Source organism: Agromyces allii (assembly GCF_009749385.1).
GTDB lineage: Bacteria > Actinomycetota > Actinomycetes > Actinomycetales > Microbacteriaceae > Agromyces > Agromyces allii.
Genome location: NZ_WBIN01000012.1, coordinates 1 through 230686 on the forward strand (window position 1 = coordinate 1; position 230686 = coordinate 230686).

The 230686-nt window shown below is 69.3% G+C and carries 190 protein-coding genes, 3 tRNA genes and 1 pseudogene; 103 read left to right on the plus strand and 91 right to left on the minus strand.

The genetic code is table 11. The features are described from left to right. Positions 1-56: 56 nt before the first annotated feature. Positions 57-1049, minus strand: a complete 993-nt coding sequence (locus tag GQR16_RS15020; RefSeq protein ID WP_157415983.1) for a LysR family transcriptional regulator — start codon at positions 1047-1049, stop codon at positions 57-59. Positions 1050-1203: 154 nt separating this feature from the next. Here GQR16_RS15020 and GQR16_RS15025 point away from each other — a divergent pair, with 154 nt between their 5' ends. After that, entirely contained in the window at positions 1204-4848 is a 3645-nt protein-coding gene (locus GQR16_RS15025) for a proline dehydrogenase family protein (RefSeq protein WP_157415984.1), read from the plus strand. A gap of 120 nt (positions 4849-4968) precedes the next feature. Here GQR16_RS15025 and GQR16_RS15030 read toward each other — a convergent pair whose 3' ends face one another. Further along, entirely contained in the window at positions 4969-5466 is a 498-nt protein-coding gene (locus GQR16_RS15030) for an ATP-dependent zinc protease family protein (protein ID WP_157415985.1), read from the minus strand. A 27-nt stretch (positions 5467-5493) separates the two neighbouring features. On the opposite strand from GQR16_RS15030, the gene GQR16_RS15035 reads away from it, so the two are divergent. Together GQR16_RS15035 and GQR16_RS15040 are read left to right on the plus strand one after the other, a co-directional pair. Then, entirely contained in the window at positions 5494-6684 is a 1191-nt protein-coding gene (locus tag GQR16_RS15035; RefSeq protein WP_157415986.1) for a RimK family alpha-L-glutamate ligase, read from the plus strand. A gap of 296 nt (positions 6685-6980) precedes the next feature. Then, on the plus strand, positions 6981-8132 hold the full coding sequence (locus GQR16_RS15040) for an SLC13 family permease (protein ID WP_157415987.1): 1152 nt from the start codon (positions 6981-6983) through the stop codon (positions 8130-8132). 154 nt (positions 8133-8286) lie between these two features. Here GQR16_RS15040 and GQR16_RS15045 read toward each other — a convergent pair whose 3' ends face one another. Both GQR16_RS15045 and GQR16_RS15050 read right to left on the minus strand, forming a co-directional pair. Next, the gene (locus GQR16_RS15045; protein WP_157415988.1) at positions 8287-8682 is read right to left on the minus strand and encodes a GntR family transcriptional regulator; all 396 of its coding nucleotides are present in this window, start codon (positions 8680-8682) and stop codon (positions 8287-8289) included. Between the two features lies 1 nt (position 8683). Then, positions 8684-9121, minus strand: coding sequence for an Lrp/AsnC family transcriptional regulator (locus GQR16_RS15050; RefSeq protein WP_067872012.1), 438 nt, complete (start codon positions 9119-9121; stop codon positions 8684-8686). A gap of 137 nt (positions 9122-9258) precedes the next feature. Between GQR16_RS15050 and GQR16_RS15055 the strand changes: the two genes are divergently transcribed. Further along, complete coding sequence (locus tag GQR16_RS15055; protein WP_157415989.1) at positions 9259-10071, plus strand: LLM class F420-dependent oxidoreductase; 813 nt, start codon at positions 9259-9261, stop codon at positions 10069-10071. A gap of 12 nt (positions 10072-10083) precedes the next feature. Here GQR16_RS15055 and GQR16_RS15060 read toward each other — a convergent pair whose 3' ends face one another. After that, positions 10084-10875: a hypothetical protein gene (locus GQR16_RS15060; RefSeq protein ID WP_157415990.1), complete on the minus strand. Its 792-nt coding sequence runs from the start codon at positions 10873-10875 to the stop codon at positions 10084-10086. 232 nt (positions 10876-11107) lie between these two features. On the opposite strand from GQR16_RS15060, the gene GQR16_RS15065 reads away from it, so the two are divergent. From GQR16_RS15065 to lepB, 4 genes are all read left to right on the plus strand, one after another. Further along, positions 11108-11857, plus strand: coding sequence for a hypothetical protein (locus GQR16_RS15065; RefSeq protein ID WP_157415991.1), 750 nt, complete (start codon positions 11108-11110; stop codon positions 11855-11857). Positions 11858-11868: 11 nt separating this feature from the next. Continuing rightward, entirely contained in the window at positions 11869-13749 is a 1881-nt protein-coding gene (locus GQR16_RS15070; protein ID WP_157415992.1) for a copper amine oxidase, read from the plus strand. 63 nt (positions 13750-13812) lie between these two features. Beyond that, the gene (locus GQR16_RS15075) at positions 13813-14493 is read left to right on the plus strand and encodes a DUF305 domain-containing protein (RefSeq protein ID WP_157415993.1); all 681 of its coding nucleotides are present in this window, start codon (positions 13813-13815) and stop codon (positions 14491-14493) included. Then, complete coding sequence (lepB, locus tag GQR16_RS15080; RefSeq protein WP_157415994.1) at positions 14490-15029, plus strand: signal peptidase I; 540 nt, start codon at positions 14490-14492, stop codon at positions 15027-15029. Before GQR16_RS15075 ends, lepB begins: the two co-directional genes overlap by 4 nt. A gap of 40 nt (positions 15030-15069) precedes the next feature. Here the strand turns inward: lepB and GQR16_RS15085 are convergent, their stop codons facing one another. The 4 genes from GQR16_RS15085 to GQR16_RS15100 all read right to left on the minus strand — a co-directional run bounded on the left by GQR16_RS15085 (position 15070) and on the right by GQR16_RS15100 (position 19089). Continuing rightward, the gene (locus tag GQR16_RS15085; protein ID WP_157415995.1) at positions 15070-15831 is read right to left on the minus strand and encodes an IclR family transcriptional regulator; all 762 of its coding nucleotides are present in this window, start codon (positions 15829-15831) and stop codon (positions 15070-15072) included. Next, positions 15828-17300 carry an APC family permease gene (locus tag GQR16_RS15090; protein WP_170298524.1) on the minus strand — a complete coding sequence of 491 codons (1473 nt, stop codon included), beginning with the start codon at positions 17298-17300 and terminating at the stop codon, positions 15828-15830. Before GQR16_RS15090 ends, GQR16_RS15085 begins: the two co-directional genes overlap by 4 nt. 123 nt (positions 17301-17423) lie before the next feature. Continuing rightward, positions 17424-18218, minus strand: a complete 795-nt coding sequence (locus tag GQR16_RS15095; protein ID WP_157415997.1) for a hypothetical protein — start codon at positions 18216-18218, stop codon at positions 17424-17426. A 130-nt stretch (positions 18219-18348) separates the two neighbouring features. Then, the gene (locus tag GQR16_RS15100) at positions 18349-19089 is read right to left on the minus strand and encodes a DUF4097 family beta strand repeat-containing protein (RefSeq protein ID WP_157415998.1); all 741 of its coding nucleotides are present in this window, start codon (positions 19087-19089) and stop codon (positions 18349-18351) included. 146 nt (positions 19090-19235) lie between these two features. Here GQR16_RS15100 and GQR16_RS15105 point away from each other — a divergent pair, with 146 nt between their 5' ends. The 3 genes from GQR16_RS15105 to GQR16_RS15115 all read left to right on the plus strand — a co-directional run bounded on the left by GQR16_RS15105 (position 19236) and on the right by GQR16_RS15115 (position 23066). After that, complete coding sequence (locus GQR16_RS15105; RefSeq protein WP_157415999.1) at positions 19236-20783, plus strand: peptide MFS transporter; 1548 nt, start codon at positions 19236-19238, stop codon at positions 20781-20783. A gap of 73 nt (positions 20784-20856) precedes the next feature. Continuing rightward, on the plus strand, positions 20857-21624 hold the full coding sequence (locus GQR16_RS15110; RefSeq protein WP_157416000.1) for a polyprenol monophosphomannose synthase: 768 nt from the start codon (positions 20857-20859) through the stop codon (positions 21622-21624). Positions 21625-21836: 212 nt separating this feature from the next. Then, positions 21837-23066 (plus strand): MFS transporter, encoded by a 1230-nt coding sequence (locus GQR16_RS15115; RefSeq protein ID WP_157416001.1) that lies wholly within the window; start codon positions 21837-21839, stop codon positions 23064-23066. Between the two features lie 12 nt (positions 23067-23078). On the opposite strand, the gene GQR16_RS15120 is transcribed toward GQR16_RS15115, so the two are convergent. The 7 genes from GQR16_RS15120 to GQR16_RS15150 form a co-directional block, all read right to left on the minus strand. Beyond that, positions 23079-23957: a helix-turn-helix transcriptional regulator gene (locus tag GQR16_RS15120; protein WP_157416002.1), complete on the minus strand. Its 879-nt coding sequence runs from the start codon at positions 23955-23957 to the stop codon at positions 23079-23081. Between the two features lie 97 nt (positions 23958-24054). Beyond that, entirely contained in the window at positions 24055-25374 is a 1320-nt protein-coding gene (locus tag GQR16_RS15125; protein WP_170298525.1) for an ROK family transcriptional regulator, read from the minus strand. Between the two features lie 82 nt (positions 25375-25456). Beyond that, entirely contained in the window at positions 25457-27004 is a 1548-nt protein-coding gene (locus GQR16_RS15130; RefSeq protein WP_157416004.1) for a carboxylesterase/lipase family protein, read from the minus strand. Between the two features lie 7 nt (positions 27005-27011). Then, positions 27012-28328, minus strand: a complete 1317-nt coding sequence (locus GQR16_RS15135) for an MFS transporter (RefSeq protein ID WP_157416005.1) — start codon at positions 28326-28328, stop codon at positions 27012-27014. Positions 28329-28488: 160 nt separating this feature from the next. Then, the gene (locus tag GQR16_RS15140) at positions 28489-29007 is read right to left on the minus strand and encodes a DUF805 domain-containing protein (protein ID WP_157416006.1); all 519 of its coding nucleotides are present in this window, start codon (positions 29005-29007) and stop codon (positions 28489-28491) included. 25 nt (positions 29008-29032) lie between these two features. Continuing rightward, the gene (locus GQR16_RS15145; RefSeq protein ID WP_157416007.1) at positions 29033-30247 is read right to left on the minus strand and encodes an ROK family protein; all 1215 of its coding nucleotides are present in this window, start codon (positions 30245-30247) and stop codon (positions 29033-29035) included. Between the two features lie 4 nt (positions 30248-30251). After that, the gene (locus GQR16_RS15150; RefSeq protein ID WP_211373538.1) at positions 30252-30830 is read right to left on the minus strand and encodes a TetR/AcrR family transcriptional regulator; all 579 of its coding nucleotides are present in this window, start codon (positions 30828-30830) and stop codon (positions 30252-30254) included. Positions 30831-30938: 108 nt separating this feature from the next. Between GQR16_RS15150 and GQR16_RS15155 the strand changes: the two genes are divergently transcribed. From GQR16_RS15155 to GQR16_RS15170, 4 genes are all read left to right on the plus strand, one after another. Next, on the plus strand, positions 30939-32276 hold the full coding sequence (locus tag GQR16_RS15155; protein WP_157416008.1) for an MFS transporter: 1338 nt from the start codon (positions 30939-30941) through the stop codon (positions 32274-32276). Continuing rightward, complete coding sequence (locus GQR16_RS15160; protein ID WP_157416009.1) at positions 32276-33052, plus strand: phosphatase PAP2 family protein; 777 nt, start codon at positions 32276-32278, stop codon at positions 33050-33052. Before GQR16_RS15155 ends, GQR16_RS15160 begins: the two co-directional genes overlap by 1 nt. A 50-nt stretch (positions 33053-33102) precedes the next feature. Then, positions 33103-35385, plus strand: a complete 2283-nt coding sequence (locus GQR16_RS15165; protein ID WP_157416010.1) for a glycoside hydrolase family 3 C-terminal domain-containing protein — start codon at positions 33103-33105, stop codon at positions 35383-35385. Positions 35386-35655: 270 nt separating this feature from the next. After that, positions 35656-36111 (plus strand): hypothetical protein, encoded by a 456-nt coding sequence (locus GQR16_RS15170; protein ID WP_157416011.1) that lies wholly within the window; start codon positions 35656-35658, stop codon positions 36109-36111. A gap of 136 nt (positions 36112-36247) precedes the next feature. On the opposite strand, the gene GQR16_RS15175 is transcribed toward GQR16_RS15170, so the two are convergent. The 3 genes from GQR16_RS15175 to GQR16_RS15185 all read right to left on the minus strand — a co-directional run bounded on the left by GQR16_RS15175 (position 36248) and on the right by GQR16_RS15185 (position 39732). Further along, positions 36248-37618: an alpha-hydroxy acid oxidase gene (locus tag GQR16_RS15175; RefSeq protein WP_157416012.1), complete on the minus strand. Its 1371-nt coding sequence runs from the start codon at positions 37616-37618 to the stop codon at positions 36248-36250. Then, on the minus strand, positions 37612-38439 hold the full coding sequence (locus GQR16_RS15180; protein ID WP_157416013.1) for a FadR/GntR family transcriptional regulator: 828 nt from the start codon (positions 38437-38439) through the stop codon (positions 37612-37614). Before GQR16_RS15180 ends, GQR16_RS15175 begins: the two co-directional genes overlap by 7 nt. Positions 38440-38616: 177 nt before the next feature. After that, entirely contained in the window at positions 38617-39732 is a 1116-nt protein-coding gene (locus GQR16_RS15185; protein WP_157416014.1) for an NYN domain-containing protein, read from the minus strand. A gap of 106 nt (positions 39733-39838) precedes the next feature. Between GQR16_RS15185 and GQR16_RS15190 the strand changes: the two genes are divergently transcribed. Further along, complete coding sequence (locus GQR16_RS15190; RefSeq protein ID WP_170298526.1) at positions 39839-40342, plus strand: DUF1707 SHOCT-like domain-containing protein; 504 nt, start codon at positions 39839-39841, stop codon at positions 40340-40342. A 2-nt stretch (positions 40343-40344) separates the two neighbouring features. Here the strand turns inward: GQR16_RS15190 and GQR16_RS15195 are convergent, their stop codons facing one another. After that, positions 40345-40935 (minus strand): DJ-1/PfpI family protein, encoded by a 591-nt coding sequence (locus GQR16_RS15195; protein ID WP_157416016.1) that lies wholly within the window; start codon positions 40933-40935, stop codon positions 40345-40347. A gap of 261 nt (positions 40936-41196) precedes the next feature. On the opposite strand from GQR16_RS15195, the gene GQR16_RS15200 reads away from it, so the two are divergent. Further along, positions 41197-41973, plus strand: coding sequence for an IclR family transcriptional regulator (locus tag GQR16_RS15200; protein ID WP_157416017.1), 777 nt, complete (start codon positions 41197-41199; stop codon positions 41971-41973). A 193-nt stretch (positions 41974-42166) separates the two neighbouring features. Here GQR16_RS15200 and GQR16_RS15205 read toward each other — a convergent pair whose 3' ends face one another. Beyond that, positions 42167-43081, minus strand: a complete 915-nt coding sequence (locus tag GQR16_RS15205) for an endonuclease domain-containing protein (RefSeq protein ID WP_157416018.1) — start codon at positions 43079-43081, stop codon at positions 42167-42169. A gap of 272 nt (positions 43082-43353) precedes the next feature. On the opposite strand from GQR16_RS15205, the gene GQR16_RS15210 reads away from it, so the two are divergent. The 3 genes from GQR16_RS15210 (at position 43354) to GQR16_RS15220 (ending at position 47788) form a co-directional block, all read left to right on the plus strand. Next, positions 43354-44322 carry an aldo/keto reductase gene (locus tag GQR16_RS15210; RefSeq protein ID WP_157416019.1) on the plus strand — a complete coding sequence of 323 codons (969 nt, stop codon included), beginning with the start codon at positions 43354-43356 and terminating at the stop codon, positions 44320-44322. A 72-nt stretch (positions 44323-44394) separates the two neighbouring features. Further along, entirely contained in the window at positions 44395-46071 is a 1677-nt protein-coding gene (locus GQR16_RS15215; RefSeq protein WP_157416020.1) for an alpha/beta hydrolase, read from the plus strand. A 133-nt stretch (positions 46072-46204) separates the two neighbouring features. Next, a complete protein-coding gene (locus tag GQR16_RS15220; protein ID WP_211373539.1) occupies positions 46205-47788 on the plus strand; it encodes a serine hydrolase in 1584 nt (527 codons plus the stop codon). Positions 47789-47899: 111 nt separating this feature from the next. Here the strand turns inward: GQR16_RS15220 and GQR16_RS15225 are convergent, their stop codons facing one another. The 3 genes from GQR16_RS15225 to GQR16_RS15235 form a co-directional block, all read right to left on the minus strand. Beyond that, positions 47900-48871 carry a serine hydrolase domain-containing protein gene (locus GQR16_RS15225; protein WP_157416022.1) on the minus strand — a complete coding sequence of 324 codons (972 nt, stop codon included), beginning with the start codon at positions 48869-48871 and terminating at the stop codon, positions 47900-47902. 70 nt (positions 48872-48941) lie between these two features. Continuing rightward, positions 48942-49865 (minus strand): 2-hydroxyacid dehydrogenase, encoded by a 924-nt coding sequence (locus GQR16_RS15230; protein WP_157416023.1) that lies wholly within the window; start codon positions 49863-49865, stop codon positions 48942-48944. Positions 49866-49971: 106 nt separating this feature from the next. Next, positions 49972-50661, minus strand: a complete 690-nt coding sequence (locus GQR16_RS15235; RefSeq protein ID WP_157416024.1) for a TetR/AcrR family transcriptional regulator — start codon at positions 50659-50661, stop codon at positions 49972-49974. 105 nt (positions 50662-50766) lie between these two features. Here GQR16_RS15235 and GQR16_RS15240 point away from each other — a divergent pair, with 105 nt between their 5' ends. Together GQR16_RS15240 and GQR16_RS15245 are read left to right on the plus strand one after the other, a co-directional pair. Then, positions 50767-51261 carry a pyridoxamine 5'-phosphate oxidase family protein gene (locus GQR16_RS15240; protein ID WP_157416025.1) on the plus strand — a complete coding sequence of 165 codons (495 nt, stop codon included), beginning with the start codon at positions 50767-50769 and terminating at the stop codon, positions 51259-51261. 33 nt (positions 51262-51294) lie between these two features. Next, positions 51295-51837, plus strand: a complete 543-nt coding sequence (locus tag GQR16_RS15245; protein ID WP_157416026.1) for a hypothetical protein — start codon at positions 51295-51297, stop codon at positions 51835-51837. A 26-nt stretch (positions 51838-51863) separates the two neighbouring features. Here GQR16_RS15245 and GQR16_RS15250 read toward each other — a convergent pair whose 3' ends face one another. The 11 genes from GQR16_RS15250 to GQR16_RS15300 all read right to left on the minus strand — a co-directional run bounded on the left by GQR16_RS15250 (position 51864) and on the right by GQR16_RS15300 (position 66015). After that, positions 51864-52283 (minus strand): hypothetical protein, encoded by a 420-nt coding sequence (locus GQR16_RS15250; RefSeq protein ID WP_157416027.1) that lies wholly within the window; start codon positions 52281-52283, stop codon positions 51864-51866. Positions 52284-52435: 152 nt separating this feature from the next. Further along, entirely contained in the window at positions 52436-54760 is a 2325-nt protein-coding gene (locus GQR16_RS15255; RefSeq protein WP_157416163.1) for an immune inhibitor A domain-containing protein, read from the minus strand. A gap of 217 nt (positions 54761-54977) precedes the next feature. Continuing rightward, positions 54978-56534: a rhamnulokinase gene (locus GQR16_RS15260; protein WP_157416028.1), complete on the minus strand. Its 1557-nt coding sequence runs from the start codon at positions 56532-56534 to the stop codon at positions 54978-54980. Further along, on the minus strand, positions 56531-58567 hold the full coding sequence (locus GQR16_RS15265) for a bifunctional aldolase/short-chain dehydrogenase (RefSeq protein ID WP_157416029.1): 2037 nt from the start codon (positions 58565-58567) through the stop codon (positions 56531-56533). Before GQR16_RS15265 ends, GQR16_RS15260 begins: the two co-directional genes overlap by 4 nt. Next, entirely contained in the window at positions 58564-59442 is an 879-nt protein-coding gene (locus GQR16_RS15270) for an alpha/beta hydrolase (RefSeq protein WP_157416030.1), read from the minus strand. Before GQR16_RS15270 ends, GQR16_RS15265 begins: the two co-directional genes overlap by 4 nt. 4 nt (positions 59443-59446) lie before the next feature. Further along, positions 59447-60613 carry an L-rhamnose isomerase gene (gene rhaI / locus GQR16_RS15275; RefSeq protein ID WP_157416031.1) on the minus strand — a complete coding sequence of 389 codons (1167 nt, stop codon included), beginning with the start codon at positions 60611-60613 and terminating at the stop codon, positions 59447-59449. Continuing rightward, positions 60610-61110: an L-rhamnose mutarotase gene (locus GQR16_RS15280; RefSeq protein WP_157416032.1), complete on the minus strand. Its 501-nt coding sequence runs from the start codon at positions 61108-61110 to the stop codon at positions 60610-60612. Before GQR16_RS15280 ends, rhaI begins: the two co-directional genes overlap by 4 nt. A 200-nt stretch (positions 61111-61310) precedes the next feature. Continuing rightward, positions 61311-62345, minus strand: a complete 1035-nt coding sequence (gene rhaS / locus GQR16_RS15285) for a rhamnose ABC transporter substrate-binding protein (RefSeq protein WP_157416033.1) — start codon at positions 62343-62345, stop codon at positions 61311-61313. Positions 62346-62408: 63 nt separating this feature from the next. Further along, positions 62409-63467, minus strand: coding sequence for an ABC transporter permease (locus GQR16_RS15290; protein WP_157416034.1), 1059 nt, complete (start codon positions 63465-63467; stop codon positions 62409-62411). Further along, positions 63467-64474 carry an ABC transporter permease gene (locus GQR16_RS15295; protein WP_157416164.1) on the minus strand — a complete coding sequence of 336 codons (1008 nt, stop codon included), beginning with the start codon at positions 64472-64474 and terminating at the stop codon, positions 63467-63469. Before GQR16_RS15295 ends, GQR16_RS15290 begins: the two co-directional genes overlap by 1 nt. A 38-nt stretch (positions 64475-64512) precedes the next feature. Then, the gene (locus tag GQR16_RS15300) at positions 64513-66015 is read right to left on the minus strand and encodes a sugar ABC transporter ATP-binding protein (RefSeq protein ID WP_157416165.1); all 1503 of its coding nucleotides are present in this window, start codon (positions 66013-66015) and stop codon (positions 64513-64515) included. A 194-nt stretch (positions 66016-66209) separates the two neighbouring features. Here GQR16_RS15300 and GQR16_RS15305 point away from each other — a divergent pair, with 194 nt between their 5' ends. The 3 genes from GQR16_RS15305 to gdhA all read left to right on the plus strand — a co-directional run bounded on the left by GQR16_RS15305 (position 66210) and on the right by gdhA (position 69852). Continuing rightward, positions 66210-67271 carry a LacI family DNA-binding transcriptional regulator gene (locus GQR16_RS15305; protein WP_157416166.1) on the plus strand — a complete coding sequence of 354 codons (1062 nt, stop codon included), beginning with the start codon at positions 66210-66212 and terminating at the stop codon, positions 67269-67271. 67 nt (positions 67272-67338) lie between these two features. Then, the gene (locus tag GQR16_RS15310; RefSeq protein ID WP_157416035.1) at positions 67339-68361 is read left to right on the plus strand and encodes a LacI family DNA-binding transcriptional regulator; all 1023 of its coding nucleotides are present in this window, start codon (positions 67339-67341) and stop codon (positions 68359-68361) included. A 132-nt stretch (positions 68362-68493) separates the two neighbouring features. Next, positions 68494-69852, plus strand: a complete 1359-nt coding sequence (gene gdhA, locus GQR16_RS15315) for an NADP-specific glutamate dehydrogenase (RefSeq protein WP_157416036.1) — start codon at positions 68494-68496, stop codon at positions 69850-69852. 40 nt (positions 69853-69892) lie between these two features. Here gdhA and GQR16_RS15320 read toward each other — a convergent pair whose 3' ends face one another. Together GQR16_RS15320 and GQR16_RS15325 are read right to left on the minus strand one after the other, a co-directional pair. Next, on the minus strand, positions 69893-71392 hold the full coding sequence (locus tag GQR16_RS15320; protein WP_157416167.1) for an MFS transporter: 1500 nt from the start codon (positions 71390-71392) through the stop codon (positions 69893-69895). 5 nt (positions 71393-71397) lie between these two features. Beyond that, positions 71398-71823 (minus strand): MarR family winged helix-turn-helix transcriptional regulator, encoded by a 426-nt coding sequence (locus GQR16_RS15325; protein ID WP_116080372.1) that lies wholly within the window; start codon positions 71821-71823, stop codon positions 71398-71400. Positions 71824-72049: 226 nt separating this feature from the next. Between GQR16_RS15325 and GQR16_RS15330 the strand changes: the two genes are divergently transcribed. Genes GQR16_RS15330 through GQR16_RS15340 form a run of 3 tightly spaced genes read left to right on the plus strand, consistent with a single transcriptional unit; the run spans position 72050 to position 75623 of the window. Beyond that, a complete protein-coding gene (locus tag GQR16_RS15330; RefSeq protein WP_157416037.1) occupies positions 72050-73858 on the plus strand; it encodes a circularly permuted type 2 ATP-grasp protein in 1809 nt (602 codons plus the stop codon). Continuing rightward, positions 73852-74781 carry an alpha-E domain-containing protein gene (locus GQR16_RS15335; RefSeq protein ID WP_157416038.1) on the plus strand — a complete coding sequence of 310 codons (930 nt, stop codon included), beginning with the start codon at positions 73852-73854 and terminating at the stop codon, positions 74779-74781. Before GQR16_RS15330 ends, GQR16_RS15335 begins: the two co-directional genes overlap by 7 nt. Beyond that, the gene (locus GQR16_RS15340; protein WP_157416039.1) at positions 74778-75623 is read left to right on the plus strand and encodes a transglutaminase family protein; all 846 of its coding nucleotides are present in this window, start codon (positions 74778-74780) and stop codon (positions 75621-75623) included. The genes GQR16_RS15335 and GQR16_RS15340 overlap by 4 nt, the downstream gene beginning before the upstream one ends. Before the next feature lie 56 nt (positions 75624-75679). Here the strand turns inward: GQR16_RS15340 and GQR16_RS15345 are convergent, their stop codons facing one another. After that, on the minus strand, positions 75680-79477 hold the full coding sequence (locus GQR16_RS15345) for an NPCBM/NEW2 domain-containing protein (RefSeq protein WP_246200872.1): 3798 nt from the start codon (positions 79475-79477) through the stop codon (positions 75680-75682). 165 nt (positions 79478-79642) lie between these two features. Here GQR16_RS15345 and GQR16_RS15350 point away from each other — a divergent pair, with 165 nt between their 5' ends. Next, a complete protein-coding gene (locus GQR16_RS15350) occupies positions 79643-80491 on the plus strand; it encodes an alpha/beta hydrolase (protein WP_157416041.1) in 849 nt (282 codons plus the stop codon). A 10-nt stretch (positions 80492-80501) separates the two neighbouring features. Here GQR16_RS15350 and GQR16_RS15355 read toward each other — a convergent pair whose 3' ends face one another. Further along, on the minus strand, positions 80502-81146 hold the full coding sequence (locus GQR16_RS15355; protein ID WP_157416042.1) for a histidine phosphatase family protein: 645 nt from the start codon (positions 81144-81146) through the stop codon (positions 80502-80504). Positions 81147-81302: 156 nt separating this feature from the next. On the opposite strand from GQR16_RS15355, the gene lplAB reads away from it, so the two are divergent. Next, the gene (gene lplAB / locus GQR16_RS15360; RefSeq protein WP_157416043.1) at positions 81303-82352 is read left to right on the plus strand and encodes a lipoate-protein ligase LplAB; all 1050 of its coding nucleotides are present in this window, start codon (positions 81303-81305) and stop codon (positions 82350-82352) included. 115 nt (positions 82353-82467) lie between these two features. Further along, positions 82468-82788 (plus strand): hypothetical protein, encoded by a 321-nt coding sequence (locus tag GQR16_RS15365; protein WP_157416044.1) that lies wholly within the window; start codon positions 82468-82470, stop codon positions 82786-82788. Between the two features lie 16 nt (positions 82789-82804). Here the strand turns inward: GQR16_RS15365 and GQR16_RS15370 are convergent, their stop codons facing one another. After that, positions 82805-83404, minus strand: a complete 600-nt coding sequence (locus tag GQR16_RS15370) for a TetR/AcrR family transcriptional regulator (protein WP_157416045.1) — start codon at positions 83402-83404, stop codon at positions 82805-82807. 90 nt (positions 83405-83494) lie between these two features. Between GQR16_RS15370 and GQR16_RS15375 the strand changes: the two genes are divergently transcribed. Genes GQR16_RS15375 through GQR16_RS15385 form a run of 3 tightly spaced genes read left to right on the plus strand, consistent with a single transcriptional unit; the run spans position 83495 to position 87627 of the window. Further along, positions 83495-84976 carry an APC family permease gene (locus GQR16_RS15375; RefSeq protein ID WP_211373541.1) on the plus strand — a complete coding sequence of 494 codons (1482 nt, stop codon included), beginning with the start codon at positions 83495-83497 and terminating at the stop codon, positions 84974-84976. After that, positions 84973-86703, plus strand: a complete 1731-nt coding sequence (locus GQR16_RS15380; protein ID WP_211373542.1) for an amidohydrolase — start codon at positions 84973-84975, stop codon at positions 86701-86703. Before GQR16_RS15375 ends, GQR16_RS15380 begins: the two co-directional genes overlap by 4 nt. Positions 86704-86748: 45 nt before the next feature. Beyond that, a complete protein-coding gene (locus GQR16_RS15385) occupies positions 86749-87627 on the plus strand; it encodes a DNA-methyltransferase (protein WP_157416046.1) in 879 nt (292 codons plus the stop codon). A gap of 30 nt (positions 87628-87657) precedes the next feature. Here the strand turns inward: GQR16_RS15385 and GQR16_RS15390 are convergent, their stop codons facing one another. Beyond that, positions 87658-88545 carry a hypothetical protein gene (locus GQR16_RS15390; protein ID WP_157416047.1) on the minus strand — a complete coding sequence of 296 codons (888 nt, stop codon included), beginning with the start codon at positions 88543-88545 and terminating at the stop codon, positions 87658-87660. Positions 88546-88833: 288 nt separating this feature from the next. Here GQR16_RS15390 and GQR16_RS15395 point away from each other — a divergent pair, with 288 nt between their 5' ends. After that, positions 88834-90693, plus strand: a complete 1860-nt coding sequence (locus GQR16_RS15395) for an MDR family MFS transporter (RefSeq protein ID WP_157416170.1) — start codon at positions 88834-88836, stop codon at positions 90691-90693. Positions 90694-90714: 21 nt separating this feature from the next. On the opposite strand, the gene GQR16_RS15400 is transcribed toward GQR16_RS15395, so the two are convergent. From GQR16_RS15400 to GQR16_RS15420, 5 genes are all read right to left on the minus strand, one after another. Next, on the minus strand, positions 90715-91740 hold the full coding sequence (locus GQR16_RS15400; RefSeq protein WP_157416048.1) for a LacI family DNA-binding transcriptional regulator: 1026 nt from the start codon (positions 91738-91740) through the stop codon (positions 90715-90717). A 122-nt stretch (positions 91741-91862) separates the two neighbouring features. After that, on the minus strand, positions 91863-93347 hold the full coding sequence (locus tag GQR16_RS15405) for a GH1 family beta-glucosidase (protein ID WP_157416049.1): 1485 nt from the start codon (positions 93345-93347) through the stop codon (positions 91863-91865). After that, positions 93344-94276, minus strand: coding sequence for a carbohydrate ABC transporter permease (locus GQR16_RS15410; protein WP_157416050.1), 933 nt, complete (start codon positions 94274-94276; stop codon positions 93344-93346). Before GQR16_RS15410 ends, GQR16_RS15405 begins: the two co-directional genes overlap by 4 nt. After that, on the minus strand, positions 94273-95424 hold the full coding sequence (locus tag GQR16_RS15415; protein WP_157416051.1) for a carbohydrate ABC transporter permease: 1152 nt from the start codon (positions 95422-95424) through the stop codon (positions 94273-94275). The genes GQR16_RS15410 and GQR16_RS15415 overlap by 4 nt, the downstream gene beginning before the upstream one ends. A 102-nt stretch (positions 95425-95526) precedes the next feature. Beyond that, complete coding sequence (locus tag GQR16_RS15420) at positions 95527-96798, minus strand: ABC transporter substrate-binding protein (protein WP_211373543.1); 1272 nt, start codon at positions 96796-96798, stop codon at positions 95527-95529. A 219-nt stretch (positions 96799-97017) separates the two neighbouring features. On the opposite strand from GQR16_RS15420, the gene GQR16_RS15425 reads away from it, so the two are divergent. From GQR16_RS15425 to GQR16_RS15435, 3 genes are all read left to right on the plus strand, one after another. Then, positions 97018-97860, plus strand: a complete 843-nt coding sequence (locus tag GQR16_RS15425; RefSeq protein WP_157416052.1) for a M15 family metallopeptidase — start codon at positions 97018-97020, stop codon at positions 97858-97860. 47 nt (positions 97861-97907) lie between these two features. After that, a complete protein-coding gene (locus tag GQR16_RS15430) occupies positions 97908-99278 on the plus strand; it encodes an MFS transporter (protein ID WP_157416053.1) in 1371 nt (456 codons plus the stop codon). A gap of 131 nt (positions 99279-99409) precedes the next feature. Beyond that, positions 99410-100780: an amidase domain-containing protein gene (locus tag GQR16_RS15435; protein WP_157416054.1), complete on the plus strand. Its 1371-nt coding sequence runs from the start codon at positions 99410-99412 to the stop codon at positions 100778-100780. Between the two features lie 74 nt (positions 100781-100854). On the opposite strand, the gene pgm is transcribed toward GQR16_RS15435, so the two are convergent. Together pgm and GQR16_RS15445 are read right to left on the minus strand one after the other, a co-directional pair. After that, positions 100855-102480: a phosphoglucomutase (alpha-D-glucose-1,6-bisphosphate-dependent) gene (gene pgm, locus GQR16_RS15440; RefSeq protein WP_157416055.1), complete on the minus strand. Its 1626-nt coding sequence runs from the start codon at positions 102478-102480 to the stop codon at positions 100855-100857. 119 nt (positions 102481-102599) lie between these two features. Next, positions 102600-103910, minus strand: a complete 1311-nt coding sequence (locus tag GQR16_RS15445) for a DUF445 domain-containing protein (RefSeq protein WP_211373544.1) — start codon at positions 103908-103910, stop codon at positions 102600-102602. A gap of 100 nt (positions 103911-104010) precedes the next feature. Here GQR16_RS15445 and pheA point away from each other — a divergent pair, with 100 nt between their 5' ends. Together pheA and GQR16_RS15455 are read left to right on the plus strand one after the other, a co-directional pair. Then, a complete protein-coding gene (gene pheA, locus GQR16_RS15450) occupies positions 104011-104967 on the plus strand; it encodes a prephenate dehydratase (RefSeq protein ID WP_157416056.1) in 957 nt (318 codons plus the stop codon). 63 nt (positions 104968-105030) lie between these two features. Beyond that, positions 105031-105723 carry a hypothetical protein gene (locus GQR16_RS15455; protein WP_157416057.1) on the plus strand — a complete coding sequence of 231 codons (693 nt, stop codon included), beginning with the start codon at positions 105031-105033 and terminating at the stop codon, positions 105721-105723. A 328-nt stretch (positions 105724-106051) separates the two neighbouring features. On the opposite strand, the gene GQR16_RS15460 is transcribed toward GQR16_RS15455, so the two are convergent. Continuing rightward, the gene (locus tag GQR16_RS15460; protein WP_157416058.1) at positions 106052-107068 is read right to left on the minus strand and encodes a diacylglycerol/lipid kinase family protein; all 1017 of its coding nucleotides are present in this window, start codon (positions 107066-107068) and stop codon (positions 106052-106054) included. Positions 107069-107113: 45 nt separating this feature from the next. On the opposite strand from GQR16_RS15460, the gene serS reads away from it, so the two are divergent. From serS to GQR16_RS15490, 6 genes are all read left to right on the plus strand, one after another. Beyond that, entirely contained in the window at positions 107114-108382 is a 1269-nt protein-coding gene (gene serS, locus GQR16_RS15465; RefSeq protein ID WP_157416059.1) for a serine--tRNA ligase, read from the plus strand. Next, positions 108379-109224, plus strand: coding sequence for an HAD family hydrolase (locus GQR16_RS15470; RefSeq protein WP_157416060.1), 846 nt, complete (start codon positions 108379-108381; stop codon positions 109222-109224). Before serS ends, GQR16_RS15470 begins: the two co-directional genes overlap by 4 nt. 69 nt (positions 109225-109293) lie before the next feature. Further along, positions 109294-110667: an LCP family protein gene (locus tag GQR16_RS15475; RefSeq protein WP_157416061.1), complete on the plus strand. Its 1374-nt coding sequence runs from the start codon at positions 109294-109296 to the stop codon at positions 110665-110667. Positions 110668-110779: 112 nt separating this feature from the next. After that, a tRNA-Ser gene (locus tag GQR16_RS15480) sits at positions 110780-110864 on the plus strand. 77 nt (positions 110865-110941) lie between these two features. Then, positions 110942-112252 (plus strand): LCP family protein, encoded by a 1311-nt coding sequence (locus GQR16_RS15485; protein WP_246200873.1) that lies wholly within the window; start codon positions 110942-110944, stop codon positions 112250-112252. A 130-nt stretch (positions 112253-112382) separates the two neighbouring features. Beyond that, positions 112383-112471 (plus strand) — tRNA-Ser (locus GQR16_RS15490). 225 nt (positions 112472-112696) lie between these two features. On the opposite strand, the gene GQR16_RS15495 is transcribed toward GQR16_RS15490, so the two are convergent. The 3 genes from GQR16_RS15495 to GQR16_RS15505 all read right to left on the minus strand — a co-directional run bounded on the left by GQR16_RS15495 (position 112697) and on the right by GQR16_RS15505 (position 117268). Beyond that, positions 112697-114448, minus strand: a complete 1752-nt coding sequence (locus tag GQR16_RS15495) for a hypothetical protein (protein ID WP_157416062.1) — start codon at positions 114446-114448, stop codon at positions 112697-112699. 148 nt (positions 114449-114596) lie between these two features. After that, a complete protein-coding gene (locus GQR16_RS15500; RefSeq protein WP_157416063.1) occupies positions 114597-115661 on the minus strand; it encodes a site-specific integrase in 1065 nt (354 codons plus the stop codon). Positions 115662-116374: 713 nt separating this feature from the next. Further along, the gene (locus GQR16_RS15505) at positions 116375-117268 is read right to left on the minus strand and encodes a hypothetical protein (RefSeq protein WP_157416064.1); all 894 of its coding nucleotides are present in this window, start codon (positions 117266-117268) and stop codon (positions 116375-116377) included. 190 nt (positions 117269-117458) lie between these two features. Here GQR16_RS15505 and GQR16_RS15510 point away from each other — a divergent pair, with 190 nt between their 5' ends. From GQR16_RS15510 to GQR16_RS15525, 4 genes are all read left to right on the plus strand, one after another. Continuing rightward, positions 117459-117734 carry a hypothetical protein gene (locus GQR16_RS15510; RefSeq protein ID WP_157416065.1) on the plus strand — a complete coding sequence of 92 codons (276 nt, stop codon included), beginning with the start codon at positions 117459-117461 and terminating at the stop codon, positions 117732-117734. A 1161-nt stretch (positions 117735-118895) separates the two neighbouring features. Further along, entirely contained in the window at positions 118896-119210 is a 315-nt protein-coding gene (locus GQR16_RS15515; RefSeq protein ID WP_157416066.1) for a hypothetical protein, read from the plus strand. 36 nt (positions 119211-119246) lie between these two features. Continuing rightward, positions 119247-119441, plus strand: a complete 195-nt coding sequence (locus GQR16_RS15520) for a hypothetical protein (RefSeq protein WP_157416067.1) — start codon at positions 119247-119249, stop codon at positions 119439-119441. Between the two features lie 131 nt (positions 119442-119572). Continuing rightward, positions 119573-120055 carry a hypothetical protein gene (locus tag GQR16_RS15525; protein ID WP_157416068.1) on the plus strand — a complete coding sequence of 161 codons (483 nt, stop codon included), beginning with the start codon at positions 119573-119575 and terminating at the stop codon, positions 120053-120055. Between the two features lie 41 nt (positions 120056-120096). Here GQR16_RS15525 and GQR16_RS15530 read toward each other — a convergent pair whose 3' ends face one another. The 3 genes from GQR16_RS15530 to GQR16_RS15540 all read right to left on the minus strand — a co-directional run bounded on the left by GQR16_RS15530 (position 120097) and on the right by GQR16_RS15540 (position 125767). Further along, positions 120097-121230 carry a hypothetical protein gene (locus tag GQR16_RS15530; RefSeq protein WP_157416069.1) on the minus strand — a complete coding sequence of 378 codons (1134 nt, stop codon included), beginning with the start codon at positions 121228-121230 and terminating at the stop codon, positions 120097-120099. A 651-nt stretch (positions 121231-121881) separates the two neighbouring features. Continuing rightward, the gene (locus GQR16_RS15535; RefSeq protein WP_157416070.1) at positions 121882-123396 is read right to left on the minus strand and encodes an arylsulfatase; all 1515 of its coding nucleotides are present in this window, start codon (positions 123394-123396) and stop codon (positions 121882-121884) included. 604 nt (positions 123397-124000) lie between these two features. Further along, positions 124001-125767, minus strand: a complete 1767-nt coding sequence (locus tag GQR16_RS15540; protein WP_157416071.1) for an ABC transporter ATP-binding protein — start codon at positions 125765-125767, stop codon at positions 124001-124003. A 249-nt stretch (positions 125768-126016) separates the two neighbouring features. Between GQR16_RS15540 and GQR16_RS15545 the strand changes: the two genes are divergently transcribed. Beyond that, positions 126017-126973, plus strand: a complete 957-nt coding sequence (locus GQR16_RS15545; RefSeq protein WP_246200884.1) for an aldose 1-epimerase family protein — start codon at positions 126017-126019, stop codon at positions 126971-126973. A 55-nt stretch (positions 126974-127028) separates the two neighbouring features. On the opposite strand, the gene GQR16_RS15550 is transcribed toward GQR16_RS15545, so the two are convergent. Further along, entirely contained in the window at positions 127029-128585 is a 1557-nt protein-coding gene (locus GQR16_RS15550; protein WP_157416072.1) for an alpha-N-arabinofuranosidase, read from the minus strand. A 179-nt stretch (positions 128586-128764) separates the two neighbouring features. Then, positions 128765-129703 (minus strand): AraC family transcriptional regulator, encoded by a 939-nt coding sequence (locus GQR16_RS15555; RefSeq protein ID WP_157416073.1) that lies wholly within the window; start codon positions 129701-129703, stop codon positions 128765-128767. Positions 129704-129810: 107 nt separating this feature from the next. Between GQR16_RS15555 and GQR16_RS15560 the strand changes: the two genes are divergently transcribed. From GQR16_RS15560 to GQR16_RS15580, 5 genes are all read left to right on the plus strand, one after another. Then, the gene (locus GQR16_RS15560; protein ID WP_170298527.1) at positions 129811-132762 is read left to right on the plus strand and encodes a DUF5107 domain-containing protein; all 2952 of its coding nucleotides are present in this window, start codon (positions 129811-129813) and stop codon (positions 132760-132762) included. Between the two features lie 77 nt (positions 132763-132839). Next, on the plus strand, positions 132840-134294 hold the full coding sequence (locus tag GQR16_RS15565; RefSeq protein ID WP_170298528.1) for an extracellular solute-binding protein: 1455 nt from the start codon (positions 132840-132842) through the stop codon (positions 134292-134294). Then, complete coding sequence (locus tag GQR16_RS15570; RefSeq protein WP_211373545.1) at positions 134291-135289, plus strand: carbohydrate ABC transporter permease; 999 nt, start codon at positions 134291-134293, stop codon at positions 135287-135289. The genes GQR16_RS15565 and GQR16_RS15570 overlap by 4 nt, the downstream gene beginning before the upstream one ends. 5 nt (positions 135290-135294) lie before the next feature. Further along, positions 135295-136215 (plus strand): carbohydrate ABC transporter permease, encoded by a 921-nt coding sequence (locus tag GQR16_RS15575; RefSeq protein ID WP_170298529.1) that lies wholly within the window; start codon positions 135295-135297, stop codon positions 136213-136215. 33 nt (positions 136216-136248) lie between these two features. Then, complete coding sequence (locus GQR16_RS15580; RefSeq protein WP_157416076.1) at positions 136249-138525, plus strand: beta-galactosidase; 2277 nt, start codon at positions 136249-136251, stop codon at positions 138523-138525. A gap of 21 nt (positions 138526-138546) precedes the next feature. Here GQR16_RS15580 and GQR16_RS19760 read toward each other — a convergent pair whose 3' ends face one another. Both GQR16_RS19760 and GQR16_RS19765 read right to left on the minus strand, forming a co-directional pair. Further along, positions 138547-139509: a hypothetical protein gene (locus tag GQR16_RS19760; RefSeq protein ID WP_211373546.1), complete on the minus strand. Its 963-nt coding sequence runs from the start codon at positions 139507-139509 to the stop codon at positions 138547-138549. Positions 139510-139688: 179 nt separating this feature from the next. Beyond that, entirely contained in the window at positions 139689-140258 is a 570-nt protein-coding gene (locus tag GQR16_RS19765) for an acyltransferase (protein WP_246200874.1), read from the minus strand. Between the two features lie 222 nt (positions 140259-140480). Between GQR16_RS19765 and GQR16_RS15590 the strand changes: the two genes are divergently transcribed. The 12 genes from GQR16_RS15590 (at position 140481) to GQR16_RS15640 (ending at position 157778) form a co-directional block, all read left to right on the plus strand. Continuing rightward, positions 140481-141422 carry a hydroxyacid dehydrogenase gene (locus tag GQR16_RS15590; RefSeq protein WP_170298530.1) on the plus strand — a complete coding sequence of 314 codons (942 nt, stop codon included), beginning with the start codon at positions 140481-140483 and terminating at the stop codon, positions 141420-141422. Next, complete coding sequence (locus GQR16_RS15595; protein ID WP_157416078.1) at positions 141419-142078, plus strand: ThuA domain-containing protein; 660 nt, start codon at positions 141419-141421, stop codon at positions 142076-142078. The genes GQR16_RS15590 and GQR16_RS15595 overlap by 4 nt, the downstream gene beginning before the upstream one ends. Beyond that, a complete protein-coding gene (locus GQR16_RS15600) occupies positions 142079-143326 on the plus strand; it encodes a TolB-like translocation protein (RefSeq protein WP_157416079.1) in 1248 nt (415 codons plus the stop codon). Between the two features lie 4 nt (positions 143327-143330). After that, positions 143331-144440, plus strand: a complete 1110-nt coding sequence (locus tag GQR16_RS19625; protein WP_170298531.1) for a hypothetical protein — start codon at positions 143331-143333, stop codon at positions 144438-144440. Next, on the plus strand, positions 144437-144985 hold the full coding sequence (locus GQR16_RS19630; RefSeq protein ID WP_170298532.1) for an acyltransferase: 549 nt from the start codon (positions 144437-144439) through the stop codon (positions 144983-144985). The genes GQR16_RS19625 and GQR16_RS19630 overlap by 4 nt, the downstream gene beginning before the upstream one ends. Before the next feature lie 25 nt (positions 144986-145010). Beyond that, on the plus strand, positions 145011-145853 hold the full coding sequence (locus tag GQR16_RS15610; protein WP_157416081.1) for an AraC family transcriptional regulator: 843 nt from the start codon (positions 145011-145013) through the stop codon (positions 145851-145853). A 77-nt stretch (positions 145854-145930) separates the two neighbouring features. Next, positions 145931-146791, plus strand: coding sequence for a phytanoyl-CoA dioxygenase family protein (locus GQR16_RS15615; protein WP_157416082.1), 861 nt, complete (start codon positions 145931-145933; stop codon positions 146789-146791). Continuing rightward, positions 146785-147750 carry an NHL repeat-containing protein gene (locus GQR16_RS15620; protein ID WP_157416083.1) on the plus strand — a complete coding sequence of 322 codons (966 nt, stop codon included), beginning with the start codon at positions 146785-146787 and terminating at the stop codon, positions 147748-147750. Before GQR16_RS15615 ends, GQR16_RS15620 begins: the two co-directional genes overlap by 7 nt. A gap of 90 nt (positions 147751-147840) precedes the next feature. Further along, a complete protein-coding gene (locus GQR16_RS15625; protein WP_157416084.1) occupies positions 147841-148833 on the plus strand; it encodes an aldo/keto reductase in 993 nt (330 codons plus the stop codon). A gap of 184 nt (positions 148834-149017) precedes the next feature. Beyond that, positions 149018-155440, plus strand: coding sequence for an Ig-like domain-containing protein (locus tag GQR16_RS15630; RefSeq protein WP_170298533.1), 6423 nt, complete (start codon positions 149018-149020; stop codon positions 155438-155440). Positions 155441-155498: 58 nt separating this feature from the next. Beyond that, positions 155499-157451: a beta-L-arabinofuranosidase domain-containing protein gene (locus GQR16_RS15635; RefSeq protein ID WP_157416086.1), complete on the plus strand. Its 1953-nt coding sequence runs from the start codon at positions 155499-155501 to the stop codon at positions 157449-157451. A 15-nt stretch (positions 157452-157466) separates the two neighbouring features. Then, positions 157467-157778 carry a putative quinol monooxygenase gene (locus tag GQR16_RS15640; RefSeq protein ID WP_157416087.1) on the plus strand — a complete coding sequence of 104 codons (312 nt, stop codon included), beginning with the start codon at positions 157467-157469 and terminating at the stop codon, positions 157776-157778. A 315-nt stretch (positions 157779-158093) separates the two neighbouring features. Here GQR16_RS15640 and GQR16_RS15645 read toward each other — a convergent pair. The 4 genes and pseudogenes from GQR16_RS15645 to GQR16_RS15660 all read right to left on the minus strand — a co-directional run. Further along, positions 158094-158558, minus strand: a pseudogene (locus GQR16_RS15645) (competence protein CoiA family protein); the annotation flags it as partial. Positions 158559-158719: 161 nt separating this feature from the next. Next, positions 158720-159292 carry a hypothetical protein gene (locus GQR16_RS15650; protein ID WP_157416088.1) on the minus strand — a complete coding sequence of 191 codons (573 nt, stop codon included), beginning with the start codon at positions 159290-159292 and terminating at the stop codon, positions 158720-158722. Positions 159293-159463: 171 nt separating this feature from the next. After that, on the minus strand, positions 159464-161224 hold the full coding sequence (locus GQR16_RS15655) for a hypothetical protein (RefSeq protein ID WP_157416089.1): 1761 nt from the start codon (positions 161222-161224) through the stop codon (positions 159464-159466). 617 nt (positions 161225-161841) lie between these two features. Then, a complete protein-coding gene (locus GQR16_RS15660) occupies positions 161842-163002 on the minus strand; it encodes a hypothetical protein (protein ID WP_157416090.1) in 1161 nt (386 codons plus the stop codon). 291 nt (positions 163003-163293) lie between these two features. On the opposite strand from GQR16_RS15660, the gene GQR16_RS15665 reads away from it, so the two are divergent. Together GQR16_RS15665 and GQR16_RS15670 are read left to right on the plus strand one after the other, a co-directional pair. Beyond that, entirely contained in the window at positions 163294-163719 is a 426-nt protein-coding gene (locus GQR16_RS15665; protein ID WP_157416091.1) for a hypothetical protein, read from the plus strand. A gap of 236 nt (positions 163720-163955) precedes the next feature. Beyond that, on the plus strand, positions 163956-165473 hold the full coding sequence (locus GQR16_RS15670) for an MFS transporter (protein ID WP_157416092.1): 1518 nt from the start codon (positions 163956-163958) through the stop codon (positions 165471-165473). An 89-nt stretch (positions 165474-165562) separates the two neighbouring features. Here GQR16_RS15670 and GQR16_RS15675 read toward each other — a convergent pair whose 3' ends face one another. Beyond that, positions 165563-166312: an ABC transporter permease gene (locus tag GQR16_RS15675; RefSeq protein WP_157416093.1), complete on the minus strand. Its 750-nt coding sequence runs from the start codon at positions 166310-166312 to the stop codon at positions 165563-165565. A gap of 35 nt (positions 166313-166347) precedes the next feature. Here GQR16_RS15675 and GQR16_RS15680 point away from each other — a divergent pair, with 35 nt between their 5' ends. Further along, entirely contained in the window at positions 166348-168087 is a 1740-nt protein-coding gene (locus GQR16_RS15680; RefSeq protein WP_157416094.1) for an MFS transporter, read from the plus strand. 34 nt (positions 168088-168121) lie between these two features. Here the strand turns inward: GQR16_RS15680 and GQR16_RS15685 are convergent, their stop codons facing one another. Then, on the minus strand, positions 168122-168289 hold the full coding sequence (locus tag GQR16_RS15685) for a hypothetical protein (protein WP_157416095.1): 168 nt from the start codon (positions 168287-168289) through the stop codon (positions 168122-168124). Between the two features lie 16 nt (positions 168290-168305). After that, on the minus strand, positions 168306-169232 hold the full coding sequence (gene ku, locus GQR16_RS15690) for a non-homologous end joining protein Ku (RefSeq protein WP_157416096.1): 927 nt from the start codon (positions 169230-169232) through the stop codon (positions 168306-168308). 57 nt (positions 169233-169289) lie between these two features. Here ku and GQR16_RS15695 point away from each other — a divergent pair, with 57 nt between their 5' ends. Then, positions 169290-171785, plus strand: a complete 2496-nt coding sequence (locus GQR16_RS15695) for an ATP-dependent DNA ligase (protein WP_157416097.1) — start codon at positions 169290-169292, stop codon at positions 171783-171785. 48 nt (positions 171786-171833) lie between these two features. Here GQR16_RS15695 and GQR16_RS15700 read toward each other — a convergent pair whose 3' ends face one another. The 3 genes from GQR16_RS15700 to GQR16_RS15710 are packed head-to-tail and all read right to left on the minus strand — an operon-like array spanning position 171834 to position 174009. Next, complete coding sequence (locus GQR16_RS15700) at positions 171834-172805, minus strand: DNA topoisomerase IB (protein WP_157416098.1); 972 nt, start codon at positions 172803-172805, stop codon at positions 171834-171836. 4 nt (positions 172806-172809) lie between these two features. Continuing rightward, entirely contained in the window at positions 172810-173076 is a 267-nt protein-coding gene (locus GQR16_RS15705) for a DUF7218 family protein (protein ID WP_067872221.1), read from the minus strand. A gap of 48 nt (positions 173077-173124) precedes the next feature. Then, positions 173125-174009 (minus strand): SDR family oxidoreductase, encoded by an 885-nt coding sequence (locus GQR16_RS15710; protein WP_246200875.1) that lies wholly within the window; start codon positions 174007-174009, stop codon positions 173125-173127. A gap of 282 nt (positions 174010-174291) precedes the next feature. Between GQR16_RS15710 and GQR16_RS19635 the strand changes: the two genes are divergently transcribed. Next, on the plus strand, positions 174292-174456 hold the full coding sequence (locus tag GQR16_RS19635) for a hypothetical protein (RefSeq protein ID WP_169829215.1): 165 nt from the start codon (positions 174292-174294) through the stop codon (positions 174454-174456). Positions 174457-174626: 170 nt separating this feature from the next. Further along, the gene (locus GQR16_RS15715; protein ID WP_246200876.1) at positions 174627-175019 is read left to right on the plus strand and encodes a DUF7882 family protein; all 393 of its coding nucleotides are present in this window, start codon (positions 174627-174629) and stop codon (positions 175017-175019) included. An 82-nt stretch (positions 175020-175101) separates the two neighbouring features. Here GQR16_RS15715 and GQR16_RS15720 read toward each other — a convergent pair whose 3' ends face one another. Next, positions 175102-175425, minus strand: a complete 324-nt coding sequence (locus GQR16_RS15720) for a DUF7882 family protein (RefSeq protein ID WP_157416100.1) — start codon at positions 175423-175425, stop codon at positions 175102-175104. A gap of 98 nt (positions 175426-175523) precedes the next feature. On the opposite strand from GQR16_RS15720, the gene GQR16_RS15725 reads away from it, so the two are divergent. From GQR16_RS15725 to GQR16_RS15755, 7 genes are all read left to right on the plus strand, one after another. Beyond that, on the plus strand, positions 175524-176531 hold the full coding sequence (locus tag GQR16_RS15725) for a LacI family DNA-binding transcriptional regulator (protein WP_157416101.1): 1008 nt from the start codon (positions 175524-175526) through the stop codon (positions 176529-176531). 199 nt (positions 176532-176730) lie between these two features. After that, the gene (locus tag GQR16_RS15730) at positions 176731-178440 is read left to right on the plus strand and encodes a glycoside hydrolase family 13 protein (protein ID WP_425482624.1); all 1710 of its coding nucleotides are present in this window, start codon (positions 176731-176733) and stop codon (positions 178438-178440) included. Positions 178441-178532: 92 nt separating this feature from the next. Beyond that, entirely contained in the window at positions 178533-179894 is a 1362-nt protein-coding gene (locus GQR16_RS15735; protein ID WP_157416102.1) for an ABC transporter substrate-binding protein, read from the plus strand. 145 nt (positions 179895-180039) lie between these two features. Further along, the gene (locus GQR16_RS15740) at positions 180040-181023 is read left to right on the plus strand and encodes a carbohydrate ABC transporter permease (protein WP_211373547.1); all 984 of its coding nucleotides are present in this window, start codon (positions 180040-180042) and stop codon (positions 181021-181023) included. Beyond that, a complete protein-coding gene (locus GQR16_RS15745) occupies positions 181020-182006 on the plus strand; it encodes a carbohydrate ABC transporter permease (protein ID WP_211373548.1) in 987 nt (328 codons plus the stop codon). The genes GQR16_RS15740 and GQR16_RS15745 overlap by 4 nt, the downstream gene beginning before the upstream one ends. A gap of 69 nt (positions 182007-182075) precedes the next feature. Next, complete coding sequence (locus GQR16_RS15750) at positions 182076-182474, plus strand: MmcQ/YjbR family DNA-binding protein (RefSeq protein ID WP_157416104.1); 399 nt, start codon at positions 182076-182078, stop codon at positions 182472-182474. Between the two features lie 107 nt (positions 182475-182581). Then, positions 182582-182654 (plus strand) — tRNA-Arg (locus GQR16_RS15755). Positions 182655-182736: 82 nt separating this feature from the next. On the opposite strand, the gene GQR16_RS15760 is transcribed toward GQR16_RS15755, so the two are convergent. From GQR16_RS15760 to GQR16_RS15770, 3 genes are all read right to left on the minus strand, one after another. Beyond that, a complete protein-coding gene (locus tag GQR16_RS15760) occupies positions 182737-182916 on the minus strand; it encodes a hypothetical protein (RefSeq protein ID WP_157416105.1) in 180 nt (59 codons plus the stop codon). Positions 182917-182989: 73 nt separating this feature from the next. Continuing rightward, positions 182990-183823: an SDR family NAD(P)-dependent oxidoreductase gene (locus GQR16_RS15765; RefSeq protein ID WP_157416106.1), complete on the minus strand. Its 834-nt coding sequence runs from the start codon at positions 183821-183823 to the stop codon at positions 182990-182992. Positions 183824-183984: 161 nt separating this feature from the next. Beyond that, a complete protein-coding gene (locus GQR16_RS15770) occupies positions 183985-185025 on the minus strand; it encodes a sulfite exporter TauE/SafE family protein (RefSeq protein WP_157416107.1) in 1041 nt (346 codons plus the stop codon). Positions 185026-185408: 383 nt separating this feature from the next. Here GQR16_RS15770 and GQR16_RS15775 point away from each other — a divergent pair, with 383 nt between their 5' ends. Then, positions 185409-186851, plus strand: coding sequence for a hypothetical protein (locus tag GQR16_RS15775; protein WP_157416108.1), 1443 nt, complete (start codon positions 185409-185411; stop codon positions 186849-186851). Further along, on the plus strand, positions 186848-187156 hold the full coding sequence (locus GQR16_RS15780) for a GNAT family N-acetyltransferase (protein ID WP_157416109.1): 309 nt from the start codon (positions 186848-186850) through the stop codon (positions 187154-187156). Before GQR16_RS15775 ends, GQR16_RS15780 begins: the two co-directional genes overlap by 4 nt. 326 nt (positions 187157-187482) lie before the next feature. Here the strand turns inward: GQR16_RS15780 and GQR16_RS15785 are convergent, their stop codons facing one another. From GQR16_RS15785 to upp, 3 genes are all read right to left on the minus strand, one after another. Continuing rightward, positions 187483-187956, minus strand: a complete 474-nt coding sequence (locus GQR16_RS15785; RefSeq protein ID WP_246200877.1) for a MarR family winged helix-turn-helix transcriptional regulator — start codon at positions 187954-187956, stop codon at positions 187483-187485. 518 nt (positions 187957-188474) lie between these two features. After that, positions 188475-189260, minus strand: a complete 786-nt coding sequence (locus GQR16_RS15790) for a winged helix-turn-helix domain-containing protein (RefSeq protein WP_157416110.1) — start codon at positions 189258-189260, stop codon at positions 188475-188477. Positions 189261-189867: 607 nt separating this feature from the next. Then, on the minus strand, positions 189868-190500 hold the full coding sequence (upp, locus tag GQR16_RS15795) for a uracil phosphoribosyltransferase (RefSeq protein ID WP_157416111.1): 633 nt from the start codon (positions 190498-190500) through the stop codon (positions 189868-189870). Positions 190501-190543: 43 nt separating this feature from the next. On the opposite strand from upp, the gene tadA reads away from it, so the two are divergent. Continuing rightward, positions 190544-191032, plus strand: a complete 489-nt coding sequence (gene tadA / locus GQR16_RS15800; protein WP_246200878.1) for a tRNA adenosine(34) deaminase TadA — start codon at positions 190544-190546, stop codon at positions 191030-191032. 6 nt (positions 191033-191038) lie between these two features. On the opposite strand, the gene GQR16_RS15805 is transcribed toward tadA, so the two are convergent. Further along, positions 191039-191785 carry a glutamine amidotransferase-related protein gene (locus tag GQR16_RS15805; RefSeq protein WP_157416112.1) on the minus strand — a complete coding sequence of 249 codons (747 nt, stop codon included), beginning with the start codon at positions 191783-191785 and terminating at the stop codon, positions 191039-191041. Further along, positions 191782-192744 carry a cation diffusion facilitator family transporter gene (locus tag GQR16_RS15810; RefSeq protein WP_157416113.1) on the minus strand — a complete coding sequence of 321 codons (963 nt, stop codon included), beginning with the start codon at positions 192742-192744 and terminating at the stop codon, positions 191782-191784. Before GQR16_RS15810 ends, GQR16_RS15805 begins: the two co-directional genes overlap by 4 nt. A gap of 23 nt (positions 192745-192767) precedes the next feature. On the opposite strand from GQR16_RS15810, the gene proC reads away from it, so the two are divergent. Then, positions 192768-193619, plus strand: a complete 852-nt coding sequence (proC, locus tag GQR16_RS15815) for a pyrroline-5-carboxylate reductase (RefSeq protein WP_157416114.1) — start codon at positions 192768-192770, stop codon at positions 193617-193619. Next, entirely contained in the window at positions 193616-194977 is a 1362-nt protein-coding gene (locus tag GQR16_RS15820) for a beta-N-acetylhexosaminidase (protein ID WP_281351392.1), read from the plus strand. Before proC ends, GQR16_RS15820 begins: the two co-directional genes overlap by 4 nt. Positions 194978-195008: 31 nt before the next feature. On the opposite strand, the gene GQR16_RS15825 is transcribed toward GQR16_RS15820, so the two are convergent. The 7 genes from GQR16_RS15825 to GQR16_RS20190 form a co-directional block, all read right to left on the minus strand. Then, positions 195009-195818 carry an LLM class flavin-dependent oxidoreductase gene (locus tag GQR16_RS15825; protein ID WP_157416116.1) on the minus strand — a complete coding sequence of 270 codons (810 nt, stop codon included), beginning with the start codon at positions 195816-195818 and terminating at the stop codon, positions 195009-195011. Between the two features lie 110 nt (positions 195819-195928). After that, positions 195929-196612 carry a response regulator gene (locus GQR16_RS15830; RefSeq protein ID WP_157416117.1) on the minus strand — a complete coding sequence of 228 codons (684 nt, stop codon included), beginning with the start codon at positions 196610-196612 and terminating at the stop codon, positions 195929-195931. Further along, positions 196609-199167 (minus strand): sensor histidine kinase, encoded by a 2559-nt coding sequence (locus GQR16_RS15835; protein WP_157416118.1) that lies wholly within the window; start codon positions 199165-199167, stop codon positions 196609-196611. Before GQR16_RS15835 ends, GQR16_RS15830 begins: the two co-directional genes overlap by 4 nt. Positions 199168-199171: 4 nt before the next feature. Then, positions 199172-199783, minus strand: a complete 612-nt coding sequence (gene kdpC / locus GQR16_RS15840; RefSeq protein ID WP_157416119.1) for a potassium-transporting ATPase subunit KdpC — start codon at positions 199781-199783, stop codon at positions 199172-199174. Positions 199784-199808: 25 nt separating this feature from the next. Further along, positions 199809-202001, minus strand: a complete 2193-nt coding sequence (gene kdpB, locus GQR16_RS15845) for a potassium-transporting ATPase subunit KdpB (RefSeq protein ID WP_157416120.1) — start codon at positions 201999-202001, stop codon at positions 199809-199811. A 3-nt stretch (positions 202002-202004) separates the two neighbouring features. Next, a complete protein-coding gene (gene kdpA, locus GQR16_RS15850) occupies positions 202005-203678 on the minus strand; it encodes a potassium-transporting ATPase subunit KdpA (protein WP_157416121.1) in 1674 nt (557 codons plus the stop codon). Next, entirely contained in the window at positions 203678-203767 is a 90-nt protein-coding gene (locus GQR16_RS20190) for a potassium-transporting ATPase subunit F (RefSeq protein ID WP_022891167.1), read from the minus strand. Before GQR16_RS20190 ends, kdpA begins: the two co-directional genes overlap by 1 nt. Positions 203768-204175: 408 nt before the next feature. On the opposite strand from GQR16_RS20190, the gene GQR16_RS15860 reads away from it, so the two are divergent. Both GQR16_RS15860 and GQR16_RS15865 read left to right on the plus strand, forming a co-directional pair. Further along, positions 204176-204562 (plus strand): YciI family protein, encoded by a 387-nt coding sequence (locus tag GQR16_RS15860; protein ID WP_157416122.1) that lies wholly within the window; start codon positions 204176-204178, stop codon positions 204560-204562. 24 nt (positions 204563-204586) lie between these two features. After that, entirely contained in the window at positions 204587-205918 is a 1332-nt protein-coding gene (locus GQR16_RS15865) for a DUF6596 domain-containing protein (RefSeq protein ID WP_211373549.1), read from the plus strand. 40 nt (positions 205919-205958) lie between these two features. On the opposite strand, the gene rlmC is transcribed toward GQR16_RS15865, so the two are convergent. Then, the gene (gene rlmC, locus GQR16_RS15870) at positions 205959-207110 is read right to left on the minus strand and encodes a 23S rRNA (uracil(747)-C(5))-methyltransferase RlmC (protein WP_157416123.1); all 1152 of its coding nucleotides are present in this window, start codon (positions 207108-207110) and stop codon (positions 205959-205961) included. 68 nt (positions 207111-207178) lie between these two features. On the opposite strand from rlmC, the gene GQR16_RS15875 reads away from it, so the two are divergent. Further along, positions 207179-207574, plus strand: coding sequence for a hypothetical protein (locus GQR16_RS15875; RefSeq protein WP_157416124.1), 396 nt, complete (start codon positions 207179-207181; stop codon positions 207572-207574). A gap of 31 nt (positions 207575-207605) precedes the next feature. On the opposite strand, the gene GQR16_RS15880 is transcribed toward GQR16_RS15875, so the two are convergent. Then, positions 207606-208274 carry a potassium channel family protein gene (locus GQR16_RS15880; protein WP_067872323.1) on the minus strand — a complete coding sequence of 223 codons (669 nt, stop codon included), beginning with the start codon at positions 208272-208274 and terminating at the stop codon, positions 207606-207608. Further along, on the minus strand, positions 208267-209712 hold the full coding sequence (locus tag GQR16_RS15885; RefSeq protein WP_211373550.1) for a TrkH family potassium uptake protein: 1446 nt from the start codon (positions 209710-209712) through the stop codon (positions 208267-208269). Before GQR16_RS15885 ends, GQR16_RS15880 begins: the two co-directional genes overlap by 8 nt. Positions 209713-209785: 73 nt before the next feature. Between GQR16_RS15885 and GQR16_RS15890 the strand changes: the two genes are divergently transcribed. Further along, positions 209786-210226 (plus strand): ArsR/SmtB family transcription factor, encoded by a 441-nt coding sequence (locus GQR16_RS15890; protein WP_157416125.1) that lies wholly within the window; start codon positions 209786-209788, stop codon positions 210224-210226. A 71-nt stretch (positions 210227-210297) separates the two neighbouring features. On the opposite strand, the gene GQR16_RS15895 is transcribed toward GQR16_RS15890, so the two are convergent. After that, on the minus strand, positions 210298-210807 hold the full coding sequence (locus GQR16_RS15895) for a GNAT family N-acetyltransferase (RefSeq protein WP_157416126.1): 510 nt from the start codon (positions 210805-210807) through the stop codon (positions 210298-210300). 118 nt (positions 210808-210925) lie between these two features. Here GQR16_RS15895 and GQR16_RS15900 point away from each other — a divergent pair, with 118 nt between their 5' ends. The 6 genes from GQR16_RS15900 to GQR16_RS15925 all read left to right on the plus strand — a co-directional run bounded on the left by GQR16_RS15900 (position 210926) and on the right by GQR16_RS15925 (position 219007). Continuing rightward, positions 210926-211024, plus strand: a complete 99-nt coding sequence (locus GQR16_RS15900) for a 30S ribosomal protein bS22 (RefSeq protein ID WP_003792170.1) — start codon at positions 210926-210928, stop codon at positions 211022-211024. 140 nt (positions 211025-211164) lie between these two features. After that, on the plus strand, positions 211165-211434 hold the full coding sequence (locus GQR16_RS15905) for a glutaredoxin family protein (protein WP_157416127.1): 270 nt from the start codon (positions 211165-211167) through the stop codon (positions 211432-211434). A gap of 154 nt (positions 211435-211588) precedes the next feature. Further along, on the plus strand, positions 211589-213946 hold the full coding sequence (locus GQR16_RS15910) for an arylsulfatase (protein WP_157416128.1): 2358 nt from the start codon (positions 211589-211591) through the stop codon (positions 213944-213946). A 104-nt stretch (positions 213947-214050) separates the two neighbouring features. Then, positions 214051-216411: an arylsulfatase gene (locus GQR16_RS15915; RefSeq protein WP_157416129.1), complete on the plus strand. Its 2361-nt coding sequence runs from the start codon at positions 214051-214053 to the stop codon at positions 216409-216411. A 2-nt stretch (positions 216412-216413) separates the two neighbouring features. Further along, positions 216414-217346: an HAD family hydrolase gene (locus GQR16_RS15920; protein ID WP_157416130.1), complete on the plus strand. Its 933-nt coding sequence runs from the start codon at positions 216414-216416 to the stop codon at positions 217344-217346. Beyond that, complete coding sequence (locus GQR16_RS15925) at positions 217343-219007, plus strand: SulP family inorganic anion transporter (protein ID WP_246200879.1); 1665 nt, start codon at positions 217343-217345, stop codon at positions 219005-219007. The genes GQR16_RS15920 and GQR16_RS15925 overlap by 4 nt, the downstream gene beginning before the upstream one ends. Before the next feature lie 25 nt (positions 219008-219032). Here the strand turns inward: GQR16_RS15925 and aspS are convergent, their stop codons facing one another. After that, positions 219033-220391 carry an aspartate--tRNA(Asn) ligase gene (gene aspS, locus GQR16_RS15930; RefSeq protein ID WP_157416131.1) on the minus strand — a complete coding sequence of 453 codons (1359 nt, stop codon included), beginning with the start codon at positions 220389-220391 and terminating at the stop codon, positions 219033-219035. Positions 220392-220513: 122 nt separating this feature from the next. Between aspS and GQR16_RS15935 the strand changes: the two genes are divergently transcribed. The 7 genes from GQR16_RS15935 (at position 220514) to GQR16_RS15965 (ending at position 228466) form a co-directional block, all read left to right on the plus strand. Beyond that, entirely contained in the window at positions 220514-221158 is a 645-nt protein-coding gene (locus tag GQR16_RS15935; protein WP_157416132.1) for a histidine phosphatase family protein, read from the plus strand. Continuing rightward, positions 221158-221787 carry a TlpA family protein disulfide reductase gene (locus tag GQR16_RS15940; protein ID WP_157416133.1) on the plus strand — a complete coding sequence of 210 codons (630 nt, stop codon included), beginning with the start codon at positions 221158-221160 and terminating at the stop codon, positions 221785-221787. Before GQR16_RS15935 ends, GQR16_RS15940 begins: the two co-directional genes overlap by 1 nt. A gap of 1 nt (position 221788) precedes the next feature. Next, complete coding sequence (locus GQR16_RS15945) at positions 221789-222544, plus strand: cytochrome c biogenesis CcdA family protein (protein ID WP_157416134.1); 756 nt, start codon at positions 221789-221791, stop codon at positions 222542-222544. Next, entirely contained in the window at positions 222528-224252 is a 1725-nt protein-coding gene (gene resB, locus GQR16_RS15950; RefSeq protein WP_157416135.1) for a cytochrome c biogenesis protein ResB, read from the plus strand. The genes GQR16_RS15945 and resB overlap by 17 nt, the downstream gene beginning before the upstream one ends. Before the next feature lie 52 nt (positions 224253-224304). Next, the gene (gene ccsB, locus GQR16_RS15955; RefSeq protein ID WP_157416184.1) at positions 224305-225339 is read left to right on the plus strand and encodes a c-type cytochrome biogenesis protein CcsB; all 1035 of its coding nucleotides are present in this window, start codon (positions 224305-224307) and stop codon (positions 225337-225339) included. 128 nt (positions 225340-225467) lie between these two features. Beyond that, the gene (locus GQR16_RS15960) at positions 225468-228068 is read left to right on the plus strand and encodes an ATP-binding protein (RefSeq protein WP_157416136.1); all 2601 of its coding nucleotides are present in this window, start codon (positions 225468-225470) and stop codon (positions 228066-228068) included. Between the two features lie 161 nt (positions 228069-228229). Next, positions 228230-228466 (plus strand): hypothetical protein, encoded by a 237-nt coding sequence (locus GQR16_RS15965; protein ID WP_157416137.1) that lies wholly within the window; start codon positions 228230-228232, stop codon positions 228464-228466. Positions 228467-228571: 105 nt separating this feature from the next. Here the strand turns inward: GQR16_RS15965 and GQR16_RS15970 are convergent, their stop codons facing one another. Then, positions 228572-230686 (minus strand): carbohydrate binding domain-containing protein, encoded by a 2115-nt coding sequence (locus GQR16_RS15970; RefSeq protein WP_157416138.1) that lies wholly within the window; start codon positions 230684-230686, stop codon positions 228572-228574.

The following is a 230686-nucleotide window of genomic DNA, read 5'->3' on the forward strand; positions in this document are numbered from 1 at the left end:
GGACAACCTCGTGCAGGCCGTCCTGACCGACCAGAACGCCGACATCGACGCGCTGCTCACGCAGGTCGACGTCGACGCGCAGGCCCTGCTCGACCAGTAACGGACGAGGGGGTGGCGCGGGGGGGCCCCCCCCCCCCCCCCGCCCCGCGCCCCCCCCCCCCCGCCCCCCGCCCGGCGCCGCCCGCGGGCCGGGCGGCCGCGGCGAGGCGCGTCGACGTGAAGATCTCGCGCTGCGGATGCCCCGGCAGGTCGAGCAGCGCGACGCTCGGCGCCTCGCCGGCCCACACGAGGTCGGGCAGCAGCCCCACGGCGTTGCCCGTGCGGATGAGCCGGATGTGCGCCATCAGGTCGGCCGACTCGAAGCGCACGTCGGGTTCGAACCCGGCCTCGCGGCAGAGCTGCTCGGCCCAGTCGCGCGAGGCGGTGCCCCTGGGCTCGAGCACCCAGGGCATGCCCGTGGCCGCGGCGAGCATGGCGCCCGGGTCGTGGTCGCCCCTCGGCATCAGGCGCGTCGGGTGCGGCGGCAGCGCGAGCCGGATGCCGTCGGCGGCGAGGCTCACGCGGTCGAGGTCCTCGCGGTGGGCGCGCGTGTGGCCGGGGTACTGCTCGGCGATCACGAGGTCGAAGTCGCGGGCGGCGACCTCGAAGAGCCCGGCGTCGGGCTCGCGCTCGGTGACCTCGACGCGCAGGCTCGGGTGCTCCGAGCGCAGCAGGGTGAGCGCCTGCGGCACCATGGCGTGCGCCGCCGACTGGAACACGGCGATGCGCACCGTGCCGCCGACGTCGGTGAGCGACCGCGCGACATCCGCCTCGGCCTCCTCGAGCCGGTCGAGCACCGCGCGTGCGTGGCCCACGAGCAGCTCGGCCTGTGCCGTGAGCTGCACCCGGCGGCCGACCTGCACGAGCAGCGGTACGCCGGCCTCCCGCTCGAGCAGGCTGAGCTGCTGCGACACCGATGACGGGCTGTACGAGAGCGCCTCGGCGACCGCCGAGAGGGTGCCGCGCTGGCTCAGCTCGACGAGCAGCCGCAGGCGTCGCACGTCGAGCATCTTCCGGCCTCCGACATCCATCGATCATTCGGTTCTGATGAACAGTATCCATCGGATTCATTCGCTTTACCGAACGGATGCCGCGGCGCACACTTAACCCGACAGGCGCCGCCAACCCCGGGCGCTCGAAGCAAAGGACACTACCCTCGTGACCATGTCGGACCACGCCACGCTCGCCACCCAGAGCACCGAGCGCGTTACAGCCCTGGTGCGCCGTTGGCTCGCCGAAAGCGCCGAGCACCCTGCCGAAGTCTCCGCCGAGCGTCTCGCCGGCGTGCTGAAGGACCCGAACGGGCTCGCCTTCACCGTCGGCTTCGTCGACGGCGTCATGCGCCCCGAGGACCTCGGCGTCGCCGGTCGCAACCTCGCACAGGTCGCGAAGCTGACGCCGAAGTTCCTGCCCTGGTACCTTCGCGCCGCGATCCGCCTCGGCGGCGTGGTCGCGCCCGTGCTGCCGTGGATCGTCGTGCCCATCGCGCGCCGGGTGCTGCGCGCCATGGTCGGACACCTCGTGCTCGACGCGACCCCCGCGAAGCTCGGCCCGGCCATCGCGCACCTGCGCGAGTCGGGCAACCGCCTGAACCTCAACCTGCTCGGCGAGGCCGTGCTCGGCGAAGACGAGGCCGACCGCCGCCTCAAGGGCACGACCGAGTTCCTCGCGCGCGACGACGTCGACTACGTGTCGATCAAGGTCTCGAGCGTCGTCAGCCAGCTCTCGATGTGGTCGTTCGACGAGGCCGTCGCGAAGGTCGTCGCGAAGCTCACGCCGCTCTACGAGCTCGCCGCGAAGAACGAGGCCCGCGGCAAGGCCAAGTTCATCAACCTCGACATGGAGGAGTACCGCGACCTCGACCTGACGATCGCGGTCTTCACGACGCTGCTCGACCAGCCGCAGCTGAAGCAGCTCGAGGCCGGCATCGTGCTGCAGACCTACCTGCCCGACGCGCTCGGCGCCATGCAGCAGCTGAACGAGTGGGCCACGCGTCGCCGCGCCGACGGCGGAGCGCCCGTCAAGGTGCGCGTCGTCAAGGGCGCCAACCTCGCGATGGAGCACGTCGACGCCGCGGTGCACGGCTGGCCGGTCGCGACCTACGGCACCAAGCAGGACTCCGACACCAACTACAAGCGGGTGCTGCGCTGGTCGATGACCCCCGAGCGAACGGATGCCGTGAAGCTCGGCATCGCCGGCCACAACCTGTTCGACGTGGCCGACGCCTGGATCACGGCCGTCGACCGCGGTGTCACGGCCCGGGTCGAGTTCGAGATGCTCCTCGGCATGGCCACCGGACAGGCCGAGGCCGTTCGCGGCGACGTCGGCAACCTGCTCCTCTACACGCCCGTCGTGAACCCGAGCGAGTTCGACGTGGCGATCGCCTACCTGGTGCGCCGCCTCGAAGAGAACGCGAGCCAGGAGAACTTCATGTCGGCCGTGTTCGACCTCGCGTCGAGCGCCCGCCTGTTCGCCCGCGAGGAGAGCCGCTACCTCGCCTCGCTCGCCGCCCTCGAGGCCGACAGCACTGTTGCCGCACCGGCTCCGAACCGCGTGCAGAACCGTCGCACCGAGTGGACCGAGGAGTCCTTCGCCGCGGCCATGGCTCCGAAGGACGCCGCCGCGCCCGGCACCGGGCACGAGGGCGACGAGTCGCTCACGAGCGTGGTGCTCGGCATCCGCCGCGGCAGCCTCGGCGACGCGCTCGACCTCGACGCGTTCGACGGCTCGACCGCGCTCGACGGCGCCCCGGCGCCGCATGGCTCCGGCGTGACGCCCGGCTTCGCGAACGAGCCCGACACCGACCCCGCGCTCGCCGCGAACCGCGACTGGGGCCGCCGTATCCTGGCGCGCGTGCCCGAGTCCCGCCTGGGCGTCGACACGGTCGCCGCCGCGCGCATCGACGACGCCGCGACCCTCGACCACGTCATCTCGGTGGCCGCCGAGCGCGGCCGCGCGTGGGGTCAGCTCTCGGGCGACGAGCGCGCCGCCGTGCTGCACCGCGCGGGCCTCTCGCTCGCCGCGAACCGCGACCGCCTCATCGAGGTCATGGCCGCCGAGACCGGCAAGACCATCGCCGAGGCCGACCCCGAGATCAGCGAGGCCATCGACTTCGCGCACTACTACGCCGAGCGCGCCCGCGAGCTCGACCACGTGCAGGGCGCCGAGTTCGTGCCGTCGAAGGTCACGGTCGTGACTCCGCCGTGGAACTTCCCGGTCGCGATCCCCGCCGGCGGCGTGCTGGCCGCGCTCGCGGCGGGTTCAGCGGTGGTCATCAAGCCCGCGAAGCTCGCGCAGCGCTCGGGCGCCGTCATGGTCGAGGCGCTGTGGGAGGCGGGCATCCCGCGCGACCTGCTCGTGCTCGTCGACCTCGCCCAGCGCGACCTCGGCAGCCGCCTCGTCAGCCACCGGTCCGTCGACCGCGTGATCCTCACGGGTGCGTACGAGACCGCGAAGCTGTTCCGCTCGTTCCGCCCCGACCTGCCGCTGCTGGCCGAGACGAGCGGCAAGAACGCCATCATCGTGACGCCGTCGGCAGACCTCGACCTCGCGGCATCCGACGTCGTGAAGAGCGCGTTCGGCCACGCGGGCCAGAAGTGCTCGGCCGCGTCGCTCGTCATCCTCGTCGGCTCGGTCGCGAAGTCGGAGCGCTTCCTGCGCCAGCTCGTCGACGCCACGATGTCGCTCAAGGTCGGCTGGCCCGAGCACGCGACCAGCCAGATGGGCCCGCTCGTCGAGCCCGCGAACGGCAAGCTCGAGCACGCACTGACCCAGCTCGGCATCGGCGAGGAGTGGCTCGTCGAGCCCAAGCGCCTCGACGACACCGGACGCCTCTGGTCGCCCGGCGTGCGCACGGGCGTCGCCGCGGGCTCGTACTTCCACCTCACCGAGTTCTTCGGCCCCGTGCTCGGCGTGATGCACGCGAAGAACCTCGACGAGGCGATCCGCATGCAGAACGCGGTCGACTACGGCCTGACGGCCGGCCTGCACTCGCTCGACTCCGACGAGATCGCGACGTGGCTCGACCGCGTCGAGGCCGGCAACCTCTACGTCAACCGCGGCATCACGGGCGCGATCGTGCAGCGTCAGCCGTTCGGCGGCTGGAAGCGCTCGGCCGTCGGCGCGGGCTCGAAGGCCGGCGGACCGAACTACCTGTTCGGTCTCGGCGAGTGGGTTCCGCAGCACGACATCACGTCGGGCTCGCTGCACCTGCGCGGCCTCGAGAAGCGCGTGTCCGAGATCATCGAGGCGTCGCAGTCCTCGCTCGACTTCGAGTCGTTCGAGGTGCTCCGCCGCTCGGCGCTGTCCGACCAGATCGCCTGGACCGAGGAGTACGCGACCGTCAAGGACGTCTCGGGCGTCGGCGTCGAGCGCAACCTGTTCCGCTACCGCCCGCTGCCCGTCGCGGTCCGCATCGGCGAGGCGGCGACGCTCGGCGAGGGCCTGCGCGCGATCGCGGCCGGCGTGCTCGCCAAGTCGGCGCTGCGCGTCTCGACCGCCCACGACCTGCCGAAGGGCGTCGCCCAGCTGCTCGCAGCGAAGGGCGTCGACATCGTCCGCGAGGGCGACGCCGCCTGGCTCGCCCGCGTCGCGAAGAAGGGCGTCGGCGCCTCGCGCGTGCGCCTGGTCGGTGGCAACCCGGTGGCGCTCGCGCTCGCGCTCGACGGCACTCCGGATGTCGCGGTGTGGGCGCACCCGGCCACGCCGTCGGGTCGTGTCGAGCTGCTGCCGTTCCTGCACGAGCAGGCGATCTCGATCACGAACCACCGCTTCGGCAACCCGACGACGATCACCGACGGCGTGATCTGACGGTCGCCGTTCGCGGCCGCCGGTCGCCGGTCGCCGGTCGAGTAGGCGCGCCGGCGCCGTATCGAGGCCCAGCAGGTCTCGATACGCGCTCCGCGCCACTCGACCGGCCGGACGGGCGCGCTACGCGGTGGGCGGGAGCGGGTCGCGCCCACGGTTCTGGCGACGCACGCCGCGAGGCGCTCGCCCGCCGAGGAACGACTCGCCCGACGCGACGAGGAACCCGTTGCGCAGCGCCTCGCGCCCGATGAGCATGCGGAAACCCATCTCGTCGCGGTTGCTGAGCGTGACCTCGGCCTGCATGTCCTGGCCGAGCAGCACGATGTCGAGCAGCACGACGATGCGCTCCTCGGAGTGCCCCGACGAGCTGCGGATGCTGCGCCGGTCGTGCACGTGCGACTCGACGACGACGGCGTCGTCATCGGAGTTCTGCCAGGGTCGAACGCCGTAGCGGACCCAGGGTTCGCCGTCGCGCTCGAACTCCTCGACGTCGAACGCGTGCAGCGACGACGAGCGTGCTCCGGTGTCGAGCTTGACCTTGATCCACTCGACGCCGATCACGGGTAAGCTCGCCCACTCGCGCCATCCGGCGATGGTGCTTGAATGGTCTGGCTCTCTCATCTCGATCCATCATGTCAGGGACTCACTTTGAAACTCGCGATTCTCTCGCGCGCCCCGCAGGCGTACTCGACCCAGCGACTCCGAGCTGCGGCGCTGCAGCGCGGTCATCAGGTCAAGGTGCTGAACACCCTGCGCTTCGCGATCGACCTCGCCGGCCTCGAACCCGACCTGCAGTACCGCGGTCGTCCGCTGAGCGACTACGACGCGATCCTGCCCCGCATCGGCAACTCGATCACCTACTTCGGCACGGCCGTGGTGCGCCAGTTCGAGCAGATGGACGTCTACACGCCCAACACCGCGAACGGAATCTCGAACGCGCGCGACAAGCTCCGCGCGAACCAGATCCTGTCGCGCCACAACATCGCGCTGCCGCCCACGTCGTTCGTGCGCAACCGCGCCGACGTGCGCCAGGCGATCGAGCTCGTCGGCGGTGCGCCGGTCGTCATCAAGCTGCTCGAGGGCACGCAGGGCATCGGCGTGATCCTGGCTCCCCAGGTCAAGGTCGCCGAGGCGATCATCGAGACGCTGCACTCGACGAAGCAGAACGTGCTGATCCAGAAGTTCATCGCCGAGAGCCGCGGCCGCGACATCCGTGCGCTCGTCGTCGGCGACCGCGTGGTCGCGGCCATGCGACGGGTCGCGAACGGCGACGAGTTCCGCTCGAACGTGCACCGCGGCGGCAGCGTCGAGCCGGTCGAGCTGACCCCCGAGTACGAGCTCGCGGCCGTGCGGTCGGCGCAGATCATGGGCCTCAAGGTCGCGGGCGTCGACATGCTCGAGGGCAACGACGGCCCGCTCGTCATGGAGGTCAACTCCTCGCCCGGCCTGCAGGGCATCGAGACGGCGACGAACCTCGACGTCGCGGGCGCGATCATCGACTACATGGCCAACCAGGTCGCGTTCCCCGAGATCGACGTGCGCCAACGGCTCACGGTCTCGACGGGCTACGGCGTGGCCGAGCTGCTCGTGCACGGCAACGCCGACCTCGTCGGCAAGACGCTCGGCGAATCGGGCCTGTGGGAGCGCGACATCACGGTGCTCACGCTGCACCGCGGCACGAACGTCATCCCGAACCCGCGCAAGGGCGTGCTCCTCGAGTCGGGCGACCGCCTGCTCTGCTTCGGCCGCCTCGAAGAGATGCGCTCGATGATCCCCGAGCGCCGCAAGCGCCGCGCCAAGGTGCGCCGCCTGCCCAAGGAGCCCATCCCCGAGAGCTGAGCGGGCGGATGCCGCGGGCCGGCGCCGAGCGTTCTGCGGGCCTATCGGGCAGGCAGGCGGGCGATCCACTTGCGGCGGACCTCGTCGAGACCGACTCGACCTCGTGCTGCAGCGTTCCGACATCCATCGCGGAAGCCTCGCAGCACCGACCGACAATCGCTTCGAGTCAGCGGTCGTCACGGGAGGCGCAGATCTCGGACTCGGTGCCGGTCGGTACTCCGGTACTCCGGTATCGCCGCGATTCGGCCTGAAGCAAGGGTGGTCCGCCCCGGCGGCTGACGGGGTAACGTCGTCCGGTGCGCATCGCGATCGTCGGCGGAGTGCTGCTGCTCGTCGGAGCCGCGGCCGTGGTGTTCGGCGTGCTCCCACCCGAGGCGGTGGCCGAGCTCGCCGGGCGCGTGGTGCCGATCCTCGTGTTCGTGGTGGCGGTCACGGTCGTGGCCGAGCTCGCCGACGAGGCGGGGCTGTTCCGGGTCATCGCCGAGCGCCTGGCCGGGGTGGCCCGCGGGCAGGCGATCCTGCTCTGGCTGCTCGTGCTGGTGCTCGCGACGGCGTCGACCGTGTTCCTCTCGCTCGACACGACGGCGGTGCTGCTGACCCCCGTGGTGGTCGCGCTCGCCGCGCACGCGCGCATCTCGCCGATCCCGTTCGCGCTCACGACGGTGTGGATCGCGAACACCGGATCGCTGTTGCTGCCCGTGTCGAACCTCACGAACCTGCTCGCGGCCGAGCACCTCGGACTGCACCCGCTGCAGTTCGCGGCGATCACGGCCGTGCCGGCGCTCGTCGCGGTGCTGGTGACCGCGGCGGTGCTCTTCGCGACGCGTCCCCGGCAGCTGCTCGCGCGGTTCGAGCCCGAGGCGGCGACCCCGCCCGACGACCGGGTGCTCTTCCGCGTGGCGGCGATCACGCTCGCGGTGCTCGTGCCGCTGCTCGTGTCGGGTCTCGAGGTGTGGATCCCGGCGACGGCCGCCGCAGCCGTGCTCGTCGTGGCCTTCGCGGTTCGCCGCCCGAGCGCCCTGCGCGGCTCGCTCGTGCCGTGGCAGCTCGTGGTGTTCGCGTCCGGGCTGTTCCTCGCCGTCGAGGCGCTGCACGCCGCACGTGCGACCGACGTGCTCGCCCTGATCGCGGGCACGGGCGACGGCCCGCTCGAGCTGCTGCGTCTCGCGGGCGTCGGCGCGACATCCGCCAACCTCGTGAACAACCTGCCCGCCTACCTCGCGCTCGAGCCGTTCGCCGACGACCCCGTGCGGCTCGTGGCCCTGCTCATCGGCGTCAACGCCGGTGCGATCATCACGCCGTGGGGGTCGCTCGCGACCCTGCTCTGGCATCAGCGCCTCGTGGCGATGGACGTCGAGATCTCGTGGCCGCGGTTCATGCTGCTCGGACTGCTCGCCGCGCCGCTCGTGGTGGTGTCGGCGACGCTCGCGCTCGCCTACACCGCCTGACCGGTCGCCGGTCGAGTAGGGAGCGCAGCAGTCCGCCGGTCGAGGAGCGAAGCGTCTCGAGACCAAGGTCTGCGCCAGGTGGGTCTCGAGACGGCGCTGGCGCGCCTCCTCGACCGGCGGGTCGGTGGGCGCTGGTCTCGATACGCGTTTCGCGCTACCCGACCGGCGGTCGGGCGCGCAGGGCGGACTCGACGAGGGCGAGCGCCGCGGCGTCGTCGAGGCCGAGGTGGTGCACGCGGTCGGCGTAGGCGATGGCGGCGAGCTGCGCCTGCTGCGACGCCGGGTCGCCCGTGGCCGAGACGAAGGTGCCCGCACGCCCGCGGCCCTCGAGCACGCCGTCGGCCTCGAGCGACTTGTAGGCCTTCGCGACCGTGTTCACGGCGAGGTCGAGGTCGGTGGCGAGGGCGCGCACGGTCGGCATCCGGGTTCCGGGTGCGAGCGTCCCGTCGGTCACGGCCTCGGCGACCTGCCGTCGCAGCTGCTCGTACGGCGGTGCGGATGCCGCGGGGTCGATGCTGAGCGCGAGCGGGCCGCCTGCGGCATCCGTCATCTCAGTCCCTGCTGCGGTTGACCAGGCGCGAGAGCACGATCGCACTGCGCGTGTGGTCGACGTTGGGGGCGATGCGCACGCGTTCGAGGGCGTCTTCGAGCGAGGCGATGTCGCGTGCGCGCATGTGCACGATCGCGTCGGCGCTGCCCGTGACGGTGCCCGCGTAGACGACCTCGGGCACCTGCTGCAGGATGCGCTGCAGCTCGTCGGGCGCGACCGTGCCCCGGCAGAACAGCTCGACGTAGGCCTCGGTCGACATGCCGTCGACGGCGGGGTCGACCTGGATCGTGAACGAGCGGATGACGCCGTCGGCGACGAGGCGATCGACGCGCCGCTTCACGGCCGAAGCCGAGAGCCCGACCGACGAGCCGATGTCGCCGTACCCCGCTCGCGCATTCTGGCGGAGCAGGTCGAGGATCGAGCGATCGAGGTTGTCCATCCTCGGAGTGTACGACGATCGGTTGCGCCTCGACAGGCCTCCGCGCGCGAATCGTGCGCGCGACGCGCTTCGTCACACGGGCGCGCGGATGTCTCCGGGCCGGCGATCGCTCCTCGAAACCGATTTAGGCTCGAAGCATGAGCCTCTCTTCGCCCGTGCGCCTCGGCATCCAGGTGCAGCCCCAGCACGCCGACTACACCGCGATCCGTGACACGGTGCTGCGGCTCGAGGAGCTCGGCGCCGACATCGTCTTCAACTGGGACCACTTCTTCCCGCTCTACGGCGACCGCGACGGACTGCACTTCGAGGCGTGGACCATGCTCGGCGCCTGGGCCGAGCAGACCGAGCGCCTCGAGTTCGGCACGCTCGTGAACTGCAACTCGTACCGCAACGCCGACCTGCAGGCCGACATGGCCCGCACGCTCGACCACATCAGCGCGAAGGGCGGCGAGGGCCGCTTCATCTTCGGCACCGGTTCGGGCTGGTTCGAGCGCGACTACGACGAGTACGGCTACGAGTTCGGCACGGTGGGCGGGCGTCTGAATGCCCTCGCCGACGCGCTGCCCCGCATCGAGGCCCGCTGGGCGAAGCTCAACCCGGCGCCGACCCGGAAGATCCCCGTGATGATCGGCGGCAAGGGCGAGCAGAAGACGCTGAAGATCGTCGCGAAGCACGCCGACATCTGGCACTCGTTCGTCGCGCCCGACGAGATCGGACACAAGCTCGACGTGCTGAAGCAGTGGGGCGACGAGGTCGGGCGCGACGTCTCCGAGATCACCGTGTCGAACGAACTCGGCCGCGGCGTCGCCAACCTCGAGCACGCCGACGCGCTCTACGACGCGGGTGTGCGCCTCTTCACGCTCGGCATCACCGGTCCCGACTACGACCTCACCGCCGTGCGCGCGTACCTGGCCTGGCGCGACGCCAAGAACGCGCGCGCCGCGGCCTGAGATCGCCCTGCGTCACCAGGTGATCGGGAACGAGAGGGTCCCGTCAGGGCTGAGCGTCCCGGCCGCGGAGGTGATGCCGCCCACTGGGAACCGGCCGTCCGTCGTGCAGGCCATCTCGCTCGTCGACACCGTGCCCACCGTCGTCACGAACAGGCAGAGGTCGACCTCGTCGCGGGCCGCGTAATAGCGGCGTTCGACGCTGCCGGCATCGGCGGGGCCGCCCGGCCAGGTGAGCAGGTATCGGAGCTCGAGCGGGCCGTGACCCAGGTCGAAGTCGACCGGGAGTGGAGGCACGTCGGCCTCGGTCGCCGGTCGGAGGAACACATCGGCGGCCGGCAGGTCGAACGCGAGCGGCTGCGCCGCGAGGTAGTCCGCCATGGTGCGCGGGCCCTCGAAGGTTGGCGTCGGCGTCGCGGCTGGAGGCTCAGCGGTCGCGAGTGCGGTCGTGCCGAGCTGCCATCCGGCGAGGAGTCCCACGAGCAGCGCGGCGACGCCCACCCCGATCGCACGGGGGAGCCAGGCGCGGCGGGTCGTCTCGGCATCCGGTTCGGTCGCGGCGCCGGCGCCGGTGCCGCCGCCGCCGTCCGTGGTCGCATCGACGGGCTCGGAGGCGCCGGGCGCGCTGGTCGAGGTCGCGGCGGCGAGGGCGGCCGCCTCGGCCTCGCGCTCGGCGAGGGCCGCTGCCGAGCGCGCCTCGAAGAGCGCATCGAGTTCGCGCGCGGCATCCGCCCGCTCGGATTCCGAGGCCCCCGAGCCGAACGCCAGTCGCTGCAGGCGGGCGAGGTCGTCGTCGGATTCGGGCACGGCATCCTCCATCGGGCGGCGCGGTTCGGGCACGCCGTGATCTGGTTCAGGATGTCGCATCGGCCGTACCGGGGCAACCGAGCGGGCGCTCCCGCAACGCGTTGCGACCGGCGGCGAGTCGTGTCCCAACCCGGTTCACGCCGACGAAACACGCTGCTCGCCGACGCCGAAACACCGACTCCCTAGGTTCGCCTCACTCGCATTCCGCGAGTCCCCGTGTCCAGGAGGTTCGATGCAATCACCACCGCGCAAGACCAGAACGAGACGACTGCCGTACGCGATCCTCGGCGGTGGCGTCGTCGCCGCTGCCGCGATCGTCGGCGGATTCTTGGCCATTCCGGCCGTCAGCGGCGCGAGCGGCGCCGAGAGCTCGGCCACCGAGGAACTCGACGAGGTCACCTCCAAGCCCGATCTCGGTGCGCCGCGCGACCCGCTGAGTCCTGACGAGTTGAGCTACGCCATCCACCTCGCGAGCACCGACGAGAGCGTGCCCGACGATGTCACCTCCGTCGATGGATCCGATGCCCCACAGGTGCTCTCGGTCGACATCGCGAACGGCGACGTCGACGCGACCGGCCGCCTCGTGGACGTGTTCCTCTTCGACTACACGTCGAACCAGACGTTCCTGCAGCGCGTCGACCTCGCCGGCGGCAGTGTCGAGAGCACGGCGAAGGCCGGCGTCCAGCCGCCGCCCACGCCCGACGAGGTCGACTACGCGTTCAGCCTCTTCCTCGACGACGCCGTGGCCAGCGCCGCGGTGCGTGCCGAGTACGCGGCGGTCACCGGCGACGAGCTCGAGTCGATCGACCAGCTCGCGGTCACCGGTGGCGCGTTCGTTCCGGATGCCGGCACCCTCGGCGCCGACGCCTGCGGACTCGACCGCTGTGTGGAGATGCAGTTCCGCGTCTCCGGCGGCGGCTACCTCGACACCACCGGGTTCGTCGTCGACCTGTCCGCAAAGTCCGTGATCGGCATCAAGTGAGAGGCGCGACCATGAAGAGGATCTCCCGCGCAATCGCGGTCGTCGCGACGGCCGTCGCGGTCACCGCAGGCCTCGCCGTCATCCCGGTGACCTCGGCGTCGGCGGCCGCCCCCGCCGTCAACTGCTCGGGCGATGCACGCATCGAGAAGTCGTTCGACAACGGCACCGACTGGCAGATGTGCTGGCGCGTCGACAGCAAGCACGGTCTCGTGCTCGAGCAGGTGGCGGTCAAGGCGCCGGGCGAGGACTCGTTCCGTCGCGTGCTCGACTCCGTCAGCCTCGGTCAGCTCAACGTGCCCTACGACACCGGCAAGAACGTCTGGAACGACATCACGTCGTACGGCTTCGGCAACCAGTACCTGCAGAAGCTCAGCGCGGCCGAGTGCAGCACCGGCACCCTGCGCGACTACGGACAGGCGTGGAGCGTGACCCGCCGCGGCGTGACGACGAACTACCTGCGCACCATCCCGTCGCTCTGCATCACGGACACCACGCGCGATCTCTCGTACCGCTCTCACGAGCAGACTTGGGGCTCCATCGAGGACAAGCCGCTGTTCACCGCGACCGGGCAGGCGTTCAACCTGACCATCGTCTCGAAGGTCGACTGGTACGAGTACGCGACCAAGGTCGAGTTCACCGACGAGGGCGCGATCTCGTTCAACCTGGGTGCGACCGGCGACATCTCGTACGAGGACTTCGATGCCGATGCCACCACGGGCTGGCCCGTCGGAACGGATGCCGCGAACTACGCGGCCTCGCACTGGCACAACGCCTTCTGGCGCCTCGACTTCGGTCTCGACGGCCAGAGCGTGCAGCAGGTCGAGCAGTACGACTCCACGCTCGGCGAGCAGGGCGAGATGGCCCCGCTGATGCACACGACCGGAGCCACGATCGCGCACCCGGCGAACCTCGTGCCGGCCGCAGACACGACCTGGTGGCGGGTCGTGGCCCCCGAGAGCCGCAACGCCGACAACCACGCCCGCTCGTACGAGTTCGTGTTCCCCGGTTCGCAGCTCTACCAGGGCAACCCGATCACCCAGCCGCTCATCAGCGTCACGAACTACGCCGATTGCGAGCAGTTCGCGAGCAACAACCTCAACCCCGCGTGCCCCAACCTGAGCGTGCTCGACTACGTCGCGAACAGCGCGGACACCTCGCTGACCGACCCCGTCGCCTGGGTCAACAGCGGGTTCCACCACGTCGTGCGCGACGAGGACCAGAGCCCGATGCAGACGCACTGGCAGTCGTTCTCGATCATGCCGCGCGACTGGACGGCGCAGTCGATGAGCACGCCCGACGCGAGGACGTGCATCAACGGCGACACCGGCGGCGAGATCCACAGCGACGAGACGCCCTGCGAGGCGGTCGTGCCGACCGACCCCGAGCCGACCGATCCGCCCGCGACGACGGAACCGCCCGCGCCCACCGATCCGGCGGACCCCGGCACCGAGGAACCGGTCGACGGCGGTGCAGATGCACCGACCCTGAAGCTCTCGACCACAGAGCTCGCCCCGGGCGAGAGCTTCGGGCTCGAGGGCGCCGGGTTCGCCGAGCACGAGTCGGTCGAGATCGTGCTGCACTCGGACCCGATCACCGTCGGGGAGCTCACCGCCGATGGATCCGGCGCGATCTCCGGAACCCTGAAGGTGCCTGCCGCGGCTCCCGAGGGATCGCACACGGTCGTCGTGACCGGTGCCCAGTCCGGCCTGACCGCGAAGGTGGCCGTCACGGTCGCCCCGGCTGCGGGACCGGCGGGAACGGGCGCGGGACTCCTCGCATCGACAGGCACGGCCCTGCCGATCGCGGCGGCGACGGTCGCGCTCCTGCTCCTCGCAGTCGGCGGGCTGCTCATGGTCCGCCGTCGTCGACGGTCGGCGATCTCGCCGATCTGACCAAGGGCGGCGGTTCGGCGCGAGCCGAGCCGCCGCCGAGGTACTCCCACGGAAGGAGCAGCGATGCGACGTCCCATCGCGACGACCGTCGCCCTCGCGGTCGTCCTCGTGGCCGGTGCGGCCATGATCGGGCCGAGGCTCGCGGCAGCCGATGCCGCACGGGCGGCCGAGCGGATCGACGGCGCACCGGGCAGCTCCGTCATCGCGGCATCCGGCCGCGCCGGGGCATCCGACGAACTCGCGTCGACGAAGGCGGGTGACGACCCGACGCCTGTGGTCGATGACCTGCCGAACGACGCGGACCTGATGTTCGCGATGATGATGATCCCGCACCACGAGCAGGCCGTCGAACTCTCGCAGCTGCTCGCCGCGACGCCCGACGTCGACGAGTTCTCGATCTCGCTCGCGGCCTTCATCGAAGTCGACCAGACCAAGGAGATCGCGGCGATGCACGCGTGGCTCGACGCCTGGCATGGCGTCGGCGTCATGAACCACGCCGGCGGCGGAACGATGGCGGGCATGGCGACACCCGAACAGATCGCCGAGTTCGACGCGCTGTCGGGTTCCGCGGCAGAGGCGCGCTTCCTCGACCTCATGATCGCGCACCATCGGGGTGCGCTGGCCATGGCCGACGACGCGATCGCCGATGGACGGAACAGCTACATCCGTTCGCTCGCAAAGCACATCGCCGCGGAACAGGAACGCGAGATCGCGGCCATGCTTCTCAGGCGGGACGAGATGTGAACGGTCGCCGGATCGTGGTCGCGCTCGCCGGTATGGCGATCGTGCTCGGACTCGTCGCGGTCGCTGCCGCGGCACTCGGCGAGACGGTGTACCGGGCGGATTCCCCTTCGATGCGGCCGGCGATCGAGGTGGGCGACGTGGTGGTCGCGGCGAGGCTCTCGGAAGAGCCCCGGCGGGGCGACATGGTGGTCTTCTCCGATCCCGGCGACTGGGGACCGCGCGTGGCCCGGCTGCTCGGCCAGGACCGCGTCGCCGACACGTTCGTGAAACGCGTGGTCGGGCTCCCGGGGGAGCGGATCGCGTGCTGCACCGCGGCCGGCGAGCTCACGGTCGACGGGGTGCCGCTGGTCGAGGCCTACCGCGTGCCGGCCGAGGGCCTCGCGAGCGTGCTCGCCTTCGACGAGGTCGTTCCCGACGACGCGGTGTTCGTGCTCGGCGACGCGCGCTCGGCGTCGATCGACTCCCGCTATCTCGGAAGCGTGCCGATGGACGCGGTGACCGGAGTCGTGCAGCTCGTGGTTCCGCTCGGCGGTTGAGCCGCATTCCGGTGCTCGCGGCGGGCGTCGATGCGAGGGGTCAGCCCGCCGGGGAGTTCACGGCGTAGGACTGGTGCGCCAGCTCGGCACCCGCCTCGATCAGCGCAGGCAGATGCCGCTCTGCACGTTCGGGCTCGGCGCCGACGGTCGAGAGCACGACCGCTGCGACCAGTTCGCGCTCGGGGGAACGCACCGGAACGGCGACGCACGCGCGTGCAACCGCCCCGGGTTCGGTGCAACGGGCGTATCCGAGCCGGGCGACCTCGGACGCGATCCGCCGACGCTCGTCGATCGAGATGCCGGAGGCGCGCGCCGAGTCGGCCACGACCTGTGCCGCTCGGGGATCGGCGGTGGGTTCGAGCGGCGGGAACTCCGCGATGAGGAGTCGACCGATCGCCGTGGCCCCGAGCTGGCGGCGGGTCCGGTCGATCGAGAGGAGCGGCAGGTCGGGATCCTCGTCGACGATCGCGACCCGACCACCGGAGTAGCGCACGAAGTGCACGGCCTCACCGGTGCGCACGCGGAGTCCGGCGATGATCTCGGGCGTCGGGTCGGCCGTACGGGGCGCGATGAGGTGCGCGAGCTCGACCACGCGCACGCCCAGCACGAAGCCGTCGAGCGTCGGATGCCGGAGCAGGTACTCGTCGCTCGTGAGCGAGTTGATCAGGCGGTACGCGCTCGTGCGCGGAATGCCGAGCAACTGGGCGATGCGGTTGGCCGAGAGCGTCGGGCCGCCGCGTGCGACCTCCTCGAGCACCGCCAGTGCGAGGGCGATGCCGCTGCCGCCCGCCGGGCCGCTCATGACCGCCGTGCAGGTGCGCCGGAGGAGATGGCATCGGATGCCACGGGGGTGTCGTAGGCGCCGATCCGGCCGGCGAGTCCTCTGCCGGAACGCACGCGCAGGAGGTGGGCGATCGTGGCGCCGGCGATGAGTGCGATGAGGATGCAGAGCGCCGTGGCGTCGTCGGCCGCCTCGGCGAGCATCTCGGTGGCCGCGACCCCCGCGAGCGCGAGCGTGCCGAGGAGCGCCGGCCAGGCTTCGCGGAGGCTGAACTCCCTGATGCGCAGGAGGTACGGGGTCGCCGCGGCGCAGACCGCGAGGTAGGCGAGGATGAACGCCATGCTCTCGGCCAGGTGCACGACGTCGCGGTAGAGCGATTCCCGGCCGGCCCCGACGAGCAGCAGTGTTCCGATCACGAGTGCCGTGCCGACCGCGAGCGCGGCCACGTGCGGCGTCGCGAAGCGGGCAGAGGTCCGTCCGAGCGCCCGCGGGAGCACCCCTTCACGGGCCATGGTGAACACGAGGCGCACGAGGGCGTTCGTGCATGCGAGCGTGCAGGCGATCCACGAAGCGGCGACGACGGCGTGGATCACGGGGTCGAGCCACGGGTTCGCGGCCAGATCGGCTTCGGTGAGCAGCGAGGCTTCGCGGCCTCCGGCCACCGCGGAGAGTTGGGCGAGCACGCCGAACAGGTAGACCGCGGCAACGGAGCCGACGGTCCACACCAGGGCGCGGGGCACCGCGGCGAGCGGGCGGCGGCTCTCGGGGCCGAGTGCCGCTCCGCTCTCGAAGCCGACGAAGCAGACGAGGGCGAAGCCGATGCCCTCGGCGAACGCCGAGAGGGAGGGGGCGGTTCCGGCATCGGGCACGACCCCCGCGAGGTTCCACCCGCTCGCCGCGAACACGGCGAGCGAGACGCTGATGAGCGCGGCGACGACGACGGCTTCGACGACCAGCATGACGCGCGTCGACATCCGTGCCCCGAGGGCGATGACCGCGGTGACGGCCGCGCCGATCCCGATCACGAGCAGTGTGGATGCGGGCCCCTCGGAGGCCCAGCGCTCGGTGCCGCCGAATGCGGCGTCGAGTCGGCGCACGGCGCTGCGCAGGGTGTCGATCGAGACGCCCGCGTAGCCGAGGAGCAGGGCGACTCCGGCGACCATCCCCGCGGCCGGTCCGAGTCCTCGCGTCACGAACGTGTAGATGCCGCCCGCCGCGGAGATCCGCCGCGCGAAGACCGACATGGCCAGGGCCACGAGGATCACCGCCGCCGCGGTCAGCAGCAAGGTGACGAAGGCGAACGAGCCGGTGCGGTCGACGAGTCCGCCGGTCAGGATGAGGAGCCCGCCCGCCGGTGCCACCGCGGCGACCGACTGGGCGACGAGGTCGAGCGTCGTCACCGATCCGCGTCGCAGGCCGTGCAGCGGCGACACGGATCCCAGGCTCGCGTCGGGGGTCCGTCGCGCGATCGCGTCGCTCAGTGCGCTCACCGGTGCCTCCTCGTGCCTGCACCGTATGCGTCGACGATTTCGCGGCCGTCAGCACCGTGTTTCGCGGGTGTGACTCCGACCGGGACGTCGGCGGCCGCTTCGGGCGTTCGGGCCCTTCCGCCGTCAGCGCTGACTGGTCGTGACGGTGACCGTGCCGTCGGCCGACCAGACGACGACGAACCACGCCGCCGCGCGCTCGGCGACCACGTGGATGCCCTCCTCGGGGAATCGCCCGCCCTCGGTGCAGCGACTCAGGCCGCCCTCGGCGGCGAAGTCCAGCACCAGGCAGGCCTCGCCGTCGCGGAGCGCCGCGAACACGCCCGAGCCGTCGGGCAGGGTCAGGAGCAGTCGCTGCTGGCGGAACCCGTCGCGCACCCAGGAGCGCGGCAGCGCGTCGCCCGAGATCGACTCGCGCGTGAAGACCTTCGACGCGGCGGCCTCCGAGACGAGCGGCAGCGACTCCAGGTACTCCGCGTACGCACGTGCGGTCGTCGGCGGCGAGGAGGCCGGAAGGGCATCCAGGGCGGCGGGTGCGGCGGGGCCGCGGCTTCCGAGCCCCCATCCGATGAGCACGCCCGCCGCCAGGGCGATCGCGCCGGCGATGAGGGCCCAGCGCATGCGCGACTCCGGCCGGTCGGGGACGACGGATGCCGGTGCGCCGCCGGTCCGGGCGGGTTCGAGCTCCGGCCGGGCCGTCGTCCGGGGCACGGCGAACATCGCGGATCCGCCATCGCCGTCGGCCTGGGCGAGCCGGCGGACCGCCTCCTCGCGTTCGGCGTCGCTCGCCCCCGAGCCGAACGCGATCCGCTGCAGGCGCGCCACCTCGGCGTCGCGCGCGCCCGCGGCATCCGGAACCGCATCGTCCGGAACCGGATCGTCCGGAACCGCGTCGTCGTCTCGCTCGCCGTTGCCCGCCATGACGTCCTCCACCACCGGTCGTCGATGGGGCGGCGACCGCCGCGATGTCGGGTCGTCCTTCAGGATCCCGCACGGACGCGACTGCGGCAACCGCCGGCGAACGACCGGCGATCACCGTCGCCGGCGACCGTCAGTGGCCGGTGACGGTGATCGCCCCGTTCGACGTGGCGAGGTCGAGCGTGAACTCGCCGTCGGAGTCCTCGTCGATGTCGACGTCGACCGATCCGTTCGAGGTGTCGGTCGTGACCCGGTACCCGGCGCCCTCGGTCGGCACCTCGAGGTCGATGGCGCCGTTCGAGGTCCTCGCCTCGACGTCCTGCGCGGTCGTGAGGCGCAGGTCGATGGCCCCGTTCGAGGTCGAGGCCCGGATGCCGTCTCCGGAGAGACCGCGCCCCTCGACGCGCCCGTTGCTCGTCTCGACCTCGATCGAGCCGGTCACGTCGTCGAGCTCGATCCGACCGTTCGCGGTCGAGACGTCGACCTCGTTCACGCCCGTGAGCGAGACTTCGCCGTTCGTGGTCGCGCCGCGAACATCGACGCCCGCCGGCAGTTCGATCGTGTAGTCGACCGTGCAGTTGCGTCCGCATCCGCTCAGCACGAGCACGCCGTCGTCGACCTCGAACGTCGCACCCACCGTGCGCTCGCCCCGGTACGAGACCGTTCGCGAGACCTCGATGCCGGTGGCCTCTGCGGACCCCCTCACGATGACGCTGCCGTCGGGCTGGTCGATCTCGATCGTGTGCACCGTGTCGTCGAGCGTCTCGTCGTCGCTGAACCGCTCGGGTGGGGCCAGGAGCCCGCATCCGCTGAGCATCAGGGCTGCCGCCGCTGCGACGGCGCCGATCGTGAGCGTGCGTGCTGTGTGGATCATGGTTCTCCCCCCGCGGGCTTCCGCCTCGGCTCCGACGATAACGAGGCCGCCGTCGCGCCCGCACGGGGGCATGCCCCCGAGTCGGGCGTGGGGTCGACGCCTCGATATCCCGCCGCGGATCCGACGGGAGGTCTAGGCTGACCGACATGGGCAAGGTGACCGAACCTGCCCCGGGGGAGTACGGCCCGCCAGAGCCGGAAGTTGTCGACGGCGGCGAGCGCGACACCCGGGGGGACCACGGCTTCTTCGGACAGCCGCGACCGCTGGTGCACATCTTCGGCGTCGAGATGTGGGAGCGGTTCAGCTTCTACGGCATGCAGGGCATCCTGCTGCTGTACCTGTACTACTCGGCCGACCAGGGCGGCCTCGGCATGGACAAGGCCGTCGCGACCGGCATCGTCGGCGCCTACGGCGGGGCCGTCTACCTGTCGACCGTGCTCGGCGCGTGGATCGCCGACCGGCTGCTCGGCTCGGAGCGGGTGCTGTTCTACAGCGCCATCGTGATCATGGCGGGGCACATCGGGCTCGCGCTCATTCCCGGCTTCTGGGGCGTCGGCGTGGGTCTCGTGCTGGTCGCGTTCGGGTCGGGCGGGCTCAAGGCCAACGCCACCACCGTGGTCGGCACCCTGTACTCCGCGAAGGACTCGCGACGCGACGCCGGATTCTCGATCTTCTACCTCGGCATCAACCTCGGCGCGTTCTTCGGCCCGATCCTCACTGGACTGCTGCAGAACACGTTCACGGCCGAGAACGGCTACCCGCCCGCACTCGGGTTCCACCTCGGGTTCGGGCTCGCGGCCGTCGGCATGGCGTTCGGGCTCATCCAGTACTCGTTCGGGCGCAAGGGACTCCCGCCCGGGGCATCCGTGATCCCCAACCCGTTGCCCCGCAACCGGTTCGGCCTCGCGATCGGCATCGCCGCGGCATCCGTCGTCGTCATCGTCGTGCTCGTGCTCGTCGGGCTCATCACGGCCGCGAACCTCGTGACGTGGGTCATCGCGGGCACCATCGTCGCCGCGATCTCGATGTTCGCCGTGATCCTCACGAGCAAGCACGTCGAGCACATCGAACGCCGCAGGGTGCTCGGGTTCATCCCGCTGTTCATCGCGAGCGTCGCGTTCTGGTCGCTCTACCAGCAGCAGTTCACGGTGCTCACGATCTACTCCGACGAGCAGCTGGACCGCTCGATCTTCGGGTGGGAGATGCCGGTCTCGTGGGTGCAGTCGATCAACCCGATCTTCATCATCGTGCTGTCGGGCGTGTTCGCCGCGATCTGGACGAAGCTCGGCGACCGGCAGCCCACGACCCCCGTGAAGTTCGCCCTCGGCACCGCGATCATGGGCGTCGCGTTCCTGCTGTTCCTGCCGTTCGCCGACGGCGGGGCGAACTCGACGCCGTTGCTCTGGATGGTGCTCATCCTGCTGGTGTTCACGATCGCCGAACTGCTGCTCTCGCCCATCGGGCTCTCGGTCACGACGAAGCTCGCGCCGAAGGTGTTCCACGCGCAGATGGTCGCGCTGTTCTTCCTGTCGGTCGCGCTCGGCACGGCGATCGCCGGGCAGCTCGGGGCGTTCTACACGCTCGTCAACGAGGCCACCTACTTCGGCGTGCTCGGCCTGATCGCGATCGTGCTCGGCGGAGCGCTCTGGCTCGGCCGCAAGCCCGTGCTCGCGCTCATGTCGGGGGTGCGCTGAGCGCTCGACCGGCGCGTCGGATCCGTCCGCCGCATCCGGTTACGATGGGCGGGCACGCATGAGGGGAGGTCGGATGTCGCGCGCCCTCGTCGTGATCCCGACGTACAACGAGCGGGAGAACCTCCCGTTGATCGTGGCGCGCGTGCGCGCCTCCGTGCCGGAGGCCTCCGTGCTCGTGGTCGACGATGCGTCGCCCGACGGCACCGGCTACCTCGCCGACGACCTCGCCGCGAACGACGACGCCGTTCGCGTGCTGCACCGCACCGCGAAGGACGGACTCGGCGCGGCCTACCTCGAGGCGTTCGAGTGGGCGCTCGACCGCGGTCACGACCCGATCGTGCAGATGGACGCCGACGGCTCGCACCTGCCCGAGCAGCTGCCCTCGCTGCTTCGCGCGCTGCAGACGACGGATGACGCGGGCCGGCCCGTCGACGTCGTGATCGGCTCGCGGTGGATCGAGGGCGGCACCATCGAGAACTGGCCACGCCACCGCGAGCTGCTCTCGCGGTGGGGCAGCGCGTATGCGCGCACCATGCTGCGGCTCTCGACGCGCGATGCCACGGCCGGCTACCGGGTGTTCCGGGCGCAGGCGCTTCGTGCGATCCACCTCGAAGACGTGCACACGCGCGGCTACGGGTTCCAGGTCGACATGCTCTGGCACGCCCGCCAGGCCGGACTCGTCGTCGTCGAGGTGCCGATCACGTTCGTCGAGCGCGTGCACGGCCGCTCCAAGATGAGCCCCATGATCGTGGTCGAGGCCATGCTGAAGGTCACCGCGTGGGGCATCGCCGGGTTGTTCCGGCGGTCGAAGCCCGCCGGTGCGGAGGCCGTTCGCGGCTGACCGGCGACGCCCCTCGGGGGAACCCTCGCTCAGCCCCAGCCGAAGAGCTGGGTCCACGTGAGGTCGGCGACGCCGACGCCGATCTCGCGCAGGTCGCATCCGCAGGAGGTCGGCGGCCGCGCATTCCGGACGATTCGTCGGATCGCGGCGACGAACGGTCGGGCGCCCGGGGCGAGGCGACGCGAGAGTGGTACTCCATCCGAAGGAGCGTCATGTCGACGAACACCGCAAGCACCACCGCCATAGCCCCGTCGCCCGCGGGGTCGTCGACCGGCCAGGTCGACGCGCCGGCACCCCGCCGGGCCGCCTGGGCGGGCGTCGTCTCGCTCGGCCTCGGCATCTTCACGCTCGTCGCGAGCGAGTTCCTGCCGGCGAGCCTGCTGTCGCCGATCGCGGCCGACCTCGGCATCTCCGAGGGCACGGCCGGACAGCTCGTGACGGCGACGAGCGTGATCGGCATCATCGGCGGCCCGCTCGTGGTCTCCGCCCTGCCGCGCATCGACCGCCGGTGGGTCATGGTCGGCCTCACGACGCTCGCGATCATCTCGAACGTGCTCGTCGCCATCGCGCCGGTGTTCGGCCTCATGCTCGCCTCGCGCCTGCTGCTCGGTCTCGCGATCTCGGGCTTCTGGGCGATGTCCCTCGCCGTGACGGCGCAGCTCGTGCCCGCCGACCGGCTCGGACGGGCCATGACGATCGTGAACATGGGCGTCTCGCTCGCCACGATCGCCGCAGTGCCGGCCGGTGCGTTCCTCGGCGAGCTCGTCGGGTGGCGCACCGTGTTCCTCGGCGCCGCGGCGGCCGGAGTGGTCGCCCTGGCCGTGCAGCTCGCGACCCTGCCCTCCGTGCCGCCGACCGGTTCGCCGGGGTTCCGCACCCTCGTGAGCACCGCCGCCCGCCCGGTCGTCGCGCTCGGCATCCTCTCGATCGTGCTCATCGCCGGCGGTCACTTCACCGGGTTCACGTACCTGCGCCCCGCCTTCGAGACCATCGGCGGACTCGACCCGGCCGCGCTGGCCCTCGTGCTCGCGATCTTCGGCGTCGCCTCGTTCGTCGGCAACCTCGCCGCGGGCCCGCTCGCAGACCGCCGACTCGGCGTGCTCGTGCTGGGCGCACCCGTGGCGGTCGGCATCGCGACGGTGCTGTTCGCGCTGTGGGGTGCGAACTTCGGCGTCGCGGTCGCGTCGGTCATCGTCTGGGGGATCGGTTTCGGCGCGATCCCGACGATGGTGCAGACGTGGATGGCCGGCGTCGCACCCGACCGGCTCGAGAGCGCCGGAGGACTCGTCGTCGCCGCCTTCCAGGTCGCAATCACGATCGGCGCCGGCGTCGGCGGCCTCCTCGTCGACTCGGTCGGCGTGCAGGCGGCCTTCCTCGGCGGCGGCGTGGCCGCCGTGCTCGGCGGCATCGTGCTGACCCTCGCCAGGACGCGGCGCTCCTGAGCGTCGTCGGAGTCAGGCGGCGGGCTGCAGTGCGGCCCGCCGCCACCGGCTCGGCGCGACGCCGCTGTGGCGGCGGAACGCACGACTGAATCCGTCTTCGCTGTCGTAGCCGAGCCGGTACGCGATGTCGCTCACGGGCTCGCCGTCGCGCAGCATGCGCTCGGCCCGCGTCATCCGGATGCGGGTGACGTACCTGGCCGGGGTGTCGCCGACCGCGTCGCGGAAGTGCTCGGCGAACTGCGATCGGCTCGCGCGTGCGACCCGGGCGAGCGAGGCCACGGTCCACGGCGAGCCGGGCGCGTCGTGGATGGCCGCCAGTGCGAGGCCGAGGTGATGGTCGTGCGCGGCGGCGAGCCAGGGCCGTGCGCTGCCGCACCCGTGCTCGAGCCAGAACCTCACCGATCCGGAGACGGCGGCATCGGTGAGCCCGGCGATCACGGAGATCGCCCCCGGTCGGCGGAGCGCCGCCTCACGGTGGATCGTCTCGAGCAGTGCGGCGAAGCCCGGCTCCTGCTGCCCGAAGCCGTAGGAGTGGAGCACGGGCGGCATCGCATGGGTCATCAGCGGGTGGGCGCCCAGCAGGGCGATCGAGATGCCGACGAACTGCGAATCCTGTTCGGCGCGGAGCGTGAACCGGCCGCCCCGGGGGAGGAGCGCGAAGTCGCCCCGCCCGGTGCGGTACACGCCGCTGTCGTGCTCGAGCTCGATGGCACCGGACACGACGAAGAGGAACCGGCCGCCGTCGTGCTCCTCGCGCCGGAGGTCGCCGGCGGGGAGGTCGTGGTGGTCGACCCCGAGCACCGACCAGCGCAGGTGCTCCATGAGCAGGTCGATCGTGCGCGCGTCGTCGATCGCCGCGCCGGGCGGCGTCCGTTCTGCGAGATCGCACATGAAGGGTGCAATCGCGATCGTGCCGAAGACATTCCCGAACCCGTGCTCCGTGACGTCGGGTGTCGTCCGCCGCGTGCGCGCCGACGCCCGCGCGGGCTCAGCCGACGAGCAGCAGCGGGTCGGCGATCAGCCGCTCGCGCGCCTGCCGTCGGGCGCCGACGAGCGCGGCATCCGGCCCGCCGACCGCGCGTGAGAACGCCGGGATCGCACTGATCGCGCCGTTGCCGACCGTCGGCCGGTTGCCCTGCAGTGCGGTCTGGATGTCGCCGACGAGCCCGCCCCAGTAGCCGCCGATCACGACGACCGCCGGGTCGAGGGTCGGCACGACGATCTGCAGGGTGCGACCGATCCAGTGGGCGGCGTCGAGCCACGACCAGCGGGCGCGGTCCTCGGCCTCTGCGATGCGCAGCACGAGTTCGTCGATGGCCTCGGCACGGCCGTTCGCGGCGGCGAACGCAGCCAGCCCGGCGCGTTCGAGCACGACGTCGGGCGCGGCGACGGTCGCGAGACAGCCCTGCTGCCCGCACCGGCAGCGCAGTCCGCCCGGCACGATCGGCAGGTGCCCGAACGTGGCACCGAGTCCGTGCGCGCCGAGCAATGGGCGTCCGGAGGCGAGGGCCGCGGCCGAGACCGCCGTGTCGCCGTCGAGGTAGAGCACGTCGGCGATGCCGGGCAGGGCGTCGAGCTCGACGCTCGCCGCGGCCACGGCGGCTGGCACGACCTGCATCGGCAGCGGCAGCAGTCGTTCGATCTCGGCGAGCGAGGGGATCAGCGACCGCAGTCCGCCGAGCACGTCGACCGGTTCGGCGCCGAACCTGGCGTCGGTGACCACGACCGACGGCGACCCGACGACGGCGCCGTCGACGAGCACCGTGATGTCGGCGATGCGATGCGCTGCCCGCTCTGCGCGGGCGATCGCGCGGGCGAGTACGACGGCGAGCGGGGTGAGCGCTTCGGGCGTCGAATCGGTTCCCGAGCGGGTCGCGCCCGCCAGGCCGATCGGACCGGTCGCCGGGGGCGCGCCGGTCGCCCCGGCGCCGCTCGTCGTGGCGGACGCGGCGGCCACGATCGGCTCGCTGAAGCGGGCCTCCTCGTCGCCGGCGAGACTCGAGACGGTCGCGATCGCCGCATCGAGCGAGAGCCGTGCCGTCACGAGCACGCGGTCGCCGCCGGTGAGGGCGAGCGGCGTCGAGCGGCCGTCGCCGTGCGCGTCGCCCGATTCGCGGATCACGCCGGCGTCGAGCAGGCGTGCCGTCAGGCCCGCGATGGTGCCGCGGCCGAGGCCCGTGGCATTCACGAGTTCGCTGCGGGTCGCCGTGCCGTGGGTAACGAGGTGCTCGACCACACGGGCCGATTGTTCGCGATGGAGGTCGAGGGGGCCGGTGATGGTCGGGACCGTCGTATCGCCGGGTGTCATGACGCAAGCATGAACCCGCACGGCCTCCCGGTCACGTACCCCGTTCGGGGGCCGAGTCCGGGAGGCCGGGAGTTCGGACCGATCAGGCGCCCAGGAGCGACCGCACCGAGGCGTACCCGTCGGCGACCACGCTCGACGGCGTGTCGTACACGCGCGTCGTGCGCGCGGCATCCGTGTACCGCGGCCAGCCGGGCTCGCCCGTCGCGACGAACGCGACGGCGCCGCCGTGCACCTCGTCGGCGAGGCCCTGCGGCGGGTTCGGGCCAGCGAGCGGTTCGATCGCGATCGAGTCGAGGCAGTCGAAGAAGAACGGCACGTCGAGGCAGTGCTCGGCGAAGCCGAACGTGCCGGACGGCCACGAGAACCGGTACACCCAGGTCGGGGCATCGCCGCGCAGGGCGGCGAGCGCGACCACCGCCGAGCGGAACATCCGGTCGGTGAGCAGCCGGCCCGCGATGCGTGCCGTGCCCTTCGCAGCGACGTCGGCGTTCGCGGCGAGGTAGGCCTTCTGCGCGGCCTTCGGCAGGCCGAGCTTGCGCAGCACGATCGACTTCGGCACCCACCGGAGCTTCTTCTCGGCCTCGGCGAAGGCCATCGTGAACTCGTCGTCGGTCGCACCGAGGACGAGCGGCTTGTCGGCGCCCACCCCGGCGATCAACGACTCGCGCGTCGGCCGGAGGATGAGCTCGCCGTCGACGGCGGGCCCGAGGGGCAGCCCGTGCTCGATCACGTCCTGGAGCCCGGCCGCGCCGAGGTCGGTCGCCTTCTTCTGCAGCTCGAGCACGCGCTCCTCGCTCAGCGACCCGAAGCCCGCCCGGGTCGGTTCGACCCCCGCCGTGGCCGCGAGCTCGCGGCCGAAGGCCTCGCTGCGCTCCGGGGCGACATCGGCCAGCGCACCCGAGATCGCGTAGACCCCGTGGAACAGGTGCTGCGCGGCCTCCATGCCGAGCAGCGTGAGCACGGCCCCGCCGCCGGCCGACTGCCCGGCGATGCTCACGCGCGACGGGTCGCCGCCGAACGCCGCGATGTTGCGCTGCACCCACTCGAGCGCGAGCAGCCAGTCGCGCACGCCGCGGTTGCTCGGGGCATCCGCGATCCATCCGAAGCCGTCGAAGCCGAGACGGTACGAGATCGTCACCGTCACGACGCCGTCGCGGTTGAACCGGCCGCCGTCGTACCAGAGGCTCGCGGGGGAGCCTGCGAAGTAGCCGCCGCCGTGGATCCACACGAGCACGGGCAGGCCGTCGGTGCCGCTCTCGGGCGTCGCGGGCGACGGCGTGAACACGTTCACGTTCAGCGTGGACTCGCCCGGCACGCTCGGCTCCGGGATGAGCGTCACGCCGGGGTCGCCGCGCTGCGCGGTCGCGCCGAACTCGAGCGCGTCGCGCACGCCCTCCCATGGCGCCTTCGGCACGGGGGCCGCGAATCGCAGGGCGCCCACCGGCGGCTCGGCGAAGGGAATGCCGAGGAAGGCGGCGGATGCCTCGGGCGAACCCGGTTCGCCGCGCCAGGCGCCGCGCACGACGCCGGCCTCGGTGCCGACCTCGACGAAGTCGGAGGGGGAGGGGGAGGTGGAGGCGGAGCGGCTCCCGCTCGCGGTGGTGGCGGTGGCGGTGGATCGGTCGGTCATGGGGTTCCTATCGGACGCTCTTGATGGGCAGGAGGACGAAGGCCGCCGCGACGACCGCGACGATGCCGAAGACGAAGAGCATCGGGTACCCGCCGAACGCGCCGATGATGAGGCCGGCGATCGCGGGGCTCATCGCCTGCGGGATGTTCGTGGCGATGTTCAGGATGCCGAGGTCCTTGCCGGCTCCCGCGCCGCCGGCGGGCAGCACCTCGGTCATGAGTGCCGCATCGACCGACATGTAGACCCCGAACCCGACGCCGTTGATGACGCTCATGACGATCATGCCCGTCATGTTCGGCATGAGCACCGGCGCCACGAGGCCGAGCACCATGATGGCGGATGCCGCGTAGATGAAGACCTTGCGACGGCCGATGCGGTCGCTCCACCATCCGGAGACGCCGATGGCGATGAGGGTGGGCACGAAGGCCGCGAGGGTGAGGGTGAGCACGGCACCCGGCGCCTCGGCGACGGGGACGCCGATGTAGTCGGTGAGGATGTACAGCTGGAACGCGGTGACCACGAAGTAGCCGAGCACGAGCAGGAATCGGGCCGCGAAGGCCCAGGCGAAGTCGGGGTGCTTGCGCGGGTCGATCCAGAATCCGGCGAAGAAGCGCCTCCAGCTCCACGCCGGCACGACGGCGTCCTTCGACGACCAGTCGCGGTTGACGACCACGAAGAGCACGGTCACGACGATCACCGCGATGCCGAAGGCCGAGTAGCCGACGCCGAGGTTCGCCGCGAACACGCTCGCGACCATGATGCCGAGGGTCATGCCGACCTGGGTGCCGATGCCGAACATCGCGCTCGCCGCACCGCGCTTCTCGCGCGGGAACCGGTCGGGCGTGAGCGCACTGAGCGGCCCCTGCAGACCGTTCAGCGCGACCTGGATGATCACCCAGAACACAGTGATCCAGAGGAGCGAGGTGAGCGAGCCGAGTCCGAGCAGGAACAGGCCGCCGACGAGCGCGCCGCCGACCATCCACGGCGTGCGTCGGCCGAAGCGCGAGCGCGTGCGGTCGGAGAAGGCGCCGACGATGGGCTGGGCGAAGAGCGTGAACACGAACGACACGGTCGTGACGATCGCGAGGTTCGCGACCTTGTTCTCCTCGTCGAGAAGCGCGATCTGGGTCGGCAGGAGGATCGCGATCAGGCCGCCGTACGTGGCGAACAGCGTGAGCGCCGTGACGAGGATGCCGGGCAGCAGTGCTCTCGTCGGCGGCGGACTCTGCGGCGGTTCGCCGGCGACGGGTCCGGTCGCGGAGATGGCGCCGGTGGGGGCGATGAGGGAGGTGGGGTCGCCGGAGGCGGCGGGCTGGATCGACATGAGGCTCCTCTTCGTTGAGAACGACCTGGGGGAGGGACGAGCGCGTCTCGGCAAAACCGAACGGCGCTCGGTGATGAGTATGCGCCGTTCCCGCAAAGAATTCAACCGTTGAACTAAATGGGCGCGACGGCCCGCGGCCGGCCGCCGAGGATCGCGGCGATCACCGAGCGTCGAAGCGCGCTCCGTCGGGGTCGGGCTCGAGGACGGCGAAGACCAGCACCGCGTAGCCGCCCACCGGTACCAGCGAGAGCAGGTACCACCATCCGGATCGATTCGTGTCGTGCAGCCGCCGCACGGTCACCGCGATCGACGGCACGAGGAGCGGCAGCAGCAGGACGAAACTGATGATGATCGGCACGCCGATCGCGACCGCGAGGTCGATGGTCAACTGCGGCACGTCGAACACGCCCGAGGTCTCGGTGTTGCCCTGCACCGCCGACGCGACCACGGCCGCCATCCCGATGATCAGGGCGATGCCGAGCAGGACTCCCAGCGCGGCCCCGATGATCGACTGGAACAGGTAGGCCCACCAGAACTCCGACCGGCTCGCCCGGCCGGAGAATCGCGCGTAGTTCCGGAAGAACCTCGAGACCGATTGCCCGAACGTCGCGCCGTACAGCGGGAGGTCGAGGGGTGCGGCTTCCGCGACCCGGGGCGGGGCCGATGCGAGCGTGGTCATCGTGGTCTCCAAGGTCGGGTGACGTTCAGACGCCGAGTCGCGACGGGTCGGCGAGAAGGCGGTCGCGGGCCGCCCACGCGGCGCCGAGGAGGGCCGCGTCGGTGCCGAGTCGCCCGGCCGACACGATCGGGATCTCGGATGCCGGCCCGCCGAACGCCGCGGCCACCGCGGGCCGGTTGGCACGGAAGGCCCGCTCGATCGATGGGGTGCGCGCCGCCCAGAACCCGCCGATGACGATGGTCGACGGATCCGTCGCGAGCGAGAGCACCTGGAGGGCGCGGGCGATCCAGGGCAGCGCGGCGTCCCACGCGGCGGTCGCGGCGGGTTCGCCGGTGTCGACGCGACGGGAGAACTCGTCGAGTGCGGCAGCGAGGCCGTGTTCGCCCACGAGCCGGGTGAGGCCCGCGCGCTCGAGCAGTGCGTCGGGCCCGGCGATCGTGACGAGGCATCCGGTCTGCCCGCATTCGCAGGCCGGCCCGTCGGGGATGAGGGCGAGATGCCCGAGCGAGGCTCCGACGCCGTGCGCTCCCTCGACGACCCGGCCGCCGGCGATGATCGCGCCGCCGATGCCCGAGTTGGACTTGAGGTAGACGAGGTCGTCGACGCCGTCGAGGAGCGAGCGTTCGGCGCGCGCGGCGAGCCAGCCGTCGGAGGCGAGGGTCACGACTCCGGGTAGTTCGGGCACGCGGGCGCGCAGCCCGCCGAGCAGGTCGACGACCCCCCAGCCGAGGTCGGTGTCAGCGAGGACGACCGGCGGCTCGCCGCCGACCGGGGCGAAGACGACGACCGGCACCTCGACGACGCGGCGTCCGAGCTCTGCAGCGGCGCGGAGCGCATCGCGGGTCACCTCGCCGAGCACGTCCAGCACCGCGTCGGGAGCGCCCATCGGGCGCCCGTGACGACGTTCGACCCGGTGCAGTTCATCGCCGGCCAGGTTCGTGAGCAGCGCGGTCGCGGTATCCGCGTCGACCTGGGCGACGAGCACGGCGACGGTGTCGGCCGCCAGCTCGAGCCGGGTGATCGGCCGTCCGCGGCCGGTCTGCGTCGGGTTCGACTCGCGCACCACGCCCGCCGCTGACAGGGCCGTCGCGAGCGCCGTCACCGCACCCCGTGTGAGTCCGGTCGCCGCGGCGATCTCGCTGCGCGCGCTCGGACCCGACGCGACGAGGTGGTCGAGCACGAGGGTCAGGTTGTGCCGCCGGACGTCGCCCGAGACGAGCGAACGCGCTGCCCGCGGCATCCGGTCAGCCCTGCCTGGTGATGAGCTGCCAGAGGTAGGCGATGTGCTCGGCCATGTCGATGGAGGGGTCGAGCATCCACTGGGTCTGCAGGCCGTCGGCGGCCGCGAGGAACAGGTTGGCGATGCGCTCGATGTCGAGCTCGGGGTCGAGCCGGCCGGCCTGCTGCTCCTCGCGGAGCATGCCGCCGAACGTGGCCCGGAACTCCACGTAGCGCTCGACGAAGAAGTCGTGCGCCGGGTGGGCGGTGTCGACGGCCTCGGTCGAGAGCTGCGCGTAGAGCTGCACGAGCCCCGGCACCTCGCTGTTGTGCCGGATCACGTCGATGAACGACTCGATCGGGCGATCGACCTTGAGCCCGTAGGTGGCCATGTCGACCTCGTCGCGCTTGCGGAGCACCTCCTGGAAGAGCTCCTCCTTCGACGAGAAGTAGTGCAGCAGGCCGGCCTGGCTGAGCTCGACCGCGTCGGCGAGCTCCTTGACGCTCGTGCGGCGGTACCCGTTGCGTGCGATCACGTCGAGCGCAGTGGTGAGGATCTCCTCGCGCTTGGCGATGCCTTTTGCGTACGAACCTCGTTGAGCCATAGGCAAATGCTACGGATCCCGGCCTTGCAATCCAAAACCGAGCGAAGTATGGTTTTGCGAAATGCCTCGATGAAGAGGCTCCGAGAGGACCCACAGCCCATGACGACGATGTCTTCCCCAGCATCACCGGTCGAACCCTCGCCCGAACCCGCGGCAGCCGACTCCGCAGCCGACTCCGCAGTCGACGACGCCCTCGCCTTCGTCGAGGAGGCAGCCGGCAACGAGGATCCGCCTGCCCCGATCAAGGGCGTGCGCCGCCTGCTCGGGTGGATCATCCCCGCCAACCTCGGCATCTTCCTCATCTGGGGCGCGGTTCCCGGCATCCTGCTCCCGGCCCAGATCTCGTTGCTGTTCGGCGAGGCCGACAAGGTCGCGAACCTCACGCTCGTGGCGACCATCGGCGCGTTCTGCTCGATGCTCGCCCAGCCGATCGCCGGGCAGATCTCCGATCGCACCCGCTCGCGGTTCGGCCGGCGCGCACCCTGGATCTTCATCGGCGCACTCGCCGGCGGCCTCTCGCTCGTCGGGCTCGCGTTCGCGGACTCGCTGGTGGGCGTCGTGATCGCGTGGAGCCTCGTGCAGATCACCTACAACATCGCGCAGGGCCCGCTCAGCGCGATCATGCCCGACCGTGTGCCGCTCAAGCGACGGGGCACCTTCGCCGCCCTCTCGGGCATCGGCCTCATGGTCGGCGCCCTCGGCGGGCAGATCGTCGGCTCGCTGTTCTTCAACAGCATCACGGCCGGCTACGTGACCTTCGCGGCATTCTCGCTCGTGATCCTCACGCTGTTCCTCGTCTTCAACCCGGACCACTCCTCGAAGGAGCTCGAGCCCGAGCCGTTCCGGTTCGCCGACTTCCTGCGCACGTTCTGGGTGAACCCGGTCAAGCACCCCGACTTCTTCTGGGCGTTCACCGGTCGCCTGCTGCTCTACACCGGCTACTTCGCCGTGACCGGCTTCCAGCTCTACCTGCTCACCGACTACTTCGGGGTCGAGAAGCCCGAGACGATCATCCCCATGCTCGGCCTGATCAGCCTCGTCGGCATCCTCTCGGCCACGATCGTGTCTGGTCCGCTCTCCGACAAGGTGGGCCGCCGCAAGCCCTTCGTGTTCATCTCTTCGGTGGTCACGGGTCTCGCGCTCGTCGTGCCGTGGGTCTGGCCCGACCTCACCGCGTGGATGGTCTTCACCTTCGTCTCCGGCCTCGGCTTCGGCATGTTCCAGGCCGTCGACACCGCGCTCATGAGCGAGGTGCTGCCCTCGGCGAAGTCGTTCGCGAAGGACCTCGGCGTCGTCAACATCGCCGCGACGCTGCCGCAGACCCTCGCCCCGGGCGTCGCCGGCGCCATCGTGCTCTCGTTCGGCTACGCCGCGCTCTTCCCCGTGGGCATCGTGCTCTCGGTCCTCGGCGCGTTCGCGGTCTGGCCCATCAAGGCGGTGAAGTGATGACGGATGTCTCGACCGCGACGAACCCCGTCGTGTCCCCGTCCCCGGCCAAGCGCCCTCGCGCGCTGCTCGTCTCCGGGCTCATCGGCCTCGCGCTCTTCATCGCCTTCGGCTTCGCCGTGTTCCAGAACGTCGAGGCGCCGTTCACCCAGCCGCTCGACGACGCCTGGCGCGCGCTCATCGGCGCGTCGGCCCTCGACCAGGTCAGCTGGATCGTGCCGATGTTCTTCCAGTACCTCGGCGAACTGCCCGGATTCGCGCTCACGATCCTGATCATCCCGATCTGGCTCTTCGTGATCCGCCGCTGGCGCACCGGCCTGTTCTGGCTCACCTCGGTGCTCGTCGGCAACATGATCGTGTCGCAGGTGACGAAGAACCTCGTCGATCGGCCCCGCCCGGCCGACGACCCCGCGAACGGACTGTTCGGCCCGCTCTTCTCGGTCGACCACGGCTCGTTCCCCTCGGGGCACAGCGTGAGCGCCGGCATCCTGATCATCGCCGTCGCCGCCGTGCTGCCGCCCGCGAAGCGGTTCGTGTGGTGGTTCGTCGCCGCGTTCATCGGCCTCGGCATGATCTGGCAGCGCACCCTCATCAACGCGCACTGGTTCTCGGATGCGGTCTTCGGCATCATCGGCGGCGCCAGCGCGACGCTGATCATCTGGTGGCTCTTCGCGAACCTGCTCACGAAGGACTACGGCAAGCCGCTGTTCCGTCGTGCGGCGAGCACCGCAGCGTCGACGCCGTCGAGCCCGGCCGGCGCACCGGCCACCATCTAGACCCGTACCAAAGACGCCGGCGCCCATCGCCGGCACAGTGAAGGAGCACCATGACCGACACGATCAACACCGCCGTCGAGACGTCCGCCGCGGATGTCGTCGCCGACCTGACCACCGAGGAGAAGGCGTCGCTCACGAGCGGTGCCGACTTCTGGACCACGAAGTCGGTCGACCGCGTGGGCCTGCCCTCGATCCTGCTGACCGACGGCCCCCACGGCGTCCGCCTGCAGCGCGCGGACAGCGACCACCTCGGCATCGGCGACAGCGTGCCGGCCACGTGCTTCCCGCCCGCCGTCGCGCTCGGGTCGTCGTTCGACCCCGAACTGCTCGAGCGCGTCGGCACGGCACTCGGCGAGGAGGCGCAGGCCGAGGGCGTCGGCGTGCTCCTCGGCCCCGGCATCAACATCAAGCGCTCGCCGCTCTGCGGCCGCAACTTCGAGTACCTCTCCGAGGACCCGATCGTCTCGGGCGTGCTCGGCTCGGCGCTCGTGCGCGGCCTGCAGTCGCAGGGCGTGGGCGCCTCGCTGAAGCACTTCGCGGCGAACAACCAGGAGGCCGACCGCATGCGAGTCTCGGCCGACATCGACGAGCGCCCCCTGCGCGAGATCTACCTGCGCGGATTCCAGCGCGTCGTCGAGGACGAGCAGCCCTGGACCGTCATGTGCTCCTACAACCGGCTCAACGGCGTCTACACGTCGGAGGACCCGTGGCTGCTCACCAAGGTGCTGCGCGACGAGTGGGGCTTCGAGGGCCTCGTCGTCTCGGACTGGGGCGCCGTGAACCACCGCGTCACCGGCCTCGTCGCCGGCCTCGACCTCGAGATGCCCGCGAGCGCCGGCCGCACCGACGCGCAGCTCGTCGCCGCCGTGCAGGACGGAACGCTCGACGAGGCCGCGCTCGACCTCGCCGCGCTCCGCAACGTCGAGCTCGTGCAGAAGGCCGTGCGCAACGCCCGCGCCGACGCGACCTACGACGTCGACACGCACCACGCCCTCGCCCGCGAGGTCGCGGCCGCGTCGATCGTGCTGCTGAAGAACGACGGCGTGCTGCCCCTCGCGGCCGACGCCTCGGTCGCTGTCATCGGCGAGCTCGCCCGCACTCCCCGCTACCAGGGCGCCGGCTCCTCGCAGATCAACCCGACGAAGCTCGACAACGCGCTCGACGAGATCCGCGTGCTCGCCTCGACCGAGGTCGCATTCGCGGCCGGGTACGGCGACGACGGGTCGAGCTCGGACGAGCTCACCGCCGAGGCGGTCGCCGCGGCATCCGCAGCCTCGACCGTGCTGCTGTTCCTCGGCGTGCCGGCCGCGCAGGAGTCGGAGGGCTTCGACCGCGACGACCTCGAACTGCCCGCAGCCCAGCTCGAGCTGCTCGACGCCGTGCTCGCCGTGAACGCGAACGTCGTCGTCGTGCTCTCGAACGGCGGCGTCGTACGCCTCTCGGGCTTCGCCGACCGCGTGCCCGCGATCGTCGAGGGCTGGCTGCTCGGCCAGGCCGGCGGCGGCGCGGTCGCCGACGTGCTGTACGGCGTCGTCAACCCGTCGGGCCGTCTCACCGAGACGATCCCGGTGCGCCTGGCCGACAGCCCCGCGTACCTCGACTTCCCGGGCGAGCACTCGCACGTGCGCTACGGCGAGGGCCTCTTCGTCGGCTACCGCTGGTACGACGCGCGCGACCTCGAGGTCACCTACCCGTTCGGCCACGGCCTCTCGTACACGAGCTTCGAGTATGCGGATGCCGCGGCGACCGCCTCGGCCGAGGGCATCGCCGTTCGGGTCACCGTGACGAACACGGGCGACCGCGACGGCGCCGAGATCGTGCAGGTCTACTCCTCGGTCGAAGGCTCGTCGGTCGTGCGCGCACCCCGCGAGCTCAAGGGCTTCGCCAAGGTCGCGCTCGCCGCAGGGGAGTCCCGCGAGGTCGAGGTGCTCCTGCGTCGCAAGGACCTCGCGCACTGGGACACGCGCGTCGACGAGTGGGTCGTCGAGGGCGGCACGTACACGGTCTCGATCGGATCGTCGAGCCGCGACATCCGCACCACCGCGACCGTCGGCGTCGAGGGCGATGCCGTGCAGGCGCCGCTCTCGATGAACTCGTCGATCGGCGAGCTCATCGCGCACCCCGTCGCCGGCCCGATCATCATGCAGGCCTTCACGGGCGGCGTCGAGGGCGACGGCGGCGCGAACCCGGCCGGCGCGATCATGGCCGACCCGTCGATGTTCAAGATGATGGCCTCGTTCCCGATCGGCCGCCTCGCGTCGTTCCCCGGCATGCCGGTCACGATGGACCAGGTCGAGCGGCTCATCGCGGCCTCGAACGGGCAGGACGCGTAACCTCGCGACCCCCGCTCCGCGGTTCACGGTGCCCCGTCTCTCGTCTTGCGGCGAGCGGCGAGGCACCGTCGTCTCCGGCCCGGGATGCGCTGCGCTCGGCCGCGACGTCGAGACGTCGCACATGGTCGTCATCCGCCCGGGATGTCGACCATTCGCGACTTCTCGACGTGGGCATGGGCGTCGTGCGGGCGTCATGCGGGTCGCCGCAACCCCCTGTCGCGCCGAGCCGCCCGGTGCAAGACTGGCCGGAGCAGACGGAGGGGGAACCGCATGCCGCTCACGAAGGTCGAGGCCGCGCGCAAGTCCGCCCGCGCCGAGGCGAGGCGGGCCGTGCGCGAAGCCCGTCGCGCCGCCAAGCGCGCACGCAAGGTCGGTGAGAGCCTCACGCGGGCCGGTGCGGAACGGTTCGCGGCGCTGACGGCCGACGCGCAGGCCGACGTGCGCATCGCCCGCGAGCTGCGCAAGAGCCGCCCGCGCGAATCGGTCAGGCTGGCGCATCGGGCCACGCGGCGCCTGGTCGGCGCCTCGACGCGGGCCGCGGCATCCGGCGATGCAGACGAACGCAAGCAGGCGGATGCCGCGGCGAAGCTCAACCAGCTCGCGATCGCCCTCGAGGCGAAGCAGCGGCGAGCTGCGGCCAAGAAGATCGACCGCTGGGCCGACTCCTCGGCGAAGGCCTGGCAGAAGCACGCCGACGCGCTCGCAGCGAAGTCGACGACCGAGTAGGCGCGCCAGAGCCGTCTCGAGACCTCGCCGCGCGCCAAGACTCGCCGGTCGAGTAGGCGCGCCGGCGCCGTATCGAGACCCGACTCTGCTCGGGTCGCTGGTCTCGATACGCTTCGCTACTCGACCGGCGGGGTGCTCACTGCTTGACCGACGGCTTCTTCGCGGCGGGCTTGGTCGCGGTCGCTGCGGGCTTCGCCGCCGCAGGCGTGCGCGGGCTGCGCGTCGTCTTCGGCTTGGCGGTCGCGACGGCCTGCGCCGCGGCATCCGCCAATGGCTTGGCGATCGGCACCATGCGCGTGAGCTGGGTGACGTGCTGGGGGCCGAGCTCGTCGAGGGTGGCGACCTCGAGCAGCTTCATCGTGCGCTCGACCTCGCCCTTCAGGATCGAGATCGTCTTGTCGACGCCACGACGCCCGCCGGCCATCAGGCCGTAGAGGTACGCGCGACCGATGAGCGTGAAGCGTGCGCCGAGGGCGACCGATGCCACGATGTCGGCGCCGTTCATGATGCCGGTGTCGACGTGCACCTCCAGGTCGGAGCCGACCTCGCGCACGACGTGCGGCAGCAGGTGGAACGGGATCGGCGCACGGTCGAGCTGGCGCCCGCCGTGGTTCGAGAGCACGATGCCGTCGACGCCGCGGTCGGCGAGCAGGCGCGCGTCTTCGACGTTCTGCACGCCCTTGACGACGATCTTGCCGGGCCACATCGAGCGGATGATGTCGAGGTCGTCGAACGAGATCGTCGGGTCCATCGCGGAGTCGAGCAGCTCGCCGACGGTGCCGCCGGTCGTCGACAGCGACGCGAACTCGAGCGGCGGGGTCGTGAGGAAGTTGATCCACCAGGCGGGCCGCGGGATCGCGTTGATGATCGTGCCCGGGGTGAGCTGCGGCGGGATCGAGAAGCCGTTGCGCTTGTCGCGCAGGCGCGCGCCCGCGACGGGCGTGTCGACCGTGAAGAAGATCGTGTCGAAGCCGGCCGAGGCCGCGCGACGCGTGAGCTCGTACGAGATCTCCCGCTCGCGCATGACGTACAGCTGGAACCAGTTGCGGCCGGTCGGGTTCGCGGCCTTGACGTCTTCGATCGACGTGGTGCCGAGCGTCGACAGCGTGAACGGGATGCCAGCGGCACCGGCCGCGCCGGCACCCGCGATCTCGCCCTCGGTCTGCATGAGCCGGGTGAAGCCGGTCGGGGCGATGCCGAACGGCAGCGCGCTCGTGCCGCCGAGCACCTCGCGGGTCGTGTCGACCACGGGCACGCTGCGCAGGATCGACGGGTGGAACTCGACGTCCTGGAACGCCTGACGCGCCCGCGCCAGCGACAGCTCGCCCTCGGCGGCGCCCTCGGTGTAGTCGAACGCGGCCTTCGGCGTGCGGCGCTTCGCGATGTCGCGCAGGTCGGCGATCGTGAGCGCCTTCTCGAGCCGACGGTCGGTCGGGTCGAGCGTGGGCGTCTTGAACTTCATGAGCTGCGCGAGCTCTTTCGGATTCGGGAACTGGCGCTTCACCATGAGCTGGTCTCCTCGAGGGCGTGGGGGTCGATCTGGGGTTCGGGCATCGTCTCGGCGTAGTACCCCGAGATGTGGTCGTGGGTTCGGGTGCGGGCGGCCGCGGCATCCGTCGCTCGGATCGCCTCGACGATGCCGCGGTGCTCGCGGCGCAGTCGGGCGGATGTCGCGGGCCAGTCGACGATGCGCGCTAGGCCGTCGAGCGCGTAGCCCTCGATGCCGCTGCGCAGGCCCGCCATCGTCGCGATGATCACCTGGTTTCCGGATGCCTCGGCCAGCGCCAGGTGGAAGGCGGCGTCGAGCGCGAGGAACTCCGACGGGTCGAGGTCGGGGGAGTCCATGGCGTCGAGGAGGGCGTCGGCGGAGGTGAGGTCGGCAGCGCTCGCGCCGGGCTCGCCGGTCGTCGTGGATGCGCCGGTCGCGCCGGTCGAGGAGCGCGGCGTCTCGAGGCCGGCGCCACCGCGCTCGGCGAGCTCGCCCGCGACCGAGGTCTCGAGGATGAGCCGGGTGCGCACGATGTCGGCGACCGGGAAGCCGTGGGCCGCGACCTGCAGGCGCATGAGGGCGCTCATGGCGCCGCCGGGCGTCGCGATGATGATGGCGCCAGCGTTCGGGCCGGAGCCGGAGGCCGTGCGGATCAGCCCCATGGCCTCGAGCACGCGCACCGCCTCGCGAACGCTCGAGCGTCCGACGCCGAGGTCGGTGGCGAGCGCGCGCTCGCCGGGCAGCCGGTCGCCGGGGCGCAGGTCGCCGTCGAGCAGGCGTCGCTCGACGTGCTCGAGCACCGTGCGCCAGGCACGGGGGCTCTCGGTGTCGTTCGTCACAGGCCTCCCTCTGCGCTGCCGGTGTGGTCTGACCACAGTAGCACGTGTGGTCAGACCACACCGAGGGATTGGCGAGTGGGCGAAACCGGCGCCGTCCGGATGTGCAGGCGCGCCGAGACCGCCCACTCACGGCCGAGCGGACGCGGAGGGGAGGAGCAGGAGGAGGCGAGCTCCGCGTCAGTCCTTCTCGGGGCGGATGCGCACGCGTCCGCGGCCCGACTCGTCGACCTCGACGACGCCGGCGCGCGACTTCAGGAAGTCCGTGAACGAACCGAAGCCGAGACGCCGCTCCTGGAACGAGGGGTCCATGCGCAGCATCTGGTTCTTCACGGCGCCGGACGACTGCCATTCGTCGTCGTTCTTCGCGCGCAGCAGCTCGAGCGCCTTGACGAGCAGGCGCCCGGGGTTGCGCGTCGGAGCCGAGGCGTCGGGCGACATGAACGCGACGCTGGGCACGCCTCGCGGCCCGGTGGTCGCCGGCACGAAGATCTCGTCGTCGACGGCGGATGTCGCGGCCTTCGTGGCGGCTCCGCCCGACTTCGCGCGGCGATTCGTGCGCTTGGCGGGGGCGGCCGCGGCATCGGCGGCATCGGCCTGGTCGGGATCGGCGTCGGCGGCGGCATCCGCCGGTGCCGCCGCGTCGGCGCTCTTCGAGGCGGGCTTCTTCGAGCCGCGGCGGCTGGAGGCCACGGGCGCCGGCTCTGCGGCATCCGCCACCTGATCGACCGAGTCGTCGGTCGAGAGCAGCGCGTCGTAGTCGGCGTACTCGTCGCAGGCCGCCGTGAGGGCGCGGCTCGTGCCGCCCGCGACGCCGATGCCGACGACGTATCGGCCGAGGCGCTTGGCCTTCTGCGCGAGCGCGACGTAGTCGGAGTCGCCCGCGACGATCACGATGTGCGTGAGGTCGTCGATGCGGAACATGTCCTCGATCGCGTCGACCGCGAGCCGGATGTCGGCGCCGTTCTTCGTCGCCGAGAGCGGGAACAGCTGCACGAGGTCGACGGCGCGGTCGATGAGCTGTCCGCGGTAGCTGGCGTTCACGGGCGTCGACCAGTCGGCGTACGCGCGGGCGATCGCGATGGTGCCGAACGTGGCGGCGAAGTCGAGCACGGCGTCGACGTCGACCGTGGCCTGCGTCAGACGCTCGGCCGTCTCGGACCCGGGGGTGACGGTCTTCCGGCGCGAGGTGTCGCGTCGGTACTGGCTGTCGCCGTGCAGTTGGTCGTAGCGCGAGATGACGATGTTGTCGAAGTCGAAGTACAGGGCCACGCGGGGTTCTGCCGAGATGGGCATGGAGACCTTCCATCGAGGGTGTGCCTCCGATGCTACGCCGCCGACCTGTGCGAGCACCGGTGCCCGAGGGGTTGGCCGGGCGCCCGTGCTCGGCCACACTGGGCCTATGAGCGACGAATACGCGAACCCCGCGCAGCCCGGCCTGCGTCTCAGCGACGCCGAGCGCGAGCGTGCGGTCGCCCGCCTCGCCGACGACCACTCGTCCGGACGCCTGTCGGCGACCGAGTACGGCGAGCGGGCGGCGAGCGCACGTTCCGCCGTCACGCGCGGCGACCTCGTGCCGCTCTTCGCCGACCTGCCCGCCGAGACGCCGCCTGCGCCGGGGTCGCCGGGCGCCCGCTACGGCTCGGCCGACCCCGGCGACCCGGTTGCACGCCCGGCGACCTTCACCGACCCCGACTTCGACGCCGCGGCCTCCGGCGGCACGCGCGCGCTCGGCGGTCGCGTCGGCGCCACGATCATGGCCCTCGTGCCGTTCGTCGCGCTCATCCTGTTCCTGCTGAGCGGGTTCCTCGGCGGCTGGGCCTGGTCGTGGGTCTGGTGGCTGCTCGTGCCCATCGCGGGCATCGTCATCTACGGCCCGGGGGCCGACGGGCGCCGCACGCGCTGACGTCAGGCGGATGCCGCGGCGAGCTCGCCCTCCGCGCGAACCCCCGCCTCGGCCAGCACGCCGAGGAATGCCTTCATCCACGTGCCGTTGTCGGGCCACGCGCGCGACGTGACGAGGTTGCCGTCGACCACGCCGCCGCCGTTCTCGAACGCGGCGCCGACGACCTCGAGGTCGATCGCGAGCTCGGGGTAGATCGACGAGGTGCGCCCGGCGAGCACCCCGGCGGCCGCGAGCAGCAGCGGGCCGTGGCAGGTGGCCGCGACCGGGGCATCCGTCTCGAAGAAGTGGCGCACGATGCGCTTCGCGTCCTCGTTGTTGCGCAGGTACTCGGGGGCGCGCCCGCCCGGGATCACGATCGCCGCGTAGTCGGCGGGGTCGACGTCGGCGAGCGCGACATCCGCCGGCCAGGTGTGGCCGAGCTTCTCGGTGTACGTGTCGAAGCCGTCGACGAAGTCGTGCACGACGAACTGGAGCTTGCGCGCCTCGGGGGCGCCGATGAGCACCTCGAAGCCCTCCTCCTTGAGTCGTTCGTAGGGGTAGAGCACCTCGAGCGTCTCGGCCGCGTCGCCGGTGATGATGAGGATCTTGGTCATGAGGGGACCTCCGTTGGTCTGGTTCGTCGGCGCTGCGGGTGTCGCGTTGCACTGCGTCGCGCTGCACTGCGCCGATCGGATGCCGCGGGTCGGCGACCCGGGCGACGCCGCCCTCGCGAGCGGCCGTCGGCCCGACTCTGCGCCTGCCGGCGGCCCCGCGTCACGTCGGGTTCGCACTATGTGCGAAAACGCCCCGGATCGGTGCGGGTCGGGCCGATCCGGCCGTGTCGCCGGGCCGGGGTCCCGGCGTAGCATCGGGGCATGAGCGCAGAGGAGCGCCACGGCGGCGCGGGCATCCAGTCGGCCGAGCGCGTGCTGCGCATCCTCGAGCTCGTCGGCGCGGCGCCGACCGGGCTCACGGCGGCCGAGATCGCGAGCTCGCTCGGCCTCGGGCAGTCGACCACGTACCGCCTGCTCGCGACGCTGCACCGGCAGGACTACCTGGCGCGACAGACGGGCGAGCACCGCTACATCCTCGGCCGCACCGTCGATCAGCTCGGGCGCGCGCTGCAGTACCAGCTCGTGGCGACCGACCCCGTGCGGCAGGTGCTGCGCGCCATGCACGACGCCGTCGGCGCGCCCGCGTACCTCACGGTGTTCCGCGGCGACGACATCGCGGTCGCGCACATCGAGGACTCGGTCGCGCACCCCCGCATCGGCCAGTTGCACGTCGGCTTCTCGGAGGCGTCGCACACGACGGCGTTCGGCAAGCTCATGCTCGCCTCGCGCGACGACGCCGCGGTCGCGCGCTTCCTCGAGCGGCACTCGCCCGCCCGCCTCACGGCCTCGAGCATCACGGATGCCGCGGTGCTGAACGACCAGCTCGACGAGATCCGCGCGCAGCAGGTCGCCGTCGAGATCGAGGAGTACCTGCCGAAGCTCGCGTGCATCGCGGCCCCCGTGCGCTCGGCCGCCGGTCGCACCGTCGGAGCCGTCTCGGTGTCGGTGCAGGCCAAGGACTTCGCGGCCCGCTCCACGCAGCTCGAGCGCGCGGTGCGCCGCGGCGCCTGGCAGGTCTCGGCGCGCCTGGCAGGCTGAGCGCGTCGCGCGACGCGCGGCCCGCGCCATGCGGCGCCCGCGACCCGAGCCTGCGGCCGTGCGCGGCATCCGAAATTCAGGAGATCCGGGCCCCGACGCCCCCTGAGCGACGTCGAGCGCGAGATCTCCTGAATTTCTGTGGCCTGCGCCGCGGACCAGAGCAGGGCAGCGCGGTGGTGGGAGCGGGCGGAAATCAGATCGACGGGAAGGGCCCGATGCCCGCCCGACCGATGCGCCACCGGTGCTCTCGGCGGCCGAGCAGTGCGAGGATTCCCGCAGCGGTGCGGTCCCAGTCGTGGGCGACCTGCCGGTAGCTGAGCCTCAGTACGAGATATCCACGGGTCGCGAGCTCGAAGTCCCGCCGACGATCGTTCTCGAACTCCGTCCGGGAGCTGTGGAAGGACCACCCGTCGACCTCGATGACGAGCCGGTCGCCGACGAGGAAGTCGACGGCGCCGACGCCCTCGATGGGGGCCTGCGTGCGAAACCGAACCTGACGGCTCCGCAGGAACAACCGCACCTTTGTCTCGAGGCCCGATTGCCCGCCGAAGTCGAGCCGGTCGAGCGTTGCGCGCCGACCGGGCGGCATGGCGTCGCGCACGGCGTCGAGGTGTCCCGGATCGAGCGCACGGCGTTCGATCGCCGACTCGACGGCCGCGAGGGCGTCGGCGGTCGGCGCGCACGCGAACATCTCGCCGAGCGCCGTCGTCACTGGATCTCGGCCGACCAGGCCCGCGATGCGCCCCCGATAGTGCAGGCAGACGCCGTGCGCGTCGGCGGCGAGCGGGAGCGTGCGGTCGTGAGGGGCGCGAAGTCGCGATGAGTTCGCGGCCACGCGGACGTGCAGCCGGTCTCGTTCGGGAACCCAGAGGCCGGTGATCCTCGCGACCGTCGACGCGGTGGCGATGCCGCCGACCCTGACCGCACGTACGACGTCGGTCGGGGCATCGTGCGAAGCGAACCAACCGTTCCGGACGCGCGTCACGGCGCCGGCGCGCACCGCGCTCGCCACAGCCTCTCGGGGCACGCCGGCGGCCTCGAACGCCGCGAATCCTGCGGCCCCGCCCGCACGACGCAGGACCGCCGTCACGCCCGCGTTCGCCTTCACGGGGCGAGTCTGCCCGCCCGGCGGCGTGGTCGGGCCGGGAAGGCGGGAGCTGTGGACAAACCAGGGTGGGTGACATCCGGAATTCAGGAGATCACGACCTCGAGGTCTCCTCAGCGGGGTGGATGCCGGGATCTCCTGATTTTCTGCACTGCAGGGGCGCGTCACACGGGGCAACGCGGGAATACCGGCATCCGAGCGTCGTTGTGGTCACTGCCGGCGATCGCACGCTCACGCCGGCGCCGACCCTGACGTCCGACCCGGCTGGAGCCAACATGACCGAGACCACGACCGCCGCCCGCGCCCGCATCGGCGCATCCGACCTCGAGATCGCGCCGCTGTCGCTCGGCACGAACGTGTTCGGCTGGACCGCCGACCGCGACGCCACGTTCGCCGTGCTCGACGCGTTCACCGCAGGGGGCGGCAACTTCGTCGACACCGCCGACGGGTATTCGGCCTGGGTGCCGGGCAACACGGGCGGCGACAGCGAGCGCCTCATCGGCGAGTGGGTCGCGTCGCGCGGCTCGCGCGACGACGTGGTCATCGCGACCAAGGTCAGCACGCACCCCGACTTCAAGGGCCTCTCGGCCGCGAACATCAGGGCCGCGGCGGATGCCTCGCTGCAGCGCCTCGGCACCGACGTCATCGACCTCTACTACGCCCACTTCGACGACGCCGAGGTTCCGCTCGACGAGACCGTGGGGGCCTTCTCCGAGCTCGTCGACGCGGGCAAGATCCGTGCGATCGGCATCTCGAACTACACGCCCGAGCGCATCGACGAGTGGTTCCGCGTGACCGAGGCGAACGGCCTCCACCGCGCGGTCGCGCTGCAGCCGCACTACAACCTCGTCGAGCGCGACTTCGAGACGAACGGGCTGCGCGAGCGGGCCGAGCGCGAGGGGCTCGCGGTCTTCCCGTACTTCTCGCTCGCGAAGGGCTTCCTCGCCGGCAAGTACCGCACCGAAGCGGATGTCACCGCCGCCGGCGCGAGCGTCCGCGCGGGCGGCGCTGCACCGTACGTCGGCGAACGCGGCGCCCGGGTGCTCGCGGCGCTCGACGCGGTCGCGGCCTCGCACGCTGCATCCGTCGCCTCGGTGTCGCTCGCGTGGCTCCGCCAGCAGCCGACGATCGTCGCTCCGCTCGCCAGCGCCCGCAGCGTCGAGCAGCTGGGCGACCTGCTCGCCTCGCTCGAGGTGGAGCTGACGGCCGAGGAGCTCGCCGCGCTCGCCGCGGCATCCGCCTGACGTTCCCGCGTCGGCACGGGCGCCGGATGCCCGTGTCGCCGCGGTTCGGCGTGCGCACCGTGCCATGATGCGGTGACGCCGCAGCCCGAGGCGACGTCGGAGGGGGTCGGCGTGCGCGCTCGCTGGTGGAGACTCGACGCCGGAGGCGCCCTGATCGGGCTGCTCGCGGCCGCACTCTCGATGACCCCGTCGCTGCTGCCGCGCCCGGCATTGCTCCAGGGCGTCATCACCGCGTTCGCGTTCCTCATCGGGTACGGCATCGGGACGTTCCTCTGGTGGCTGATCCGTCGGTTCGTCCGGTGGCGCCCGACTCCGAAGGGGCGCCGCATCGCCTGGTGGGTGTACATCGGGGCCGCCGTGGTGCTCGCGATCGTGCTGTCGATCGCCTCGGTCGGATGGCAGAACGAGGTGCGACGCACGGTCGAGCTGCCCGAGATCGACGGCTTCGACGGACTGCTCTTCATCGTCGGGTTCGTGCCGGTCGTGCTCATCGGCATCGCCCTCGCCCGCGCCGAACGTCGCCTCGGCATGCGAATGTCGGCCCGCCTCGGGCGTGCGTGGGGCGTGACCGTGACGGTGGCGATCGTCGTCGCCTCGACCGTGGCGGTCGTCTCCGTCGTGATGTTCGGACTCGACCGGCTGTACCTCGCGAACAACGGCCCGGCAGCGCCGTGGGTGACCGAGCCGATGAGCTCGTTCCGCTCATCGGGCCCCGACTCCGAGGTCGAGTGGGACCTCGTCGGCCGGCACGGCACCGCGTTCCTCGGCGGCGGTCCGAAGGCGGTCGACATCGAGGAGCTCACGGGTCGGCCCGCACTCGAGCCGATCCGCGTCTACGTCGGCCAGGCGAACGCGCCGACCGTCGAGGAGCGCGCCGCCATCGCCGTGCGCGAGCTCGAGCGCACCGGCGCGTTCGACCGCGAGCTGCTCGTGGTGGCCACGACGACCGGTTCGGGCTGGCTCGAGCCGCAGGCCGTCGACGCGGTCGAGTACCTGCACGGCGGCGACACGGCGATCGTGTCGACGCAGTACGCGTACACGCCGAGCTGGGTGTCGTTCCTCTTCGATCCGGACGCCCCGGTCGCGTCATCCGTCGCCCTGTTCGACGCCGTCGAAGCGAAGTGGGAGACGCTGCCGGAGGCCTCCCGCCCGCAACTCGTCGTGTACGGCCTGAGCCTGGGCGCGCATGGGACGCAGGAGGCGTTCGGCGACCTCGACCGGATGCGCGCCCGCACCGAGGGGGCGCTCCTCGTCGGCAGCCCGAACGGCTCGACCATGTGGCGCACCCTCACTGCGGCGCGCGAGCCGGGCAGCCCGCAGTGGCTTCCGGTCGTCGACGACGGGCGCGAGGTGCGCTGGCAGTCGGTGCCGGGCGATTTCGACGCGCTGGGCCCGGACTGGCAGGCCCCGCGGGTCGCCTACCTGCAGCACGCGACCGACCCCGTCACCTGGCTGGGGCTCGAGCTGATCTGGGCCGAGCCCGACTGGTTGACCCCCGAGGAGCGTTCCGACGACGTCAGCGACTCGATGCGCTGGATCCCGGCCGTGACCGCCCTGCAGGTCGCGATCGACATGTTCGTGAGCGCGGGCGTGCCTGCCAGCTACGGCCACAACTACGGCGACATCATGCTCGACGGATGGCAGGCGGTCACGGGCGACGGCGGGCTCGATGCCGCTGCGCTCGCACGCATCCAGAGCGTGCTCGAGGGGTACGCGGCGGTGCAGCCGGTCGGCAGCGTCAGCGAGTAGGGGTGCGGTGCCGGATGTCGGAGCCCGGGCCTTCTGGGGTCGTGCCCCCGATCTGCACCGCCCGCTAGGCTTCGGTCGTCGGCTCGAGGGGGAGCCGAGGCTCTGGCGAGCCGGGCGATGGGGGAGGAATGCCGTGCGCATTGTGAAGGGTGCTGCCGTCTCGGTGGCCGTGATCGTGGCCGTGACGCTCGCAGGTTGTGCGCCGGAGCCCGAGCCGTATGCGCCGCGCGTCTCGTCCGACGGGCCGCCCCCGGGTGACGCGGTCGAGGTGGCCGAGGGCGGACTCGACGGTGCGCTCGATGCGCTGGAGGGCGACATCCAGAAGATCCTCGACGAGTCGGGGGTGCCGGGCGCGGCCGTGGCGGTCGTGCACGGCGACGAACTGCTGTTCGCCGAGGGGTTCGGGGTGCGCGAGGTCGGCGAGGACGAGCCCGTCGACGAGTCCACGGTGTTCCAGATCGCCTCGATGTCCAAGCCGATCGCGGCGACCGTGGTCGCCTCGCAGTTGGGCGACGGACTCACGTGGGACACCCCGGCCGCGCAGTACCTGCCCGGGTTCGCGCTCGAGGACCCGTGGGTCACCGAGCACGTGACCGTCGGCGACCTCTTCGCGCACCGGTCGGGGCTGCCCCTGGCCGCGGGCGACTCGTTGGAGGACATCGGCTACGACCGGGACTACATCCTGGAGCACCTCGACCAGGTTCCGCTCGACCCGTTCCGGTCGACGTACAACTACGCCAACTTCGGGCTGACGGCCGGCGCCGAGGCGGTCGCGAACGCCGTCGGCACCGACTGGGAGACCCTGTCGGAGGAGGCCCTGTACGGGCCGCTCGGCATGGACTCCACGAGCTCGCGCTACGAGGACTTCCTCGCGCAGGACGACCGGGCGACGCTGCACGCGCTCGAGGACGGCAAGTTCCAGCCGCTCTACGAGCGCGACGCCGATGCGCAGACGCCCGCCGGCGGCGTCAGTTCGAACGTGCTCGACCTCGCGAAGTGGATGTCGTTGCTGCTCGAGAACGGCACCTTCTCCGGTGAGGAGATCGTGGCGGAGAGCCAGCTGGTCCCGGCGCTGACGCCCGAGATCGTCTCGAGCAACGCCGGTGCGGCCGGGTTCCGCGCGGGGTTCTACGGCTACGGCTTCAACACCGGGACCGATCCGTCGGGGCACACGACCGCCTCGCACTCCGGCGCGTTCTGCCTCGGCGCCGCGACGAACTTCCAGATCGTGCCGAGCCTCGGGCTCGGGGTCGTCGCCCTGACGAACGGCGGGCCGATCGGCGTGCCCGAGGCGATCGTCAGCACCTTCCTCGACCGGGTGCAGTTCGGCGAGGTGCACCGCGACTGGCTGGCCGACTACGGGCAGGCGTTCGCGCACTACTACGAGCCGGCCGGCGACCTCTCCGACGAGAGTGAGCCGACGGATGCCGCGGCCCCGGGCGCGCTCGAGGAGTACGCGGGCACGTGGACGAACCCCTACTACGGCGACGCCGTCGTGACTGTGAAGGGCGACGCCCTCGTCGCAAAGCTCGGGCCCGAAGGCGGATACGAGCTCGAGCTCGAGCCGTGGGACGGAGACGAGTTCGCGTTCGTGCCGACGGGCGAGAACGCGCCGTGGGGATCCAAGTCGTCGGCGACGTTCACGCTGGGCGGCGGGGCCGACACCATGCGGCTGCAGTTCTTCGACACCAACGGGCTCGGGACCTGGACGCGCTGACGTGCTGGCGCGCTGGCGCGCTCACGCGTTGGCGCGCTGACCTGTCGGCCCGGGGCGCGGCGAGGCGTGTCCGGCACGCCGCCCGGCGTCGGCCCGGCGTCGGTGCCGCGCTCAGGCCCCGGCGGCCACCGCGTTGTGCAGTCGATCGCCGTCGACGCCGAAGCGGCCGTAGCCGCCGCCGAGGTTCGTGAGCAGCACGAAGCAGATGCCGAGCGACGGCGTGATCCAGAACTCGGTGCCGGCCCAGCCGCCGTGCCCGTAGGTGTCGTTCGCGAGCAGCCCGGGTGAGGAGTGGCGCAGGTTCCACGCGAAGCCCCAGTCCTGTCCGCGCGACGCGGGGTAGGGCTCGAGCTTCGGCATGCCGACGGTCAGCGGGCGCAGCATCGCGGTGCTCGCGGCCTTCGAGACGAGGGTGCCGTCGTCGCGCAGCAGCGCGCTGCCGACGGCGAGCAGGTCTTCGGCGCGGCCGAGGAGTCCGGCTCCCGGATGCCGCAGGGCGGCGAATCGAGCATAGTCGAGTCCCTGCGACGCGGCGTCGACGGGCGCGTGCCGGCTCGCCGCGGCGTCGAACGTGAAGCCCGTCGCGCCCACGCGTGCGCCGACGGCGTCGACCGCCCGTTCCCAGGGTGCGCCGGAAGCGTGCTCGATGAGCGCCGCGACGCCCGCGTACGCGATGGTCGAGTAGCGGCTGGCGGTGCCGGCGGCGAAGTCGCGTCCGGGCTCGAGCAGGCCGGGGCGGAGGCCTCTGACGTCGTCCATCGGGGGCTCGGTGATGCCCGAGGTGTGGCTCACGAGGTGGCGCAGCCGCACGACGTCGTCGCGGCCGGCGCCGAACTCCGGCACGGCGTCGGCCAGCGGGGTGTCGGAGGTGAGCCGGCCCTGCTCGATCTGGTGCAGCGCGGCGAGGCCGACGATCGGCTTCGTGATCGAGAAGAGCGGGTAGTGGTCGTCGACGGAGGTCTCGCCGAACGCCTCGAGCGCGACGGTGCCGTCGCCGGTCGCGATGCCGAGCACGGCCGACGGCAGCGGGCCGTCGTCGACGTTTCGTCGGGCCCAGGCGAAGGCGTGGTCGAAGATCGGCATGTGGTCCTCTCGGGGCAGGCGGGGCACTGCGTGGAACGGGTCGGGGAGCGGGGCGGATGCCGCGGACGGCTCAGGTGCGCAGCACCACGTTGCGCGGCTCGTCGCCCCGCAGCATCCGCTCGATCTGGTCGCGCACGAGCCGCGCCATGCGGGGCATCATCGCGGTGGACGCGCCGCCGACGTGCGGTGAGACGAGCACGTTCGGCAGGGCGAACAGCGGGTGCCCGTCGGGCAGGGGCTCGGGGTCGGTGACGTCGAGGGCGAAGCGCAGGCGGCCCGAGGTCGCCTCTGCGAGGATCGCGGCGGTGTCGGCGACCTTGCCGCGGGCGATGTTCACGACGAGGGCTCCGTCGGGCAGCGCCGACAGGAATCGGGCGTCGACGAGGTCGGTCGTGGCCTCGGTCAGCGGAACGCCCACGATGACGATCTCGGCGAGGGGCAGCAGATCGGGCAGTTCGTCGATGCCGTGGATGCGGCCGCGCTCGTCGTCTCGTGCGCGGCTCGCCACGCGCGTGATCTCGACCTCGAACGGCAGCAGCCGCTGCTCGATCGCCTGCCCCACGCCGCCGTGGCCGATGAGCAGCACGCGCCGGTCGGCGAGGCTCGCATGCCGTGCGGGCGCCCAGCGGCCCTCGCCCGCCGCGCGCACGAAGTCGGGGATGCCGCGCTGGGCGGCGAGCACGAGCGCGAGGGTCAGCTCGGCGGTCGAGGTCTCGTGCACGGAGGCCGCGTTCGCGTAGACATGGCCGGGCGGCAGCACGTCGGCGACGTCGTCGTAGCCGATCGACTGCGACTGCACGAGCCGCGTGGTGACGCCCGCGAGGGCGCCGAGACGGCCGGATGCCCCCATGTACGGCGGCACGACGAGATCGAGGTGCGCGGCCGGGGCGGGCTCCTTGAGATCCCACAGCACCACGTCGACGCCCTCGGGCAACGGGCCGATCGCGTCGCGGAGGGTTGCGCCGGGCAGGGACACGAGCAGGCGGTCGGTCATGCATCGATCCTCTCAGAACGCCCGCCCGCGACATCCGCTCGACCGGGGATCGTGACCGGCCGACGGCCGGCCGGTGCGGCGGCACGCGGCCCGGCGGGCGCGACGGTCACGGCAGCTGCTCGACCTGGGCGCGGATGATGCGCTCGGCCACGCCCATGGCCTCGTCGCTCGGCGCGATCTCGTCGAAGCCGTGCAGCACGCCGTCGACCGCGAGCGAGGCGATGCCGTGGCTCATGGCGCACAGCTGCAGGAACGTGCTCTCGACGTCGCCGTGGATGTCGCCGTTCGCGTGCACCTCGACGACGAGCGCGCGCAGCCCGGCGAGCGCGGCGAGCCGGGCGCGATCGAGGGCCTCGTCGCCGCGGGCGATGCTCGGCGTGCGGAACATCGCATCGAAGTGCGCGGGATTGCGCTGGGCGAAGGCGACGAACTCGAGCGAGTCGGCGACGAGTCGCTCGCGGCCGGGCAGGTGCGCGGCGCGCTCCTGCGCGGTGCACAGCTCGTCGTCGAGCAGCGCGAGCCCCTCGAGCGCGAGCGCCCGTATCATGCCCTCGCGGCTGCCGAAGTAGTGCGTCGGTGCGGCGTGCGAGAGGCCGGCGCGGCGGGCGACCTCGCGGAGGCCCACGCTGTTGACGCCCTGTTCGCGTGCGAGCTGCTCCATGGCGCGCAGCAGGGCGGCGCGGCCGGGCGCTCCGCCGGTGGTCGGCGTGCTCGCGGCGGCGGCAGAGGCGTTGGTGACCGGGGCAGGGGCGGCCGGAGCCGATTCAGCCGCGGAGGTCGGGATCGTGTCGGACATCTTGCCTTCCATCGTGGTTCTCGAGCCGACTCCGGGCAAGTGCTTGACAATGTAAAGCACCTGCTCGTACGCTCGCTTTACATTGTAAAGCGATGGGAGCGGAACATGGTCGACATCACGAACGGCGAGGTCTGGAAGGCCATCACCGGGCAGAACTTCATGGTCATCGGCATGGTGACCGCGCGCGGCGAATCGCGCACCGCGGGGGTCATGCACGCCGTGCACGACGATCGCATCTGGTTCACCAGCCACGACCTCGCGTGGAAGACGCGGCACATCGCCGCGAACCCGAACGTCTCGGTCACGGTGCCGATCGCCAAGCGCGTGCCGCTCATGCCGTGGATCAGGATCCCGGCCGCGACCGTCACGTTCGCGGGCGACGCCGAGGTCGTGCCGCTCGGGGCCATGCCCGATCACGTGCGCAGCGCCCTGCTCGACGACCTCGAGGTCAGCGACGGCGGCGAGCACGGCGCCATCGTCGGCGTCCGTGTTCGGCCGACCGGGGACTTCGTCACCTACGGCCTGGGCGTGTCGGCGCTCGGCATGCGCGACGCCGAAGCGGCCGCAGGGCGCGTGCGCGCGGCATCCGTCAACGCCTGATCACGGCGCGCGGCGGCTGGTACCGTTGCGCTCATGAGTGACGCGGGGGGCGGGGCCGGCGCCGGAGGCGCGAACGACGAGGTGCCGCACCAGAACGTGGTCGCCGAGGCGCTGAAGGAACGCGTCTACGCGACCTTCACCGGACTCGCGATCGTGCTCGTGCAGTTGACGAACGTCGAGCACCTCGAGCCCGTACGGGTCATCATCGAACTCGCCGTCGGCATCCTCGCGATCACCGCGGCCGGGTTCGCGGCCGACGTCATCTCGTTCCTGTCGGTGCACGCGCGCTTCCCGGTCGGGCACGAGGTGCGCATCATGCTGCGGATCGCCGCGTCGGCACTGGCATCGGCCGGCGTGCCGGTCGTGGTGCTCGTGCTCGCCGTGTTCGGCATCGTCGAACTCGACACCGCGCTCCGCATCGTCTCGATCGTCTACGTCGTGACCCTCGGCGTGATCGCCTACCTCGGGGTGCGACGCACGAATGCGCCGTGGTGGAAGCAACTGATCGCGCTCGCCGCACTCATGGCGGTCGGGCTCAGCGTGGTCATCATCCAGCTCGCCGCGCACGGGCACTGACCCGCGCTTCGCGGCACGATCGAGGTCTAGTCGACCAGGCTGATCGACACGATGCGAGCCGGTGCGCCCGACCCGCACAACGCCTCGCCGACGGGGAGCGCCTCGACCTTCACGAGCACGGTGTCGCCGACCGCGATGTCCCCGTCGACCTCGCCGGTCAGCGACCACACCGTGCCGTCGTCGGTCGTGACCTCGACGCACGAGTCGCCGAGACCGCTGACCCGGCCGGCCACCGTGCCGTTCGGAATCGCGTCGGTCGGGTTCGTCGGCGGGGCGGTGGGCGGCGTCAGGGTCGGCAGGTCGGTCGACGACGGGGTCGCGCTCGTCGAGGGCGGTTCCGGGGCGTCGGATGCCGGTGCATCGCCGGGTTCGTCGGCTGCGGGCGCGCATCCGGCCATCAGTCCGACGGCGAACACCGTCAGGGCGAGCGCGGCGATCGTTCGCATGCAGGCCTCCTTCGTCGGTGCCGTGCGGCCATTCTGCTCCGAACGGGACGCGCGCGGAAGCGATCGAGCACGGCCGAAGCGGACGACGCCCGGGAGTCGGAACTCCCGGGCGTCGTCGTGGTGCGTGGTCGCCGTGCGACGACCTCCGCGGCCTAGAAGACCGCGACGGTCATCGACGTGCCCGCCTGCTTCACGACGAGGATCTTCACGCCGACGGCGGGAAGCTTGACCCCGTGGTTCGGCACCTCGGAGTACCAGTACTGCTTCTTGTCGTCGAACAGCGGGTTCGGCAGCTGCGACTTGATCGTGCTCTTCACGCCGCTGACGTGGAGGTCGACCTTGTCGGTGGGCTTGAACCCGAACGGGGCGTCGTACACCTGCACGCGTGCTCGCCAGTAGTTGCCGTTCACGTCCTTCAACGGCTTCGGGTGCGAGTCGACGTAGAGGTTCCGGCCGCTGCCCGGGTGGGCGAACGTGTCGTTGTCGGACTGCGACAGATCCCAGTACGAGATGAGCAGGCCCTCCTGGTAGGCGTAGTGGTCGACGAGGTCGGGCTTCGCCGGGTTGTACCCGAAGAAGTACGGCCCGGTCTTGAGGTACTTGTCGTACGACGTGTACGTGCGGTTCGCGGCGATGTAGTAGTTGTCGAACTGCTGCGTCGTCTGCGAGCCGACCGCCGTGAACCCGACGACCGTCCACCCGTTCGCCCCCGACTCGGCACCGTCCGTGAAGACGCCCGCGATCGCGAGGTCGTCGAGGAACAGGCCGGGCACGAGGTCGCCGCCGTTGCCGGTGACGCCGCCATCGGTCGTGTACCGGATGCGGATGTCGACCGTCTGGCCCGCGAAGGCGCTCAGGTCGAACGAGGCGTCCGTCCACGTGGCCGCCGTGCCGTCGAAGCCGCCGGTGCCCGGGTCGGTCGTGATGTTGCCGACGATCGGCACGAAGCCGGCCCCGGTGTTCACCTCGACGTAGCCGAAGTCGTAGCCCGCCTCGAGGTCGTACCTGGCCTTGAACGTCAGCGCCGACGTGCCCGCCGGGACGGCGACCGTCCTGGTGAGCGTGCTCGTCAGGTTGTCGCCCGACCCGCTGTACCACTGCGAGGCGCCGGAGGCCGGTGCGCCGAGATCGGTCGAGACCGTCTTCTTCGGCAGCGAGACGATGACGGCCTGCGGCTTCTTCGTGTTGTACTCCGAGGGTCCGAGGTCGACGACCTTCTTCTGCCCGGCCTGCACCAGCTTGTAGTCGAGCCAGCCGAGCTGGAGCTTGTTCCACGCGCCGAGATCGCCGCCGCGCTCGCCGATGCCCTGATCGGTCTTGGCGCCGAGTCGGCTCTGCGCCATGAGCGTCCAGTGCTCGTTGTTGTTGTCGCCGCCCGAGAGCACGTTGTAGTCGTCGGGCAGGCCGAGGTCGTGACCGTACTCGTGGTAGAACACGCTGCGGCCGCCGTTCTCGGGCTGGATCGTGTAGTCGCCGATCCAGACGCCGGAGGTGCCGATCTGGGGGCCGCCGAGCTTGTTCGTGGCCGGACCGGTCACGCCGGCCTGGTTGACGTAGGCGTACCAGCGGTGGCTCCAGATGGCGTCGGTGCCGTAGATCGGGTCGCCGTCGGCCTGGTCGCCGCCCGCGTGCACGATCTGGAAGTGGTCGATGTAGCCGTCGGGCTCGTTGAACTGCCCGTCGCCGTCGTAGTCGTAGCGATCCCAGACGTCGAAGGACGCCAGGTCGGCGTTGACCTCGGCAACCGAGCGACCCTGGGCGAGCTGGTCGGTGTACCAGACGTTCGCCGCGTCGCGAACGAGGTTCCAGACGTTGCTGCAGACGTTGGCGCCGCAGGCGTCCGCGCCGTAGCGGGCCTGGTTGTAGTTGACCTTGACCCAGTCGGTGACCTCGCCGCCGACGCTGTACCGGCCGGATGACTGCGACTCGTAGTAGTCGCGCAGCGATTCCGCGCCGCCGAAGTAGAGGTCCTGGAAGTACGGCTGCGAGTAGTCGGCCTGCCAGACGGTCGAGTTGTCGACGGCCCGGTTCGGCGCGGGGATCTCGTTGTGCAGGGGGCCGGTGCCGCGTTGCGCGGTCGGCGACGTCGGGTAGCTCGGGTGCTGTTCATCGCCGAACTCGGCGAGGATGACGAAGATGCGGTCGGTCGTCTCGCGCGAGAGCTCGACGTACTGGTCCTTCGCCTTGCCCGGCTTGCCGGGCTTGCCCGACTTGTTGCCCGGCGCGGCGGCAGGGGCTTCGGAGCCGACCTTCACGACGGTGCTGTCGCCCCGTTGCTCCGTGGTGAGCTCGCCGTTGAGCACACCGGTGATCGCGGACTCGCGAAGCGCGGTGCGCTTCTCGTCGAGCGGGTTGGGCAGGGCATCCGACGGGGCGACCCCCGACGGGGCCGAGTCGGCGGGTGGTGCTGCGAACGCGGCCGGAGCCCCGATCATGCTCGCAGTGAGGAGTGCCGCGGTGGCGGCGCCCAACAGCATCTTGCGCACAGATACCTCCAGTGAGGAGTGCCGGGGCCGCTGAGGTCGGCGGCGGTGCAGCATGAGGCGGCCGGAGAGCCCGTCACTGGTGGTGGCGCCTCAGCCTCTTGTGGGGTGATGCAACACGCCGGATCCGGCGATGCCCAAGAGTCTATGAATCAGCTGCGCGACAAGACAGTCTTGAACTCCGGGCCCGGTCGGAGGATGATTCCGCCCCTCACCGTGCCGGTTCGTACCGCCTCGGGGTGAACGCCGCCGACACGAGGGCGCGGAGCGACACCAGATCGCCGTCGACGAAGCCCTGTGCGCGCGCCTGCACGAGCACGTTGCCGATCGCGGTCGCCTCGACGGGGCCCGCGAGCACCGGCAGGCCCGACCGGTCGGCCGTGCGCCGGCAGAGCAGCTCGTTGAGCGCGCCGCCGCCGACGATGTGGATCGTCTCGACGTCGACGCCCGAGAGCACGGACGCCTGCCGCACGGTCGCCGCGAACGCCTCGGCGAGCGACTCGATGATCGATCGCGCGAACTCCGCGCGCGTCTGCGGTGCGGGTACCCCGTGCTCGGCGCACCATTCCGCGATGCGCCCGGGCAGGTCGCCGGGGGCCATGAAGCGCGGGTCGTCGGCGTCGAACACCGAGACCGGGGCGGTGACGGATGCCGCGGCCGCGAGCAGCTGCGTCAGGTCGATCGCCTCCCCGTCGCGCTCCCACCACCGCACCGACTCCGAGAGCAGCCAGAGGCCCATGACGTTGTGCAGGAAGCGCACGCGGCCGTCGACCCCGGCCTCGTTCGTGAAGTTCGCGTCGCGCGCGGCATCCGTCGTCACGGGGTGCTCGAGCTCGACGCCCACGAGCCCCCAGGTGCCGCACGAGATGTAGGCGGCCGACTCGGGGTCCATCGGCACGGCCACGACCGCCGAGGCCGTGTCGTGCGAACCGACGGCGACGACCTCCACGCCTGCCGGCGCGCCGAGCTGCTCGGCGACCGAGGTGCGCAGGGCGCCGAGCGAGTCGCCGGGGGAGACGATGGGGGCGAAGACGGATGCCGGGAGGCCGAGGCGCTCGATGAGCTCGTCGTCCCATTCCCCGGTGTGCACGCCGACGAGTCCGGTCGTGGAGGCGTTCGTGCGCTCAGCGACGCGCCGGCCCGTGAGCTGGAACGCGATGAGGTCGGGCACGAGCAGGAGCGAGTCGGCGAGCCCGAGCCAGCCGCCGACAACGCCGTCGGCGGCCGCGGACTGCTCGGCCGCGGACTGCTCGGCCGCGAGCTGGTAGACCGTGTTGAACGGCAGGAACTGCAGGCCGTTGCGGCGGTAGAGCTCGGCGAACGGCGCGATCGCGTGCACGCCGTCGACCGCGGCGGCGTTGCGGTCGTCGCGGTAGTGGAACGGCTCGCCGAGGAGGCGGTCGCCCCGCAGCAGGCCGTAGTCGACCGCCCACGAGTCGACGCCGATCGAGGCGACCGACGGCTCGCGGCGGAACGCGTCGGCGAGGCCGGTCGTCAGGTCGCGGTACAGGCCCGTGAAGTCCCAGTGCAGGCCCGACGCGAGTCGCACCGGGCCGTTCGGGAAGCGCGCGACGTGCTCGAGGTCGAGTGTGCCGGCGCGCTGGTCGACGCGGCCGAGGATGACCCGTCCGCTCGTCGCGCCGAGGTCGACCGCCGCGACGGTGCCCGCACCACGGGCGCTTCCACCGCGGAGGACGGTTCGCGCGATGGAGGATGGTTCGGCGTGTCCTCCGGTGCCCGAACCGTCCTCAGCAGGACGGTCGCTCATCGCAGGAACGCCGCCGCGACGCCCGCATCCACGGGGATGTGCAGGCCCGTCGTGTGGCTGAGCTCGGGGCCCGTGAGCACGATGACCGCGTTCGCGACGTGCTCGGGCAGCACCTCGCGCTTGAGGATCGTGCGCTGGGCGTAGAACTTGCCGAGGTCCTCCTCCTCGATGCCGTAGGTCTTGGCGCGGTTGGCACCCCAGCCCGAGGCGAAGATGCCCGAGCCGCGCACGACGCCGTCGGGGTTGATGCCGTTGACCTTGATGCCGTACTCGCCGAGCTCGACCGCGAGCAGGCGCACCTGGTGGGCCTGGTCGGCCTTCGTGGCCGAGTAGGCGATGTTGTTCGGCCCGGCGAACACCGAGTTCTTCGAGGAGATGTAGATGATGTCGCCGCCGAGCCCCTGGTCGATGAGCACGCGCGCAGCGGCCTTCGACACGAGGAACGACCCCTTGGCCATGACGTCGTGCTGGAGGTCCCAGTCGGCCTCGGTGGTCTCGAGCAGGGGCTTCGAGAGGCTCAGGCCAGCGTTGTTCACGACGAGGTCGAGGCCGCCGAAGGCGAGGACGGCGTCGTCGATCGCGCGCTGGATCGCGGCGCCGTCGGTGACGTTCGCCTGCACGCCGATCGCGACATCCGTGCCGCCGAGTTCGGCTGCGGCGGCCTGCGCCTTCTCGAGGTCGAGATCGGCGATGACGACGCATGCGCCCTCGGCCGCGAGCCGGGTCGCGATGGCCTTGCCGATGCCGGAGGCCGCGCCGGTCACGAGCGCGATGCGACCCGCGTGCGGCTTGGGCTTCGGCATGCGCTGCAGCTTGGCCTCCTCGAGCGCCCAGTACTCGATCGCGAACTTCTCGGCGTCGCTGATGGGGGAGTACGTCGAGAGCGCCTCGGCGCCCCGCATGACGTTGATCGCGTTGACGTAGAACTCGCCCGCGACGCGCGCGGTCTGCTTGTTCGCGCCGTAGCTGAACATGCCGACGCCCGGGATGAGCACGATGAGCGGGTCGGCGCCGCGGATCGCAGGGCTCTCGGGCGTCGCGTGGGCGTCGTAGTAGGCGCGGTAGTCGGCGCGGTAGGCCTCGTGCAGCTCCGTCAGGCGGGCGACGGAATCCTCGATCGATGCCGAGGCGGGCAGGTCGAGCAGCATGGGCTTGACCTTGGTGCGCAGGAAGTGGTCGGGGCAGCTCGTGCCGAGAGCCGCGAGCGCACCCGACTTCGAGCGCGCGAGGAAGTCGAGCACCTCGGGCGCGTCGGTGAAGTGGCCGACCATCGGCTTGTCGTGGCTCGCGAGTCCGCGGATCGTCGCGGCGAGGGCGGCGGCCTTGGCGCGGCGCTCGCCGGGCTCCAACGGCTCGAAGCCGTCGACGACGGGCCCGAACGGCTCGGCCGCGCCGTGCTCGGCGATGTAGGCCGCGGCAGTGTCGATGATGCGCAGCGAGTTCGCCTCGGTCTCGTCGGAGGTGTCGCCCCACGCGGTGATGCCGTGGCCGCCGAGGATGCAGCCGATCGCCTGCGGGTTCGCGGCCTTGATCGCCGCGATGTCGAGTCCGAGCTGGAATCCGGGGCGGCGCCACGGCACCCAGACCACGGTGTCGCCGAAGATCTTCGCCGTCAGCTCTTCGCCGTCGGCCGCGGTCGCGATCGCGATGCCCGAGTCGGGGTGCAGGTGGTCGACGTGCGCCGCGTCGACGAGGCCGTGCATGGCCGTGTCGATCGACGGCGCCGCGCCGCCCTTGCCGTGCAGCGTGTAGTCGAACGCGGCGACCATCTCGTCTTCGCGCTCGAGGCCCGGGTACACGTCGACGAGCGCGCGCAGGCGGTCGAGGCGCAGCACCGCGAGGCCCGGCTCGGTGAGCGTGCCGAGGTCGCCGCCCGAGCCCTTGACCCACATGAGCTCGACGGGCTCGCCCGTGACCGGGTCGGTCTCGGTGCCCTTGGCCGACGTGTTGCCGCCGGCGTAGTTCGTGTTCTTCGGGTCGGCGCCGAGGCGGTTCGACCGCGCGATGAGGTCGGCTGCAGCCTGGTTCGTCATGAGGTGATTCCTTCGGTGGTGCGGAGGGTGGTCTGGTGGGTGGGGAGACCCGCGAGCCAGCGCAGAACGCGCTCGATCGAGGCGGATGCCGCGGGCTCGCCGGGTCGGTTCAGGTGCCCGTGCTCGGTGCCGGGCTCGATGACGCACGTGGTGTCGTCGCCGGCCTCGACGAGCGTGGCGGCGAACAGCTCGCCGGAGACGCGCAACTCGTCGGCCTCGCCGTTGACCATGAGCACCGGCGGGAATCCGGCGAGGTCGGATGCCGCGGCGCGGCCGGGCACGGCGGGCAGCGGCGCCTCGTCGACCGGGCCTCCGAGATAGGTCTCGTACATGGCGCGCACGACGGCCGGGCCGAAGCGGTCGGCCACGGGGTTCGCGTCGAGGAGGGCGCGAAGTTCGGCGTCGGGCGCGGGCTGCACGGCGAGCAGCGTGGGATACGCGAGGAACACGCCCGTGGGCAGCGCCGAGGCCGGCGTCGCCGGTGCGTGCCCGAGCAACCGCAGCACGGCGCCCGTCACGAGATTGGCGCCGGCACTCGCCCCGCCGATCACGACGCGCGCCCGGTCGATGCCGAGCTCGTCGGCGTGCCCGAGCGTCCAGGCCCAGGCGGCGAGCACGTCGTCGGAGCCGGCCGGGTAGCGCCCGCCGTCGTCGACGGCGAGCCGGTAGTCGACCGAGATCACGGTCACGCCGCGCGAGGCGAGGGTGCGCGAGACCCAGTCCGCCTCGGGCATGTCGAGGTCGCCGGCCGCGAAGCCGCCGCCGTGCGCCCAGACGAGCGCGGGCGTCGGGCGGCGCGCCGCGACACCCGCCGTGCTCGCGGGGTAGACCCGCACGAGCCCGTCGGCCGCGCCGTACGCCGTCACCTGCGACATCCGCTCAGGCACCCCAGCCGGCCTGCACGCCGCCGACGCGGTCGGCGGCGATCTGCGCGAGGTAGCCCGACTCGGCGAAAGCCTTCATCGGGTCGGCGGGCAGTCCGCGCGACTCGCGCCACTCGGCGAGGGCGGGGCGCACGTCGGTGTAGAAGGCGTCCATGAACACGCGGTTGGCCTCGAGCACGTCGCCCGAGCGCTGCGCAGCGGCCAGCGCCGCGCCGTCGACGAGCAGCGCGCGCGCCGTCATCTCCTGCACGTTCAGCACCGAGCGGATCTGGCCGGGCACCTTGTCCTCCACGTTGTGGCACTGGTCGAGCATGAACGCGACGTCGGGGTTGTTCAGGCCCCCGCCGCGGATCACCTCGTACAGGATGCGGAACAGCTGGAACGGGTCGGCCGCGCCCACGATGAGGTCGTCGTCGGCGTAGAAGCGCGAGTTGAAGTCGAACGAGCCGAGCTTGCCGAGGCGCAGCAGCTGCATGACGATGAACTCGATGTTCGTGCCGGGCGCGTGGTGGCCCGTGTCGAGGCAGACCATGGCCTTGTCGCCGAGCGCGGCCACCTGGGCGTAGCTCGTACCCCAGTCGGGAACGTCGGTGTGGTAGAACGCCGGCTCGAAGAACTTGTACTCGAGCACGAGGCGCTGCTCGTCGCCGAGGCGCGCGTAGATCTCGGCGAGCGACTCGTGCAGGCGGTCCTGGCGGCCGCGGAGGTCGGCCTGGCCGGGGTAGTTCGAGCCCTCGGCGAGCCAGATCTTGAGGTCGCGCGACCCGGTCGCGTGCATGACGTCGATGCACTCGAGGTGGTGGTCGATGGCCTTGCGGCGCACCGCCGCGTCTTCGTGGGTGAGGGCGCCGAACTTGTAGTCGTCGTCCTGGAAGGTGTTCGAGTTGATCGTGCCGAGCTGCACGCCCAGGCCCTCGGCGTGCGCGCGCAGGTCGTCGTAGGAGTCGACCTTGTCCCACGGGATGTGCAGGGCGACCGTCGGCGCGAGGGCCGTGAACTTCTGCACCTGCGCGGCATCCGCGATCTTCTCGTAGGGGTCGCGGGGGGTGCCGGGCGTCGCGAACACCTTGAAGCGGGTGCCCGAGTTGCCGAACGCCCAGCTGGGCAGTTCGATGGCCTGCTGCTCGAGCTGGGCGAGCTGGTCTGCGGAGAAGATGCTCACGAGTTGCTGCTTTCTGCGATGGGAGCGACGGATGCCGCGTGGTCGGTGGGGGTCTGAGGGGCGACGGATGCCGCGGGGCCGGCGTCGCCGGAGGTTCCGGCGGTGGTGCCGGGTGCCGCGTGGCCGGCGGGCTCGGGCGCGAGGGCCGCGAGCTGGTCTTCGAGGTTGAACACCTCGGCGAGGCGCGGAGCGCCCTGGTCGGGCCGGGAGCCGTCGAGCGAGACGAAGAAGTCGGCCATCTCGGCCTCCCAGGCGGCGGTGCGCGGGTCGAGCTCGAGCGCGCGCTGCGATGCCGCGTCGTCGTCGGTCTCGTAGACGCCGATGAGCAGGCCGTCGGGGCGGAGGTAGAGCGAGTAGTTGCGGCGGCCGGAGTCCGCGATCGCGCGGAGCATCTCGGGCCAGACCGCGGCGTGGCGCTCGCGGTACTCGTCGAGGCGGGCGGGGTCGACCTGCAGCTGGAAGCAGACGCGTTCTGCTGCGTCGCGCTGGCTCGTCATCGAGCGTCTCCGTCCTGGTGGGTTATGAATCGTTTCAAGACTCTACATGGAACTTGGGGCGAACGCAACGGGAATGCGCTTACCGTTCGTCCGGTCCGCTTGCGGGGGAGTGCGCGGACGAGCCGTTCGCCCGCACACGCCCCGAGACGGCCGAGGCCCGGCGGGGTGAACCGCCGCCGGGCCTCGGGTGCGGCATCCGATCAGAAATCGAAGTCCGCGATGTTGTCGGCGTTGAACTCGAACGGGTCGCCGAGGAGCACGACGCCGTCGGCGCCGACCGTGTACTCGCCGAGCTTGCCCGCGTCGAACGTGTCGCCCTCTGCGCCGGTGATGTCGCCCTCGATGAGCGCCTTCGCCGCATAGGCGGTGAGGTAGCCGAGGTCGGCCGGGTTCCACAGCGCGAACGCGGTGATGGTGCCGTCCTCGACGTACTCGCGCAGCTGGTTCGGCGTGCCGAGACCGGTCAGCGCGACCTTGCCCTTGTACTCCGAGGTCGAGAGGTAGCGCGCCGCAGCCGCGATGCCGACCGTCGTGGGCGAGATGATGCCCTTGAGGTCGGGGTGGGTCTGCAGCAGTGCCGCCGTCTTGTCGAACGACGTCTGGTCGTCGTCGTCGCCGTAGACGGTCTCGACGAGCGTGATGTCGGGGTAGTCGCTCGCGAGGTACGTCTCCATCAGGTCGATCCAGGCGTTCTGGTTCGTCGCGTTCGCGGATGCCGAGAGGATCGCGATCTCGCCCGATCCGCCGATCTGGTCGGCGATGAGGTCGACCTGCACCTTGGCGATGCCCTCTGCATCGGCCTGGTTGATGAACAGGTCGCGGCAGTCGGGGTTCGTGTCGGAGTCGAAGGTGACGACCTTGACGCCGGCATCGCGCGCCTCGTTCAGCGCGTCGCAGATGGCCTCGGGGTCGTTCGCCGAGACGGCGATCGCGCCGACGCCCTGCTGGGTGAGCGTGTTGATGTAGCTCACCTGCGCGTCGGGCGTGGCTTCGGCGGGGCCGACCTCGGCGAAGGTGCCCTTGAACTCGTCGATGGCCTCCTTGGCTCCCGACGAGGAGGTGTCGAAGTACGGGTTGCCGAGGTTCTTCGGCAGGAACGTGATGGCGAGGTTGTCGCTGCCGCCACCGTCGCCCGAACCCGAACCGGAGTCGCCGGCGGCGCAGCCGGTCGCGATGAGCGCGACGCTCACCGCGAGTGCGGCCAGGGCCGCTGCGCGGGACTTCTTGTGAAACATCGTTGTTTTCCCTTCATCGGTGGTGGTCGATGGGTGATCGCATCGACACGCGTGCGCGGGCGGTCACCCTGCTGCGGAAGCCTTCGCGCGCGCGGTTCCCCCTGGTGCCCTGCGTTTCGTGCGCAGCCAAGCCAGGAAGCTGTTGGACACCACGGAGGCCACGAGGAGCACCCCTGTGATGATGTTGATGACGTCGGAGGTGACGTTCGCGAGGCGCAGGGCGCTCGCGAGGATGCCGATCAGCAGCACGCCGGCGATGACGCCGTGGATCGCGCCGCGACCGCCGAAGACCGAGACGCCGCCGAGCACGACCGCCGCGATGACCTGGAGCTCGAGGCCGGTCGCGTTGTCGCCGCGGGCGCTGCCGAATCGGAGCGTGTAGTAGACGCCCGCGAGTGCCGCGATGGTGCCCGAGAGCACGAACAGCACGAGCTTCGTGCGCTCGACGTGCACCCCCGAGAAGCGGGCCGCCGTCTTCGAGAGGCCGATCGCGTAGATGCCCCGGCCGAACGGCGTGAAGTGCAGCAGCACGACGAACACCACGAGCAGCACGAGGAAGAGCAGCAGCACGGCCGGCACGTTCGAACCGCCGAGCTTCATCTTCGCGAGGTCGGTCCAGAACTCGGGGAAGTCGGTCACCGCGGTCGTGCCGAGCAGGCCGACCGCGAGACCGCGGTAGAGCGCGAGCGTGCCGATCGTGACCGCGAGCGAGGGCAGGCCCACGACCGTGACCAGGAACCCGTTGACGGCTCCGGCGATCGCGCCGGCCACGAGCGCCACGACGATCGCGAGCTCGAACGGCGCGCCGGCCTGGGTGAGCACGCCGATGAGCACGCTCGACAGGCCGACGACGCTCGCGACCGAGAGGTCGATCTCGCCCGTGATCATGATGAGCGTCATCGGCAGTGCGATGAGCAGGATCGGGGTGACGTCGAGGATCAGGTAGGTCAGGGTGATCGGCTGCCCGAAGCCGCGCACGCTCACCGAGGCGACGACGGCGACGATGACGAGCAGGCCGACGATGGCCATCTCGCGGGTGAGCAGCAGGCGCTGCCAGAGCGGGCGGTCGTAGTCGCGGTACGTGCGCACGGGGGTGGCGGTGGAGGCGGTTGCGGTGGTCATCAGTCGTCCTCCCTGGCCGCGATGAGCTTGCGTTTCTGGCGAACGGCCAGCACGCGGTCGAGCACGATGGCGCCGATGATGAGCACGCCGACCACGGCGCGCTGCCAGAAGTCGGGGATGCCGAGAATGGGCAGGGCGCGGTTGATGGTCAGGAGCAGCACGCCGCCGATCGCGGCGCCCCACACCGACCCGACGCCGCCCGTGATGGCGACGCCGCCGATGACGGCCGCACCGACCGCGTCGAGCTCCCAGCCGGCGCCCGCCTGCGAGTTCACGGTGCCGTAGCGGGCCGTGTAGAGCACGCCCGCGAGACCCGCGAGGGCGCCCGACGAGACGAAGGCGATGAGCAGGCGGCGCGTGACGCGCAGGCCGTAGAGCTCGGCCGCGGCCGGGTCGGAGCCGATCGCGTAGAACTCGCGGCCGCCGCGGGTGTTCTTCATGATCCAGCCGATCACGACGAGCACGACGATCGCGATGATCGTGAGGATCGGGATCCACAGCACCTGGCCGGTGCCGAGGGCCAGGAAGTCCTTCGGCAGGTCGGAGGCGTTCACGCGGTCGCTGCCGGTCCAGAGCACGTTGATGCCGCGGTACGCGTAGAGCGTGCCGAGCGTGATGACCATGGCGGGCACCTTGGCGTAGGCGACGAGCGCGCCGTTCACGAGCCCGAGCAGGCCGCCGAACACGATCGCGGCCACGAACACGGCGAGGATCGGGATGCCCGGGATGTCGATGAACAGCCGCCCGGTCAGGTAGGCCGACAGGCCGAGGATCGAGCCGACCGAGAGGTCGACGTTGCGCGTGATGAGCACGATCGCCTGGCCGATCGCGACGAGCACGAGGATCGACGGGGTCAGCAGCAGGTCGCGCCATCCGTCGGAGCTGAACAGGAAGTTCGGGTTCGCGACCGTGGCGGCGATCACGACGATCACGAGTGCGAGCAGGATGCCGAACTCGCGGGCCGCTCCGACGGCCTGAAGACGCTTGGTGACGGCCGTCTTCTCGATGACGGGCGCGACCGGCGCGGGGCTGGGGGCTGGCGCGGTCACGAGTGGGCTCCCGGGGTCTGGGCGGCCGCGTGGGTCGCGGCGAACATGACGTTCTCGCTGGTGGCGTCGCTGCGGTCGATCTCGGCCGTGATGCGGCCTTCGCGCATCACGAGCACGCGGTCGGCCATGCCGAGCACCTCGGGCAGCTCCGACGAGATCATGAGGATGCCCATGCCCTTGCCGGCGAGTTCGGAGAGCAGGCGGTGCACCTCGGCCTTGGTGCCCACGTCGATGCCGCGGGTCGGCTCGTCGATGATGAGCACGGTCGGCTCGGTGGCGAGCCACTTGCCGAGCACGACCTTCTGCTGGTTGCCGCCCGAGAGGGTTCCGGCCACGGTGCTGAGCGCGTTCGTCTTGACCTCGAGGCGGCTGGCCCAGACCCGCGCCGCCCGGTTCTCGGCGCCGTTGGTGATGATGCCGGCCTTCGCGAGCTGGTTGCGGATGACGAGCGAGAGATTGCGGGCGACGGATGACTCGAGCACGAGTCCTTCCTTCCGTCGGTCCTCGGGCACGAGGGCGATGCCCGCGCTGATCGCCCGGTCGGGGCGGTTGCGCGGCAGCGTGCGGCCGCCGAGCCGAACGGAGCCGGACTCGTAGGGGTCGACGCCGAAGACGGCGCGGGCGACCTCGCTGCGCCCGGCGCCGACGAGTCCGGCGAGGCCGACGATCTCGCCGGAGCGCACCGAGAAGGTGATGTCGTGGAAGACGCCCGTGCGGGTCAGGCCCTCGACCTCGAGCAGGGGCTCGCCGATCTCGGCCTCGGTCTTGGGGAACAGCTCGGTCACGTCGCGGCCGACCATCTGGCGCACCATCTCGTCGACCGTGGTCTCGGCGATGGGCGTGGTGGCGACGTAGGCGCCGTCGCGCATGACGGTCACGGTGTCGCAGAGCGCGAAGATCTCGTCGAAGCGGTGCGAGATGAACAGCAGGGCGCGGCCCTCGTCGCGGAGGCTCCGTGCGACGGCGAAGAGGCGGTCGACCTCGACGCCCGAGAGGGCGGCGGTCGGCTCGTCCATGATGAGCACGCGGGCGTCGAGCGAGACGGCCTTGGCGATCTCGATGACCTGCTGGTCGGCGATCGAGAGGCCCTCGGCGGGGCGCTCGGGGTCGATGCGAACGCCGAGCCGCTGGAACAACTCCTCGGCCTCGCGGCGCATGGCCTTGCGGTCGATGCGCCCGAACCGGTTGACGGGCTGGCGGCCCATGAAGATGTTCTCGGTGACCGTGAGGTCGGGGAACAGCGTCGGCTCCTGGTAGATGACCGCGATGCCCGCGGCCTTCGACTGGGCGGTCGAGGTGAAGTCGACGTCCTCGCCGCGCAGGCGGAACTCGCCGGCGTCGCGGCGGTAGAGCCCGGCGACGATCTTGACGAGCGTCGACTTGCCGGCGCCGTTCTCGCCGACGAGCGCGTGGATGGAGCCGGAGTCGAGTTGCAGGCTTCCGGAGCGGAGGGCGACCACCGGTCCGAACGACTTGACGACCCGCGAGAGCTCAAGCATGGGCGGCGCCGGCGTCTGCGGCGTGTCCGTCTGCACGATGGCCTCCTCATCGAGGTGAATCAGTGAGTCTGTGATGAATCAGTGATGAATCGATTCATGTACGATTCAGGGGATACTGTATGGAACGTTTCACTCGCGGTCAAGTCACGAAGGCCGACCGCGGGCATCAGGGGTCGATCGGCAAGGGAGCTGCAATGGCCGGAGTGCGCATCCGCGATGTCGCGCAGCACGCCGGCGTCTCGGTCGGCACCGTGTCGAACGTGCTGAACCGCCCAGGCGATGTCTCGCCCGACTCGGTCGAACGCGTCAACCGCGCCATCGAGCAGCTCGGCTACGTGCGCAACGACGCCGCGCGCAAGCTCCGCGCGGGCGTCTCGACGACGGTCGGCTTCGTCGTCCTCGACGGCCAGAACCCGTTCTTCACCGACGTCGTGCGCGGCGCCGAAGACGAGGCCAGTAGCCACAACCTCGCGATCCTCTACGGCAACACCGACGAGGATGTCGCGCGCGAGCGCATGTACCTCGACCTGTTCGAGGAGCAGCAGGTGCGCGGTGTGCTCATCTCGCCGTACGGCGACATCCACTCGCGGTTGGAGCGTCTGCGCGCCCGCGGCATCCCGGCCGTGCTCGTCGACCGGTTCAGCGGCGACGGGCGCTTCAGCTCGGTCTCGGTCGACAGCGTCGCGGGCGGGCGCATGGCCGTCGAGCACCTCATCGGCACCGGGCGCCGCCGCATCGCGTTCGTCGGCGGCCCGTTCGACATGCAGCAGGTGCGCGACCGCCTCGCGGGGGCGAGGGTCGCGGCCGAGAACGCCGCGACGCCCGTCGAGATCGAGGTCCTCGCGACCGAGGCGCCGACGGTCGAGGCCGGCGTCGTCGCGGGCGCACGCATCCTCGCCCGACCACGAGGCGACCGCCCCGACGCGCTCTTCGCGGCGAACGACCTCGTCGCGCTCGGCCTGCTCCAGGCGCTCGTCGTCGACGGCCGCATGCTCGTGCCCGACGAGATCGCGATCATCGGGTTCGACGACATCCCGTTCGCCGGGGCGGCGGCCGTGCCGCTCTCGTCGATGCGGCAGCCGAGCCGCATGATCGGGCGGACGGCGCTGCGCATCCTGCTCGAGGAGACGGCCGATCCCGACCTCATCCGGCGCCAGACGGTGTTCCTGCCCGAGCTCGTGGTGCGCAGGTCGACCGCGTCGACGGCCGCCGGGGCTTCTGCGTCGGCGACGCCCGGCGCCATACGCGGGAGGTGAGCGCGATTCCTGACATCATGGCCGGAGCGCCGCTCGAAGGTGCCGCAACGAACGGAAGGGGCGTCCGGTGGCCGTCAGTGTGAAGGATGTCGCGGCCGCGGCATCCGTCTCGGTCGGAACCGTCTCGAACGTGCTCAACCGGCCCGACATCGTCGCGCCCGCGACCGTCGCGCGCGTGCAGGCCGCGATCGAGCGTCTCGGCTTCGTGCGCAATGACGCCGCCCGACAGCTGCGGGCCGGTCGAAGCCGCAGCATCGGGCTCGTCGTGCTCGACGTGCGCAACCCGTTCTTCACAGACATCGCCCGCGGCTCCGAAGACCGCGCGGCCGAAGACGGCATGACGATCCTCCTCGGCAACAGCGACGAGAACGCCACGCGCGAGGGCGCCTACCTCGACCTGTTCGAGGAGCAGCGCGTCCACGGCGTGCTCATCTCGCCCATGAGCGACGACCTGCCCCGCCTCGCGCGCCTGCGCGACCGCGGCACGCCCGTCGTGCTCGTCGACCGCGAGTCGACCGACCGCGCGTTCTCGTCGGTCGCCGTCGACGACGTCGTCGGCGGCGAGCTCGCCGTGCGCCACCTGCTCTCGATCGGGCGCCGTCGCATCGCGTTTGTCGGCGGGCCCGAGGGCCTGCAGCAGGTCGCCGACCGTCTCGAGGGCGCGCGTCGAGCCGTCGCGTCCGAACCCGAGGCCACGCTCGAGGTGATCCCGACCGACTCGCTCACGGTGCTCCAGGGCCGCGCCGCCGGCGAGATCGTGCGCGAGCGCGGCGCCGACGAACGACCCGACGCCGTCTTCGCCGCGAACGACCTGCTCGCCATGGGCGTGCTCCAGGCGCTCACCATGCAGGGCGGCCTCCGCGTGCCCGACGACGTCGCGCTCATCGGCTACGACGACATCGACTTCGCCTCCGCGGCCGTCGTGCCGCTCTCGTCGATCCGCCAGCCCGCGACGCTCATCGGCTACACCGCGGTCGACCTGCTGCTGAAGGAGGCGGCGGCCGCGGCATCCGGAACCGCCTCCGACCACGTCCGCGAGCACGTCGTCTTCCAGCCCGAGCTCGTCGTGCGGGACTCCACGCGCGCCTGACCGCTCGCCGCTCCAAGGCGGCTCCGAGCGGCGGTCACGTCACACGAACCGAACGCCGTTCGGTGCTGGCTAGGGTGGAAGGGCTGCGCGCGACAGGCACCACGCGGCATCCGTTCGACAGAAGGGCGCGCGTTGCAGAACCGCACCACCATTGAAGACGTCTATGCGGCGACGCTGCAGCGGAACCCGGGCGAGGTGGAGTTCCACCAGGCCGTGCGCGAGGTCTTCGACTCGCTCGGGCGCGTGCTCGACAAGCACCCGCAGTACGTGCAGGCCTCGATCCTCGAGCGCATCTGCGAGCCCGAGCGGCAGATCATCTTCCGGGTGCCGTGGGTCGACGACCACGGTCGCGTGCAGATCAACCGCGGTTTCCGCGTGCAGTTCAACTCGGCCCTCGGCCCCTACAAGGGCGGCCTGCGGTTCCATCCGACGGTGCTGCTCGGCACCGTGAAGTTCCTCGGGTTCGAGCAGGTCTTCAAGAACGCGCTCACGGGCATGCCCATCGGCGGCGGCAAGGGCGGCAGCGACTTCGACCCCAAGGGGCGCTCCGACGGCGAGATCATGCGCTTCTGCCAGTCGTTCATGACCGAGGCCTTCCGGCACATCGGCGAGTACACGGATGTCCCGGCCGGCGACATCGGCGTCGGCGCCCGCGAGATCGGCTACCTGTTCGGGCAGTACAAGCGCATCACCAACCGCTACGAGTCGGGCGTGCTCACCGGCAAGGGCGTCACCTGGGGCGGATCCCTCGTGCGTACCGAGGCCACCGGCTACGGGGCCGTCTACTTCACCGAGCACATGCTCGCGACCCGCGGCCGCTCCTTCGACGGCGCGCGCGTGCTCGTATCGGGCTCGGGCAACGTCGCGGTCTACGCGATCGAGAAGGTGCACGCCCTCGGCGGCACCGTCGTCGGCGCCTCCGACTCGTCGGGCGCGATCCACGACCCCGACGGCATCGACCTCGACCTGCTGCGCGACATCAAGGAGCGCCGTCGCGAGCGCATCTCGGTCTACGCCGACGAACGCGGCGGCCGGGCGAGGTTCCTGCCGGGTGCCGCCGTCTGGGACATCGAGAGCGAGGAGCGCATCGACGTCGCCCTGCCCTGCGCGACGCAGAACGAGCTCTCCGAGGCGCAGGCCGTGAAGCTCGTCGCCGCGGGAGTCGTCGCCGTCGCCGAGGGCGCGAACATGCCGACGACGCCCGGCGCGATCCGGGTGCTGCGCGAGGCCGGGGTGCTCTTCGCACCCGGCAAGGCGGCGAACGCCGGCGGCGTCGCGACCTCGGCGCTCGAGATGCAGCAGAACGCCTCGCGCGACTCGTGGAGCTTCGAGCACACCGAGGAGCGCCTGTCGGAGATCATGGCGGGCATCCACGAGCGCACGGCCGCGACGGCCGACGAGTACGGCGTGCCGGGCGACTACGTGGTCGGCGCGAACATCGCGGGCTTCACGCGCGTGGCCGACGCGATGCTCGCGCTCGGCGTCATCTGACGTTCGAGGCGACTGCCGCTGCGGATGCCGCGGGCGGCCGTCAGCGGCGCGGGTGCGTGTCCGCGGTGTCGGGCGTCCGTGCTGCGTGGTCGGCGTGCCCCGAGGCATTCGCATGGTCTGCGGCCTCTGACGCCCGCCCCGCGGCATCCGCACGACCGCCCGGGAGCTTCGGCAGCCGGATCGGCGAGGTCATCGCGACCTGCTCCGAGAAGTCCTCGGGGTCGGTCTCGGTGATGGCCGCGACCGATCCGGTGGGCAGCGCGACGCGGTCGCCGTCGGCGATGGCATCGGTGGCCGCGGCCCAGGCGACGCCGAACCGCCACGGGCGCTGGGGCGCGCGGGTGATGCGCAGTCCGCGGGCGACGACGAGCCAGCCGACGCCGATCGCGAGGGCGACGAAGGCCGCGAAGGCGCCGGCGGCGAGCGCCCAGCGGGGGCCCGCGGCATCCGCGACCCAGCCGATGACCGGGGCGCCGATGAGCGTGCCGCCCATGAGGATCGCGACGTAGAGCGCCATGACGCGGCCGCGCACGGCGGGGTCGGTCGTGGTCTGCACGTAGCCGTTCGCGGTCGTGAGCAGGGTCACCGTGCAGAAGCCGATGAACACGGTCGACGCGGCGAAGGTGACGTACGTCGGCATGAGCGAGGCGGCGACCATCGAGACGCCGAGCGCCCCGACGGCGAGGATGACGACGCGGAGGCGAGCGCGCGATCGACGGGCGGCGAGCAGTGCGGCCGTGAGCGAGCCGATCGCGAGGATCGACGACAGGATGCCGTACTCGCCGGCGCCCTCGCCGAACATGACCGCCATGGTCGAGGAGAAGATCGGGAAGTTCATGCAGAACGCACCGACGATGAACACGATGGTCATCACGATCACGATGTCGGGCCGCCCGGCGACGTAGCGGAAGCCCTGCACGAGCGCGTTGCCCTCGCGGGGCCGGCGCGGGTGCTTGATGAGCTCGCGCTCGCGCATGGCGAGCAGCGCGCCGATGAGCGCGAGGAACGTGAACGCGTTGATGAGGAACACCCAGCCCGAGCCGACGAGCACGATCAGCCCGCCCGCGACGGCCGGGCCGATGAGGCGCGCGACGTTGAACGAGGCGGCGTTCAGGGCCACCGCGTTCGATGCGTTCGGCCCGCTGACGAGGTCGGAGACGAAGGTCTGGCGCGCGGGCGCGTCGAACGCCGACGTGACGCCGAACGCGAGCGCGAAGCCGTAGAGGTGCCAGAGCTGCGCGTGCCCGCCGAGCAGCAGCAGGCCGAGGCCCACCGCGAGCAGCATGAGCACGGCCTGCGTGACGATGAGCACCTTGCGCCGGTCGAAGCGGTCGATGACGGCGCCGGTGATGGGCACGAGCACGAGCTGCGGCCCGAACTGCAGCGCCATCGTGGTGCCGACGGCGGCGGCGTTGTTGTGGGTCAGCTCGGTGAGCACGACCCAGTCCTGGGTGGTCGACTGCATCCAGCCGCCCACGTTCGAGACGATGGCGCCGATGAACCACAACCGGTAGTTGCGGCCCGCGAGCGATCGGAACATCGCGCTCACTGCGTGGCGATCCGATCCATGATCTCGGATGCCGCGAGCAGCGTCGCGCGCTCGGCGGGCGTGAGCTCGTGCATGCGCTCGGTGAGCCACGCGTTGCGCTTGTGCAGGGTCGCGGCCACGATCTCGCGGCCGGAGTCGGTGGCCGTGATGTTCGTCTTGCGGCGGTCGACGGGGTCTGGGGTGCGCACGACGTGCCCGTCGGTCTCGAGGCAGTCGACCGTGCGGTTCATCGAGGGGGCGCTGATGCGCTCGGCCTCGGCGAGCTCGGAGAGGGTCAGCGAGCCGTGCTTCGAGAGGTGCATGAGCACGGTCATCTGGCTGTCGGTGACGCGGTCGTCGGACTTCTGCGCGCGCAGGCGGCGCGAGAGGCGCACGGCGGCGAGTCGCACCTGCGAGGCGGCCTGGTCCGGGAGTTCGGTCATAGATAGTTAGCCTAGCTCATTAGCGGTGCTAATGAAATCCTCTCGCCGGTCGAGGAGGCGCGCCAGCGCCGTCTCGAGAGCCACCCCGCTGAACGCTCCCGAGTCCCGCGCCCGCTGGTCTCGAGACGCTCCGCTTCTCGACCGGCGTCCCCCAGACCGCAGGGATGGCGCGGGCGTGACCCACGATGGAAACAGCCCGGAAACCGCGGAGTGGAATTCTCTGGTCATGGCGACACTCTTCGACGGATATGCCACCGCAGGCACCAACCGTGCCGGGCGCCGGCGACGCGCGGGGCGGCCGTGGGACGAGATGTTCCCCGACGGCACGACCGAGGTGCGCGAGCCCTACCGCGAGCTGTACCCGGCGCTCGCCCGCATGTCGCAGGACGAACTGCGGGGGCGCACCGATGCCCTCGCGAGCTCGTACCTCGCACAGGGCGTCACGTTCGACTTCGCGGGCGAGGAGCGGCCGTTCCCGCTCGACGCGGTGCCGCGAGTGATCGCCGCCTCCGACTGGGCGCGCGCCGAGACGGGCGTCGCGCAACGGGTGCGGGCGCTCGAGGCGTTCCTCGCCGACGTCTACGGCCCGCAGCGCGCGATCGCCGACGGCGTGATCCCGGCGGCGCTGATCAGCTCGTCGACGCACTACCACCGGCAGGCGGCCGGCATCGTGAGCGCGAACGGCGTGCGCATCCACGTCGCGGGCATCGACCTGATCCGCGACGAGCAGGGCGACTGGCGGGTGCTCGAAGACAACGTGCGCGTGCCGAGCGGCGTGAGCTACGTCATCTCGAACCGGCGGGTGATGGCGCAGACGCTGCCCGAGCTGTTCACCTCGATGCGCGTTCGACCGGTCGGGGAGTACCCGAACCGGCTGCTGCAGGCGCTGCGGGCGAGCGCGCCCGACGGCGTCGAGGACCCGACCGTGGTCGTGCTGACGCCCGGCGTGCACAACTCGGCGTACTACGAGCACACGCTGCTCGCGCGGCTCATGGGCGTCGAGCTCGTCGAGGGCCGCGACCTGTTCTGCTCTGGCGGTCGCGTGTGGATGCACACCACCGCCGGCCCGACCCGCGTCGACGTCATCTACCGCCGCGTCGACGACGAGTTCCTCGACCCGCAGCAGTTCCGCCCCGATTCGGTGCTCGGCGCGCCCGGCCTCATGCTCGCCGCGCGACTCGGCCACGTCACGATCGCGAACGCCGTGGGTAACGGCGTCGCCGACGACAAGCTCGTCTACACGTACGTGCCCGACCTCATCCGCTACTACCTGGGCGAGGAGCCCGTGCTGCCCAACGTCGACACCTGGCGCCTCGAGGAGCCCGATGCGCTCGCCGAGGTGCTCGACCGCCTCGACGAGCTCGTCGTGAAGCCCGTCGACGGCTCGGGCGGCAAGGGCCTCGTCATCGGACCGGATGCCTCGAAGGGCGAGCTCGACGAGCTGCGAAAGCGGCTGCTCGCCGACCCGCGCGGCTGGATCGCCCAGCCCGTGGTGCAGCTCTCGACGATCCCGACCCTCGTCGAGGACGGCCTGCGCCCACGCCATGCCGACCTCCGCCCCTTCGCGGTCAACGACGGCAACGAGGTGTGGGTGCTTCCCGGCGGACTCACGCGCGTCGCGCTGCCGGAGGGGCGACTCGTCGTGAACTCCAGCCAGGGCGGCGGGTCGAAGGACACCTGGGTGCTCGAGTCGAGCCCGCCGCCCGTGTTCGACACCGGCGGGCTGCCCGTCGTACTCCAGGCCGTCGGCGGCCACCGCTCGGCGGGCGCGCTCGTGGCCGACCAGGCGTCGCCGAACACGCAGCCCGCGACGGGCCTGCACGGTGCACCGGCGCACGCCGTGGGCGAGGCGCGGGAGGGCCGCGAGGCGCGCGAGCCGCGCACCGCGTCGCCGGTCACCTCCTCGCCGCAGGACGAGGACGCCCCCGTGCGGCAGCAGCAACAACAGCAGCAACAGCAACAGCAACAGCAACGAGAACGCGAACGGATGCCGCGGCATCCGCTCATCGAAGGCCGGGAGGGCGCATCATGCTGAGCCGCATCGCCGAGTCGCTGTTCTGGATCGGCCGCTACATCGAGCGCAGCGACGGCACCGCGCGCATCCTCGACGTGCACCTGCAGCTGCTGCTCGAGGACCCGTGGATCGACGAGGACACCGCCTGCCGCGCACTGCTGAGCGTGATGGGCAGCGAGGCCGAGAGCGACGTGCCGCTCGGCCGCGACGACGTGATCACGCTGCTCGCGGTCGACCGCAAGCACCCGGCGTCGATCGCGCACTCGGTCGCCGCCGCCCGCGAGAACGCCAGGCGCGCCCGCGAGATCGTCTCGACCGAGCTGTGGGAGGCGCTGAACCACACGAACGCGCGCATGCCGCATCGCGTCGCGAGCGATAAGACGCACGAGTTCTTCCGCTGGGTGCGCGACCGCTCGGCCCTCGCGATCGGCGTCGTCGACTCCGCGACGAGCCGCGACGAGGCGTGGCACTTCTTCGCCCTCGGGCGGGCCATCGAACGCGCCGACATGACCGCCCGGCTGCTCGCCACCCGCTCCCTCACCGAGGCGAGCGGCCCGAGCTGGACCACCATCCTCCGCAGCTGCGGCGGCTACGAGGCCTACCTCCGCAGCTACCGCGGCGTGCCCTCGAGCGAGTCGGCGGCGGAGTTCCTGCTGCTCGACCGCCTGTTCCCGCGCTCGATCATCTCGAGCGTCATCCGCGCAGAGGAATCCCTGCGCGAGATCGACCCGCGGGCCGGCCGCGTCGGCGTCACCGATCAGGCCAGGCGACTGCTCGGGCAGATCAGGTCCGAGCTCGAGTACCGGCCGATCGCCGACATCCTCGTCGACCTCACGGGCCACATGGAGCACCTGCAGGCCGTCACGTCGTCGACGAGCGAGGCGATCAGGGCGCGGTACTTCCCGACGAGCGTGGTCCCGGTCTGGATCGGAGAGGTCTCATGAGTCGCATCCGCATCGTGCACCGCACGGGATTCACCTACGCCGAGCCGGCGACGGCCTCGTACAACGAGGCGCGCATGCTGCCGCACTCCGACGGGCACCAGTTCGTCATGCAGGCGGGCCTCGACATCCGCCCGGGTGCGAGTCAGCACTCCTACCTCGACTACTGGGGCACGCGCGTCTCGACGTTCGAGGTGCTGACCCCGCACCAGGAGCTCTCGGTGACGGCCACGAGCCTCGTGGAGGTGCACCCGGCCCCCGCTCCGCGCACCGAGCTCGGCTGGGACGAGCTCGCCGTCGCGGCTGCATCGACCGTGACGCTCGTGGAGTCGACCGGCCGTTCGCGGCAGACCGACCCGCCCGACGAGGTGCGCGCGCTCGCCGCGGAGATCGTCGCCGAGGGCGGCAACGTGAGCGAGACGGCGCTCGAGATCTGCCGCGCCGTCGGCTCGTCGATGGAGTACATGCGCGGCGTCACGGGCGTGCACTCCACGGCCGCGGAGGCCTGGGCCGAACGCAAGGGCGTGTGCCAGGACATCACGCACGTCGCGCTCGGCGCCCTGCGCTCGGCCGGCATCCCCGCGCGCTACGTCTCGGGGTACCTGCACCCCGACCCCGGGGCATCCGTCGGCCAGACCGTCGTCGGCGAGTCGCATGCGTGGGTCGAGTGGTACGCGGGGGAGTGGCGCGGCTACGACCCGACCAACCTCGTCGAGGTCGGCGACCGGCACGTGCTCGTCGGCCGCGGCCGCGACTACGGCGACGTGCCGCCGCTCAGAGGCGTCTACGCGGGCCCCGGTGCGTCGGAGCTGTTCGTCTCGGTCGAGATCACGCGCGTCGCCTGACGTGCGGAGGGCCCGCGCGACACGGTCGCACGGGCCCTCCGATCCTGCTGCTCCGCTCACCCGCAGGCGAACGTCGCGTCCCCCCACACCCCGTGAGCACCATTGATGCTCCCGGGAGCCTCGACGATCAGGTCGACGTACTGCACGCCGGTGAGATCGACGCTCACCTTCTCGGGCGCGAACCCGGGCGTGAAGGTGCGCGACTGGTAGCGGTTCTCGCCGTCGACGTCGACCTTGAAGATCACGTTGCCGGCGAAGCCCGCCTCCAGCCCGACCTCGGAGGTGAAGGCGCTGCACGCCCCGCCGACGTAGTACGTGATCTTCGACGCGGCGTGCACGCCGAGTCCCTTCGCGTACGTCGGCTGCTCGCCCGTGACCGGGTCGGTGTAGTTGATCGCGAGCGGCACGTCGGGCGAGTTCGCGGCATCCTTGTTCGCCACGTCCTTGCCGATGACGCCCCAGCCGTTGGTGGCGCTGAGCCACGACAGCCCGGAGGCCGGGACCGTGCCGCTCGGCGGCGTCGGCAGCGGCTGGTCGACGACCTTCCAGTCGAAGATCTTCAGCCGGCTCTCGGTGGGAAGCACCACGTAGGCGAGCTCCTTCGCGGGGTTCAGGCGCACGAGGTTCGAGTACACCTGGTACTTGCCGGTCGGGTACTCGTACACCGCGGGGTTCGTCGCGCTGTTGCGGCCGAGCGAGGTGATCGCGACGCTCGCACCGCCGAGCCCCGACGCCTGCTGCAACCAGTTCGGGAAGAACACGGCCTGCTTCGTCACGGTGCCGTCGGCGTAGTGCAGCTCGAGCTCCGGGTTCACGCCGCCGCCGGACGCGGCGGAGGCGAGCACCGCGAGGTGCGTGCCCTGACCCTGGAGCGCGATCGTCTGCCCGGCGGGCGAGACGGAATCGGCGGCCCCGTCGGGCGCGGGCCAGGTGTACGCGATCGCCGCGTCGCCCGTGCCGACGGTGACCGTCGACCCGGGTGCGACGCCGGCCCGAGCGAGCGCCTCGGCCGAGAAGCTCGCACCGCCGCCGTCGAAGTCCCCGGCCTTGGCCGTCGCGATCTCGGTGACCGCGTCGGCGTTGTACGCGCCGGCCAGCGATCCGTAGGCGATGTAGAGCTGGTTGGCGCCCGAGGCCGAGTACGGCTCGCCCTTCGACGTGTATGCCGCCTCGACCGTGACGGTCTGCAGGTCGGCGGCCGCGGCATCCGTGACTTCGAAGACGAATTCGGCGCTCGCCGAGCCGCCCTTCTTCACGGTGCCGACCTGGTCGCCGCTCGACGACACGAGGCTCCAGCCCTCGGGCGCGACCGGCCTCAGCACGACCCCGTCCTTCGCCTTGGAGCCGGTGTTGCGGAAGGTCGCGGTGACCGTCGTCTGCTCGCCCTGGAAGACGCGCTGGGCGAGGTCCACCGCGACGGATGCCGCAGCGGCGTCCGCGTCCTGGCCGCCCACGCCGCTCGTGTCGGTGAGCGTGAGCCGCACCGAGTCGTCGGCGTCGATCGCGCCGGTCGAGATCACGACGACCCCGCCGGCCTGATCGGCGACGTAGGTCCAGCCGGGGGCCGCGTCGAGCGCGGCGACGTCGTCGACCCGGGGCAGGGTGCGGTTGCCGAGCTTGACCTGCTTCGGCGCCGATCCCGTGTGCGCCTCGACGCGGTACGGCCGGGTGTCGGCCATGCCGGAGTAGTCGCCGTCGCGTTCGCCGATCTCGATGCGCACGGTGCCCTTCTTGCCCGCCTTCGGGGCGTCGACCGAGAACTCCTGCGTGCTCGAGTCGCCGTCGGCGTAGGCGCGCGTGACCTTGTCGTCCTCGTAGAGCTCGAACTCGCTGTCGCCCTGCGGGTAGACCGAGAGGGTGATCGGCGAGTCCTCCGGAACGAGCGAGGCGTTGCGGGCGACGACGCCCTGCGGCACCACCGCTCCGGCCCGCACGAAGATCGGCAGGCGGTCGAGCGGGGCAGGGTGTCCGTTCAGCACCTGTCCACCCTCGTGCACGCGACCCGTCCAGTAGTCGACCCACTGGTCGCCAGCGGGCAGGTAGATGCCGTTGCGCACGGCCGTCTTCGTGAACACCGGCGCGACGAGGTAGTCGCCGCCGAGCAGGAACTCGTTGTTCGCCTCGACGCTGTACGCCCCCTGGTCCTGCGGGTACTCGAGCGCCACCGACCGCATCATCGGCAGGCCGCTGCGGTGCGACTCGGCCGCGAGCGAGTAGATGTAGGGCATGAGCTGCTGACGCAGCTGCAGATACGCGCGGTTGATGGCGGTCGCCTCGTCGCCGTAGAGCCACGGGCGCTTGTCGGTCGACGCCCACCCGCTCATCGAGTAGAGCGCGGGCGCGAACGCCTTCCACTGCAGGTCGCGCACGTAGCTCTCGGCCGATCCGCCGAAGATGCCGTCGACATCGCCCGTCGTGAACGGCAGGCCCGAGTTGCCGGCGCCCGTGAGCGCGGAGACCTGCCAGCGCACGGCGTCGAGGTTGCCCGAGTGGTCACCGGTCCACTGCATGCCGCAGCGCTGCGAGCCCGCCCAGCCCTCGACCATGAGCGAGGTCCCTCGGGCGTCGGAGTACTGCTCGATGCCCGCATGCGCGGCCTCGCAGCCCGTGAGCGCGAGCCGGTAGCCCGACCCCACCCAGGCCACGTCGAGCTTGCGCAGGCGGATGCCGGCGTCGCCGACCTCCGACTCCTGCTCGGTCAGCGATCGCTGGGTCCAGAGGCCCGTCTTCAGGCCGGTCTCGGCCGCGATGGCGTCGACCGTCTGCGGCAGGTCCTGGTACTCGCAGCCGTACCCGTCGTTCACGAGCATCCAGCCCGCGGGCATGTCGTTCTCGACGAAGTCCTTCGCGATCTCGAGGGCCTGGGGGGTCTTGAGCTTCGCCGGGTCCTTCGAGCCCGAGTAGGTGGGGCTCGAGCGGTTGTAGCAGTCGGCGTCGCCGTACTCGAGGGCGTACACCGGGGGCATCATCGGGCGCCCCGTGAGCTTCGTGTACGAATCGAGCGAATCGGTGTAGTCGCCGACGAAGTAGTACGCGTCGAAGCGCTGTTCGGCGTGGGTCGTGGTGTGCGCCGCGAAGTCGTAGCTGCCGGTCGCGAAGGTGTTGCGGAGCACGCCGTAGCCGTTCGAGGACATGTAGTACGGCACCGCGTTCGGGTAGCCGTCGTCGTCCCAGTCGAAGTTCTTGGCCACGTTGATCGTGGCTCCGGTGTGGATGGAGCGGCCGTTCTGCATGCCGCCTCCGAGGAACTGCTCGCCCTCGACGCCCGCGAGGTGCTGGGTGGTCGACCGGCTGCCGAAGGTGAGCGGGGCCGACTCCGACCAGACGACCTCGCCGCCGCGCTTCAGTGTCGCAGCGCCGGTCGCACGGTCGATCTCGAGCGAGACCTTCGACGTCGAGACGGTGATGGGCTTGCCGCGCCGGTCGCCCACCTTGATCGACGTCCCGTCGAAGTCCTCCGTGCCGACGACGATGTTCGCGGTGCGCGCGGGGTCGCCCTCGGGCGTGTTGGCGGGGTCGGTGAACTCGCCGGTCGGCGAGGCCTCCATCCGCAGGGTCAGTGGGTCGAGGAACGTGACCCGGTACGCGCCGTGCTCGGCCTCGAGCGTGACGGTGGACCCGTCGCGGTCGACTCCGGTGATCGCCCCCAACGTCGTGCCGGCGTCGTCGACGGGAACCTCGGGGCTGACCTTGTCGGGGGTGATCGGCGTGGGTCCGGTCGCGGCTGCCGCGACGTCGGGCGACCCGACGGCGAGGGCGATCGAACCGAATCCGGTCATCGCGACGAGGGCCGCGAGGCCCAGTGCGGTGGTTCGCCTGGCTCTGCCGGCGATGGGTGATCGAGACTGCTGCATCGTTGCTCGCATTCTTCAGATTGATGGTTTGTGACGTTTAGAGCGGCCAAACGCTCAAATAGAATCACTTTAAGATCACCCCCGTCAAGGGGTCAGAAGTGATCCGCGCGTGACCCCCGTCTCGGGGTCGGGCGCGATCCGCACGAACGCTGCCATGATGTGCGCATGCCGACGTTCACCGATGCGCACGGGGTCCACATCCACTACCAGGCGTGGCGCGTGCCCGAACCGACGGCGGTGGTGCAGCTCGCGCACGGCGTCGGCGAGCACATCGGACGCTACGGCGAGCTCGTCGCCGCACTGAACGAGGCCGGCTACTCCGTGTGGGCCGACGACCACCGCGGACACGGGCAGACCGGGTTCGAGCAGCACGGCGGCGACCTCGACCGCATGGGTCGACTCGGTCCGGGCGGCCTGCGCGCCACGATCGACGCCGTGCACCAGTTCACCGGCGTGATCCGCGAGACCGAGGGCCATGAGCTGCCGCTCGTGCTGCTCGGGCACTCGTGGGGCTCGCTGATGGCGCAGATCATCCTCAACCGGCATCCGCTCGACTACGACGCCGTCGTGCTCACGGGCACGGCGTACCGCACGCTGTTCGACATGAACGGCGGCGATCTCAACGCCCGGCACAAGCACCTCGGGCCCACGCCCGTCGAGTGGCTGAGCCGCGACCCCGCGGTCGCGCCCGCGTTCATGGCCGACCCGTACACGACCGAGGTCCCCCTGCGGAAGCTGTTCGGCACGCTCGACGCGATGCGCCTGCTCGGGCGTCCGGCGAAGCATCTGCCCTCCGAGCTGCCGCTGCTCATCATGGTCGGCTCCGACGACACGCTCGGCGGCGAGCAGAGCGCCGTGAAGCTCGCGAAGGCCTACGCGCGCCGATCGGGCCTGGTCGACGTGACCCTCGTGGTCTACGACGACGCCCGCCACGAGGTCTTCAACGAGACCAACCGCGAAGAGGTGCGCGCCGACCTCATCACCTGGCTCGACGAGCGCTTCGCGACCGACTGAGCCGGGCGGGCTACATCTTGGCGTGCCAGGGCGGCACGTCGTAGCCGAGCAGGCGGATGCGCGGGTGGTGCGAGGCATCCGACTCGGTGGCCCATGGGTAGACGATCGTCGTGACGTGGCAGTTGCCGAGCACGGGGAGCAGGTCGCGGTAGCCGTCGGGGTCCATGCCCGCGAGCTCGCAGAAGAGCAGGCGGATGAGGGTCGCGTGCGCCACGATCAGCACGCGGCCGTCGGGGAACTCCTCGACGAGCTCGTCGAACACCGGCACAGCGCGGGCGATGCCCGCCCGACCGGTCTCGCCGCCCGGGAACGGATTGCTGGCCGGCGCGCGGCAGAACGCCGCCCACTCGTCGGGGTACTGCTCGACGAGTTCGTCGGGCGTGAGCCCCTCGGCGTCGCCGAAGTCGATCTCGACCAGGCGCGGCTCGCTCCGGACCGGCAGTCCGGTGGTCTCGGCGGCGGGCGCGGCCGAGCGTTGCGCGCGGCTCAGCGGCGAGGCGACGATCGCGTCGAGCTGGGAGTCGACGGCCCACGCGCCGAGGGCGGCCGCCTGCCCGAGTCCGTGGCGCGTGAGCGCGACATCCGAGTTGCCGGCGTACCGATGGTCGGCGTGCCAGACCGTCTCGCCGTGACGTGCCAAGAAGAACGTGGTCATGGGGCCCCCTGCCTCTGCTCCGATCGTAGGGGCCGGGCGCGCGCGACGGGGGGAGTTCGCACGCCCGGGAGGAGTGGATCGGCGGAAGCCTCCTCCCCGGGAGCGATCTCCTCCCGTCCGGTGCTCGGGTCGGCCGGCGGTCGTAGGCTGTCCCTCATGCACGGTGAGTACAAGGTCCCCGGTGGAAAGCTCGTGGTCGTCGACTTCGACGTCGTCGACGGCGTCATCCGCTCGCCCAGGGTCGCTGGCGACTTCTTCCTCGAGCCCGATGAGGCCCTCGGCGACATCGACCGGGCGCTCGACGGCCTCGCCGCGGCATCCGATGCGAAGACCATCGCCGCAGCCGTCGCCGCAGGGCTGCGACCCGACGCGGTGCTGCTCGGCTTCTCGCCCGAGGCGATCGCGGTCGCGGTGCGACGTGCGCTGACGGATGCCACGAGCTGGTCGAACTACGAGTGGGAGGTCATTCACGACCCGGCCGTGTCGCCGCGCGTGCACCTCGCGCTCGACGAGGTGCTGGCCACGCGCGTGGGCGACGGACGCCGCAAGCCGACCCTGCGCTTCTGGGAGTGGGACGAGTCGGCCGTCGTCATCGGCAGCTTCCAGTCCGTGAAGAACGAGGTCGACCCCGAGGGCGCCGAGCGCAACGGCTTCGACGTCGTGCGCCGCATCTCGGGCGGCGGCGCGATGATGATGGAGCAGGGCAACGTCGTCACCTACTCGCTCTACGTGCCGGCCGAGCTCGTGCAGGGCATGAGCTTCGCCGACTCCTACGCGTTCCTCGACGACTGGGTGCTGCAGGGCCTGCGCGCGATCGGCATCGAGGCGACCTACCAGCCGCTGAACGACATCGCCTCCCCATTGGGAAAGATCGGCGGGGCCGCGCAGAAGCGCCTCGGCTCCGGCGGCGTGCTGCACCACGTGACCATGGCCTACGACCTCGACAACGAGAAGATGCTCGAGGTGCTGCGCATCGGCCGCGAGAAGATCAGCGACAAGGGCATCGCGTCGGCGGCCAAGCGCGTCGACCCGCTGCGCTCGCAGACCGGGCTGAGCAGGGCCGCGATCATCGAGGCGCTCATCCAGACGTTCGTGGCGCTGAACGGCGCGACCCGCGGCACGGTCGCCCCCGACGAGCTCGCCGAGGCCGAGGCGCTCGCCGAGTCGAAGTTCGCGACGAAAGAGTGGCTGTACCGCGTGCCCTGAGCCGCCCGCCCTGCCCGCGGCATCCGCCCTGTCGGCCTCGCCGGCCTGCTCCGCCAGCCTCGCGCCGTTCGTGACGGATGAGGAAGGCTCACTCGGGTCGGGTTAGACTCGCCGGATGGATTGGTGGATCTGGCTGGCCGGCGGCGCGCTCGTCGCGGCCGTGCTGACGTACTCGGTGCGTCGCGGTTGGATCGACCTCTCCGACAAGACCCGCAAGGGCAAGCCGAGCGGCAGCGCCGTCATGATGATCGGCGACGAGGTCTTCGCGCCGCGCAAGTACGAGGCGCAGATCGAGCAGGAGCGTCAGGCCCGCCTCCCCGTGCCCGCACCGGTCCCCGGTGACGGCGACAAGGGCATCTCGTACGCCGCGGCCGATGCCGACGACGGCGACCCCGATCGCTTCAAGGGTCGCATCCGCCTCGACGTCGAGCGCTGAACGACGATCTCCTCCGCTACGCGGGAGGGCAGCCGAGTTCGCGCGCGACGGCTCGCGTCGCCGCCTCGGCGGTTTCGATCGTCATGAGGGCGTTGCCCCCGACGATGTGCAGGCCGTAGGCGTCTTCGAGTGCGACGAGCGTCATCGCGAGTTCGTCGTCGTCGAGCCGTGGCGCGAACGCCCCGCTCCGGCGCCCGGCGGCGATGATGCCCCGGTAGGTCGCGAGCTGGCGCAGGTAGAGCTTCTGCACGAGTTCGTCGTGCAGGGGAGACTTGCCGGCGAGTACGTCGAACTCGTAGAGCAGGCTCATGAGCGCGTCGTCGGGGCCGCTCGGCAACCCGCCCGAGATCGCCGCTGAGAGCTGCGCCCGTGGGTCGTCGAGCTGCGCGACCGCGGCGTCGCGTTCGTCGCAGAACCGCTGGACGCCCGCGGCGTGAGCCTCCACGAGCAGGGCGTCGAGGTCTTCGTAGTAGTAGAGGATCGCGCCTCGCGTGAGCCCCGCCGTCGCGGCGACATCGGTCAACGAGAGTGCGCGCAGCCCATGCTCGCGTCCTGCCGCGTAGGTCGCCTCGATCAGCGCCGCGCGGCGCTCCTCCTGCCGCCTCGGCCGTGCCATGCACTTGACACTACCCGAGCCCCGTGCGATGCTCATCGAGTTATTTGACACTGGTGTCAAATAATCTCCAGTCCACGGAAGAGGCCGAAGATGTCAGCTCGACCAGCACAGCACGCAACCCCGGTGCCGCTCGACACCGCCGCGATGACGACCACGGGCGGGCAGCTCTCGCGCTCGCTCGGCGTCGGCGGCAACGTGCTCATCACGCTCTCGGGCATCTCGCCCGCCTCGAGCGTGTTCATCCTCGGCGGCGCAGCGCTCGCCGGCTACGGCACCGGGGTGTTCTGGGGATTCCTGCTCGCGGGCGTCATCAGCATCCTCATCGCCTTCTGCTACGCCGAGCTCGCTTCGCGCCACCCCATCGCCGGCGGCGACTACTCGCTCGTCAGCCGCGTGCTCGGCCCCGCAGCGGGCTCGGCCGTCTTCTTCATCGGGCTCGTCAGCCTGCCGCTCATCATCGCGATCTTCGCCCTCGGCGTCGCCGACTACCTCGGTGTCGCGATCGCGGGCCTCGATCCGCTCTGGACGGCCCTCGTCGTCATCGTGCTCGCCACGGTCACGGCGTGCTTCAACATCCGCACGAACGCCTGGGTGACCGGCGCGTTCCTCTTCGTCGAGATGGCCGCGCTCGCGCTGCTCGCCGTCCTCGGCCTCATCCACATCGAGCGCCCGGTGTCGGCGCTCTTCGATCCGCAGGCGCTCGACCTCGCGACCGGAGGCCTCGCACCGCTCGGCATCGCGGGCCTCGTGCTCGCGGTCACGCAGGGCATCTTCTCGTACAACGGATACGGCGGCGCCGTCTACTTCGCCGAGGAGACGAAGAACGCCAAGCGTGCGATCGCGAAGGCCGTGCTCTGGAGCGCGATCATCACCGTGCTGGCCGAACTGATCCCGCTCACCGCGATCCTGCTCGGCGCCTCGTCGCTCGAGGAGCTGTTCGGCGCCGACCTCCCCGTCGAGACCTTCCTCTCGGGAAGGGCGGGTGAGACGGTCACCGTCATCGTGCTGATCGCCATCGCGCTCGCCATCGTCAACGCGATCATCGCCATCGCGCTGCAGTCGGGGCGGCTGCTGTTCGCGGCAGCACGCGACCGCGCGCTCCCGCAGCGGATCGCCGCACCGCTCGCGACGGTGTCGCCGCGCACCCGGATGCCGATCGCTGCGACGATCGTCATGGGCGTGATCGCGCTCGCCGCCTGCTTCATCCCGTTCGACGTGCTGCTCAATGCGACCGGATCGACCCTCGCCTTCAGCTACGGCTTCATCGCACTGGCCGCGCTCGTCGTCCGGCGACAGACGAGCCGGGGCGACGGCGTCGGCCACGCGGCATCCGCGGATTCGTATCGGATGCCGCTCTGGCCGGCGCCGCCCGTGCTGTCGCTCGTCGCCATCGCGACGATCTTCGTGATCGGCATCCTCGATCCGGCGCAGTGGCTCAGTCTCGGCATCGCGATCGGCATCATCGGGGCGGGCTTCGCCTACTTCTCCCTCTACCTGCGACGCAGCCCCGCGACCCTGCACCTGCTCGCGGGCGACGACGACGACGACGAAGACGACGAGGAGATCGCATGATGCTCGACACGCTCATCACGGGTGCGCGCGTGCGCACGTTCGACGAGACGAGGCCGTGGGCGGAGGCGGTCGGCATCCGCGACGGCCGCATCGCCTACGTGGGCGACTCCGCGGAGGCGCCCAGCGCGCGCAGCCGCGTCGAGGCGGACGGGCGACTCCTCACGCCGGGCATCATCGACAGCCACAACCACCTGCTGCTCGGGTTCGATGAGGACGCCGTCTCCCTCGAGGGGGCGCACACCCTCGCCGAGGTGCGCCGGCGCATCGCCGGGTTCGCGTCCCGGCGTCCAGACCTCGGCTGGATCTGCGCCGAGAACGCGGTCTACTCGATCGTCGAGGGGCGCCGACCGTGCGCCGCCGATCTCGACGGACTCGACGCCGCAGGGCGTCCGGTGTTCGTCACGACCTACGACCAGCACTCCGTCTGGCTGAACCGGCCGGCGCTCGCCGTGCTCGGCATCGCGCAGGGCGGCGACATCGCGTGGGGCCGCCCGGAGCGCGATGCCGCGGGCGACGCGACCGGTTGGGTCACCGACTTCTACACGAGCGCCATGACCGAGGCCGGACTGGCCGAGCTCCAGCGCGACATCCCGATGTACTCGCCCGAGCGCAGATACCGGAAGCTGCGATCGAGCATGCGGATGGCGACGGCGCTCGGCATCACGACGGTCGTCGAGCCGCAGGTGCCGCTCGCCGAACTCCCGCTGTTCGAGCGTGCGCTCGCCGAGGGGGTGCTCACGTCGCGTGTCATCGCGGCGCTGTTCCACCCGGTCGGTGCCGACGGTGCGTTCCGCGCCCGCATCCGAGACACCGTCGACCGATCGAACGCCGAAGCGGATGTCGCGGGGCTCCTGCGCCTCGGTCCGGTGAAGCTCTACGCCGACGACGTCATCGAGCCGCACACCGCGCTCATGCTGGCCGACTACGCGAACCGACCCGGTGTGCGCGGCAGGCCCAGTTACCCCGGCGATGCCGGGCGCGAGCTCGTCGGGGTCATCGGCGAGCTCGACCGACTGGGGCTGCAGACGCACACGCACGCGACCGGCGACGGCGGGATCCGGCTCGCGCTCGACGCCATCGAGCAGGCGGCCCGTGCGAACGGCACCGTGGATCGTCGGCACGGCATCGTGCACGTCGAATGCCTGCATCCCGACGACCTCGACCGGTTCGCACGTCTCGGGGTGACGGCGGCGATGCAGCCCCGGCACTGCTCGCCCGACCTGGTCGCGGGCACCTGGATGGAGAACGTCGGCGAGGAGCGGTGGAGTCGCGCGTGGCGGTTCCGGAGCCTGCTCGACTCGGGTGCGACGGTCGCGTTCTCGAGCGACTGGCAGGTCGGCGAGATGGATCCGCTCGTCGGGCTCTACTCGGCGGCCACGCGTGCGGGCCTCGACGGCTCGCAGGGGTGGACCGCCGACGAGCGGGTGGGCCTCGACCGCTCGCTCGAGGCGTACACCGTGCACGGCGCCCGCGCCTGGCACCTCGACGGTGCGCGCGGCCGGATCGCGCCCGGCATGGACGCCGATCTCGTCGTCTGGTCGAGCGACCTGTACCGGCACGAGCACGATCCGGCCGGACTCCTCGGCGAGCACGCCGAGACGACGATCGTCGGCGGGCGCGTGGTGCACTCGCTCGGCGCCGTCGTCGACCGGGTGGGAGCGCCGGTGGCCGACGATCCGGTCGCCGCCGGTGGAGCGGCCCCTGATGCGCATGTGCACACGCACTGAGACGCGAGTGCGGCACGCGAGTGCGGGCGGCGGCGCGCTGGCAGACTGGAGCCCGTGACCCACGACGAACCCGACCGCATCATCCACGCGGACAACCTCGCCGTGCTGCCGACCTTTCCCGACGGGCGGTTCACGCTCATCTACCTCGACCCGCCGTTCAACACCGGTCGGGCGCAGGCGCGGCGCTCCACGAGCCACGTCCGGGTCGAGGCGACGGATGATGCGGGGCCGGCCGCATCGGGAACCGTCACCGGGTTCGCGGGCAAGCGCTACGAGCGCATCCGCGGCGACCTGCTGCGCTACGACGACCGCTTCGACGACTACTGGGGCTTCCTCGAGCCGCGTCTCGTCGAGGCCTGGCGCCTGCTCGCCGACGACGGCACGCTGTACCTGCACCTCGACTACCGCGAGGCGCACTACGCGAAGGTGCTGCTCGATGCCCTGTTCGGGCGCGAGTGCTTCCTCAACGAGCTGATCTGGGCCTACGACTACGGTGCGAAGGCGAAACGCAAGTGGCCGACGAAGCACGACACGATCCTCGTGTACGTGAAGAACCCGTCGAAGTACTGGTTCGACTCGACCGCCGTCGACCGCGAGCCGTACATGGCGCCGGGGCTCGTCACGCCCGAGAAAGCCGAGCTCGGCAAGCTGCCGACGGATGTCTGGTGGCACACGATCGTGTCGCCGACGGGCAAGGAGAAGACGGGGTACCCGACGCAGAAGCCCGAGGGCATCCTGCGGCGCATCGTGCAGGCGTCGACCCGAGAGGGCGACTGGGTGCTCGACTTCTTCGCCGGCTCCGGCACGACGGGCGCCGTGGCCGCGACGCTCGGGCGCCGCTTCGTGCTCGTCGACGAGAACCCCGAGGCGATCGGCGTCATGCGTGCCCGGTTCGCGAACATCGAGGGCGTCGAGTTCGGCTGAGGCGGTCGCCCGTGGGCGAGCCCGCGCTCGTCAGCCCAGGAACTCCGGCGGGAGATCATGGATGTACGGCGCGGCCGTCGCCTCGCCGACCTCGCCGTTCGGGGTGCTGAAGGTGATCGTGGTGTACTCGGAGATCGAGTAGTCGCCGAGGATCTCGGTGTAGAAGTCGGCCGCCCGACTCGTTCTGAACGACTCGAGGTCTTCGGGCGCATCGGCGATCGTGCCGAAGTACTGCAGCGTCCCGGTCTGCGTGTACGTGAACGTGGTGCTGCCGCAGGCCCGATTGATCCCGACCAGATAGCTCTTCCAGCCGTTGCCGCTCGCCGGCTGCATCGTCGACTGCTCGAGCAGTTGGCCGAGGCTGCTGCCGGTCCCTCCGTCGAGGTACCAGAGCAGGCGGTCGTTCGCCGCGTCGTCGACGGTGCCGTCCGATGCGAGTTCAGCAGATGCGATCGCGGGGCCCTGCAGGACCACGGTCGTGCCGCGCGGGGTGGTCACCTCGATGTCGCTGCCGAGGGTGCACGACATGATCGACAGGAGCACGATCGAACCGGACTCGTCGGTGACGGTCGTTGCGGAGAGCTCGTCGGCCGCGTACGTCTGCTGTGTCCACCCCGGCCCGCCGTCGAGCTCCCGTGAATTCACCGGGAGGCCGAGGATCTCCTCGATCCGCGCCGACGGGGCGCCGACATGGACCGATGCGAGACGCTCGGCGGTGGAAGTCGGGGTGCTCTCGGGGGGTGGTTCGGGTTCGGTCGGTGCAGCGGAGCTCCCGCCCGAGTCGGGCGCCTGAACCCACTGCAGTCCGAAGCCGACGAGTGTGCCGAGCGCGACGAGCGTGCCGAGCACCCAGGCCGCCGTCTTCGCGCCGGGGCGCTCGGTCCAGTGAGGCCGGGTCGATCGACGTGGTGCCGCCATCCGAATCAGCGCCCCCTCCCCGGAACCGGGAATCTACGACGATCGTGCCACGGATCCCGCACGCGATACCAGAGCCGGCGCGGCAGCGCGACTCGGTCAGGCGGCCACCACGGAGGAACGGGAAGGGCGCGTCTGGCGGTCGGCGGCGGCCTGCGACATCCGCAGGTCGTAACCGGATGAGCCGGTGCGACGCGGGCGCGCCGCCCTTCTCGTAACCCCCACTGGGGGAGTAGCGTCGGCGAAGTGACGGCATCAGAGGCGAACGCGGCGAACGCTCCGGCACCACTCATGACGCACCGGCAGATCCTGCTGGTGATCTTCGGACTGATGTCCGCCATGTTCCTCTCGGCCCTCGACCAGACGATCGTCGGCACCTCGATGCGCACGATCGCCGACGACCTCGGCGGGCTCGACCTGCAGGCGTGGGTGACGACGGCCTACCTGATCACCGCGACGATCACGACGCCGATCTACGGCAAGCTCAGCGACCTGTTCGGGCGGCGCCCGCTGTTCCTCTTCGCGATCGGCATCTTCCTGCTGGGCTCGCTGCTGTCGGGCATGTCGCAGACCATGTACCAGCTCGCGGCGTTCCGGGCGCTGCAGGGCATCGGCGCGGGCGGGCTCATGGCGCTGCCGCTCGCGATCATGGGCGACATCCTCGCGCCCCGCGAACGTGCGAAGTACCAGGGCTACTTCCTCGCCGTGTTCGGCGTCTCGAGCGTCATCGGCCCGTTGATCGGCGGGCTGCTCTCGGGCACCGAGGAGATCCTCTTCGTCGCCGGCTGGCGGTGGGTGTTCCTCGTGAACATCCCGGTGGGCATCGTCGCGCTGTTCATGGTCGTGCGGTTCCTGCACATCCCGCGGTTCAGGACGCCAGGGAAGGTGCGCATCGACTGGTGGGGCGCGACCTTCGTGATCGTCGCGCTCGTGCCGTTGCTGATCGTGGCCGAGCAGGGCACCGAATGGGGCTGGGACTCGGTCGCCGCGATCGCCTGCTACGTCGTGGGCGCCATCGGCATCGTGGCGTTCATCCTCGTCGAGATCGCGATGAAGCAGGACGCGCTGCTGCCGATGAGGCTCTTCCGCATCCCGACGTTCTCGGTCATCGCGGGCCTGGGCCTGCTCGTCGGCTTCGCGATGTTCGGCGCGATGATGACGATCCCGCTGTACCTGCAGCTCGTCGAGGGCGCCACGCCGGCCGAGAGCGGACTGCTCATGCTGCCGTTGATCCTCGGCCTCATGGTCTCGTCGATCGCGAGCGGGCAGATCATCGCCCGCACGGGCAGGTACCGGGTCTTCCCCATCCTCGGAACCGCGTTCCTCGCCTTGGGCTACCTCTGGCTCACGAATCTCTCGGCCGACCAGGGCATCTGGTTCATCATGGTCGGCATGGCCGTTCTCGGTCTCGGCCTCGGCCAGCTCATGCAGACCCTCACGATCGCGAGCCAGAACGCCGTGACCGCGCGCGACATGGGCGTCGCGACGAGTTCGTCGACGTTCTTCCGCCAGATCGGCGGCACGCTCGGCACGGCCGTGTTCTTCTCGCTGCTGTTCTCACGGCTCGGCGAGACGCTCACGGCGGCCTTCGCCGACCCCGACATCATCGGACCGCTGACCGAGGCAACCCAGGACCCTGCGGTTCAGGCCGACCCCGCGAACGCCGACATCCTGGCGCTGCTGAGCACGCAGGACCCGGCGCAGATCGGCAACGCGCTCGACACCGACAGCTCGTTCCTCGTCGGCGCCGACCCGCGGCTCGCCGAACCGTTCCTCGTGGGGTTCAACGACGCGACGGTCTCGGTCTACTGGCTCGGGTTCGTCGTCGCCGTGCTCGCATTCGTCGTCGCCTGGTTCGTGCCGGCCCTGCCGCTGCGCCAGGTCTCGGCCATGCAGGAGGAGGCCGACGCGAGCGCGGTCGAGGCGGCGACGGCCGCGCAGATCGGCATCGCCACCGAGCTCGACGAGGCCGAGGCGTTGACGGATGCCGAAGCCGATCGCCGTGCGAAGGTGGGCGCGTTGGGCGTCGAACCCGAGATCGACGAGGTCGCGCTCAGAGCCGCGCAGCTCTCCGGCTCGCTGATCGAGCCGACGACGACCGGAACGCTGCACGCCATCGAGGACGACGACCTGCCGAAGCGCGGTCGCTGAGCGGTTGCCGCGCGGTCGGCCTCAGGCCGAGGCGCGGCGCACGAGGTGCGTCGGCATGATGTTGCGGCGGGGGACGTCGGTCTCGCCGGCGAGGTGCCGCAGCAGCAGGTCGGCCATCTCGAAGCCCATCTGCTCGGAGGGCTGGTTGACCGTGGTCAGGGGGATGGCCGACGAGGTCGCGGCGGGGCTGTCGTCGAATCCGACGACGGCGACGTCGCCGGGCACCGATCGACCGCGCTCGCGCAGCACCGAGAGGGCGCCGGTGGCCATGATGTCGCTCGCGACGAAGATGCCGTCGAGGTCGGGCACCCGGTCGAGGAGGCGCCGGGTGGCGGCGACGGCGCCGGCGGCCGTGAAGTCGGCGGTCTCGACGGCGTCGATCGGCAGGCCCGCGGCGCCCATGGCGCGGCGGTAGCCGTCGAGGCGGTCGACGCTCGCGGGCATGTCGAGCGGGCCGGTCACCGTGCCGATGCGCTTTCGCCCGACGTCGATCAGGTGCTGCGTGCCGACCGCGCCGCCCTCGACGTTGTCGACGTCGACGAAGAAGTGGTCGCCGGGCTGCGACGGACGCCCGCCGTAGACGAGCGGAAGGAGCATGCCGGCCTCCTGCTGGAGGTCGTCGCCCTCGTGGTGCGAGATCACGAGCGCGCCGTCGACGACCCCGGAGCGCAGGTATCGCACGGTCTTGTGACCGGGATCGGTCGAGGCGACGAGCAGGTTGAGCAGGTACTCGCTCTCGTCGAGTCGGCGGGTGATGCCCTGCACGATGGCGGCGAAGTAGGGGTCGCCGAAGAAGAACGCGGTGTCTTCGGGGACGATCAGTGCGATCGCGCCCGAGGTGCGGCTGGCCAGCGACCGTGCGGCGCGGTTCGGCACGTAGTTCAGCTTGGCGATCGCGGCGTTCACTGCGGTCAGGACGTCGGGGCTGACCTTGGGCGAGCCGTTCACGACGCGGCTCACGGTCGCGCGCGAGACGTTCGCCTCGCGTGCGACCTCTTCGAGGGTCGGCGCGGCGGGTCGGGTCTTGATGTCGTCACCCCCCTGCATTCGGTCAGTCTATGTGCGCGTCGACGGCCCCGCGCCCAACGATGTCGGGCGGTGGAGCACCGTTCGTTCAGGCGTGGAGCCGTCGACGGATGCCGCGGTGCGGCGGTGTCGGTGCGGCGGCGTCAGTTCGCCGGTGCCGCGTCGCTCGCCGGGAGCGCCCGGTTCGCGATGATCTCGGTGTAGGAGAGCGCGCTGTCCTTCAACGTGCGCTCCTGGGTGTCGTAGTCGACGCGGACGAGGCCGAAGCGCTTGTCGTAGCCCCACGCCCACTCGTAGTTGTCGAGGAGCGACCAGTAGAAGTAGCCGTGCACCGGAACGCCGTCGTCGACCGCGTCGAGGATCGCGCCGAGGTGGCCGGCGAGGAACTCGACCCGGCCCGCGTCGTGCACGGCGCCGTCGGGGGTGAGGACGTCGTCGTAGGCGGCACCGTTCTCGGTGACGTAGAGGCGCACGCCCGCGGCATCCGCGTATTCCTCGTGGACCCGGACCAGCAGGCGTCGCAGGCCGTCGGGCTCGACCTCCCAGTCCATCGCCGTGGTCGGGAGGCCCTGGGGGTGCCAGTGCACGTTCTCGGCGGCGGGGAACGGCGAACGCGTCTTGCGGTCGGTGGGCGCGGAGCCCTCGAGCACGGTCGCGGGTGCGTGGCCGCTGACGTACTCGCCGTGGTAGTAGTTCACGCCGAGGGTGTCGATGGGCGTCGAGATGATCTCGAGGTCGCCCGGCTTCACCACGGCGTCGAGCCCGAGCGGGCCGAGGTCCTCGATCAGGTCGGCCGAGTACTCGCCGCGGAAGATCGGGTCGAGGAAGAACCGGTTGAACTGGCCGTCGATGCGACGTGCGGCGTCGACGTCGGCAGGGTCGGTCGGGTCGACCGCGTGCACGGGCGCGAGGTTCAGCGTGATGCCGAGCTCGAGCTTCGGGTCGCGCTCGCGCAGCGCCTGCACGGCGAGGCCGTGGGCGAGCATGAGGTGGTGGCCTGCCGCGATGCCGTCGGGCACGGACTGGCGCCCGGGCGCGTGCGCGCCGCCCGTGTAGCTGAGGAACGACGAGCACCACGGCTCGTTGAGCGTGGTCCAGACGTCGACCCGGTCGCCGAGCGCGTCGTGCACCGAGAGCGCGTAGTCGCGGAAGAGCTCGGCGGTGTCGCGGTTGGCCCAGCCGCCCTTCTCCTCGAGAGCCTGCGGAAGGTCCCAGTGGTAGAGCGTGAGCCACGGCTTGATGCCGGCGCCGAGCAGTTCGTCGACGAGGCGCGAGTAGAAGTCGAGGCCCTCGGGGTTGACCGCCCCGCCGTCGGGACGCACGCGCGCCCAGGAGGTCGAGAAGCGGTAGGTCTGCAGGCCGATGCGCTTCATGAGCGCGACGTCGTCGACGTAGCGGTGGTAGTGGTCGCAGGCGACGTCGCCGTTGTCGCCGTTGATGACGGCGCCGGGCACGCGGCTGAACGCGTCCCAGATGGAGTCCTTGCGGCCGCCCTCGTGGGCGGCGCCCTCGATCTGGTAGGCGGCGGTGGCCGCGCCGAACAGGAAGTCGGCGGGGAAGGGGCGGGGCGCCGCGAAGGCGGCTGCAGCGTCGTTCACGCTGGTGTCCTCTCGGAGTTCGATGGTCATCCCTTCACGGCTCCTGCCATGATGCCGCTGACGAGCTGCTTGCCCGCGAAGACGAAGAGGATGAGCAGGGGAATGGTCGACAGCAGCACGCCGGCGAGCACGATCGAGTAGTCGACGAAGTGGTTCGACTGCAGGAGCGAGAGCGCGACGGGCAGCGTGGGGTCGCTGCGGTCCAGCACGATGAACGGCCAGAAGAAGTTGTTCCACGCGGTCACGAACGTGAAGAGGCCGAGCATGGCCGCCGCGGGGCGCGCGGCCGGCAGGCCGACCGTGAGGAACGTGCGGAACGAGTTCGCGCCGTCGACGCGGGCCGCCTCGAGCAGCTCGTCGGGCACGGACTGCTGGATGTACTGCGTCATCCAGAACACGCCGAACGCGGTGACGAGCGCAGGGATGATGATCGCGCCGATGTTGCCGGTCCAGCCGAGGTCGGCGAACAGGATGTACAGCGGCACGACGCCGAGCTGCATCGGAACGGCCATGGTTGCGACGACGAAGATCAGCAGCCACTTGCCGCCCTTGAACTTGAGCTTCGCGAACGCCCAGCCGGCGAGGGTCGAGAAGAACACGACCGAGAGCGCGATGAGGGCCGAGCTGTAGATCGAGTTCCAGAGCGCGCGCCAGAAGTTGACGGCGGGGTCGTTGACGACGGTGAGGGCGTTCTCGATGAAGTTGCCGCCCGGCAGCCACGACATGTTCGGGTCGCGGATGGTGCCGGCATCGCCCGAGCCGATGAGGAGCGACCAGTAGTACGGGAAGAGCGCCGATCCCAGCACGACGGCGAGGGCCGTGTAGACGAACCATCCGGGGCGCGAGCCGCGGACGGGCCGCGACCGCAGGCGACGCTTGGGGTCCTTCGCGTCGACGGTCACCGCCGTGACGGTGTTCAGGCTGGTGGTGGCCTGGGTGGCGGGTTCCGTGGCGGTCATCGTGCCACCTCCGTGGTCTTGTCGTTGGTGTCGGATGTCGCGGCTCCGGTCGAGGTCGAGCCGAAGTCGTCGCGCACGGTGCCGCCGACGCGGTGCTCGAGCTCGGTGCGGGCGGCGATGGCCGCGGCGCGGCGGTCGCGCCTCGAGCGTCCGTCGCGGGAGCCCTCGTCGCGCACGAGCCGGTTGGTCACGAGCATGTTGACGACGCCGATGGCGAGGATGATGAGGAAGAGGATCCAGGCCAGCGCCGCGGCCCGGCCGAAGTTCCACTGGCCCCATCCGATGTCGTACAGGTAGAGCGAGATGGTGAGCCACTGCGAGTTGGCGCCGCCGGTGCCGAACTGGTCGTACATGCGCGGCTCGTCGAAGATCTGCAGGCCGCCGATGGTCGACGTGATGATGACGAAGATCAGGGTCGGACGCAGGCTCGGCAGGGTGATCGCCGTGAACTGCCGGAATTTGTTGGCTCCGTCGATGGCGGCGGCCTCGTAGTAGTCGCGCGGGATGGCCTGCATGGCCGCGAGCAGGATGAGCGTGTTGTAGCCGGTCCAGCGGAAGTTCACCATCGTGGCGATCGCGATGTGGCTCGCGAACGCGTTGCTGTGCCACATGACCGGGGGAAGGCCGATGTTGCCGAGCAGCGTGTTGATGAGGCCGTACTTGTCGCCGAACATGTTGCTGAAGATGAGGGCGACGGCGACGGGGGCCATGACGTAGGGCAGCAGCACGCCCATGCGCCAGAAGGTCTTGGCACGGATGTTCTGGTCGAGCATCGTCGCGATGAAGACCGCGAGGATCAGCTGGGGGACGCTCGAGAGCAGGAAGATGCTGAACGTGTTGCGCAGGGCGATCCAGAACTTCGGCTGCGTGAGCACGTAGACGTACTGGTCGAACCCGATGAAGGTGCCGCTGTTGCGCACCAGGTCCCAGTCCATGAAGGAGATCACCGCGGTGTACGCGATGGGGAAGAGCCCGGTGATCGCGAACAGGATGAAGAAGGGGGAGATGTAGAGGTAGGGGGAGAGCTTGAGGTCCCACTTGCTGAGCTTGTGCCCGAAGGCGATGCGGCGGGGAGTGCGCTCGGTGCGGTCGGGCCGTGCCTGCTGAGGGCTCGGGGCGGACGGCGGAGCCGTTTTTGTCGAGGTCACGGTCGTTCCTTCGTGGTCTGGTGCCGGTCGTGCGAGGTGCGAGGTGGCGAGAGCGTGGCGGGCCGGGACGAACCCGACCCGCCACGTGAGAGGTCGGCTAGGTCAGCCGATCGCCTCGACCTCGGAGACCCACTGGTCCCACGAAGCCTTCTTGTCCTGCGTGCCGTCTTCGACGCGCGTGAGGGCCTGCTGCATGGCGTCGTTCACCTGGAAGTAGAACGGGCCCTTGAAGGGAGCGACGGTGATGGCGTTGGCGCGGTCCGTGAGGATCTGGCCGACCGGAGCGTTGTTGAAGTACTCGTTGGTCGAGCCGAGGAGCGTGTCGGAGGTGAGGGCCTCGTTCTGGCTCGGGAAGGTGCCGGCGTTCTCGAACGCCTTGACCTGCTGCTCGGGAGCGGTCAGCCAGTCGGCGAGCTTCTGCGCCTCTTCGACGTTCGCGCCGTTCGCGGGGACGGTCAGGTACGAGCCGCCCCAGTTGCCGCCGCCGTTCGGGAACGTGTTGGCGATGTCCCATCCGGTGACGTCTTCAGCGTTGCCCGAGATGACGCCGAGCATCCAGCCGGGGCAGAGCATGGTCGCGAACGCGCCGTTCGAGAGACCGGCGAACCAGTCGTCGCTCCACTGGCCGAGGTGAGCCGACTGCGTCGCGCTGGCGTCGAGCACCTGGTTGTAGAGGTCCTCGACCTCGGGGTTGGTGGTCGCGGTGATGTCGCCCGAGTCGGGGTCCTCGTACGCGGCCTCGACCTGGTTGATCATGCCCTGGTAGGTGCCGCCGGCCGAGTCGAAGAACGCGGAGCCGGTCGCTGCGGTGTACTGCGCGCCGACCTCGAAGTACTTGGCCCAGTCGCCGTCGAGGAGCTTGGCGACCTCGTCGCGGTCGGTCGGGAGGCCGGCAGCTGCGAACAGGTCGGAGCGGTAGCAGACGCCCTCGGGGCCGATGTCGGTGCCGTAGCCGATGAGGTTGCCGTCGGCGTCGGTCGCTGCGGCGGTCTTCCAGTCGAGCCAGCGGTCCTTCAGGTCGGCGGGAACGGGTGCGAGCAGGTCGGAGTACTGCATGACCTCGGGCAGCCAGTCGACCTCGATGGCCTCGACGTCGGCGAGGCCCTTCTTGCCGAGCTTCTGGAAGTAGTTGGCGCGGGCGTCGTTCGACGTCGCGGCGACGTTCTGCACGACCTTCACGTTCGGGTTCGCGTCCATGTACTCCTGGAGGAGTTCGTCGGTGTAGCCGAAGTCGTTGAACGTCGCGACCGTCAGTTCGACCTGGCCGCCGTCGCTGCCCGAGTCGGACGACGGCGCGCAGCCGGCGGCGATGATGGCGATGGATGCGGCGCCTGCGACGGCTGCGATCGCCCTGGTGCGTCGTGAAAGCTTCACGGTCACTCCTTTGTGTGCGTGTGATGGGGTTACGGAATGGTCACGTGAGGACGCGCACACCCACTGGGTGAGAGCGCTCTCACGATGCAGCCATGACTCTACGAGAGCGCTCTCACGAAAGTCAATGAGAGCGCTCTCACCGTGGGTGTTCGTTACCGAAGCGTGACCTTCGCGTCGCTCGACCCCGGGCTCGGCCGCACCCCGGCGTAGAATCGCACGATGTCTGCAGACGAGTTCGACCACCCGTCCGAGGGCGTGCAGCGACGACGACTGACGGTCGCCGGAATCCTGAGCCTCGTGCTCGTCGCCATCGCCGCGGTCGTCGTGGGTGCCGTGGCCGGCTCCGCGCAGGGCGCGACATCCGGCTCGCACTCGACCGGCGGCAGCGCGACCGGCGGTGCGACCGACGGCGCGAGCGACGGCGCGACCGCGACAGCTCGCCCGGCCCCGTCCGAGGCCGTCGCACCCGCCGCGGTCGACACGTTCGACAAGACGGCCAGGTCGATCGACGACCCGGCGAGCATCTGGGTCGTGGTCAACAAGCTGCGCCCGCTGAACCCGCAGGACTTCGAGCCCGACGACCTCGTCGCGGTGCCGGTCGCCCACACGTGGGAGCCGCTCATGCGCCAGGAGGCGTCCGACGCGACCGTCGCCATGTTCCAGGCCGCGGCCGACGAGGCCGGCCTGTACCTCGCGTCGAACAGTGCGTTCCGCAGCTACTCGACGCAGGTCGACCTCTACGGCGACGGCGATGACCCGACGACCGCGCCGCCCGGGGCGAGCGAGCATCAGACCGGACTGGCCATCGACATCGGGGCCGAGAACGGGTGCACGTTCGAATGCCTCGAAGACAGCCCTGAGGGCGAGTGGCTGCGCGCCAACGCCTACCGGTTCGGCTTTCTGCTGCGCTACCCGGCCGACAAGGTCGACGTCACGGGCTACCCGCACGAGGCCTGGCACTACCGCTACATCGGCGTCGAGCTCGCGACCGAGATGCACGACACCGGCTTCACGACCCTCGAGGAGTTCTTCGGGCTCCCTCCGGTGCCGCTGGGCACGTGATGCCCACGTGAGCGTGCCGAGCGCACGATGAGCGAGCCGAGCGCACGATGAGCGAGCGGATGCCGCGTGCGGCCGCCGCCGGCACGCGTCACCCGCGTCGCGGGCTCGCCCTCTCGGTGCTCATCGCGAACCAGCTGCTCGCCGGCATCGGCGTCGCGACGGGCATGGCGCTCGCGGCGATCCTCGTGGCCGACCTCACGGGCGTCGTGGCGATGGGCGGTCTCGCGCAGTCGGCGAGCGTGCTCGGCGCGGCGATCGTCGCGATCCCGCTCGCCCGCCTCGCGGTGCGTTCCGGGCGTCACGTGGCCCTCGCCGTCGGCTACGGGCTCGCGGCGGTCGGCGCCGTGCTCGTCATCGCGGCGGCGTCGAGCGGCTGGGCCCCGCTCGTGTTCCTCGGGCTGGCCGCGTTCGGCGCGGGGGCCGCGGCAGGCCTGCAGGCGCGGTTCGCGGCGACCGAGGTGGCGGCGCCCGGCTTCGAGGCGCGGTCGATGTCGCTCGTGCTCTGGGCGACGACGATCGGCTCGGTCGCCGGTCCGCTGCTCTCCGAGACGGGCGACCGGGTGGGCGCGGCGTTCGGGCTCCCGCCCCTCGTCGGACCCTTCGCGTTCTCGGCGGTCGCGTTCGCGACGTCGACCCTGCTCGTGGCGACGCTGCTGCGCATGCCGCGTGCGGGCGTGCTCGAGACCGACGCGGTGCCGGATGCCGAGGGCGGGCCGCTCGACCCGGCGTCGCCCGATGCCGGGCCGGCCTCGGCCGGTGCCGCCGGAGCCGGAGCCGGGTCCGAGCCCGGGGGAGACCCCGCCCGCGAGCCGAGGCCCGTCGGCTCGTTCGCCGCGCTGCGCGAGGCCTCGCGCCGGCCTCGTTCGTTGTTCGCGATCCTCGCGATCGTGTGCTCGCACACCGTGATGGTCGGGGTCATGGTCATGACGCCGATCCACATGACCCAGCACGGCATGTCGCTGAACCTCGTCGGGATCGTGCTCAGCATCCACATCCTCGGCATGTACGGCGCGAGCCCGCTCATGGGCTGGCTCGTCGACCGGGTCGGCTCGGTGCGGGTCGTGCTGCTCGGAGCGGCGATCCTCGTCGTGGCGGCGGTCATCGGCATCCTCGCGCCGGGCGACGACGTGCTGTTCGTGCCGCTCGCGCTCGGTCTGCTCGGCCTCGGGTGGTCGGCCGGCATGATCGGCGGGTCGACGCTGCTCACGACATCGGTCGATTCGCGGTTGCGGGTTCCCCTCCAGGGGGCGACGGATGCCGCGATGAACGTCGCGGCCGCGGCATCCGCAGCACTTTCGGGGTTGGTGCTGGGCGCCTTCGGATTCGCGGGCGTCAACATGGTCGCGTTGCTCGTGCTGGTGCCGCTCGCGGTGGTCGGGTTGCGGATGGCGACGTCGCGTCGCGCCGCACCCGTTTGAATGCGTTCTCATAGGTCTCCCAGCGTTCGAGAGGGATCCTCACAAATTCGCGTGTTGGGCTGAAGGCCCCCCGAACAACGACGTGCTGGTGGAAGTCCCCCTCCCCGAACGACGACCCGAAACATCACGGTTTGCTGAAATCCTCCGATCTGCCCATCCTTCGCCGCGCCACATTCCGAGCCCCCTCGGCCACGCCCGACCCGCAGGACGCTCCGTCGTACCCGCTGCCCGAGGCTGACGCCTCCGTCGAGGCCGACCGCTCGATCGAGGCCGAGGCCGAGGCCTCTGCGCCCGTCGTGCCCGAGCCGCTCGGCGTGCTCGAGCTCGAGCCGGCCGACGTCGCGGCCGATGCGAGCGAGCCGGCAGACGTGAACGAGACCGACGACGAGGCCTCGGCGGCATCGCGGTCCCGTCTGCCGCGACACCGTGCAGACCGCATCCGCAACCGTCGCGGCCGCACGTCGCCCGTGTCGAAGGGCGCCGTGATCAAGCGCACGGCCGCGCTCGGCTCCGCCGCCGCCTTCATGGGCCTCAGCGCGTTCGGCGCGCTCGTGCCCGCCGAGGCGGAGTCCTCGACCGCGGCGTCGGAGTCCGCGACGCACGAGGCCGTCGACACGGTCGACGCCGCGGCGCTCGACTCGATCGCGCCGGCCGCCGAGGTCGACCTCTCCCCGAAGATCACGAGCGGCCTCTCGACGGCGAGCGCCCCGTTCACCGGCGGCACGCAGATCACGCTCACCGGCCACTCGCTCGACGAGGTCGCCGCGGTGACCGTCGGCGACACGCCCGCGACGATCGTCGCCGCTGACGAGTCCTCGCTCACGTTCCAGGTTCCCGCCGTCGCCGAGACCGCCAAGGGCGCCGCGGTGCAGGTGAGCGTCGTCGACGCGGCAGGCGCCCCGGTCGAAGCGGTCAAGACCGAGGCCCCGATCTCGTCGACCGCGTCGCTCATCACGGCGCTCGAGCCCGCGGCGCTGCAGGCCGAGGCGGCCGTCGAGCAGCCCATCGACCTCACGTTCACGTTCACGAGCGACCCCGGCATCGACGCCCAGCTGAACTACGTGCTCGCGCACTGGAACAACTACAACACCGCCCAGTACCCGGTGCTCTCGGGCGTCGACTGCGCGAACTTCGCGAGCCAGTCGCTCGCGGCCCGCGGCTTCGCCATGGACGGCGGCTGGTACTTCGACGGCGCGACCGGCGCCATGTCGCCCAGCTGGGCGAGCTCGACGGCCCTCCGCGACTACCTGCTGACGCAGACCACCCGTGCGACCTACCTCGACGACTCGCAGCGCTGGGCCGTCAAGGTGGGCGACATCGCCCAGTTCGACTGGGACGACTCGGGCGACCGCGATCACACCGCGGTCGTCACGCGCGTCGAGCACACCGACGCGGGCACGAAGATCTGGGTCGGCGGCCACACGAAAGACGCCGACTACTGGGACGTCGACGAGGCGCTCGCCTCGGGCGGCGGTTCGGTGACGTACTTCTCCATCCACTGATCCGGATGCCGCGCGCAGGCGCAGAACGCCCGGTCGAGCTCAGCTCGACCGGGCGTTCGTCGTTCACCGACTGATCAACCGAGCGCCGAGTCGACGACGCGCTTGGCCTCCTCCTGCACCTGCGCGAGGTGCTCGGCGCCGAGGAACGACTCGGCGTAGATCTTGTACACGTCTTCGGTGCCGCTGGGGCGCGCCGCGAACCAGGCGTCGGCGGTCTCGACCTTGACGCCGCCGATGGCCGCATCGTTGCCCGGCGCGTGCGAGAGCTTCGCGGTGATCGGCTGGCCGGCGAGCTCGGTCGCGGCGATGGCGTCGCCGGTGAGCTTGCCGAGGGCGGCCTTCTGCGCGGGGGTGGCCGCGGCATCCTTGCGCTCGTAGGCGGGGTCGCCGAAGCGCTCGACGAGTTCGGCGTAGAGCACGGACGGCGACTTGCCGGTCACCGCGCGGATCTCCGACGCGAGCAGGCACAGCAGGATGCCGTCCTTGTCGGTGGTCCAGACGGTGCCGTCGAAGCGCAGGAACGACGCGCCCGCGCTCTCTTCGCCGCCGAAGCCGACCGACCCGTCGACGAGTCCGGGCACGAACCACTTGAACCCGACCGGCACCTCCCAGAGCCGGCGGCCGAGCGCCGCGGCGACCCGGTCGATCATCGAGCTCGACACGAGGGTCTTGCCGATCGCGGCATCGGCCCGCCATTCGGGACGGTGCGCGAACAGGTACTCGATCGCGACCGCGAGGTAGTGGTTGGGGTTCATCAGGCCGCCGTCGGGCGTGACGATGCCGTGCCGGTCGGCGTCGGCGTCATTGCCCGTGAGGATGTCGAAGCTGCTGCCGTGCTCGAGCACCGAAGCCATGGCGCTCGGCGACGACGGGTCCATGCGGATCTTGCCGTCCCAGTCGAGCGTCATGAACCCCCAGGCGGGGTCGACGCGCTCGTTGACGACCGTGAGGTCGAGCCCGTACGTGTCGCGTATAGCCGCCCAGTAGTTGACCGACGCACCGCCGAGCGGGTCGGCGCCGATCTTGACGCCCGCCTTGCGGATGGCGTCGAAGTCGATGATGTTCGCGAGGTCGGCGACGTAGGCCGTGCGGAAGTCGTAGGTCTCGACGGCGCTCGGCTCGGCCTGCTTCACCTCGCGCAGCCCGTCGGCGATGAGATCGTTGGCCCGGTTCGCGATCCACGACGTGGCGTCGGAGTCGGCGGGGCCGCCGTGCGGCGGGTTGTACTTGAAGCCGCCGTCCTGCGGCGGGTTGTGGCTCGGCGTGATGACGATGCCGTCGGCCTCGCCCTCGGCGCGCTTCGCGGGGTCGTTGTTCCACGAGAGGATCGCGTGCGAGAGCGCCGGCGTCGGCACGTAGTCGTCGTACTGGTCGACGAGCACGCGCACGCGGTTGCCGACGAGCACGTCGAGCGCGGTCGTCTGCGCGGGGGCGCTCAGCGCGTGGGTGTCGGAGCCGATGAACAGCGGCCCGGTGATGCCCTGCGCCGCGCGGTACTCGACGATCGCCTGCGTGATCGCGAGGATGTGGTGCTCGTTGAAGCTCGTCGTGAACGAGGAGCCACGATGCCCCGAGGTGCCGAACGCGACGCGCTGCTTGGGCACCGAGGCATCGGGTGCGAGTTCGTAGTACGCCCTGACGAGCGCTTCGACGTCGATGAGGTCGGACTCGGTGGCCGGGGTTCCCGCGCGTTCATGCATGCTCCCAGTCTGGCGCGCCCGCGCTCCCGCCGCACCCCGCATCACGTCCGGAGACGGGGCGGATCCGACCGGCGTGTCCAGCCGGGCGCGTTCGGACGGCCGGGCCGGGACGGCCGCGATCAGACCAGTGCGTGCAGTGCCGTCGCGACCGAGAAGATCGCCAGGCCCGCGAGGGCGCCGACCACGGTTCCGTTGATGCGGATGAACTGCAGGTCCCGCCCGACCTGGAGCTCGAGCTTGCGCGTGGTCTCGGCGGGGTCCCAGCGCTCGACGGTCTCGGTGATGACGCCGGCGATCTCGTGCCGGTAGGTGCGCACGACGTAGGCCGCGGCATCCGTCACCCAGGTGTCGACCTTCGCGGCCAGCGTCTCGTCGGCGACGAGCCGGGTGCCCACGTCGACGATCGCCGAGCTGAGGCTCGCGCGGAGCTCGCTCTCGGGGTCGGCCAGCGAGTCGTCGAGCGCGGCCTTCACGGCGGTCCAGGCCTCGCCCGCGAACTCGCGCACGCGAGGGCTCTCGAGCAGGTCGTTCTTGATGCCCTCGACGCGTGCGATCGTCTCGGGGTCGTGCTGGAGCGCGTCGGCGAGGTCGGCGAGGTAGCGGTCGATCGCCTCGCGGAGCGGATGCCGCGGGTCGTCGCGCACGGCGTGCACGAAGCCGCGCACCTCGCGGGCTGCGCGATCGTCGACGAGGCGGTCGACGAATCCGGGCATCCAACGGGGGAGGCGGTCGGAGACCATGCTGCCGAAGGCCTCGGGGTGCGCGTCGAGCCACTCCTCGGCCTTGACGAGCAGGGCGTCGACGGCCGCCCGCTGCTGGTCGGCCGCGACGAGCCGCGCGCCCACGCGGCCGACCGACGGCGCCCACTCGGGCTCGAAGAGGTGCTTGCGCGCGAGGCGCTCGATGACGTCCTCCACGTCGTCGTCGCCCAGCAGCTCGAGCACGCCGCGCGCGGCGACGGATGCCTCGGACGTCAGCCGTTCGGCGTTGGCGGGCTCGGCGAGCCACCCGCCGAGGCGACGCGAGATGCCGATCGAGCGCAGCTTGCCGACGACGACCTCGTCGGAGAGGAACTCGTCCTCGACGAAGGCGCCGAGCGTCGCGCCGATCTCGTTCTTGCGCGTCGGGATGATCGCCGTGTGGGGGATGGGCAGGCCGAGCGGGTGGCGGAACAGTGCCGTGACCGCGAACCAGTCCGCGATCGCGCCGACCATCGCGCCCTCGGCCGCGGCGCGCACGTACGCGAGCCAGGGCACCTCGTCCTGCAGGGCGAACGCCACGGCGAACACGACCGCCGAGGCGATGAGCAGGCCGGTCGCGAGGCGCTTCATGCTGCGGAGCGCGGCCTGCCGCTCGGCGTCGGTCGGCACCGTGCGGGTGGCGCGTGCGGTGTCGCCGACCGGGTCGGGCGTCTCGAGGGTCGTGGTCATCGCGTCCTCCTCACGGTTCGCGCGTCGCGGACGGTCTCGACGCTAGCCCCTCGGGCTGCGACCTGTCCCTCGGCGCGCGCCCGCTGGTTAGGCTGGCAGCATGACGGATGCCGCACCCCACCGCCCGGAGGACACCTACTCCTACCTGGGGCCGGCCGGCACGTTCACCGAGGCCGCGCTCAAGCAGGTGCCCGAGGCGGCCGGCAAGACCTGGCGCTCGGTCAACAACGTCGGCGAGGCGCTGGCAGACGTCACGAGCGGCCGCTCGATCGCCGCGGTCATCGCGATCGAGAACTCGATCGAGGGCGGCGTCTCGGCCACCCAAGACGCGCTCGCGACCGTGCCGGGGCTGCGCATCATCGGCGAGTACCTCGTGCCCGTGAACTTCGTGCTCGTCGCACGGCACGGCACGGCGCTGGCCGACGTGCGCACCGTCAACGCGCACCCGGTCGCCTACGCGCAGTCGCGCGGCTGGCTCGAGCGGCACCTGCCCGAGCACGGGCACATCCCCGCGTCGAGCAACGTGCAGTCCGCCGCCTCGCTCTTCGAGCCCGACAACACGGCCGACGCCGCGGTCGCCCCGCCCGGCATCACCGATCACCACGACGTCACGGTGCTCGCTCGCGACATCGGCGACAACCCCAACGCCGTGACCCGGTTCGTGCTCGTGTCGCGTTCGCGCGCGCTGCCCGAGCCCACCGGCGCCGACAAGACGAGCCTGATCGTCGAGCTGCCGAGCGACGAGCCCGGCGCCCTGCTCGCGATGCTCGAGCAGTTCTCGACGCGAGGCGTGAACCTCTCGCTGCTCGAGTCGCGGCCCATCGGCGACGCCCTCGGCCGCTACCGCTTCGTCGTCGACCTCGACGGCCACGTCGCCGACGAGCGCGTGGCCGACGCGCTCCTCGGCCTTCGACGCACGAGCCCGAACGTGATCTTCCTCGGGTCGTACCCGCGCGCCGACCAGCGCGAGATCGAGTACCACGCGAAGTACGATGACGAGATCTTCATCGAGGCGCGCGATTGGCTGCGCGGCCTGCTGAGCGGCGAACCCGACTGACGCAGAGCCCGAGCGACGCGACGATCGACCGGCACGGGCGGCACTGAGACCGAAGGACACGCGATGAGCGACGAGGCCACGCGAGAGATCGACCCGCGGTTCGATCCCAGATTCCAGCGCGGGTATGTTCCGGATGCCGCGGGCAGCGCCCAACCCACGGCCACCTTCGCCCGGCCGTCGGCCGAGACGCCCGCCGCACGAGCCGATGACGGTCCGGCCCGCGCCGCATCGGCGCAGTCCCCGGCGATCGCGTCGAGCGCCCCGGCGAGATCGACGACCACCGCCGACGACGCCGACCACGCTGCAGCGCTCCTCGCCTACTTCGCCCCGGAGGCCGATCCGCAAGCGGCGGCGGCCCCCGAGGTCGCGGCGCCCGGCGCGCCGCCCGCTCGTGCAGCGACGTACATCGGTCCTCCGCCATCGCATGCCGTTTCCGGAATGAACGCGGCGCCGGCCGACTCGGACTTCGTCGTCGAGCCCGAACCCGTGAGCGAATCGCCGTTCGTGCGGCATCCGGCCCTCGGATTCTGGGTCGTGCTCGGCACCAGCCTCGGCTTCGTCGTCGCCGGCGCGGTGCTCACGTGGAACATCAACTACGCGCAGATGAGCGGGAGGATGACGCTCCCGAGCGAGGGCCAGGCGTTCATCAACGCGATGTCCGCGCTCGGCGCCGGGCTCGTGCAGGCAGGTGTGCTGGGCATCGTCGTCGTGCTCGCCGTGCAGGCCGTGCGCTCCGGGCGGGGCCGACGATCGTGACGCAGCCCTCGACGCCGTCCGGCGCCTCGACGCCGTTCCGCACCCCCGCGGTGATCGGGCTCATCGCGGTGTTCGGCCTCTCGCTCGTCGCCCTCCAGGCGCTCTCGCGGAGCATCGCCGACGCGATGACGGAGATGAACAGCATCGGCCAGGCCACGACCGAAGAGGAGCTGGCCGCGGTCAACGAGCTCTACACCTGGTGGAACACGGGGTACATGGCCGTGCAGACGCTCGGACTGCTGGCCGCGGCATCCGCCCTGGCCCTCGTGTTCGTCTGGTGCTACTGGCCGCGAGGCGCGGCTCAGCGCACGTCGGCACCCGCGAAGGCTCAGTCGAGCGAGGGCACGCGGATGATGAGCGAGGCCGGGTCGACCGTGAACCTGGCCGACACGACCGTGCCGAACTCGTCGCCGTCGATCTCGAACTCCTCGGAGCCCTCGACGATCTCGATGTCGACCGATCGACCGCGCGAGTAGACGATCTCGCGTCGGCGGCTGCCGCCCGTGAGGTCCATGATCTGACGGCCGATGGCCGACTTGCGCAGCACCGGGTTCTCCCAGGTGATCTTGCGCCAGATGAAGAGCCAGCCGAGGAAGTTGCGCGGCTGGAGCACGGCCATGTCGAGGCGCCCGTCGTCGAGCTGCGCGTCGGGGATGAGCTCGATGTTGCCCGGCAGGTAGCCGAGGTTCGCCACGAGGATCGTCGAGACCTTCGAGCGGTGCAGTCGGCCGGCATCGGTGCGGTAGTAGGCGCGGTAGGGCTTCGACGCGGGGAGCGCGCGCAGCCCGGCGTCGACGTAGGCGAGCCAGCCGACGCGCTTCTTCAGGTCGGGGTTCGTGCTCGAGATCATCGCGGCGTCGATGCCGATGCCCGCCATGACGAGCGACGTGTGGCTCTCGGTGTCGCCGTTCGGGCGCGTGATGTCGGCCACGACCACGTCGACGGCGCGGTCGAAGCCCTCGAATGCGAGCACCGCGGCCCCGCGCATGTCGTTGACGGGGATGTCGACGTTGCGGGCGAACAGGTTGCCGGTGCCGATCGGCACGATGCCGACGGGCACGCCGCTGTCGCGGAGCCCGGCCGCGACCGAGCGCACGGTGCCGTCGCCGCCCGCGGCGATCACGAGGTCGACCTTCGACTCGCGGGCCTCGAGCGCCATGCCCTTGCCCGGGTCGTCGACCGTGGTCTCGATCCAGAGCGGCTCGGCGAAGCCCTGCTGCTCGGCGACCTCGGCGATGGTCGTGCGCAGGGTGTCGACGCCCTGCTTGCTCGGGTTGAAGATCACGGCGAGGCGCGGCCGATCGCCTACGGACTCCGCCGCCTGCTGCTTGCCACCCCGCGCCACGCAGCCAACCTATTGCATCAGGATGCCGCGGTTAGACTGGCACGCGTGATCGACCCCGTGCTGCTTCGCGAGAACCCCGACCTGATCAAGCATTCGCAGGAGCTCCGAGGGGAGTCTCCGGCCCTCGTCGACGACGCCGTCGCCGCCGATGCCGCGCGTCGGCACGCGATCACGGCGTTCGAGTCGCTGCGCGCCGAGCAGAACGCGTTCGGCAAGCAGGTCGCGCAGGCGCCGAAAGACGAGAAGGCCGCGCTCGTGGCCCAGGCTCAGGAGCTCGCCGCCAAGGTCAAGCAGGCCAACGCCGAGGTGACCGTCGCCGAAGACGCCTTCACGGCGGCCGTGCGGCTCATCGGCAACGTCGTGATCGACGGCGTGCCCGCGGGCGGCGAAGACGACTTCATCCTCCTCAAGGAGGTCGGCGAGGTGCCGACGTTCGACTTCGAGCCGCGCGACCACCTCGAGATCGGCGAGCTGCTCGACGCGATCGACATGCACCGGGGCGCGAAGGTCTCCGGCGCGCGCTTCCACTACCTCAAGGGCATCGGCGCACGCCTCGAGCTCGCGCTCATGACCATGGGCCTCGACCGCGCGCTGGCCGCCGGCTTCACGCCGCTCATCACGCCGACGCTCGTACGGCCCGAGATCATGCAGGGCACCGGGTTCCTCGGCGCGCACGCCGACGAGATCTACTACCTGCCCGCCGACGACCTCTACCTCACGGGCACGAGCGAGGTGGCCCTCGCGGGGTACCACGCCGACGAGATCATCGACGTGTCGAACGGCCCCATCCGGTACGCCGGCTGGTCGACCTGCTACCGCCGCGAGGCCGGCTCGGGCGGCAAGGACACCCGCGGCATCATCCGCGTGCACCAGTTCAACAAGCTCGAGATGTTCAGCTACGTCGACCCCGCCGAGGCCGAGGCCGAGCACGCGCGACTGCTCGCCTGGCAGGAGGGCATGCTGCAGGACCTGGGCCTCAGCTACCGCGTCATCGACACGGCGGCCGGCGACCTCGGCTCGAGCGCCGCCCGCAAGTACGACGTCGAGGCGTGGGTTCCCACGCAGGGCGCCTACCGCGAGCTCACCTCCACGTCGAACTGCACGACGTACCAGGCGCGTCGCCTCGACATCCGTCACCGCACCGAGTCGGGCAAGACGGCACCCGTCGCGACGCTGAACGGAACGCTCGCCACCACCCGCTGGATCGTCGCGATCCTCGAGACGCACCAGCAGGCCGACGGGTCGGTGCGCGTGCCAGAGGCGTTGCGCGGGTACCTCGGCGGCCTCGAGGTGCTCGAACCCGTCACACGATGAGCGAGCGGATGCCGCGGGCCGACCTCACGACCGACCCGTGGTTCGTGGCGCTCGACGTCGACGGCACGATCATGCACGAAGACGAGTCGATCGACCCCGCGGTCGCGTCGGCCGTGGCATCCGCCCGCGATCGCGGACACGACGTCACCATCGCGACCGGTCGCTCCTGGGCCGGCACGTCGCCGGTGCTCGATGCGCTCGGGCTGCGGCCCGAGTACGTGGTGTGCGCGAACGGCGCCGTGACGATGCGGCGCGACGGCGCGGCATCCGACGCCTCGGCGTCCGATGCCTACGTGCGATTCCACATCGAGACCTTCGACCCGACCACGGCGCTCGAGCGCATCCGCTCGTTCCTGCCCGAGGGGCGGTTCATGGTGGAGCTGCCCGACGGGCACCGGCTCTACACGGCCGGAATGGACACCTGGAACCTCGATTCCGCGAGCCAGGTCGAGTTCGAGGGGCTGTTCGTGCCGAGCGCGACGCGCGTCGTCGTGGTCTCGCCCGAGCATGAGACCCAGGAGTTCATGGACCTCGTCGCGGGCATGGGCCTGCACCAGGTCAGCTACGCCATCGGCTGGACGGCGTGGCTCGACATCGCGCCCGACGGCGTGAGCAAGGCGACCGCGCTCGAGCGCGTGCGCGGCTGGCAGGGACACGACCTGCACCGGGTGATCGCCGTCGGCGACGGCCGCAACGACATCGAGATGTTCACCTGGGCGGGCGCCGCCGGTCGAGCCGTCGCCATGGGCCAGTCGCCCGACGAGGTCAAGGCCGCGGCGACCGAGGTGACCGGCGGCATCGACGAGGCCGGCCTGGCCGAGGTGCTCGACACGCTGCCCTAGCCGGGCGCCCCGCTTCCCGCGCTGCTCCCGACCGGTCCGGTTACACTCGGCTCTCAGGGGAGGGTCGTCGTGAGCGATGATCGCAAGGGGAACGGCGGATCGGCCGACGAGGTCGAACCGCAGGTCGACGCGCCCGCCGCCGAGATGGCGGAGGCGACCGCCGGGAAGGCCGAGCCGACCGCCGAGAAGTCCGCCCGCGACCTGCCGCCGACGCGACCTGCGCCGCCCGAACCGCCGCGGCACGGGCGCATGCCACGCCACAACGGGTGGATCTCCGCGGCGAAGCTCGCGGCATCCGTCGTGGCCGTCGTGGCGATCAGCGGAGTCGCCGTGGTCGCCTTCGCCGCGGTCGACCTCGTGAAGACCGCGACCACCGCACCGACCCTGACGCTCGAGAACGAACAGATCCTCGAGGGCGTTCCCGACATCGGGGCGATGGACGGCGGGCTCAACTTCCTGCTCGTCGGCAGCGACAAGCGGCCGGCCGACGGCGCCTTCGGAGACCCCGAGGAGGACTCGGCGATCCTCAACGACGTCACGATGCTCGTGCACATCTCGCAGGACCACACGCACGTCGAGGTCGTCAGCTTCCCGCGGGACATGCTCGTGGAGGTGCCCGAATGCCCCGACCCGGCCGACCCGAACGGCGAGCCGCTGTCGGCGCTCTCCGAGGTGAAGATCAACACCGTGCTCTCGTACGGCGGCTTCAACTGCGTCGCCGCGACCGTCACCCAGCTCACCGGCGTGCCGATCCCCGTGGGCGGCATCGTCGAGTTCTACGGCGTCGCCGCCCTCGCGCAGGCGGTCGGCGGAGTCGAGGTGTGCATCGCCGAGCAGATCGACGACGAGTACACCGGCATCCACCTCGCGCCCGGCATCCAGACCCTCAGCGGCATGGAGGCCCTGCAGTTCCTCAGGGTCAGGCACGGGGTCGGCGACGGCTCCGACCTCGGGCGCATCTCGAACCAGCAGGTGTTCATGTCGGCGCTCATGCGCAAGCTGCAGACCGACGGCACGCTCAATGACCCCGTCAAGCTCTACGCGATGGCGAAGGCCGTGCTCGAGAACATGAGCCTCTCGAGCGCGCTCCAGAACCCGACCGTGCTCGTCTCGATCGCACGGGCCGTGCAGGACATCGACCTCTCGAAGGTCGCGTTCGTGCAGTATCCGACCGGGTACACCGACGACCAGTCGGCGGTCGTGCCGTCGGACTCGGCGGCCCTCGTCAACGCGGCGCTGCAGGTCGACCAGCCGATCGAGCTGGACCCGAACGCCACGAGCGAGGCCGAGTTCGGCACGGGCGCCGACCCTGCGGCACCCGCCCCCGCGCCCGAGGCGAGCACCGAGCCGGTCGCGCCGACGACGCCCGCCGGGGTGCTGCCGTCGGACGTCACGGGCCAGACGGCGGCCGAGGTGCGCTGCTCGACGGCGAACGAGGGCTGAGGTCGCCTCAGCACGTTCACAGGCTCGACTGGAAGGGTTGACGGGATACGAGTCGGCTAGAATCGTGGCCTGTCTGCTCCGGAATTCGTTCCGACGAACCCCGGAGCGGCATGGAGGGCTGTCCGAGCGGCCGATGGAGCTGGTCTTGAAAACCAGTGGGCAGAAATGTCTCGTGGGTTCGAATCCCACGCCCTCCGCACTCGTGTCGAACCGTCCCCCTGCCGACCCGAACCGCTCGCTCGCCGCGACGACCCGCCCACCGAGAGAGGTGACCGTGACCGACGATCGCCAGTTCAGCTCCCGCAACGCAGCCAAGAACCCCTCCATCGCACGGCACGGACGCCTGCGTCCGCACAGCGTGCTGCGCTCGATCGGCAAGATCACCGCATCGGTGCTGGCCGTGGCCCTCGTCTCGGGCACGGCCGTCGCGGCCTACGCCGCATGGGACCTCGCGAACACAGCGAAGCCGACCGTGTCGCTCGGAAACGCCGCGGTGCTCGACGGCGTGCCCGACATCGGCGCCATGCCCGGCGGCATCAACGTGCTCGTCATCGGCAGCGACAGCCGCGAAGGCCAGGGCGACGGCTTCGGCGACCCGTCCGAAGAGACCGCAGTGCTCAACGACGTGACGATGCTCATGCACATCTCCGAAGACCACTCGCACGTCGAGGTCATCAGCTTCCCGCGCGACATGTTCGTCAGCGTGCCCGAGTGCGTCGACCCCGAAGACCCCAGCGGTGAGCCGCTCTCCGCGCTCTCCTCGGTGAAGATCAACTCCGTGCTCGACTACGGCGGAATGGCCTGCGTCGTGAAGACCGTCGAGAACCTCACCGGCACCGTCATCCCGTTCGCCGGCGTCGTGCAGTTCCTGGGCGTCGCCGGGCTCTCCGAGGCCGTCGGCGGCGTCGAGGTGTGCATCGCCGAGCCGATCGAAGACGAGCACACCGATCTCTACCTCCCGGCCGGCAACGTCGAGCTGCAGGGCCTCCAGGCGCTCCAGTTCCTGCGCACCAGGCACGGGGTCGGCGACGGGTCCGACCTCGGGCGCATCTCGAACCAGCAGGTCTTCCTCTCGGCGCTCGCACGCAAGGTGCAGACCGGCGGAACGCTCTCCGACCCCGGCGCGCTGTTCGGCATCGCCAAGGCGGCGCTCGCGAACATGCAGCTCTCCGACACCCTCGCGAACCCGACCACGCTCGTGTCGATCGCCGTCGCCATGAAAGACGTCGACCTCGCGAAGATCGCCTTCATCCAGTACCCCACGGGCACCACCGACGGAGGCGTCCTCCCGTCCGACTCGGCCGAGATCGTGAACCTCGCGCTGCAGCAGGACATCCCCGTCGACTTCGACCCCGACGCCGATGACGCCTCGTTCGCCTCGGCGACCGACCCGACCGTCATCCCCGCCGACCCTGCGGCCGAGGCACCGGCGGCCGAGGTCCCCGCGGCCGACGCGCCCGCCGCCGACGCCGCGGCCGACCCGGCTGCTCCGGCGCCGACGACCGAGGCCCTCCCGAGCGACGTGACGGGCCAGACGGCCGCCGAGACCCGCTGCTCCTCAGGTCGTTCGCTCGAAGACCAGTAGGCGCGGAGCGGGCGAGGTCCCGACGACGCCGGCTGTCAGCGGGCGCTCGCCCGGCGCCTGCCGGCGCCGAATCGTGTTTCGCGGCATCCGCGGGTTATGATGGCAGTCGCGTGCGCGCAAGCGTTCGCGAGGAGACGTCGCATAGTCCGGCCGAGTGCACCACCCTGCTAAGGTGGAGTCCCCGTAAGGGGACCAGGGGTTCAAATCCCCTCGTCTCCGCACTTGGGCGTATTTGGCTTTCTCAGGCGTTTTGGTCTGAGAACTGAGCTGCAATACAGCCAAGAAAGAGGGCCTCCGCTTCTGCGGAGGCCCTCTTTCGTTTGTTGGTCGCCTTCTTGGTGGTTTCACCGCCTCGCCGCGTAAAGGCTGGCAGCAACGAGGTCGAAATCGGGCCTGGCGGGCGTGAGGAAGCGCCCCTTGGGCTATGGCTACTCGCGAACTTCGCTACTCCGCTTCGGGCGGCGGCGGCGGCGGTCGGTCGAGACGTTTCTGCTCGGGATCGTCGTCGGGTGCTTGGCGAGGCTTCATGTAAGGACGACCGTACGAGGAATAGTGCTTCGGGCGGATCGGATCCACGCTGTAGACGAGCTTCAGATGCATCTTGCGAACGAATCGCGTGATGATGCGAATGTTCGCGGCGAGCAGTTGGATGGCCAGGAGGACTTGGTTTGCGGCTAGTCCGCGCACTCGTCGAATGCCGCGCGTGCCGACACCTTCGTGTGCAGGATCTTTGATGATGGAGTGAAATCGCTCAGACGCGTTTCTGTCGTTACGGTATGTGCGCAACCATTGCCGCGACCCGAATTGTAGGAGCTGTGCCCGCTTGAGGTCGGCGTCTGCTGGGATCGTGACAGAAGTTTGCCGACAGATGGCGGGCAAGATGGGCTCAGCTGGCGGGAGATCCGTTTCGTGCACCGCACGCTTTGCCTTCTTGCTTGACTGCGGGTGGATGGCTCGGATCTCGCAAAGGAGGATCGCGTTCTGTCCGTACGCCGGACACATGTGGACCTGGGCACCGTCGGCGTTGGGGCTCTCTTTGGCTCTGGCGCGATAGAAGGAACGCGCATCTATGAGTCGGAAGTAGGTCTCTTCATCGATTCGGCCCGCTCTGAAATCAATCGTCGCATTGCGGAGATGAGCAGGTATGCCAGGTGAGTACGGTGCTCCCTCAAGCAGGATTGCGCCTTTTACGCTGCCTCGCACGCCGAGCTGGTCGTCTTTCAGATCAGTCACGACGCCCCACCGCATCTGGCGGACTGCCCTATGGAGGCGGTCGATGGTGCTGCCGGCAAAGAACTCGCGGTCTCCGGTAACGTGACCAGGGCTATAGCCGCGGTCGGTGATGAGCCCTTGGAGTAGACCAACCAGTTCGAGGTCGGAGTCTTTCAGCGGCTCACTCAAGCTGAACGCCATCACGACGTGCGGCACTGGGTCTCCGTCGACCTCGGGAACGAGGACGGCGAAATTGCCCGCCGCGCCCCACGACATCGGCGTGCGCAGCTTTCCGTCTTCGTCGAGCCGGGCGCCGGCGCTGTGTACGAAGTGGTAGAGCTCGGGTTCGACGACCGCGCCGTTCCACTTGTCGGTTCGTGTCCTCCGGTCCGTCACTTTGCCGCGCCACCCGCGCTTTGTGCCTGTAGGGATGAACGACTGGTCGTGAGTGATGCTGATCTTCTTCAACCCACGGCGCATTTCGCGAGGCATGGCACTGAGTGATGCTTCGAGCAGCCGGTTGGAGAAGAAGTCGAGGCGGGACTTCATGGTCGCCTCGAACTCGTGGTCCCGGTACAGCCTGAACTCGATGCGACCTTGCAGGTTCGTGCCTTCGCGGCGGTTGAACTGGGGAAAGGGGTCCATGACGTTCACGAGGCGGTGATAGGCCGCACACACGTTGTTGTACCAGTTCTTTGCTGCGACGGGATCTTCGTGATCGCGAGGGGCCGCGGGGACACCGAGCATCCCGCGCGCATCGTCGTCCAGGCGGTATGCCAATAGGTCGCGGACGAGCGTCAGGTGGGGAGGGGCGTTCTCGAGGACGAGAACGAGGAGTGCGACCAGCAAGTGCGTGTCGAGGATCGCAGCGGGACGTCCGCCAGGATGAGTCGATCGGTCTTCAGCCCGCCATTCTTCGATAAACGGGATCACGCCTGCCGCCTCGAGAAGTTCCAGCGGCTCGCGAATCGTCTCGGCCGTCACAGGGGAGACTCTGCGGCGGGCGACCAAGAAGTCGTGGCCGAGGCCTGGGCGCATGGCGTCGCGAGCGAACCGGTCCGATGATTGTCGTATGGCTGGTGTGCGCTTGGCCAGCCTCGGTCGGTAGCTGCCATGCTCCGGCTCGGATTTGCTAGTCATGGGCTGAGTCACCTCCCGCAATCTCCCAGGGGTCGGGACTCTCCGCTGCAGGCAGCAGCGAGTAGTAGCTATTCAGTGCCCCTGCGGTTTCGAGTCGGGCCAGGCGCATGATCTGCGTCGGGATGAAGCCTTGATGGATGAGGTGAAGAATCCAGTTGGTTCGGAGGCGCCCCGGGTGCGGCAGAACGCCGCTGTAGCCGGCGAGGAGTCCGCCCTTCATGCGTGTCGACTTCTCATCCCTGGCCCTGTGCGGCCACGCGAGGTAGTCATCACGGTCGCGATCCTCGAGAAAGGGCGCGATGTGAGAAATCCAGATGCGGTGCAGCGGAATGATGCGTGGAACGTCGCTCCGGACGTGGACGGAGTATCCCCACGGGGCGGGCTGGAGATCACGGACTCGCACGTGCGGCATCTCACGGGCAATGAGACCGGCACCAGCTCCGAGGACGATCGTCGCGATGATGTCGTTGCGTGCCCGGACCATTGATCGAGCGCGCGCGGCACTGACAAGATCCGCGAGTTCCGCCGGTGAGTATGGTTTGGGCGCGAGGGTCTTGGAGGGCACCGTGGCGGTCAGTTGCGCTCCCGTATGGAGATTCGCGAGGAGAGTCAGCCTCGCTGCCACCTCGTGCCTATACCGCTGACTACGTTTGGCGATTACGACACGGACGTACCGGTCGATCACGGGCGCACAGAATGCGGTCCGCACGGAGAGCGGTGCGCCGTCTTCGACCAGCCACAGGGCGTAACGAGTGACATAGCCGAGGTCGGCGAGGACGACCGAGTCGGATGACGTGGCGTAGGGAACGATGCTCGCGACTACGAATTCGCGAACATGCGACCACGCTGGGTCGGCAATCCCTCTAGGGCGATAATTCTCGATCATGAGTCGCGTTTCATCACGAACGCGGTAATATTTAACACCAGCATGTCGCAGTGTCTGGTTGAAAGTCAATGCTTTTTCGCCACCCGGCATAACGACCACTCCCTTGTTAGAAACAAGCAAAAGCGCCACCAAATTACGGGATATCGATCGATTACTGCGATGATCATGCACCAGCGTAGGCTGGTTCGGTGTTGTAAAGACCGGTGTGTCGATGATTTGACAGGGCCTGTCATTGGCGGAAGGTAGCGTCTATTACGTGTCTCGACGGGAACGTGCGCGGCCAGTAGATCTGGCTCCAGATTGGCCGCGTTCGACCATGCAAAATCCCGAGGCAGAGTCACTTCGACAGGCTGTATTGCGACTGCGAGCAGAGATGCACAACCGTTCACTCACCTACCAACGGGTTAGTGATCTGTCAGGTATCGGCGACTCCGCAATCAAGGCCATGGTGTACGGAACCGCTTGGCCTGACACCCACACGTTGGGGCGAATCGAGCATGGCCTCGGAGTTGCGCTGTGGCCCTCAAGTGATCGGCGCCGTGAACACGACTACGAGTACGACCAAGCGGAGTACGTGGCGGTAGGCGAGCACGAGGAGGTGTTCTGGGAGTCACCACACTTTTGGCGTCCGCGCCAGACATCCGCCAATTGGCCGGAGGAGCCCTGCAAGACGCCGGAGGCGGAGAAGATCAGGCTGTTCGTGCTTCGAGTGCGCGATTATGTAGATCAGATCGGGCTTGAACAGGTGTCGATAGCTCTCGGGTTTACTCCCGACTTGCTGCTGGGATTCTTCTCGGGCGCGGAATGGCCCTCGTCAGTGCACATAGCTCGAATCGAGCGCGTGTTCGAGAAGGACCGCCTTTGGTCCCCTCCATATCTGGGTGCTACTTCAGGGCCCAAATGGTACGGCTCTCCGTCCACTTCGGAACGAACGGCAGAAACTGATCGAATGCATCGATTGATTTGAGGCCCGAGGCCTCAAGTAGGGGTACCGCCGGCGTCCCGCGGTTCAGGTGATGCACGATCCAAGTGGCCCGCATTCGACGGGTCTGAAGCCGTACCGGTGCGTCCGACTTGCTGATGAAGAGGCCCGTGAGGTTGGCGCTCCTGTAATGACGGCCTGGCAGAAACGCCCACTCGTCCGGTTCGCCGGCCCAGGAGGCCTGGAGGAGTGCCGGGGACCAAAGTTCAAGAACAGGGATGCGGCGAGACCGCTTGCCCTTGAGGTCTAGGAGCAGGCCAAGCTCGTCAGGGATGATGTCGCCACGTCGGACCGAGATGATCTCCTCGTTTGAGAGGCCGGCCCCAAATCCCAGCGAGAGCAGGACCGCGGCGTTGGCCGATCGCAGCCTCGTGCCCTGCGATCGCGCCCACGAAGTAAACCCTGCTTGGTCGAGAAGGGCATAGGGTTTCGACGGATTAGGGCCGCTATACGCGCGCAACGGCTGGCGAAGCTTTACGTCGGGGCCGAACGCCTCAGCAAGCCTCAGGAGGCGTGAGCGGATTGTTCCCCGTCCCGCCTTTGTATAGCCGGTCAACCCCTCCGCGATGTAGTACTCGATGACGGCCACATTGAGCATCTGTTCCGAAGTGTCGATTGCGGATCCAGTTCTCCAGCACCAGAGCGCATAGGGTCCGAGTGCTGCGGCAAGCTCTTTCTCTGAGTACGCTGTGCGGCCTCGAGCCGCGGCGAGTGTCTCGAGCACGAAGCTCCGCACGTGCGGCCAATGCTCCACATGGAGCTCCGGGTGGTACTCGTAGCCGTCCGTAGATCCCATGTTCGCGCTCTGTCATTGCCATCGTGGTGGTGATTAAAAATGCCATCTAGAGCCGTGCCGCAGGTATCAGGATTCCTGGTGACTCTCGCGGCCGATCCCATGGCGAACGCGCACTTCATAGGCCGCCCTCAGGCGGATTCTCTGCCCACGCGAGGGGTGTTTTGGCGGTTGATCCCGCTACAGTTGCGACATGACTGGTCTTAGATACTACCAGAACGCACAATTGGTGGTCGCGCAGGTTCGGGAGAACGCGAGGGCTGCCATTGCGGACTCCTCGCTGCAGGACATCGCGCACCGCGCCGGACTTGATGTTGACGAGTTGGCGGCATTTCTCGGCGGGGCCATCAGTGGCGACCTCTTCATCCTGAGTCGGCTCGAGCATGCCTTGGGCGTCTCGCTTTGGCCCGAAGCCGTGGTGCTTGCCGATACCGATCGCCTGACGCAATGTCCGGAAGGGGGTCCCTAGGTCTCGAGTGTGGTCCTCCCGATCCGGTGGACCTTGCTTGCCCGCCCCGGAGAGAGGTTCGCGTGGTTGATCGGCCCGGAAAAGCTTCGCGTGCCGGTTTCTCGCTGCCTTCCGGGTGGGAACTGTCAGAGCGAATGTCGACGCACTGCGCTCGCCCATACCCATGTGAAGCGCTCGACCCCATCCGCCGACCAGCGAATGAGAACCGCCCCAGTCGTCCAAGCGACAGCGACCCCCTGAATGAGTCGCGGCTCCTCGTAGACCACCCGGTGACGAATCCAGGCTTCGACGCTGACGGGTTCCCGGGCCTCCACCCTTCTTCCAGTGGTCCTCAATTCTTCGGGCGATAGCGGCACCGGCGTGCCGCGTGATGCATCGAGGCGCTCTGCCCGCGCAAGGTTCTCGTCGAGTCGGCTGTCGTACCGGCGATTTTGAGTCAAGCCAGCCTGCCTTTCGCGAGCTAAGGACCGGTTGTCGCCCGCGTACCAAATTCGAATGTTTGTTCGAAGTCTAGCCTCCACCAATTCTGACCCCTGCGCCGATCGTTGTGCTCGCAGTGCCGGTAGCCTTGGCTCATGTCTCGCACATCTCGCCCAGATCCGGCGGAGCTCGCGCCAGGATGGCCGGATGTTCCTTCTAGCGACACCGCAGCTGAGGCGGCTCGGCGATTCGCGACAAATCTTCGATCGGCGATCGGCGATCGAAGCGTGCGGGCTGCGGCGCGAGATGCAGGACTCAGCCATACATCGCTCCTGAAGTATCTGGACGGTACTTCGTGGCCAGACCTCTACGCGATCGCTCGACTGGAGGAGGCGTTGGGTCGCAGGCTCTGGGCTGGGCCTAAAAAGTAGCTTCGCGTCTGCTGATTGCGGCAGTACAGTGGATTCATGAGTGGCATTAGATATGGCCAGTCGCTTAAAACAAGCCTAGCCCGCCCTCGGGAGAACCTCTGCCTGGCGATCGGCCAAGCCGCTCTGCAGGAGGTGGCACACCGCGCCAGGCTCGAGGTCGACGAAGTGGCGAGTTTGTTGGGCGGGACGACCCACGGCGATCTCTTCCTGACCAGACTCGAGGAAGCTCTCGGAGTGACTCTGTGGCCACGAGTGCATCCGATCTCAGAAGCGGACTCCGACGACCGCCGGCTCGAAAGCGAGTTGTGACGTGGCAGAGGAGCTATCCGAACTTGACGCGACCGAACGCGGGCGATTTGCCATCTTCACGGAAAGCGGATCGATCTACGAGATCGAGATCAGCGGCAATGCCGCGAGGCTCTGTCGGCACCCGAATGCCGACACGGGTTCCTCGTCGCTCTATCGAGACAACGAAACGATCGAACTCCACGACTTCACCGCAGCAGTTGGACAGAGCGCGGCATTTAAGTTCCTCAAGGACGACCCGACCTTGTCTCCGGACTACTTCGCGACCTTCCGACTCACGACGCCAGTCGTTCGCATCATTCGCTTGGAATGGGAATGAAGAAGAACGCGAACGCTATCGATCCCGCTCTCAACGATGATGCCCGTTGACTCGCACTCTGACACGAAGTACGTCGTCTACGCCGCCGAGGACGACATCAACAAGCTCTTCTACAACGTCCATGTTCCGATGCCGGTGCTCAATGGGCTCGTATACGGTGTCGCGCCCGACTCCGGCGGCCCGTTCGAGATTCGCGACAGCGGCATCGTCACTGAGAACGTCATCGGGTAGGCACTGACCGCGGGGCTCATCGGCGGCCTCTGGGCGGCGAGCGATTCAGCCGCCCATCACAACCAGATCATCTCGACCATCGATAATGGTCCAGTGCTCAATGGTGTTGCCGCGCAGATCAGGGCGGCCGGATGATGCGGAGCAACCGGGTACGCACGGCGGCCCTGCTCGCGATCGTCGCCGTGCTCGCCCTCGCCGGCTGCGCTCCGATGCCGACCGCCGAGGCAGCGCGTGGTGAAGCGCGGGACGACATGCAGGCCTTCGTCGATCTCCTCCCGGCGGATTCCGTCGATCACGTGGAAGACCCGATCCCCTCCGGGTTCCTCTCGTGCGGGAGCGACGCTGCCCAATACTCCGGTCAGTGGCTGGTGTATCTGACCGACCCTGCCGCAGTGGAAGGCGCGGTCGGCGATCTTCGTCGCGACGCCGCTGATGCCGGGTTCGCCGAAGACGGGTTCCCCGACAATCGCGATGACTGGTTCTCGGTGCGGCGCGAAGGCGACCGGAAGGCTCCGATGATCGCGATCACCTCCGGCGACGATCGCGATGAAGTTCCGTTCATCCAGATCCTGTCGTTCGCGCGCTGCAGCGAACCGCCGGACCACAGCAAATAGCGCCAAACGCGGATCGACAAGATCGCAGCAGGCGGCTGCATTCAGTCGCCCAACGGGGCGCCCGTGATGTGTCTGATCATGGAGGTCCGCACCCAGTAGTACTCGGCGTGTTCATCGCCGGAAGTGGTGAGGTATCCGTTCGATCCGAGGATGAAGTTCTCCAAGGAGCGGAGCGGGCCGGCGTTCCTGCCGAGTGTTGGGTTCGCGTCCGGTCCTGGAATCCGCTCCCAGTATCGGGAGTCCAGGTCGACGAAGTGCACGGATGACTCGGTCTGCACCATCCATCGGCCGGTGCCGTCCATCGTCAGCTTGGAGACGGCCTTCGGAGTTCTCACCTCGTGTCCAGCCCAATCGAGGAACTCGAGACTGCACGTGCGTGTATCGAGGATCGCCATCGACACGTCGGGCCCTTCGAGTTGGTCGAGGATGGCGACATTGGACCAGAATCCCGTGCCTCCGTCCCTGTAGCCGACGGCATCGCTTGTGAACTGGCGGTAGTGGGCTCCGACGTAGAGGCTCGGGGCAATTTGCAGGAATCCTCGATGAAACTGAGCGCGAGCGTCGATGCCGAACTGGAGATCTTCGGGAGGCAACCGCTTTGCCTTCTCTTCGACCACTGCGTCGATTTCTGGCAGGTCGAGTGGCGCATTGTGTCCGAGGAGAATGTCGACAGGTTTGCGGCCGAGCGCCTTGAGGTCGCCATCACTTGAGACCCCAGTTCGCCGCCAGCCGTCGCCGATGGCGCGCGACATGCGGTCGGCGGATGCGGCACCGCCGAAGACTGCAAACGTGCGACCACCTATGAACGACCCTCGGTAGCCGTTCGGAAGAAACCCGACTCGGGAAGAGATCCATCGGATGCCTCCCAGCGGCCACTCGGGCGTGAGGCCGCTCCGATCGTTGAGCATCGGCACCCAGTCGTGGCAGCCGGCAAGAAACAACAGCCTCTGGCCGTGGGACGTGAGCCGTCCGGTGAGCATCCGCAGCTGGCTCGTTGAAGGTCGCCCAGGCCAAGGAATCCCGAGATCCCCGAGAAGGATGGCGAGCGAGATGCCTCGCGATGACAAGATCGCCAGAGCGTCAAGTAGGTCGTCGATTCGGCCTTCCGCGCCGCCGAGAAGGCCGACACGATCGACGTTGAACTCATCGGCACTCCCGGCGCGGGTTGGTGTCATGGTGTTAATTAATACCAGACTGGCAAATTGAGAGGCTGCAGTTGACGTGCCTTCACCGGGCACTCAGCGCGGGCGGGTCTAACGGGAAGCCTGATTGTCCTGCGGGGCCTCTCATCGCGCGAGCTGAGCGAGTGTCAGTACTGGACCGGCATGCGGGCGTTCGACTCTTGGCCGGGACCCTGTACTCGAGCATGGTGCCGGCGTAACGTCGGCTGCATGGGATGGGCGTTTGGCCTCGGAGCACTCGTCATTGTGGTGCTGGGCATTTTCGCGAGCCGGGATGAGCGACGAGCTCTTCGCTCCACCAAGAAGCGCTGACAAGGCTGACGGTTCCGTTGGCTTAGCTGAGTGCAGGAAGGAGATCCTCTAGGTGGGACTCTCCGCGCACGTCGTCTGGGCGGTGGCTGGCTTACTGCTGGCGGCTGCTGCGACAACAGCAGCAGTCATAGTGCTGCTGAATCCGGGTTCCCCGTGGGTCTGGGTCTTCCTGAGTTGCGTACTGGGGTGCGTCGTTTGTGGCTCAGCTTCGCGATGGATCAAGCGTCGGCAAGGCAAGAAATCGATGAAATAGCCGTAAACCGATCCGCCTGCGGGCGTCCGTGAAGAACCACGACTGGGCTCGTGGGCCGTGTCGGGTGTTGGGTGGTGTCGTCAGTTGCCGTGGCGTTCGGATGCTGCCCGCAGGACCGTGTCGACGACGGCTTGCGGGTTGAAGTCGGGCGGCGCCTGGCTCGGGGGAAACTCTTTGAACGTGTTGGCATGCTCCTGGATGAGCGCGGCGGCCGGCAGCACGGTCCAGAGTTTCTCGCCGGCGTAGAGCGGGTAGTACGGGGCGTCCATGTGCTGTTCGAACGGATCGACGCGGAGGTTCACCGGCCGGGGCACGGTGGCTTTCGCCAAGGCGCCGGCGAACCAGTCATCCTTGGTCTGGAAGTGCACCTTCCAGTTGTTGTAGCGCAGCGCGAAGAGGTCGTGTTCGCCGTAGTAGAAGAACTCATGGCGTGGGGATTCGTCCACTTCGCCGCTCAGGTACGGCAGTTGGTTGTAACCGTCGAGGTGCACGCGGAAGTGCGTGTCGCCGAAGTCTGCGCCCTCCAGGAGGCGTTCCTTCACATCGGGCACCCCGGCCGCGGCCATGATGGTCGGCACGATGTCCTCCAACGACATGATGCCGTTCAGCACGCGGCCGGCGGGGATCCGTCCCGGCCAGCGAATGACGAGCGGCGCGCGGAAGCCGCCCTCCCAGCCCAGGCCCTTCTCGCCGCGGAACGGCGTGGTGCCGCCGTCGGGCCACGTGAACTTCTCGGCACCGTTGTCGGTTGCGAACACGACGATGGTGTTCTCGGCGATCCCGAGGTCGTCGAGCTTGCCGAGCAGTTCCCCGACGACCCAGTCGAGCTCCCGCATGCCATCGGCGTAGACGCCCAGTCCGGTCTGGTCCTTCCAGCGTTCCGAGAGATGGGTCCAGACGTGCATCCGGGTCGTGTTGTGCCACAGCAGGAACGGTTCGCCGGCCTGGTGCGCGCGCTCGATGAAGTCGATCGAATGCGCGAGCAGGTCGTCCTCGATGGTCTCCATCCGTTTGCGGGTCAGCGGCCCGGTATCCTCGATCGTCTGCTTGCCGACGGGCCCGAACCTCGGATCATCCGTCGGGTCATCGACATCCGTCGCGGTGCAGCGCAGCACGCCACGCGGCATGAACAGCTGCTGCATGATCGGAAGATGCTTCGGGTACTCGGGCTGCTCCGGCTCCTCCTCCGCGTTCAAGTGGTACAGGTTGCCGTAGAACTCGTCGAACCCGTGCACCGTGGGGAGGAACTCGTTCCGATCGCCGAGGTGGTTCTTCCCGATCTGCGCGGTGCGATACCCCTCTGGCTTGATCAGTTGCGCCAGCGTCGGGTCACCGGGTTGGATGCCCTTCTCCGCACCCGGTAGACCGACCGTCGTCAGACCGGTGCGCATCGGAATCTGACCGGTGATGAACGCCGCGCGACCGGCCGTGCAACTCGCCTGCGCGTAGTTGTCCGTCATCAGCACGCCCTCAGCGGCAATGCGATCGATGTTGGGCGTCGCGGTGCCCATGATGCCCCGGTGATACGCCCCGATATCGAACCAGCCGATATCGTCGGCCATGATCAACAGGACATTCGGCTTCTCGGTAGCCATCGCGGAACCTTCCCCCGTGCCGCTGACCTGGGTGATCGATCACCGAACCGGTGGCGCCCCCCAGCGGACGCCGCCACCGCCAACGTACTCCCCGCTCCAGCCGGAGGGATAGAGCCTGATCCGACCACCATGCCGGCCGCGAGCCGCTCGCCGCCCGCAAGCCGATCCGCGACCGGGACCCGGATCTGCTCAACCGATTGCAGTTGTGGGCCCGTGGTTATGCAGATTCAAGTCAGTCCCTACTCGAACACGCGCTCGGCAATCCACCCGGTCGGTGTGAGGCGAAGGTCGAAGACGAGGAGGTCGTCGCTCTCGGCTCTTCCAGTTACGCGCCAACCGGGAGCGAGGGTGACATCGGCTGGCGGATGCGAAATCCCGCTTGGCCATTCTGGATCGACCCCGAGTTTCGTAGGCGTGTCGATGACGCGATATCGAATGCTTCGGTAGACGAGTCGCGACGGTAGCCCGGCGGCATCGAGCCACACTGAGACAGGCTCCGCATCGGCAGCCAGGAACATCAGAAAGCCTCCTGAGATTCGAATGTATGTTCGAAGCTTACGCCGCAGATCCGCACTTCACCATGCTGAGCTCTCCACGCTTGGGGCTAGCGGTATTGCATCTGCCAGAGCTGCTGATAGCGGCCGCCAGCCGCGACGAGCTCATCATGCGCGCCCACTTCGACCACACGGCCGCGCTCAAGAACCACGATGCGGTCCGCGTTGCGGATAGTCGACAGACGATGCGCCACGACGAAAGTGGTGCGTCCGCGCATCAGTCGGTCGAGAGCATCTTGCACCTTCAGCTCTGATTCCGAGTCGAGCGCACTCGTGGCTTCGTCCAGAATCAGGACGCGCGGGTTGCGGATGAGTGCTCGAGCAATGGAGATGCGCTGTCGCTGTCCGCCGGAGAGGCGCGCCCCTCGCTCTCCGACCAATGTGTGCCATCCGTTTGGCAGTGCGTCGACGATTTCGATCGCGTTCGCCTGGGTGAGCGCTTCATGGACTTCCTCGTCGGTGACCTGCCCGAGGCCGTATGTGATGTTGTCGCGAATTGAGCCCTCGAACAGGACGGACTCTTGAGGCACGACGGAGATCCGCCGCCGCACGGTTCGCATGTCGAGTTCGTCCATGTTCTGTCCGTCGAGCATGATGCGCCCCGACGTTGGGCGGATGAATCCGAGGATGGAGTTGATGAGGGTCGATTTGCCCGATCCGGAAGCGCCAACGAACGCCACCGTCTCGCCCGCCTCTACAGTGAGGTCCACTCCAGCGAGGGCGGCGCGCGGTTCGCCTGGGAAGACCATGCTGACGTGCTCCAGCTCGTAGCGGCCGGAGATGTCGGCTATCTGCTGCTTGCCTTCATTGAGCTCCAGGTCCGGCTCGTGCAGCACTTCCGCGATGGATCGCACGGACTCGCGACCGCGAGCGATGATCGGCATGAAGCTGAGCACGGTCATCACAGTGCCCGTCAGAGTCGTGAAGTACGTGCCGAGCAGGACCACATCACCGGGACTGATCGGAAGCACATGCGCGATGGACAACGCGCCGGCCGTCAGGAGGCAACCGACTGCGAGCAATTGCATGACTACCCAGCTGAGGGCGCCAAAATGGCCGTTGACCATATCCAGGCTCAGCCCACGTTCTCGCACTCCCTCTGCGTCCTCAGCGACACGGTCGTAAGCGACGTGTTCGAGCCCGTGCGCGCGGGTGATCGGCATGAGCGTCGCCATTTCACCGACGCGTCGCGAATAACGTTCCATCTGTAGTCGGAATGCCTCGTTCGTGCGGTGCGATCGACGTCGCATGATCCACCAGACACCGATGCCGCAGGGAATCGCGAACACGTAGACGGGAAGGAACTGCGGAACCGTGAGAGCCGTCATCGTGATGGCCCCGCAGAAGACGACGATCGCCGATCCCAGCGGGTTGCCGACCTGCCCGTACATGAGCTCGATGTTTTCGACGTCTCGCACGACTTTGCTCTGCATCACCGCCGCGCTAGTGCGGCCGTAGTACCCGATGGAGAGGGTCTGCAGCCGCATCGTCACGGCATTGCGAAGGGTCACTGCAATCCGTCGGACGATGCCCATGTACAGCCGCGTGAACAGCACGTGCATGGGATATACCTGCAGTAACAGGACGGCGCTTACGATCGCGAGGACGCCGATCGACGACAACGGTCCTTCCGCGACGACGATATCCACGGCGCGAGCGGTGATCACGGGGAGAAGCCAGATCGGGCTGTCCTTGACCAAGAAGATCGCGGAGATTCCAATGAGACGGCCGCGAAATGGCCGGAGGAGACCGATCAGTGAGGAGCCCGGGCGTGTGGTGTCGAGGTGCACGTCCTCGGGCGGGTGCGCGGTGCTCATCCGGTACACGGTAGGCGCACCTACGGGCGAGTGACATGGCCAGATCACGGAGAAACATGGACGTTCATCCTTCGCGTGACTGCCGTCGTATCGGAAGGGCACATGAAACGTGTTGGGTGACGAGTGATGCTCGACTGAGCCCCACTGATCGAGGAAATCTTGCATCCGCCTCGATCAGAGGATCGTCCTCCCGCCTTCATCCGTTCGTGCTTCAACAGATCAGAACGTAGCCGCGAAACTGGGCACGTGATGAAGCACATGGTCGAGCGCGGGCCTACGGCCATTTCCGGAACTCAGTACCGAATCCGCGCCGCGGGATACGAAGCTGTCATCGCGTCGGTCGGTGCGTCAGTTCGGGTGCTGCAGGACGACCACGGCGATTTGATCGTTCCGTACGATGCAGACGTCATGCGACCCGCCATGCGCGGTGCACTCTTGGCACCTTGGCCGAACCGGACGGCCCACGGCCGTTATGAGTTCGGCGGCGACGTCCACCAATTGCCGGTCAACGAACTCGATCGCGAGAACGCCGCTCATGGCCTGGTCGCCTGGCAGGACTTCACCATCGTGAGTCGGGACGAGAACTACGTGACTCTCGCTGGCGCGATCGAGGCGCAACCCGGTTATCCGTGGCGAGTGGACCTCGAAGTCTCATTCGTTCTCGACGCCGACGGGCTCACGCAACGTGTACTCGCGACGAACAACTCACGCGAGGCGGCTCCACTCGGAGTAGGCGGTCACCCGTATCTCGCCGCCGGCCCCGTCCTCCCTGGTGCGGTAGACCAGTGGTTCCTCGAACTGCCCGCAGACCTGGTCATGAAGGTCTCGTCGTATCGGCTCCTCCCGATCGCGGTCGAGAGTGTCGCAGCTCGCGGCGGCATCCTCGACTTCCGTGAGCGGCGAGAGATCGGACAGACCGAACTGAACCATGCGTTCGGCGGCCTTCGCCGCGACAGCGCGGGCAATACGCGGGTGAGAGTCACAGACCGGCGTGGGTTCGGCGTCGAACTGGAGTGTGACGGTTCTGCGCGATGGCTCCAGATCTACACGGCTGACGCAGCGGACCCGCTAGATCGGCGTCATGCCGTCGCGGTGGAGCCCATGACGTGCCCGCCCGACGCGCTGAACTCCAAAGTCGACCTGATCACGCTCGAGCCAGGCGCGACCTTCTCCACGCAATGGAGGATCGGGCGGGTCACCGCCTAGACGCATGTCGCCGTCGTCAGAGCCAACGGCGGCGACATGCGTCAGCTTCTCCTGCCTAGTCCAGTTCGAGTTGGACGGTCACGAATGAGTGCTGAGGCACGCGCACAAGCAGCGTCGTTCCGTTCATTCGCACGTCCTCGAACGGTCGAGGCGAGACAGCGTCGCCGACGTCGACGGAGTTGTGTGCCTGCAGAGTCGGCGCGGTGAGAATCCTTCCCGCCACGCCGGCGACCTTGGCTCCGCGCAGCTCGAACTCGAGCCAGGCCGAGTCCGTCGCGTGGGCGTTGGTGATCGAAATGAGCGCCTGACCGTCTTTGGAACTTGCCGAAGTGCTGATGTGTGGCACCGCGCGTTCGCCGGAGAGGACCGATGGCACCTCATCAAGGAGATCGACCGAATGCGAAGTTGCATCCTGATGGCCGCTGTTCATCTCGAAGACGTGATAGGTCGGGGTGAGCACCATCGCAGCACCATCGGTCAGAATCATCGCCTGCAAGACGTTCACGGTCTGAGCGATGTTCGCCATCGTCAGTCGATCAGCGTGCCGGTGGAAGGCATCGAAATGCACTCCTGCGACGATCGCATCGCGCAACGTGTTCTGCTGGTACAGGAAGCCCGGGTTCGTGCCCGGTTCGACGTCGAACCACGTGCCCCATTCGTCGAGCACGAGGCCGATCGTCTTGCCGGGGTCGTAGGCATCCATGATGGCTGAGTGGCCTGCCAGCAGCGTCTCGATACGCGTCGCTTCGGCGAGCGTGCGGTAGTACTCCTCGGTATCGAACTGGGTCGCACTGCCCTTCTGCGCCCATGTGCCAGGCAACGTGTAGTAGTGGAACGAGATGGCGTCGTACGCGCCTACGCCGGGGCCGGTCGCTTCGCCTGACCCGATCGCGAACCCGAGCTCCTGCATGAGCACCTCGGTCCACTGATAGTCATCAGTCGAGGCGCCGGCCGCGATGCGATAGAGCTTGTTGCCGTTGTGGTCGCGGCTGTACGTGCCGAACGTTCGCGCCACCTGGGCGTACGCCTTCGGCCCGAACCGACCGCCGCACCCCCAAGGCTCGTTTCCGAGTCCCCAGAACCGCACCTTCCACGGTTCGTCTCGCCCGTTCTCGCGGCGTAGGCGGGCCATGGGGCTGTCATCCGAGCGCGTCAGGTACTCGATCCACTCGCCAGCCTCACGCGCAGTGCCGCTGCCGACGTTCGCCGAGATGTACGGCTCCGCATCCAAGAGCTCACAGAGCGCCATGAATTCGTGGGTCCCGAAGCTGTTGTCCTCCACCACGTCACCCCAATTGGAGTTGACCATCGTGGGTCGGTTCTGGGTCGGCCCGACTCCGTCATGCCAGTGGTACTCATCGGCGAAGCAGCCACCGGGCCAGCGAAGGTTCGGGATGCGCAGCGCACGTAACGCTTCCACAACGTCGAGGCGGATGCCGCCCTCGGTGGGGACGTCGCCGCGGTCACCGATGAAGAATCCGTCGTAGATGCAACGGCCGAGGTGTTCGGCGAAATGCCCGTACACGTGCCGACTGATGGTCGGGCCCGGGAGATCAAAATTGATCACCGCCCGAAGTGAAGGCAGGTCTGGTTTCGGGGTGCCGGTCGTCATCATTGGTCCTTGCGTGTCGGAAGAGCTGCGACAAGTTTTTCCGACAGTCTGCGACACCCGGCAAGTGAGGTGGGAGAGTTCAGGCGCCATCGCCAGTTCGTCCAGCACGGATCACACGAATGTCCCTGTGGAGAGCCCGAGTCCAGCCATGGCCGTGCGCGAAGGGCGGCGTCGCCCGATCAGGCCGGCGCCAAAGACTCGAAATCTGCCTGTTGACGGAACTGCGTCGGACTCACCCCATTCACGGCTCGGAATTGGCGAGAGAAGTACAGCGCATCGTCGTACCCGACGGCGTTCGCGATCTGCGTGACCGGGAGTTCCGTGGTCAAGAGGAGCTCGCGTGCACGCGCGCTTCGCAGTCGCTTCAGGTACTCCTTCACCGAGACTTCGGCCGCGGTGCGGAAGAGCGCCGAGAAATGCGAGGTGCTGAGGCCGGCCATCGCGGCCAGTTCCGGGACCGAGAATGTCGTGTCCAGGTTGTTGCGCAGGTACTCCTGCACATGGCGGATCCGATCATTTCCGGGTCCCGCCCCTTGCATACGGCTAGCCGTGATCTGGGTGAGCACGCGCCAGGCCGCGCCAGCGGCGACCACCAGCATCGGCATCGACTCGTCCTCCTCGAGAGCCCCGACCACTTCTTCAAGCGATTGGACCGCCGAATAGACATCGCGAAGCGCCACCACCGGGCTCGCGCCGTCCTTCAGGATCACGGACACGAAGTCATCGGCGTCATCACCCGTCACGTGGGCCCACCAGATCGTCCATGGATCCTGTCGGTCGGCCTGATATCGATGTCGGACTCGAGGCGGCAGCACCACCGCATCGCCGCGTTCAACGCGTTGCGGACCTGAGCCGTCAACCTCCACCCACCCAGCGCCATCCGTGCAGACCATCACGACCGTCTCCCGAGCGCCGTGGGCCCGAGCGCGTCCGTGCTCCGCGGCGTGTGGAAAGTAGCCAGCGTCCGTCACGAGGAAACGACGGACGATTGGATGATTTTGCGCTTCCTTGACTACGGGGCGCGGGAGTACCCGGAGGCGCTGGCCGAGAAACCCTTCTTGCAAGTACACGGCCACAGGATAACCCCTCCTTGCGATCAGCGGTTCGTCTATCTTCATCGCGTTGATCGTCCTACTCCGGCGATGGTCTCCGCCGTACCTTCATTCATATGTGCTCGCCGCCGCGCAACTGCGTTGGCGACGTCGTGTTGAACCCTGAGGAACCGATGACCATCGAAACCACCGCTAGATCCGTAGCCACCGAGGCGACGCTGCCGTTCACGCTCCCCGAGACGCCGACCGAGCTTCGCGCTTCCCTCGAAGCTGGAAATGCCATCGCCTGGTACGAGCCGGTAGAGATCCCCACCTACGAGCCGCACGATCCGTCGACGTTCCCGATGTATCTCGACCAGCGGGTGTACCAGGGATCTAGCGGACGGGTCTATCCGTTGCCCTTCACTGAGCGCATTGATTCCGTCCCCACATTGCGCCGATGGAACGCGATCCACGTCGAGAACCAGTACATCCGCGTCATGATCCTGCCGGAGCTCGGCGGACGAATCCACGTCGCCTACGACAAGACCACGGACTACGACTTCTTCTACCGCAACAACGTCATCAAGCCTGCACTCGTGGGACTCGCGGGATCTTGGATGAGTGGCGGCGTCGAGTTCAACTGGCCGCAACACCACCGACCCGCCACCTTCCTCCCCGTGGACTCGACGATCGAGACCCATGACGATGGAAGTGTCACCGTCTGGTGCAGCGACCACGACCCGTTCGCTCGGATGCGCGGCACCCATGGCATTCACCTGAGCGCCGGAAGCTCGACCATCCGTCTTGACGTCCGGGTGCACAACCGCACGAGCCTGTCGCAGACCTTTCTCTGGTGGGCGAACGTGGCCGTTCGCGTCCACGACGACTACCAGTCCTTCTTCCCCGAAGATGTCCGATACGTCGCGGACCATGCACGTCGCGCCATCACCGCCTTCCCGCAGGCGGACCGGCCCTACTACGGAGTCGACTACCAAGAGCGGGCTCGCGATACGCCCGGCGCCGACCGGCTCGACTTTTACCGCAATATCCCCGTGCCGACCTCCTACATGGTCGTGGATACCGATCACGAGTTCTTCGGTGGCTTTGACCACCAGGTCGGTGCCGGGTTCGTGCACTGGGCGGACCGGCGGGTCGCGCCCGGCAAGAAGCAGTGGACCTGGGGCAATGCCCCATTCGGGCAGGCTTGGGACCGATTGCTGACCGATGCCGACGGACCCTACGTGGAGTTGATGGCGGGCGTCTACACCGATAACCAGCCCGACTTTTCGTGGCTCGCGCCCGGCGAGTCGAAGCGGTTCAGTCAGTACTGGTACCCGATTCCCGCCATCGGAGTCGCGCATGAGGCTTCCCCAGAAGCAGCAATCCATGTCGAGCGGGGTGCGCAGTTCTCCGCAGCGGTCGCCGTCACCAGTCCCCAGCCCGCCGCCCGACTGGTCGTGTTAAGCAAGGACGGCGAACGGGTCGTCGAACTGTCCTCGGACCTGACGCCCGGTGTCGCGTGGCACGAGGAGTTCCCCCTCACGTACGAGGAGGGCATGGCCGTTCGGCTCGAGAGCGCGATCGGGGCCACGCTCGTGGAATGGCTGGCACCCGTCGAGGTCGACGGATCAGCCGAGCCGTGGACCGCAAAAGCGCCACCAGCGCCTAGCGAGGTCGGTAGCGTCGATGAGTTGTACTTCATCGGCCTGCACCTGGTCCAGTACCGTCACCCGAGCCGCTCACCGCTCCCGTACTGGACCGAAGCGCTCCGTCGCGATCCTTCGGACTCACGCGTGTTGACCGGGCTCGCCGAACTGGCGTTCCGGGCTGGTGAATACGACATCGCCAGCGGGTACGTGAAGCGGGCGCTCACCCGAGTGACCGAATTCAATGGCAACCCCCGGAACGCCGAGACGCTCTACCTGCTCGGCCTGATCGAGTCACGGCGTGGAGACCAGCACGCTGCCCACGCGGCATTCGCCAAAGCCGCATGGGACGCCCCATTCGTGGCACCGGCGGGACTAGAGATGGCACGCCAGTACGCCCGCGAGGGCAGGTACGAGGCAGCTCTTCACGACCTGGACGAACTCGACGCTGTCGCGCCCGACGATCGCCGCCGCGGCGTCCTCCGCGTCGTCCTGCTTCGCCGGCTGGACCGCCTCACCGAGGCAGATTCCGCACTTTCAAAGCTGCTCAACGAAGAGCATCTGAATCCAACCCTGACCTTCCTCGCAAGTGGACGCTTGCCGGCTGACGGACCCACAGCCCTGGATGTTGGGCTCGAGCTCGTCCACGCGGGGGACGACGACGGCGCTCTCCAGGTACTGGCCGCGGCGACAGAGATCGGTCCGACCGGTTCCGGGAACGGCATGCCGCTCGCGCACTACCACCGCGCCGCGATCCTCGATCGCCTCGGACGTGCCGAGGAAGCGACGACCGAACGTGCCCTTGCGCGATCTGCGGATCGCCGATGGTGCTTCCCCGCTGGGCTCGACGACCATGATGCGCTCGTCGCGGCCGTTCGCGCGGAGAACGACCCGGTGGCCTCATCGCTGCTGGGTATGCTCCTGTTCGACGCAGGCCGCCGGGCGGACGCTCTCCAACTCTGGGAAGCCGCGATTCGTGCAGGTGGCAAGGATTCACTCCTGCATCGCAATGCTGGCCTCGCGAGCTACAACGTCGCCCATGACGACGCTCGCGCGGTCGAACATTACGATAGGGCCATCGAGATCGATCCTTCCGACGCCCGCCTGCTCTTCGAACGGGATCAACTCGCCGTGCGCCTGGGCGAAACCGACGAACAACGCCTCGCGCGCCTGTCCGAGCGCTTCGAGGTAGTTGAGGAGCGTGACGACCTGATCGTCGAGTATGCCGAATTGCTCGTCAGCACCGGTCGCCCCGACGCCGCGCTCGAGCTACTGCAGGAGCGAAACTTCCAGCCCTGGGAAGGCGGCGAAGGTCGAGTTCTTGGCGCCTGGGATCGCGCGCGCACAGCGCTTGGGTTGCCGATCGCGGAACCGCCCCTGAGCCTCGGCGAAGGCCGGCCGCTCTACGAGGCCCCCGTGGCTCGTCGCGCCAACGGTGAGGTGGACTATTTCGCCACGAGTCTCCCCGACCTACTCCTGTTTTCAAGGTCCGAGTGATGACAACGTCGTTTCGTCCATATGCGGGCGCAGGATCGTTCTGCCGGGCCGTCCTCGCGCGGACGTATCGTCACCTTGTGTTCATCGTGGAACAGCAGATGCGTAGCAACAACGAACGTCCCGCGTTCGAGTCGCCTCGCCTCGCCCACATGCTCGACGGCAGCTCCAAGCACCAATCCGAAACGCAATCAGATACCCCGATCGGAAAGAGGACACCGATGTCCAAACACCCCCGCGTCCGCCTCGCCGTAGGCGCCTTCGCACTCACCTCCGCAGTCGTCCTGACCGGCTGTACTGCCGGTGGCGCCGGTGGAGACGCAGGCGGCACCACCACCGTCACGGTGATGTATGCGGTCAACGAGTTCACCGAGGACTACATCGCCGATTTCGAGGCCGACAACCCCGACATCAAGATCGAGTTCCTCGAATACGACGAGAACCGACTGAACGCCATGCTCACCGCCGGTGACCCGCCGGACTTCGTCCGTGGCAGCCCGAGCGCCAACCTCTTCGCGCGCGGCCTCGCCGCTCCCCTCGACGACTACATCGCGAAGAGCAAGGTCATCAAGGAGGACGACCTCCTCCCCGTCAACGACCTCTGGCGGTGGGATGGCAAGAAGCAGGGCGATGGCCCCCGGTACGGCATCGTCAAGGACTTCAGCCCCGACAACACCCTCTGGCAGAACGAAGCCATCTACGAGGCCGCTGGCGTCGAACCGCTGAGCACCACGGAGCCGGCGAGCTGGGACGATGTCCTCGAGACCGCGAAGCAGCTCAAGGCTGCCGGCGTCGAGATGCCGCTCGGCATCGAATGGCAGTGGGGTATCGCTGGAATCCTCAACACGATGGTCCAGCAGCAGGGTGGACAGGTCTTCTCGGACGACCTGACGACCATCGACCTGCAGTCGCCCGAGGCGCAGCGCGCCATCCAGTGGTTCATTGACTACGGCAAGGCCGAAGTCGGACCCACGTCGCTGAACCCGCTCCCCGACAACCAGGACGCACCGTCGTTCCTCGCCGGCAAGATGGCCACCACCAAGGACGGGTTCTGGTTCGGCGGCAACCTCGCCTCCGAAGACGGCGCGGCGGTTGCAGCGACCTCGTCGATGGCACCCGCTCCCACCTTCGGTGAGCGACTCAGCCCCGCCCTCGGTGCCGTCGGCGCATGGATTCCCGTCGGCTCCGATGCCAAGGACCAGGCATGGAAGGTCATGGAGTACTTCATGGCCGGCCAGCCCGCGATCGACCGTGCATCCAGCGGCTGGGGACTTCCCTCGCTCGAGTCCCTCTGGGAGAACATCCCCGCCGACGAGCCCTACCAGAAGCAGTCCATCGAGCTGGCGAAGGACGAGGTCAACTACATCGTTCCCCTGCAGGACTCGCCCTACATCACGGCGACCCAGTGGAACGGCATCCTGGACCGTGAGATCCAGGCCGGCATCCAGGGCACGAAGACCGCCGAGGAGATCGCCAAGGCTGTCGAGGCCGAGGTCGACCCGCTTCTTGCTCAGGGCAAGGACCAACTCGGATGACCACCGAAGCGATGACCACTGTGTCGTCGCGGTCAGCGGCGGCCGCGGTCGCGGGTACTTCTACCCGCGGCCGCGGCTGGCGCCGCTATCGTGCACGCACGTTCTACCTCTTCGCGTCGCCGTGGATCCTCGGCTTCATCTTCCTGACCCTCGCGCCGATCCTCTACGCGCTCGCCGTCAGCTTCACCAACTACGACGGCGCATCGCCCCTTTGGCGATGGGTTGGCCTCCGGAACTACGTCGAACTGTTCACCTCGAGCCCCGCCGTCTGGCAGAGCCTGCTGCGCACGTTCATCTACGCGAGCATCGTCGTTCCGCTGAGCGTCGTGGGCGGGCTCTACCTCGCCGTCCTCGTCAATCGCCGCATTCGCGCACGCGGAGCGATCCGAGCAATCTTCTTCCTCCCGTCCGTGGTCCCGATCGTGGCGACCGCCATCATGTGGCGCCTCATGTTCAACCGCGATGCGGGATTCATCAACGGCTTGATCGTCCTGTTCGGCGGCGAGAAGCAGGCCTGGCTCGCCGATCCGCTCTCCTTCTACGCCCTGATCGTCATGTCGCTCTGGGGGCTTGGCGGTGGCATGATCATCTGCCTCGCGGCGTTGCAGGACGTCCCAGCCGAGCTCGAGGAAGCGGCCAAGATCGACGGCGCCGGAACCTTGCGCGTGATCTGGAACATCACGATCCCGATGATCTCGCCAGTGCTGTACTTCCTCGTGATCACCGGCATCATCGGCGCCCTGCAGGTGCTCGTACAGCCCCTCCTGCTCGTCGAGACCAACAAGATGGCCCAATCCGCCCTCGTGCCGCAGAGCTCCACGCTCTACATGGTGCACGTCTACAACGAGTTCTTCACGAACCATCGCTTCGGCTTCGGTTCCGCGATGCTGTGGGTGTTCTTCATCCTCATCCTCGCGCTCACCCTCATCATTCAGAAGATGAGCAAGCGGTTCGTCTACTACAACGTCGACTCCGACACCTCGAACGAGCGCTGATAATCATGAGCCAACAAGACACCCTCAACCCCATCGCCCCGCTTGAAGCGCCCGCATCCGTGCGGAAGCCGCGACGCAAGCGCTCGCGAACCCCTCAGGAAGGCCAGAAAGCCTCCGTTTGGGTCTACATCGGCGTGTTCATCGCCCTCGCCCTGTTCGGGATCCCGTTCATCTGGATCCTCCTGACGTCGGTCGCCACGCAGCAGCAGTTCGCCGAAGGAGCGCTCGCGCTCCTCGACCTCAGCTCGCCGGCCTGGTCCAACTTCTACGAAGCAGTCACACGCATCGACTTCGGCGCGTACACGATCAACACGATCTTCCTCTCGACGATCACCGCGGTCCTCACCACACTGAGCAGCGCCACCGTCGGCTTCGCGTTCGCAAGACTGCGCGCCCCAGGGAAGAACGCGCTCTTCACCGTGATCCTTGCCACCATGCTGATCCCGTCGATCGCGACCCTGATTCCGACCTACATCCTCTTCGCGCGCGTCGGGCTGACCAACACCTACTGGCCCTGGGTGCTCTGGGGCATCGCGGGTACCCCGTACCTGATCTTCCTGTTCCGACAGTTCTTCAGCGCGATCCCGATCGAGCTCGAGGATGCAGCCATCATCGACGGCGCCGGCTGGTTCCGCAGCTACATCTTCATCTTCCTGCCTCTCGCACGCCCGGCGATCCTCACTTCGCTCCTGCTGTCCTTCACCTGGACTTGGGGCGACTACCTGGCGCCGGCACTCTTGCTCAACCTGAAGAACACCACGCTCGCGGTCGCGACCGCTGCCGGATATCTGGACCCCCGCGGAGAGGGAATCGTGACCGTTCAGGCTGCGGGTGCAGTGCTGTACCTGCTTCCGGTCGTCATCGTGTTCCTCTTCACCCAGAAGTACTTCATGGGCTCCGGCCTGGGTTCGTCCGTCAAGGGCTGAGCCCGAAATCGACCCCACCTGACTAGGACGCACATGACCAGCACAACCTCTGGCCTGAACTCGATCCAGCTCCGCGACTCGCGGCCACCGCTCATCGACCCGGCGATGAGCAACCAGGATGATCCACATTCCCGGATCCGACTGACCAGTCGATGGATCGAGATCGACGGCCGGCCCTCGCTCCCCGTGACGGGCGAGCTTCACTTCAGCCGTATCCCTCGCGCGCGTTGGGAGGAAACCCTGCGCCTGATGGTGGCGTCCGGACTCACCTCGGTGTCGACGTACCTCTTCTGGATCCACCACGAGCCCGTTCGCGGTGACATCAGCTTCGACGGAGATCTCGACATCGCCGCGTTCCTCGAGACCGCGGAACGGGTTGGAGTCGATGTCATCCTGCGCATCGGGCCCTGGTGCCATGGCGAGGTGCGAAACGGCGGCCATCCCGATTGGGTCATCGAGGCAGCACCAGCAGCTCGGACCAACGACCCCGTGTACCTGGAACTCGCACGAGGCTGGTACGAACAGGTCGCGGCACAGGTCGCCCGCTTCTGCGGCCCCGATAGCCGCGTCATCGGCATCCAGATCGAGAACGAACTGTATGACCAGCCCGACCACATCGCCACCCTCAAACGCCTGGCACGCGAAGCCGGACTATCGGCTCCGATCTGGACGGCCACAGGGTGGGGCGGCGCGATCCTTCCACCGCACGAGGTCTTCCCGCTCTACAGCGGATATGCCGACGGTTTCTGGGCCGGTCAAGGCTCGACCTGGGACGACAGCTTCCGTGACCACTTCCGATTCACTCACGAGTGGGACGATCCGGGCGTCGGCGGCGACTTCCGTGAAGAGGGCGTCGAGATCGTGGTACGTGCCGTTGATCCGGAATTCCCGCCCGCGACCTGCGAACTCGGCGGGGGTATGGCGACGGCATATCACCGGCGGCCGATCGCACGAGGACGTGACATCGCCGCTCTCGCGAACGTCAAGATCGGCAACGGCTCGGCTTGGCAGGGGTTCTACATGTACGCCGGGGGCGTCAACCCTGCCGACCACCTGCAGGAAACCCACGCGACCGGTTATCCGAACGACCTACCGCGGTTCGACTACGACTTCCAGGCTGCGCTCGGCGCAACAGGCCACCCATCAGCGAGCCTCGGGCTCTTGCGCGACCACAATGCGTTCCTCGATGCCTTCGGCGAACGTCTAGTGCAGATGTACAGCTCCTTGCCGGATGACGCCCCGGTCGACGTGCACGATCTGACATCGCTGCGTTGGGCCGTCCGCAGTGACGGCGACACCGGATTCCTCTTCATCAACACGCATCAACCGCATGAGCCACTCGCAGGCTCCTCCGAAGTCCAGTTCCGCATCGACCTCGGCGGCGATGAGCTCGTCGTGCCCGATCGTCCCCTCGACATCCCTAGCGGCCTCATCGCCCGATGGCCGCTTCGACTTGAGATCGCTGGCGTACGGATCGAGTGGGCGACGGCCTCGGTCGCCGGCCTCGTCGACGGGGATGTCCCGACGCTCGTGCTGCGCGCACCTGACGACATCGCCGCCCGTATCCAATTCGCTTCGCCGACGAGTCTCCAGTTCAGCGACGAAGTCGTTTCCGCCGAGGAACCATTGGATATCCGGCCCGGGACGTCGCTGGTAGCCGATGGTGCGCTCCGCGTGCTCGTCGTCGACGAGCGGCAAGCAGAGCGGCTCTGGTACCTCGGCGACGAACTCATCCAATCGGACGACGCAGTCTGGCGGGAGCCACATGGCCTCGTCGTGCGGGCATCGCAGCAGCCCTCCACGACCCGCTGGACGGGATCGAGCTTCGAACCGATCGTTCTGCGCGCCTCGTCGGCGCCCGTTACAACGCCGCTGGTATTGGAAGCTGTCCGTTCCGGAAGCGACGTGCCGGCGCGATACGGCGAGTTCATGGGTCGTTCGTCGGCGCCTACCGATCCGCAAATCGACCAGGTCGCGGCAGTTTGGCGAGTCGATCTGCCAACGACAGAGGCTCGGGCCCAGGGCGACCTGGTCGAGCTCGTCATCGACTGGGAGGGTGACGTCGCGCAGCTCCGCGCCGATGGCACCGTCATTCGCGACCGGTTCTGGGACGGCCTTCCCTGGCGTGTGGACATCACCGATCTGGCACCCGGCACAGAGCTGACCCTCCACGTCGTGCCGATTACCACCGACAGTCGGATCGATCTCGACGCCGCCGCACAAGCTCGAGTCGCGGCCGAGGGTCGCCTCTGCGCGGTGCAGCACATTGAGCGCGTCGTCTCCGTCCGATGGACTGAGCCGGCCAGATAGGTGCGACCGGTCGGCCGGAGCTCAGCTCCGGTCGACCGCTCCAATCCTCACCAGCGGATCCGGGTTGTGCACGCCGGCCGGGCGATAGCCGAGTCCGTCCGACACACCGAGATAGTCGGCGAGCAACCAGACGATCGTCAGCCACATCTCCGTACCCTGAAGGCCCGGCACGCTATCGGCCCCATCCGAGTGCGGCGCGAATGCGAAACCTTCGCCGTCATTCCAGTTGGTCAGAGCTCGATCCAGTTGCGCACGCGCCCACTCTTCTCCCTCTTCACGTCGGCGCGAGGACTGCCTTGCTGCCAGCCAGAGCGGGTGGATGATGTCGAGGATGTTGCACGCCGTATAGCCGTCCCCGGATTCGAGGGACGGATCCGCGGCGTGCGTGAGCACCGTTTCGATGCTCGCCTCGGGGTGCGGCAGTGACAGGCCGAACTGGGCGTAGGTGCCACGCGTCAACCGGTAGAACCCATTGACGGGCTGGAGCCAACCGGTGTCCTTCTGACGTGCACCCCACATGCCCGTGGTCTCGTTTGACCGCGCGGTCAGCCATCCGAGCAGCGCGTACAGCGGACCAAACCCCTCGTCGTCGAACAGGTGCCCGAAGTCTCGAATGTTGACAGCGCATGCGGTACCGATCGCGTCGACCGCAGCACCAGAGGCCCAAGCATGAGCGCCCCAGTCTCGTGACTCCAGGTCGGCCACCAAGTCGCGAGTGCTCAGACCGTGGACGATCCTGATCGGATGATCGAACGTCCGGCCGAGAAGCTTTAGCGCGTAGCCGACGCTAAGGATGTGATAGCTGGCCGACCCATCGAATGGTCGACGCTCGAGTTCGTAGCGGGCAGGGTTGTCCAGCCCACGGTCCGAGAGGTCGCCGTCAGGAATCAGACCAGTCGCCGGATCTTGAAGGGCGGTGAGGCGGCGCGCAAGATCATCAGTCTCGAATCCGAGCGGCGTTCTCCCGGTGAGCACATGCGCCAACTCGATCGCGTCACTCCAGGGACGGACCGCCGGGGGGAGCGGGCCAGAAGCCGACAAAGGTCGGTCAACGAATCGTCCATCCTCGAAGCAGCGGGAGAGGACGTCGTCAACCTGGGCCGGCAGCGCGCGGCCGAATCCGGCGAGTCGGCCCTCGAGCCCAGGGGCCGTCCGATGCCGGCTCATCCGTCGCGCCGATCGCGGAGCTGTCGAGCAGGATTGCCGGCCACGATCGCCCAGTCGGCGACGTCCTTCGTAACGACCGCCCCTGCCGCGATGACGACATGGCTGCCAATGCGTACACCGTCGAGGATGGTGGCGTTGGAGCCGACCCAGACGTCATCGCCGATGACGATCCCCTTGCTGAAGACGCCTTGTGTGAAGACGGGGGCATCAGGCGACATCCGGTGGTTGAAGCCGAGGATCGACGTGTGCGCGCCGATCCGCACACCATCGCCGATCTGGATCTCGCCACGGACCACGGCGAACGGATTCACGGAGCAGTCGGCGCCGAACGTCAGCTCTCCGGTCAAGTAGGCGAGCGCCGCAACATAGGTTCGATCACCGACTGTCAGCTTGTCGCAATAGACGGCCGCATTCGGTGCGATGAACACACCGGCGCCGATGGTCGCCCCTTCAGCTTCGAGGGCGCGCTGCCGTTCACGCTGACGGGCTCCTTCCGCGGAATCGGCATCGTACTCCCACGGGAGGAAGTCGACGCGGCGCACGGATTCTTCATTGAACTGTTCCACCCTTCCACGGTAGTAACCCCGGCCAGCCACCGATATGGAGGCAGTCCCGGATCACATGGAGGATGCTCCTGCACACACACATGCAGATCGGAGTTCTGTCCAGCAAAGCAGACGATTGCTCCATTCTCAGTACCACGGCCTCTGAGTAGCGTTGCGAGGGTGACAACGATGATGTCGGCGCAGGCGAGGAGGAGCGGTGTGAGACTTCGAGCCGCATGGTCGATGGACGCGGGACTCGAGACGAGGCTCTTCGACGAGGCACAGCGCGGACGTATCCATCGGCACCTGGAGTTCGAGCCCGAGTCAGCATCGGGCACACAGGTCTTGATCACCGGATGGGGAGCCCAGAGCATCGGTCCTGCAGAGCTGGATCGGATGCCCGGCCTGCAGGCGATCCTCCACTCCGGTGGCACCGTCAAAGGAATCCTCTCTCCCGAGGTCTGGGCGCGCGGAATCCGCGTGACGACCGCCAGCGCAGCGAATGCCCTGCCGGTCGCCGAGTTCGCATTGGCGTCCATCCTGTTCGCAGGGAAGGATGTACTCGCGGCGGCCAGCGACTACGCCAGCGACCCCGGCATCGATCGAGACGGTGAACGCTTCGCTTCGATCGGCAACTACGGCCGCACGATCGGAATCGTCGGAGCCTCGCAGATCGGCCGCCGCGTCATCGAGTTGCTGCGCCCGTTCGATATGACCGTGATCGTGTTCGATCCGTACCTGGACGCTCGCGACGCGGCCGCCCTGGGGGTTTCAAGCGTCACACTGGACGAGCTCTTCCTGCGCAGCGACATCGTGAGCCTGCATGCCCCGCTTCTGCCCAGCACACGCGGCATGGTCACCGAGGACCTGCTGGCGAGCATGCCGCCAGGTGCGACGCTGATCAACACGGCGCGCGGCGGCCTCGTGGACCAAGACGCCTTGGTGCGCTGTCTCGGTGAGCGCCGGCTCAACGCGGTGCTCGACGTCACGGATCCTGAGCCGCTGCCGCGCGACCACCCGCTTCGTCAGTTGCCGAATGTGCTGCTGACACCACATCTTGCCGGTGCCCGAGGCAACGAGCTTCGCCGTCTCGGTGAGTCGGTCGTCCTCGAAGTGGAGGCATTCGCCGCGGGGCTGGCTGCCATTCATCCGTTCGGGCTCGCGGACCTGGAGAGATCTGCATGAGTGCCGTACTGATCGTGTCGGGTGGCGGAACGTACAGCGATCCATGGCATCCATTCGACGAGACGTCCGGGCGGCTCGTCGACATCCTGGGAGCGCGGAACGACGTCACACTCACAACAGACGTGACCCAGGCGCTCGCGAATCTGCACGCCGGCGACTGGGACCTCGTCGTTCTGAACTTTGGCAGCGCGGGAGTCGCACTGCCCACCGACACGGCATGCGTCGATGGAATCCTTCGGTTTTCGGAAGCCGGTGGAGCGATCCTCGCGTGTCACGTCGTGGCGACGGCGTTTCCTGGCGACGAACGTTGGGAGCAGATCCTCGGCGGCCGCTGGGTTCGCGGAACGTCAATGCACCCTCCTCGTGGAACTGCCGATATCAGCGTCCTGCCTGTCGATCACCCTGTCACCCACGGCCACGACGACTTCGTCCTCGTCGATGAACGCTACAGCTACCTGAAGGTCTCGCCGGAAGTTGAGATTCTGGCGACGCACGACCACGACGGGCTGGTACACCCGCTCATCTGGGCGCACTCCCGACCTTCGTCGCGAGTCATCTACGACGGACTTGGCCACGACGCGGCATCGTACGACTCTGAGGAACACCGTGCCCTCGTCCTGAGCGCAGCTGACTGGCTCCTCGAGGGGAAGGTCTAGGTGTCCGACATCACCGATGTGAAGAAGATCCATGACGCCGGGATTCCGCCCGTCGGCGAGACATTCAACGAGTCGAGCCTCTTTCCAGACGAGGTCACCCTGCGCCCAACCCGAAGGCTGACGCAGTTCCGCGACCGGAATCAGACGCCGACGTACCACCTGAACAACGGCTTCACCACTGATGGTCGGTACCTCGCGCTGATGACCCAGAACGACGGAGGCGGGTCGGCAATCCTACGAGCCGAGACGGCTACTGGCGATCTGACAGTCGTGGATGCCACGTCCCCAGGCGCAACCGACCACTTCATCGAGGGCAACGACATGACCCTGTGGTCGCAGCCTGGACTCATCGTGACCAAGCTGGGAGAGGCCGCACTGTACGCGTACGACGTGGCCACCCTCGAGAAGAAGGTACTGATCGAACGATTCGAATCGGATTACGCGTACGGGCACCCTGCCGGATCCGCTGACGGTCGCCACCTCTTCATCGCGAAGCATCATCTGCCGAAAGATGAATCCACGCACACGATCTACCTGCGCATCGACCTCGTCACCGGCCATGTCGAAGAAGTACTCCGCGACGAAGGCTCGGCCAACGTTCACATCCTCGCCCATCCGACGGACCCGGATCTGCTCCTCTTCGACCGCAATTACTCTCCCGGGTGGCACGGCGGCAGCGATGGAAAGACAACCAGGGCTTGGCTCCTGGACGCGAAGACCGGCTCGTTGACCGAGGTGAAACCGCGCAATGCGAACACCTTCCAGATCCACACGAACTGGAGCGCCGATGGCCAGTACATCTACTACCACGGCTCCTCCGGTAACCCCGCGCAGCTGCCTCGAGAACAGAAGCGTGGCCTGCTGTATGACTACACCGATCGCGATTGGCTCCTCGACATGCGAGGCATCGACCACTACATCGGTGTCGCCGACCTGCACGGCAACGTCATCTGGGAATCGGACTATCCGTTCTTCCACTACGGTCATTCGAGCTCACATGCGACGCGCCAAGCGATCATCACCGATGGCCTCATCACCCCGGACCTGATCACCGCGATCCATTGGAATGAACTCGACTCGCTCGGACTGCCGAGAACCGAAATCCTCGGGCGGCACGGCACGTACTGGAAGACGGGACAACAATTCGACCCGCACCCGATCATGTCCGCGGACGGCAAGTATCTGAGCTACAACCGTGGCCTCCGTGACGGGCGCTCAGACGTCTACCTGATGCAGTTGGAGGCATAGCCCGATGCATGTACTGTCCGCGACGCATGACCTGGATACGCCGACGGTGTCCGACCTGCTGACGGGCATCGCCGACCGAGCCGGCGCGTGGCTCACGCGCCGCCGCAGCCCTGACGGAATCGGATTCGGGCTTTGCGAAGGGTCGATCGTTCCAGTCGAGCTCAATGCCACAACTGCAGGTGTGGAACTGTGGGTCGCGCTCGGGCTCCCGCTCACAGCCCAAGAGCGAGTGAGCTGGATCGAACATCTGGCCGCCTACCAACTGGAACGCACCGGACTGGTCGTCGACCGCACCTGGCGCGGACGGCAGCTCGTGGCGAACCCGCGGCAGCGATCCGACGGCGACACCTTCTTCACCATGACCACGACCGCCGCGCTCGACGCACTCGGAGGGCAGCTCCGCTACCCCGTGAGATACCTTGCAGAGGCGTCCGTTCGCGACCTGGAAGCCGCAGTCTCCTGGGAGTGGCTCGCGCACGCCCCGTTCGGCGTTGGAGACTTCGGGCCCTTAGTGCTCCACAACACGCGGCTGGCCGTCCCAGGTGCCGCCGAGCAATGGAGCTGGGTCAACGAGATGCTCGTGCGCACTCAAGACCCCAGCGGCTTCTGGCCGGTCGGCACAATCGCTGGTCCGATCACACCCCACATCAACCGAGCCTTCCACGTGCTGCGCGCGAGCTGGAACCTCTCCGGGCGACCAATCGAGCGTGCAGAGTCCCTCATTGACGCCTGCCTCATCGCCGGCGACGACCCGACGTTCTACGGATGGGACACGGGCTTCGCTTGCAACGATCTCGACCTTGCTCACGTCGCCTACTCCGCGGCTCGATGGACAGACCACCGACGCGACGAACTCGCCGACTGGGCGCGACGTTTGCTTGCGCGAGTACTCGCCGTCGAGAAGCCCGGAGGAGGCTTCTCGTTCTTCCACGAAACGGCCATGGAAGCGCACGCAGGAATCGCGATGAGCGGCCGCCGGCCCAAGGCAGACATGTGGGGAACGCTGATGTACCTCGGAGCGATCAAAATGACGGCCGAGCTCGGCTGGCCCGAGGTCAAGGCCCCCTGGGCCTTCAGCAAAGTCCACGCGGTACCGGAAGGCGGCAGACGATGACGAACGCATACAGCTGGTGGGAGGAGACCCGGACGGGTTCCCCCGAATCCATCCGCATTGGCTCGGGAACTCGGATCGCACCGGGCGCGCGACTCGACGGAGCGTCCGGGCCGATTTCTTTCGGAGAGAACTGCGAGATCCATGAAGGAGCCCTCTTGCTGCCGTACGGCGGTTCGATCCGGCTCGGCGACAACTGCACCGTGAACCCGTACACGGTGATCTACGGCCACGGCGGAGTTCAGATCGGCGACAACGTCAGGATCGCGACGCACTCTGTGATCGTCTCCGCCAACCACGTCTTCAGCGACCCCGACCAGCCGATCTACCAGCAGGGTGTCACCGCCGAGGGGATCGTCATTGAAGACGATGTCTGGATCGGAGCGAATGTCACCATCCTCGACGGGGCGCACATCGGCCACGGATGCGTCGTCGCAGCTGGCAGCGTCGTCCGCGGCCACCACGCGCCAATGTCGGTGCTCGGCGGCACGCCAGCACGTGTGTTGAAGAAGCGCAACGCGGGAGACCTCGTCACTCCGCTGCCGTGACGGGCGAACGGTCGAGGAGAGCAATGTGGCTCTAGACGCAATCGAGGAGCTCCTCGGGACAGTCGTGCTCCGCCAACATGGTGGATTCGGCCGCCGAGAATGCGAACCGGGCTGGGAGTGGAACCCGACCCTCGACGACTACGACTTCTGGTACGTCATCGCAGGCAGCGGCGCGCTGAGCATCAACGACGGACCTCAGCGCCAACTCGAGCCGGGGTCCCTCGCGGTGCTTCGGCCCGGCGATCATGTCCAGGCCACACAAGACTCGACCGCTCGTTTGACCGTCCTGTACTGCCACTTCGAGTTCGTCGACCGAACGACGGGACTTCCCGTCACGCTTCCACCCGAAAGCATGCCTGGCCCTCTTCTGACCGTGAAGCAGGTCGGACCCATCGCCGACGCTCTGTATCGGATCGTCAGGCGCTTGCGCGATCGCAGCGCCTTGGGGCACTACGCCGCAGGCGGGATGCTCATGGAACTGTTAGCCCAGGTCTACGTACAAGACGCCGCGCAACGGGGCGGCGCTCAAGGCATCGACACTCGTTTGCAAGACGCCATCGAGCTCATTCTCGACCGCCCCGCCAGGAGATCGTCGCTGGATGAGGTCGCGCGGGCGGTCGGACTGTCGGCGGACCAGCTGAGCCGTCTGTTCGTCACCCAACTTGGCACGACCTTCCGACGCTTCACTGTTGACGCCCGTCTCGATCGTGCGTGCGAACTGCTCCAACACACGGTCATGACCGTCAGCCAGATCTCGCTCGTGCTGGGCTACTCCGATCAGTTCCTCTTCAGCCGGCAATTCCGCGCCAGATACGGCGAACCGCCATCTGCCTACCGCCGTTCGGTGCACAACAGTCAGGGTTCGTGACATGTACCGGGGCTATTCCCGCTTTCTAGGCTGAGTGTATTCATCAGGCATCCTGCCCGATCAGGAGGAGATTCACCATGTCAACGGACACGCTTACCGGCGGGGTCGACACGCTCGGCGGAGAGTACTCGGAGCATCTCTACCGCAACGACGTCGTTGCCCAAGCCGTTCCCGACCTCGCAGCGATCGACGCCGACGCGATCGAGGAGTACCGCGCAATGGGCTTCCTGGCCGTCGACCACGCTCTCACCGCCGAGGAGACCGCATCCGCGATCGTCGGTCTGAAGACGGTCATCGACGAAGCGTCCGACCGCATCGACCTCCAGTTCGAAGCCGCTGTCGCCGACCAACTCGAATCGCTCACCCCTGACGAAAAGGCCGACTCGATCCGCCGTCTCATGAAGTTCGTGAACGAGGACGAACGCCTCCATTCCATCGCCTATCACCCGGAGATCCTTCGTGTAGCCCGCGAGATCATCGGAACGGACGACATCATCATGTTCCAGGACATGGCACTCCTGAAGCCCCCGGGCGTCGGCCGGGAGAAGCCGTGGCACCAGGACAAGGCGTTCTTCAACATCGACCTGAACGCAACGGTCGTCGGGGTCTGGATCGCGCTGGACGAAGCCACATTCGAGAACGGCTGCATGCACGTCCTACCCGGCTCGCACAGTGAGGGCCCAGTTCCGCACTTCGCCCGACGAGACTGGCAGATCTGCGACACAGACGTCGCCCTCGCTAGGGACGTCGCTGTGCCCCTGAAACCCGGCGGTCTCCTCTTCTTCGACGGACTCATTCACCACGGCACGCCGGCGAACCGGACGGACACCCGTCGCCGGGCGATCCAGTTCCACTACGTGGACCGGAACGTATTCACCATCCCCGAGGAAGACCGCCTCGAGGTCTATGGTCTCGAGGGTCGCGGCGTCACGTGCTGACCTCCGAAACGGCGGATACCGTGATCGACGGAGTTCGCTATCGGATCGAGATCGTCGACGCGCTGGACTCTGAAGCCACGGCCTGGGCGCACCCCGGCGTCTGTGTCGCGCCTGGGAACACGGTGCTGTGGACTGCCCCGGACGGATCCACCATTCGTAGCCTTGCAGCGGACGGGCGCGGCGCGCCTCGTGCCGTCGACGCAGTCGAGTGCCACGGGCTCGCATCGGACGATCACGGTGGTGTCTGGATCGCCGACCCTGGACGAAAGGCGCGGGCTGACGGCCCCGAGGTCGTTCGACGGGTATCGGAGGGTCGAGTCACACGAGTGAACGCAGTAGGCGTCACGACCCATGAGCTCGCCGACCCGGGGGATGGCTGGCGCCCATCCGGCATCGCGTTGCGCGACTCCCGAGCAGCACACGACGAACGGATCTGGGTCGCAGACGGCTATGGGCAGAGTTTCGTGCACTGCTTCTCGGCGGATGGAAAGGTCCTGTGGTCCAGCGACGGCAGCGACAGCGGGACGCCGTTCCTCACCCCTCATGGCATCATCGTCGACGACCGCGGGGCCTCCCCGCGCCTCCTCGTTGCAGACCGAGGCAACGCGCGAATCGTTGCCCTCACGCTCGACGGTGTCTTCATCGAGTCGGTGGGCGAGGGCGAGCTGACCAGTCCGTCGAATTTTGCGCTCAACGGCTCGCGCCTTTGGGTGACCGAGCTTTTCGGCGCGATCATCGTGCTGAATGACGACGATCGCGTAGTGGGCTCGTTCGGAGACGCTTCGAAATCGGATGATCCAATCTGGCCCAACGTATTGGCTGACGGCCGCCTCGGAGGGCCGTCCGTTTCACCCGACCGGCTGCGGGCGCCGCACGGCATCGCGGTAACAGCGAACGGCGAGGTGTACGTCACAGAATGGATCATCGGAGGGCGCGTCATCAGGCTCGTGCCGACGTGACCCGCTCCGGCGAGTTCGCTCGTCGGATCGTCTATGCCCAACCCCGGTTCGATCCTGTCCGCGACTGCCCCTGCCCACAACACTCGAACCATGCCCCACACTGCAGCGGCCGGCCGCTACGCATCGATGACCTATGTCCGTTCAGGCCGGAGCGGCCTGCGGCTTCCGCGGATCTCGCTCGGCATGTGGAACAACTTCGGCACGACGCGAGGGTGGGACACGCAACGCGCGCTCGTGACGCATGCCTTCGATCGAGGCATCACGCACTTCGACCTTGCGAACAACTACGGTCCGCCTCCCGGCGCCGCGGAGAGCGCCTTCGGTCGGGTTCTCGCCGGAGACCTACGGCACTACCGAGATGAGATCATCGTCTCGACCAAAGCGGGCTATCAAATGTGGGACGGCCCATACGGCGACTGGGGATCGCGTAAGTCGATGCTCGCATCGCTCGACCAATCCCTGCATCGGACCGGACTCGAGTACTTCGACGTCTTCTACTCGCACCGCCCGGATCCCGAGACGCCGATCGAAGAAACGATGGGCGCCTTGGCCGCCGCGGTGCGACAGGGCAAGGCGCTGTACGTCGGCATCTCCAACTACAACGCCGAGCAGACCCGTGCGGCGGTCATCGCGCTCCGCGCCGAGAACATCCCCCTGACGATCCACCAACCTCGCTACAACATCTTCGACCGGAAGCCAGAGGATGCACTCCTGGCCACCCTCGACGAGCTGGGTGTCGGATGCATCGTCTTCTCTCCGCTCGCAGGCGGACTGCTCACGGAACGGTATCTCGAGGGCGTCCCACCGGGCTCGCGAGCGGCGGAAGGCCGATGGATGAACTCATCTGACATCGGTGAGGAGTACCTGGCGACGGCGAACGCGCTCGCAGATATCGCAGAACGCCGGGGGCAGACGCTCTCCCAGCTCGCCCTGAGCTGGGTGCTTCGCCGACCGGAGGTCACGAGCGCTCTGATCGGGGCTTCCAGCATCGACCAGCTCGACCGAAACCTCGCCGCGCTTGACGCGGCCGGGCTGACCACGGCTGACCTCGCGGCAATCGACGAATACGCCCGCCAGCACTGAGTGCGGACCCTGCGGATCGGCTCTGCTCGCCGATTCAACCACGCGGGGCGTGCGCATCTGGGTGGACGTCGATCATCGTTTCGTCCAGATGATTCCGGAAGATTCTCACTTCTCGGCCCCCTCGGCCCGGCCATACGTTCATGGGCGATCCCAAACAACTCGACCATCACCACGAAGGAGTGAGATGGCTACCAATCGCACGGTCCGAGGTCGCTTCCGCCGAGCCCTGGCTATCGTCGCCGCATCGGCAGTCGCACTTCCCGTCGCAGGTGTCGTGTTCGCTCCGGCCGCCGAGGCAGCCGTACCTGCGGCAACAAGCATGGCGAGTGCGGTGGCGGCGCCTGACGCGAATCTCGACTTCGAATCGGCTCTTTCCTCGTGGGAGACGACTGGCAATGTGACGGCACCCACATCGGGAGCCCAGCACGGCAATAGGTACGCGTCGCTCGCTGCGAATGCCACGGCACGTGTCACCATCTCAGGGCTCGCCCAGGGCAGCTACAGTCTCGCGGGATGGTTCCGCGGTTCCGCCGGCAACAACAACGCGAACCTGACCGTGTCCGGCACTGGAGGCCCCAATTCGGTCGCCTTGGTGGATGCCAACATCAACAACAACGCGTGGCAGCAGACCTCGCATCGCAATGTCTTGGTGTACTCCGGCGAGCTGACGCTCTCGATCACCGCCGGAAGCACCGCTCTGAGCGTGGACAACCTCACGCTCACGCTCGACTCCGCAGACCTGTCCGTCCCCAACTGGGGATTCGAATCAGGCCTTGACGGGTGGAACGCATCCGCTGGCGCCAGTCTGGACTCGAGCAGCGCCGATACCGGTCAGAACGCCGTCAAGCTCGCGGCAGACGCCACGATCTCACGCCAGGTCGCAGTGGAGCCGAACACCCGCTACGGATTCACCGCCCGGGTGAAGGTCGACGAGCAGGACACCTTCTCAACCGAAAAGGTGAAGGACGCGAAGGACCGGATCATCGGCGAACTCGTGCACCGTGAATCGACCGGCGACCGAGTGAACATCGGCGTCAAGTCCCTGAACGGGACTGTCCTGCGCCAGGCTCCTGCAGGCACGGACGGCTACTCACTCGTCTCGATCACCTTCGAGACCGGGCCCGACGACCACGCTGTCGAGCTGTACGCAAACACCGTCAAGGACGACGCTTTCGAAGCCTCGGTCGAGCTCTGGAACTCCGATGGCACCTACGTAGAAGACCCCTGGAACGGCAACGACGACCACTTCGCGTACGTCGACACGATCGACCTGTTTGCAATCCACGACGATGAGAACATCCGCGGCGCCGACGTTTCGTTCCTGCCCGCCATCGAAGACCACGGCGGCAAGTACTTCGCCAACGGGGTTCAGCAGGACGGACTGCGGATCTTGTCCAACCACGGCGTGAACTCGATCATCTCGATGATCTTCGTGCAGGCAGGCAACACCGTGTACGACAACAACACCCTTGAACCGATCTATTCGGCCGAGCTCGATGACGCCGGCAACCCGATCGAATACAAGATGATCGAAGGCTACTTCGACAAGGTGCACACCACGAAGCTCGCCGAGCGTGCAACTCAGCTGGGCATGAGCTACATGCCGAGCTTCCACTACTCCGACGCCTGGATCAGCGCCGGCAAGGCTTACGCGCCGAGCTCATGGATCAACACCGACTATGCGGGAAAGCGCACGAACACCGACCTCGCGCACATCAAGTCGATCGTCTACAACTACGTCTACGACTTCATCTCGGGTCTCGTCGAGAAGAACGTCGACATTGCCGGCGTCAAGCAGGGCAACGAACAAGATGGCGGGCTCATCTGGCCCATCGGCCGTGGTGCCACCTCGGTCGGGCACGCCTCGATCATCACCGCGACGTGGGACGCGGTGGAAGCCGCCGCACCCGGAACTGCCCGATCCGTTCACACCAACAACGGGTACGACACCGCCTACGTCGACAACATCTTCAACGGTCTCGCGGCGAACGGGGCAAAGTTCGACGGTGAGTCCCACTCGCTCTACGGCGGCCGCTCGAGCGGCAACATCATCAAAATGGCCAACGTGCTGAACGCCAACCCGGACCGTCGATACCACGACTACCTCAACGTCGAAACGGGATTCGCCTTCACGAAGTACCTGGCCAGCTACAGCCAGCAGACCGCATCGATGGGTCAATCCGCGTACTACCGGAGCAGCCCGAACGGCCAGTACAACTGGCTGCTCGACTACCAGCAGGCCGCCTTGGACACACCGAACCCGTACGGCCAAACCCGAGGCTTCTACTACTGGGAGACCGACTGGATTCCGACGCCAGGCGCCGGCAGCAGCCAGACCTCAAATGCCACTGTCGCCGGCCGCATAATGTTCAACAACGGCGATGTCACCATCAAGGAAATGGGGAGCACCCGCGCCGGAAAAGCCGGCGACATGATGGATTCGATGTACGCGTACCTCTGGCGCGGCCTCCCGAAGGCGAAACCGAGCACCGCACTGACACCACTCAACTCCGACAACGGAATCGCCGATGGCGTGTATGCCGTCACCCCGACCGAACCGACCGGGATCTCGCTCGCCGAGACGATCCTGTCCCTCACGACCGGTCGAAGCCAGCGGCTCAAGCCGACGATCATCCCGATCGACCAGGTGCTCAACGACAGCACGATCGACTATTCCTCCGCCAACACCGCGGTCGCGACCCTGACCGACAACGGTTATGTGCGGGCCGAAGGGCCGGGCACAACGACCGTTACGGCCACGGACGCCGCAGGCCACACGGCCACGGCGACGGTGAACGTTGCCGCTCCCACCCTGGCGTCCAACGCCGACCTGACCATCACTGCCGGAACCAACACGGTCGCCGACGGCGGCACGATCACCGCCGCGGTCCTGGCTCGGGTCGACTTGACGGCAACCCTCGCCAACGCGACATCCAAGTCCGTCGTGTTCAGTTCCTCCAACCCGGGAGTCGCCTCGTTCTTCGGCGAGACCTGGCAAACGCCGGCGGGCAGCTTGCGAGGGCGAACGGATGACTCATCGAAGGTGCAGCTCAATGTGAAGCGTGCCGGCTCCACCACGATCACGGTGACCTCCACCGACGGTGGAGCGTCGAAATCCTTCACGCTCAACGCAACGAAGGTCGGCGTCACATCCGTCACGCTCAACAAGACGAGCGCAACCGTCAGCAACAGCCGCAAACTCCAACTCACCGCGACGATCGCACCCGCGAACGCAACCCTCTACAAGGTCCTATGGACCTCGTCCGACCCGTCCGTCGCAACGGTCGACAAGACCGGACTCGTCACCGCAATCGGCGTCGGCACAGCCACCATCCGCGCGGAGTCTGATGACAGCCCGGCTACGGCAGCAACCGCGGCCATCACGGTCGTGCCGGTTCAAGCCGAAGGACTCGTCCTCAACAAGACCTCGCTCACGGTGCAGGAAGGGTCGACGAAAACTCTGTCGGCGCTCGTGCTCCCCGAGGATGCCGACAACAAGAACGTCACCTGGTCGAGTTCCGACGAGTCAGTGGCAACGGTGGATTCCGCAGGCGCGGTGACCGGCGTGCACACCGGCACCGCGACTGTCACCGCGACCAGCGAACAGGGTGGGTACACCGCTCACGCCACCGTCACGGTGCAATCGGAAGAAGTCGCCGTGACCGGCGTCACGCTCGACCTGGAGAAGCACTACTTCGCATCCGACTACTTCTCGTCCGTGAACCCTTCCTCGGTTGCACCGACGGTCGCAGCCTCGGCAACGATCACCCCGGTCGACGCAACCAAGGACACCGTGCGCTGGTCCTCTGACACGCCATCGGTCGCGACTGTGAACTCGTTCGGCATCATCACGGCGGTCTCCGCAGGTGTTGCCACGATCACCGCATCTTCGGAAGACGGAGAGTTCAGCGACACCATGACGGTTTACGTGCCGACGATCAGCGATTCGTTCGACAACCGTGCGATCGGCGACAACTGGAACACCGGTCGTGCGGCCAACTACAGCGGCGTCATGAACGCGGCCGTCGCCGACAACTCCGGGAACTACGTGCTGTCCGCCTCCGGCAGCGGCACCGGAGGTCGTGGAGGGGCCCGCTATATCTCTCCCGTCGCGAAGAACGACCTCGTGACCTTCGACTTCGACTGGAACGTCGGCCAGCCAACCGGATCAAATGGTTCGTTCCTCACCATCAACGACAGTGCAGAGAACCGATACCTCGCACTCCAATACGACTGGACCACCGAACTCGGCTACGCGAGCGGGGGAAAGTCGACCACCACGACCACCAACGTGCCGGTCGCCGGAACCACTCCCGTCGGAACCGGCTTCAACGTGAACAACGTCTGGTACGACGTTCACATCGAGCTCGATATGAAGGCCAAGCAGTCGGTCTTCACGATCACTCGAAAGGACGATCCGGCGATCACCGCCACGCACACCGTTCCGTTCGCGGCTGATTCGACCTTCAACGGAAACGTCGCCTCGCTGCAATGGTGGACGACCAGAACCCAGGGGTCGGCAATGTCGTGGACGACGATGCTCGACAACGTCAACATCTACAAGGGTGCGCCCGTCCCGAAGAGCACGACCGTGAACGCCGACAGCATCCGGTTCATCCCGATCGAGAACACACGGATGACTGAGTACCAGCTGTCCAGCACCGTGAACCCGTCGACCGTGAGCCAAGAGGTGACCTACACGTCCGCGAACCCCGGCCTGGTCACCGTCACCAGTACCGGACTCGTCAAACCGACCCACCTCTACGCCAGCCTGAACGAAGTCGTCTCCGGCACCACGACGGTGCGCGTCGCATCGAACGCAGATCCCACCGTGTTCGTCGACGTGCCTGTGACCGTCACCAACGAGATCCGGGCCTCCGAATTCTTCTGGGTCGAGAACGCTGCTGGTACCACCGTTTTCGAAGAAGGCGAATCGAAGCCGACCGAACAACTGGAGGCCGGCGACGAAGACCAGCTCAACGCGAAGCTCACGGGTGGTGACGGAGACACCGACGTGGCCAACGTCGAATGGGAAAGCAGCGACCCGGACGTGCTCGTGATCGATTCCAAGACTGGAGCGCTGACGGCGGTGGCCAACGGCACAGCAACAGTCAAGTTGACCGTGACCCTCTATTCGGGAGCACCCAAGACCGCGGAGATCAACTACCGGGTCGGGCCCGAGCCGACAATAGCCGCGCTCAACATCTCGGAGGCGCCGACAAGGACCATCTATCGGGTCGGCGACGACTTCGACCCGACCGGTCTCGAGATCACGGCGACTTGGAGCGACGGCGCGTCGACGACACTCACCGAAGACGAGTATGAGCTGTCCGGATTCGACTCGACAGCGCCCGGCACGATCGACGTCACGGCCACGCTGAAAGCGAATCTCGCGCGCAGCGTGACATTCACCGTCACTATCGAAGCACCGCCCTCGGTGACCGAGATCACCATCACCCGCGAACCGACGAAGACCAGCTATCAGGTTGGCGAAGACTTCGATCCGACTGGTCTCGAGGTCGCCGCCGCATGGAGCGACGGCGATTCCAAGACCCTGGACGCCACGGAGTTCGACTTGTCCGGGTTCGATTCTGCAGAACCGGGGACGATCGAGGTGGTGGTCACACTCACGGCAGATCCGACCAGGACAGCAACGTTCGCGGTCGTCATCGAAGTCCCCGTAACTCTGAGCTCGTTCAGCAACACGAACCTGACCAATGCGTTCAGTGTCGAACGCGGAGATCACAACGTACGCGGCGACTTCGAATGCAACTCCCAAGTCCACGTCACCGGCACCGTGCGCGTCACCGGCAATGCCCACCTCACCAACACGTGCCAGATCGACGGCGACCTCATTGTCGGCGGGAACGCGAAGCTCGACTCGACGCCGGCCGTGCTCGGTACGATCAGGGTCGTCGGCAACATCACATTCCAGTCGACCGCGCGGGTCGGCGGGGACCTCCTCAGCGGCGGCACCATCACGATCGCTGACGGAGTCTCGCGTGAAGCCCTGAAATCCAAGGGGCGGGTCGGCGGAGCGATCGCCGAGCATCAGGACATCGCCGCACCCGTGGTGGACGCCTACTCGGCTCCTGCTCTGCCGACCTTCACTCAGACCTGGGTGCAGTGGCTGAACGACGCCGCATCCGCAGCGAACGCACCCGCCTGGATGTCCGGAAGGAGCGCGAAACCCGGCTGCACGATGGCCTCGTACAGCGTCAACTCGTCAAGCATCAGCGTGACCAGCGCAGCCGTCATCGATGCCCGACGTGCCGCCACCGGATCGAACTGCGCGTCGATCGGACTGCAGGGCATGACCGTGAACCTCTCGGCGGACTTCACGATCGTCGCGGATGGCCTCTCTACCGTCAATGGCGCCCGATTCGTCAGCGCCAACGGCGAACGGCACCAGGTCACCGTCATCGTGCCCGGGCTTCCCTCGGCAGGAGCGGGCGGTATCGCCCTGTCGAGCGAGACGACCGCTGACGACCTGATCGAACTGCACTTGACCGCCCCGGGACGGGTCAGCGTTCAGAACGGTACGAACTTCCATGGCTCGATCTACGCCGGCGGGTTCTCGACCGCCGGGACGGTTCGCGTGAGATGACGGAGGTGAGCACACCGACCTCACCACTCGATTCTGAGTCGAGACCCGGAGACGGGCGGTGACGGTCCCACGACTCGAGGCCGTCGCCGCACCGCTCGTCAAGATCCTCGACGCCTATGAAGCGAACGCCCTCACGCAAACAGCGGACTACCTGCTCCGCCTCGAACCAGAACGGTTCCTGCACGGATTCTTCGTGCAGGCCGGACTCCCACCTGCCACAACCGTCGGATACGGCGGATGGGAACGGGCGACCGGTCCACGATTCCAAGGGCACTTCTTCGGGCATTACCTCTCCGCACTCGCCCAGGCATACGCGGTCAGCACAGGCGTCCTCGCAGATGAGCTCCTCGTTCGACTCACGGTCGCGGTGGTCGGACTTGAACGATGCCAACTCGCGTACGCACAGAACCACCCCGACAACACGGGCTATCTCTCCGCGTTCCCCATCGAGGCGCTTCCGGACGGGCGCGACGGCCTCATCGTCCCGTTCTACAACCTGCACAAGATCCTCGCCGGACTGCTTCACACCCATCAGCACGTGCCCGGACGACTGGGCAGAACAGCCCTCGAAATCGCCAGCCGCTTCGGATCTTGGATCGCTGCGTGGGCCGGACGACTCGACGAGCCGTCCGACATCCTTGCCACCGAGTACGGCGGAATGAACGACGCGCTCTACGAGCTGTACCGAATCACCGGCGACCCCACGCACCGCCGTGCAGCCGAGTACTTCGACGAGACATCCCTCTTCGACCGACTCGCCGCCGGCATCGATGTCCTCGACGGACTGCACGCCAACACCACGATCCCGAAGGTCATCGGCGCGCTCAAGCGCTACCTCGTCCTGTCAGACGTCTCCTCATCGACAACCGCCGAACAGGCAGATCTCGCCCGATACCGCCTGACTGCGGAGAACTTCTGGCGAATGGTCACGGAGCACCACACGTACGCCAACGGCGGCAACAGCCAGGGGGAGCATTTTCACGAGCCCGGCTCGCTTTACCGGCACGCCATGACCGGCAAGACCGACGGCTACGGCGAGAACTCCACCAGCGAGGGCTGCAACGAGTACAACATGCTCAAGTTGACGCGCGAGTTGTTCCTCCTCACCGGAGACGTTCGATATCTCGACTACTACGAGTCCACGGTCATCAACTCGATCCTCGCGTCGCAGCATCCTGAAACGGGAATGGTCACCTATTTCCAGCCGATGGCGCCCGGCTACGCAAAAGTGTTCGGCCGGGAGCTCGACGAGTTCTGGTGCGACCAAGGAACCGCACTCGAAAGCTTCACCAAGCTCGGTGACACCGTCTACTTCAGGTCTCCCTACGGCATCCTCGTCGCGCGCTTCGTCTCCTCCGTCTTCACCGACCCGGATCGCAATCTCCGCCTCACACAAACCTGCAGCGTGCCGGAACGAGATTTGGTGAGATTCACCATCGACGCGATTGACGGCGAAGAGATCGCCGCCGGAACGGTCTTGCTTCTCCGGGTACCGCGATGGGTGGACGGGGAGCCGAGCTTGGCAGTGAATGGCTCGGCCAAGGACCTCGGCACCATCACGAACGACGGCTGGGTCACTTTGCCGGTCGAGGCCGGTGATCGCATCGAATATCGTCTGCCCGCCACAGTTGAGGTCGTCGGCGCCACTGAGAATCCGAATTGGGTGGCCGTTCGCTACGGCCCAGTCCTCCTTGCGACAGAGCTGAGTCGAGCCGACGTCGACGCGACGTACGAGGCAGGAGTGCTCGTCCGCCTGAGCAGCACGCGAGACCTCGACTCCGTCATCGTCGTCGATGATCCGGAGGCTTGGAAGGCCCATCCGCGTACCAACGTCGTACGGGTCTCGGACGGCCCGAATCTCAACGGCACCCAGACCATGCGATTCGAACTGCGCGATGTCGACGCGCGCGCCAGCGGATGGACGTTGCAGCCGTACTACAGCCTGCACGGAGCGAGATACGCGACGTACTTCACGCTTAAGCCGCGCGAAACCACCGAACATCCGATCTGATCACTAGGAGACCCATTGCCCGTCATCGTGACCGCAGTGTTCCATCCCCTCGAAGGACACCATGGCGACCTGATCGCGGCACTTCGCGACACCATCCCGGCCGTGCATGCGGAGGCGGGCTGCTGGCTGTATGCGATTCACGACGCCGAAGACGGAACGATCACCATGATCGAGAAATGGGACTCACGCGAACTGCTCGATGCACATGCATCCGGCCCCGCAGTCGCGGCGCTCAACGCCGCAGTCGAGGGGTTCCTCGCAGCGCCAACTACGGTCACGCTGATGGACCCACTACCTGCGGGGCAGCCGGCTCTTGGGGAACTCTGATCGGCTAAGCGAGCGCGGAACGCAGAGGCGCTTGCGCCGATCGGAGGTCCCCTGCTTCCAATGAGGCGATCGGGTCAGCCGCCGCTGCCGGCTGGCGCGTTGCACCAATGCCCGCCCGTCCCGAACGGTGGGGCGTCTGGTCATCCGCCCGTCCCGCGATCCGTTGCTTCGGAGTCCACCGTGGACGTTGCTGCGATGCGAGCAAGAACATCGTCCCGATCGCTGCCCGACACTTCGGGCAGTCGAACCCGTAGTGCTGAACCCCCGACGCCTTCGTGGTGCGGAGGCTGATTTCCGCCGCAGCGGGAAGCTTGCTCACCAGCACAAGGATGCTGGGCTCGAGCTCGGCCGGCGGTTCTCCGGAGAAAGGCGCATCGATCCTGGTCGCCACCGATGAGGGTAAACGCCGAGCAACCGTCGGACGGCCGCGCCGAGTTCGTGCGTTCCGAAGCCGACCATCTCCTGACCTTCGAGGGCGTTGAATACACCGCCGTCCTCGTTCAGTCCGAGAAGCGGGATCTTCGCATCCGGCATCCACCAGGACTCCGGATGGCGGACAAACCAGTAGCAGTCCACCCCGTCACGGCGGTACCGGGCGGTTCGCGCGAGGTGGTCGGCGCTGGCCTGGCTGGACCATTGCACCTCGAGCGCGACCCGGTACCCGTCACGGGTCGCGAGAACATCTGCGATCCAGGTGCGGCCCGGTGAGGCCACTTCAAGTTCAGCATGCCAACCGGCGGCGATCGCAGCACGGACAATGATCTCCTTCGCACGGAGATGCTGCGCGGACTCTGGCTGATGCTCTTCGTCGCAGTGCGAACCTGGCCAGTGCGCAAAGTACCGGGTGCCGAACCGGTTCTGCTTCGCGACCGCGTGGGCGTCGCACGGACGGTGCTGCCTTTGGCCAACCGCTAGATCTCACCCGAGGATCGCGCGCGAGCTCATGAACCGGCTCCCGTTGGAAGGTCGATCTTCGATCCCGATCGGGCTGCCTTCAGGAGTTTGGTCGCAGCACGCCCGGTGACCATCGAACCAATCGGAGCGCCCAGCAAGGCCGATTTTGCTCGCCACACGTAGACGCGACGGGTTCGCAGCCACGGAAGCATTGGACGTTGCCAGCTCACGTCCACGACGATGCCACCAAGCTGAGGAACCGGAATGCGGCGTTCGGTGGCGCTGGGCGGAGATCCGAAGGTCGCGCCTTTTGGATCAAACAGTGTGATGGTGTGGGCCTCGCCCGGGACGAGTGTTGCAAGCCAGGGACTGGACAGCTCGCCCGAGCGAAGAGCGCCAGACTCGTCGAACTTTGCGTACCCGAGATACAGATTTCTTGCCGGGCTTGCTCCCTTGAAATGTTGGACGCGCAGCGTCGCAAGGTCTTTGGAATCCCACTGGGCGGTAAACGAGACCCTTGGCCGTGTGAGCCAGGTCGATGCCAACCCAGAAAATGCGAGAGCCGCCGCCAGAAGTGTCACGAGGTCGGCGACCCGGCCTAGTGCAACCCAAGTTTCCATGCTTCTCCTTAGTTGTAGGCAGCGTTCATGGGGGTGATCCATGGAGCCTGAGGCTGCGGCCCACTTTAGGCCCCGCCAGCCCGTACTCAATCGGGAGCGCTCACCAGCGATTGCATGCTGCAGATTCGGGACGGACCAGCGATTCGACGAAGGCTGAGCCGCGGCCTTGTGCTATCCGCGGGCGGGATGTATCCGTATGGGAGCCGTGGCAATCACCGCACCCAAAGCAACAGTGAGTAGCCCCCTACCCGACGCAGTTACGAGACGTCCGACATCATCGGAGGTCGTCCGGGTGCCGATACGCGTAGCTTCCTGCGCGAACTGCTCGAAAGACGCACCAGGTGCGATGTAGACCAGGCCGAAGAACCGGAAGGCTTCTTCTGAGAGCTGCACCCAGACGTACGCGAGGAAGAGCAGGGCAAGCCCCACGGCAACGAACGTGATGACTGCGCGCGCAGCCCAAAGGACGATGAGGCGAGTCGTTGTGAGCGCCCCGTTTCCAACCCGCCGCAAAGTTAGACCACGTTGGGCCGCATTCAGATCGATCGGCTGGTGACTCCATGTCATCCGCACAGTCGATTCGCTCTCTAGTTCTTTGCCACGGAGGAGCCTGCCGAGCGTCCAGGCCACCGAACTGTTGCGGCGTAAGGAGAGACCAGTGAGTGCAGCGCAAAGAAGCCAAATGAGCCCCAGCAGGTATTGGTCCTGGTGGTAGTCGAACAGCAGCGCACCGGCAGCCAAGACGAGTGGCACGATGCAGAACACGGCCCAACTTCGACTTGGCGCGAGTAGCGCACGGCGGATTGGTTCGTCATCCATCCTGACGACATACGCGAGGCTCAGACTCGGAACAATGAGTAGGAGCGACATTGCTGGGTCGAGGTGCTCCTGGATGTGGGTCAGGAACGCGAGTGGACTCAATTGAGCGAGCGCGCCTAGCGCGAGCAGGAGAGTTATCGCCCAAGTCCAGAGCAAGATCGGGGCCATTACGCGTTCCGGATCAGGGGTCAGAACAGCATGCACGTACCGGATTCGTGGCTGCTGACCCGGGCTTCCTGGGTGGTAGTAGATATCGCGCTGAGGACTCCGGCGATTCCAGTACGAGTACTCGGGGATTGGTTTAGTGGGATGCCAGTACTGCATCAAGCCTGAACTCAGAAAAGTACCCCCGGGTGCGAGGACGCGGATGTGTTCGCGTACCGCACTTCGCACATCCGAAACGCGTAGAGACAGCACCCACGAGTCCTGGGGCACAGCGGAATATGTCTCGCGACGGCCAGCTACATCTCCGATGTGTTCGAGAAGGGTGTCTTGCTCGCCTTCTAGCCGGCGGTACTTGAGAATCTCAGGGCCATCTGTAACCGGATACCACAAAGTCGGGATGTAGCTTGCGAGGAAATACTGTTCGACGAAATCGAAAAGGGTCTCGTCGGATTCAATTATGTTCCAGGCAGCCTTGGCGTCGGCCCCTCCCGTGAGTACGCATCTGGGGAGGATCTTGTTGTCGTGGATATACCAATCCGTGATGTCATCAACGTCGACGAATTCATTTGAGATCTCGTACCCAAGGTCGGCCACGGCATGCAGCTGGGCGTTCGAGATCTTCGAGACCTTCGAGTTCGGTGCGCGTACCTTCGCTGCGATGGCGAGGCGTGCGAGCAACGATTGTTCGCGGCTCGTAAACGACGACAGTGCGTGACCATCACCATCGCGTAAGTCGAAGTCGAGGAGCAGGCCTTTCTGGAATACTGCAACTGGAAGTGGCACCTCTTGGAGATCACTGAGTTTGTGTTTCTGAATTCTGCTCGCGAGCTCGCGGGTGTCGATATCGAGGCTCACTCGACGGACACGATGCCTGCTGTCTTGGATCTCAATTGTCTCGACACGTCGTGCGACCCAGGTCCAGTCCTCGATTAGATCGAGGTAGAACATTCCCATCCGTTTGCGAAGACCATTGACTGGTTTACCGTGGATGAGCTCCTTATGTTTCAACGAAGGAGCTTCGCGTCGAATCTATGCCGGTCGTGGCTCTTCGTCGCTGGGCCCAAGTAGTCAATGTTCGAACCCGTTGTCACTTCGACGAAGCGTACGAGTTGCTCCATGCCGGGTCCCAACCCATTTGCCCGGCGGCGGCGGCGGTACTGCCAGTATGCGAAAGTGAGCGGATTCCGCCGGATCGCCGGTGGAGCCGAACGAATCTCGCGATCGGACGCGTCAGACATAGCAGACGCTGTTCAGCGCAATTGATCTCAGTTCTCTGGAAATCGGGCTGGTCGGACCTGACATTTCCACGCCCCCTGTTTCTGGGATCCGTCTGGCGGTTCCTTAGATCGAAGACTAGTTAATTGCGGGAACTGCGATCAATAGGGGCCGAGTGACACGCCGGTACGCAGACGGCAACCACAATTGCTCCAGCCCCGTCGTGAAACGAACAAGAACGATGCTCCTGGCGCTGACAACCGGCGTATGGCGATTAGGGAACGCACTGGGGTGAGGTCACGCGCGATGTAGCCAACGTCTACCGGCTGCGGGTTCCGAAAAAAGCGGGGTCAGCCTATGCGGAAGCGCGGACGGACACGCCGGTCTCTATCGAACGATCCCAGTATGTTCCATACGGCTCTTCCGGTCCTGCGCGCATGGGACGCCTCAACGAAGGCCTTCCCGATGTCGCGCACCGCTTCTACGGTGCCGGGTACAGCCCCGACAACCGCGCCGGTGATGAGATTGGGATCGCTGGGGTTGAGCAGAGCCGCAACACCCGCTGATCCGGCCGCTCCCAGCGCTGTAATTGTGAGGCCGTCTCCAGCCGCGCGGAACGCGCTCAGCGCCGGCGATCGGCGCATCGATCTCGTCAAGTGTTCGGTGCTTCGAGTGAGTTCATCGCGCACGATGGCGGCAGCCTCTGCTCTTGCTTGTTCCGTGTCGTTAAGCAGATTGACCGCGCTCAGTGCTGAGCGTAAATGCCCTCGCCATTCGACGAACTCATCCGCCGAGGAACGCAACTGGACAACAGATTGAAGAGTCCGTCCTTGGAGACCGGGCAGCTCAATCCGAGCGAGTGTGGACAGCTCCGACACCCGGCCATCAAGAATCGTGTGCCCGCCTAGAAGCGATCTGTAGGCCGTTTCATGATCAGCTGTCTGTGCAATTGGGGTCGCCGTTCCTTCCATGGCAGCGAGGACATTGCCGCTCATTTGCCATTCAGCGGAACTGCGCTCCGTGCCTCGGCCGAGAACCTGATCCCAAAGCCCAAACTTAGCTAGTCCCCTGTGCTTTGCAGTGAACAGAATCGATCCATCCTCGATCAATGGACGGTTGTACATGAGCCATTCAAGATCGCGGCGAACCTCGCTTCGCACATAAACGTGGTCGCGTTGCGCGTCTTCCATACCGACGATGTTGAATGGCTCGAGCCGGTGGGAGTCCTCAACAACGGAATCGACATACAACAGCATTTTCGCCGCGGTGCGATAGTTGAAGGCAGCTGGCTCCATGGTTTCGCCCCAGATAGGCCGGAGGCTTCCCTCCGGCAGCGACGGCAGGTGACCGCCCTCGTAGAGCCTTTGAAGATCATTGCCCTCTTCGTAAAATGCCACGAGGTGACTGAACGGCGCTGAAGTGATGGCTTTGATCAGTTCGCGATCGAGGCGTTGCCCCCACCAGGTTTCGATATCGGCGATGACGCGAATAGCTTCGGGCTGACCACTCATGGCGTGAGACTATCTCTGGCCGGGAACCCTCCACGGTAGTTGGCTTCGGGCAACGAGAGGATTATTCCGGCCTGCGCAGAGGATGAACATCCATGGGCCGCGGTGGGGGCCCAGACGGCAGTAGGGCGTCAGAGTTTGCAGAATACGCCCACTTGATCGAAACCCCTCCCAGTGAGGGGTTTCGTCGTTTCCGGGCCGGTGCTCGTCGCCTCAGGGCCTGCCCGGGTGGCAGCGTCATGCCGGCGCGCTTAGGCTCGTGTGGTTACACAAAATGTAGGGAGTGCTGCCACCATGCAGAAAATCATCACCACGTCCGCGCTGCTCTTCGCCGGTGCACTGCTGTTCACGGGTTGTGCCACGAGCACGTCCGACAACGCATCCGCCGACAACTGCGAGGTCGTCCGCGTCGCCGTGCGCGACATCTCGAACGGCGCGCAGAACGCCATCGCGTCGACGACCGACCAGTCGCTGACCGCGAAGCTCGAGGACTACTCGAAGCGCCTCGACGAGCTCGCCGCCGACAACGCCGACAACGCCGACCTCACGAAGGCGATCGAGGGCGTGCAGGACAAGATCACGGCCGCTGAAGACTACGCCGCCACGCTGCCGGCCGAGGCCGACGAGGAGTTCGTGCCCGACGCCGACGCGCAGGCGACGGCCTCCGGCGACATCCAGACCGCTGCGGTCACGGTCACCGAGGTCTGCACGGCCGAGTAATCGGCTCCCGCACCACGGCACGACGCGAGCGCGCGGCATCCGGATCCGGATGTCGCGCGCTTCGCGTTCACGCCGCCGCACGGGCGCGACGGGGCACCGGTCAGGGGAGGCCCAGCGCGGCGTCCGGTAGAATGGAACTCCTGTCTGGCCCCCGGTCAGAGCGGTCACGCCGTGCATCACGCGTGGTCCGAGGCTTGAAACCTCCGGCACTCTCACAAGACACCGGAGGTTTTCCCATGTCCTCACGCGCCCGGATCCGACCCGATCGCAGCCCGAACGATCTCAGCCCGACCGACGTCGGCCCGACCGAGGTCGGCCGCAAGGTCCGCATCCCGAATCGTTGGCTGGGCCTCGTCGTGCTCTCGCTGACGCAGCTCATGGTCGTGCTCGACGGCACGATCGTGAACATCGCGCTGCCCGACGCGCAGATCGAGCTCGGCATGTCCGACGGACTGCGCCAGTGGGTGGTCACCGCGTACTCGCTCGCGTTCGGCGCGCTGCTGCTGCTCGGTGGCCGCGTCGCCGACTACTGGGGGCGCAAGCGCACGCTGCTCGTCGGCATGGTCGGCTTCGGTGCGGCCTCGCTCTACGGCGGCATCGCGCAGTCGGCCGCCGAGCTCATCGTCGCGCGCGGACTGCAGGGCGCGTTCGCCGCGCTGCTCGCACCCGCCGCGCTCGCGCTGCTGACCGTGACGTTCCCGTCGGGGCGCGACCGCAACGTGGCCTTCGCCGTGTTCGGCACGATCGCGGGCGCCGGGGCGGCGGTCGGACTCGTGCTGGGCGGGGTGCTCACCGAGTTCGTCGACTGGCGCTGGTGCCTGCTCGTGAACCTCGTGTTCGTCGTGATCGGGTTCGTCGGCGGTCTGTTCACGCTCGGCGAGAGCCGCGCGGGCGGCGAGAACCGCTTCGACCTCGCGGGCGCGGTCACGGTGACGCTCGGTCTCGGTTCGCTCGTCTACGGCTTCAGCCTCGCCGAGGGCGGCTGGGGCCAGCTGTCGACCATCGGGTTCCTCGCGCTCGGCGTTGTGCTGCTCGCGCTCTTCGTGTGGGTCGAGTCGAAGGTCGCGCAGCCGCTGCTGCCGTTGCGCGTGGTCGCCGACCGCATCCGCGGCGGCGCGTTCCTGATCCAGGCGATCGCGGGCAGCGTCATGATCGGCTCGACGCTCTACCTGACGTTCCACCTGCAGATCGTGCTCGGGATGTCGCCGCTCGGCGCCGGGCTCGCGAGCCTGCCGCTGCCGATCGCCATCACCCTGACGGCACCGGTCGTCACGCGTCTGCTCGCCCGCTTCGGACCGCGCCCGCTGCTCATCGGCGGACCGCTCGTCGTCGCGGCCGGACTCCTGCTGCTCAGCGGCATCACGGCCGGCGGCGTCTACGCGGCCGAGGTGCTGCCGGGCATGGTCGTCATGGGCGTCGGCATGGCGTCGGTGTTCGTGCCGCTGCAGAACCTGGCCCTGTTCGGCATCGCCCCGCACGACGCGGGTGCGGCGTCGGCGACGGCGAACTCGGCGATGCAGATCGGCGGCTCGATCGGCGTCTCGGTGTTCACAGCGGTCTACGCGTCGGTCTTCGCGGCGAGCGGGCTCGCAGGTGCCGAGGCGCCGACCGCGATGACCGACGGCTACGGGGCGACGTTCGTCGCCGCCGCGATCGGCATGGTCGCGGCATCCGTCATCGCGATCGCCCTCGTGCGCGGCGCGCGCCTCCGCGAGCTCACGTACGAGACGGGCGCCGTCGCCGCGGTGCACTGACGCACGGGTCGGCGCGCGGCATCCGTCGGTCTCGGATGCCGGATGCCGGATGCCGCGCGCTCGACCGGATCGGCCGGTTCGGAGGGAGCTCAACCGAGCGGGACCGGCTTGCGGGTGATGGGCGAGAGCCAGGTCACGATCAGCACGGCGGTGATCGAACCCGCAGCCATGATCGCGGCGAGCACGACGATCTGGAACCGGCCGGCCTCGAGGGGCGACACCCCGCCGAAGATCGCGCCCACGAACGCGCCGGGCAGCGTGACGAGGCCGGTCGTCTTCGTCTGGTCGGTCGAGGGGATGAGCGCGTTGTAGATCGCATTGCGCGCGATGTCGAGCGTCGACTGCCGCGGTGTCGCGCCGAGCGCCATCCAGCCCTCGACCTCGTCCCACCGATCGATCGTGGCCTCGGTGAAGCGCCGGCCCGCGAGCGTCGCGATGCTCATCGCGTTGCCGATGACGATGCCCCCCATCGCGAGCACGTAGCGGGCCGAGAACTCGATCGCCCCGGTCGCGAAGACGACGACGAGGGCGATGAGGATGCCGGTGGCCATGCCGCCCGCGACCATCGCCGCGTGCCTCGTCGACCAGCCGATGCGGCGGGTGGCCGTCGCGGCGGCGACGCCGAACATGACGACCAGGGCCGCGCCCACCCAGAGCGGATCCGAGATGACGCCCGTGAGCACGAGGCTGATCACCGCGAGCTGGCCGGCGCCGCGCAGGATCGCGAGCGCGGGCGCCCACCGGTGCGGCACGCGCGCCATGCCGAGCACCACCGTGGTGAGCGCGATGAGGGCGAGCACGCCGACGAGCGTCGGAAGGAGCTCGCCGGGCCACGTCATGGGGCCGAGCCTAGTGACGGGTCTAGGGTTCCCACGTGACCACTTCACCGCGCCGCCGCTGGTTCGGCCTCGTCTTCATCAGCATCGCCGTGTCGCTCATCATCGTCGACTCGACGATCGTGAACGTCGCGATCCCGGCGATCGTCGACGACCTCGGCATCACCTCGACGCAGGTGCAGTGGGTGCAGGAGTCGTACACGCTCGTCTTCGCGGCGCTGCTGCTCGTGTTCGGCACGCTGGCCGACCGGTTCGGGCGACGCCGGATACTGCTCATCGGCGTCGTGATCTTCGCGCTGTCGTCGGTGGCGGCCGCCCTCGCGACCACCGGCGAGCTGCTGATCCTGGCGCGGCTCGTGCAGGGCGTCGGCGGCGCGATGATCCTGCCGACCACGCTGTCGCTCATCAACGCGACCTTCCGCGGCCGGGAGCGGGGCATCGCGTTCGCGGTCTGGGGCTCGACGATCGGCGGCATGGCGGCCATCGGCCCGTTGCTCGGCGGGTGGCTGACGACGGACTTCTCGTGGCGCTGGGCGTTCGGCATCAACATCCCGTTCGCGATCGTCATCATCATCGGCGCGCTGCTCACGATCGACGAGTCGCGCGCGCCGGGCGAGCCGAGGCGCATCGACGTCGTCGGGGCGATCCTCTCGGTGATCACGAGCGGGTTCCTCGTGTTCGCGCTCATCGAGGGCCGCACCTACGGGTGGTGGCTGGCGGAGGACGGCGTCGCGTTCGGCGACTGGACGTGGCCGTTGACGATCTCGCCGATCCCGTTCGCGTTCGCGATCGCCGCGCTCGGCCTCGTCTCGTTCGTGCTGTGGGGGCGGAGGCGCATGCGCCTCGGCAAGTCGACGATGCTGCCGTTCGCGCTCTTCGCCATTCCGTCGTTCCGCAACGGCAACGTCGCCGCGCTCATCGTCTCGCTCGGCGAGTTCGGCATCATCCTCTCGCTGCCGCTCTGGCTGCAGTTCGTGCTCGGCTTCGACGCCCTGCAGACCGGGTTCGTGCTGCTCGCGCTCGCCGTGGGCTCGTTCGGCGCGAGCGGCTTCGCCGGCGCGATGTCGGGGCGCCTGCCGGCCGTGTTCATCGTGCGGCTCGGCATCGCGCTCGAGATCGTCGGCGTCGTGTGGGTGGGCCTCGTCATCGCTCCGGATGCCACGTGGCAGTGGTTGCTGCCGGCGCTCTTCGTGTACGGGTTCGGCGTGGGCCTCGCGACCGCCCAGCTCACGGGCGTGGTGCTGCAGGACGTGCCCGTGGCCGACAGCGGCGCCGGATCGGGAACGCAGTCGACCTCGCGCCAGCTCGGCTCGGCGCTCGGCATCGCGATCCTCGGCACGGTGCTCTTCACGACGACCGCGAACGTGCTCGACGCGAGCCTCGACGAGCGAGGCCTGCCCGAGGCGCAGCGCGAGCAGACGGTCTCGGCCGTGGTCGACAGCGCTGGCGCGGCGATCGCCGGCCTAGAGGCGAACCCGAAGACCGCCGAGATCGGCGCCGACGCCGCCGAGGCGTTCAGCACGGGCACGCGCTATGCGGCGTTCTCGGCCGCCGGATTCCTCATCGTCGGCTTCTTCGCGACGCTCTCGCTCGGTTCGGGCCGTCGCGACGAGCATGACGGCCAGGGCCAGGGCCAGGGCCAGGGCCAGGGCCAGGGCGAGGGCGAGGGCGAGGGCGGGACGGCGGATGCCGCGGCGGACCGCCCGGCTTCAGCCGACGCCGCGCCCGGAGACGTCGCGCCCGCGGGCACCGCAGACGCAGCCGAGCGCGAATCCTGACCGACAGGACCCGCGCTCGGGGTCGTGACGAGGGCTACTCCTCGTTCTGGTGCTTCTCGGCCGCCGCCGCGGCGTTCTCGGCCTCGCGGCGCTCGGCGTCGTAGCGCGCCGCCGCGGCGTCCTGGGCGGCCCAGTCCTCGCCGTTGCGGGGGTCGCGGTCGGAGTCGAGCGGTTCTTCGAGCGGATCGACGAAATCGGTCACGGGTGTGCTCCTGTTCTCATGATGCGGCCTTGCGGGCCTTGGACTTCTCGGACGCGGGCTTCTCGGACTTCTTCGCGGATTTCGGCTTCTTCGCGGCCGCCCCGCCGGCCGACGCCTTCGCGGAGGAACCCTCGGACTCGTCGTCCGCGGCATCCGCCCCACCGCGTTTCGACGCGATCGAGCGCCGCAGCGCCTCCATGAGGTCGATGACCTCGCCGCCGGTCTCGTCGGGCTGTTCGCCGAAGGTGGCAGCGGTGTCGAGCGCGTCGCCCTGTTCGAGCTTCGCCGCGATGAGCGTGCGGAGCTCCTGCTGGTACTCGTCGACGTACTGGTCGGGCTCGAACTCGGCGACGAGGCTCTCGACGAGCTGCTTCGAGAGCTCGAGCTCCTTCGCCGTGACCTTGACGGCCTCGTCGAGCGCGGGGAACGCGGCCTGGCGCACCTCGTCGCTCCAGAGCAGGGTCTGCACCATGAGCACCTTGCCGTGCACGCGGAGCGCCGCGAGCCGGGTCTTCTGCCGCAGCGCCATGCGCACGATCGCCGTTCGGTCGGTCGACTCGAGGGTCTCGCGCAGCAGCACGTACGCCTTCGACGAGGCCGAGTCGGGCTCGAGGTAGTAGCTGCGGTCGAACATGATCGGGTCGATCTGGTCGGTCGGCACGAACTCGACGACCTCGATCTCGCGGCTGCGCTCGGCGGGCAGCGACTTCAGGTCTTCGTCGGTGATGACGACCGTGCGTTCGCCGTCGTCGTAGGCCTTGTCGATGTTCTTGTACTCGACGACCTGCCCGTCGATCTCGCAGATGCGCTGGTACCGGATGCGCCCGCCATCGGCGTCGTGCACCTGGTGGAGGGACACGTCGTGGTCCTCGGTGGCGCTGTAGAGCTTGACGGGCACATTGACCAGGCCGAATGTGACCGCCCCTTTCCAGACGGCTCGCATGCCTCCAGTGAACACCTCATCCCGCCGCGGTGGAACCCCCGATGGCAGGATGGGGGCATGGCCGAGGGTGCGCGGCAGTTGGTGGAGGTCGACGGCCGGAGGCTCCGGCTGACGAACCTCGACAAGGTCATGTATCCCGAGACGGGCATGACCAAGGGCGAGGTCATCGCCTACTACGCCGAGATCGCGCCGGTCATGGTGCCGGTCGTCGCGGGTCGCCCGGTCACGCGGCTCAGGTGGGTGCACGGCGTCGGTACGGCCGATTCCCCCGAGCGGCCGTTCTTCGAGAAGACGCTCGACGAGCACGCGCCCGAGTGGCTGCGCCGCGGGGTCATCCGCCATTCCGACGGCGACAAGCCGTATCCGATCGCCGGCGACCGGGCCACCCTCGTGTGGCTGGCGCAGCAGGCGTCGCTCGAGGTGCACGTGCCGCAGTGGCGGTTCGCGGCCGACGGACAACCGGCGAATCCCGATCGCATCGTGTTCGACCTCGACCCTGGCGAGGGCATGGGGCTGGTCGAGTGCGCCGAGGTGGCGCGGCTCGTGCGTGCGCTCATCGCCGGCATGGGGCTCGACGCCGTGCCGGTCACGAGCGGCAGCAAGGGCATCCACCTCTACGCCGCGCTCGACGGGCGGCAGACCTCCGAGCAGGTGTCGGATGTCGCGCGCGAACTCGCTCGCGCGCTCGAGTCCGATCACCCGGGCCTCATCGTGTCGAGCATGAGCAAGATCGTGCGCTCGGGCCGCGTGCTCATCGACTGGAGCCAGAACAACGGCAAGAAGACGACGATCGCGCCGTACTCGCTGCGCGGGCGGGCCCGCCCGACGGTCGCCGCACCGCGCACGTGGGAGGAGCTCGACGACCCCGGCCTGCGGCACCTCGAGGCGCACGAGGTGCTCGAGCGCGTGGCATCCGGGATCGACCCGATCGCCGTGCTCGCGGACTCGGGCGGAGGCGTCGGCGCGGGCGGTGCGGGCCCGCTCGCGACCTACCTCTCGATGCGCACCAGCGGGGTCACGCCCGAGCCGATGCCCGGGTCGAGCTGGGCCGTGCCGGGTGGGGGCGCGCCCTCGTTCGTGATCCAGGAGCATCACGCGAGGCGCCTGCACTACGACTTCCGCCTCGAGCGCGACGGCGTGCTGAAGAGCTGGGCCGTGCCGAAGGGCGTGCCCGACGATCCGGGCGTCAACCACCTGGCCGTGCAGACCGAGGACCACCCCATGGAGTACGGCGGCTTCGAGGGAACCATCCCGGCGGGGGAGTACGGCGCCGGGTCGGTCACGATCTGGGACTCGGGCACCTACGCCACCGAGAAGTGGCGCGACGACGAGGTCATCGTCGACGTGCAGGGGCAGGTCGGCGGGCCGCTCGGCGCCGTGCGTCTCGCGCTCATCCGCACGAACGGCGAGGGCGAGAAGAGCACGTGGCTGCTGCACCGCATGAAGGACCAGCGGCCGGGCGAGCTCGCGGCTGGCGCAGACCTCGCCGGTGGAGGAGCGGGTGAAGTCGCCGGTCGAGCAGGGAGCGCAGCGAGCGTCTCGAGACCAGCGGCGACGGGAGACGTCGAGTCGATCGCCGTGCGCCCCATGCTCGCCTCTCCGGGCACGCTCGGCCTCGTCGCGGCGGGGGACTGGGCGCTCGAGTACAAATGGGACGGCATCCGAGTGCTCGCGCGCACCGACGGCGGCGGCCTCCGCATCATCAGCCGGAACGGCAACGACGTCACCGCGCGGTATCCGGAACTCGCGGCCCTGCCGACCGCGCTCCGCGGGGATGCCCTCGTCGACGGCGAGCTCGTCGCCCTCGACGACGACGGGCGGCCGAGCTTCGAACTGCTCCAGTCGCGCATGAACCTGACCCGTGCTCGCGAGGTGCAGCGGCTCGCGGCATCCGCACCCGTGCGCCTGCTGCTCTTCGACGTGCTCGAGATCGCGGGCGACGACGTGACGGATGCCCCGTACCGCGAGCGCCGTCGTCGGCTCGAGCGGCTCGTACGGCCGGGGTCGGGCGTGCCGGTCGAGGTGCCGCCCCTGGCGACCGGGTCGGCGGCCGACGCGCTCGCCGAGGCGCGCCAGCTCGGCCTCGAAGGACTCGTCGCGAAGCGGCCCGACTCGACCTACCGACCCGGAACCCGTTCCGAGCAGTGGCTGAAGCTCAAGCTCACGCGCACGCAGGAGGTCGTGATCGGCGGCTACCGTCGGGGCGTCGGCACGCGTGCGGGCCGGATCCGCTCGCTGCTCGTCGGCATCCCGGGTGAGCACGGCGGCGAGCACGGCCTGGCGTTCGGGCTCGAGTACGCCGGGCGCGTCGGCAGCGGCCTGCGCGAGCTCGAGTCCGAACGCCTGCTCGCCCGACTCGACGACGCGGTGCGCGAGACGTCGCCCTTCGTCGAGGTGCCCGAGGCAGATGCCGCCGACGCGGTCTGGGTCGAGCCGCAGCTCGTCGGCGAGATCGAGCTCGCCGAGTGGACGAGCACGGGCGTGGCGCGGCATCCGCGTTGGCGGGGACTCCGGCCGGACAAGTCGCCCGACGAGGTCGTGCGCGAGTCCTGAGGGTTGGATGCCGATGATCGGTGCCGCCCTCGTCAGGCGCCGCGGCGCTCAGCCCTCGGCGTCCCCGAGCAGGTCGAGCAGCGCCCGCTCGCGGCCTCCGCGCAGCGAGATCGTGCGATCGAGCTCGTAGGCGGCGATGACCCGCGGGTCGACGTAGCTGCCCTTCGCGATCGTGGGCGTGTTGCCGAGCACGAGGCTCGTCTGCTCGATCGCCTCGCGCACGGCCGCGTCGCGGGCTCGCTTCGTGGTCGCCGGTCCGAGCTGGGCGAGACGTTCGGCCGCCGTGATCGTGCCGCGCAGCGTGCGGAAGTCCTTCGCGGTGAAGTCGCCCCCGGTCCGCAGCCGGATGTGCTCGTTGACGTCGGACGGCCCGAGTGCGCGGAAGCGGCGTCCGTCGATCCACGCGTAGAGGCGCCCGGCCGACGACCGCTCACGGGTACGGTCGATGAAGCCCGCGAGCGCGGCATCCGTGAACCGCAGATCCTGGCGGATGCCGCCCTTCGCCTGGAAGCGGAGGCGCACCGTGTCGCCGTCGAGCGTCGCGTTGCGCACGAGCAGCGTGGTCAGTCCCCGGCTGCGGAACCCGGCGAGCGACTCCTCGGAGCCCACGCGGATCGCCCCGAGCTCGAGCGTGCGGAAGGCCGCCGCGAGCACGCGTTCGCGCGGGAGCTCGGGCAGTGCGAGGTCGAGCGCGGTCGCGCGGCGGGCGTCGGGAAGCCGGCGGGCGAGTTCGAGCATGCGATCGAACTTCTCGGCGTCCTGCCGTTCGCGCCACGCGGGGTGGTAGATGTACTGGCGACGCCCGGCCGCATCGACGCCGACCGCGAGGATGTGGGCGTTCGCGGCATCCGCGATCCACACCTCCTCCCAAGCCGGGGGAACGGCGAGCTCGAGGATGCGCGCTCGCTCGGCGCGGCTCGCCGCCGAGCCGTCGACGTGCACGAACGCGAACCCGCGACCCCGCCGCACCCGCGTGTAGCCGGGTGCGGTGTACGGTTCGACGTGCCTGAGCCGCGGCATCCGCTCAGTGGTTCCGCAGCGCCGAGATGAGCTCGGACTTGCGCTTGCCGCTGTACCCCGTGAGGCCGAGTTCCTTGGCGCGCCTCTTCAGGTCGGGCACGGTCCAGTCGTCGTAGTCGCCGCTCTCGCCGCCCTTGCGGCCGATCTCGCTGCGGCCCTGCGCGGCGGCGGCGTTCGAGATGCGTGCGGCCTTCTCCTTCGAGGCGCCGTCGTCGCGGAGCTTCTCGTAGAGTTCGGGGTCCTTCAGCGACGCGTTCCGGCGTCCGGGCATGTCACCCTCCTTCCACTGAGGTTCGACGACGGCGGGAGGCGGGCGGGGTCACAGTCCCCGCCCGCCGGTCACCGGCAGCACTGCACCCGAGACGTACGACGCATCCTCTGACGCCAGGTAGACGTACGCCCCTGCGAGCTCCGAGGGCTGCCCCGCGCGGCCGAGCGGGGTGTCGCGGCCGAAGCCGGGCAGGTGATCGGGCCAGCCGGTCGCCGGGATGAGCGGCGTCCAGATCGGACCCGGTGCGACGGCGTTCACCCGGATGCCGCGCGGCCCGAGCTCCTCGGCGAGGGCCTTCGTGAACGCCACGAGCGCGGCCTTCGTCATGGCGTAGTCGACGAGCGACGACGACGGGTCGAAGGCCTGGATCGACGAGGTCGTGATGATCGACGAACCGGCTCGCAGGTGCGGCACGGCCGCCCTGGCGAGGAACACGGGCGCGAAGAGGTTCACGCGCATGACGCGCTCGAAGTCGTCGGTGGGCAGCTGCTCGATGCCGCCGCGATCGCGCTGGTGCGCGGCGTTGAGCACGAGCAGGTCGAGCCCCCCGAACGCCGCCTCGGTGTCGTGCACGAGGTCGGCGCAGTGCGACTCGCTCCGCAGGTCGCCCGGCAGCAGCAGGGGGTCGCTGCCGGCATCGGCGACCCAGACCGCGGTCTCCTCGGCGTCGGCCTGCTCGCTCGGCAGGTACGAGATCGCGACCTGCGCGCCCTCTCGGGCGAACGCGATGGCCACCGCGCGGCCGATGCCCGAGTCGCCGCCCGTGATGAGTGCGCGCCGCCCGTTCAAGCGGCCGGCACCGCGGTAGCTCTGCTCGCCGTGGTCGGGTTGCGGCGACATCGCCGCCGTGAGACCCGGTGGGTCCTGCTCCTGCCTGGGGAACGGGTCGGTGGTGTGCATCGTCGTCGGATCGATCAGACGGTCGCTGTGCATGGCTGCTCCTCCCGTGATCGCCTCAACGCTAGGTCGGGCGCAACGGGGCTCGCGCGGGGTTGACATCGGCGGATGCCGGTGCGCGGCGTGCGAGGGGCAGTGCGCGCTACCGCGTTACCAGTCCCCCCGGTCGAGGGTCAACCCCCAACCGCGGATCGCCGCCCGGGCATAGCGTGGTGGACACGGAGCGCATCCGCCCCGAGGTTCCGACGATCGCAGATCCGAGGAGGCCGAACGTCCGACGTCCCGACCAGGGACGCCGGATCATGAGAAGGAGAGATCATGAACATCCTCGTCGCCATCATCGCCATCGTCGCCGTCATCCTGCTGTTCACCGGTGGGTTCGTGCAGTCGCTGAACTTCCTGCTGTGGGTCGGCCTCGTGCTCCTGATCCTCGCCGTCATCGTCTGGCTCGTGCGCTTCCTCGGAGGCAAGCGAACCGTCTGACCGACGCACCACACTTCCGACGCGGGCGGCCTTCGGGCCGCCCGCGTCGTCGTGTGCACCGGGTCGGCTCCGCCGCCCGGGTCGGCGGTGCTCGAGCACGCGACACCCCCGCTCGATTCCGGTGCTGAATCGGCTTCTCGCCGGGGATTCCGCCGACGTATGCTGTGCGAGTGGGCACCCTTTACTACGGCGACTCAGGCACGCCGATCGGCATCGAGGATCGCGCGCTCGCGCACCTCAAGGTCGCGATCACGACCAAGCTCCGTCGAGGCGAGAGCTTCACGCTCTCGTGGCGGCACACCGACGACCAGCCCCGTGGCCGCTCGACGCTCTGGCTGCACGCGTCGATCCCGCTCCGGTTCGTGTTCGACGAGCCCGAGACGCCCGAGCTGAGCCGCGAGTGGATCGAGGAACTCATGCGGTCGGCCAACAGCACGGGCGGCATCAGCCTCGTTCCCGAGCACCTCGACACGAACCCGATCCCGACGCTGGCCGATCAGCCCGTGCAGGTCGGCGTCGACGTGCAGGAGGTCGAAGCAGACGAGGCCGCGCCCCCCGCGTGAGCGGATGCTGCGGCGCGGAGGTCATTCGAGCGCCGCACGCCGTCGAGGCTGCCCGCGTACGGGCACGCGGCCGATCGAGCGGTCAGTCGTCGTCGATCGGGTCGTTCTCTTCGGGCTCGGGCACCCAGTGCAGGCCCGACGTGCTGTTGGCCGTGAGCAGCAGCTGCTCGATCCACAGCCGGTTGAGCTTGGCCGGGCGGTTGCCGCTGAACACGAACTGCAGCGGGATCGACTCGTGCAGCCACAGCGTGGTGCGGCCGCTGCCGTTCGAGACCCCGTGATCCCAGGTCATCGCGAAGCTCTCTGATCGGCGCAGCTTGTTGAGGATCGCGACGCGGAGATGGGCCAGCGTGCGGTCGTCGATCTCGAGTTCGCGCGGTGAGGAGTTGTAGATGAGCCTGCCCATGCGCCGACTCTAGTCGCGCCGAACCCCTGTTCGGCAGCCTGCGAGCGCCGTGCGTCCGCCTGTCGAGTTCTTGCGCGACCTGCCGTAGCATGGCGCTCATGTCGAGGAGGCTGGCGGATGTCGCGCGCAAGGTCGGTGTCAGCGAGGCCACGGTCAGCCGGGTCCTGAACGGAAAGCCCGGCGTCTCGGCGTCGACGAGGGACGCGGTGCTCACCGCGCTCGACGTGCTCGGGTACGAGCGGCCGACGAAGCTGCGCGGCGAGCGCGCCAGGCTCGTGGGGCTCGTGATGCCCGAGCTCCAGAACCCGATCTTCCCCGCGCTCGCCGAGTCGATCGGCGGCGGGCTCGCGCAGAACGGGTACACGCCCGTGCTCTGCATCCAGACGGCCGGCGGCATCTCCGAGACCGACTACGTCGAGCTGCTGCTGCACCAGCAGGTCTCGGGCGTGATCTTCGCGGGCGGCGCGTACGCGCAGGCCGACGCGAACCACGAGCACTACGAGCGCCTGCGGGAGCTGAAGCTGCCGACCGTGCTCGTGAACGCGCCCGTCGACGGCATCGGGTTCGCGACGGTGTCGTGCGACGACGTCACGTCGATGGAGCAGGCCTTCGGGCACCTGCTGCAGCTCGGGCACGAGCGCATCGGCATCCTGCTCGGGCCGCGCGACCACATCCCCTCGCGGCGCAAGCACGAGGCGGCGGTGCGCATGGCCGAACGGCACGGCGTCGAACTCGGCGAGGATCGCGTCGTGCACTCGCTGTACTCGCTCGAGTCTGGGCAGACCGCCGCGACGAAGCTCATCGCCGCGGGCGTCACGGGCATCATCTGCGCGAGCGACCCGATGGCGCTCGGCGCCATCCGCGCCGTGCGTCGTGCCGGGCTGCGCGTGCCCGACGACGTGTCGGTCATCGGCTACGACGACTCGGCGCTCATGAACTGCACCGAGCCGCCGCTGACCACGGTGCGCCAGCCGATCGAGGCCATGGGCAAGATGATCATCGAGCTGCTCATGCGCCAGATGTCGAGCGAGCGCAGCATCGGCGACGAGGTGTTCTTCGCGCCCGAGCTCGTGGTGCGCGCCTCGACGGCGCCGGTTCCGCGCTGACGTGCCCCGGCCCTCGCTTGCGCGGAATTCGCAAGCCTGATCCGCAATTTCACGCAAGCCGTCGCAAATTTCTGCCGGATTGTTGAATAGTTGCATCATTCTGTTGCCTTCAATACCTTGACGGACATCGACGCCGTCGTCTCCCGCTGACGCGGCGCCCGGCGCATCGACGCCCCCCGCTCGCAGAGGAGACCACCGCGTGACCACGCCACTCACCACCATCGGCTCGGCGGCCCCTGCCCTGCCGACCGAGGACGCGCTGTGGTGGCGCAGCGCCGTGATCTACCAGGTCTACGTGCGCAGCTTCGCGGACTCCGACGGCGACGGCACGGGCGACCTCCGCGGCGTGCGCAGCCGTCTCGGCTACCTCAAGGAGCTCGGCGTCGACGCGCTCTGGTTCAACCCCTGGTACCCGTCGCCCCTCGCCGACGGCGGCTACGACGTGAGCGACTACCGCGACATCCACCCGACCTTCGGCACGCTCGAGGACGCGGAGCTGCTCATCAGCGAGGCGCTCGCCCTCGGCATCCGCACGATCATCGACATCGTCCCGAACCACGTCTCGAGCGAGCACGAGTGGTTCCAGGCCGCGCTCGCCGCGGCGCCGGGCAGCCCTGAGCGCGAGCGCTTCTGGTTCCACCCCGGCAAGGGCGAGCACGGCGACGAGATGCCCACGAACTGGACCTCGAACTTCCAGGGCGACACGTGGACCCGCACCACCAACCCCGACGGCACGCCGGGGGAGTGGTACCTGCACCTGTTCACGCCCGAGCAGCCCGACCTCAACTGGAACCACCCCGACGTGCGCGCCGAGCACGAGGACGTGCTGCGGTTCTGGTTCGATCGCGGCGTCGCCGGCGTGCGCATCGACTCCGCGGGCCTGCTCATCAAGGACCCGACGCTGCCGGAGGTGCCCGCGCAGGTCGAGCCCGGCGGCCACCCGACCGAGGATCGCGACGAGGTGCACGACGTCTACCGCGCGTGGCGCCGCATCGCCGACTCCTACGAGGGCACCCGCGTGCTCGTCGGCGAGGTCTGGGTTCCGGATGCCGCCCGCTTCGCGGCCTACCTCCGGCCCGACGAGATGCACACCGCCTTCAACTTCGACTTCATGACGCGTCCGTGGCAGGCCGACGAGCTGCGCGCCTCGATCGACCTCATGCTCGCGGCGCACGCCCCCGTGGGTGCTCCGAGCACCTGGGTGCTCTCGAACCACGACGTGACCAGGCCGGTCACCCGGTACGGCCGCGAGGACTCGAGCTTCGCCTTCGCGAAGAAGCGGTTCGGCACCCCGACCGACACCGAGCTGGGCCGACGCCGCGCTCGCGCCGCTGCACTGCTCACCGCAGCCCTGCCCGGCTCGCTCTACCTCTACCAGGGCGACGAGCTCGGCCTGCCCGAGGTCGAGCTGCCTCGTGAGGTGCTCGAGGATCCGATGCACTTCCGGTCCGGCGGGGTCGACCCCGGGCGGGACGGATGCCGCGTGCCCCTGCCCTGGCGCGGCGCCGCGTCGCCCTTCGGGTTCAGCCCGGACAGCGGCCGCGACGCGCGCGGCCAGGCCGGCGCGGTCGGCACCCCGACGGCCCCCTGGCTGCCGCAGCCCGCGGACTGGGCCGAGCTCACCGTGCAGGCGCAGGAGGCCGACCCCGGCTCGATGCTCTGGCTGTACCGGCAGGCGCTGCGCATCCGCAAGCGCGAGCACTCGCTCGGCGACGGCCCGATGACCTGGCTCCCGAGCGCGCCGGGCGTGCTCGCCTTCAGTCGCGGCGACGACGTCGTGAGCGTCACGAATCTCGGCACCGACCCGATCGCCCTGCCCGACCACGACCGCATCCTCCTCAGCAGCGCGCCGCTCGTCGGCGGGCTGCTGCCCCCTGACTCCACGGCCTGGCTGCACCGGAACGCCTGACCGTCGAGGCCGCTGCCGACTCCATCCGCACCACCGGCACCCTGCGGCATCCCTCACCACACCGCATCACACAGCACCGAAAGGACTGGACAATGAAGTCACCGAGAACAGTCGTGATCGCCGGCATCGCCGCGCTCGCGATGGTGGGCTCGCTCGCCGCCTGCTCGCAGAGCAGCGGAAGCGAGGACGGCAAGCTCGAGCTCCGAGTCGCCACCTTCCCGCCCGGCGCCGACCAGGCGGCCTACGACGCCTTCGCCGAGCAGGAGAAGCAGTTCGAGAAGGCCAACCCCGACATCGACGTCGTCGGCCTCGAATACGAGTGGACCGCCCCGACGTTCGCCGCACAGCTCGCGGGCGGCAGCCTGCCCGACGTCTTCACGGTGCCGTTCACCGACTCGAAGACGCTCCTCGAGAACGGCCAGCTCATGGACGTCACGAAGGAGATCGACGACCTCGGCTACTCCGACAAGTTCAACCCGATCATCCTGAACGAGGTCACGGGCAGCGACGGCGAGCTCTACGGCTTCCCGCGCCAGGCGTACGCCAACGGCCTGCACTACAACCGCGCCCTGTTCGAGCAGGCCGGCCTCGACCCCGACTCCCCGCCGACCACGTGGGACGAGGTGCGAGCGGACGCCAAGATCATCGCGGAGAAGACCGGCAAGGCCGGTTACGCCACCATGGCCGCCGGCAACACGGGCGGCTGGCAGCTCTCGGTCCAGGCCGATTCGCGTGGCGCGTCGCTCCAGACCGACAACGGCGACGGCACCTACACGTCGACGATCGACAACGACGCCACGAAGTCGACCCTCGAGTTCCTGCACGACCTCCGCTGGGAGGACGACGCGATGGGCTCGACCTTCGACCTCGACTGGGGCACCATCAACCAGGAGTTCGCGGCCGGCAACATCGGCATGTACACGTCGGGCTCCGACGTCTACACCGCCCTCGTGCGCGACTTCGGCATGGCGCCCGACAACTACGGCCTCACGGTCATCCCGACCGAGGACGGCGGCGGAGTGCTCGGCGGCGGCGACATCGCCGTCATGCCTCCCACGCTCGACGCCGACACCAAGGCCGCCGCGGTCAAGTGGATCGACTGGTACTACATGCAGAAGCTCCTGAACGAGGACGCCGCCGTCACCGACGCGAAGGCGCTCGCCGCCTCCGACCAGGCCGTCGGAACCCCCGTGCTGCCGGTGCTCGACAAGGACACCTGGGACCAGCAGCAGGAATGGATCGCGCCCTACGTCAACGTGCCGCAGGACCAGATGACCGGCTTCTTCGACGGCATCTTCGAGCAGACGCCCGTCGGTGAGTTCAAGGGCCAGACCCAGCCGATCTACGCCCTGATGGACAACCTCGTGCAGGCCGTCCTGACCGACCAGAACGCCGACATCGACGCGCTGCTCACGCAGGTCGACGTCGACGCGCAGGCCCTGCTCGACCAGTAACGGACGAGCGGATGCCGCGGGGCGGCCCCCGACGCCCCGCGGCCTCGAGCCGCACCCCGCGCTCCTCGACCGGCGTTCCCCTCGCCGGTCGAGGAGCGCAGCGTCCCGAGATCCACGTCACGACCGCCCACCAGAAGGATCACCGATGACCCTCACCGCGAAACCTGCGGCGGCCACCCCGCCCGCCGACGAGCCAGGGCCGCCCGCGGCATCCGCTCGCCCGAAGCGCGCCCGTCGCAGCCCGCTGACCTGGATCCGCGGCGGCGGCGCGTGGAACCTCGCGTTCCTCGCCCCGATGCTCATCGTCTTCGGCGTCTTCAGCTGGGGTCCGATCGTGCAGTCCGTGGTCATGAGCTTCCAGAAGACCAACCTCGTCAGCCCGCCCGTCTGGGTCGGACTCGACAACTTCGCGCGTGTGCTGAGCGACCCGAACCTGAGCACCGCGGTGCTCAACACCATGTACTTCGCCGGCCTCGCGCTGCTCTTCGGCTTCCCGCTGCCGATCATCATGGCCGTGCTCATGAGCGAGGTGAAGCGCGGCAAGGGCCTCTACAGCGCCCTCGCCTACCTGCCGGTCGTCGTGCCGCCCGTCGTGGCCGTGCTGCTGTGGAAGGTCTTCTACAACGCGAGCCCCGACGGCGTGTTCAACACGATCCTCGGCTTCTTCGGCATCCCGCCGCAGCCGTGGCTCCAGTCCTCGGCGACCGCGATGCCCTCGCTCGTCATCGAGGCGACCTGGGCCGCCGCAGGCGGATCGATCATCATCTACCTCGCCGCGCTCATCGCCGTTCCGCCGGAGCTCTACGACGCCGCCGAGGTCGACGGTGCGGGCATCTGGCGCAAGATCTGGCACGTCACGCTGCCGCAGCTGCGCGGCATCCTCTTCATCATGCTGATCCTGCAGGTCATCGGCACCGCGCAGGTCTTCCTCGAGCCGTACCTCTTCACCGGGGGCGGGCCGAACAACGCCACCCTCACCGTGCTCCTGCTCATCTATCGCTACGCCTTCCAGAACAGCCTCGGCGGCGCGTACGGCGAGGCCACCGCCCTCAGCCTCATGCTCGCGATCTTCCTCGGCCTGCTGAGCTGGCTCTACTTCAAGCTGACCGACCGTTGGAGCACGAATTGACCACCCCGGGAACGACCGCCCCCGCCACGACGCCCGTGTCGGGCCGGCTGCGCGCACAGCTCTCGGGCCTCGTGCGTCGACGCGAGAAGGACGCCGGCGACGACGGTGTCGACCGCGGCATCCTGAGCGATCACGACCGCAAGCGCGGTGGCGTCCGCGTCTCGATGTCGACCGTGCACGTGATCCTCTTCGTGGGACTCGTGATCGCCGGCCTCGGCCCGCTGCTCTGGCTCGCGAAGGCGGCGATCACGCCGACGCAGGACACCCTGAGCCAGCCGTTCGCCCTGTGGCCGAACGGCATGGACTGGGAGAACCTGTCGGCCGCGTGGAACGACATCCACATCGACCGCTACTTCTTCAACACCCTCGTCGTCGCGGCCGGCTCGTGGTTCTTCCAGGTGTTCATCGCGACCACCGCCGGCTATGCGCTCAGCGTGCTGCGGCCGAAGTACGCGCCGATCCTGAACGCGCTCGTGCTCGCGACGCTGTTCATCCCGGCCGTCGTGCTGCTCGTGCCGCTCTACCTCACGATCCTGCACCCGCCCGTCATCGGCGTCTCGATGCTGAACACCTATTGGGCGGTCTGGCTGCCCGCCGCCGCGAACGCGTTCAACATCCTGCTCATGAAGCGGTTCTTCGACTCGCTGCCGCGCGAGGTGTTCGAGGCGGCCCGCACCGACGGGGCCGGGCCGTTGCGCGTCTTCTGGTCGATCGTGCTGCCCATGTCGAAGCCCATCATCGGCGTCGTCTCGGTCTTCGCCGTGATCGCCGCGTGGAAGGACTTCCTCTGGCCGCTGCTCGTCCTGCCCGACCCCGCCGTACAGCCGCTGTCGGTGCGCCTGCCGGCCGTGCAGTCGCAGACCGAGCTCGACGTGTTCCTCGCGGCGCTCGCGATCTCGACGCTGATCCCCGTCGTGCTGTTCCTCGTCTTCCAGCGGCTGTTCCTGCGCGGCGCCGGCCTCGGCGGTGCGGTGAAGGGGTGAGCGGATGCCGCGGGCGGGCCACGCGGCCACGACTGCCGGATGTCGCAGGGCGGGCGTAGGCTGCCCGGCGTGGAGCATCCTCAGGTCGTCGACCCGCGGCATCCCCTCGTCGAACGCGTCCGGAGCCTGTGCCTCGTGCTGCCCGAGGCCGTCGAGGTCGAGGCGTGGGGCCGCCCGACGTTCCGCGCCGCCAAGCCGATCTTCACGTACGTCGGCGCGAGCATGGATCGCCCCCTCTCGATCGTCGTGAAGACCGACCCCGAGGAGCATCGCGCCCTCGTGCAAGACGACCGCTTCTACGGCGTGCCCTACTTCGACCGCAACCACTGGGTCGGCACCGACCTCGACGCGACCGGTACCGATTGGCAGCTGCTGGCGGAGCTCATCGAGACCTCGTACCGCCAGGTCGCGCTGAAACGCCAGCTCGCGGCGCTCGATTCACCGGGCGCCGCTGAGCGCTCGCTGTGAAAGGCGGTGCGGCCGGCGCTCGATTGGCGCGAGCACGAAGTGTGGGATAGAGTAACGGGGTTGCCTGCTGCTGAACACAGCGCAGAATACGACACAATTGAAGATCTGCGCCCGTAGCTCAACGGATAGAGCATCTGACTACGGATCAGAAGGTTGGGGGTTCGAATCCCTCCGGGCGCACGTGCATTGCCACAGTACTGGTTGAGACAGTACGAAAAGGCCCCGTCTTCGGACGGGGCCTTTTCGCTTTCCCGGCTGAGTCCTACGAGCCGTCGTCGGGGTCGCCGCCCGAGGCGGTGTCGGTCTCCTGGTTCGGATCGTCGGCCGCGTCGCCGGTCGTCGACCCGTCGCCGAGCTGCTCGGTGTACCGACGGCGTTCCTCGGAGACGTGGGTCGAACCCTCCGATTCGTCGGGCGGGGTGGGGCGTTCGGTGTCGCTCATGCTGCGACCGTACGCCGACCGCGTCCCGACGGCACGGGCTTGACAGGTGCCGCCGTGCGCCGGGCGGCCGTTCTCAACCCGGGAGGCCGACGCGCCGCGCGCTCTCCGCCCAGAACGCGTCGACGAGAGCCGCGTCGTGCTGTTGCGGGTGCGGCCGCCGCGGCGGCCTGCGGGCCTCGTAGTACCCTCCTGAGGCCCACGCGGCATCCGGTTCGCCGTCGATCGCCCAGAGCAGCTCGGCCGCGCCGCCGTCGGGCCGCTTCAGCACCCGGGCGAGCGGGCTGCCGTAGAAGAGCCGCATCGCGCGCGTGCCGGTCTGCCGGCCGAAGTTGGAGGCGACGTCGCCGGGGTGCACGGCGACCGAGGCGATGCCGTCGCGACGATGGCGGTCGTGCAGGCCTCTCGTGAAGAGGATGTTCGCGAGCTTCGCGTCGCCGTACGCCTTCAGCGGGTCGTACACGCCGGTCTGGTCGAGGTCGTCGAGATCGAGCCGGCCGTACTTGCGGGCCGCGGCGCTCGAGGTCGTGACCACGGTCGCGCCGCTCCGGCCGAGCACGTCGACGAGCAGGTTCGTGAGCAGGAACCCGGCATCGTGGTCGACCTGCATCGTGCGCTCGTGGCCGTCGACCGTCACGGCCCGGCTGCCGAAGACGCCGCCCGCGTTGTTCGCCAGCACGTCGATGCGGTCGGTGCGTTCCCGGATGGCCCGTGCGAGTTCGCGGACGTCGTCGAGCCGTTCGAAGTCCGCGACGAACGCCTCGGCGCCGAGCGGTTCGGCCACCAGCGCGAGCTTCTCCGCCGACCGCCCGACGAGCAGCAGCCGATCACCGCGTTCGGCCAGCCGCCGGGCGAGCGCGGCGCCGATGCCGTCGGAGGCACCCGTGATCACGATCGTGCGTTCGGTCATCTCCGGCCTTTCGGGGTCGCCCGAGAATACTCGACGCCACGGCGCGGTCGGCCCCGTCGAACGGCCCGGGAACGGGTGAGGCCCCCGATCCGCAGATCGGGGGCCTCACGTTGATGCGAGCGAGCGGATGCCGCGTCGCGGCGTTCGCGCCTCCGTCGGGGTCAGCGCGTCTCGCCGCCCGACGGGGCCGCGCTCTCGGCGACCAGGCGCTCGTCGCCGCCGGCGGCTTCGGTGGAGGACCCGGTCGTCGCGGCATCCGTCACCGCATCGCCTTCGGCCGAGCCGGACGCGGAGTCGGCGCCCTCGGACTCGGCGGTGGCTGCGGCGAGCTCCGCCTCGAGGCGACGGTCGGCACGCAGCGTGCGGATCGCGAACGCCACGGCTGCGGCCCAGATCACGGCGATGGCGATGAGCACCGAGCTCGTGACGAGCGCCGACGCCTCGGCGACGATGAGGATCGTGCGGGCGTTCGTGAACACGATGAGGCCGCCGACGAGCGAGCCGAGCAGGCGCGGGGGCAGCTTGCGCACGAGCCACGCGGCGAGCGGGGCGGCGAGCACGCCGCCGGCGAGGAGCGCGAGCACCCACCCGAGGTCGAAGCCCTCGGCGCCGAGGCCGATGAAGAAGCCGATGCTCGCGGCGACCGAGACGAGGAACTCGCTCGTGTCGATCGAGCCGATGACCTTGCGGGGCTCGATGCGGCCCGAGGCGAGCAGGGCGGGCGTGCCCACGGGGCCCCAGCCGCCGCCGCCGGTGGCGTCGAGGAATCCGCCGATGAGGCCGACCGGCGCGAGGAAGCGCAGGCGGAGCGGCTTGGCGGAGTCGACCTTCGGCAGGGCGCGGAACGTGAAGCGCACGAGGAGGTAGGCGCCGAGGGCGAGGAGGATGCCGGCCATGAGGGGCTTCGCGGCATCCGTCGACAGCGACGACAGCACGGTCGCGCCGAGGAAGGCGCCGATCGCGCCCGGGATGCCGATGCGGAGCACGACCTTCCAGTCGACGTTGCCGAAGCGCCAGTGCGAGGCGCCGGAGGCGAGGGTCGTGCCGATCTCGGCGAGGTGCACCGACGCGCTCGCCGCTGCGGGGTTCGCACCGATCGCGAGCAGCAGGGTGGTCGACGTGACGCCGTACGCCATGCCGAGCGCGCCGTCGACGAGCTGGGCGGCGAACCCGACGAGCGCCAGGAGGACGAGGGTCTGCATCACGCCTTCTTTCCGAGAGGTTGGGGTCCCTGGACGGGACTGGATCACCCGGGAATCTATGGGCGTCGCGGGAGAGCCGACAACCGTCATGTCGAACCAAGTCCCCGCATGACGCCGCACGTCGTAACACGGGAATGCGCTCGAAGCCGGCCCGGATCGGTCGCCCGAGCGCATGGAGTCGTGCAGCGGAGGCCCGCCGACCGGTGCGGAGAGCACTCTCCGGATCCTGAGGATTCGCTGTGCAGCGCCTGCCGCGATGCCGTATGATCTTTCCCCTGCCGGTCTGTCCGGTTACGCTCGGTGGAACTTGTGATGGAACGCCGACCGCGAAGGCTCGGGACATGGCCGCACGGTTCTCAGGGGGTCTTCGGGTGGCGTCGGTGATGACGACCACCGACATCGACGAGCGTTCGACGGTCGGTGCAGCGGGGGGCAACGCCAGACTCGCCGACTCCGGCGAGCCCGCGGGTGGGCGCCGGCCTTCCGACAGGCGGCCTTCCGGTGGCCGGACTTCCAGTGGTCGGCCCTCCGATGGGCGGCCCGACCAGCGGCGGCCTGTCACCAGGAGGGATGCCGCTTCGCGACGCGATGCCGCGGCCAAGCGCCGCGAGGCCCGCCGCCGGCTCGACGGGCTCCGCGACAACGCCACGGCCACCGTGATGCGCCGCGTGCTCGCGATCCTCATCTCGCTGTTCCTGGGCGTCGCCGTGTTCCAGGTGTTCGCGCCGCGGCTCGGCGCTCCGATCGACGCCGCCTGGCACGACCGTCACGCCGGCGCGATCCTCATCGGCGCGTGCGCCGCCGTCGGCGTCTTCGTGGCGCTGACGATCGCGTCGGCCTCGCGCTCGGGCGTTGAGCTGCTCCACCGGGTCGGCATCCACTCGACGCCCGAGAACCGGGCGGTGCTCGCGGCGGGCTCGTGGTTCGCGGCAGCTGCGCTCGGCGTGCACTTCTCGGCCGCGGCGTTCAATCCCGTGCCAGGCGGGCAGTGGGTGGTCGCGGTCGTGCTCGGCGGCGGGCTCGCGCTCGCCGTGTTCTGCCTGCACCGCATCGCCGTGCACGACCACGCGTACCGCACCTTCAACCTCGCGGCGCTCACGCTCGCGGCCGGTGCGATCGCGAGCATGAGCCTGACCGGCACCGGGTCGTGGTGGGCGCTGAACTTCAGCACGCTCGGCACGACCGACGATGCCGCGGCCTTCTCGTTCAACGCGGGTGCCGTGCTCTCCGGGCTCGCCATGGTGCTGCTGGCGCGCGCGCTGACGAGCGGGCTCGCCGCGCCGCGCTTCGGCGCCTCCGTGGTCGGCATCCGCGTGCTGCGGGTGTTCATCGTGCTGCTCGGCCTCTGTCTCGCGGGCGTCGGACTCGTGCCGATCGACACCGCGACGGCCGTGCACAACGGGTTCGCCCTCGGTGCGGCGGTGTGCTTCGCGGTGCCGGCGTTGAGCCTGCGGCTGCTGGTGCCGGCCGCACCCCGCCGCCTCGTCGCGCTCTCCATCGGATTCGTCGTCGTCGAGGCCTGCGCGATGGTGTTCTACGACGGCCTGCACGTGTTCAGCCTCACCGTGTTCGAGATCGTCGCCTTCTCGCTCATCTTCATCTGGCTCATCGCGCTCACGGTCATGTCGCGCGAGCCGGGCACGATCAAGGCCACGGCGTCGGATGCCGCGGGCGCGGCGCTCGCGGCCCTGCAGGTCGCACAGCGCAGCGTCTCCCGCAAGGTGAAGGTGCTGCACGTCGAGTTCCCGGCGATACTGGCCGAGGAGCGCGTGCCCGACGGCACGGAGCTGGAACACGTCCCGAAGGCGAGAGGGGTCCCGCGGTGAGCGATGCAGAGGCTGTCGACGAGGTCGTCGAGATCGAGCGAGAGGATGCCGCGCGCCGCTACGTCGTGACCGTCGACGGCGTGCAGGCGGGCGTCGCGGTGTTCGTGGCCTCGCCGTCGGCGGTGACCTTCACGCACACCGTCGTGGATCCGGCGTTCGGCGGGCGGGGCATCGGCAGCCGACTTGCGAAGTTCGCCCTCGACGACACGGTCGCGCGCGGACTCCGCATCGTGCCGCGGTGCCCGTTCATCGCGGCGTACCTGCGCGAACACCCCGGGTACGAGGCATCCGTCGACTGGCCCTGAACATCACTCATTTACCCCTCTTTCGGGGCACTGTGCGCGGCGCCTGACGGGGATAGCATTCGAGCAGACCAGAGTCGGCCCGATACCGACCGGTCCGCCATGTGCGGGTCCGGGGACCATGACATGACTGATATTCCCTCTGGAATGCCTCGCCGAGCTCAGTTCGGGTCGCTCGGCAGGGGGAGGCCTCCAGAGAGGCCGCGGTGGGGCGGGAGGTAGGGTTCCCGTCCCACTGTCATGTCGTCTGCCTGGTCGGTGCATGGCTGGCGCCCAGCCGACCGCATGCGCGCGCGGAGACGGCTTGCGGGCGCGCGTCGGGGTGCGCGTCAGTCGCGGGACTCGGGGCCTTCGCCCACCAGTGGGTCGGCGATCGCCAGGCGCATGCGGCGGCAGAGATCGGTGAGCGCCACGAGTTCGTCGTCGTCGAGCCCGGCCCCGACGTTGCGCTCGATGGCGAGCATGTGCTCGAGTGCGACCTGACGGTACAGCGAGAAGCCGTGGTCGGTCATCGCGACGATCGTGCCGCGACCGTCGTCGGGGTCTGGCGACTTGGTGACGAGGTCTCGCGCCGCCAGTCGGTCGACCATGCGGCTCACGCTCGGCTGGCTGATGAGCACGGAGCGGTTCAGGTCCTTCAGACGCAGCCGGCGACCCGGCGACCGCGAGATGTTGAACAGCACGTCGTATTCGTTCAGCGAGATGAGCGCGGTCGGGAACGTGTCGGCCAGGGCGCGCATCACGGTGACCTGTGCTCGGAACAGGGATTCCCAAGCGGAGACGGCGATCACTCGGTCGGCCACGCGACTCCTTCGGCTCGATGGTCGGCATTGGAGTCCGGATGCCGCGCCGATCGCGACGCAGGACTCCTCACCCAGAATAGGCAACCCCGCGCCGAATGGGCGGTCGGCCCTCGGGTTTCGCCCGGACCCGGAAACGGATGAGGGCCGGACGTAGAGGCTGACGTCCGACCCTCACCCTTGCACCAAGAGTGTCCTGCAATCACATTCCACACCGACCGCCACAGCAAACAGTCGGTGCACAACCGAATATATAACGGATAGGTAACGGGCGCTAGTTATCAATCTGTGATTTTTCGGAGACCTTCCGAAGAGTTCGCCATGAGGGACTCGGATGCGCCGATCTGCGGCGGATTTCACGACCTCTCCGGGGCTCGCCGTCGGCCCGACCGTAGGGCATCGAACGCACGACCGCGCACAGCGAACGCACGACGGCCCGCAGCGCGAGGTGCGCGGCGGGCCGTCGGGCGGTGCTCGGTCTGGCGGTATGCTCGGGAGCGCGGTGCTCGGGAGCCGCGCGCTCAGTACAGGTCGGGCGAGGGCGTCGAGGCCTGGCGGATCGACACGTCGGCGTGACGGTCGAAGCGGTAGCCGACGCCGCGCACGGTGCGCACGATGTCCTGGTAGTGCGCGAGCTTGGAGCGCAGGCGACGCACGTGCACGTCGATGGTGCGCTCGCTCGGCACCTCTTCTTCACCGGCCCAGAGGTTGTCGATGAGCTCGTGGCGGTCGATCGTGCGGCCCTCGCGGAGCACGAGGAACTGGAGCAGCTCGAACTCCTTGTAGGTGAGGCCGGCCGGCTCGCCGTCGAGGAGCACGCGCTTGCGTGAGATGTCGATGATCACGCCGTTGGGGTGGCGGTCGGCGTCGGCGCGGGCGTCGCCGGCGTCGCGCTGCTTTGCGAGCGCGGCGGGGTCCTGCAGCGCGAGGCGAACGACGTCGACGTCACGGCCGCCGGCCCCTGCCGGGGCCAGCGCGACGGCGGCGTAGGTCTCGGCCGACGGGGCGATCTCGCCGGTGAGTGCGCGAAGCGCCTCGACGATGCGGTGCAGCGTGGTGCCGTCGACGTCGGCCTTGGACTCGTCGATGCCGACGTAGAGCACGAAGCCGCGGGCCTCGGTGCCCTCGGGCACGGCGCGGACACGGGGAGCGCGGTCGGCGAGGGGAGCGGTCGGAGCGGCACCGGTCGGAGCCTGCAGCGGAGCCGCGCTGCGGATGGCCGAGCCGCTGATGCGGGGAGCCGCGGTGAGCGGGGCCTCGGTGCGAGCGGCGGTGGTGGTGCGGACGGGAGCGAGAGCGAGAGACATGATGGGTTCCTTGCGAGAAGAAGGTGCAGCGAACACCCCGTACGACGGGGTGGAGCGATGGCCGAGAAGGGGCCGGTGTTCGAACCCGGGTGAACGGGGTTCGGGGAGTCGCTGCCGAGCGGAGAAACGATCGGCTACGGCGACTCGGCGGTCAGGTCGCGGTCAGCGGCACATTCGACAACACATGGAAGCACGCGCCGACATCATCATGTCGGTCGTCCTGAGGGCCTCGTGGGCGATCAGGGTGCGTGCGGTGTCAGTCATGAGCGATAGTCAATCCGACGGGTCGGGATGTGTCAATCCGTGACGGTCGCGTGACGTCTCATGACGGCGCAGACGGTGCAGGCTGCGCCGCGGCATCCGGGAGGATCAGCCAAGCCGAACGTCAGCATGGAAGAAGCTGCGAAAATCGCATTCTGAAAAAAATCTTCTACGTCTGATTCGCGGCATGAGCCGAAACAGCCGAAGATCCTTCGGCGATCGGGGTGGGCGGTGCGCAGCATAGAGGTTCTCGGCGCCCGGTTCGCCCGCATGCTGCGAGGGCTCCGGCGAGACGGGTCGCCCGATCGGTTCGAGCAGACTCCACGACCGACCGGGCGAGCGCGGCTCAGACGGTGCCGTAGAGGCGGTCGCCGGCGTCGCCGAGGCCGGGAACGATGTAACCGTGCTCGTTGAGCCGCTCGTCGACCGCACCGAGCACGACGGTCACGTCGTGGCCCTCGAGCTCCTTCTCGATGAAGGCGAGACCCTCGGGCGCCGCGAGGATGCAGATCGCCGTGACATCCGTCGCCCCGCGCTTCAGCAGGAACTCGATGGCGGCCGCGAGTGAACCGCCCGTGGCGAGCATGGGATCGAGCACGAAGCACTGACGGCCGGTGAGGTCGTCGGGCAGGCGCTCGGCGTAGGTGGTCGGCTCGAGCGTCTCTTCGTTGCGGGCCATGCCCAGGAACCCGACCTCGGCCGTCGGCACGAGCTTCGTCATGCCCTCGAGCATGCCGAGCCCGGCGCGGAGGATCGGCACGATGAGCGGACGCGGCTCGGCGATGCGCACGCCGGTCGTGGGCGACACGGGAGTCTGGATCTCGACCGGCTCGACCCGCACCCCGCGCGTGCCCTCGTAGGCGAGCAGGGTCATGAGTTCTTCGACGAGTGCGCGGAACACCGGTGACGGCGTGTTCACGTCGCGGAGGACCGTCAGCTTGTGGGTGATGAGCGGGTGGTCTGCAACGTGGACTCGCATAGGCTCGAGTCTAGTTTGCGGCGTCGTCGCAGAGGGAGGGCCGATGGAGCAGCAGATCCATCGCGAATGGATGCAGGCCGCACTCGCCGAGGCCGCGCTCGCGCCCGCCACGGGCGACGTGCCGGTCGGTGCGATCGTCGTCGACGGCGAGGGCCGGGTGATCGCCGCGCGCCACAACGAGCGCGAGCTCACCGGTGATCCGACGGCGCACGCCGAGGTGCTCGCGCTGCGCGACGCCGCCGCCGAGCACGGGGAGTGGCGGCTCGAGGGCTGCACGCTCGTCGTCACGCTCGAGCCGTGCGTGATGTGCGCCGGTGCGATCCTCGCCGCACGCGTGCCGACCGTGGTCTTCGGCGCCTGGGACGACAAGGCGGGCGCCGCCGGCTCGCTCTACGACGTGCTGCGCGACCGGCGGCTCAACCATCGCGTCGAGGTCTACGCCGGTGTCGAGGCGGATGTCGCGGCGTCGCAGCTGCTGGCCTTCTTCGGCGACGCCGAGCACCGCCCGTCGTCGTCTTCGCCGGTCGAGTAGCGAGCGCTACGCGGCGGAGTGGCCCCGGTCGCGGGCTTCGAGTCCGGCGAGGTACTCGCCGAGCAGGGCGGCCGACGCGGCTTCGGCGGGCGCGCCGTACGACGCGCGCTCCTCGCGCAGGCGCTCGGTGCTGAGTCCGTAGGCGGGCAGCTCGTCGCCCCAGGCGTCGAGCCACTCCTCGTGGATCTCGGTCGTCACCTCGGGGTGGAACTGCACCGCGAGCAGCCACTCGTCGCGCCGGAACGCCTGGTTCTCGTACTGGGGCGACTCGGCGAGCCGCTCGACGCCCTCGGGCAGGTCGAACGTGTCGCCGTGCCACTGCACGGTCGGCACCCCGGCGAAGTGCCGCACGGGAGAGTCGGCGCCGGCCTCGGTCGGCGCGACCTCGAGCCAGCCGACCTCCTTGCGCTCGCCGGGGTACACCCGCGCGCCGAGTGCGGCGGCGAGCAGTTGCGCTCCGAGGCAGACGCCGAAGATCGGCGCCTCGGCCTCGATGCGCGCCTGGAGCAGGCGCAGCTCGTCGGCCAGGTAGGGGTAGCGGTCGGTCTCGTACGCGCCTTCCTCGCCGCCGAGCACGACGACGAGGTCGGCGGCCAACGGGTCGAGCGCGGCGACATCCGTCACCGGGGCGTCGATCGTGGCCACGTCGTAGCCGTGCGCCGCGAGCGTCGGACCGAGGTTGCCGAGGCCGATCGCGAAGTCGTGCCGCAGCACGAGGGCCGTGCGACGTGCGGATGCCGCGGCATCCGTCATTCGAGGCCCTTGATGACGATCGCGTCGGTGGGCGGCGCGACGAGGTTCGGGTCGACGTAGACGTCGGGCTCGATGTAGATGATGCGGGCCGACGGGACGGCCGTGCGGATGCGCTGCTCGATGACGTTGGTCGCGGCGGCGACCTCGAGCAGCGGCTGGTCGGAGGCGAACCCGAGCTTCGCGGCGACGAGCAGCTCGTCGGGGCCGAGGTACAGGGTCTTCATGTGGATGATGCGCTCGATCTCGGGGCCGGCGTTGATGGCGGCCTCGATCTTCGAGACGTCGTCGTCGGTCGCGCCCTCGCCGACGAGCAGGCTCTTCGTCTCGACGCCGAGGATGACCGCGACGAGCACGAGCAGCGTGCCGATCGCGAGGGTGCCGACGGCGTCGTACGTCGGGTCGCCGGTGATGACCGTGAGGCCGACGCCGAGCAGGGCGAACACCAGGCCGGTGAGGGCGGCGACGTCTTCGAGCAGCACGACGGGCAGCTCGGGGGCCTTCGCGCGCCGCACGAACTGCACCCAGCTCTGCGCGCCGCGCAGCGGGTTCGACTCCTTGATCGCCGTGCGGAGCGAGAACGACTCGAGCACGATGGCGACCGCCAGCACGAGGAGGGGAAGCCACGCGTTGGTGAGCTCGTGCGGGTGCGTCAGCTTCTCGATGCCCTCGTAGATCGAGAACACGCCGCCGACCGAGAACAGGATGATCGACACGACGAAGGCGTACACGTAGCGTTCGCGGCCGTAGCCGAACGGGTGCTCCTTGTCGGCCGACTTCTTCGCCTTGCGGCCGCCGAGCATGAGCAGCAGCTGGTTGCCCGAGTCGGCGACCGAGTGGATGGCCTCGGCGAGCATCGACGCGGAGCCCGAGAAGAACCATGCGATGAATTTGGTGATGGCGATGCCGAGGTTCGCGAGGAATGCCGCGACGATCGCCTTGCTGCCGCCTGATGCGCTCATGCGCCAATCCTAGGATGGGACGCATGCCTGATCGATCGCCCGTGACGCTGCCCACGATCGCCTTCCTCGGAGCCGGGTCCATGGCCCGAGCCGTGCTCACGGGGCTGCTCGCGCCGGGCATCGAGATCGACGGCGGCATCCGCGCCACGAATCGGTCGGCGGCCAACGCGGACACGCTGTCGGAGCTCGACGGCGTCACGGCCTTCGCCACCGAGACGGATGCCGCGGCGAACCGCACGGCCGTCGCCGGCGCGAAGATCGTGGTCGTCGCCGTGAAGCCCGCGATGGTGCCCGACCTGCTGCGCGAGATCGCCGATGCGCTCGAGCCCGACGCGGTCGTCGTCTCGGTCGCGGCGGGCGTCACCGTCGCCACGTTCGAGTCGCTGCTGCCGTCGTCGGTCGCCGTGATCCGCTCGATGCCGAACACGCCCGCCCTCGTCGGCCGGGCGGTCACCGGGGTTGCGGCCGGCACCCGTTCGAGCGAGGCCGATCTCGCGCTCGCCGTGACCCTCTTCGAGACCGTCGGCGACGTGATCGTGGTTCCCGAAGAGCAGATCGACGCGCTCTCGACGATCTCGGGCTCGGGGCCCGCCTACGTCTTCTACCTGATCGAGCAGCTCACGGCCGCCGCCGTCGCCAAGGGCTTCACGCCCGAGCAAGCGGCGCTCATGGTGCAGGGCACGTTCCGCGGGGCGAGCGAGCTGCTCGCGGCCTCCGACGTCGACCCGACCGAGCTGCGCCGCCGCGTCACGAGCCCCAAGGGCACCACCGAGCGGGCCGTCGCCGTGCTCGAGGGCGCCGGGCTCGAGCAGATCTTCACCGAGGCGACGGATGCCGCGCTCGCGCGGGCCCGTGAGTTGGCGGCGGGGGCGTGAGCGGGGCCGGCCGTCGGTCGAGCGGCACTGATGCGCCTCCTCGGCCGGCTTTCGCCCCGCTCGACTTCAGCGGTGAGCCGCGGTTCGCGTGGCGCGGCGTCATGCTCGACGTCGCGCGCCGGTTCCGCCCGATGCCCGAGCTGCGGCGCTTCGTCGACCTGCTCGCCGCGCACCGCATCACGGTGCTCCAGCTGCACCTGACCGACGACCAGGGCTGGCGGTTCGAGGTGCTGGCGTATCCGCGGCTGACCGGGATCGGCGGTCGCCGCTCGGAGTCCCAGCTCGGGCACGGCCCCGACTCGACGCTCGACGGCGTGCCGCACGAGGGGTGGTACTCGCAGCACGAGCTGCGCGAGCTGGTCGCGTATGCGGCCGCCCGCGGCATCCGCGTGGTGCCCGAGATCGACGTGCCGGGTCATGCCAAGGCGATCCTCGCGGCGTATCCCGAGTTCGGCGTCGGCGCCCTCGACGACGTGCGCGCGCGCAACCTCGAGCCGTGGACGCGGTACGGCATCAACGACGAGGTGCTGAACGTCGAGGACGCGACGATCGCGTTCGTCGCCACCGTGTTCGACGAGCTGTGCGACGTGTTCGACGCCGACGTCGTGGGCTTCGGCGGCGACGAGGCGCAGAAGACGCGCTGGCAGGACGACGCCCGAACGCAGGAGCTCATGGCCGAACGTGGTCTGGCCTCGGTCGAGGAGCTGCAGTCGTGGTTCCTCGCGCAGGTCGCCGACCGCCTGCGTTCGCGCGGCCGTCGCGCCGTCGGCTGGGACGAGATGCTCGAGGGCCGCGACCCGGCGCCCGACGCCGTCGTCGCCTCGTGGCGCGGGCCCGTCGGCGCCGAACTCGGCGCGCGCCTCGGCCACGACGTCGTGCTCTGCCCCGACCTCTGGACCTACTTCGACTACCGGCAGTCGGATGCCGCAGACGAGCCGATCCCGGTCGGCACCGTGCTCTCGCTCGAAGACGCGGCCTCGTTCGATCCGCTCGGCGACGGCGCGTCCGCGTCGTCCGCGTCGGCTGCGCTGCGGGAGCGCGTGATCGGCGTGCAGGCCAACGTTTGGACCGAGCACCTCGACACCCGCGACCGCCTCGACTACGCCGTGTTCCCACGGCTCGGGGCGTTCGCCGAGGTGGCCTGGCACGGGCGCGCGCTCGACTGGGCGTCGTTCAGCTCGCGCCTGCCCGACTACCTCGCGTGGCTCGAGGAGCAGGGCGTCGACTCCCGGCCGCTCGACGGCCCACGGCCCGAGCAGCAGCGACCGGGCGTCCCGGGGGTGCCGCGCGAGCGGGCGGCGCGCATCGCCGAGCTCGAGCGCCTGACGGCGTCGCTCGCGGAGGTCGCGGGCGCCTAGCTGTACTGAGTCATCACCTAGGCGCGATCCGTCAGCGACCCGTGAGCCGCTCGACGAGCGGGCCGAGCCGCACGGCGTGCTCGGACGACATCGTGAGGTAGGAGACTCCTGCGGCGTCACGCAGTTGCTCGAGGTGGGCCGCGTCGAGGTCGTCATCGCCCGAGAGCAGGCTCGCGGCTCCCGCCTCGCGCATGCCGGACGAGGTCAGTCCGAGCCGGGAGCGCAGCCACTCGGGCAAGTCGTCGCCCACTCCCGCGATCTGCAACGCGATCTCGAGGTCAGCGCCCGCTCGGCCGCGTGCCCGCGAGGCGAGTTCGGCGACCTCGTCGACCGTGGCGGTCGGCGGCACGGCGAGGGCCAGCGTCGCAGCGCGGGCACCGGCGAGCCGCAGCATCCGGTCGCCGCTGCCGGCGATGACGACGGGCAACTCCGGCAGCTCGGAGCGCGCCGCGTCGACGATCGCCTCGACCGCGTCGACGCGTCTGGCCGGAGCACCCCACTCGACACCGAGCCGTGCAGCATCGTGTTCGCCTCCCGGGCGGCCGGCGCCCAGTCCGAGTTCGAAGCGGCCGTCCGAGAGCTCGTGCAGGGTCCTGGCGTCGCGCACCGTCTCGGCGGGCGAGTGGAGCGGGGCAGCCAGCACCCAGGTGCCGAGGTGCAGCCGCTCGGTCGCCGTCGCCGCCGCGGTGAGCGCGAGCAGCGGCGAGTCGGTCTGCAGCGTGTCGGGCACGAGCAGGGTCGAGAAGCCGCGCTGCTCGAGCTCGTGGGCGGTCGTCGCCCATGAGGCCGCCGTCGCGCACCGACCGACGACCGCGCCGAACCTGAAGGGGTGTCTCGTCATGGTTCGATCCTGCGCGGGGCGGCGCCGCGGCGCATCCGCTCGGGGGCGGCATCTCGGGTACTCCGACGGGTGTACGCGACGGGCGCCGCCGAACCCGGGTGGGACGGCTCTTACGGCTCGAAGCGGTAGCCCATGCCCGGCTCGTTGAGGAAGTGCCGGGGCTCGGCGGGCACGGGCTCGAGCTTGCGGCGCAGCTGCGCCACGTAGAGGCGCAGGTACCCGGCGTCGTTCGCGTGGAACGGCCCCCACACCTCGCCGAGCAGCATCTGGCGGGTGAGCAGGCGACCGGGGTTCTTCAGGAACAGCTCGAGCAGGCGCCATTCGGTCGGCGTCAGGCGAACGGATGCCGCGTCACCGGCGTCGCTGCGGATCGTCTTGGCCACGAGATCGACGGTGAGGTCGCCGATGCGCACCGTCGCGGCATCCGCCCCCTCGTCGGAGACCGAGCGCGCCCGGGCGCGGATGCGGGCGAGCAGCTCGTCCATCGCGAACGGCTTGGTGACGTAGTCGTCGGCGCCCGCGTCGAGCGCCTCGACCTTCTCGGCGGAGTCGGTGCGGCCCGAGAGCACGAGGATCGGCACCTTCGACCACGCTCGCACCGCGCGGATCACGTCGAACCCGTCGACCCGCGGCATGCCGAGGTCGAGCAGGATCAGGTCGGGGTGCCCGTTCGCCGCGAGATCGATCGCCTCGGCCCCGTCGCGCGCCGCGATGACGTCGTAGCCGCGCGCGGCGAGCGTGATGCGCAGGGCGCGCTGCAGCTGGTCGTCGTCGTCGGCGAGGAGGATCCTCACGGGGTCTCCTTCTCGGTCGGAGGGGCGGATGCCGCGGGCGGGCCGGCGGGCGATGCGGGCGCGTTCGCGACGGGCCCGTCGGGTTCGGCCACGGGCAGCGTCACGACCATGGTCAGCCCGCCGCCTGGGGTGTCCTCGACCTCGAGGCTGCCGCGCATGCCCTCGGCGAAGCCCTTCGAGAGCGCGAGGCCGAGGCCGAGTCCGGTCTCGTTGTCGGTGTCGCCGAGGCGCTGGAACGGGGTGAAGATCTCGTCGCGACGCTCGACGGGCACGCCGGGTCCGCGGTCGACAACGCGCAGCTCGGACTGCTCGCGGAACGTGCTCGTGGCCACGCGCACGCGCTCGCCCGCGGGGCTGTGCCGCACGGCGTTGGCGAGCAGGTTCACGACGACGCGCTGGAGCAGCACGGCGTCGGCCTGCACGGGCAGCGTGTCGTCGGCGAGGTCGAGCTCGACGTCGGCCGGGCCGAGCGCGAGCTCGTCGAGCGCGGCGAACACCACGTCGGCCAGGTGGGTCGGCGCGAGCGAGACGCCGAGGGCGCCGGCCTGCACCCGGCTCACGTCGAGCAGGTCGGTCACGAGTGCGGCCAGCGAGTCGAGGCTCTCGGCCGCGGTGTCGAGCAGTTCGGCGCGTTCCGATGTCTCGAGCCTGAGGTCTGGCGTGCGCAGGGCGCTCACGGCGGCCGATGCCGACGTGAGCGGGCGCCGCAGGTCGTGGCCGACCGCGGCGAGCAGCGCGGACCGCACGCGGTCGGTCTCGGCGAGCACACCGGCTGTCGACGCGGCCGAGGTCAGGGCGCCGTGCTCGATGGCCTGCTCGATCTGGGTCGCGATGACCTGCAGCAGGCGACGCTCGGAGGCCTCGAGGTCGCGGCCGTGCAGCTCGAGCACGGCGCCGCCCGCGAGGGCGACGCTCGTCACCCGGTCGTCGGGCGTCGGCTCGCCGTCGGCGACGCGCACCGTGCCGTCGATGACGAGGCGCACGCCGCTGAGCCCGAACGCCTCGCGCGTGCGCGTGACCATGGCCTGCAGGGCGTCCTCGCCGCGCAGCACGCTGCCGGCCATGCCCGCGAGCAGCTGCGACTCGGCCGCCGCGCGCCGGGCCTCGCTCGTGCGCCTGGCGGCCTGGTCGACGACGTAGCTCACGAGCAGCGCGTTCGCGACGTAGAACACGAGCGCGAGGAACTGCCTGGGGTCGGCGATCGTGAGCGTGTGCACGGGCGCGACGAAGAGGAAGTTCAGGGTGAGGCCCGAGAGCACGGCCGCGAAGAGCGCCGGCCAGATGCCGCCCACGAGCGCCACGACGATGACGAGCAGCTGGTAGGCGAGCACGTCGCTCGTGATGGACGCCTCGGTGTGCTGGCTCACGAGCAGCCAGCTGAGCAGGGGGCCGGCGACGAGTGCGATCGCGCCGCCCGCGATGAGCCGGCGTCGACCGAGCGACCCTCCGAGCTTCGGCAGCGAGAACCGCGATCCGGCCGAGGCGTGCGTGACGATGTGCACGTCGATGTCGCCAGACTCGCGGATGACGGTGGCCCCGATGCCCGGCCCCGACAGTGCGGCGGCCAGGCGAGAACGCCGGCTGACGCCGATCACGAGCTGCGTGGCATCCGACGCCTTCGCGAACTCGACGAGCGCTCGCGGCACGTCTTCGCCGACGACCTGGTGGAAGCTGCCGCCGAGCTGCTCGGCGAGCGTGCGCTGCGCATCGAGGGCTCCCGGATGCCGCGGGCGCATGCCGTCTGGGTTCGTGACGTGCACGGCGATGAGCTCGCCGCCCGACGACCTCGACGCGATGCGCGCGCCGCGTCGCAGCAGGGTCTCGCCCTCCGGACCGCCGGTGAGGGCGACGACGACGCGCTCGCGCGCCTCCCACGTGCGGTCGATGCCGTGCTCGGCGCGGTAGGCCTTCAGCGCGGAGTCGACCTCGTCGGCGAGCCAGAGCAGGGCGAGTTCACGCAGGGCGGTGAGGTTGCCGAGGCGGAAGTAGTTCGACAGTGCGGCATCGATGCGCTCGGCCGGGTAGACCAGGCCGCCGGAGAGCCGGTCGCGCAGCGCCTGCGGGGCGAGGTCGACGACCTCGATCTGGTCGGCGTCGCGCAGCACCCGGTCGGGAATCGTCTCGCGCTGCGGCACGCCCGTGATCTGCAGCACGACGTCGCCGAGCGACTCGATGTGCTGGGCGTTGACCGTCGAGATCACGTCGATGCCGGCGTCGAGCAGCTCGTCGACGTCCTGCCAGCGCTTCGCATGGCGAGACCCTGGCGCGTTCGTGTGCGCGAGCTCGTCGACGAGGGCGATGGCGGGCCTGCGTGCGAGCACGGCGTCGAGGTCCATCTCGGCGAGGTCCATTCCGCGGTGCGCCACCGCGTTGCGCGGCACGACCTCGAGCCCGTCGACCATGGCCGCCGTCGCGGCCCGCCCGTGCGTCTCGACGAACGCCACGACGACGTCGTTGCCCTCGGCGGCGAGGCGCTTGCCCTCCTCGAGCATCGTGTACGTCTTGCCGACGCCGGGGGCGGCGCCGAGCAGGACCCGAAGCCGCCCCTTCTTCATGCGCCTACTCCCCGAGTGCTGCGAGGGCGAGGTTCAGCTCGAGCACGTTCACGGTCGGATCGCCCAGGTATCCGAGATCCCGTGCCTGAATCCTAGACTCCACGAGGTCGGCGACCTCGGCTTCGGGCAGGCCTCGCGCGGCGGCGACGCGGGCGACCTGCAGCCGTGCGTACTCGGGGCTGATGTGCGGGTCGAGCCCCGACGCCGAGGCGGTCAGCGCGTCGACCGGCACCTCGTCAGGCGAGACGCCGTCGAACTCGGCGACCTGGGCGCGACGCTCCTCGATGGCGGCGACGAGGTCGGCGTTCTCGGGTCCGTAGTTGCTGCCGCTGGACGCGCCGCCGTCGTAGCCGTCGCCTGCGGCGCTCGGCCTGGGCTGGAACCATTCGGGCAGTGGCGCGCCCTCGGCATCCGTGGACGACTGCCCGATCAGCGACGAGCCGACGACGGTGCCGGAGCCGTCGCGGAGCATCGAGCCGTTCGCCTGGGCCGGCAGCACGAGCTGGCCGACGCCGGTGATGACGAGTGCGTAGGCGACGCCGAGCACCGCGGTGAAGATGAGCATCGCGCGGAGGGCGACCCAGTGGGTGCGCACCGTGGTGCGAGTGGAGCTCATGGTGTGATTCCTTTCGAGTCCGGGCCTAGAACCCGGGGATGAGGCTGACGACGAGGTCGATCAGCTTGATGCCGATGAAGGGGGCGATGATGCCGCCGAGGCCGTAGACCAGCAGGTTGCGGCTGAGGATCGCCGAGGCGCCGCCGGCCTGGTACTTCACGCCACGCAGCGCCAGCGGGATCAGGATCACGATGATGATCGCGTTGAAGACGATCGCCGACAGGATCGCCGAGGCGGGCGAGTGCAGCTGCATGACGTTCAGCACCGCGAGCCCGGGGAAGATGCCCGCGAACATCGAGGGGATGATCGCGAAGTACTTCGCGACGTCGTTCGCGATCGAGAACGTCGTGAGCGCGCCGCGCGTGATGAGCAGCTGCTTGCCGATGCGCACGATCTCGATGAGCTTCGTCGGGTCGGAGTCGAGGTCGACCATGTTGCCGGCCTCCTTCGCGGCCGACGTGCCCGTGTTCATCGCGACGCCGACGTCGGCCTGTGCGAGCGCCGGGGCGTCGTTCGTGCCGTCGCCGGTCATCGCGACGAGGTTGCCGCCGGCCTGCTCGCGCTTGATGAGTGCCATCTTGTCTTCGGGCGTCGCCTCGGCGAGGTAGTCGTCGACGCCCGCCTCGGCCGCGATGGCCTTCGCCGTGAGCGGGTTGTCGCCCGTGATCATGACCGTGCGGATGCCCATCGCGCGCAGTTCGGCGAACCGCTCGGTGAGGCCGTCCTTCACGACGTCCTTCAGGTGCACGACGCCGAGCACGGTCGCGGTGCCGTCGGCCGAGCGCCTGGCGACCACGAGGGGGGTCCCGCCGCTGTTCGAGATCGTCTCGATGCGCTGTTCGAGCTCGTCGCGGGTCGCCTGAGTCAGGGGGGCGGATGTCTCGACCCACGCGATGACCGCAGACCCGGCGCCCTTGCGCACGACCGTGCCGTCGGCGAGGTCGAGGCCCGACCTGCGGGTCTGCGCGGTGAACGGCACGACGTCGCCCGGAGGGGCGGCGTCGATCCGGATGCCGTGCTCGGCCGCGAGGTCGACGATCGACGCGCCCTCGGGCGTCGGGTCGGCGAGCGACGAGAGTGCCGCCGCCCGCACGAGCTCGAACGCGGGCACGCCGGGCATCGGCACGAACGCGCTCGCGCGCCGGTTGCCGTAGGTGATCGTGCCGGTCTTGTCGAGGAGCAGCGTCGTGACGTCGCCCGCCGCTTCGACCGCGCGGCCCGACATCGCGAGCACGTTGCGCTGCACGAGGCGGTCCATGCCGGCGATGCCGATGGCCGAGAGTAGCGCGCCGATCGTCGTCGGGATCAGGCAGACCAGGAGGGCGATGAGCACGGGGATGCTCGCCGGCGTCGCGGCGTACGAGGCGATCGGGTTCAGCGTGAGCGCGACGACCACGAAGACGATCGAGAGGCTCGCGAGCAGGATGTTCAGCGCGATCTCGTTCGGCGTCTTCTGGCGCGACGCGCCCTCGACGAGCGCGATCATGCGATCGACGAAGGTCTCGCCGGGCTTCGACGTGATGCGCACCACGATGCGGTCCGAGAGCACGCGGGTGCCGCCGGTGACCGCCGACCGGTCGCCGCCCGACTCGCGGACGACCGGGGCCGACTCGCCCGTGATGGCCGACTCGTCGACCGAGGCGATGCCGTGCACGATGTCGCCGTCGCCCGGAATGAGCTGGCCCGCCGTGACGACGACGAGGTCGCCGAGCTGGAGGTCGGCCGAGGAGACCTCTCGCAGCGGCGTGCGCTCGGCCGCGGCATCCGACACCTCGTCGTAGGCCGTGACGACGAAGGCGGCCGTCGAGGTGCGGGTCTGGCGCAGGGTGTCGGCCTGCGCCTTGCCGCGGCCCTCGGCGATCGACTCGGCGAGGTTCGCGAAGAGCACGGTGAGCCAGAGCCACACGGCGATGCCCCACGTGAACGTGACGGGCACCGCGGTGCCGCCCGAAGAACCCGGCCCGCCGAGGAACGGCTCGGCGATGGCGAGCGCCGTGGTGAACACGGCACCGATCTCGACGATGAACATGACGGGATTGCGCCACATGAGCCGGGGATCGAGCTTTCGGAACGCGCCGGGCATGGCCTGCACGATCTGGGTCGGTCCGAACGCGCTCGCCGAGCGCTTCGACGGTGAGCCCGCGGGTCGGCCGTGGCCGTCGGCGGACTCGGGGACCGGTTCAGGCGACGGCTTGGGAGTGGAGGCGATGGTGGACATGGATCAGTTCAGCCCTTCAGCCAGGGGGCCCAGCGTGAGCACGGGGAAGTAGGTGAGCGCGGTCACGATGACCGTCACCCCGATGAGGAGGCCGACGAACTGCGGCCGGTGGGTGGGCAGGGTGCCGGCGGTCGCGGGAACCTTGTCCTGCGCGGCGAGCGAGCCGGCGAGGGCCAGCACGAGCACGATCGGGATGAACCGGCCGAGCAGCATCGCCACGCCGAGCGCCGTGTTGAACCACGGCGTGTTCGCCGTGAGTCCGGCGAACGCCGAGCCGTTGTTGTTCGACGCGCTCGTGAAGGCGTAGAGCACCTCGCTCATGCCGTGGATGCCGGGGTTCCAGATCGAGGTCGACTCGACGTCCTCGCGGATGCCGGGGATCGCGAACGAGAGCGCGGTGCCCGCGAGCACGAGCGTCGGCGTGACGAGGATGTAGAGGCTCGCGAGCTTGATCTCGCGCGGCCCGATCTTCTTGCCGAGGTACTCGGGCGTGCGGCCGACCAGGAGCCCCGCGATGAACACGGCGATGACCGCGAGCACGAGCATGCCGTAGAGGCCCGACCCGACGCCGCCCGGGGCGACCTCGCCGAGCATCATGTTCAGCATCGGCATCATGCCGCCGAGCGCCGTGAACGAGTCGTGCATCGCGTTGACCGCACCCGTCGACGTGAGGGTCGACGTGGTGCCGAACAGCGCGGAGCCGAAGCTGCCGAAGCGCGCCTCCTTGCCCTCCATCGCGCCGCCCGCGAGTTCGGGCGCCGTGCCGTTGCCGGCCGCCTCGAGGGCGCTCAGTGCGAACAGCGAGACCACGAAGAGCGTCGCCATGACGGCGAGGATCGCGTAGCCCTGCTTGTTCGAACCGACCATCCTGCCGAAGGTGCGCGGCAGCGCGAAGGGGATCGCGAGCATGAGCACGTTCTGGAAGAGGCTCGTCCAGGCGGTCGGGTTCTCGAACGGATGCGCGGAGTTGGCGTTGAAGAAGCCGCCGCCGTTCGTGCCGAGCAGCTTGATCACCTCCTGCGAGGCGACCGGGCCGCCCGGGATCGACTGCGTGTTGCCGGCGAGCGTCGTGATCTCGGTGAAGCCGGTGAAGTTCTGCACGACGCCGCCGACGATGAGCACGATCGCGCCGACCACCGAGAGCCTCAGGAGCAGGCGGAACGAGCCGCGGAACAGGTCGACCCAGAAATTGCCGATCGTGCCCGACCCGCGGCGTGCGAAGCCGCGCACGAGCGTGATCGCCACGGCGATGCCGACGGCGGCCGACACGAAGTTCTGCACGGCGAGGCCGGCGAGCTGCACGGTGTAGCCCATGGTCAGCTCGGGCGAGTACGACTGCCAGTTCGTGTTCGCCACGAACGACGCCGCCGTGTTGAACGACAGGCCCTCGGGCACCGCGGGCAGGCCGAGCGAGTACGGCAGCACCGCCTGGGTGCGCTGCAGCACGTAGACGAACAGCACGCCGATGACCGAGAACGCGAGCACCCCGCGCAGGTACGCGGGCCACGACTGCTCTGCGCGCGGGTCGATGCCGATGAGCCGGTAGAGGCCGCGTTCGACCTTCCAGTCGCGGTCGCTCGTGTACAGGTTCGCCATGTAGTCGCCGAGGGGGCGGTAGATGAGCGCGAGGATCAGGGCGAGGGTGGCCGCCTGGAAGACGGCGAACATCGCATCCATCAGAACCGCTCGGGTTTGACGAGGGCGTACACCAGGTACACCACAGCGGCGACACCCAACGCGGCAGCGAGGAGTTCGAAGAAGATCACAGCTTCTCGACCCCCCTGGCGATGAGGCCGACGAGGACGAACACGGCGAGGATGCCGAGAATGTAGACGACGTCGAGCACGAAGACTCCAAGTTCACGGATGCCGCGGGCCGCAGCGGCGGCGAGCGGGCAGCGGTTCGCTGCACCTGCGATGCAACACCTCGGTCGGGCGGGCGCGGCCGATCCTCACGGATCCCTAACGGGTCGGATGCGGCATCCGAACGGCTCGCATACGCGTCGGAAGAACCGACCGAGCGCCGACCATGCGCCGACCACGCGCCGACCTCGCCACGGGAGGTCCACACCGATTTCCGGGAAGGTGTCGATTTCTCGGGGCCGATCTCGTCACCATGGTGTGACGAGCTTCGCCACGGCCCGGGAACGGGCACCGACGCAAGGAGTGACACCGATGACGGACACGTACCTCTACCTCATTCACGAGCCCGATTGGGACTCCGACGCGGTGCTCGAGGGCGGCGGCGCGGAGGACGACTCGCACGGAGCGAACTTCGCCGAGCACCGGGTCTTCCAGGAGGCCGTCGAGCGCCTCGGTGCGCGGATCGTCGGCGCGTCCGCATTGCAGAACGCGCGGCACGGCGGACGCGTCACCCCGGGCACCGGCGACCGGCTCGAGGCCGACGCGGTCTACTCCGACGGACCGTACCCCGACACCACCGAGGTCGTCTCGGGGTACTACGTCGTCGAGACCGATGACGAGTCGCTCGCCCGGCGCATCGCCGCGCTCGTGCCCACCGCCGGCCACATCGAGTGGCGCAAGGTGTTCCCGATCTCATGACCGATCACGCGTGACCAGGCTCTCGTGACCGATCCGATCGCCGACCTGGGCGAGGACTTCGTCGAAGCCTGGCCGCGGATCGTGCGCGCGCTGGCCGCCTTCACGGGCAGCCTCGACGACGCGCAGGAGTACGCGGCCGAGGCGATGGCGAGGGCCGTCGCCGAGGTCGGCGATCGGGCGGATGCCGGTGGCCGGCCGCTCGGCTCCCTCGCCGCATGGTGCACGGCCGTCGGCAAGCGGGCGTGGATCGACGACCGGCGTCGCGCGGGCGTCGAGCTGCGCCACGCCCAGCGCGAGGCGGGAGAGCTGCGCGGGGCGATCGCGGCCGAGGCGGCCGGTGCCGCGGGCGGGCGAGACGCGGCATCCGCCCTCGACCTGCCGCTCGGCGACGCGCTCGACGACCGGCTGGCGCTGCTGTTCGTGGCCTGCGACCCGGCGCTCACGGAGCAGGCGCGCCTCGTGCTCGCGCTGCGCGTGGTGTGCGGGCTCGACGTGCCGCGCATCGCGGCGCATCTCGGCATCCAGCCCACGGCCGCGGCGGCGCGCCTCACGCGGGCCAAGCACTCGCTCGCCAAGGCGCGCGGGCGCTTCCACGTGCCGGAGGCGCCCGAGCGGCGGGTGCGGCTGCCCGTCGTGCTCGCGAGCGTCGCCGGCATGTTCACGGTCGCGCACCGCGACGTGCTCGATCCGCGCGACCCGCTCGACGACCTCGGCCGCCAGGCGCTCTCGATCGCCGACGCGCTCGTCGCCGAGTACCCCGACGACGCCGAGGTGCGCGGCCTCCGCGCGGTGATCAGGCTGGGCCTCGCGCGACGGCCGGGGCGCCTCGACGGCCACGGGGTCGCACTGCCGCTCGACGAGGTCGACCGCAGCCGCTGGGATCGCCGGCTCATCGAGGCCGGGCTCGACGACGCGGCGGCCGCCGCCGACCGGGGCGACGGCCGCTTCGTGCTCGAGGCCGCCATCGCGGGCCTGCACACGACGGCGCCGAGCTTCGCCGAGACCGACTGGACCCGGGTCGTCGGGTTCTACCGCGCGCTCGAACGCGTCTGGGGCTCGCCGTCGGTGACGGCCGGGCGGCTCGCCGCCGAGCTGCATCGCAGCCTGCTCGCGCCGGAGTCGGGGGAGCGCACGGCCGCCCTGCGCAGGATCGCGGCCGAACTGCAGGAGCTCGCCGACGGCTCGGCGCCGTACGCGGCGCTCGACGCCAGCCTCGCGCTCGCCGACCTGGCCTGGCGCACCGGCCGACGAGAGCAGGCCGCCGCCGAGTACGCTCGGCTCGCCGAACTCGTGCCGACCGAGCCGGTGCGCCGCTTCTGCCTCGCGCGCGCCGGCACGGCCGAGCTCCGACCCTGACCGGCGCCCGGGCGAGGCCGACCGGGCGGACGCCCGAGGCTCAGGCCGCGGCGACCCGCTCGAGCAGCACCATGACCTCGAAGTGCGGCGTCTGCGGGAACATGTCGAACACGCGCGCCCGCACGGGCCGCAGCGACGGCATCGCGGCGAGGTCCTTCGCGAGCGAGGTCGCGTTGCAGCTCGAGTACAGCACGTGACAGATCTCGGATGTCTCGAGCCACCCGCTGAGCTCCGCGCCGATGCCGCGCCGCGGCGGGTTCACGACGACGAGGTCGGGCACGTCGGCCTCCGGCGCGTCGAGCGCGAAGCGCGTGGCATCGCCGGCGGCGAACCGCACGCGGTGGAGTGCGGCATCCGTTCGGCTGAGCTCGGCGCTCGCGACGGCCTCGACGCTCGTCTCGATGCCGGTGACGGCGGGGCCCGAGTCGGGGTCGTCGCTCGCGAGGTGCAGCGCGAAGCCTCCGACGCCCGAGTAGAGGTCCCAGGCCGAGGCGGGCGCGAGGTCGGTGATCCAGTCGCGCGCCTCGGCGTAGAGCGCCGCCGCGATGGCCGTGTTCGTCTGGAAGAAGCTCTGCGGCCGCAGGTGCATCGTCACGTCGTTCAGGCGCATCGAGAGGGTCTGCGCCTCGGTGAGCACGATCTCGTGCTCGCCCTCGAGCACCGCCTTGTGCTCGGGCAGCACGTTGACGCTCACGACGCGCGTGTTCGGCAGGTCGGCGAGCAGGCTCGGCAGGTGCTTGCGGATGCGAGCGACGGGCTCGGTCGAGCGCAGCACGAACCGCACCATGAGCTCGCCGTCGGGCGACTCGGTGACGATGAGGTGCTTCAGCTCGCCCGTGCGGCTCGGCACGTCGTAGGGCGTGATGCGCGCGAGCGTGATGAAGCGCGAGATCGGACCGAACGCGGCTCGGTGTCCGGGCGAGCAGATGCCGCACGCCTGCAGGTCGACCCCGTGGCCATCAGCGTCGAGGATGCCGATCGTGGGCGAGTCGACCGTGCCGCCGACCACCATCTTCGCCTTGTTGCGGTAGTCGCGCTCACCGCTCACGACGGGCGGATGCCACGTGCCGACGCCGAACGGCGCGAGCAGCTGCTCGGCCTTCGCCTGCTTCGCGTCGACCTGCGCCGGGTACGGCTCGCCCATGAGCGAGCACGAGAGGCATCGCCCGGCGTCGAAGTACGCGCAGTCCACGGTGCAAGGCTACGCAGTTCCGGCTGGGCGTTCGCCTCCGGCATCCGCTCGCCGGTAGCGTTCTCGTCATGAGCGCGTGGGAGACGATCGGGGCGATCGCCGAGGTCATCGGGTGGGTCGGACTCGCCGTCGGGCTCGTGTGCCTGCTGCTCGTGCTGCTCATCCGCATCGCCGACGGGCGCTGGCTGCCCACCGACGCGGTCATCGCCGACGAGCCCGACGGCAGCTTCGTGCGCTGGTTCGCCGAGGGGGAGTTCCACTCGCGGCGGCTCAGCGCCGACGAGCGGCACCATGTCGCGAACCCGGCGGAGGAGCCTGCGTTCTACCGCGAGCGGGAGCCCAGGCACCTGCGGCTGCACGAACCGCCCACCGGTCGCCGCGTGCTGCGGCTGCTCGGGTTCGTGTTCCTCGCGCTCGCCGTGGTCGCCGGCACCGTCGGCGTCATCGCGATGCTCGTCGGCTGAGCTGCGAACATCGGATGCCGCGGCATCCGCCCTACTCGAGCGCGGCGAACTTCTCGATGTCGCCCTCGGTGCCCGACACGATGATGAGGTCGTGATTGGAGACCACCGTGTTCTCGGTGGCGTACGTGAACGGCTTGCCGGGGCTCTTCACGCCGACCACCGTCACGCGGTGCTTCGATCGCACGCCCGACTCGGTGAGGTTCTTGCCGCGGATCGGCTTGGGCGGGTACATCTTCACGAGCGCGAAGTCGTCGTCGAACTCGATGAAGTCGAGCATGCGGCCCGACACGAGGTGCGCCGTGCGCTCGCCGGCCTCGCGCTCGGGGTAGATCACGTGGTTCGCGCCGATGCGCTCGAGGATCTTGCCGTGCGAGGCCGAGATCGCCTTGGCCCAGATCTGCGGGATCTTCAGGTCGACGAGGTTCGCGGTGATGAGCACCGAGGCCTCGACCGAGGAGCCGACCGCGCACACCGCGATCGAGAAGTCCTGCGCACCGATCTGGCGCAGGGCGTCGATCGACTTGGCGTCGGCGACGACGGCGTGCGTGACCCGCTCCGACCACTTCTGCACGAGGATCTCGTCGGTGTCGACGGCGAGCACCTCGCGGCCGAGGCGATCGAGCTGCCCCGCGGTGGCGGCGCCGAACCGGCCGAGGCCGATGACGAGCACCGGGGCGTCGTGCTTGATGCGATCAACCAACGATGGGCCTCTCTTCCGGACGCTTGAACAACTGTCGTCGCTGGCTCGCTGCGAGGGCCGCGGCGAGAGTCACTGTACCAACGCGGCCCATGAACATCGTGGCCGCCATGACGTAGACGCCCTCGGGCGGGAGCTCTGCGGTGAGTCCCGTCGACAGCCCGCATGTCGCGAACGCCGAGATGACGTCGAACAGCACGTTCTCGAAGGGCGCCTTCGTGATCTGGAGGATGATGATCGACGAGACGGCCACGATCGTCGCACCCCAGAGCACGACGCTGACCGAGAGGCGCAGCATGTCGCGCGGTATGCGGCGGCCGAACGCCTCCATCGAGGGGGCGCCTCGCGCCTCCGCGACCGCGGCGAGGAACAGCACGGCGAGGGTCGTGACCTTGATGCCGCCGGCCGTCGAGGCCGAACCGCCGCCGATGAACATGAGCATGCTGCTCACGAGCTGGCTCGAGCCGTACAGGTCGTGCATGTTCACGGTCGCGAACCCGCCCGACCTCGTCATGGCCGACATGAAGAACGACTGGAACACCGTCGCGCCCGCATCGAGCTGCCCGTAGGTGCGCGGGTTGCTGTGCTCGAGCAGCACGAACATGCCGGCGCCGAGCACGAACAGGATCACCGTCGTCGTGATCGTGAGCTTCACGTGCAGGCTCCACTTGCGCGGCTGCCGCCAGGCGCGGGCCAAGGCGAAGATGACCGGGAAGCCGAGGCTGCCGAGGAACACCCCGATCATGAGGAGCGACTGCATCCAGTAGTCGTGCTCGAACGGCTGGAGTCCGCCGGGGTTCGGATTGAATCCCGTGTTCGTGAACGCCATCGCCGAGTAGTAGAAGCTGTACCAGACCGAGTGGAACGCGTCGTAGCCCGCGGCGAACATGCTCGGGATCATCGCGATGGCGATCGTGCCCTCGATGACGAGCGCGCTGATCGCGACGGTCGCGAGCAGCCCGCCGACCTCGCCGAGCTTGACGGCCTGGCGTTCCGCGACCGGGCCGACGTGGATGCGCGAGGGGTTCGTGTCGCTCGCCGCCATGAGCTTCGAGCGCAGGCCGAGGCGACGCGAGATGACGAGGCCGAGGATCGATGCGAGCGTCAGTACGCCGATGCCGCCGATGTTGACGCCGATGAACACGAGAAGGTTGCCGAACGGCGACCAGTAGGACGCCATGTCGACGGTCGCGAGCCCGGTGACGCAGATCACCGACACGGCCGTGAAGAGGGCGTCGTGCAGCGGTGCGGAACTGCCCTCGCCGGCGCGCGCGATCGGCAGTGAGAAGAGCAGCGTGAAGATGAGGATCAGGCTCGCGAAGATCACGATCGCGAACCGGGAGGGCGAGTGCTTGACGAACGCGTCGACGGCGTCGCGCAGTCGGCCGAGCCACGACCGCTGGTCGTATCGACCCCCGCGGCCCATCGGCTGAACGCGCATCGACCCCCCTCAGCACCATCGTCGCGACGCGTGTGTCATGGTACTCCCCGCCCGGAATGACTAGCCTTGCACCATGGCGGACATCTTCGACGTGGTGGCGGACGCGACCCGACGCGACATCCTTGCGGTTCTCCTCGAGCGCGAGTCCGTCTCGCCCGAGTCGCACGGCGAGATCAGCGTGTCCGAGATCGTCGCCTCGCTCGGCCTCAGCCAGCCGACCGTCTCCAAGCACCTCAAGGTGCTCCGCGAAGCCGGCCTCGTGAGCGTGCGCGAAGAGGGCCAGCACCGCTACTACCGGCTCGACCGCGGCCCGCTCGAGACCCTCGAGGACTGGCTGATCCCCTTCATGTCATCGGATGCCGCGGCCGACGCCGCGACCCTCGCAGTCGCCGCCGAGGTCGACGCCGAGAACCTGCGGGCCGAGCAGCGCGCGTTCGCCTCCGCGATCGGCAAGGCGTTCGCCGAGACCGCGCACCAGGTCAGCGCGGTCGTCGCGCCCATCAAGCGCAAGTAGCGCCGCCGGAGCCTCGCCGGTCGAGGAGGGCGCCCGGCGCCCGTCTCGAGACCAGCGCTCCTGCAGGTCGCTCAGCGCAGCCGCTTGATCATCTCGAGTTCGAGGCCGCCCGGCGCCAGCTCGTACTCGCGCGTGTGGCCGGTGAGGCTGAACCCGAGCTTCTCGTAGAACGCGATCGCCCGGGGGTTCTGCTCGTGCACCTCGAGGCGCAGCACGTCGCCGTGCTCGAGCGCCCACTCCTCGACGGCTTCGAGCAGTCGCCGTGAGACCCCGCGCGCGTCGCCCCGGTAGGCCGGGCTGACGTACACGCCGACGAGCAGCGGGTCGGCCGCGGCATCCGGGATCCAGCCGCCCATGTGGCCCACCCAGCGGTCGCGGTCGATCGCGACGACGGAGGTCTGGCCCGGGGTCGTGCCGCGTGCGGCGCGCAGGCGCCAGACCGCCTCGGAGGCGTGCTGCGCATGCTCGAGCGTCTCGCCGAACGCGATGGGCGTGTCTTCGAGCATCTCGAGCCGGAGCTCGCGAACCTGCCGCCAGTCGTCTTCACGAGTGGTGCGGATGATGGGCTCGCGGCGGCGCATCCCTCGACGCTAACGCACCGTGATCAGGGGCGCGTCTCGAATCGGCTAGACTATCCCGAGGCTTTCTGCCTGCGGCTGCGACTCGCGCGGCCGACTCGATCTTTTCTGTGAGGTTCTGATGGGTTCCGTCATCAAGAAGCGCCGCAAGCGTATGGCGAAGAAGAAGCACCGCAAGCTGCTTCGCAAGACGCGTCACCAGCGTCGCAACAAGAAGTAGTCCGACTGCTTCACCGCTGAGAGCGTCAGGCCCACGGCCTGGCGCTTTTCGCTGTACCCGGGCGCGGTCTTCCGACGGTCGAGGAGCGAAGCGTCTCGAGACCCCATCTCGCCCGACGCTCGCTGCGTAGGCTTGAGGGCATGACCCGCGACATCCGCCTCACCCTCATCGGCAAACCCGGATGCCACCTCTGCGACGACGCGCGCGAGGTCGTGCAGGCCGTCATCGCCGAGGTCGAGGCGACGGATGCCGGTGGCCGGCCGGTGCTCGAGGAGCAGTCGATCCTCGACGACCCCGCGCTCGCGGAGCGATACGCCGAGGAGATCCCGGTGCTGCTCGTCGACGGCCGCATGCACGCCTACTGGCGTGTCGACGCGGAGCGCCTGAAGGCCGCCCTGCTCGCGGTCTGACGACCGCGCCCGCGACCGCATACCGGTCATCCGGGCTGCCTCCGAGGGTTGCCTGTGCGATCGCGTGTCGACGCTTGTCTTTCCCGAACCCGCATGCAACGGTGGGACCAGCGTCGCCGGGGGGTGGCGCGTTCGCATGCGGGGAAGGCGATTCATGAGCGACGTTCTGCCAGGGGGAGTCCTTCCGATTCCCGACCAGGTCTACACCGGACCGATGGTCATGGACGCGAAGAAGATGGAGGAGAAGCTTCCTCCGATCCAGATGAAGCGCCCCCCGAAGCAGGCGCCCAACGTGCTCCTCGTGCTCCTCGACGATGTCGGCTTCGGCGCCTCGAGCGCCTTCGGCGGCCCGGTTCCGATGCCGACGGCCGAGCGCCTCGCCGGTGGCGGCCTGCGCTACAGCCGCTTCCACACCACGGCGATCTGCTCGCCGACGCGCGCCGCGATGCTCTCCGGCCGCAACCACCACCAGGTCGGCATGGGCCAGATCACCGAGACGGCGACGCCGTCGCCCGGCTACCGGTCGACGCGCCCCAACTCGTGCGTGCCCCTGCCCGAGATCCTCAGGCAGTCCGGCTACAACACGGCGCAGTTCGGCAAGTGCCACGAGGTGCCCGTCTGGGAGAGCGGTCCGACGGGGCCCTTCGACCACTGGCCCGCCTTCAGCGGCTTCGAGAAGTTCTACGGCTTCATCGGCGGCGAGACCAACCAGTGGACGCCGGCCCTCATCGACGGCGTCGGATTCATCGAGCCGCCCACGGATCCCGACTACCACCTGATGCCCGACCTCGCCGACCAGACGATCCGGTACATCAACCAGCAGAAGGCGCTCACGCCCGACAAGCCCTTCTTCGTCTACTTCGCACCGGGTGCGACCCACGCTCCGCACCACGTGCCCAAGGAGTGGATCGCCAAGCACAAGGGCAAGTACGACCAGGGCTGGGACAAGCTCCGCGAGGAGACGTTCGATCGCCAGAAGGCGCTCGGCGTGATCCCCGACGACGCCGTGCTCACCGAGCGCTCGGAGGGCATCCCGGCCTGGGACGACACCGACGAGGCCATGCGGCCGATCCTCGCCCACCAGATGGAGGTCTACGGCGCGTTCCTCGAGTACGCCGACCACCACACCGGTCGCGTGATCGACGCGCTCGAGGCCCTCGACATCCTCGACGACACGCTCGTGCTCTACATCATCGGCGACAACGGCGCCTCTGCCGAGGGCGGCCTGAACGGCGCCTTCATGCTCTCGACCGCGGCCAACGGCGGCGCGGAGTACGAGACCACCGAGTTCTGGACCGAGAACCTCGACAAGATCGGCGGGCCCGAGGCCTACAACCACTACGCCGTCGGCTGGGCGCACGCGATGTGCACCCCGTACCAGTGGACCAAGCAGGTGGCGTCGCACTACGGCGGAACCCGCAACGGCACGATCCTGCACTGGCCCTCGAACGTGAAGGCCAGGGGCGAGATCCGCGAGCAGTGGCACCACGTCATCGACATCGCGCCGACCATCCTCGACCTCGCGGGGCTCGCGCAGCCGCACACCGTGAACGGTGTGACCCAGGTGCCGATGCACGGCGTCTCGATGGCGTACAGCTTCGACGATGCCGGCGCCGACGTGCGGCACACCACCCAGTACTTCGAGATCATGGGCAACCGCGGCATCTACCACAAGGGTTGGACGGCGCAGACCCGGCACCGCACGCCGTGGGACGTCGTGGGCGCCGCCCCCGAATTCTCCGACGACGTCTGGGAGCTCTACGACACGACGGTCGACTGGACCCAGTCGAACGACCTCGCGAAGGAGAACCCCGCGAAGCTCGCCGAGCTGCAGCAGCTCTTCCTCATCGAGGCGACGCGCTACAACGTCATTCCGCTCGACGACCGCGCCGCCCAGCGCATGAACCCCGAGTTCGCCGGCCGCCCGACCATCGTGCAGGGCGACACCCTTCGTCTCTACGAGGGCATGACCCGCCTCAACGAGAACGTCGCGATCAATGTGAAGAACCGCTCCTGGTCGGTGACCGCGGAGGTGGTCGTGCCTGCCGACGGCACGCTCGACGGCGCGATCGTCGCGCAGGGCGGCCGCACCGGCGGCTGGTCGTTCTTCGCCGAGGGCGGCAAGCTCGGGTTCCACTACAACTTCTGCGGGCTCCTTCGGTCCACCGCGCTCTCCGACGCCGTGATCGGTGCCGGGAAGCACCAGGTGCGGGCCGAGTTCGCGTACGACGGCGGCGGCATCGGCCGGGGCGGCACCGTGACGCTGTTCATCGACGGCGCGACATCCGGAACCCCGACCGTCGTGAAGCGCACCCATCCGATGTACTTCTCGTTCGACGAGGGCCTCGACGTGGGCAGCGACACCGGCATGCCGGCGTACGAGGGCTACGCGACCGAACAGGGGCGGTTCACCGGCACCATCGACTGGGCCCAGATCGATCTCGGCACCGATGACCATAGCCATCTCATCGACCCCGAGGAGTGGCTCCAGGCGGCCATGCGCCACCAGTAGGACCGTCGGATGCCGCGCGCTCGAGGGCAGCCGCAGCATCCGTTCGAATGAGTACGAATGGAAGCGCGCGGGGCGGCTCGTGCGTGTGAGGGGAAGCGAACAGGATGTCGAAGAGCGAGAAGATCCAGCGGAGCGCACTGCCTATCCCGGATCTGGCGTACACCGGAACGGTCACGTACGACGCGACGGACCCTGATACGCACTACCCGCCCATTCAGCCGATCCGCCCTCCGGCCGGAGCGCCGAACGTGCTCGTCGTCCTCATCGACGACACCGGCTTCGGCGCCTCGAGCGCGTTCGGGGGACCCGTTCGGACGCCGAACTTCGAGCGGGTGGCTGCTGCCGGCCTCAAGTACACGCGGTTCCACACGACGGCCCTGTGCTCGCCGACGCGTGCAGCACTGCTCTCGGGCCGCAACCACCACACCGTGGGCATGGGCGGGATCACCGAGATCGCCACGAGCGCTCCCGGGTACAGCTCTGTTCGCCCGAACACCTGCGCACCGCTGGCCGAAACGCTCAAGCTGAACGGCTACAACACCTCGCAGTTCGGCAAGTGCCACGAGGTTCCCGTCTGGGAGGCCAGCGCGACCGGACCGTTCGACCACTGGCCGTCGCCGGGCAACGGGTTCGAGTACTTCTACGGGTTCCTCGGCGGTGAGACCAACCAGTGGTATCCCGCGATCTACGAGAACACCTCGCCGGTCGAGCCGTGGGGAACGCCGGAAGAGGGCTACCACTTCATGGCCGACATGACGGAGAAGGCGATCGACTGGACCCGCCAGCAGAAGTCGCTCGCACCCGACAAGCCGTTCTTCACCTACTTCGCGCCAGGTGCGACGCACGCCCCGCACCACGTGCCGGCGGAGTGGGCCGACATGTACAAGGGTCAGTTCGACCAGGGCTGGGACGAGGTGCGCAAGGAGACCTTCGCCCGCCAGCTCGAACTCGGGGTCATCCCCGCCGACGCCGTGCTCACTGAACGCAGCCCGGGCATCCCGTCGTGGGACGAGATGAGCGACGTCATCAAGCCGGCCCTCGCCCGTCAGATGGAGGTCTACGCCGGCTTCCTCGCCTACGCCGATCACTACGTGGGCAAGCTGCTCGACGCCTACGAGGAGCTCGGCATCCTCGACGACACCCTCGTCTACGTGATCATCGGCGACAACGGTGCCTCTGCCGAGGGCTCGATGCACGGGACGACCAACGAGGGCTTCACGATCAACCACATGAACGAGATCGAGAGCGAGGAGTACGTCGCCGCGCACATCGACGACCTCGGCAAGCCCAGCTCGTACAACCACTACGCCGTCGGCTGGGCGCACGCCATGGACACCCCCTACCAGTGGACCAAGCAGGTCGCGTCGCACTGGGGCGGCACGCGCAACGGCACCATCGTGAGCTGGCCGAACGGCGGCGTGGAGCAGGGCGGCATCCGCAACCAGTTCAGTCACGTCATCGACGTCGCGCCCACCGTGCTCGAAGCCGCAGGGATTCCCGAGCCGACGACCGTGAACGGGGTGACGCAGCGGCCCTACGAGGGCACACCGATGAACTACACCTTCGCAGATCCGACGGCCGAGGAGCGGCACACGACGCAGTACTTCGAGATGGTCGGCAACCGCGCCATCTTCCACAAGGGCTGGACCGCCGTGGCGAAGCACAAGGACCCGTGGCTGGGCTCGAGTCATGGCCTCGACGAGGACGTCTGGGAGCTCTACAACGTCGAAGAGGATTGGACTCAGTCCAACGACCTCGCCGCGCAGGAGCCCGAGAAGCTCGCGCACCTTCAGCAGCTCTTCCTGATCCAGGCCGCACGCTTCAATGTGCTGCCGCTCGACATTCGCACGGCGGAACGCTTCAATCCAGACCTCGCGGGACGCCCGACCCTCGTCACGGCCCAGAGCCAGAAGCTCTACCGCGGCATGCGCCGGCTCAGCGAGAACACCTCGATCAACATCAAGAACAAGTCGTTCACGGTGACGGCCAAGGTCGAGGTCCCCGAGGGCGGCGCGAACGGAGTGATCATCGCTCAAGGCGGAGCCTATGGCGGATGGTCGTTCTACGGGGTCGACGGCAAGCTCGCCTTCGCGTACAACCTGCTCGGCATCCAGCTCGACATCGTGCGCTCGGATGCTCCGGTACCTGCGGGCACCTCCGAGCTGCGTGCGCACTTCGCCTATGACGGCGGAGGCGTCGCGAAGGGCGGAACGGTCACGCTCTTCGCCGACGGCGACCAGATCGGCGAGGGCAGGGTGGAGAGGACCATCCCGTTCCAGTTCACGTTCGACGAGACGACGGATGTCGGGGTCGATCTGGCGTCTCCGGTCTCGACCGACTACTCGGCCAAGGGCAACGAGTTCAGCGGAACGCTCGACTGGGTGCAGATCGACCTGGGCGACGACGACCACTCCCACCTGATCGACGACGAGCACAAGCTGCACGTCGCGATGCTGAAGCAGTGAACATGAGCGAGATCCTTCCCTCCTGGCGCGACGCCGCCACCCGCTCGGCCGTCGTCGAGTTCGTCGAGCGCGTCGCCGGTGACGGGCCCGGCGCCGTGCCGGAGGGTGAGCGCGTCGCCGTGTTCGACAACGACGGCACGCTCTGGAGCGAGAAGCCCATGCCGACGCAGCTGCACTACATCGTGGAGCAGTGGGCCGCCGCCGCGAAGGCCGATCCGTCGCTCGCCGACCGCCAGCCCTACAAGGCGGCGGTCACGCACGACTTCGCCTGGCTCGGGGGTGCCGTCGACAAGCACTACGAGGGCGACGACAGCGATCTCAAGGTGCTGATCGGCGCGCTCGTCGGCGTCACGGCCGGCATGAGCGTCGAGGACTACGCGACATCCGTCTCGGAGTTCTACGAGAACGCCAGGCACCTCACGCTCGGCACGCCGTACGCCGACGCGGTGTACCGCCCGATGGTCGAGCTGCTGCGCTACCTCGAGGCGAACGGGTTCACGGTCTACATCGTGTCGGGCGGCGAACGCGACTTCATGCGGCCCATGACGCAGGAGTACTACGGCATCCCGCCCGAGCACGTCGTCGGCTCGGCCCTCGGCCTCGCGTTCGACGAGGACTCGCACGAGGTGCGCTACACCGCGGGCCTCGACTTCTTCGACGACGGCCCCGAGAAGCCCGTGCGAATCTGGAGCCGCATCGGCCGACGCCCGCTCATCGCCTGCGGCAACTCCAACGGCGACATGCAGATGCTCGACTTCACGCGCAAGGGCGACGGCCTCGCACTGCTCGTACACCACGACGACGACACCGGTCGTGGTGACGACCCCTACGACAAGGGGGCGGATGCCGCGCTCGCCGCGGCCGACGACCGCGGGTACACCGTGGTCAGCGTCAAGGACGACTGGTCGAACGTCTTCGTGGACCCGGCGGGGTGAGCGCCCCAGCGACGGCGCACCGCCGGCGCCTGTTCTTCCCGACGCTCGCCGGGTACCGGCGCGCATGGCTCGGAGCCGACCTGCTGGCGGGGCTCTCGGCGGGCGCCGTCGTGATCCCGCAGGCGATGGCGTACGCGACCATCGCGAACCTGCCCGTGCAGGTCGGCCTCTACACGTGCATGGTGCCGATGCTCGTCTACGCGATGCTCGGCGGCTCGCGCGCCATGAGCGTGTCGACGACGTCGACCATCGCGACGCTCACGGCGACCACGCTCGTCGCGGCCGGCGTCGCGGCGGGGAGCGACGATCCGATCCCCGACCTCATCGTGCTCACGCTGCTCGTCGGCGTGATCCTGCTCATCGCGCGGCTCGCGAAGCTGGGCTCGCTCGTCGAGAACATCTCGCGGGCCACGATCGTCGGCATCCAGATCGGCGTCGGCGCGACGGTCGCGGTCGGGCAGCTGCCGAAACTGCTCGGTGAGACGACGGATGTCTCGGCGCACGGCTTCATCCGTTCGCTCGAGGCCGTCGGGGCGGCGCTTCCGGCGGCGAACTGGGCGACGATCGCCCTCTCGGCCGGATCGATCGTGACGCTCTTCGTGCTGAAGCGCTTCCTGCCCCGCGTGCCCGGGCCGCTCATCGTCGTCGCGGCCGGCATCCTGCTCGTCGCGTTCGCCGGCATCGACGACGCGGGCGTCGAGCTCATCGCGCCCGTGCCGCAGGGCTTCCCGGTGCCCGAGCTGCCGAGCTTCGCGCACATCGGCGAGCTGCTGCCCGGCGCCTTGGCCATCGCGATCATGGCGTTCCTCGAGTCGGCTGCGGTGGCCCGCGGCATCCGCAAGCCCGGTGAGACGCAGATCGACTCGAACCAGGAGCTCTTCGCCACGGGTGCCGCAAACACGATCGGATCGTTCTTCCAGGTCGTTCCGGCGGCCGGCGGGTTCTCGCAGAGCGCGGTCAACCAGGGCGCCGGCGCGCGCACGCAGCTCGCATCGATCGTGACGGTCGTGCTCGCGGTGCTCGTGGCGCTCTTCCTCGGCCCGATCCTGAGCCTGCTGCCGCAGGCGACCCTGGCGGCGCTCGTGTTCGTCGCGGTCATCGGGCTCATCGACATCGGGTCGCTCGTGCGCTTCTGGCGCATCAGCCGCAACGACTTCTGGATCGCGGTCGTCACCGCCGCCGTCGGCCTGAGTGCGGGCCTGCTCCTCGCGGTCGCGGTCGGCATCGTGGCGACCCTCGGCGTGGTGCTGCACGAGTTGAACCGCGTGCGCGTCGACGTCGAGGAGCCCAGCGGCGAGGTGCTGCCGGTTCGCCTGGTCGCCCCGCTCTACACGGCCAACGTGCTCGCCCACGAGAACGCCGTGCTCGCCGCGGTCGAGGAGCACCCCGGCGTGCGCTCGGTCGCGCTGGAGCTCACCCGGCAGGGCGCGGTCTCGATCACGGTGCTCGACACGCTCGCCGACCTCGACCGCGAACTCCGCGGGCAGGGGGTCGAGCTGCGCCTCGCCGCAGTGCCCGAGGCGGGCGCGGCGACGGCGCGCAAGGGCCGCTGGTTCGCCGACCTCGAGCGGGAGGGGCGGGTCTACCCGACCCTCGTCGAGGCGGTTGCAGCGCCGATCGCCCAGTCGCCCGCTTCCGCGAGCGCCGACGCGGCCGAGTAGGCCGCGCCGGCGCTCGACCGGATGATCAGGGGAGCAGGCGCGTCGGTCCGCGGAAGAGGTACGTGGTCTCGCGGATCGAGGACTCGCCCAGCATGAGCATCAGCACGCGCGCGAGGCCCATGCCGAAGCCGCCGTGCGGGGGAACGCCGTAGCGGAAGAAGTCGAGGTAGAACTCGAGCTCCTCGGGGTCGAGCCCCTTCTCCTTCGCCTGCTCGACGAGCACGTCGATGCGGTGCTCGCGCTGGGCGCCGGTGGAGATCTCGACGCCGTTGTAGATGAGGTCGTACGAGTTCGTGAGGCTCGCGTCGCCCTCGTGGCGCATGTGGTAGAACGGCCGGATGCTCGACGCGTAGTCGGTGAGGAACACGAAGTCGTGCCCGAACGTCTCCTTGACGTACGCCGAGATCTGGCGCTCGCCCTCGGGGTCCATGTCGGCGTCGGCGCGGGGCACGACGTAGCCGTGGTCGGCGACGATCTGCTTCGCCTCGGCGAGCGGGATGCGGGGGAACGGACGCGAGGGAACCGCGAGCTCGATGCCGAAGTGCTCCTGGATCGCGGCGCCGTGCTTCGCGACGACGGCCTCGAAGCCGGCGACGATGAGCTCCTCGTGCAGGGCCATGACGTCTTCGTGCGAGTCGATCCAGCTGATCTCGGTGTCGACCGAGGTGAACTCGGTCGCGTGGCGCGAGGTGAACGAGGGGTCGGCGCGGAACGCGGGGCCGACCTCGAAGATGCCGCCGAAGCCGGCGGCCTGAGCCATCTGCTTGAAGAACTGCGGGCTCTGCGCGAGGTAGGCCTTGCCCTCGAAGTAGTCGACCTCGAACAGCTCGGCGCGCGACTCGGAGGCCGAGGCCATGAGCTTCGGCGTCTGGATCTCGATGAGGCCCTTCTCGACCCAGACCCCGCGCAGCGCGTGCAGGAAGGTGGTCTGGATGCGGAAGATGAGGGCCTGCTTCGGGTTGCGCAGGTCGAGGAAGCGCCAGTCCATGCGCTTGTCGAGGCTCGAGTCGGCCGCGATCGGCGTCTCGGGGTTCGCCTCGGAGACGACCTCGAGGGTCGCGAGCTTGACCTCGATGCCGCCGAGCTTGACGCGCTCGTCGTGCTTGAGCTCGCCGGTCACGCGGATGAAGGAGCCGTGCGAGAGGGCCGAGATCGCCTCGGTCGTCGCGAGGCGCGCGGGGGCCGTCTGGTCGGCCGCCTCGCCCTCGGCGGGCTCGGGCAGTTCGCGGAGCGCGGGGTTCACGACCTGCACGGCGCCGGACTCATCGCGGAGGATGACGAACTGCACCTTCTTCTGATCGCGGACGGTCTCGACCCATCCGGCGATCGTGACGGGGCCGTCGGGAAGGGCGGCGAGGTTCTTGACGAGGGTGCGTTCGTTCACGAGGGTCCATCCTACTGGGGTCGCACGGGTGCGATCCGGCTAACCGGTCAATGCGGTAGCGGGCGGCCGGATGCAGGCGGTCTCGGCGGTTTCAAAGGAACGCGATCCCTAGACTGGAGACCGTGCCTGCCGAGCAGATCCATCTCGTGCGCCATGGCGAGGTGTTCAACCCCCAGGGCGTGCTCTACGGACGACTCCCGGGCTACGGGCTCTCCGATCTCGGGCGCCGGATGGCGCAGGCAGCAGCCGACGAACTCGTGCGCGTCGGGCGGCCGGTGAGCACGCTCATCGCCTCCCCGCTGCAGCGAACGCAGCAATCCGCGGAGCCCATGACCGCCGCGTTCGCGTTCGAGCCGACGCTCGACGAGCGCGTCATCGAGCCCGAGAACCGGTTCGAGGGCAAGCGCATGACCGGCCCGGGCGGCGCCCTCGGCGATGCGCGCAACTGGCGATTCCTCATCAACCCGTGGGAGCCCAGCTGGGGCGAGCCGTTCGGCTCGATCGCGGCGCGCATGCTCGCGGCGGTCGACGACGCCTGGCGCGGCGCCGACGGCGGCGACGTCGTCATCGTCAGCCACCAGCTGCCCATCTGGATGGTGCACCGCAAGCTCGCGGGCCTCTCGCTCGCGCACGACCCGCGCCGCCGCCGCTGCGCGCTCTCGAGCATCACGACGCTCGAACGCCGCGGCGACCGGTTCGTCGAGGTCGACTACCGTGATCCGGCCGCCGGCCTCGCCGCGCAGGCCACCGATGTGGGAGCCGTGTGATGCGCCGTACCCTTCGCGGGCGCCGGCCCGTCTCGATCGCGACCGGAGCCGCAGCGCTCGTCGCGGCATCCGCCCTCCTGCTCACCGGGTGCACGAGCGACCCGCTGGCCGACCAGTTCCGCGAGGGCAGCGGCAAGAACTACATCGCGGGCGACGGCAGCATCAGCGAGTACGCCGTGGCCGACCGCGGCGAGCCCATCGAGTTCTCGGGCGAGACGGTCGAGGGCGACGCGTTCGACTCGGCCGACACGCTCGGCGAGGTCACGGTCGTGAACTTCTGGTATGCGGGCTGCGCGCCGTGCCGGGTGGAGTCGCCCATCCTCGAGGACGTGTTCCAGGGCTATTCGGGCGACGACGCAGAGGTGGCGTTCGTGGGCGTGAACGTGCGCGACCAGGCCGGCACCGCGGCATCCTTCGAGGAGAAGTACGGCGTGACCTACCCGTCGATCCTCGACGTCGAGTCGGGCGTGGCGCAGCTCGCGTTCGCCGGCCCGGTGCCCCCGGCCGCCGTGCCCACGACCATCGTGCTCGACCGCGAGGGCCGCATCGCCGCACGCGTGCTCGGCCAGCTCACCGAGGCGTCGATCCTCGAGTCGCTCGTCGACCGCGTCCTCGACGAGCAGGCCTGACGTGGGCGGCATCGGCGAGATCGTCCTGAACGGACAACTGCTCGCCGCCGTCCCCATCGCGCTCGCCGCGGGCATCGTCTCGTTCCTCTCGCCGTGCGTGCTGCCGCTCGTGCCGGGCTACCTCGGCTACATCGGCGGTTTCGTCGAGGCGTCGGCGGATGCCGCGGAGGAGCGTCGACACCGGCGCCGCCTCGTGTTCGGCGTGCTGCTGTTCATCGCCGGCTTCACGCTCGTGTTCGTCACCTTCAACCTGCTCGCGGGCGTCGCCGGAGCCTGGTTCAACGCGTACGGCGACGCGATCACGCGCGTGCTCGGCCTCGTGCTCATCGTGATGGGCCTCGTCTTCATCGGGCAGTTCACGTTCCTGCAGCGCACGATCAAGCCGTCGTGGCGACCGGCGACCGGGCTCGCGGGAGCGCCCCTGCTCGGCGTCGTGTTCGGCCTCGGGTGGACGCCCTGCATCGGCCCGACGCTCGCGGTCGTGCTCACGCTCAGCGCCGACTCGGGCTCGGTGTGGCGGAGCGTGCTGCTCGGCCTCGCGTACTGCATCGGCCTCGGCATCCCGTTCCTGCTCGTCGCCCTCGGCTTCGGCTGGGTGACCGGATCGCTCGCGTTCGTGCGCCGGCACATCCGCGCCATCAACATCATCGGCGGATCGCTGCTCATCGCGATCGGCCTCCTCATGCTCTCGGGTCTCTGGACCATCTGGATGTACGAACTGCAGGCGGTGATCTCCGGCTTTGTCCCCGCGATCTGACCCGGGTGCGCTCTCGCGCCCCGACGACCACATCGACTCGCCCGAACCCTCGGCCGACGCGGCATCCGTCACGCAGCCGAAGCTCGGCTTCACCGGGTGGGTGCGCTTCGGCTGGCGGCAGCTCACGAGCATGCGCACCGCGCTGCTGCTGCTCCTGCTCGTCGCGATCGCGGCCGTGCCGGGCTCGCTCGTGCCGCAGCGCTCGAGCGATCCGAACGGCGTCACCCAGTACTTCCAGGACAACCCCGACCTGGCGCCGGTGCTCGACTCGTTCCAGATGTTCGACGTCTACACGTCGGCGTGGTTCTCGGCGGTGTACCTGCTGCTGTTCGTGTCGCTCATCGGCTGCATCATCCCGCGCACGAAGCACCACTTCGACGCCCTGCGGGCGCGCCCGCCGCGCACACCCGTGCGGCTCTCGCGACTGGCCGGCTACACCGAGCGCACCCTGCCCGAGGGCGAGACGGCGGATGCCGCGATCACGCGTGCTGCGGCCGAGCTCAAGCGCGCCGGCTACCGGGTCGAGCGCTACGACCTGCGCGGCGAGGCGTCGGTCTCTGCCGAGCGCGGGTACCTGCGCGAGACGGGCAACCTCGTGTTCCACACGGCGCTGCTCGGCATCCTCGTGGCGGTCGGCATCGGCGGCGGGTTCGGATTCGCCGGCCAGCGCGTGGTCGTCGAGGGGCAGTCGTTCGTGAACACGCTCGCGTCGTTCGACTCGTTCAACCCGGGCCGCTTCTTCAACGACTCGAACCTCGACCCCTACAAGCTCACGCTCACCGACCTCGAGGCCGTCTACGAGACCGAGAACCAGAAGGCGCTCGGCCAGCCCATCGACTTCACGGCGAACGTCGAGATCACCGCGCGCGGCAGCGACGAGACCACGACCGGCCAGGTCAAGGTCAACCACCCGCTGCGCGTGCACGGCACCGACGTCTACCTGCTCGGCAACGGCTACGCGCCGACCGTCACGGTGCGCGACGCCGACGGCGAGGTCGTCTTCACCGACGCGATCCCGTTCCTGCCCCAAGACGCGAACCTCACCTCGATCGGCGTCGTCAAGGTTCCCGACGGCATGCCCGAGCAGCTCGGCATGGTCGGGTTCTTCTACCCGACGCAGACCACGCTCGACTCGGGCGCGTACTCCTCGAGCTACCCCGACCTCGTCTACCCGGTGCTCACGCTGAACGTGTACTCGGGCGACCTCGGCATCGACGGCGGCACGCCGACCTCGGTCTACACGCTCGACCCGTCGACCATGGAGCAGCTCACCGGCGGCAAGACGGGCGTCGACTCGATCGAGCTGATGCCGGGCCAGACGCAGGACCTCCCGAACGGGCTCGGCACCGTGACCTTCGAGGACGCGACCCCCGAGGGCGAGCCGAACGCCGCCGACGGCGACTACTCGCAGAGCGTCGAGCGCTTCGCCAGCTTCGACATCCACCGCGACCCGTCGCAGGCCTGGGTGCTCGTCTTCGCGATCCTCATCATCGCGGGCCTGCTCGTCTCGCTCTTCATCCCGCGCCGCCGCATGTGGGTGAAGGCCGCGAAGCGCCCCGACGGCACCATCGTGCTCGAATACGCCGGCCTCGCCCGCGGCGAGGACCCCGGACTCGACGAGGCTGTGAGCTCGTTGGCCGACAAGCACGGCGGCGACGCACTCGAAGACCCAGAATCCGCCGGTGATCCGGCGAAACCGACGACGTAAGGTTGTAGGCGTGACGCTCGACGACATCTCCATCACGCTCGTGTACTCGGCCATGGCCGTCTACGCGATCGCGTTCATCGCCTATGCGATCGACCTCGCGCGCCGCTCCGCGGTCGCCGCCAGCGCTGCGGATGCCGCGGCCGCCGCGTCGCTCGCATCCTCGGCCGACTCGGCGACCGTCGGCACCCCGGCGACCGTCGGGGCTCCCGCAACCGTCGGAGCCGCCGCCGGCGGCGCCGCTCCGGCCCCTGGTGTCCCGTCGAAGGGCGGCCGCGGCGCGGCATCCGCTGCTCCGATCGACGGCGCCTCCGTGGCCTACGGGCGTTCGCCGTCGCTGCGCGTCGCCGTCGCGATGACCGTGCTCGCGTGGCTGCTGCACCTCGCCGCCGACATCACCCGCGGTCTCGCCGCTGGCCGGGTCCCGTGGGCGAACATGTACGAGTTCGCCCTCACCGGCACGCTCATCATCACGACCGTCTACCTGCTCGTGCTCGTCGTCTCGAAGCACGACCTGCGCTTCCTCGGCACGTTCATCACGGGCCTCGTGCTCGTGCTGCTCGGCATCGCGACCGTGAACTTCTACGTCAGCGTCGTGCCGCTGCCGCCGGCACTGCAGTCGGCCTGGCTCGTCATCCACGTGTTCGTGGCGACCTCGGCCGTCGGGTTCCTCGCGCTCGGCTTCGCGCTCTCGGTCGTGCAGCTCATGCAGTCGCGCCGCGAGACGATGCTCGCCACCGCGAAGCAGGTCAAGCGCTCGTTCCTCGCCACGCTGCCGAACTCGGCGACGCTCGAGAACCTCGCCTACCGCGTGACGATCATCGGCTTCATCCTCTGGACCTTCACGCTCATGGCCGGTGCGATCTGGGCCGAGGCCGCCTGGGGCCGCTACTGGGGCTGGGACACCAAGGAGGTGTGGACCTTCATCATCTGGGTGGTCTACGCCGGCTACATCCACGCCCGTGCGACGCGCGGCTGGCGCGGCTCGCGCTCGGCCTGGCTCGCGATCATCGGCTTCTCGACGGTCATGTTCAACTTCACCGTCGTCAACCTGTTCTTCAAGGGACTGCACGCGTACTCGGGGCTCTGAGCCCTCGAACCCGCTCATTCGCGTACGGGGCGTCGCCGATCGGGCGGCGCCCCGTTCGCGCGTCCCGGGCCGGACCCGTCTCGCGGCGGGGCATTGCGCGCATGCCGCTGCGGGAGCACGATCGCTGTATGACGCTCCTCGAGCGTGAGCGCGAGCTCGACGACCTCGCGTCCGCCGCCCGCGCCGCCCTCGAGGGGCGCGGCGAGGTGCTGCTCGTGCACGGCGAGGCCGGCATCGGCAAGACGAGCGTGGTGGCTGCACTCCGCGCCGATCCGCCAGACGGATGTCGCGTGCTGGTCGGGGCGTGCGACGCCCTCGCGACGCCGCGCACCCTGGGCCCGCTGCGCGACCTGACGCCGCTCGTCGGGCCGCGTCTGGCCGCCGCGCTCCGAGCCGGCGACCGCGAGGAGGTGTTCGACGCCCTGCGCGACGAACTCACGGCCGAGCCGGGCACGGTGCTCGTCGTCGAGGACGTGCACTGGGCCGACGAGGCGACCCTCGACGCGGTGACGTTCCTGGCCAGGCGCATCGAGACGCTGCCGGCGCTCATCGTGCTGACCTATCGCGACGACGAGGTCGACCAGGGGCATCCGCTCGCTCGGGTCCTGGGCGATCTGCACACGAACGTGCGCCACCTCGCGATCGCCCGGCTTTCGCGCGACGCCGTGGGTGCGATCGCGGCCGAACGGGGGCTCGACTCGCAGCAGGTGTTCGAACTGACGCGCGGCAACCCGTACTTCGTCGGCGAACTGGTCGCCTCGGCCGATGCCGAGCACGTGCCGCGATCGGTCGTCGACGCCGTCACCGGCCGACTCCATCGCCTGCCCGCCGAGACGAGGCTCCAGGTCGAGCAGCTCGCGGTCATCCCCTCGGCGGTGGCTCCCGCCGAGGTCGCGCGGCTCGTGCCCGGGGGAGCCGCGGCGCTCGGCCCGGCCGAGGAGCGCGGGCTGCTCACCGTGCGCCCCGACGGGGTCGTGTTCCGGCACGAGCTGACCCGGCGCGCGATCGTGGATGCGATGCCGTCGGCCCGGCGCATCGACCTGAACGCGCGCGTGCTCGCGGTGCTGCTCGACCTCGACGCCGACCCGGCCCGCATCGTCTCGCATGCGGTCGAGTGCGGCGACGGCGAGGTCGTCGCGGCCTGGGCTCCGCGTGCCGCGCGGGACGCCGCCGTCGGCGGCGCCCATCGGCAGGCGGCCGTGCACTACCGGGCGGCGCTCGCGGCGATGGACGCCGCACACGGTGACGCGGCCGGCCGAGCCCCCGGTCCGGTCGAGCGAGCCGACCTCATGCAGGCCTTCGCCATCGAGCTGTACACGCTCGGCGCCGATCAGGAGGCCGTGTCGGTGCAGGCCGAGGTCCTGCTGGCGCGGCGCGCGGCCGGTGACGCCACCGCGCTCGGCGCGAGCCTGCGGTGGGCCTCGCGCTTCCACTGGCTCGCCGGGCAGCGGCCCGAGGCCGAGGCGACGGCGCGCGAGGCATCCGAACGCCTGACGGACTCGCCCGATCGGGCGTTGTTCGCCCTCGCACTGAGCAACGAGGCGCAGCTCGCGATGCTCGCGCACGACCTACCGCGCACCCTCGAACTCGCACCGCGGGCCGTCGCGATCGCCCGTGAGACCGGCGACCCTCGAGCCCTCTCGCACTCCCTCAACAACCTCGGCACGGCGCACCTGCTGGGCGACGACGATGCGGGCATCGCGGAGCTCACGGAGGCCGCCGCGGTCGCGACCGCCGCCAACCTCATGGACGATGCGGCGCGCGCCCACGTCAACCTGGTGTGGAGCCTGCTCGACCAGTACCGGCTCGACCTCGCCGAACAGCATCTCGACGCGGCGCTCGAGACCTCGTCGCGGGCCGAGGTGATGGGGCTCTGGACCTACCAGAAGGTCGAGCGGGCGCGACTGCATCTCGCCCGGGCGGAATGGGATGCCGCGCTGGTCGAGGCCGCGTACGGCATCGAGGCGCTGCCGCACGCGTACTGCGTCGCGCTCACGGTGATCGGCACCGTGCAGGTCAGGCGCGGCGAGCCCGAGGGAGCCGCGACCCTCGACGCCGCCCGCCGACTCGCGGCGCGGCTCGGCGAGTTCCAGCGCACCGAGCCGGTCGCCGCCGCGCTCGCGGAGGCGGCGCTCCTCCGCGGCGACCGTGCCGAGGCGCTGGCGATTGCGCGCCGCGCGCACGCGGAGGCCGTGGGGCTCGGTGCCGCGAACGAGGAGGCGGAGCTCGCCGCGTTGCTGCGGCAGGCCGGAGCCACGGACGTGGAGCCTCCCGACATCCGCCTTCCCTTCGCCGCCCAGGCTCGCGGCGACTGGCGGACCGCCGCCGACCGCTGGCGGGCGATCGGCGCGCCGTACCACGAGGCGGTCGCCCTCGCCGAGAGCCCCGATGACGACGACCTCCTCGCGGCACTGGCGATCCTCGACCGGATCGGGGCGGTGCCGCGCGCGCGACTCGTTCGCGCCGAACTGCGCGAACGGGGTGTGCGGAGCATCCCGCGCGGCCCGTCGCGGCCGACCCGGTCGAACCCCGAGGGGCTCACCGATCGGCAGGTCGGCGTGCTCCGGCTCCTCGCCGAAGGACTGACGAACGCCGAGATCGCCGCGCGGCTCGTGCTGTCGGTGCGCACGGTCGACAGTCACGTCGCGGCGATCCTCGCGAAGCTCGGGGCTGCGTCGCGGCAGGACGCCGTGCTCGAGGCGCGGCGACTGGGCGTGTTCGCGGACTGATCGCGGTCCGGTGCCCGGCACGCCTGCCAGTCGGGCGTCGGCGAGATCTCGGTAGGTCGCGGCCGAGATCTCGGTACCCGTCGCCGATGAGCGGTCGTGCCCGCTCGCCGTAGAACTGGAGTGTGCCCGAGAACGGGCGCATCGAGGAAACCGAGGACACCATGAACACCGCAGTCGTCAGCACCGGCCAGGCACCCGTTCGCACGATCGCACCGCAGACCTTCGCCCGCCGGATGTCGCGGCGAGCCGGGCTGGCCCTGCTCGCGTGGGCCGAGAAGACCCGCCGGCGCGCGATCCCGAGCCGCGAGGAGCTCGCCGAGCTGCACGAGCGGCGCGAGGTCGCCGAGCGGCTGCGCGAGGAGCGGTTCGGTTCGGTCGCCGTCGGCCGTCTCATCTGACCGGACACGCGTTCGGCCATGCGGCGGAAGAGGGCGACGCCGGAGATCCGACGACGCCCCCTTCCCGGCTCGCGACGCCGAAGGTCTCGGCAGTCGCGAGGTCTCTCAGCTACACGGGTTGCCCGGGGTGACGGTGCCGTTCGACACCTTCACCGGCCCGGATCCGATCGCGTAGTCGCTGCCGCCGTTGTTGTCCCATGAGCCCGAGCCGTTGTTGAAGGCCGCGGTGAGGCCGGCCGATCCGCCGAGCTCGATCGTCTTGACCTTCCACCCCGTGCAGGCCGCGGTCATGGCGACGCCGGGCACCGCGGTCCAGGAGCCCGAGCCGACGCGGTAGTGGATGTTCGCGGTCGCCCACCCGGTCGCGTAGTACACGGTCGCCGTCGTGGTCGGCTGCGTCGTGCCGCACGGGTTCGTCGAGCCGACGACCCCGCCGTTCACGGTCGCGACCGCGCCGGACAGCGCGTAGTCCTTCGAGCCGTTGTTGTCCCACGTGCCCGAGCCGTTGTTGAAGGCCGCGGTGATGCCCGACGCTCCTCCGGTGATCGTCTTAGACACCCAGCCCGTGCAGGCCGCGGCCATGCCGACGCCGGGCGCTGTGGTCCAGGCGCCCGACCCCACGCGGTAGTGGACGTTGTAGGCGCTCCACCCCTTCGAGGTCGAGTAGTAGACCGTGAGGTCTCCGGCGCCCGGGTTCGTGCCGGGGTCGGTGCCCGGGTCGGTGCCGCCCTGGCCGGCCTTCGCTCCGACGTGGAGCGCGACGGCCTGGTTGGCGTCGACGGCGCTCGTGAACTGTCCCGCGGCATTCACGGTCACGACGCCACCGGCGGAGCATCCGCTCGAGGTCGGCAGGCCGACGATCACATTGCAGTACGCGCCCGCCGGCAGCGAGGTCTGGAAGGTGCGCGTGAGCGAACCGCCCCGGTTGATCGCGACGAAGCCCTTGTCGCCGCGGCCGAACGCGATGGCCGACGAGCCGTTGGTCCACGTGTTCGTGATCGCGGTGCCGGAGGTGGCGTTGCGGAAGCCGACCATGTTCTCGATGTTCGTCTGGGCGTGCTTGCAGGTCCAGCCGTTCTGCCCGCAGACGGGGTCGACGACCTTTCCGTTGCCGGCGAGAGCAGGGCCCGCCTCCTTGTCGGAGAACTGGTAGCCGGAGTGGATCGACGGCGAACCGTAGTTCCAGGCGAGCGTGAAGATCTGCGCGAGGTCGTAGGTCGCGCCGTCCTTGTAGCTCAGGGTCTCGCCGTTGCGTTCGGTGTCGTGGTTGTCGACGAACACGGCCGCGTTCGCCTGCGGCAGGAAGCCCGACCACGAGGGTCCGATGCCGCTGCCCGTGACGAGCCAGTTGATCGTGCCGCCGCCGAAGGCCTCCTTGAGCTTGCGCGCGAAGGCGAACTCGTGGATGTCGCCGTAGGAGGTGTACTCCTCGGGCTGGATCGGCTCGTTGGCCCGGATCACCTCCTGCACGACGTAGAGACGAGCCCGGTCGTTGACCTTCGACATGATGCCCTGCATGTCGCTCGCAGCGATGTGCTTCACGGCGTCGATGCGGAACCCGTCGACGCCGAGCGAGACGAGGTCGTTGAGGTATCCGGCGATCTTGCCCTGCACGTACGACGACGACGTGTTGAGGTCGGAGAGGTTCACGAGGTTGCACTCCTGCACCTCGGTGCGGTTCTGGTAGTTCGAGATGTCGCGTCGGCAGGAGTGGAAGTCCTGCGACTGGTAGATGCCCGGGTAGTCGTAGTGCTGGAACGACGAGCCCGCCCAGCCGGTACCGCCGCCGCTCTTGCCCGACATGTGGTTGATGACGGCGTCGGCGATGACCTTCACGCCTGCGGCGTGGCAGGTGTCGACCATGGCCTTGAACTCGGCTCGAGTGCCGAGACGCGACTCGATCTTGTAGCTCACGGGCTGGTAGTAGGTCCACCACTCTGCGCCCTGCACATGCTCCTGCGGGGGCGAGGTCTGCACGTAGCCGTATCCGGCCGGTCCGAGATTGTCGGTGCACTCGCGGGCGATGGCGTTCCACGTCCACGAGAAGAGCACGGCGGTCGTGTCCTTCGGGCCGGGGGCCGCCGCGTTCGCCGGTGCGGCGAACGCGGTGGCCGAGATGAGGGTGCCGATGAGGGCGATGAGTGCTGCGCTCGCAAGATATCGCAAGCGTTTGCGGTGCGATGCGGGCACTGCATCCCGCTGATGAATGGTGGCTGACAT

Bases quoted from the DNA above. Each gene is read 5' to 3' on its own strand.
- GQR16_RS15155 (WP_157416008.1), top strand. From the start codon at position 30,939: ATGTCTTCCCCAGCATCACCGGTCGAACCCTCGCCCGAACCCGCGGCA.
- GQR16_RS15280 (WP_157416032.1), bottom strand. From the start codon at position 61,110: ATGACGAGCCAGCGCGACGCAGCAGAACGCGTCTGCTTCCAGCTGCAG.
- GQR16_RS15765 (WP_157416106.1), bottom strand. From the start codon at position 183,823: ATGACCGAACGCACGATCGTGATCACGGGTGCCTCCGACGGCATCGGC.
- GQR16_RS15230 (WP_157416023.1), bottom strand. From the start codon at position 49,865: ATGACCGACCGCCTGCTCGTGTCCCTGCCCGGCGCAACCCTCCGCGAC.
- GQR16_RS15405 (WP_157416049.1), bottom strand. From the start codon at position 93,347: ATGACCATCGAACTCCGAGAGGACACCAGCGTGAACGACGCTGCAGCC.
- kdpC (WP_157416119.1), bottom strand. From the start codon at position 199,783: ATGAGCTCCACTCGCACCACGGTGCGCACCCACTGGGTCGCCCTCCGC.
- GQR16_RS15380 (WP_211373542.1), top strand. From the start codon at position 84,973: ATGATGCTCGACACGCTCATCACGGGTGCGCGCGTGCGCACGTTCGAC.
- GQR16_RS15970 (WP_157416138.1), bottom strand. From the start codon at position 230,686: ATGTCAGCCACCATTCATCAGCGGGATGCAGTGCCCGCATCGCACCGC.
- tadA (WP_246200878.1), top strand. From the start codon at position 190,544: ATGGAGCAGCAGATCCATCGCGAATGGATGCAGGCCGCACTCGCCGAG.
- GQR16_RS15595 (WP_157416078.1), top strand. From the start codon at position 141,419: ATGAGTGCCGTACTGATCGTGTCGGGTGGCGGAACGTACAGCGATCCA.
- GQR16_RS15305 (WP_157416166.1), top strand. From the start codon at position 66,210: ATGGCCGGAGTGCGCATCCGCGATGTCGCGCAGCACGCCGGCGTCTCG.
- GQR16_RS15860 (WP_157416122.1), top strand. From the start codon at position 204,176: ATGACGGACACGTACCTCTACCTCATTCACGAGCCCGATTGGGACTCC.
- GQR16_RS15365 (WP_157416044.1), top strand. From the start codon at position 82,468: ATGGATTGGTGGATCTGGCTGGCCGGCGGCGCGCTCGTCGCGGCCGTG.
- GQR16_RS15345 (WP_246200872.1), bottom strand. From the start codon at position 79,477: ATGCAGCAGTCTCGATCACCCATCGCCGGCAGAGCCAGGCGAACCACC.
- GQR16_RS15115 (WP_157416001.1), top strand. From the start codon at position 21,837: ATGTCGACGAACACCGCAAGCACCACCGCCATAGCCCCGTCGCCCGCG.
- GQR16_RS15550 (WP_157416072.1), bottom strand. From the start codon at position 128,585: ATGACGACCGGCACCCCGAAACCAGACCTGCCTTCACTTCGGGCGGTG.
- GQR16_RS15695 (WP_157416097.1), top strand. From the start codon at position 169,290: ATGGCCGAGGGTGCGCGGCAGTTGGTGGAGGTCGACGGCCGGAGGCTC.
- GQR16_RS15725 (WP_157416101.1), top strand. From the start codon at position 175,524: ATGTCGAGGAGGCTGGCGGATGTCGCGCGCAAGGTCGGTGTCAGCGAG.
- GQR16_RS15735 (WP_157416102.1), top strand. From the start codon at position 178,533: ATGAAGTCACCGAGAACAGTCGTGATCGCCGGCATCGCCGCGCTCGCG.
- GQR16_RS15630 (WP_170298533.1), top strand. From the start codon at position 149,018: ATGGCTACCAATCGCACGGTCCGAGGTCGCTTCCGCCGAGCCCTGGCT.
- kdpB (WP_157416120.1), bottom strand. From the start codon at position 202,001: ATGTCCACCATCGCCTCCACTCCCAAGCCGTCGCCTGAACCGGTCCCC.
- kdpA (WP_157416121.1), bottom strand. From the start codon at position 203,678: ATGGATGCGATGTTCGCCGTCTTCCAGGCGGCCACCCTCGCCCTGATC.
- GQR16_RS15290 (WP_157416034.1), bottom strand. From the start codon at position 63,467: ATGACCACCGCAACCGCCTCCACCGCCACCCCCGTGCGCACGTACCGC.
- GQR16_RS15160 (WP_157416009.1), top strand. From the start codon at position 32,276: ATGACGGATGTCTCGACCGCGACGAACCCCGTCGTGTCCCCGTCCCCG.
- GQR16_RS15835 (WP_157416118.1), bottom strand. From the start codon at position 199,167: ATGAAGAAGGGGCGGCTTCGGGTCCTGCTCGGCGCCGCCCCCGGCGTC.
- GQR16_RS15100 (WP_157415998.1), bottom strand. From the start codon at position 19,089: ATGATCCACACAGCACGCACGCTCACGATCGGCGCCGTCGCAGCGGCG.
- GQR16_RS15050 (WP_067872012.1), bottom strand. From the start codon at position 9,121: ATGGACAACCTCGATCGCTCGATCCTCGACCTGCTCCGCCAGAATGCG.
- GQR16_RS15265 (WP_157416029.1), bottom strand. From the start codon at position 58,567: ATGACGAACCAGGCTGCAGCCGACCTCATCGCGCGGTCGAACCGCCTC.
- GQR16_RS15660 (WP_157416090.1), bottom strand. From the start codon at position 163,002: ATGAGTGGTCAGCCCGAAGCTATTCGCGTCATCGCCGATATCGAAACC.
- GQR16_RS15875 (WP_157416124.1), top strand. From the start codon at position 207,179: ATGAGCGCGTGGGAGACGATCGGGGCGATCGCCGAGGTCATCGGGTGG.
- GQR16_RS15445 (WP_211373544.1), bottom strand. From the start codon at position 103,910: ATGACCACGACCCTCGAGACGCCCGACCCGGTCGGCGACACCGCACGC.
- GQR16_RS15910 (WP_157416128.1), top strand. From the start codon at position 211,589: ATGAGCGACGTTCTGCCAGGGGGAGTCCTTCCGATTCCCGACCAGGTC.
- GQR16_RS15535 (WP_157416070.1), bottom strand. From the start codon at position 123,396: ATGGCTACCGAGAAGCCGAATGTCCTGTTGATCATGGCCGACGATATC.
- GQR16_RS15890 (WP_157416125.1), top strand. From the start codon at position 209,786: ATGGCGGACATCTTCGACGTGGTGGCGGACGCGACCCGACGCGACATC.
- GQR16_RS15775 (WP_157416108.1), top strand. From the start codon at position 185,409: ATGACGACCACCGACATCGACGAGCGTTCGACGGTCGGTGCAGCGGGG.
- GQR16_RS19630 (WP_170298532.1), top strand. From the start codon at position 144,437: ATGACGAACGCATACAGCTGGTGGGAGGAGACCCGGACGGGTTCCCCC.
- GQR16_RS15650 (WP_157416088.1), bottom strand. From the start codon at position 159,292: ATGGAAACTTGGGTTGCACTAGGCCGGGTCGCCGACCTCGTGACACTT.
- GQR16_RS15045 (WP_157415988.1), bottom strand. From the start codon at position 8,682: ATGACGGATGCCGCAGGCGGCCCGCTCGCGCTCAGCATCGACCCCGCG.
- GQR16_RS15150 (WP_211373538.1), bottom strand. From the start codon at position 30,830: ATGGCTCAACGAGGTTCGTACGCAAAAGGCATCGCCAAGCGCGAGGAG.
- GQR16_RS15140 (WP_157416006.1), bottom strand. From the start codon at position 29,007: ATGACCACGCTCGCATCGGCCCCGCCCCGGGTCGCGGAAGCCGCACCC.
- GQR16_RS15670 (WP_157416092.1), top strand. From the start codon at position 163,956: ATGTCCTCACGCGCCCGGATCCGACCCGATCGCAGCCCGAACGATCTC.
- GQR16_RS15965 (WP_157416137.1), top strand. From the start codon at position 228,230: ATGAACACCGCAGTCGTCAGCACCGGCCAGGCACCCGTTCGCACGATC.
- GQR16_RS15760 (WP_157416105.1), bottom strand. From the start codon at position 182,916: ATGAGCGACACCGAACGCCCCACCCCGCCCGACGAATCGGAGGGTTCG.
- GQR16_RS15740 (WP_211373547.1), top strand. From the start codon at position 180,040: ATGACCCTCACCGCGAAACCTGCGGCGGCCACCCCGCCCGCCGACGAG.
- GQR16_RS15915 (WP_157416129.1), top strand. From the start codon at position 214,051: ATGTCGAAGAGCGAGAAGATCCAGCGGAGCGCACTGCCTATCCCGGAT.
- GQR16_RS15655 (WP_157416089.1), bottom strand. From the start codon at position 161,224: ATGTTCTACCTCGATCTAATCGAGGACTGGACCTGGGTCGCACGACGT.
- GQR16_RS15545 (WP_246200884.1), top strand. From the start codon at position 126,017: ATGAAGCACATGGTCGAGCGCGGGCCTACGGCCATTTCCGGAACTCAG.
- GQR16_RS15470 (WP_157416060.1), top strand. From the start codon at position 108,379: ATGAGCGAGCGGATGCCGCGGGCCGACCTCACGACCGACCCGTGGTTC.
- GQR16_RS15085 (WP_157415995.1), bottom strand. From the start codon at position 15,831: ATGAGCGGCCCGGCGGGCGGCAGCGGCATCGCCCTCGCACTGGCGGTG.
- GQR16_RS15900 (WP_003792170.1), top strand. From the start codon at position 210,926: ATGGGTTCCGTCATCAAGAAGCGCCGCAAGCGTATGGCGAAGAAGAAG.
- GQR16_RS15135 (WP_157416005.1), bottom strand. From the start codon at position 28,328: ATGTCGATCCAGCCCGCCGCCTCCGGCGACCCCACCTCCCTCATCGCC.
- GQR16_RS15120 (WP_157416002.1), bottom strand. From the start codon at position 23,957: ATGTGCGATCTCGCAGAACGGACGCCGCCCGGCGCGGCGATCGACGAC.
- GQR16_RS15540 (WP_157416071.1), bottom strand. From the start codon at position 125,767: ATGAGCACCGCGCACCCGCCCGAGGACGTGCACCTCGACACCACACGC.
- GQR16_RS15615 (WP_157416082.1), top strand. From the start codon at position 145,931: ATGTCAACGGACACGCTTACCGGCGGGGTCGACACGCTCGGCGGAGAG.
- GQR16_RS15390 (WP_157416047.1), bottom strand. From the start codon at position 88,545: ATGGCGGCACCACGTCGATCGACCCGGCCTCACTGGACCGAGCGCCCC.
- GQR16_RS15665 (WP_157416091.1), top strand. From the start codon at position 163,294: ATGCAGAAAATCATCACCACGTCCGCGCTGCTCTTCGCCGGTGCACTG.
- GQR16_RS15370 (WP_157416045.1), bottom strand. From the start codon at position 83,404: ATGGCACGGCCGAGGCGGCAGGAGGAGCGCCGCGCGGCGCTGATCGAG.
- GQR16_RS15710 (WP_246200875.1), bottom strand. From the start codon at position 174,009: ATGCACAGCGACCGTCTGATCGATCCGACGACGATGCACACCACCGAC.
- GQR16_RS15225 (WP_157416022.1), bottom strand. From the start codon at position 48,871: ATGCCGATCTTCGACCACGCCTTCGCCTGGGCCCGACGAAACGTCGAC.
- rhaS (WP_157416033.1), bottom strand. From the start codon at position 62,345: ATGTTTCACAAGAAGTCCCGCGCAGCGGCCCTGGCCGCACTCGCGGTG.
- pgm (WP_157416055.1), bottom strand. From the start codon at position 102,480: ATGCATGAACGCGCGGGAACCCCGGCCACCGAGTCCGACCTCATCGAC.
- upp (WP_157416111.1), bottom strand. From the start codon at position 190,500: ATGCGAGTCCACGTTGCAGACCACCCGCTCATCACCCACAAGCTGACG.
- GQR16_RS15920 (WP_157416130.1), top strand. From the start codon at position 216,414: ATGAGCGAGATCCTTCCCTCCTGGCGCGACGCCGCCACCCGCTCGGCC.
- GQR16_RS15825 (WP_157416116.1), bottom strand. From the start codon at position 195,818: ATGACGAGACACCCCTTCAGGTTCGGCGCGGTCGTCGGTCGGTGCGCG.
- GQR16_RS15270 (WP_157416030.1), bottom strand. From the start codon at position 59,442: ATGTCGCAGGTGACGGCGTACGGCGCGGCCGACGGGCTCGTGCGGGTC.
- GQR16_RS15960 (WP_157416136.1), top strand. From the start codon at position 225,468: ATGACGCTCCTCGAGCGTGAGCGCGAGCTCGACGACCTCGCGTCCGCC.
- GQR16_RS15580 (WP_157416076.1), top strand. From the start codon at position 136,249: ATGACCAGCACAACCTCTGGCCTGAACTCGATCCAGCTCCGCGACTCG.
- GQR16_RS15240 (WP_157416025.1), top strand. From the start codon at position 50,767: ATGGTCGACATCACGAACGGCGAGGTCTGGAAGGCCATCACCGGGCAG.
- GQR16_RS15375 (WP_211373541.1), top strand. From the start codon at position 83,495: ATGTCAGCTCGACCAGCACAGCACGCAACCCCGGTGCCGCTCGACACC.
- GQR16_RS15425 (WP_157416052.1), top strand. From the start codon at position 97,018: ATGTCTGCAGACGAGTTCGACCACCCGTCCGAGGGCGTGCAGCGACGA.
- GQR16_RS15105 (WP_157415999.1), top strand. From the start codon at position 19,236: ATGGGCAAGGTGACCGAACCTGCCCCGGGGGAGTACGGCCCGCCAGAG.
- GQR16_RS15410 (WP_157416050.1), bottom strand. From the start codon at position 94,276: ATGACCGCCACGGAACCCGCCACCCAGGCCACCACCAGCCTGAACACC.
- GQR16_RS15190 (WP_170298526.1), top strand. From the start codon at position 39,839: ATGAGCGACGAATACGCGAACCCCGCGCAGCCCGGCCTGCGTCTCAGC.
- ccsB (WP_157416184.1), top strand. From the start codon at position 224,305: ATGGCCGTCTACGCGATCGCGTTCATCGCCTATGCGATCGACCTCGCG.
- GQR16_RS15145 (WP_157416007.1), bottom strand. From the start codon at position 30,247: ATGCCGCGGGCAGCGCGTTCGCTCGTCTCGGGCGACGTCCGGCGGCAC.
- GQR16_RS15905 (WP_157416127.1), top strand. From the start codon at position 211,165: ATGACCCGCGACATCCGCCTCACCCTCATCGGCAAACCCGGATGCCAC.
- GQR16_RS15130 (WP_157416004.1), bottom strand. From the start codon at position 27,004: ATGACCGACCGATCCACCGCCACCGCCACCACCGCGAGCGGGAGCCGC.
- GQR16_RS15805 (WP_157416112.1), bottom strand. From the start codon at position 191,785: ATGACGGATGCCGCGGCATCCGCACGTCGCACGGCCCTCGTGCTGCGG.
- GQR16_RS15675 (WP_157416093.1), bottom strand. From the start codon at position 166,312: ATGACGTGGCCCGGCGAGCTCCTTCCGACGCTCGTCGGCGTGCTCGCC.
- GQR16_RS15350 (WP_157416041.1), top strand. From the start codon at position 79,643: ATGCCGACGTTCACCGATGCGCACGGGGTCCACATCCACTACCAGGCG.
- GQR16_RS15300 (WP_157416165.1), bottom strand. From the start codon at position 66,015: ATGCTTGAGCTCTCGCGGGTCGTCAAGTCGTTCGGACCGGTGGTCGCC.
- GQR16_RS15255 (WP_157416163.1), bottom strand. From the start codon at position 54,760: ATGCTGTTGGGCGCCGCCACCGCGGCACTCCTCACTGCGAGCATGATC.
- GQR16_RS15570 (WP_211373545.1), top strand. From the start codon at position 134,291: ATGACCACCGAAGCGATGACCACTGTGTCGTCGCGGTCAGCGGCGGCC.
- GQR16_RS15525 (WP_157416068.1), top strand. From the start codon at position 119,573: ATGATGCGGAGCAACCGGGTACGCACGGCGGCCCTGCTCGCGATCGTC.
- GQR16_RS19635 (WP_169829215.1), top strand. From the start codon at position 174,292: ATGAACATCCTCGTCGCCATCATCGCCATCGTCGCCGTCATCCTGCTG.
- GQR16_RS15625 (WP_157416084.1), top strand. From the start codon at position 147,841: ATGCCCCACACTGCAGCGGCCGGCCGCTACGCATCGATGACCTATGTC.
- lplAB (WP_157416043.1), top strand. From the start codon at position 81,303: ATGCACGGTGAGTACAAGGTCCCCGGTGGAAAGCTCGTGGTCGTCGAC.
- GQR16_RS15325 (WP_116080372.1), bottom strand. From the start codon at position 71,823: ATGACCGAACTCCCGGACCAGGCCGCCTCGCAGGTGCGACTCGCCGCC.
- pheA (WP_157416056.1), top strand. From the start codon at position 104,011: ATGACGGATGCCGCACCCCACCGCCCGGAGGACACCTACTCCTACCTG.
- GQR16_RS15575 (WP_170298529.1), top strand. From the start codon at position 135,295: ATGAGCCAACAAGACACCCTCAACCCCATCGCCCCGCTTGAAGCGCCC.
- GQR16_RS15095 (WP_157415997.1), bottom strand. From the start codon at position 18,218: ATGGCGGGCAACGGCGAGCGAGACGACGACGCGGTTCCGGACGATCCG.
- GQR16_RS15430 (WP_157416053.1), top strand. From the start codon at position 97,908: ATGAGCGAGCGGATGCCGCGTGCGGCCGCCGCCGGCACGCGTCACCCG.
- GQR16_RS15790 (WP_157416110.1), bottom strand. From the start codon at position 189,260: ATGTCTCTCGCTCTCGCTCCCGTCCGCACCACCACCGCCGCTCGCACC.
- GQR16_RS15400 (WP_157416048.1), bottom strand. From the start codon at position 91,740: ATGCAGGGGGGTGACGACATCAAGACCCGACCCGCCGCGCCGACCCTC.
- GQR16_RS15165 (WP_157416010.1), top strand. From the start codon at position 33,103: ATGACCGACACGATCAACACCGCCGTCGAGACGTCCGCCGCGGATGTC.
- GQR16_RS15025 (WP_157415984.1), top strand. From the start codon at position 1,204: ATGTCGGACCACGCCACGCTCGCCACCCAGAGCACCGAGCGCGTTACA.
- GQR16_RS15235 (WP_157416024.1), bottom strand. From the start codon at position 50,661: ATGTCCGACACGATCCCGACCTCCGCGGCTGAATCGGCTCCGGCCGCC.
- GQR16_RS15125 (WP_170298525.1), bottom strand. From the start codon at position 25,374: ATGACACCCGGCGATACGACGGTCCCGACCATCACCGGCCCCCTCGAC.
- GQR16_RS15395 (WP_157416170.1), top strand. From the start codon at position 88,834: ATGACGCACCGGCAGATCCTGCTGGTGATCTTCGGACTGATGTCCGCC.
- GQR16_RS15175 (WP_157416012.1), bottom strand. From the start codon at position 37,618: ATGGTGAAGCGCCAGTTCCCGAATCCGAAAGAGCTCGCGCAGCTCATG.
- GQR16_RS15770 (WP_157416107.1), bottom strand. From the start codon at position 185,025: ATGCAGACCCTCGTCCTCCTGGCGCTCGTCGGGTTCGCCGCCCAGCTC.
- GQR16_RS15590 (WP_170298530.1), top strand. From the start codon at position 140,481: ATGGACGCGGGACTCGAGACGAGGCTCTTCGACGAGGCACAGCGCGGA.
- GQR16_RS15505 (WP_157416064.1), bottom strand. From the start codon at position 117,268: ATGGGATCTACGGACGGCTACGAGTACCACCCGGAGCTCCATGTGGAG.
- GQR16_RS15320 (WP_157416167.1), bottom strand. From the start codon at position 71,392: ATGTTCCGATCGCTCGCGGGCCGCAACTACCGGTTGTGGTTCATCGGC.
- GQR16_RS15210 (WP_157416019.1), top strand. From the start codon at position 43,354: ATGACCGAGACCACGACCGCCGCCCGCGCCCGCATCGGCGCATCCGAC.
- GQR16_RS15885 (WP_211373550.1), bottom strand. From the start codon at position 209,712: ATGCGCGTTCAGCCGATGGGCCGCGGGGGTCGATACGACCAGCGGTCG.
- GQR16_RS15070 (WP_157415992.1), top strand. From the start codon at position 11,869: ATGAAGAGGATCTCCCGCGCAATCGCGGTCGTCGCGACGGCCGTCGCG.
- GQR16_RS15330 (WP_157416037.1), top strand. From the start codon at position 72,050: ATGGCGACACTCTTCGACGGATATGCCACCGCAGGCACCAACCGTGCC.
- GQR16_RS15455 (WP_157416057.1), top strand. From the start codon at position 105,031: ATGAGCGACGAGGCCACGCGAGAGATCGACCCGCGGTTCGATCCCAGA.
- GQR16_RS15895 (WP_157416126.1), bottom strand. From the start codon at position 210,807: ATGCGCCGCCGCGAGCCCATCATCCGCACCACTCGTGAAGACGACTGG.
- GQR16_RS15560 (WP_170298527.1), top strand. From the start codon at position 129,811: ATGACCATCGAAACCACCGCTAGATCCGTAGCCACCGAGGCGACGCTG.
- GQR16_RS15530 (WP_157416069.1), bottom strand. From the start codon at position 121,230: ATGACACCAACCCGCGCCGGGAGTGCCGATGAGTTCAACGTCGATCGT.
- GQR16_RS15195 (WP_157416016.1), bottom strand. From the start codon at position 40,935: ATGACCAAGATCCTCATCATCACCGGCGACGCGGCCGAGACGCTCGAG.
- GQR16_RS15335 (WP_157416038.1), top strand. From the start codon at position 73,852: ATGCTGAGCCGCATCGCCGAGTCGCTGTTCTGGATCGGCCGCTACATC.
- GQR16_RS15340 (WP_157416039.1), top strand. From the start codon at position 74,778: ATGAGTCGCATCCGCATCGTGCACCGCACGGGATTCACCTACGCCGAG.
- GQR16_RS15075 (WP_157415993.1), top strand. From the start codon at position 13,813: ATGCGACGTCCCATCGCGACGACCGTCGCCCTCGCGGTCGTCCTCGTG.
- GQR16_RS15520 (WP_157416067.1), top strand. From the start codon at position 119,247: ATGATGCCCGTTGACTCGCACTCTGACACGAAGTACGTCGTCTACGCC.
- GQR16_RS15260 (WP_157416028.1), bottom strand. From the start codon at position 56,534: ATGAGCGACCGTCCTGCTGAGGACGGTTCGGGCACCGGAGGACACGCC.
- GQR16_RS15065 (WP_157415991.1), top strand. From the start codon at position 11,108: ATGCAATCACCACCGCGCAAGACCAGAACGAGACGACTGCCGTACGCG.
- GQR16_RS15055 (WP_157415989.1), top strand. From the start codon at position 9,259: ATGAGCCTCTCTTCGCCCGTGCGCCTCGGCATCCAGGTGCAGCCCCAG.
- GQR16_RS15200 (WP_157416017.1), top strand. From the start codon at position 41,197: ATGAGCGCAGAGGAGCGCCACGGCGGCGCGGGCATCCAGTCGGCCGAG.
- GQR16_RS15700 (WP_157416098.1), bottom strand. From the start codon at position 172,805: ATGCCGCGGCTCAGGCACGTCGAACCGTACACCGCACCCGGCTACACG.
- GQR16_RS15810 (WP_157416113.1), bottom strand. From the start codon at position 192,744: ATGAGCGCATCAGGCGGCAGCAAGGCGATCGTCGCGGCATTCCTCGCG.
- GQR16_RS15250 (WP_157416027.1), bottom strand. From the start codon at position 52,283: ATGCGAACGATCGCCGCGCTCGCCCTGACGGTGTTCGCCGTCGGACTG.
- GQR16_RS15170 (WP_157416011.1), top strand. From the start codon at position 35,656: ATGCCGCTCACGAAGGTCGAGGCCGCGCGCAAGTCCGCCCGCGCCGAG.
- GQR16_RS15030 (WP_157415985.1), bottom strand. From the start codon at position 5,466: ATGAGAGAGCCAGACCATTCAAGCACCATCGCCGGATGGCGCGAGTGG.
- GQR16_RS15185 (WP_157416014.1), bottom strand. From the start codon at position 39,732: ATGCCCATCTCGGCAGAACCCCGCGTGGCCCTGTACTTCGACTTCGAC.
- GQR16_RS15355 (WP_157416042.1), bottom strand. From the start codon at position 81,146: ATGACCACGTTCTTCTTGGCACGTCACGGCGAGACGGTCTGGCACGCC.
- GQR16_RS15940 (WP_157416133.1), top strand. From the start codon at position 221,158: ATGCGCCGTACCCTTCGCGGGCGCCGGCCCGTCTCGATCGCGACCGGA.
- GQR16_RS15020 (WP_157415983.1), bottom strand. From the start codon at position 1,049: ATGCTCGACGTGCGACGCCTGCGGCTGCTCGTCGAGCTGAGCCAGCGC.
- GQR16_RS19625 (WP_170298531.1), top strand. From the start codon at position 143,331: ATGCATGTACTGTCCGCGACGCATGACCTGGATACGCCGACGGTGTCC.
- GQR16_RS15245 (WP_157416026.1), top strand. From the start codon at position 51,295: ATGAGTGACGCGGGGGGCGGGGCCGGCGCCGGAGGCGCGAACGACGAG.
- GQR16_RS15720 (WP_157416100.1), bottom strand. From the start codon at position 175,425: ATGGGCAGGCTCATCTACAACTCCTCACCGCGCGAACTCGAGATCGAC.
- proC (WP_157416114.1), top strand. From the start codon at position 192,768: ATGCCTGATCGATCGCCCGTGACGCTGCCCACGATCGCCTTCCTCGGA.
- GQR16_RS15555 (WP_157416073.1), bottom strand. From the start codon at position 129,703: ATGAAGATAGACGAACCGCTGATCGCAAGGAGGGGTTATCCTGTGGCC.
- ku (WP_157416096.1), bottom strand. From the start codon at position 169,232: ATGCGAGCCGTCTGGAAAGGGGCGGTCACATTCGGCCTGGTCAATGTG.
- GQR16_RS15705 (WP_067872221.1), bottom strand. From the start codon at position 173,076: ATGCCCGGACGCCGGAACGCGTCGCTGAAGGACCCCGAACTCTACGAG.
- GQR16_RS15110 (WP_157416000.1), top strand. From the start codon at position 20,857: ATGTCGCGCGCCCTCGTCGTGATCCCGACGTACAACGAGCGGGAGAAC.
- GQR16_RS15510 (WP_157416065.1), top strand. From the start codon at position 117,459: ATGACTGGTCTTAGATACTACCAGAACGCACAATTGGTGGTCGCGCAG.